This is a genomic window from Bradyrhizobium forestalis, from assembly GCF_002795245.1.
Classification (GTDB): domain Bacteria; phylum Pseudomonadota; class Alphaproteobacteria; order Rhizobiales; family Xanthobacteraceae; genus Bradyrhizobium; species Bradyrhizobium forestalis.
This window is the reverse complement of the sequence record NZ_PGVG01000003.1, coordinates 230,365-395,320: the sequence shown is the minus strand read 5'-3', so window position 1 is coordinate 395,320 and position 164,956 is coordinate 230,365. Positions and strand designations below refer to the sequence as shown.

Genomic DNA, 164,956 nt, shown 5'->3' with positions numbered 1-164,956 from the left:
ACCCGCCTGATCGCCTTCAATTTGTAGGCCGTCGGAAACTGACGGTTCTTTGCTCGTACTGCCACAGGTCATCCTCAAAATGCCTGTCACAGGAATTATCGTGTCTCACTTAAGGGGGGCAGTCCAGCACTGTCACCGTAATTCATCTGGAAAATTCCCGATTTCGCGCGGGGCGGGATAAATTGATGAGTTAGCGCGTGATCTCGTCACTACGCTCGTCCAGCCTGAACCCGGTCAGCCCGCGCTCTTGCAGCAATGCTGCCAGCCGGTCGGAGATGAACCAGCACTCGCTATGGTGATGTTCGATCCAGCAGGCCCTATCGCCGATGACAGTCGCGTTAAGCGTGCATTGCCACGGCCCAACGCGCTGGTAGCTCCAATTTTCGATCTGGCCGCGTCCCGTTACCTTGAAGCTGCTTCGGTCTTCGATGATCGAGTCAATTCGCCCGACCACGTTGAAAATGAAGAAACTCCCCGGCCAAGCACGTCCCTTCTTGTCTTCGACAACGACCGGGAAGAATTGATGCCGTCCGGGGTCGAGTTGCTCAACCGCGTCTCTGAACCGCGAGCTGACCAGGGTCGCCCCACCGCGAACCACGAGCCAGTCATACATCGCTTCTCCCCTGATAAGCCGCACGCGGCGGGGCATTACATCGGGCGAAAGGATGGTTCCGCTAACCCATGTCGCCCGAATGATCGTACCGGGATAGGCGTCGGTCCGATCGAAGAACGCATCCAGAGGCGGCTTGTCTTCCTGAAAGAATTCGACCTCGGTCTTGCCAAGGCTGTATGAGAGATCGTCGCGGATGATGTAAGCCATTCTTCGGCCTGCCTTTCTGGATAGTTTCGAGAACGCACCGATCATACCATCCGAATTCAAAGACGGCCTACCCGAGTCGCGCGTTACGATGCCGGTCGAAACTCCTGACATTCCTTTGCCCCTTCTATATCCGCTTCCGACTTGTCTCCCCCTTCAAGACTGAAGAGCCTCAGGACGTCGTCTCCCCAGCCTCCCCCACCGGCCGCACCTTCATCTTCTCCAGCACCGCCGGATCGACCAACTGGCTCACAATCGGGTGAATCCGCACCGGCTTGTCCTTCACCACCTGCTTGAAATTCGCGAGCACGGCAGTGGCGACCTTCTGCGAGGGGGCGATGACGTCGAGCAGCCAAGTGGTGTCGCCACTATTCCAGTCCTCGGCCTTGAGGCGGACCGGGAACACGTGGGCCTGGATCTGCTCGCGGATCTTGGCGTCGACCTCGGAGGCGCATCTGGTCTTCCATGTTCGGTCGGCCGCCGTGGGCGTTCGCGCGAGCCTCTGTCCAGTCCCCTCACCGCTCCCGGCCCGCCTCATCGAGCGACTGCGTGATCGGCGACAGCAAATATTGGATGATCCGCCGCTCGCCGGTCTTGATCTCGGCCTGCACGGAGAGACCGGGGCCGAGCGTCTGCTGGCGGTCGCGGACGCGGATGCTGGTCTGCAACAGGCGGATGCGCGCGGCGTAGACGAGGCCGGGCTGGACCGGCCGGCCCTTGTCGTCGCGCTGCGGCTGGCCGTTGGATTGCGACAGATCGATCGCATCGCGGCTGATGCTCTCGACGATCCCCGGCACCAGGCCGTAGTCGGTGAAGGGAAAGGCCTCCAGCTTGACGCGCACGGGCTGCCCCTCGCGGACGAAGCCGATGTCCTTGTTGAGGACCTGGGCTTCGACCTCGATCTCGGCGCCGTCGGGGACGACGGTCATCAGGGGCTGCGCCGGCTGCACCACCCCGCCGATCGTCGCGACCACGAGCTGCTGCACCGTTCCGGCCACGGGCGCGCGCAATGCCAGGAACTCGCGCCGCCGCGTGGTCTTGCGCAGATCTTCGGCCGCGAGCTGGGCCTTGTCGCGGGCCTGGACCATCTCGGTCACGGCGGTCTTGCCGAAGGTCTCGCGCAGCTTGCGGATCTCGGCCTCGAGCGCCGTCATCGCCGCGCGCGCCCGCGCCGCATTGGCGAGCTGCACGTCGACGTTCTGGACGTGCTCGATACGCTGCTGCTCGTATTCCAGCAGCCGCAGCCGCGCGAAATTGCCCTGCTCGGTGAGCTGCCGGCGCGCCTCGAGCGACTGGTCGACGAGCGGGAGGGTGAGGCGCAGCTTGTTGATCTCGACCTCTGCGGAGGTCAGCTCGGCCGCGCGCTGCGCGATCTGCTGCTGCAGGCTGGCGACCTGCGCCTCGTATTCGGCGATGCTGGCGCGGACGTATTGCTCCTCCACCGCGGCCGTGGCGGCCGGCGTGTCGTCCGGCGCGACGAAGCCGGTCGGCCGGCCGTCGAGATAGGCGAGCAGCGCCGCGTTGCGGGCCTGGATAAGCCTTGAGGCTTGCAGGTTCTGCCGCGCCTGCGCCTCGTCGGCGGTCGCGAGCGTCGGATCGAGCTCGACGAGAAGCTGTCCCTCCTCGACATGCTGGCCGTTGGCGACATGGATGGCGCGCACCGAGCCGATCTCCATCGGCTGGATGGTCTTGACCTTGCTCGACGGAATGATCTTGCCGCTCGCCACCGCCACGACGTCGACCGTGCCGATGACGGACCAGACCAGCGCGGCCGTGAAGAAGCCGCAGGTCATCAGCAGCAGCATGCGCAAGCCGGGGCTGGGCGGCTTCTCCATGATCTCGAGGGCGGCCGGCAGGAACTCATGATCGGAGAGCGGCCTGCGGTTGCGGTCGGCCTCGTTCTGCATGCTCCAGCTCGCCCGCAGCACGGCCCAGTGCTTGGCGAGAGTCGGAAAACGCTCGGCGACCCAGGCCGTCACGTGCTGCGCCCCATTTGCTTGGTGTAGAGCTGGGCGTAACGGCCGCCGGAGCGCAGCAGCGTCTGGTGATCCCCGGTCTCGGTGATCTCGCCGGCCTCGACCGTGACGATCCGGTCGCACTGCCGCACGGCGGAGAGCCGGTGCGCGATGATGATGACGGTGCGGCCGCGGGCGATGCCGGCGAGATTGTGCTGGATGATCTCCTCGCTCTCGGCGTCGAGCGCGCTGGTCGCCTCGTCGAGGATCAGGATGCGCGGATTGCCGATCAGCGCTCGGGCGATCGCAATCCGCTGGCGTTGCCCGCCCGACAGGTTGCCGCCCCGCTCGTCGATCACCGTGTCGTAGCCGTGCGAGAGCCCGAGGATGAAGTCGTGAGCGCCGGCGAGCTGAGCGGCGGCGATGACCCGCTCCATCGGCATTGTGGTGTCGGCCAGCGCGATGTTCTCACGCACCGAGCGGTTAAACAGGATGTTCTCCTGCAGCACGACGCCGATCTGCCGGCGCAGCCAGGCCGGGTCGACCAGCGCGAGATCGACACCGTCGACCAGCACCCGGCCCTGCTCCGGAACATAGAGACGCTGCACCAGCTTGGTCAGCGTCGACTTGCCCGAACCGGAGGGGCCGACGATGCCGATCATCTCGCCCGGCTGGATCGCGAGCGTGATGCCGCGCAAAGCCTCCGGCGCATCGGGGCGATAGCGGAAACGAACCCGATCGAAGTTCACCGCGCCCTTGATCGGAGGAAGGCTCGCCCGGTTGGGATTGTGATCGGGTTCGGCCGGCGCGTTCAGCACGTCGCCGAGCCGGTCGACCGAGATACGCACCTGCTGAAAGTCCTGCCATAGTTGGGACAGGCGCAGGATCGGTTGTGCGACGCGCCCGGAGAGCATGTTGAAGGCGACGAGCGATCCGACCGAGAGGTCGCCGGCGATGACCGCCTTCGCGCCGAAGAACAGGATCGCGACCGTGGTCAGCTTCGACACCAGCTGGATGAGATGGCTGCCCCAGTTCGCAAGCGTTGCGACCTGGAATCCGGTGCTGGTGTAGCCCGCGAACTGCTTCTCCCATTTTGCCCGCATCTGCGGCTCGACCGCCATCGCCTTCAGCGTGCCGATCCCCGTGACGCTTTCGACCAGGAAGGACTGGTTCTCGGCGCCGCGTTTGAATTTCTCGTCGAGACGGGCGCGCAGCGGCGGCGTCACGATCACCGAGATCGCGACATAGAGGGGGATCGACAGCGTGACGATCAGGGTCAGTAGCGGACTATAGGCGTACATGACGCCGAAGAAGACGATGGTGAAGAACAGATCGATCACCACGGTGACGGCATTGGAGGTCAGGAACTCCCTGATACGGTCGAGCTCGCGCACGCGAGCAACGCTGTCGCCGACGCGGCGTGCCTCGAAGTACGACAGCGGCAGGTTGAGAAGGTGCCGGAACAGCTGCGCCGAGAGCTCGCTGTCGACGCGATTGGTGGTGTGAGCAAACAGCCAGTTGCGCAGCGCCGACAATCCGGTCTCGAAGATCAGCACCGCCGAGAGCCCGACCGCCAGCACGTCGAGCGTCGTCAGCGACTGGTGGACGAGCACCTTGTCGATGACGAGCTGGAAGAAGATGGGCGAGATCAGCCCCATGAGCTGCAGGAAAAAGGATCCAATCAGGACGTCGCGCAGCGGCCCGCGGTATTTCACGAGGGCAGGAATGAACCAGCTGATGTCGAAGGGGCGCGCCGCCCCCGCCATCAGCTCACGCGTCGTCATCAGCAGCAGACGCCCGGCATATTGGCCGCCGAAATCGTCCGCCGACCACACTTCGGGGCGATCGCCATCGCCGCGCTGAATCAGGAAGCGCGTTCCGTCCGGCCGCTGGTCGATCTTGAGCAGGATGATCGCCTCGCCGTCCTTCAGTTCAGCGAGCGCGGGCAGAGGCACTTTGTGAAGTTCGGGGGGCGCGACAGGCTTGACCTTGGCGACGGTTTTCAGCCGCTTGGCGATCCGGGCAAGATCTTCAAGACGGTATCCGGTGCCGGGCGCGCCGTGCTCGTGCGCGATCTGACCGGCATCGGCAGGCACGCCAAGGAACTTTGAGACCAGAACGAAAGCGAGGAGTGACGCCGGAAAGGAGGAATCGTTGCCGCCCGTCGCGTCCGCAGCCTCGTCACGCGCTTCGACAACAGCAATCGTCATGATCTAGACTTCACACCCTGTCGAATACGCACGCCGCCGCGAAGGTGCTAAGACCGGCCACGGTACCGACGCTACGGGACCAGCGCAAAATCGCCGATATATCCTGTCCTGCTGAAGTCGATGCCGGCCGATCGTCATAGGTCCCGATCCGGCGCTGGGCGGTGCGTCATCGGCAACGACAACATTGACCGGAGAGAAACGCCGCGAAAGGAAGCCAGCAAGCGCATCAGGATCCCGCAACCCGAGAGCGACCTGGGAGAAGCCGGGTCCCACCTGTCGAGCAGCTCCGTTTCAAATTCGCCGATGGGTACTAAGACGCGCTTAAACAAAGGATATACCGGGTTCGAATTGCACAGACGTACAAACCGCACGCCGCTGCCACAGAGCACCACCATAGATACGTCAGCAATCTGCCCCAACCTCGTATGCGATTGATGTCGCATCTAGATCGGAACAACCTGACCACGGGTTAGACGATCGCTTGTACCTAACGTTGTTTGACGGGGCAAGCGTTCGCGCTCTATGAAATGAACGCAGCCTTTCACGAAGGTCTCACGGACGGGCGCGGCGCCTCGCACCGGTTTGGGAGAACCACGCGCATAGCTTGCGCAACCGTCTACACGTCGGCCCGCTCGCCGCGGTCGACCTGATTCCGCGGGGAGGATGCGTCGGTGGGCAGAGTGCGCCAGCCGCTGCTTTGAGGACGGCATCCCGATCCACAGCAGCGACGACACAACTCTTGACCTCTCGGCCCTCGTCATCGCGGAAGGATAGATCGATGAAATCTTTGCCGCCGTCCACCGTGCGTTGATCACAATCAGCTGGCGCTCTGCCCACAGTACGTGACGCTCCTGATCGCTAGAAGGCGATCAGGCAAGAACGCTTCTTCCAATGACAACCGGCAATTCTGCACACGCGGCGCCGATCGATCTGAACGGACCAAGTGCTGTTGGCGTTGGCTCTCTTACGATTGTTCTTGATCTCCCGGTGCACACGTCGTGCACACTCCAGCTTCTAACCAGTTGAAAGACTTGAACTCTCGCTCCAATCCACCATGGGCGCCGTGGCGAATTTTCGATCTAAGTCATTCATTTTGCTGAGATATTCTAACCTCTGATCAGCCATTTATGTAATTGGACCGATTGAAAAAACTGGTTTGACGAGGCCTCCGCGGCTTGGCTCTTCTAGGACCATATACGCATGAATTGGAAGCGAAAATCGCTTCTTCGGATTATCAGTGCACACGTCACGACACACGAGACTCACATCGCCACCGTACGCGAACAGCCTCGATCTCGCGTGAGCACAGGAGCTGCGGGCCGGCTTGAAAGACACGGAGCAGAATGCAGCCCCGGATGCTGGTAGCGATCTGCAAGGGCAACGCACGGCCGAGATCCGGTCGACACGGAGGCGGCTGTTGGAACGGCCGGCGATGGCCACCGGCATCCCTCAGGATGGGCCAGAAGCGGATTCGGGTCCAGCCTCGGCGGGATCGGTCACCCCGACCGTGTGATAGGCACGGCCGAAATAGATCAGATTGTCGGTGCAGCCCGATCTTTGCAGCGCGACGACCCGGCAGAACAGCACATCATGCGTGCCGACATTGACGATATCGGCAATCCGGCAGTCGAACGCGGCGGCACAGTTGGCCAGCACCGGCGCACCCGTTGTGAGTGTCGACCAATCCGCGGCGGCGAACCGCTCTTCGGCAGGCACCTTGCCGCCGAAAAGGCGGGACAGTTGCTCGTGCCTCGCCGAGAGCACGTTGACGCACACCGCCTTGTTGCGCGTCACGCTGGCATAGGCTGAGGAGCCGCGGTGGATGCAGACCAGAAGCGTCGGAGGATCGTCGGTCACGCTGCAGATCGCGGATGCGGTGAATCCGGCGCGGCCCGCGGCACCGTCGGTCGTGACGATGTTGACGGCCGCGCCGAGACAGGCCATCGCATCACGGTAGTCCCGGGAAGCCACATCCTGCATCGATGTCCTCACCCCTCGATGGCAGGCGCGAAGGCAAGCTCGCGCAACACCTGGGCCAACACCGACGCTCCCGCGGCGACATGATCGGGCTCGGCCCATTCGTGCTCGACATGGCTCGCGCCGTCGCGGCATGGGATGAAGATCATCGCGGCCGGGCAGACCTTGGCGAGATGGCGGGCATCATGACCGGCCGCCGAGAGCATGGTCATGGCCGAATGCCCCTGCTCACGCGAGGCCTTGCCGATGCCCGCTCGCAGACGCGCATCGAAGGCGTTCGAGGGCGCATCGACGAGCGGCGTCACCGTGACCGCGCAAGGCGATGCGTTCGCCTTGCAAAGAGTTTTGATCCGCGCACCGGCCGCATCAAGCGCCGCATTATCAGGATGACGCAGATCGATGCTGAAGCTGACGCGCGAGGGCACCACTGAGGGCGCATTCGGTGTGACCGCAACTCGGCCGATGGTGAATTTGATGTCGGCATCGATGGTGCCGATCTCGGCATGGAGCGCCGACGCCATCCGCGCAAAGGCCGCGAGCGCATCCCGCCTCTCCGACTGCGCCAGCGTGCCGGCGTGTCCTTCGCTCCCCTCAACCACCACCTGAAAGGTCTTCTTGCCCTGGATGCCGGCGACGATACCGATGGTGCAGGCGGCTGCCTCCAGCAATGGCCCCTGCTCGATGTGCAATTCGAGATAGGCACTAGTGGTGAAGCCGAGCGGCCTGCGCGGCACATCAGGAAACGCCTGGTGGAGACGATCGAGCGCTTCGCCGACGCTGACGCCATCGGCATCGCGCGCGGCGCGGATCGCATCCATGTCGCGCTCGCCGGTGAAGGCTTCCGAGCCCATCATACCCGGCGCGAAGCGCGAGCCCTCCTCGTTCATCCAGGCGACGACGATGACGTCGCGCGCAGGCTTCTCGTCTTGGCCGGCGAGCGAGACCACCGCTTCGAGTGCCGCCATCACGCCGGCCGCACCATCGAACTTCCCGCCGGTCGGCTGGCTGTCGAGATGACTACCAAGGAGAAGCGGCGGCACGCCGCGATCGCGGCCGGCCAGCGTGAGGAACAGGGTTCCCGCGGCATCCGTCGGCGGCGTCAATCCCGCTTCGCGCGCCCAGCCGATGACGCGGCGCCAGGCGGCGATCTCGCCGTCGCTCAGGGCTTGCCGGTTGACCCCGCCGGCCGGCGTCGCGCCGATCTCGGCGAGTGCCATCAGGCGGCTCCAGAGCCGGTCGGTGTTGATCAGGGGCTGGCTCGTCATCGACTACTTCGTGCGCATAATCTGACCCGGCAGCGCGCGCGGATCGCGCGGCAGCCAGCTCCCGGCCTCGACCTGGGCGATAAACTCGGCGAGGAGCGCATTGAATGCCGCCGGCTCTTCGAGATTGAGCGTGTGGCCGGTCTTGGGGAAGACCGACAGGCCGCAGGCGGGAATAGTCTTCTTCAGGAAGATGCCGGGCTGGAGACAGTGGTCGTCCTCGTCGCCGACGATAACCAGCGTCGGCACCATCATCTTTTTCAAGCCGTCTTCGAGATCATAGAACGACGGCCGCCGCGCCTGGACGCCTCGCATGGTGTTGGCGGCGCCGCGATCGGAATGGGTGGCGAGGCGATCGGCGAATTCCTGCCAGCCGCGCGGATCCTTGTTCTGGAACTGCACCCGGCTCGCACCGAGTGCATAGATCTTCGAGAATTCCCTGGCGCCCTGCTTCTCGAAATTGTCGGCGACTTCGAGCGAAACGCCGCGAAAATATTCCTCGAACTCCTTCTCGCAGCCATAGCCGGCGCCGGCCACCGTGAGAGACAACGCGCGCTCCGGCGTACGCAAGCCGAAATGCACCGTGCAGAACCCGCCCATGGAGAGGCCGACGATGTGCGCCTTCTCGATCTTGAGTGCATCGAGCACGGCGACCGCATCGTCGGCGGCGATCACCTGCGAATAGGCCTCCACGCTGTCGGGCACGTCTGACGGCGGATAGCCGCGTGCGGCGTAGCTGATGCAGCGGTGGCGCCGGCTGAAATAACGCAGCTGCGGCTCCCAGCTTTGGTGATTGCCGCCGAACTCGTGGATGAAGAGGATCGGCGTTCCCTCGCCCGCTTCCTCCACGTGCAGCTTCACGCCATCTTTCGCTGTGATCGTCGTCATCGGCATCGTCCCTAGAATTGCGGCGGCAGGTCGTTGAGCGTGCGCGCCTGCGCGACCATCTCCGGCAACAGCGTACAAAACTTCTCGACCCAGGGTTGCGGCACTGAAGTGCTGATCTTGACGAAGCGGTCGCCGAAGCGCTGGGTGTGATAGGTGCCCTGCCGGATCATGATGCCCTGGCGGCGATAGCATTCGACCAGCGCCTCCGGGCGGATGCCCGCCGCGATAGTTTCGAGGACGAGGAAGTTACCGTGCGAGGGCATGATCGGCATCGCGAGCCCGTCGATCGCGGCGGCTGCCTCTTGGATCATCGCCTTGTTGGCCCGGTCGGTGCTGCGGACCTTCTTCATCCATTCGGCCTTGACCGACAACCCTGCCTGCGCCGCGCGCTGGGCGATGACGCTGGCGCCGAGCACGCTGGTGGAGGTCTGCGCCAGTTCCTCGAACAGGTCGGACGCGGCGACGAGGGCTCCGATGCGGAGGCCCGCGAGCCCTAGCCATTTCGAAAAGCTGGTCGAGACCACCGAGCCTTTCGGGGCAACATGCAGCGCCGGGGTATGGCCGTCGGCGAAATCGCGGTAGGTGCAGTCGTGCACCAGCAGCGCGCCGCAATCGCGCGCGATCGCCGCAAAGCTCTCGATCTCCTCGCGGGTGTAGCGGATGCCGAGCGGATTGTTGGGATCGACGAGATAGATGATCGCGGTGCGCTCATCGACATTCGCCTTCAGTGCCTCGGGCGTCAGACGGTAGTTGCAGGCGGGATCGTAGATCGGAATCTCGATCACATTGGCACCCTGCTGGCGCGCGAACAGGCACGGCCATTTCCAGGTCGGGTCGGTCGTGACCAGCGTGGTGCCGGGCTTGCAGCGTGCGCGGCAGATCATCGCAAGCGCGTTGACGCCGCCCTCTGTCACCAGCGCTTCCGCGCCAGGCGTGCCGAGATCGGCGACGATCGCCGCGCGCAGCGCCCCGAAGCCAAGTGGCGGCGCATAAGCATTGAACTCGCCGGCCTCGATCGAGCGCAGCATCGCCTCGCGCACGGCGGGATGGGTCTCGATATGGTTGGTGTTCTGGCCGAGCCAATAGAGCCCCGGCGTCGCCGAGAGCTCGTCGAAATAGCGGTTGCGGACCAGTGCCGCGGATTGATATCCCGACATCGGCGCCTCAGATCACCGAGCCGCGCGCCGCGATGCCGCCGTCGATCGTCACCACCGTGCCGGTGATGTAGCCGGACCGCGGCGAGGACAGGAAGGCGACGAGATCGGCGACCTCTTCCGAGGTGGCCGGGCGCTTGCCCGGATATTTGTCGAACAGCTCCTCCCAGCGGCCTTCGTCGCCGAGCATGTCGATCGCCTTGCGCTTCATGATCTTGAGCATGCGGTCGGTGGCCACCGGCCCCGGATTCACCGCAACGACGCGGACGCCGTGATCGAGGCTGCGGCCGCCGAGCGCCTTGGTGAAGGACATCAGCGCCGCATTGCCGGTCGAGCCTGCGATGTAGCTCGCGTCCCAGTTCTCACCGGAATTGCCGATGATATTGATGATGACACCGTCCTTGCCCTTCATGCGCGGATAATAGAGGCGCGACAGCGTGATGTAGCCGAACACCTTGAGATCGAAGCCGCGCCGCCAGGCGGCATCGTCGAGGATTTCAAGCGAGCCCGCGGGGATGTCGCCGGCATTGTTGATGAGGATGTCGATATCGCCGACCTCGGCTGCGAGCTTCTCCATTGCGGCCGTGCTCGACAGGTCGAGCGCATGGATGGTGATCTTCACGCCATGGCGGGCTTCGAGCTGCTTCTTGGCCTCCAGCATCGCCTCGCCGTTGCGGGCGGCGAGATGCAGATGACACCCCTCCGCGGCGAAGAGCTCGGCCACCGCCAGTCCAATTCCTTTCGACGCGCCGGTGATCAGGGCGGTCTTGTTCGTCAGCTTCAGGTCCACTCCGGGTCTCCAGGATGCAAGCTAGATATACAAAGCCTAGCAATTTGCATACCAATAGACCGGAGGTCATTCGAAGGCGGCTAGAAAGTCCAGGAGGTTGTCGCCGAGCAGGTTGACGTGGTCGCGCATCGCGTTGTGCGCCCGCTCGGGATCGTGGGCCAGGATCGCCTGCATGATCGCCTCGTGCTCGCGAATGGTGTCGGCGATTCGGTTCGGCATCCGCGTCACACGGCGGCGATAGGCGGCCACCTGGTTGCGCAGCTTGCGGGTCTGGTCGGCGAGGAACGTGTTGCGCGAGGCCTCGTAGATCGCTTCGTGGAATTCCTGGTTGATGTCGTAGAATACGTCGATGTCCCCGGTTTCGCCCGCCGCCACAAGTCGCTGGTGAATCTTACCTATTTCGGCTCCCCAGGCCTGCGAGACGCGCCGGGCGGCGAGCCTTGCACAAAGCCCTTCGAGCTCGGCCATCACCTGGAACATCTCGATCAGCGCCTGCGCCTTGATGCTTCGGACGGTCGCGCCCTGCCGGCCGCGCAGCTCGACCAGATTGTTGGCGGCCATCAGGCGGAACGCCTCCCGCACCGGCGTGCGCGAGACGCCAAAACGCTGCGCGATCTCCTGCTCGTCGAGGCGGCTGCCCGGCTCGAGGTGACCCGCCGCGATCGCGCCTTCGAGCTTCTGGCGCAGGCTCTCGGCGAGCGTCACGCCCGGGCTCGCGGCAAGGGTTTCGTGCCCATTTTTGACGCGTTTGCCTCCGCCATGTGCACCAAGATCCGCCATTATGTTTCTCCGACACCAAAGAACGTATACATCATGGCATTCTCACCCTAACGAAACGACCTACTTTCGGTCGGAGATGCCCGTGTCTCCGACCTATTCACCGTCGATCTCGCAAGTCTTATGCCTGATTTGCTCGGAAATGGCACTGGCACACGAGTTGCTAAGAGATTTCGACGCGGTCCACTTTCGTATGCGAATGACCGCCGCCATTATACAAGGACATGCTGGTGCAGGCCGCCCGCCTCCCCGATCCCGGACCGACCATCGAAGCCCCGCAGGTTCACCTGAAGCCTGAGCCGCTGCTCGAGCTGCGCGCGATCAACAAGACCTTTGGCTCCGTCGCGGCGCTCTCGGGACTTCAGGCAAGCGTCGCCCCCGGCGAGTTCGTCACCGTCGTCGGACCGAGCGGATGCGGCAAGAGCACCCTCTTCAATATCGTTGCCGGCCTGGAAGAGCCGGACGCCGGCGGCATCCTCCGCTTCGAGGGCAAGAACTGCCACGCGAGCGACCTGCTCGGCCGCGTCTCCTTCATGCCGCAGCGCGATTTGCTGTTTCCCTGGCGCAATGTCGTGGACAACGCCATCCTCGCGCTCGAGGTGGAAGGCATGCCGCGCGAGCAGGCGCGCGCCAAGGCGCTGAAGATGCTGCCCGAGTTCGGGCTGGCCGGCTTCGAGAAGCAGTACCCCAATCAACTGTCCGGCGGCATGCGCCAGCGCGTCGCCCTGATGCGCACCTTCCTGTTCGAGCGTGACCTTATGCTGCTCGACGAGCCGTTCGGCGCGCTCGATGCGCTGACGCGGGCGATGATGCAGCGCTGGTTGCTCGACGTCTGGCAGAAATACCGACGCACCATTCTCTTCATCACCCACGACGTCGACGAGGCGATCTTCCTCGGCGACCGCGTGCTGGTCATGACGGCGCGTCCCGGCTCGGTGAAGCTCGAACAAATCGTCGACCTGCCCCGCCCGCGCCGGCCCGAGATCGTCACCTCCCCCGAATTCGTGCGCCTGAAGCGCACGCTGCTCGATGCGATCGAGGAGGAAAGCATGAAGTCGTTTCAATCCTCCATCGCGCAGGTGAAGTCGCAATGAACGCGATGCAGGCGAGGGATCCGCAAGCCGCGCCGCGGGGCATCGATCCGGCCGAGTGGGATGCCCGCATCAAGCTCGCGGCCTGCTATCGCATGGTCGCCAGGCTCGGCATGGACGATTTGATCTACAATCACATCTCCCTGCGCGTGCCCGGCCACGAGGATCAGTTCCTCATCAATCCCTACGGTTTGCTGTTTGACGAGATCACGGCGTCGAGCCTGGTGAAGATCGACACCAAAGGCAACAAGCTCGACGACACGCCGTATGCCGTCAATGTCGCGGCCTTCGTGATCCATGCGGCGATCCACACCTCGAATCACGACGCAGCCTGCGTGCTGCACACCCATTCCGACGCGAGCGTCGCGGTTTCAGGGCAGGAGAAAGGCCTGTTGCCGCTCAGCCAGTTCGCGATGCGCTTCTACGACCGCCAGGCCTTCCATGATTATGAAGGCGTCGCCATCGACCTCGACGAGCAAGTCCGCCTCGTGCGCGATCTCGGCCCGCACAAGGTGATGCTGATGCGCAACCACGGCATCCTCACCGTCGGCCGGACGCCGGGCGAGGCCTTCATGCTGCTCTATTATTTCGAGCGCGCCGCACGGATCCAGCTCCAGATGCAGGCGGCGGCCGCAGCCGGGGCCAAGCTCGTGATGCCGCCGCACGATGTCTGCGAGAAGGCCGCACGTCAGTTCTGGGAATTGCAGGGCGACATCCTCGTGCCCGGCGAACGTGAATGGCCCGCGCTGATGCGCCGGCTCGATCGCACCGATCCGTCCTATCGCAATTGATTTTCACCGCCTGGAGTATGACCATGTTGAGCCGACGCCACGCCTTCACCGTCCTCTCCGCCATCGCACTGGCGACCGGCTCGCTTGTGACGGCTGCACCCGCAGCCGAATTGCAGAAGGCGAGCCTGCGCCTGAAATGGCTCCCGCAGGCGCAGTTTGCCGGCTTCTACGTCGCGGCCGCCAAGGGCTACTACAAGGCCGAGGGCATCGACCTCACCATCAATCCCGGCGGGCCCAACCTGCTGACCGAAAACCTGGTCGCGACCGGCGCGGACACGTTCGGCCTCTCCGGCGGCACCGACAGCGTGTTCGCCGCCCGTGACAAGGGACTGCCGATCGTCTGCATCGGCGTGTCGCACCAGATCACGCCATTCATCTTCGTCACCCGCAAGGACGGGCCGGTGAAGACGATCCAGGATTTCAAGGGCAAGACCGTCACCACCTGGTTCACCGGCGCCAACCATGTGCTCAACGGCATGCTGGCCAAGGAAGGCATCAAACCAGACGAGCTGAAGATCCAGCCGCAGCAGGTGTCCGTGACGCCTTTCGTCGACGGCAGCGTCGATGTCGTCACGGCGACCTATTACAACGAGTTCTACACCATCCAGTCGCGCATGCCGAAGGACAGCCTGAAGACCTTCGTCGCCGAGGATTACGGCATCACCTTCCCCCGCGACACGCTGATCGTGGCCGAGGCGACCGCCAAGGAGAAGCCGGAGCTGGTCAAGGCGTTCCTGCGCGCTTCGCTCAAGGGGTGGAAGGACGCATTCTCCGATCCCAAGGGTGCCGTCGACACCGTGATGGCCGCCGCCCCGACGCTCGATCGGACGCAGCAGGAGTTCATGCTCACGGAGGTCAAGCGCCTGATGACCGCAGGCGCGGCCGCCAAGAACGGCATGTTCTGGATCGACGCCGACGCGGTCAAGACCGCCCACGACTTCTTCCTGAAATATGGCGTGATCTCCAAGCCGCTGGATCTTGCCGCCGCCTATGATGCCAGCTTCATCCAGAGCGTCCCCGTGGCGGATCGGCTGCCGTGAGCGGCCCTGCCGCGACATCGCTCAGTGAGGCCGCCGCCGCGACGCGGTCGATCACGATGCCGGATTCGCTGCGCAAGCTGATTCGGCTCCTGCTCGGCCTCGCCATTGCGGCGGTGATCTGGGAAGGCGCGGTGATACTGTTCGGTATCAGGCCCTATTACCTGCCGCGTCTCAGCACCATCCTGCTGGCGATGGCGGCGACGCCTCGGGCCTATGTCGACGGTTTCCTGCGCACGTTGGCGGAGACGCTGATTGGCTTTGCGTCCGGCGGCGCCTTCGGCGTGCTCATGGGCATCGTGTTCTTCCGCGTCCGCGCGCTGCGCGAAATGATCTTTCCGATCTTCGTGGTGTCGCAGACCATTCCGGTCATCGCCTTCGGCGCGCTGGTGGTGCTGTGGTTCGGCAACACGCTGCTCGCCAAGGCGATCATCGCATTCTACCTGACCTTCTTTCCGGTGACCGTTAATACGCTGCTCGGTCTCGAGACCGTCGATCCCAAGCAGGTCGCCCTGATGCGCAGCTTCGGCGCCTCCAATCGCCAGTTGCTACTGCGCCTGCAGCTGCCGACCGCGCTGCCGCAGATCTTCGTGGCGCTGCGACTCGCTGCGTCACTGAGCCTCGTCGGCGCCATCGTCGGCGAATGGTTCGGCGACACCACAGGCCTCGGCGTGCTGCTGCTCCAAGCCATGTTCACCGAGAACGTCGTCGCGATCTGGGGCGCCCTGCTCGCCGCGGCCCTGCTCGGCACAGGCTTCTATGCGGTGGTCGCCGCGGTGGAGCGGCGGCTCGTGTTCTGGAGCGCCGAGCAATGAGCCGTGCGCTCGCCTCTCCCTCGCTCGCCGTCCAGCGCGGCATTCTCGGCGCCGTCCTCCTGATCGCATGCTGGGAAGGCCTGGCGCGCGGACTGCATCTGCCGGCCTATGTGCTGCCCGCCGTCAGCGACATCCTCGTCGGCCTCTGGTCCAAGCGCGCCATTCTCATCGACGCCGCTGGCTACACGCTGCTCGAAGCGCTGGTCGGCTACGGGCTCGGCTGCCTGATCGGCACCGGCCTCGCCGTCGCTATCGCGCTGGTGCCGGCGCTGCGCAGTGCGATCCTGCCGCTTGCAACCGCGATAAATTCGGTACCCGTGGTCGGCTATTCGCCGCTGATCCTGCTCTGGTTCGGCATCGGCGTCAGCTCGAAGATCGTGATGGTGGCGATGGCGGTGAGCTTCACCATCCTGCTGTCGATGCTGGCCGGGCTCGACCGTGTCGATCGCCGCGCCGTCGATCTCATGAAGAGTTTTGGCGCGGGCCGCTTTGGCGTGCTGTGGCGCCTGCGGCTGCCGACCGCCCTGCCGCTGCTGCTCGCCGGCATGCGCGTCTCCACGGTGCGCAGCGTGATCGTGGCGATCGTCACCGAAATGCTCGGCGCGCATGGCGGACTCGGCTGGGTGATCTACCAGGCCGTGCTCCAGATCGACTTCGTCCAGGTCTGGGCGGCGATCTTCGTCGCATCCGCGGCGAGCCTCGCCTTCTTCGGCCTGATCGGTTTCCTCGAACGCAAGATCCTGTTCTGGACATGACGCCAGGAAACACACCATGAAACGACAGATGCATCTCGGCCTGTTCATCCTCGGCACCGGCAGCCATGTCGCGGGCTGGCGCTACCCCGGCGCGGTTGACAGCTTTCAGGACTTTGCCGCGATCCGGGAGATCGGCCGCACCGCCGAGCGCGGCAAGTTCGACCTGATCTTCATGGGCGACAATCTCTATGCCGACGCCGACGCCCATCCCTCCTACACGCTGCGGCTCGAGCCGCTGACGATGCTGGCGGCGCTATCGACCTCGACCAGCCATATCGGGCTCGGCGCCACCGTCTCCACCACCTACAGCGATCCCTTCTCGGTCGCACGCGTGTTTGCTTCGCTAGATCACATATCAAAGGGGCGCGCCGCATGGAACGCTGTGACAACGGCCAATCCGGCGACCGCGGCGAATTTCGGCACGACCCATCCCGACCACGCCCGCCGCTACGAGATGGCCGGTGAGTTCCTCGACGTGGTCAAGGGCCTGTGGGACGGTTGGGCGGATGACGCCATCGTTGCGGACCGCGCCAGCGGCATCTACATCGATCCAGCGAAGCTTCGCTCGATCGACCATGAAGGCGCGTTCTTCAAGGTCAAGGGCCCGCTCAACATCGGCCGCAGCCCGCAGGGCCACCCGGTCGTGCTCCAGGCCGGCGGCCCCGAGGCCGGACAGGCACTTGCCGCGCGCACCGCCGATATCGTGTTTTCGGTGGTGCAGGATATCGACGAAGCCAAGATCGGTTACGCCTCGCTGAAGACGCGCCTGCCGGCGTTCGGACGCAGGCCCGAGGACGTCACGGTGCTGCCGGGCGTGATGCCCGTGGTCGGCCGCACCGACAAGGAGGCGTTCGAGAAGCTCAATACACTCCAGAGCTTTGTCAGCGGCAGCAACGCGCTCGCCATCCTGTCCGACCGCTTCGGCCGTGACATGTCGGCCTACGATCTCGACGGTCCTATCCCCGATATCGCGCCGTCGGACAGCTATCACAGCTTTGCCAGCGTCATGCTTGCCAAGGGCCGCCGCGAGAACATGACGCTGCGCGACCTCTACAATCTCACCGCCGCCGCCCGCGGCCATTGGGTGCTGTGCGGTTCGGCCGAGCGCATCGCGGACACGCTCCAGCTCTGGTTCGAGGAGCGTGCCGCCGATGGTTTCAACGTGATGCCGCCCTATTTCCACGAAGAGTTCGAAGATTTCGTCCAGCTCGTCGTGCCGATCCTGCAGGAGCGCGGGCTGTTCCGTGCGGACTACGAGGGAACGACATTGCGCGATCATCTCGGCCTCGCGCGGCCGGCCAATCCGTCCTTCGCGGCTTAGAGCACGCCGGCAGTTCGCAGTGCCTGCTCGAGTGCCTGCAACTCGCCGCGTGTCGCTGGCGGCTGCGGCGGCCGCGCCGCATCGCATGACAGGCGTCCGAGCAATTTCAGGCACGCCTTGAGCCGCACGGTCGCCCGCCCTCCGGGCGCCTCACGATAGATCGCGACCGCCAGAGGATACAGCCGCTCATGCGCGGCGCGCGCCCGCTCCCAATCGCCGGCCTCGGCGGCAGTCCAGAGGCCGACCACAAGCTCCGGCACGACGCAGGCGAGACTGACCTGGCTGCCGGCCGAGCCCACGATATAGCTCGTCATCAGATGCTCATCGCCCGAGCCGAGCACGACGAAGTCCGGTCGCAGTTTCCGGATCAGCCTGAGATTCTGTTCGTAGGCTGCGACCTCCCAGCTGCCCTCTTTCACCGCAACGAAGCGAGGATCGGCGGCAAGCCGCGTCAGCAGCGGCGGCGCGTAGGCCATCGCGCCCGCGCCGACGGGCGCAGCGTAAAGCATCAAGGGTACCGTCGTGGCATCGCGGACGTGGCGGTGATGTTCGATCACGCAATCATCGGCATGGCCGAGCGCCCAGCTGTTGGGAGGAAACACCAGCAGCCCGTCCGCGCCGGCCTGTTCCAGCGCAGCCGCCTCGCGCGCGGCCTCTAGGCTCGATTCATGGTTGACCCCAGATACGATCAGGCAGTCCTTCGGTGCGTGCCGACGCGCCAGCTCCACCACGCGCCGCTTCTCGGCCCGCGACAGCACAAAATTCTCGCCGGCGTGACCGTTGACGAGGAGCCCGTTGATGCCGGATGTGAATGCGACCGCGGTAAGATGGGCTGCGAGCTGCGCCTCATCGATCTCGAAATCGGGCGTCATCGACACGATGGTGGCGGCATGGACGCCGCGCAGGCGATCGCTGAATGTCCGCATCGTGGCCGACATCGCCAGCTAATGAATGATCTGGTCGAGGAACGTTCGCGCCCGCTCCGACTTCGGATGCTTGAAGAATTCCTCCGGCGCGGCCTGCTCGACCACTTTGCCCTCGTTCATGAACACGATGCGGTCGGCGACCTCGCGGGCAAAGCCCATCTCATGCGTCACGCACAGCATGGTCATACCCTCCTCGGCGAGCTTCTTCATGGTCTCCAGCACCTCCTTGACCATCTCGGGATCGAGTGCGGAGGTCGGCTCGTCGAACAGCATGATCTTTGGCCGCATGCACAGCGCCCGCGCGATCGCGACGCGCTGCTGCTGACCGCCGGAGAGTTGCCCGGGAAATTTCGCCGCCTGGTCCGGAATCCGGACCTTGGTCAGGAAATGCATGGCGAGATCCTTGGCCTCGGCCTCGCTCATCCCGTTCGCGGTCATCGGCGCCAGGGTACAGTTCTCCAGCACCGTCATGTGCGGAAACAGATTAAAGCTCTGGAACACCATGCCGGTGTCGCGCCTGACCGCGTCGATGTTCTTACGCTGATGATCGAGCTCGACACCGTTGACGTAGATCAGGCCCTCATCATGCTTCTCGATGTGGTTGATGCAGCGGATGAGCGTCGACTTGCCCGAGCCTGAGGGACCGCAGACCACGATCTTCTCGCCCTTGGCGACCTTGAGATCGACCTCGTTCAACGCGGTGAAGTCGCCATAGTGCTTGTAGACCGCCTCCATACGGACCGCAGGCACCTCACGGAGCTGCGGCTGCACTGTTGCACCTTCGGCCCTAGCCATCGATCTCTCGCTCATGCACGGGCCTCCACACTCGCCTGCGCAACCGGCGCGCTCGCTGCGACCTGCCTGGCTTTCGCGGCACTTGATCGACCGAAATGCTTCTCGAGCCGGCGCTGAACCGCATCCCAGACAGAGGTGAGGATCAGGTAATACGCCGTCGCAGCCGCATAGACCTCTAAGATCTGGAAATGCTCCTGCATCAGCATGTCGCTGCGGCGCATCAGCTCCTCAACCGAGATCACGGAAGCGAGCGATGTTGCCTTCAAGAGCGAGTTGATGGAATTGCCGAGCGGCGGGATCATCAGCCGGAACGCCTGCGGCAGGGTCACGCGGCGGAACGTCACCCAGGGCGACAGGCTGAGCGCCCAGGCGGCCTCACGCTGCCCCGCCGACACCGCCATGAAGCCGCTGCGCACGATCTCGGCGAGATAGGCAGCCTCGTTGAGGATCAGGCCGACGAGCGCGCAGGTGATCACGCTGAACTTGATCCCCAGCTGCGGCAAGCCGCTGTAGATCACGACGAGCTGGATCAGGAGCGGCGTGCCGCGGAAGAACCAGATGTAGAAGCGTGCGGCGCCCGCGAGCACCGGATTGGACGACATGCGCAACAATGCGATGCCCATGCCGAGGATCAATCCGCCGACGACCGCCGCCACCGTCAAGCCGATGGTGACGAGCACTCCCTTCATCAGGAAGTAGTTGAAGAAGTAGCTGACGGCGGCCGTCGGACTGAAATGGCTCATCGGCTCGTCTCCGTGGGTATCAGGCCGGACCGGGGCCGGCGATCGCAAGCGGCTGATCGGCCGGCATACTGGTCAGGCCGAACTTGTCGAACAGGGCTTGGTAGCTGCCGTCGGCGCGCATCGCGTTGAGCGCCTTGACGACGGTATCGGCGACCGTCTTGTTGCGGAAGCCAAGCGTGGTCCTGGCCGTGCCGAGCCCGCTCAGGACTTCCTTCACACGACCACGGCCGACGAGATCGCGTGCCACGCTGTCGACCAGCAGCGCATTGTCAACTTGGCCCGCAAGCAGCGCGCTGACGACGTTGGTCGCAGTCGGGAACGTCCGCATCTCGACAGCCGCTCCGCCTTTCGCTACGCTGGCATCGTTGAGCTTCTTGAGCCAGTTCATCTGGTAGCTGCTGACCTCGACGGCGGATGACTTTCCGATCAGATCGTTTTCGGTAGCAATTTTTGTGCCGCTGTCGGGAGCCACCACGACCGAAATGGCCTGAATGGCGTAAGGCACCATGTACATCAGCTTGGAGCGCTCCTCGGTCCAGAACATGCCGGTATTCACGCCATCGATGCGCGCTGCGCCCAAGGCGGGAATCATGGCCGGAAAATCCATCCGGACGAGTTCGACGGGAAGACACAACCGCTTGCCGAGCTCGGCGGCGAGCTCGACGTTGAGGCCTTGCAGCTGACCGTCCTTGTCGACGAATTGCTGCGGCGGATTGGTCGGGTTGATGGAGAGCTGCAATTTGCCCGGCGCGATCAGATCGTCGTTGGTGATTGCGGGCGTGCAGGCGGCATGCACCGCCGTGGATGCGAGAACGAGTGCGGCAGCCGCACCCAAGCGAAACAGTGTCGAGACCATGGATACCTCCAGTAAGACGCCAATGACCGATGCAGTTCCTCGCCCGGGATTCCCCTCGATGCTTGTTGGATGCGGCCGGCCGGATCTCGCGACACGGCCGGCAGCATCGTCTTCGATCTGCTCAAGCCGATCCCGACATCGGCCTGAGCTGAATGCGCATGAAATTCTTCACCAGGGATTCGAACGGACCAAAGCCCTTCACCTTCAGGAATTCCGGCGTTTCGAACGCCCACCTGCCCGCGACCTCGTACATGGCGGCATATTTCGGCCCGTCGCCGACGGTGACGAAGCGCTTTGCCGAGAGCCAGCCGGGACAAGCGAGCAGATCAGGAAAATGCTTCTGCTCGTACCAGGCGTTGAACGCAGCCTCGTGCTCGGGATCGATGTCGACCCGCACGATGTGGATGAAGGCGTCGTCCGGCATCGGCTCGCCCCTCATGCTAAGTGCGGATGTCGCCGGCCGCGCGCGCCGCGCCGACGGTGGTTGCAATGGCATCGCACAGCGCTGGCAGAACCGGCAGCAGCGGCGGCCGCGGATCGGCGTTGCGGATCAGGCCGAGCGCCTTCAGCCCGACCTTCATGCGGGTGTGCATGTCCATGATCGGGGCAGGTCCGTAGATGGCGCGGACGATCGGATAGAGCCGCTCGTTGACGAAGCGCATCGCCTTGAGGTCGTCGGCGAGCGAGGCCTGCCAGAGCGCTGCGAACAGATGCGGCGCGAGGCTGACAAGGCCGGAGAGAATGCCGTCACCGCCGACGGCGAGCTGCGGCAGGAACCAGTTGAAGTTCGACGGCAGGATCGCGACAGATGGATCCGCCTGCTTCACCGCTCGCCGGTTCTCGTCATAGGCCAGCATGGTGTCGCTGCCCTCCTTGATGGCGATGACGCTGTCGAGCGCAGCGATTTTCGCGAGTGTCTCCGGCGAATAGCCAAACCCGGACGCAAGCGGGTACTGGAAGATCGACACGGGAATTCCGATCGCGGAGCTGACCGCCTGCACGAAAGCCAGTGGCGCGCGTGAGGTCGCCGAGGCGCCGCCGCCTAGCGGCGCAGGCGGGAACAACACGGCGCAATCGGCGCCGGCCGTTTCCGCGAGCTGGGCCTGGTGGATCGCTTCCGCCGTCGAATGCGCGATGATGCCTGAAAGCAGCGGCTTCGCACCGATCTGCCGGCGCGTCCGCTCGATCACGGCCTGACGTTCGTCGTCCGAAAGCGATCCGCCCTCGCCCGCGTGACCATTGACGAACACCGCCGCGATGCCATCAGGGCACGCGCAATAATCCAGCACGCGGGCATAGCCATCCCAGTCGATCGAGCTGTCGTTCCTGAACGGCAGCACGGTCGCCACCGTGACGCCACGCAGATCTGGTTTCTTCGTCGGCTTGCTCATGACGGTTTCCGCCGTGGGAATTTCAGGCTCGCCCGCGCCTTCAGCACTTCGAGGCCGCCCTCGTTGCGTGCGCTCGCCTCCCAGATGATCGTGCGGGTCTCATCGTGCTGCTCGGCGATCCAGACATCGAAGGTGAGCGTGTCGCCGTAGAATACGGGACCTGTGAACCAGAACCGGTCCTCCACGGAGACGCCGATCGTGCCGACCAGCTCAGAGGTGAGGATGCTCGTGCAGAGGCCGGCGACCATGATCCCTGGCGCCAGCCTACGGCCGAAGCGCGTCGCGCCGGCGTAGACCTCGTCGACATGAACGGGGCCGAAATCACCGGTCGCGGCGATATAGAGCGCGCCATCGGCCTCGGTGATGGTCTTGCTCAGGCTGACCCTGTCATTCACCTTGAGATCGTCGAAGGACTTTGGCTCGTACATGGCTCAGGCCGTCGTGAAGGGAACCAGCGTTGCGGTGCCGTCCACCACCGTTGCGCCGGAGGGCGACAGCGTGCAGGTGACCCGGCAGACCGCCTCCTCCCCCGCAACCGAGACGATCTCAGCTTTGGCTTCGACGGACTCGCCAACGATCACGGGCGCGGCAAAATTCAGCGCAATGCTGCCGATCCGCCGCGTGGGGCCACCGAGCTGGCTCAGGCAGGTGGTGGCGAGACCGCCAACGGCAAGCTCGAAGGCGACCATGTTCGACGCGCCGGCCTTTTTGGCACGCACGGCATCGACATAGAGGCCGCCGAGATTGCCGCTGATGCCGGTGAACATCGCCTGCTCTGCCACAGTCATGGTCTTGCGGAAGGCGAAGGCGGCGCCGGGGTTGAGAGGTGCGTGGGACATCGATCGTTTCCTAGAGCTGCAAGCCGTTCTTGATGGTGCTGCGCGCGACCAGCATGCGGTGGATTTCGGAGGTGCCGTCATAGATGCGGGTGACGCGGGCGTCGCGATACATCCGCTCCAGCGGCAGGTCCTTGCTGAAGCCCATGCCGCCGAACACCTGGATGGCACGGTCGACCACGCGGCCCTGCATCTCGGACGCCGCGACCTTGATCATCGAGACCTTGTCGCGCGCATCCTTGCCCTGATCGATGTCCCAGGCGGCATTCATCACCATCATCTTGACGCCGAAGATCTCGGTGGCGGAATCGGCGATCAGCTTCTGCACCATCTGGAAATCGCCGATCAGCTGGCCGAACTGGCGCCGTTCGCCGGCGTGCCTGCGCATCATCTCCAGCGCGCGCTGCGCCATGCCGACGGCGCGCGCGCCGATATGGGCAAGCCGGATCTGCAGCACGCTCTGCATGATCAGCTTGAAGCCGCCGCCGACCTCACCGAGCACGGCCGCCTTGGGAATGCGGCAGTCCTCGAAGCTCAGCTCGGCATGGCCGTAGCCGCGATGACCCATCATCGGCTGGGTGCGCGCGACCTTGAAACCGGCCGTAGCTCGGTCGACCAGGAACAGGGTGATGCCACCACGGGCCCGCTTGTCCTTGTCGGTCATCGCCATCAGAATGATGTAGTCGGCGATGTCGCCGTCGCTGATAAAGTGTTTGGTGCCGTTGAGCACCCACTGGTCACCATCGAGATGCGCCGTCGTGCTGATCGACGCCGCGTCGGAGCCGGCGCCCGGCTCGGTGATCGCCATGGCGCAGATCTTATCGCCTTTCACCGTTGGCAGCAGATAGCGCTCGACCTGATCGCCCTTGCAGGCCATCAGCATCGGATAGACCTGGCCGAACACACGGCGTATCAGTGCGTCGGAGGTCTTGCCGAATTCTTCCTCGACCAGGCAATGCTCGACGCAAGTTAGACCGCCGCCCCCGACATCCGCCGGCATGTTCATGGCGTAGAGGCCGAGCTTCTGCGCCTTGGCCTTGGTGACCGCCAGCACATCGGCCGGCACTTTGGCCGTCTGCTCGACGACGTCTTCGAGCGGCTGCACCTCCGTCTCGACGAAACGGCGGACGGTGTCGACCAGGAGGCGCGTCTCCTCGGGGAGAGAAAAATCGATCATCGCGCCACTCCCACGGCCTTGCCGGTGATCATCGCGTCAACGTCGGCAGCGCCATAGCCGATCTCGCCGAGCACCTCGCGCGTCTGCGCGCCCAGCCGCTGCGGCACCAGCCGTACCTCCGGCGTCTGCCCGTCATAGCGCGCGGGATGGGCGACCATCCGGATTGGCGCGCCACCTGCGCTCTCGGCGCTCTTGAACACGCCGAGATGGTTGAGCTGGGGGTCGGTCTCGAGATCACGATAGTCCTGCACCGGTGCGTGCCAGATGCGTGCCGCTTCGAGCGAGGGCAACCAGTCGGCGGTCGACTTCTGTTTCAGCCTGATAGCAACGATCCGCGTGATCTCCTCGCGCTTCGAGAAACTGTCGGCCTCGCCGAACCACTTCAGCTCTTCGCTGTCGAGCGCGACCGCCAGCGCCTTGGGCGCGGCCATGGAGATCGCCATATGGCCGTCCGCCGTGGCGTGAACACCGTAAGGCCCGGGGCTGAACCAGGCGGCGATGCCGGCGGGGCCGCGCGGCGTCGGCGACGGCGCACCGTTCAGCCAGGCGGTCAGCGGCTCGACCTGGAGATCGAGCGCGGCCTGATAAAGGTTGATCTCGACGAGCTGGCCCTTGCCGGTCTTCGTTCTCGCGAACAGCGCGGCGAGAATGCTCATGGCGTAGAGCGAGGCCGCATGCTGGTCGACGATGACGGCACCGACCGCCGTCGGCTCGCCATCGGCACGTCCCGTCCGCATCGCGAGGCCCGACATCGCCTGGAGCAACAAGTCCTGGCCCGGACGATCCTTGTACGGCCCCTCCGATCCGAAGCCGGTTGCCACCGCATAGATCAGACCGGGGTTGATCGCCTTGAGCGCCTCGTAGCCGAGACCGAGCTTGGCCATGGTGCCCGGCCGGAAATTCTCCATTACGACATCGGCGGTCGCGACCAGCCTCTTCACCGCGGCGACGCCGTCGGGATGCTTGAGATCGACGGCGAGGCTGCGCTTGTTTCGCCCCGTGGCCAGATGATTGACGCTATCGCCTGCGACAAAGTGGTTGGCAACCGCCCAGTTGCGCTGAAACGCACCCTCGATCGGCTCGATCGCGATGACATCGGCGCCGAGATCGGCGAGCGTCTGCGCGGCAAGTGGACCCGCGAGATAGTGATTGAAACTGAGGATCTTGACGCCGTCGAGCAGGTTCATCCATTCACACCATGCTGGCGCTCAGGCTTTCGCATTTGAGAATGCTTCGTCCATCGCGCGATATCTTCGCGTGGAGCGTAGGCTGACACTTCGATGATCGACAACATTGCCATCAATTATTTTCCGGGCGAGGTTGATAACCAAAATCTATGATGCACACTGTCGTCGCTCACCTGTGACCGGACCATCCCGATGAATCTTCGACAGCTCGAAATCCTGCGTGCCGTGATGCGCACACGATCGACCGTCGCGGCGGCGAAGGATCTCGGCATGTCGCAGCCGGCGGTCAGCAACGCCATCAAGCACGCGGAGACCACGCTCGGCTTCCTGCTGTTCGACCGCGTCAACAAGCGCATGATCCCGACGCAGGAGGCGCAGATCCTGCTCGCGGAGGCCGAGCCGCTGTTCCTGATGCAGGACCTGATCAGCCAGACGGCGGCGCATCTGCGCGCCGGCCGCAAGGGACGGATGCGGATCATCGCGACATCCGAATTGTCGGAATCGCTGCTGCCGCAAGTTGTCGCACGCTTCAGCCGCGACCATTGCGGCGTCGAAATTTCGCTTGAGACGCAGCGGCTCGACGACCTCCTGGAATATGTCGAGACCGGTGTCGTCGATGTCGGCTTCGCCATGGAGCCGCATCCGCGTCCGACGCTGGACTATTTGCCGCTGGCCCAGCTCGACATGGTCTGCACCTGCCCGGCCGACAGTCCGCTGGCGCAATTGAGCTTCGTCAGTCCGACCGATCTGCGCGATATGCCTCTGATCAACGCCCGCACCTCGAGCCGCATCAGCAGCCTGATCCAGGAGGCGTTTCGCCGCAGCGCCGTCAACTTCGCGCCCGCCATTGAGGTGCGCTTCATGAATGTCGCCGGACATTTCGTCGAAGAAGGGCTCGGGGTGACCATCATGGACGAGCTGACGGCGTCCTCGACGCGCTATAGCCGCCTCAGGAGCATACCGTTCAAACCGAAGACCGAGGTCACCGTATCTGCCGTCGTGCCGGCCGGCCGCATGCAACAGCGGCTGACGCAATCCCTGATCAGGCACGCGCGCGAGGAGATCGCGGCCCGGATTGCAGTGGCGCGGCAGTGAGGCCTTCATGCGCTCGCCCGCTTTGATGCATCCGGCAAGGTCAGACCGAAGCGCCCGACCAACGCCAGCGCGGCAGCATCCTGTGCTGCGGGGAGTGGCAGTCGCGGCGGGCGCGGATGGCCGGCTGCAAAGCCCATATGACTGAGCAGCGCCTTGCTGCCGGCGACGTAGGCCTGGCCGCCGACGAACTCGATCACCGGCAGGTATTTCAGATAAAGCTCGCGCGCTTCCTTGATCGCGCCGTGGTCGGCGACGAGGCTGAAGATGCGGGCCATCTCCGCCGGAACCACGTTGGAGGCCACGGCCACCCAGCCCTGCGCGCCCTCGACGAAGGATTCGAAGCCGAGGATGCCGCCGAACACCGTCATCCTGTCGCCGCAAAGGCGGATGATGTCGCGCACGCGCGTCACCTCCAGCGTCGACTCCTTGATATAGAGGCAGTTGTCGATCTCGGCGATGCGCGCCACAAGTGGCGGCTTGAGATCGACATTGGCGGTCGCGGGATTGTTGTAGACCATGATCGGCAGCGCGATCGCATCGGCCACCGTTTGGTAGTGATGCACCAGCTCGTCGACGGTCGGCGTCGAATAGAACGGCGGAATGATCATGACGCCGTCCGCGCCCAGTTTTTCGGCACGGCGGCTGAGACGCACGACCTCGCGCGTATCCTCCGCGCCGGTACCGATCAGCACCGGCACGCGGCCTGCGGCCTGGCGAATGACGACCTCCGCGACGAGCGCCTTCTCGTCATCGTCCATGGACAGGAACTCGCCGGTCGAGCCGAGCGGGATCAGCCCGTGAATGCCTTCCGCGATCTGCCAGTCGACGAAGGCGCGCAAGGCCGCGACATCGACCTCGCCCGCTGCCGTGAACGGGGTGATCATAACGGTGTAGGTGCCACGGAACGTCTTCATCGGGATACTGCCGGGCGCTCGGGTGAATTCAGACGATGAGCGCCGCCTGCGGAATATCCGGAATTTTTATGCAATCGTTTGCATAAATGGCTCTGCATTGGGCAACACCATCCATTCTTTGAGCTTGATCCGTGTAGAATAAGCTCCTAGCGTTTCTGCAATCGTTTGCAGTCTATCGGCGGGTTAGATGAGCGTCACGCTCAAAGATGTGGCACAGGCGGCCCGTGTTTCAGTCAGCACTGCGTCCCGGGCGCTGACGGGAACCGGCCTGACCAGCGAACGCACGCAGCAGCGCCTGGTGCGCATCGCGCGCGAACTCGGCTACCGGCCGAACCCGATCGCGCGGGGCCTCAAGACCGGACAGTCGCGCCTCGTGGCGCTCCTCGTCCACAATCTCACCAACGCCTCGTTCCAGGTGATGGCAGAAGTGCTGCAGGCGCGCCTGAAGGCGCTGGGCTATCAGATGCTTCTGTGCATCGGCGGCGACGATCAGCAGCAGGAGAGCGACACCCTCACCACGCTGGTCGACCACCGCATCGACGGGCTGATCGTGGTGCCCACGGGCAAGAACGGCCCGCAGCTCAAGGCGCTGGCGAAGGACATACCGATCGTCTGCCTGGTGCGGCGCGATGACGCGACCGATCTCGAGACCGTGCTCGCGGACGATCCGCAAGGCGCTTATCTGGGCACACGTCACCTGATCGAGCTCGGGCACAAGCGCATCGGGCTGATCGTCGGCCGCCAGGACACGACGTCAGGCCGCGAGCGGTTGTCCGGCTATGTCCGCGCGCTACGCGAAGCCGGCATCGCCAGGGACGACACATTGATTCATGCCGGCCACTACGTGCCCGAGACCGGCGCGACGTGCTGCCGCAAGCTGCTCGACCTTCCCCGCCCGCCCAGCGCGATCTTCGTCGCCAATCATGAAGCGACGCTCGGCGTGTTGCGCGTCACCGCGGAACGGAACATCGCCATTCCCGATGATCTCTCGCTGCTCTGCTACGAAGACATGCCATGGTTCGAATGGCATCGCCCGGCCATCAGCATCGTCGACAACGGCGCCCGGGATCTTGCCAATCTCGCCGTCGACCGGCTGCTGCATCGCATGGATGCCAAGGGAAGCAGCAATGACGGTGTCCGCGAATATCGCGTCGGCGCCCGGCTGATCCAGCGCGACTCCTGCCGCCAGATCGACACCCCGGCCCCTGCGAAATCCGGCAAGTCCAAATCGTCTTCATCCAAATCATCTACGGCCAAGTCCGCGAAGGTCTGATCGATGCCCTATGTCGAAGTGCTCGCCCCGCAAGCTCCAGCCCAGCGCAAGGCCGCGCTGGCGCGGTCCGTGACCGACGGCCTGATGTCAGCCTTCGGCGTCACCGCTGATACGGTCACACTCTATTTCCTGAACATTGCGCCGGACGACTACGCCCATGCCGGCAGGTTTGGCGCGGAGGCCACCGGCCAGCGCATCCTGCTCAAGGTCCACGCCTTCCGCCGCAGCGAGGCCGAGCGCCGCGCCGCCGCCATCGCGCTGACCCGCGCCGTATGCAGCGCCTATGGCGTGCCGGGCGATGACGTCGCGGTCTATTTCCTCGACCGCGACCGCAGTGAAGTCTCCCACGATTCCAAGCTCGCCAGCGACTGACGGGAGCACGCCATGGACCGCTTCTACAGCCAAGACCAGAAGGCCCTGCGCGAGACCGCCCGCCGCTTCGCGGAGGCAGAAATCCTGCCGCGCGCCGCGGCGATCGATCGCGAGGACCGCTTCAACCGCGCGCTCTACAAGGGCATGGCCGATCTCGGCCTGTTCGGCATCTGCCTGCGCGAAGGCGCCGGCGGCGCCGGTCTCGATGCGATGGCGGCCTGCATCGCGATGGAGGAGCTGGCGCGCTGCTCCGGCGCGGTCGCCAACGCCTTCGCGATCCCGGTCGAGGCCGTGCTGTTCTTCGATCATCACGGCACCGAGGCACACAAGGCGCTCATCCCACAAATCCTGAGCGGCGACATCATTCCCGCCACCGCCGTCTCCGAACCCGACCACGGCTCCGACGTCGCTGGCATCCGCACCAATGCGGTGCGCGAGGGCAATGGCTGGCGGCTCAACGGCACCAAGGCCTGGGTGACGCTCGGCGGCGTCGCCGACCGCATCATGGTGTTCGCGCGCACCGGCGCGGATGCGGGCCACCGCGCCATCTCCTGTCTTCTCGTCGACGGCGCCCTGCCCGGCATCGCGCGCGGCAAGAACGAAGAGCTACTCGGCATGCACGGCCTCGACGACTGCCAGATCACCTTCTCCGACGTGCGCCTGCCCGCCGACAGCGTAATGGGGCCGGAGAACCGGGCCTTCAAGATGGCCATGAGCAATTTCAACTTCAGCCGGCTGATGATGGCCTCGATGGCGCTAGGCATGGCCCAGGCCGCGTTCGAGGATGCCACGGCTTACGCAAAGGACCGCAAGCAGTTCGGCCAGGCCATCATCGGCTACCAGGCGGTGCAGTTCATGCTCGCGGACATGTCGACCGACATCGCGGCTGCACGCCTGCTGATCCACCACGCCGCGCGCTTGCACGATGCCGGCGAGCCGATCGCCAAGGAAGCGGCACAGGCCAAGCTGTTCACGACCGACATGGCGATGAAGCACGTTTCCAACGCGCTGCAGATCCACGGCGGCAACGGCTATTCGCGCGAGTATCGGATCGAGCGCATCTTCCGCGACGTCCGCCTCGCTCAGATCTACGAGGGCACCAACCAGATCCAGCGGCTGATCATCGCCCGCCAGGTCGAGAAGGAGGCCGCGTGAGGGCATGCTGAGCATCATCACAGCGGCACAGGCCGCCGGTCTCATCCGCGACACTGACACGCTGATCGTCGGCGGCAATGGCGGCACCGGCGCTGCCGAAGCCATTCTCGACGCACTGGAGCAGCGTTTCCTCGGCGGTCACGGCCCGCACAATCTGACGCTGATCAACATCACCGGCGTCGGCGCCGTGACCGAGAAGGGCCTCTGCCATCTCGCCCATGAAGGCCTGATCGCGCGCGTGATCGGCGGCAATTTCGGGCTGCAGGTGCCGTTCATGCGTCTCGTCCGCGATGAGCTGATCGACGCCTACAATTTTCCGCAAGGCGTGATGAGCCAGCTCTGCCGCGCCATGGCCGCGAAGCATCCCGGCGTGCTCACCCATGTCGGCCTCAACACCTACATGGACCCGCGCCAGGACGGCGGGCGCATGAACAAGCGCACCACCGCGCCACTGGTCGACCTGCTTGAGCTGCACGGCCAGTCCTGGCTGCTGTACCGCGTCCCCGCCCCGCCCGACGTCGCCATCATCCGCGGGACCTCGGCCGACGAGGACGGCTATATCAGCATGGAGCACGAGGGCACGACGCGCGAGGATCTGTCGATCGCGCAGGCCGTGCACAATGCCGGCGGCACCGTGATCTGCCAGGTCAAGCGCATCGTGAAGCGCGGCTCGATCCATCCGCAGATGGTCAAGATTCCGGGCTTCCTGATCGACCACGTCGTGCTCGAGCCCGAGCAGATGCAGACCTACGGCACCGCCTATGATCCCGCGCGCTGCGGCGAGACGCGGGTTCCAGAGGCGATGATCACGCCCGATCCGCTCACCGAGCGGCGGGTGATCACCCGCCGCGCCGCCTTCGAATTGCGCCCGCGCGACGTCGTCAATCTCGGCGTCGGCATCTCCGCGATGATCCCCAATGTCGCGGCCGAGGAAGGCATCTCCGACTTGATCACGCTGACGGTGGAATCCGGCGTCGTCGGCGGCGTGCCGGGTCATGCCCGCGAATTCGGCACCGCGATCAATCCGCGCGTCATTCTCGACCAGGCCTATCAGTTCGACTTCTATGACGGCGGCGGCCTCTCCTGCGCCTTCCTCTCCTTCGCCGAGGTGGACGAGGCGGGCAACGTCAACGTCACCCGCTTCGGCGAGCGCCGCGACGGCTCCGGCGGCTTCATCGACATCACCCAGAATGCTAAGCGGCTGATCTTCAGCGGCACCATGACCGGCGGCAAGTTCGACATCGGTGTCGAGAACGGCCGCCTCGCGATCCGGCGCGACGGCGCCTTCCACAAGTTCGTCCCTGAGGTCGGCCAGATCAGCTTCAGCGCCTCGCTTGCCGCGCAGCGCGGCCAGCATGTCAGCTACATCACCGAGCGCGCCGTATTCGAGCTGGAGAGCGGCCACGTGACGCTGACCGAGATCGCGCCCGGCGTGCGGCTGGAAGAGGACATTCTCGCCAATATGGGCTTTCGTCCACGCATCAGCCCGCAACTGAAAGACATGGACCCGCGCATCTTCCGCTCCGGGCCGATGGGCATCGCGCAGAGTTTTAGGGCCCTCCCGGCGCGGCCACGCAAAGTCGCCTGAGGGATCACCATGGACACGAGCGCCCCGATCAATCTCCGCTACGAGGACATCGCGCTCGGCGCGGAGTTCGAGACCGCCGTGCACACCGTGACGGAGGCCGACATCGCAGTCTTCGCCGACGTCACGCGCGACCATCATCCGCTCCATGTCGATGGCGCCTATGCGCGCTCCCGCGGCTTTCCCGCGGTGATTGGCCATGGCCTGTTCGGCCTGTCCCTGATGGAAGGACTGAAGTCGGAGCTGAAGCTGTACGAGGAGACCTCGGTCGCCTCGCTAGGCTGGGACGAGGTCAAATTCAAGGGTCCCATCGTCGCCGGCGATAGCTTGCGGGTGCGCTTCCGATTCGTCGAGAAGCGGCCGACCAAAAACCCCGCGCGCGGCATCGTCGTCGAGACGCTCGACCTCCTCAACCAGCGCGACGAGGTGGTGACCGCGGCCCGCCACATCTCGCTGATCCTGACCCGGCAAGCCGGTGCTGCGGCGGTCACATGACGAGACAACGAAGAAGACTTCGGACCGGAGAACGGCTCCTCTGCCACCCACGATTTGATCGGAGTATTCAGATGCGATTTCCCAAAATCTTCTCCGCCCTCGTTCTTCTGGCCGGCCTGACGCAGGCCGCCGGTGCCCAAACCTGCACGCCGAAGGTTCCGGCGTCGAGCCTGATCGAGGCGCCGAAATGGCAGATGTCGATCAACCCGACGCTGCCGCCGCAGCAATTCGTCGACGACAAGGGCGAGCTGCAGGGGCTCAATGTCGAGCTCGCCCGCGAGATCGCCAAGCGCATCTGCGTCGAGCCGGTGTTCCTGCGCATGGACTTCCCGCCGATGATCCCGGCGCTGCGCTCGGGGCGGTTCGATGCCATCAACACCGGCCTGTTCTGGACCGAGGAGCGCTCGAAGATGCTCTACCTCGTGCCTTATGCGCAGCAGGCGATCAGCATCTACACCGATCCCTCCTCCAGCCTGAAGCTCGAAAAGTTCGAGGATCTCGCCGGCCGCGTCGTCGGCGTGGAATCGGCGACCTACACCGAGCGCAAGGCGCGCGAGTTCAGCACCGCGATGGAGGCCAAGGGCCTCAAGCCGATCGAGCTGCGCACCTTCACCACCGTCACCGCCACTTCGGCGGCGCTGCGCGCCGGCCAGCTCGAGGCCGCGCTCAACATCAACGAGACCGCCAACTCGCTCGAGCAGAAGGGCATCGCAAAGATCTGGGTCCGCGACATCGCCGGCACCGACATCACCTTCGCCTTTCGCGACAAGCAGCTCGCGCAGGCCGCCGCCGATGCCCTCACTGCGATCCGCGCCGACGGCACCTATGACAAGTTGTTCGACAAGTTCGGCATGACCAAGCTGAAGGCCACGACGTTCGCCATTCGCGGCGACGGGCCGACGAATTAACAAGCTTGCGCTGCCTCATGTGTGGCCGCGCATATACGATCGACCCTATCAACAACTGCCGTTGATGGGAGAACAGCATCCGCCCGCTATACTCGTTAGTCGCGGGGAACGCGACCAGCCCATACCCTAGGAACGATTTGATCTCGGATCGATCAGCACGACCATGCGATTAAGTGGCGATTGAGTGACAATTTTCATCTTCGAGAACTGAGGTTGCTCGTCAGCACTCGCACTAGTCTGCGGTCATCCTCGAAAACTTTGCCTTGCAATTGCACCACTGAAGGTCGACCCCATCCGCTTCAGAAGGCTTGCTCCTCGTTGGCTGTCGCAAGATTTTTCTTGCTCTCTCGGTGCACAGGTCGTGCACACACTACCCTCTAAGTATTTGAATTACCTTAACTCTCGTTCCAATCCATCATGGGCGCGGTGGAAAATTTCCAGCGTAAGCCATTCATATTGCTAAGCTATTTTAGCTCCGATCGATCCTATATGTTATTGGACCGACTAAGAAACTTGCCTCGACCACGCTTCCGCAGCTTGGTTCTTCTAGGCTCATTCAGGTCCCGATTGGAAGCGAAAATCGCGCTTTCGGATTCTCAGTGCACACGTCGCGCACACGCGGAGCCGTGTGCACACGCCACCCGCAAGACGTGCGTCTGAAAGGTCGGTGGGATCCAACGCTGCGTTCAACTGACGTTATACTCACTTCGCGGACTGAGTATAACTCGCACGTCGCGTACACTCGCGACCGAATAGTGGGCCTTCTTGATTGACCTTCAAGCGAGTTGCCCGTCCATTTTTAGGCTGGCCCCTAGCATGCCCGTAAACCCGCTGATTAAGAGGCGTATGATTCGTTATCGGAATCGACAGTCATTCCGACAATTGGGTCGATAGAGGTGCATTGAAGCCGCAATGGGGTTTCTCTTTTCGGAATGATAGAGCCCTCGCCTGGCCAGCACACGCCTATCGGAAGAGCGGATCCATTATGCAGCGAAGCGACGCAGAGCTTCGCGACCGGCGGCTAATCACGTCCGGGGTGGCCCCTTGGCGCCAAGAGCCGCCCCGGTCGAGCCATGATTCGCCTCACGATACGCTGAGGACACGCGTCGATGATGCTGGCAACTTCGCGCGTCGGTCCTCTGTACTGACTACGATGTTGACCGAGCGGTCCGCTCTAGCGGGCGCAGATGGTGTCCGATCCTCACACCATCCAGAGTCATCGCTTCCGCCACTTTTAGCTGGTGCCCCGGAGGCTGAAGCAGCACGCGAGCAGTCGACTTGATCATCGAAGCGGGAGTCTGATGGTCCTTTGGGCGGGATTTCCAGCGCAAGAAACGGCTAAACTAAGTCACGCCTTTGCCTGAACCATCCAAGAGCCGCGTCGTCAGTTGGCCTTTGCTTTCACGTATCGACCGGGCGCCGGTTCGCCCGGGGGATAAAGGTTGCTGCCGAGTTGCGCGCGTGCCGGTCGATGTTCCTCCGCCTGAGGCTTGAGCCAGGCGATCCAGTCGTTCCACCAACTGCCCGGCTTCTCTTCCGCATCCGCCAGCCATGCTGCCGGATCCTCGCAGCGCTCGTCCGAAACCCAATAGCTCCGCTTGTTCTTTGATGCCGGGTTGATCACGCCGGCGATATGCCCGCTCGCGCCGAGTACAAACCGGGTATCGCCGCGGAACAGGCTTGTCGTGCGATAGGCGGATCGCCATGGCACGATGTGATCCTCGACGGTCGCCAGAACGTAGGCCGGCACGTCGACCTGCCCCAAATCGACCGGTGTACCGCACATCGTCAATCTACCGGGGTGCCGCAGATTGTTCTCCAGATACATATTGCGGATGTACCAGCAATACATGGGCCCTGGTAGATTGGTGACATCCGCGTTCCAGAACAGGAGATCGAAGCGCTCGGGCGGCTTTCCCTTCAGATAATGGTTGATCACGTTCGGCCATATCAATTCTTTCGAACGCAGGGTCTGGAAGACGAATCCCAGCTCTGCGCCGCGGTAGATACCGCCATTGCCGATCGTCTGCTCGCGTTGTCGCACGCTCTCTTCGTCCACGAACACGCCGAGATCGCCTGGCTCACGGAAATCGAGCATAGTGGTCAGCAAGGTGACGCTGGCGACCGATTGGTCACCGCGCGTCCGCAGGATCGCGAGCGCCGACGACAGGATGGTTCCTCCGACACACCAGCCGACGACATTGATCTTGTCGGCACCCGAGATCGATCGAACGATCTCGATGGCGCGCATCGCACCATGTTCGACATAGTCATCCCACCCAAAGTGCCCGCAAGACGCGTCCGGATTGCGCCAGGACACCACGAACACCGTCAGGCCGTGTTCAACTGCAAACCGGACGAAGGAATTGGCTGGCTGCAGGTCCAGGATGTAAAACTTGTTGATGCAGGGCGGCACGATCAGCAGGGGCCGGGCAGCCACCTGCTCGGTGGCCGGTTCGTATTGAATGAGCTGAAACAGCTCGTTCTCGAACACGACCGCGCCTTTGGATGTTGCGACGTCCTTTCCGACCTCGAATGCGGCCTCGTCCGTGATCGTCAAATTGCCCTTGCTCAGATCCGTCATCAGATTGTCGAGCCCAGCCTTGAGGCTTTGGCCTTCGGTATCGGTCGCGAGCTTGATGACGTCGGGATTGGTGGCGACGAAATTCGTCGGGCTCATCGCCTCGACGAACTGACGCGTGAAGAAACGCAGCCGGTGCTTTTCCTTCTCGTCCAGATCCAGCGCTTCGACGAACTCGATGCAATAGCGTGAGTTCAGCAGGTAGTATTGCTTCAGTGTGCTGCAGAGCGAATTGTCCCGCCACTCGGTGGCATTGAACCGGCGGTCGCCACGCGAAGTTTCGACGGCCGCCTCGCCCTGCCCGCCTGCCGAGGATTTGATGATGTGCTCCGAAAGCTGGTACAAGCCCTTCAGATAGTCCGCCTGCAACTGGGCGATGCGCGCCGATGAATCCAGGGGCGAGCCGAGCACCGCGCCATCACGCTCGCCATTCGCTGCTCCGCCCAGAGAGCGCCACAGGCTGCCCCCCGCCTTCATCAATCCGTCGACAAACTCGTCCGGCATGTTGAATGGCCGATTCATTGGAGATCCCTCACTCAAAAAGGATGACTTGTTCGTTTCCGCGTCGGGAAGCTTCTAACTGGCTCCCTTGCTTTCACACCGCCTTGCATGTCCGGCTGCCCCAGGGCGCCACCCCAGATCGTCAGGCTCCGGAACGAACGATCGCCCCTTCCCTTATCCCGTCCACGTTGACGGCGAGACGCTTGATCTTGTCGTACAAGGTCTGCTTCGGGATGCCCAAAAGCGTTGCGGTTGCCTGCACGTCGCCCTGCTTGCGCCGCAGCGCGTCCTCGATGATCGATCGCTCGATATTTTCGAGCTGTCGAGGCAACGACGGATCCGACGTGCCAAATCCGGATTTGTTGATCGCCTTGCCGTCGAGGACACCAAGCACGAAGCGGTCGGCAACGTTGCGAAGCTCGCGTACGTTCCCCGGCCAGGAATAAGCCAGCAGAGCAGACACCGTCTGCTCATCCAGTATCGGTGCATCACGTTCGAACCGTCTGGCGGCGTCCAGCGCGAAATGCTCGAACAACAGGGGAATGTCTTCGCGCCGCTCCCGGAGCGGCGGCAGTTCGATGAAAGCGACGCCGAGGCGGTAATAGAGATCCGCGCGAAACAGCTTCTTTTCGCTCAGCTCGAACAAGTTCGTCTTGCTCGCCGCCACGACCCGGCAGTCCACCGCGATCGGCTTGTTGGTACCGACGCGTTCGATCGACCGGTCCTGCAGGGACCGGAGTAACTTCACCTGAACACTCAGCGGCATGCTCTCGATTTCGTCGAGAAACAGCGTTCCGCCATTCGCATACTCGATCTTTCCGATGCGCTGGCGGATGGCGCCGGTGAAGGCTCCCACTTCGTGGCCGAACAGCTCGCTCTCGACCAGCGACTCGGGCAGGCCGCCGCAGTTGACTGCGACGTAATTGCCGGCGCGCCGTCCGCTGTGATTATGCAGGCAACGCGCGACCACATCCTTGCCGGTCCCGGTCTCGCCGTAGATCGTGACGTCGACATTGGTGGAGGCCAGCGTGGATACAAGCCTGCGCACTTCCTGGATCTGCGGGGACCGGCCGAGCAGGCTCGCCTCGATCCCCTGGCGGTCCGACAGCGCGGACCGCAGCGAGCGAACCTCCAGGGTCAAGCGTCTCTTTTCAGCCGCCCTCCGTACCACGGATACGAGTTGCTCCGACGAGCACGGCTTCTCGATGAAGTCGTAGGCACCGTTTCGCATCGCCTGCACGGCCATGGAGATATCACCATGTCCGGTGATCAGGATCACGGGCAGGTCCGGATCCAGCCTGCGCAGATCGGACTGCCATTCAAGGCCGCTCTTGCCCCGCAGCCGCACGTCGCAGACCACGACAGAGGGCATGTCGGGGCGCACGGACGCGTTGGCGGTCTCTACCGACGCAAAACCCGAGACCGAGAACCCCGCAAGCTCGAGCGCTTGAACGCCGCCGATGCGGACATCCTCGTCGTCCTCGACGTAGATTACGCCAATGGATTGGTCATCGCCCATGCGAAACCGCCTCTGTCATCTCGGCCAATGGAAGGATCAGGACAAATTCGGCGCCATCAGGAAGATTTCGCCCGTGCAATTCGCCGCCGAAGGAACGTGCGATGTGGTTCGACAGCATCAGGCCAAGGCCGAGGCCCTTGCCCGCCGGCTTGGTCGTTACGAACGGCTCGAACATGCGCCTGAGAACATCGGAGGCGATCGCGGGGCCGCTGTTGCTGATGGCGATGCGGCAGCGGGCGGCTTGCCCCTCTTCCCTGGCGGCCCGGATCACGATCGACTTTCGTTCGGCACCTTCCACGGCATCCAGCGCATTCGCCACGATGTTGCACAATAGTTGCTCGAGCCTCGTCTGGTCGGCGACGACGCTGAGTTCGGCGTCAATGTCCGTCACGACGCCGACGCCCCCTTCCTTCACGCGCGCGGCGAGTATCTTGAGCGACTCACTCACGGCCTGCTCGACCGAGACCGCGTCAAGCGGGCTACTCGACTTGTAGGCGAAAACCCTGAGCTGGCCGGTCAGGCGCCCGAGCCGACGTACCAATTCGCCGATCCGGGTGAGGTTGCCGCGGGCACCGTCGACCGACCCGCGATCGACGAGCAGGATCGCATTGTCGGCCGCTGTCTGCAGCGCCGCCAAAGGCTGGTTCAGTTCATGCACAATTCCGGCCGACATCTGGCCGAGAGCCGCCAGCTTTCCGGCATGGACCAGTTCATCCTGCGCCGCCCGCAGTTCGGCGGTTCGTTCCTGCACCCTGGTTTCGAGCATGTCGTGCGCCGCCTGCAATGCGGCCTGATTGGCCAGCCGTGCCCTGATCGCTCTGCGGCGTTGCACCAGGAGCCCAAGCGCCAGCACGGCAACGACGGCGGCAAGACCTGACAGCGCACCGATGATCAGCGCAGTCTGCCGGGCCGGCGCCTCATCATCGAGAAGCACGAGCTTCCAGAGGCCCCGGTTGATCGGAAGCTCGCTGAGCGTATAGGCCGTCCCGTTTTCGGTGGTCACGCGTGCGCTACCACCCTCGGGCGCAGCCACAGTAGTCCATCCGAGCGGCCTCAGATCATAGTCGGCGTAAGGTTTTGACCGCGCAATCTCGTCGCGCATATTCGGCGACAGCGGTGCCGTCGGGCGGTAGCGCCATGCGTCGCGGGAGGCGAGTATCGTCACGCCCCGTTCGTCGAGGAGGAGTGCGTCGCCGGCAAGATCGCGCCACCCGCGCTCGAACGAATCCAGATTGACCTTGACCGCGGCGATCCCCTTGGTGGCCCCGCCGTCCTTCAGGGCATAGGACAGATAGTAGCCGGCGCGCGCACTGGTGATACCAACACCGAAGAACGCGCCTCGTCCGCCCGCGAGCGCCCCGCTCACATAGGGGCGATACGATAAATTGCGACCGACCGGCGTACCCGGATCATCGAAATCGGCCGCGGCCAGCGCTTCCCCCGAAACGCTCAGGACGTAAAGATTGTCGGCCCCGGCAAGCAGGTTGATCGACTTCAGATACAGGCTGACCGATTGCTGCAGCGCAGGATCGGCGGGATCGCCGAGCAACTTGAATACGCTTGGGGATGTCTCGAGCAGCGACGGCAGATATTCAAATCTGGAGAGATAACCGTCGAGCCTGGCGGCTTCCACCGCAAGCCGCTGCTGGGCCGCCACGTGCAAACGGTCAAGTCCCCGCTGGAAAGCCAGGGCATATCCGAGCCACGAAGCGGCTGCGACCAAGGCAAGCGCCGCTATCCCGCGAATAAGCCAGCGTGTGGAGCTGGACGCCATCGAACTGACTCCAGAACTCCTCTTGACGTTCACCAGGGATGCAAGCTCCGTCATCTTGTGAACCGGGACAAACCAAAGAGCGTCGGCCATGACAAAGGACGGCTCACGCATAGTCTAACTCTATGGTTTTGCCCCGGAATACGCGATAGGAAAATCCGGTATAGGCGACGATGACGGGCAGCGTGATGCAGACCCCGATCAGGATGATCTTGAGCGAATCCGGGCTACTGGCGGCTTCCCAAACCGTAAGCCTGTCGATCACCACGAAGGGGTAGATGCTGTAGCTCAGGCCGAGAAAGCTCAGGAGGAAGACCAGTACGAGCAAGGCAAACGGCAACCAGCACAGGGAACCGCGTACGGCGGATGAGCCGAGCAGCACGCGCACAGTCACGAGCGCGATTCCCGCAGTGATCGGGATCGACGCCACGGCGATGATCGCCGGCAAGGTAAACCACCGCACGCGGACGGTCTCGCTGATCCAGGGCGTCGCCATCGAAATCAGGATCAGGCCGAGGACCATGGGTGGCCAGGCGATCTTGCTCCACCCGATCGCCTTGTCCTGCAGCGGACCATCCGTCTTCATCACCAGCCACGTGGCGCCAAGCAGCGCGTAGGCCATTGGCAGCGCGACCGCGATGGCGCCGGCAAAGATCAGATAATTCCAGCCCTCTCCGAAGCCGCTGATATAGCGGCCGAGCATCCAGCCCTGACAAACCGAGGCAAGCATCGAGCCCGCGATGAACAGGCGGTCCCACATCGCTTTCCGGCTGGCTTTGGCCTTGACCCTGAAGTCGAAAGCTGCGCCGCGCAGGATCAGGCCGACCAGCATGAGCGTGGTCGGCAGGTACAGTTCCGACAGCACCAGCCCGTGTGCCTTGGGGAAGGCAATCAGGAGAAGCCCGACGCCGAGCACCAGCCAGGTTTCATTGGCGTCCCAGAACGGACCGATGGATGCGACCATCGTGTCCCGCTCCTTGGGTGTCGCCCGATGCATCAGCATGCCGACCCCGAGATCATAGCCGTCGCTGACGACGTAGATGAGCAGCGATACGCCCATCAAGCCGATGAAGATCAGCGGCAGCAATTCGTCGAACGACATCGAAGTCATGCGAATTCTCCCTCGCGCCGATAAGGCTGCGGCTCCCCTGGCAGGCCGGCCGGCGCGCCGGCATACGACTTCTTGTCGGCGGTCTCGGCCATGTATTTGAGCACGCCGATATAGGCCGCGAGCAGCGCCAGATAGAGCGCGATATAGAGGGAGAGTGTCACCGCGATGCTCGATGACGGCACTCGCGAAGCAACGTCAGCGGTTCGAACCAGACCGGACACGATGAAGGGCTGCCGTCCGATCTCCGTGACGTACCATCCGGCAATGGTCGCGACCCAGCCGGAAAAGGTCATGCCCGCGAATATCCGGAGAAGCGATCGCGGCATTTTGGCGAAATCCCAGCCGTCGCGCCAATGCCGCCACAGGCCGATCCAGCTGACGAGCAGCATCAGGATGCCGGTGCCCACCATGATCCGAAATGACCAGAACAGCGGCAGCACAGGCGGATGGGCCGAGGGAAACTCGTTCAGGCCCCTGAGCTCCCCTTCGGGATCGTGCCGGAGGATCAGGCTCGCGAGCTTCGGCACCGCCAGCTCGAAATGGTTCGTTCTCGCCGCATCATCCGGGATGGCGAACAGCAGTAGCGGCGCGCCGCGCGTGGTCTCCCAAATGCCTTCGACCGCCGCGATCTTCTGCGGCTGATGTTTGAGCGTATTGATCCCGTGAAAGTCGCCCGCCACCATCTGTGCCGGCGCGGCCAGCGCTGCAAGGATGAGCCCGGTCCGCAACACGCGTGACGCGCTGGTTACAGCGACCCCTTTCAGGAGTTGCCAGGCGCTGACCCCGATCAGCAGGAACGCACAGGTCAGCGCGGACGCGAGTATCATATGGACCAGGCGATACGGAAAGGAGGGATTGAAGACGATCTCCAGCCAGTTGCGCGCGTGAAACTGACCGTTGACGATGTCGTATCCGGCGGGCGTCTGCATCCATGAATTGAGAGCCAGGATCCAGAAAGCGCTCATCAAGGTGCCGAAGGCGACGAGGACGGTCGCGCCCAGGTGAACCATCTCGCCGACCCGGCGATGGCCGAATAGCATGACGCCGAGAAACCCCGCTTCCAGGAAGAAGGCGGTCAGCACCTCATAACCGAGCAGCGGGCCGGCGATGTTGCCGACGCGCTCCATGTACCCCGGCCAGTTGGTGCCGAACTGGAAGCTCATGGTGACTCCGCTGACGACGCCAAGCGCGAATGTCAGGGCGAACACCTTCGTCCATTGACGGTAGGCGCGAAGCCAATCGAGCTTCTGCTGCGGACCAGTCGCGCGCAGGTGCTTGAATCTGAAGAAGAGCAGCACCCAGCCCAGCGCGATCGAAATCGACGGGAATAGAATATGGAAGGTGACGTTGGCGGCGAACTGCATGCGCGCAAGGAACACGGCGTCCATCAACATTCCTCCGGGTTCAAGCAGCACCGCTACGTGAGTGAAATGCGCCTCAATGCAGCTTCACATGCGGCTCGGTGCGTCGGGTGATCAGGCGGGCGAGCGTGTCGAGCGCGACCTTCACCGGGCCATGCAGCGCGTGTTCATGCATCTTGTAGAGCGACAGGTACATCATCCGCGCGAACATGCCTTCGAACACGAGGCTGCCGCCCACGAGCGCGCCCATCATCGAGCCGACCGTGCTGAATTCGCCGAGCGACACCAGGGATCCGAAATCCCTGTAACGATAGTCCTTGACCGACTCGCTCCGCAGGTAGCGCGGAATCTGCGAATAGAGATGGGAGGCCTGCTGGTGAGCCGCTTGCGCGCGCGGCGGCACGTTGCCGCGCTCGCCCCATGAGCAGGCCGAACAGTCACCGATGGCGAAGATGGCGTTGTCGCGCGTCGTCTGCAGCGTCGGCCGAACGACGAGCTGGTTGATCCGGTTAGTTTCGAGGCCGGCGATGCCCTTCAGGAAGTCGGGCGCCTTGACGCCGGCCGCCCAGACGATCAGCTCGGCGGGGATCGTCTGGCCATCCGTCAGACTCACATGGTCCTTGGCAATCTCGGAGACTTTGGCACCGGTGAGTACGTTGACCCCCAGTCTGGCGAGCAGCTTCTCGGTCTCCTTCGAAACCCGTTCGGGCAGCGCGGGAAGCACGCGATCAGCGGCTTCGATCAGGGTGATGCTGATGTCCTTCTGCGGATCAACCTGGTCGAGGCCATACGCCACCACTTCCCGTGTCGTCCTGTGGAGCTCCGCGGCCAGCTCGACGCCGGTCGCGCCGGCGCCGATGATCGCGACCTTCAACTGATGGATTCCCAGAGGCGACGTTTGGGCATGGGCGCGGATACAGGCGTTGACCATTCGCTCGTGGAACCGCTTCGCATCGACCTGCGATTCCAGCTTGATCGCATGATCGGCGACGCCGGGCGTGCCGAAATCGTTATTCTGGCTTCCGACAGTTACGACAAGGACGTCATAGTCGAAGGTCCGCTTCGGCGTGACCTCGCGGCCTTCGGAGTCGAGATAGGGCGCGACCAGCACCTGGCGGCGATCCCGGTCGATCCCGATCATCTCCCCGATGCGATAGCGGAAGCCGTGCCAGTAGGACTGCGCGAGATAGTCGACTTCGTGAGCCGAGATATCCATGCTGCCGGCTGCGATCTCGTGCAGCTTCGGCTTCCACACATGGGTGCGGTTTCGCTCGATCAGCGTGACGTCGAGCTTGCCCTTGCGTCCGTACTTGTCGCCAAGGCGGGTCGCAAGCTCCAGTCCGCCGGCTCCGCCGCCGACGATCACAATCCGGGGTTTTTCCAGTTGCGGCTTACTCATGATGGCCTCGACCAATCGCGCTCACAACCCGCCCAAGCATATCGTCCCTATCAGGTCCGGTCGGATACCGCATCCGCGACCGCGACCGCCGCCATGTTCACGATCCGCCGGACGGTGGACGATGGCGTGAGAATGTGGGCAGGCTTCGCCGCGCCGAGCAGGATGCCGCCGACCGTCAGTCCCTGCCCCGCCGCCATCCTGAGTAAGTTGTAGGAGATGTTGGCGGCATCGAGATTAGGCATCACCAGCACGTTCGCCGGACCCTCGAAGCTGGAATCCTGAAATTCGTGGTGCAGTACGGACGGCGACAGCGCAGCGTCGCCGCGCATCTCGCCCTCCACCGCGAGATCAGGGGATCGCTTGAGAATGATCGCCCGCGCTTCCCGCATCTTGTGCGCTTCCGGGACCGCGGAGCTTCCGAAGCTCGAATGCGACAGCAACGCCACCCTCGGCGTGATGCCGAATCGCCTGACCTCCGCCGCCGCCATCAATGCGATGTCGGCGACCTGTTCGGCGGTCGGATTAAGATTGCAGTGGGTGTCGCAAATGAACAGCTGATGCTGCTGCAGGATAAGCATCTGCATCACGGCGAGCGTCTGCAGGCCCTCGCGCCTTCCGATCACGTTGCGGATCGCCGCCAGGTGATCGGACGTCCTGCCGATGACACCGCACAGCATCGCATCGCCGAGGCCCCTTTCGAGAAGGATCGAGGCGAGAACGGTCGCGTTGCTGCGCGTCTCCGACAGGGCCAAGGCGGCTGACACGCCGTCACGCTTCCTGCGCCCGTGGTAGACATCCGCACATTGGGAATAGACTTCAGAATCGTGCGGATCGATGATCTCGCAGTCGCTGCCAGGCCTGAGCCGGAGACCGAAGGACTTGATCCGCTCCTCGATGGTCGACGGCCGGCCAACCAGCAACGGCTTTGCGATCCGCTCGTCGACGACCACCTGTGCTGCGCGCAGCACGCGCTCGTCTTCGCCCTCGGCCAGAAGCAGCGCCTTTCCGCTTCCCTTCGCCACCGAGAACACCGGCTGCATCGCGTTGCCGGAATGGTAGACGAAGCGGCTCAGCTGCTGGCGATAGACCTCCATGTCCGCGATCGGACGCCTGGCGACGCCGCTGTCCGCCGCAGCCTTGGCAACCGCGGGCGCCACGACCTCGATGAGCCGCGGATCGAGCGGCTTTGGAATGAGATAGTCGCGGCCAAAGCGAAGGTTTTCGCCCTTGTACGCAACTGCCACGACCTCGGGCACTTCCGCCATGGCCAGATCCGCGAGCGCGCGTACCGTCGCGAGCTTCATCTCCTCGTTGATGGTCGTCGCTCCGCAGTCGAGCGCGCCCCTGAAGATGAAGGGAAAGCACAGAACGTTATTGATCTGATTGGGATAGTCCGATCGCCCCGTGCCAATGATCGCGTCGGGGCGAACCGCCAACGCGTCTTCCGGCATGATCTCGGGAATCGGGTTGGCCATAGCAAAGATCAGGGGATCTCGTGCCATCCTCTTGACCATGTCTTGCGTCAGCACCTTGCCGGCTGACAGGCCAAGAAAGATATCGGCATCCTGGATGATCTCGTCGAGCTTCCGCGCCTCCGTTTTCACCGCATAGCGCGCCTTGTTGTCGTCCATGCCTTCCGTGCGGCCGGCATAGACGACGCCTTTCGCGTCTGTGACGATGATGCGGTCCTGCGGCAGGCCGAGGCTAACGATGAGATCGAGACAGGCCAACGCAGCGGCGCCGGCGCCGGAACAAACCAGCTTGACGTCAGAGATGTCCTTCTTGACCAGCTTCAACCCGTTGAGGATCGCCGCCGCCGCAATGATCGCGGTGCCGTGCTGATCATCATGGAAGACCGGAATCTTCATGCGCTTGCGGAGCTGCTGTTCGATGTAGAAGCACTCCGGCGCCTTGATGTCCTCAAGGTTGATGCCGCCGAAGGTCGGCTCCATCCTGGCGATGGTTTCGATCAAAGCGTCGGGATCCTCCTCGGCGAGCTCGATGTCGAACACATCGATGCCAGCGAACTTCTTGAACAGGCACGCCTTGCCTTCCATGACGGGTTTGCCCGCCAGAGCCCCGATATTGCCAAGCCCAAGCACGGCGGTGCCGTTGGTGACGACGGCCACCAGGTTGCTGCGCGCGGTCAGCTGGTCCGCCTGTAACGGGTCCTTGGCGATGACAAGACAGGGCTCCGCGACGCCAGGCGAATAGGCGAGCGACAGATCGCGTTGCGTCGCCATCGCCGTGGTCGGCATGACCGAAATCTTTCCCGGCCTCGGCAGGCGATGATATTCGAGTGCGGCTTCCCTCAGATCCTGGTCCATCCTATTCCCCGTTCTTACGCTTGATCGATGGGCGGATACGCCCCTGTTGCCCTTTGCGGTTGGTCCGACCTCAGGTGCTTCCGCCACGCGCCCGCATCGCGGCCATGCCCTCCTCGAAACGCCGCCGCAGTATTTCGACTGTCTGCTTCTGCTGTTCGGTCGCGGTCTCGGCGAGTTGGCGCATGTTGGCGAGCGCCGTCTCGAAGCCTTGCCGGGCGATCTCGGCGCGCCTTCCCGCCGCGGCTTCATTGCCTGCCTCGGCGGCGATCGCCGTCATCGTTTCCTGGAAGACCTCCGCCTGTCGCGCCATCAGGTTTCGCCAGCTGTCATAGGCCGAGCGGTTGACCTCGATCAGGGCGTCGATGTTCTTCTTCTCCATCTCGAGCAACGCCTTCATATCGACGCCGCTGATCTGGCAGGATTCGATGAGCTTGGCGAAGTCGAGACCCGGGAGGCCCCAGTCGGCGGAGCCTGCCTTCGGTTTGCTGTCAGACATTTCCCTCTCCTTCATTGGTCGTTACTGCTCGTCTCGGCTAGCCGGGATCGGCGCCGGTCGTCCCTCGGCATCCAGTGCAACGAAGGTGAAGATTCCCTCCGTCACCTTCACACGTTCACCTAGGCGCCTGCGCAGTGCCCAGGCCTCCAGGCGGATCGCCAGCGACGTGCGTCCGATACGCTCGGGCGACGCGTAAACGCACAGGACATCCCCCACATGGACCGGCTTGATGAAATGCATCGCCTCGATTGCCACCGTGGCGACGCGCCCTTGCGCCCGCTGGCCGGCATGGATACCGCCCGCGATGTCCATCTGCGAAAGCACCCAGCCACCGAAGATGTCGCCGCTCGGATTTGCGTCCGCCGGCATGGCGAGCGTCCGTGTCGTGAGATCCCCTCGCGGCTGCATCGACATGGCGGCGGCTCAAACCATGTGCTGGCCGCCGTTGGCGGATATCGTCGATCCCGTGATGAAGCCGGCATCGTCGGATGCCAAGAACACCACCACGCGCGCGATCTCGCTTGGCTCACCCAAGCGGCCGACAGGGATCTGCGGCAGGATGCTCTTCGCGACGACGTCGGGGTTGATCGCCTTGACCATCTCGGTGGCGATGTAGCCGGGGCAGATCGTATTGACCGTGATGCCGGCGCGCGCGCCCTCCTGGGCCAACGCTTTGACGAAGCCGATGTCACCCGCCTTGGCGGCGGAATAATTGACCTGCCCCATCTGGCCCTTCTGGCCGTTGATCGAGGAGATGCAGATCACCCGGCCGAACTTGCGCTCGCGCATCCCTTCCCACACGGGCCGGGTCATGTTGAATAGCGAGTTCAAGTTGGTATTGATGACCGCGTACCATTGCTCCGGCGTCATCCTGTGGAACATGCCGTCCTTGGTGATGCCGGCATTGTTGACGAGCACGTCCACCGGACCGAGGTCCGCTTCAACCTGCTTTAGGCCGGCGGCGCAGGCCTCGTAGCTCGACACGTCCCATTTGTAGACGTTAATGCCGGTCTCGGCCTTGAACTTGGCGGCGGCTTCGTCATTGCCTGCATAGCTCGCAGCCACCTTGTAGCCGGCCGCCTTGAGTGCAACCGAGATCGCTTCGCCTATGCCGCGCGTTCCGCCGGTTACCACTGCAACCCTGGACATTATCCCCTCCTGATCGGTTCATGTTGTATTCGCCGGCTCCAGGGAGCCGTCGTCGTTCGCGGACGGCCTGTTGTCGTCCGCGTCTCGTTCCAGCCGAATGGATCGGCCGCCGGCCTAGCGCTCGACCGTCAGGGCGACGCCCATGCCGCCGCCAATACACAGCGTGGCAAGGCCTTTCTTGGCGTTGCGCTTCTGCATCTCGAACAGCAGCGTCGTCAGCACCCGCGCGCCGGAGGCGCCAATTGGATGGCCGATGGCGATGGCGCCGCCGTTGACGTTGACGATCGACGGATCCCAACCCATGTCCTTGTTGACGGCGATGGCCTGCGCCGCGAAGGCTTCGTTGGCCTCGACGAGATCGAGATCCCCGACCTTCCAACCGGCCTTCTCGAGCGCCTTTCGGGAAGCAGGGATCGGCCCCGAGCCCATCACGGCGGGATCGACGCCCGCGGTCGCCCAGGAGACGATCTTGGCAAGCGGGGTGAGACCACGCTTTTTGGCTTCATCAGCGCTCATCAGAACCAGGGCCGCTGCACCGTCGTTCAGCCCGGACGCATTGCCCGCAGTCACCGAGCCTTCCTTGTTGAAGGCGGGCTTCAGCTTGGCGAGCGCGTCCTGCGTGGTGCCGGGACGGATGTATTCGTCCTGGTCGACGACGACGTCGCCCTTCCGCGTCTTGACGGTGACGGGGACGATCTCGTCCTTGAAGCGGCCGGCCTTCTGCGCGTCCTCGGCCTTGTTCTGCGAGGCGGTAGCGAACGCGTCCTGCTCTTCCCGGGTGATCTGCCATTTGGCAGCGATGTTCTCGGCGGTGACGCCCATGTGATAGCCGTGGAAGGCATCCAGCAGGCCATCCTTCAGCATGGAGTCGATGAACTTGACGTCGCCCATCTTGGTGCCGTTGCGCAGGTGCGACAGGTGCGGGGCCATCGACATGGACTCCATGCCGCCGGCGACGATGCCATTGGCATCGCCATTGGCGATCTGCTGCAGGCCGAGCGCGACCGAGCGCAGTCCCGAGCCGCAGAGCTGGTTCATGCCCCACGCCGTCTTCTCCTGCGGAATGCCGGCTGCCATCGCGGCCTGCCGTGCCGGATTCTGCCCCTCGCCGCCGGCGAGGACTTGGCCGAGAATGACCTCGTCGACCTCTTCAGGGGCGACTTTGGCGCGCTCAAGAGCGCCCTTGATCGCCACAGCCCCGAGCTCATGGGCGGTCAACGCGCCGAATGCTCCGTTGAAGGAACCAACCGGCGTTCGCGCCGCAGAGACAATTACTACGTCCGTCATGATCAACTCCCCGTTCTCTTCTGATTTGAACGAATGGCCGTTTGCACCGCGCCACCGTCAGAGACCTCGTCCCTCGGTGACGGCGGTCTCGAAGTCCGTAGGATCAATGTCCCGCTCGAGTCCGGAGCGCAACTTCTCGCGGTCAAGCTCGCCTTCCCACCACGCCACCACCACGCAGGCAACGCCGTTGCCGCAGAGGTTGGTGAGCGCCCGGCATTCGCTCATGAACTTGTCGATGCCGAGCACGATCGCCATACCGGGGAGCAGTTCGGGCCTGACAGCGGCAAGCGTGCCTGCGAGCGTGATGAATCCCGCACCCGTGATGCCGGAAGCGCCTTTCGAGGTCAGCATCGCGACGACGAGGATCGTCATCTGTTCGCCGAAGGAGAGCTCGACGTTCATCGCCTGGGCGATGAAGAGCGTCGCCAGGGTCATATAGATGTTAGTGCCGTCGAGGTTGAAGGAATAGCCGGTTGGCACTACCAAACCGACGACGGACTTGGAGCAGCCGAGTTTCTCCAGCTTCTCCATCATCTGCGGCAGCGCGCTCTCCGAGGACGAGGTGCCGAGCACGATCAGCAGCTCGTCCTTGATGTATTTGAGGAACTTGAGGATCGAGAAGCCGGCGATGCGGGCGATGATGCCGAGCCCAACGACCACGAACAGAAGCGCCGTGAGATAGAAAGTCGCGATCAGGCCGGCGAGATTGCCAAGCGCCTGGGGGCCATAGCGACCGATCGTATAGGCCATCGCGCCGAAGGCTCCGATCGGCGCGGCCTTGACCACAATCGAAATGACGCCGAACATCGCATGGGCAACGTCGTCCACGAACGACCGGACGGTATGAGCCCGCTCGCCGAGCCCCATCAGCGCAAAGCCGAACAGGATGGCAAACAGCAGGACCTGGAGAATCTCGCCCTGGGCGAATGCCCCGACGACGGTATCCGGAATAATGTGCAGAACGAAGTCGACCGACTTCATCTCGCTCGCCTGCTTGGCGTAGCCTGCCACGGCCGCGGCGTTCGACTGCCCCTGGAAACCTGAGCCGGGGCGCAGCACATTGGCGACGATCAGGCCCAGCGCCAGCGCAAAGGTCGAAACGACCTCGAAGTAGATCAACGCCTTGACCGCGACCCGGCCGACCTTCTTGACCTCCGAAATGTGGGCAATGCCGGAGACGACCGTGCAGAAGATGATCGGTGCAATGGCCATCTTGATGAGCTTGACGAAGCCGTCGCCCATCGCCTTGATCCAGTCGTTCTTGCCGAGATCCGGCCAAAGCCAACCGACAATGACGCCGAGCACGATCGCCGCGAGCACCTGGACATAGAGAACCCGGTAGAACGGCTTCTTCTGCGTCGCAGCTATCGTTCCGGACGTCGCAATGGTCGCTCCAGACATTGTTTCTCCCTCCCTTATCTCGCTGCCCGCTGCTTAGAAGGCAGACGGCGCTATTTCTTTTTCTGCGGCGGCAGATCGGTGCAGTGCCCCTCAAAAACCTCCGCTGCCATGCCGATGGACTCGCCGAGCGTCGGGTGCGGATGAATGGTCTTGCCGATATCGGCTGGCTCGCAGCCCATCTCGACGGCAAGGCAGATCTCGCTGATGAGATCGCCCGCATGGGTGCCGACGATGCCGCCGCCGATCACGCGGTGTGTCGCCGCGTCGAACAGCAGCTTGGTAAAACCCTCGTCACGGCCATTGGCGATGGCGCGACCGGAGGCCGCCCACGGGAAGACCGACTTGCCGAACTTGATGCCCTCGGCCTTGCACTCGTCCTCAGTCTTGCCGGCCCAGGCGACCTCCGGATCGGTGTAGGCAACGGACGGAATCTGCCGCGCGTCGAAGTATGACTTTTCGCCGTGGGCGACCTCGGCGGCCACATGGGCTTCGTGCACCGCCTTGTGCGCCAGCATGGGCTGGCCGACGATATCGCCGATCGCGAAGATATGCGCGACGTTGGTGCGCATCTGGTTGTCGACGTCGATGAAGCCGCGCTCGGTCACGACAACACCGGCCTTCTCGGCCCCGATCTTCTTGCCGTTCGGGCTTCGGCCGACCGAGACGAGAACGAGGTCATAGACTTCCGGCCCGGCCGGCGCCTGCTCGCCCTCGAAGCCCACCTCGATTCCGGCTGCGGTCGCCTTGGCACCGACGGTCTTGGTCTTCAACATGACCTTGTTGAAGCGCTTTGCGTTCATCTTCTCCCACACCTTGACCAGGTCGCGGTCGGCGCCCTGCATCAGACCGTCGAGCATTTCGACGACGTCGATGCGCGCGCCGAGCGTCGAATAGACCGTCGCCATTTCGAGGCCAATGATGCCGCCACCGATCACCAGCATGCGCTTGGGGATCGACTTCAGCAGCAGCGCTCCGGTCGAATCGACGATCCGCGGATCCTCGGGAAGGAACGGCAGCTTTACGGCCTGGCTGCCTGCAGCGATGATGGCCTTGGCGAACTTGACCGTCTTCTTGCCACCCGCCGAGACGACTTCGAGATGATGCGAATCGAGGAAGGCGCCGACACCGGTCACGACCTCGACCTTGCGGGCCTTCGCCATACCGGCAAGGCCGCCGGTCAGCTTCTTGATGACGCCGTCCTTGAACCCACGCAGCTTGTCGAGATCGACCTGCGGCGTACCGAAGGTGATGCCATGGTCGGGCAGATGCTTGACCTCGTCGATCACGGATGCCGTGTGCAGCAGCGCCTTGCTGGGAATGCAGCCGACATTGAGGCAAACGCCGCCGAGCGTGTCGTAACGTTCGACCAGCACGGTCTTCATGCCGAGATCGGCGGCGCGGAAGGCGGCGGAGTAGCCGCCGGGACCGGCACCCAGCACCAGCACGTCGCATTCGAGATCCGCCTTGCCCGAATGGGACGCGGCGGCGGGCGCAACGGGTGGCGCCGCTGCGGTCGGCGGCGATGCCGGCGCTGGCACTGGTGCAGCCGCGGCTCCCGCCGTCTCCAGCATCAGGATGACAGATCCCTCGCTGACCTTGTCGTCGACCTTGACCTTGACCTCCTTGACGATACCGGCGTGCGAGGACGGGATCTCCATCGACGCCTTGTCGGACTCGACCATGATGAGGCTGGTGTTGACCGCCACGGTCTCTCCCGGCTTCACCATGACTTCGATGACGGCGACGTCCTTGAAGTCGCCGATGTCAGGGACCTTGACTTCGATCTGCTGAGCCATGCTGCTTCCCCCGATCTCAGAACAGCACGCGCCGCAGATCGGCGAGCACATTGGCGAAGTGGACGTTGAAGCGCGCGGCCGCCGCGCCGTCGATGACGCGGTGGTCCCAGGACAGCGATAGCGGCAACGTCAGACGCGACGTCCAGGTCTTGCCGTCGGCTGAATGCTGTTTCCAGTAGCCTTTGCAGACGCCCATGATCGCGACTTCCGGCGCGTTGATGATCGGCGTGAAATAAATGCCGCCGATGCCGCCGAGCGAGGAGATCGAGAAGGTGCCGCCCTGCATCTGGTCCGGCTTGATCTTGCCCTCGCGCGCCAGCTTGGCGAGCGCGTTCATCTCGTTGGCGATGTCCGGTATCGATTTCTTGTCGGCATCGCGGATGACGGGCACCATCAGGCCGTTTGGCGTGTCCGCGGCAAAGCCGATGTGCCAATAATTCTTGTAGACGAGCGTGTCGCCGTCGAGGCTCGCGTTGAATTCCGGAAATTTCTTCAGCGCCGCGACGGCCGCCTTCACCATGAACGGCAGCAGTGAGAGCTTGACGCCGCTCTTCTCCAGCTCCTTGTTCATCTTCACCCGGAACTGCTCGAGTTCGGTGATGTCGGCCTCGTCATGCGTGGTGACGTGCGGGATGACGACCCAGTTGCGGTGAAGATTGGCCGCAGAAATCTTCTTGATGCGGCCGAGCTCCTTGCGGTCGACCGGACCGAACTTGGCGAAATCGATCTTGGGCCAGGGCAGCAGATCGATGCCGCCGACACCACCTCCACCTGCGCTCGCAGCCTGCGGCTTGGATGGCGCAGCCCCGCCCTTGGCGAAGGCCTCGACGTCCTCGCGCTGGATGCGGCCGTGATTGCCGGAGCCCGTGACCTTGCCGAGATCCACGCCGAGTTCGCGCGCCAGCTTGCGAACTGCGGGGCCTGCATAGGCGAGCGCGAACGCTTTCTCGTCCACCGCGCCGGCTTGCGCTACGGGGGATGCAGCAGGTGCCGTTGACGCCGGTGTCGGCGTAGCGGCTGCTGACGCGGCCGCGGCGCCCTCGCCGGTCGCGAGCACGAGAATGACCGCACCCTCGCTGACCTTGTCGCCGATCTTCAGCTTGATCTCGCGCACAGTGCCCGACAACGGCGCCGGCACTTCCATCGTCGCCTTGTCCGACTCCAGCGCAATCAGCGGATCCTCCGCCTTCACGCTGTCGCCGGGCTTCACGAAGATCTCGATGACCGGGACGTCCTTGAAATCGCCGATATCGGGAACGCGCACCTCGGCGACGCCAGCCGGCGCGCTGACGGGCGACGGCGGAGCGCTGACGACCGGTCGCGCCTCGGCCTGCTCGGCGCCCGCGCCCTCGAATTGCACGATCACCGTGCCTTCGCTCACCTTGTCGCCGATCTTGACGACCACTGATTTCACCACGCCTTCACGCGGCGACGGTACCTCCATGGTCGCCTTGTCGGATTCCAGCGCAACCAACGGATCTTCGGCCTTCACCCTGTCGCCAGGCTTGACGAAGACCTCGATCACCGGAACGTCCTTGAAGTCGCCGATGTCGGGGACCTTGATGTCGATCAGACCACTCATCGCTCTGCCCTCGGCTCGCTGTCTCACACGGTCCACGGCGCAGCGCGCCCGGCGTCGATTTGGTACTTGGCAATGGCCTCCGCGACGACGGCCGGCTTGATCGTGCCTTCGTCGGCAAGCGCCTTGAGCGCGGCAATGGCGACGTAATGCCGATCGACCTCGAAGAATTTGCGGAGCTTCACGCGATAGTCGCTGCGACCAAAACCGTCGGTGCCGAGCACGACGTAGCGACGTCCGGCCGCCTGCACATATTCGCGGATCTGGTCGGGGTAATTGCGCATGTAGTCGGTCGACGCCACGACCGGCCCCGGATGTGCTTCGAGCTGCGCTTCGACCCAGCTCTTGCGGCGCGGTTCCGTCGGGTGCAGCAGATTCCATCGCTCGGCGGCCATGCCGTCGCGACGGAGTTCGTTGAAGCTCGTCGCACTCCACACGTCCGCCGTCACGCCGAAATCCGTCTTGAGCAGATCGGCAGCCGCGATCACCTCGCGCAGGATCGTGCCCGAGCCAACGAGCTGCACGCGAAGTCCCTTCTTCGCCGTCTCGCCGCCGTCCTTGAGGAGATAGAGCCCCTTGAGAATCCCCTCTTCCACCCCCTTGCCGGCATCGGCAAGCGCGGGATGCTGATAATTCTCGTTCATCAGGGTGATGTAGTAGTAGACGTCCTCCTGCGCCTCATACATGCGGCGCATGCCCTCGCGCACGATGGTCACCACCTCATAGGCGAAAGTCGGATCGTAGGAGATGCAGTTCGGGATGGTGCCGGCCAGCACGTGGCTGTGTCCGTCTTCGTGCTGCAAGCCTTCGCCGTTGAGGGTGGTACGGCCGGCGGTGCCGCCGAGCAGAAATCCGCGCGCGCGCATGTCGCCCGCGAGCCAGGCGAGGTCGCCGACGCGCTGCAGGCCGAACATCGAGTAGTAGATGTAGAACGGAATCATCGGCACGTTGTTCGTCGAGTAGGACGTCGCCGCGACAATCCAGCTCGACATGGCGCCGCCTTCGTTGATGCCCTCCTGCAGAACCTGTCCGGTCTTGTCCTCGCGGTAATACATGAGCTGGTCGGCGTCCTGGGGCCGATAGAGCTGGCCGACCGACGAATAGATGCCGAGCTGGCGGAACATGCCCTCCATGCCGAAGGTACGGGATTCATCGGGCACGATCGGCACGATGTGCTTGCCGATCGCCTTGTCGCGCACCAGCGTGCCCAGCATCTGCACGAAAGCCATCGTGGTCGAGATTTCGCGTTCGCCGGTGGTGTCGAGCAGCCGCTGGAACGTCGACAACGGTGGAATCTGCAAGGACGCGGATTTGCGCCGACGCTGCGGCAGGCTGCCGCCAAGCTTTTCTCGCTGGGCGCGCAGATACTTCATCTCCGGACTGTCTTCCGCCGGGCGGATGAAGGGCACCTTGGCCAGGTCATCGTCGGCGACAGGAACCTGGAAGCGGTCGCGGAAACCGCGCAATGCATCCTGCGTCATCTTCTTGGCCTGATGCGCGATCATCTGGCCTTCGCCGGACTCGCCCATGCCGTAGCCCTTGACGGTCTTGGGCAGGATGACCGTCGGCTGCCCCTTGTGGTTCACCGCCGCGGTATAGGCCGCGAACACCTTTTCCGGATCGTGACCGCCGCGCGCGAGCTGCCAGATCTCGTCGTCGCTCATATCGGCAACGAGTTGCTTCAGCTCGTCGTACTTGCCGAAGAAGTGCTCGCGGATATAGGCGCCGCTCTTGCTCTTGAAATCCTGATACTCGCCGTCGACGCACTCCTCCATGCGCTTCAGCAACAATCCGCTCTTGTCGTTCGCCAATAGGCGATCCCAGCCCGAGCCCCACAGCACCTTGATGACGTTCCAGCCGGCACCGCGGAAAACGCTTTCGAGCTCCTGCACGATCTTGCCGTTGCCGCGCACGGGCCCGTCAAGCCGCTGCAGGTTGCAGTTGATGACAAAGATCAGGTTGTCGAGGTTCTCGCGGCCGGCGAGCGAGATCGCGCCGAGCGACTCCGGCTCGTCGGTTTCGCCGTCACCCATGAAGGCCCAGACCTTGCGGTTGGACGTTTCGGCAAGCTTGTGGTTCTCGAGATATTTCAGGAAGCGCGCCTGATAGATCGCCATCAACGGACCCAGCCCCATCGACACCGTCGGGAACTGCCAGAAATCCGGCATCAGCCAGGGATGCGGATAGCTCGACAGGCCCTTGCCGCCGGTCTCCTGCCGGAAGCCGAGGAGCTGATCCTCGCTCAACCGCCCTTCGAGAAAGGCCCGCGCGTAGATGCCGGGCGAACAGTGGCCCTGGACGAAGATCAGATCGCCGCCGTGCGATTCCGTCGGCGCATGCCAGAAATGACCGAAGCCGATATCGTAGAGCGTGGCCGCGGACTGGAAGCTCGCGATGTGACCGCCGAGTTCAGAACTCTCCTTGTTGGCGCGCAGGACGATGGCGAGAGCGTTCCATCGAATGATCGAACGCAGCTTGTGCTCGATGGCGCGATCGCCCGGCAGCGTCGGCTGCTGATCCAGCGGAATCGTGTTGCAATAGGGCGTCGTCAGCGTCTGCTGAATGGCGAGGCCGCTGCCACGCGCGGCAGAAATGACTGCGTTGACGACGAATTCGGCGCGCTCACTGCCGCGGTGCCCCCGGATCGCCGACAGGGCATCCAGCCACTCCCGGGTTTCTTGCGGATCCGGATCGTGCGCGTCCAGGACTGTCATAACTCTCTCCCTTGCATGCCAGGCCGAAGTCAGGCGTCATCGTTCATTGCGCCGCCGCCCAGAGGCGGAAGCTCGCAATGCCACGCAGGCGATATCGCCCGTCGCTCTAGGTTAAAGATGGAGTGCTGGCTGGCATTCGAACGTTCCCCTCGCCTTGCTTGTTCAGAGCTGCTTATTCTTTTGCAGCCATCTAAGCAGCATTCGTGCCAAACCTCGAAGCGATCGACCGATCGCGCGCAGGCCCTTAATTTTACTCAGGATTGCCCGTCACCGGCCCAACAGCACCGATATGATCGGCCGGCCCTTGTCTGAAGCTCCGGAAAACCAGCTGCTGGTTCCGCCCGAAAGATCGGATAGTTGGGCCGTCCGGCAAACGCGGGTGTTGCTCAGCATGAGCGGACGCCGAACAGAAGACTCCGCGCGCTCGAAGGAAGACAGTTGGCGCATGCGCTGATGACGATCGATTTGACTCACTTCATTCAAACAACGAATGTCAGTGGCCGGACGGACTTTGCATTTTTCCCGCACGTCAATTCGCCAGCGTTGCATACTCCGCGCCGTTATCTTCGGTTCTCGCGCCACACGAGGTCGACCAAATGACCGTCATACTCGATCTCCTCAACAACGATCCGCGCGCGATACTGCGACCGGACGCGCCGCGTCACCCCGAGAAGGTAAACCGCCCGGAGACGCCCCTGCAGAGCAAGCCGGCGTGGATCCGCGTGAAGGCCCCAGGCTCAAACGCATGGGCCGAGACAAGACGCATTGTGCGCGAAAACAAGCTCGTCACTGTATGCGAGGAAGCTTCCTGCCCCAATATCGGCGAGTGCTGGGCGAAGAAGCACGCAACCTTCATGATCATGGGAGATACCTGCACGCGCGCCTGCGCATTCTGCAATGTGCGGACCGGCCTTCCCGGCCCGCTCGACGCCGATGAACCCGCCAGGGTCGCCGAAGCTGTCGCCAAGCTCGGGCTCGAGCACGTGGTCGTCACGTCGGTCGATCGCGACGATCTGGCCGGTGGAGGGGCGGCGCATTTTGCTGCGACCGTCGCCGCGATCCGCGCAGCGAGCCCCGGCACGACAATCGAAATCCTGACGCCGGATTTTTTGCGCAAACAGGGCGCGCTCGAAACAGTCGTGGCGGCGAAACCCGACGTGTTCAATCACAATCTCGAAACGGTGCCGTCGAAATACCTGACCGTGCGCCCAGGGGCGCGCTATTTCCATTCGGTTCGACTGCTGCAACGCGTGAAGGAATTCGATCCGCAGATATTCACCAAGTCCGGGATCATGGTTGGCCTCGGCGAAGCCAGGAACGAAGTACTGCAATTGATGGACGATTTGCGGTCTGCCGACGTCGACTTCCTGACCCTTGGCCAGTATCTGCAACCGACGCGCAAGCACCATGCCGTCGCCAGCTTCGTGTCTCCTGACGAATTCGACTCCTATACGAAGGTTGCCTACACCAAGGGATTCCTGATGGTGTCGGCGACACCGCTGACACGCTCGTCACACCACGCAGGCGACGACTTCCGCAAGCTGCGTGAACGCCGAAGAAACTAGCGCCATCGAGCCAGAGTGTCGCAGCAAATTGTCGCTTGGCGTTCAAATCGTGAGAATGGGGAGAGAGCGTCCTTCCAACACGAGCGCGAGCCCAGATGGACACACGGTCGCTTTTACGGGGAGTTCCTCCTCTAGACGTCCGAAAGCTCATCACACCGCAACTCCCTTCGTGGGAAGAATGCAGCCGCGCCCGTCTCGGCTCGATCGGTTCGGAGAGTTTGGGACTTCAGTTCTTCAGGCGATCGAATACCACATCCAGCTCCGTGGACGCCTTCGCAAGGGCGGATCGTCGACCATCGAGCCAGCCTTTATCTGCCACGAGTTGCGCTTCTTGGGCGGCGAGCATGCGGGCGACTTCTGCTGATTGTGGGCCGCCCAGGCCGCGGCTGGAGCGAACCATGTTCTCGGGGGTCAATATCTCCCGAAAACGAGCTTCGGAAAACGGAAAGGCAGCCTCTTGACCAAGCAAGCTCTTGGTCGATTGCGCAAAGATTCTCTTTGCATCATCGTAAGGCAATTCGGACGCCCGCAAGCCGTGCCCTCTTCCGAAATTTACAAGCTCGGACGCAAAATGGTGACCAACGCGGAATGGGACGTTGGCATCTCGCTGCAACACGTCGGCCAACTCGGTCGTGGTCGCATAGTCGCCATTCACCTCCTCGAGCGCGCGGGAGGCATCGAAGCGCAGGGTTCGAACCAGCTTCGCCATGGCAGCCTGTAGCTGCGTGGCCTCCCGTAGCGCATTGTTCGCAGCATCGCCGCGATATTCGATAACGCCCGGCCCGATATTGTGCGCCAGCATGACCGCGCTTTGAGCCAGCCCCAATGTCCGAGTGGCTTGCTCGCGGGCGAGCAACATCGGGAATGGATTGCGCTTTTGCGGCATGATGCTGCTCGGGGTCGTCTCACTGGCCGCCAGCAGGAACCACGGCCGGATCTGCCGATATTGGTCCAGGAGGTCTGCCATCAGCGCGCCGCTGGTTATTGCGGAGGCGGTTGCCAGTCCCGCGACCTCGACGTCGAGATCGAATGGCGAGACATGATTCGCGTCGAACGAATTCTCGATCGGACCGTCAAAGCCAAGGAGAGTGGCGAGCTGCCTGCGATCGATGGGGAAGCTCGATGTGCCGACCGCGGCAGCTCCAAGTGGCGAGAGATTGAGGCGTGCATAGCTTTCTCTGACACGCTGGGCCTGTCGTTCAAGCGCGCCCAAATAGCCCGAGATGTAGTGGCCCAAGGTAATCGGCTGCGCCTGCACACCCATTGTGAAGGCCGGCATGATGGCGTCTGGCGCGGTTCGTGCAAGGCCCAGCAGTGCTGCGCGGTAATCGTTCAAGGTCGCTGCGCTATCAAGGTACATTTCCCGCAACACCAGCCGCTGCCAGGTGGAATACATGTCTTGACGACTGCGGCCCGAGTGCAGCCGCGTGACGTCGGCCCCTCCGGCCGCTATCAGCATGGGTTCGATGCGCAGATAGTCATCAGGGCGGGATGCGCCTGGCTGCTCGCCGTCCTGGATCACCTTCGCGATGGCGGCGGCAATCTTGCGACCGAGATCCCGTTCCACAATGCTGGTGTCAACAACCATGACCGCCGAAGCCTTGTTCATCTCGCCGATCCAGTAGAAGCCATCATGCACTGGTTGGGCATAGGCAACAGAGGCGCAGAACAGGGTGGCTGCCACCACGACAGGCCCGAGATGTTGCTTGGTCATAGATCTCTTCCCCGGGAGATTTGTGTCATGATCCTTCACGCGCAGCTAGATGGCTTCGAACATGGCCTCGACGCTGGATGCAATCTCCAACAAGCGCCGATCCGCATTTCGTCGGCCAATCAGCATGAGCCCCACAGGCAGCCCCCCACTGAATGGCAACGGCAACGAAATCGACGGACAGTCTAGCACATTGGCGACGCGTGGATTACGAAGCACCAGCCCATTGACTTGATGGAACGCGCTGTCCTCCTCGACTGACGACAGAAGCGGCGCACGGATCGGCGTCGTCGGCAGGATGACAACCTCATTGTTGCCGAAGGACTGTTCAAAGGAGCGGATTGCGGCGTGGCGGAGCCGCGCCATGCGCACATAGTCGGTGCCGAGGATGCCGGCGCCGGCTTCGATGCGGGCGCGCGTTCGGGAATCGACCCCGTCCAAGCCCGAGAGCCCAAGACCACGCAGCGTCGCGCCGACCTCGATGGAAGGAAACGTGCCGATCTTGTCGATTTCCGCGACATCATCGAGAGCCGCCTCGATCGACCCGTCCTCGATCCGCAGACCGCCTGATCGAAGCCGCTCCACGGCACTCTCGAACGCATCAAGCACGTCGGGCTCGCAGCGATCAAACAGGCGTCCGCGGGCAACGACGAGGCGGAACGTGCCGGGAGAGGCACTCCGCAGCCGCGGCGGCGCGCCATCCCCCGAAAGCACTTGATCGGCCACGAAGCAGTCGGCAACGTTCAAGGCGATCGAACCGATCGTATCGAGGCTCGATGACAGCGAGAACGCGCCCGCGGTCGGCACGAATCCGCTGGTGGGCTTGAAGCCGACCGCGCCCGACAGCGCCGCCGGGATTCGGATGGAGCCCCCGGTATCGCTGCCGATGGCAACGTCTGCCATGCCGTCAATCACCGACACCACGGCGCCCGATGACGAGCCTCCCGGAGCGCACCTGCGGTCTCGTGGATTACCCGGCGTCCCATCATGCGGATTCGTACCGAGCGCGGAGAAAGCAAACTCGGTCATCTGGGTCTTGCCGACGACGACGGCGCCTGCAGCCCGCAGCCGTTTCACAACCTCGGCATCTTCAACGGCCGGCGGCAGGCGGCGCAGAACGGCAGACCCGGAACTCGTGACAGTGCCGGCGACGTCGAACAAAGCCTTCACGGAGACGATGCGGCCATCGAGCGGGCCGCGAGGCGAACCAGCGACCGCACGCCGATCTGCGGCCTCGGCCTCCCACCGGGCGCTGTCAGCGAAAACCGCCGTGAAGACGTTCTCCGCTTCAGCCGACCGGATCCGCGCCAGTGCGGCTTCCAGGCGTGCAACGGCAGAAAGGTTGGGACGATCGCGTGTTGCGGTCATGGACACGGCACCTGCGAGGAAGATCAGGAGACCACCGGCAGCACGTCGATGTCGTAGGCATGCGTCAGCTTGCGGCCGAGCACGGGATCGCTCAGCTCCATGTCGAAGCGCATCCCCGGCCGGATGCCGCCGATCGCACCGGGCGTGCCACAAAACATCAACGTGCCTGCTGGGAGCGTGGCCGAGCCAGTGTAGCGGCGGATGAGATCACGCGGCGTTCGTAGCGACGAAACGGGACTCTCCTGATAGAGGACTCGCTTGCCCTCGATCGTCGCCCACGAGCGAAGGACCAATTCATCCCAATGCCCCTCGACGTCATTGTATGACCAGAGCCGCGAGCCGACCGGCTTGCCGCAGAGCTGTTTCGAAAGAGCGATGCCCGAAGCTTCGGCCTTGCGGTCAGTATGGTCGGATCCGATGCCGACCCAGAGCCCGGCGGCCATGGCGACGATGACAGGCTCGACCTCACCGGAGCTGTCCGGGCCAAGCACGGTGAGGCGGCTTTCCTGGGTCAGCGTTTGGGCCGCGACGCGGTGGTAGAGCGGCGTTGTCGAGGGGCGCGGAATGCCGAGCGCGGCGAGTTCCTCGATATGGTGCTCGATGGCGGCGGCATCCCTGCCCGCCCAACCCGCGATGATGAGAGAATGGATCTCGACACCGACGCGGTCGGTCCGGTCACTCGCGAGACGATCAAATTGCAGCAACATGGGATTCCCTGTCCTTTGTCGATATGGCTAGGACTTCGCCGCGCTCGATCTGCAAGGTTCTGTCGGCGATCCGGTCGAGCAGCGTCGGCGAAGACTCGGTAATCAGCATGGCGAGCTCTGGCCGATGCTTGCGCAACTCGCCGAGCGTGCGCGCATAGTCGAGCGCGAGGGCCGGCGCCAGGCCCTGGAACGGTTCGTCGAGCAGCAGAACCTTGCGGGCGACCGTCAGCGCACGGCCCAGCGCGACCATTTTGCCTTGCCCGCCGGACACGCCGCCGGCAGGCCTGGAGCGCATCACGTGCAGTTCGGGCAAGAGCTGATAGATCTCGTCGAGCCTGCGCGCGATCTCGGCACGGTCGAGCTTCAAGGCCAGCGCCGGAAGGCGGATGTTCTCCTCGACGCTCAACTCCGGAATCAGCCGGCGGTCCTCCGGCGCATAGCCGATGCCGGCGCGGGCGCGCGTGTGGGCAGGCCTGCTGCCGAGGTCGTCGGCATCGAGGCGGATCGAGCCTTCGTCATGCGCGATGAGGCCCATGATCGCACGCAGCGTCGTGGTCTTGCCGGCGCCGTTGCGGCCGATCAACACCGTCGTCTTTCGCGCGACGATCTCGCAACTGACACAGCGCAACACGCGGACGCCTTCGATCGAGACGCTGACCTTGTCGAGACTGAGCATCAAGCCACTCCCACGACACGCTGGCGGACCTGCGCGTTGCTGAAGACCTCGTCGGGCCGCCCCTCGGCCATGATGTTGCCGGCGTTCCACACCAGCACGCGGCTCGCGTAACGGGCGACCACGTCCATGTCGTGCTCGACGAACAGCGCCGTGATGCGGCGCTGGCGCAGCGCGCTCATCAACGCCTCCATCAGTGGAAAGCGTTCAAGGGCGCTCACACCGCTGGTCGGCTCGTCCAATAGCAGCAGCCGCGGCTTGAGAGCCAATGCAAGCGCGATATCCAGCAGCTTGCGATGACCTTCAGGCAGCGTGCTACTGATCCGATCAGCATCACCGGCGAGGCCGACCAGATCGAGCAACGCCATTGCCTCGTCGCGCCGCGCCGCCGTTTCGAGCCGCCGGACCGCGCTCCACAGGCCATCGGTTGCCGCCAGCCCCAACATCATGTTGTCGATCACGCGCTGTGCGGAGAAGAGCTGCGGGATCTGGAATGCGCGGGCGACACCGCGGCGAGCGATCGCGCGCGGCGACAGGCGCGTGATGTCGTGGCCATCGAGCAGCACGCGGCCCGATCTCGGACGAATATAGCCTGTGCAGATGTTGAGCAGCGTCGTCTTGCCCGACCCGTTCGGGCCGATGATCGCGAGGAACTCGCCGTCATGGATCGCGATGCTGACGTCGTCAGCGGCCTTGACCCCATTGAATGCGACGTGGAGACCCTTTGCTTCCAGGATGGGACGCGTCATAGGTTCGACGCCTCCTTGCGCGCGAACAATCCATAGACCCCCTGAGGCATGAACATGATCACGATGATCAGCGTCATGCCCACGATCAAATTCCAGGAGTCCGTGACGGTGACCGCTGCGCTGTGCAGCAGCTCCAGGAACAAGGCGCCGATGAACGCGCCCGGCACGCCACCGATGCCGCCGAGCACGGCGATGAGAACGAGGTGACCGGATGCGGTCCAGAACGCGAAATCCGGGACCACGCGGCCGATCGCAAAACCGGCGATCGCGCCGCCAAGACCCGCGAGGGCCGCCGAGACGACGTACGCGATCAGCAGAACCGCCCAGACCGGAACGCCGAGATATTCGAGCCGGATCTCGTTGGTGTGGACAGCCGCGAGCGCATGACCGAGCGGGCTGTTCAGGTAGCGCTGAACGGAGACGCCGACGAGCACCATCAGTCCCAGGCTGAGATAGAACAGGACACTCTTGAAGGCCGGCTCACTAAGCACAAGGCCAAAAACTGTCGGGACCGGAACAGCCATACCGTCGGTGCCACCGGTGACGCCATAGAGTTTGGCGCACAGCGCGTAAAACACCATGGAAACCGCGAGATTCAACATCGCAAAGAAGATCGCCCGATAGCGAACGAGAAACGATCCGGCAACGGCGCCGACGAGCGCTCCGGCCAGCACCGAGAAGATCAGAAGCAGACCAAGATCATGGATGCCGGCGCGTGCCAGGAACGTCACCGCATAGGCGCTCGCGGCAAAGAACATCGCATGGCCGATCGAGATCAGCCCGGCGCGGAGCAGCACCGCGACGCCGAGCGCCGCAAATCCCTTGGCGATCGCAAGCGTCAGCACGAATTGCAGCCAGGGCGCGGCGATCGGCAGCACGGCCAGCGTGAGGACCGCAGCAGCGGCAAGGAGCGTTCGCATCATATCCTCCGCGCTGTCACCGACCCGAACAGGCCGTAGGGGCGGATCAGGAGCACGGCAAGCATGGCCGCATAGGGCGCTACGGCATCCAGCGACGGCGCCAGGTAGATGGCGAGCACGCGCGCCAGGCCGACGATGAGCGAGGCCACCGCAGCCCCCTCGATCTGTCCCAGCCCTCCAATCGCCGCCACCGCAAAGGCGAGCACCATGGTGTCGGCCCCGAGCCCCGGGGCGATGCCGGATGTCGGCGTCGCCAGCGCGCCGCCCAAAGCGGCGAGGAACACGCCGAGCGAGAACGCCAGAATGAATATCCGATTGGTATCGATGCCGATCGATTGCGCCATCTCGCGGTCGGTGACGACGGCCGTGATCAGGCGCCCGAGCCGCGTATGATTGATCAAGAGCCGCAGTCCGATGACGACAAGGAGCGCCATGCCAATCAGAACGATCTGGTAATTGAGATAGACGACACCACCGATGCTCGACGTGCCGAGCAGTCGCATCGGCGCGTCTTCGTAGAAGGATTGCACGCCGAAGATCAGGCGCTGGAGGTCCTCCAGGATGAGGAACAGGCCGAACGTGATCAGGATCTGGACCGCCTCCGACTTGCCATAGGTCCAACGGACCAGGCCGCGCTCGATCAGCGGACCGAATATGGCCGCGACGAACACAGCGCTGAACAACAGTGCCGCGAACGACAGATACGAATTGAGCTGCCGGCTCGCGACGAAGAGGCAGATCGACGCCGCGACATAGCCGCCGATCGAATAGAGGCTGCCATGCGCGACGTTGAGCACGCGCAGCACACTGAATACCAGGGTCAGGCCAACCGCCGCGAAGAAAATCAACGCGGCGCTGGCCAGACTGTCCAGCAGCAGGGGGATGATTGCAGTCAACATCGGCCTACGCCTTGCACGATTGGAATCAGGTGAACGTCGTCCCGGCCTATTTGTAGCTTCCCGGCTTGGGCAGGCGCCTGGCGAACTCGGGCTTGAGTGTCGAAATCCAGGCGAGCGGGTCCTGGCCGGCCTGCGGCATCAGACTGTCGCCCTTGTAGCGGACCATGTCTCCGATCACGGGAAATGGCTGCGCCGATGCCTTCACCGTGACGCCGACGATCTGGTCGACGAGGCCGTCATTGTCGGGGCGCGTCTGCGCGGTACCGGTCAGGGTCGCGACCTTGCTGCCCTTCATGGCATCGGCGAGCTCGGCACGCGTCGGCCACTTGCCGCCGTTCTTCTGCATCGCGGCCTTGTAGGCAGCTTTCACGTAGATCAGCGCGTTGGCCATCTTGATCGCCGGGAACACCGGATACTCGCCGAAGCGCGCCTTGTATGCCTCGGCGAACTTCACCGTCTCGGGATTGGCCTTGGCATCCGGCGACATCCACCAGCCGTCGCCGAGAACGCCGACGATCACGCCGTCGGGCAACGGCACGCGCTGCAGCACGGTCTCGCCCAGCGCCAGGATCACCTGGCTGGAGGTGAAGATCCCACGCGGCGCGGCCTGACGAACGAAGTTCTCGAGGTCGGCGCCCCAGAGATTTGAGAAGACGACATCCGGCCGCGCGGTGGCGAGGCGCGATATCTCGGTCTGGTAATTCGGCGAGCCGAGCTTCGGATAGAGTTCGGCGACTATCTCGACGTCCGGTTTCAGGGCCTTCAGCGCCGCGGTGAAGATTTTCGCAGCGTCATGACCGAACGCGTAATCCGGATTGATGATCGCAACTGTTTTCACGTCTGGTTTGCGATCCAAGAGGTAGATCGCGTAGGCGACGAATTCGGGCACGGTGTTGCCGTTGGGACGGAAGACGTATTTGCTCTTGCCGTCGATCAGCAACTGGTGGGTATCGCAGTTCCAGCCAACAGTCGGAACCTCGAGCTGCTCGGCGAGCGGCGCGAGTGCCAGGCAATTCGCGCTCGACAGGGCGGCAACCATGACCTGGTTCTTCGCGTCACCCGCCAACCGGCGATATTCCGCAATCACGCCTTGCGCCCCCTGCGCCTCGTCGACGTAGGTCGCGCTGACCGGCACGCCTTCGATGCCGCCCTTTGCATTGATCTCGTCTATGATGAGGTCGGCGGCGTTCTTGCCCGGCATGCCGTAGGCTGCGGCGGGACCGGACGTGAACGTGAAGAGACCCAGCCCCAACGAGCCCGGCTTCTCTTGCGCAGCGACCGGAGTAGCGGCCACGACGCCGAGCGCAAGTGCGCCGGCAAGACCGTCCACCGCCCATCGGAGATTGGCCTGCGGCGTCCCGCGATCCAGCCTGAAGGCCAGTTCAAGTGACGACAGGTAACGCGCAACGACGATGGAAATATCTTTGAACGCCATGATTTCTCTTCCCCTGGACCGGTCGGATGATGATGTGGAGCAGCGATCCGGCATCAAACCGGATCGAAATAGTGCATCTCCAGAAGCAGGCAGCCGTTCGCCGACTTGAAAGGCCCGTGCGGCGCGTGTGGCGGCCGGCAGGCATAGGTATTCGGCGGAAAGCTCTTGCCACCCTCGCCGTTCGAATCGTTGCCGACGATGAGGTCACCCGAGACGAGATAGACCTCTTCCCAATATTCGTGCGAGAATGGCGCTGTCGTGTAGACGCCGGGTGCGAAGCGGAGCAGCCGGGTCCGCGTCCCGCTCCGCTTCTCCTCGTCCAGGCCGCCCGCGATGATCTTCTGCTGGATGCCGGCTGGATAGCCCGCCGGCACTTCCCAGCCGGTGGTCATGTCGAGCGTGTAAAATTCGTCGTGCTTCTTGTTGACGGGCATGTGTTGTCTCCCTGGTTCAGGCGGCTTTGCTGGCGGTCGAGACGCCGTTGAGGTCGTAGGAATCGAGCATGGCCTGGACTAGCCGGTCAGCGCCGGCCCAATCGTAGGTGCGATAGGAGTGACCCTTGGTGACGAAGGTCGCGCCGGCGTAGAACATCTCGTATTGCTGGTGGCGGGAGCCGAACTCGGAGCCGACCGCATCCCAGGCGAGCTTGTAGAACTTCACGCGGTCATGCGAATTGGCCTTCGGCGATTGCTGGGTCTTGCCGATCAGGGCGGCGATCTCGGGGTTGCCGAAGTCGGCGACCGACGAAGGCAGCATGATCATGCCGCCGCCGGCGAGCTCGCGAAGCGTGTTGATGATGTGCGCGTAGAGCTGCTGCGTCAGGACCTGCGCGGAGTAGAGCGTGTGCCGGTCCGGGATGAAATAGGGACCGACCTGCGTACCCTTTGCCTCCATCGCTGCCACCAGCGCGTCGACCATGCCGGTCTCGGCCGCGAGCTGGCCGAGCATCTCGCGCACCTGCGGGAACTGGGTGACGCCGTTCATCTCGGCGGTCCGATGCGCAAGGCCAGTCAGGAATTTGAGCTTCACGCTGAGACGCACCATCGCCTGATAGTTCTGATAGACGTGGCAGGGCGTGGCGTGAAATTGCTTCTGGCACATTTCAACGTTGCCCTCGATGAAGACGCGGTCCCACGGCACTTTCACGTCGTCGAAGTAGAGAACGGAGTCGTTCTCGTCGAAACGGCTCGACAACGGATTGTCGAACACCGCGCCGGCGGCATCTTCGTAGGACTTGCGCGACAGCATCTTGAGGCCCTTCGTATTCATCGGGATCGCGAAGGACATCGCATAACGCTCTTCGCCCGGACGCATCGGCTGGATGGTCGTGACGAAGACCTCGTCGGCAACCACGCCCCCGGTGGCGAGCATCTTGGCGCCACGGATCGTGATCCCTTCCGCGTCGCGATCGACGACGCCGGCGGTGAGGAACGGATCGGCCTGCTCCGCCGCGCTCTTCGAGCGGTCGGCCTGCGGATTGATGATGACGTAGGTGAGATAGAGATCCTTGTCGCGGGCGTAGCGGTAGTAGCTCTCGAGCGCGCCGGCGCGGGCCGGATCGTACGCTCTGAAGACGTCGAGACCCATGAAGAGTCCGGAAATGCAGGACGCCACGTGATCAGGGGCGCGCCCCATGAAGCCCGCATGCAATGCCGCCCAGGCTTCGAGCGCCTTCCGACGCTGGACGAGGTCGGCGTAAGAGGCCGGAAGCTGCCAGATGCGGTTGGCGCGGCCTGCGCCCGTATCGAACGTCATCAGCTCCGCGTTGTCAGGCGCGCTCGCAAAGTCGAACAAGCCCGCCATGGAGCCGGCCAGATTGCGGAAGGCATGGTGTGTCGTGACATCGCCGACCGAGGCACCGTTGATGTAGATGGTCCGGCCGTCCTTCAGGCCCGACAAATATTCCTTTGCGCTACGCATCGCAGGTCTCCGGTTCGAAGCTAGTAGTGAATGGGAAGCGGCCAGGTCGGCTCGCGCTCGGTTTCATCGACGAGATCGCGGTATCGGCCCCGAAAGAAGATCAGGGGAGCGGCGACCTCGGAGCGGCTCGCATGACGGACGACGCGAACGACGAAGATCACGTGGTCGCCGCCGTCGTGATTGGCGTAGGGCGCGCATTCGAAATGCGCCATGGCGCCCGAGATCAGCGGCGCCTCGGCATGGCCGACCGACGTCTTCACCTGGTCCCATTTGTCGGAGAGGGCGCGCGCGAACTGGTTGGAGATGTTCTCCTGGTCACGCGCAAGGATGTTCACGGCAAAGCCCTTGGCTTCGAGCATCGCAGGGAGGCTGCGTGCCCTGCGATCAACGCTGAAGAGAACGAGTGGCGGATCGAGCGAAACCGAGTTGAACGAACTCATGGTCATGCCGATCAGCTCTTCGCCCTTGCCACGCGCGGTCACCACCGCAACGCCGGTGGCGAATTCGCCGAGTGCACGCCTGAATGCACGATCCTCCATGGACACCGCCTCGTCGCCCGGTCCTGATTTATAATTCTCAGATAGCTTTCTGACAAAGCTATATGGCAATGTCAAGCCCACTTGCTGTGCGGGCGCATGCGTGCTTCTTAAGCAGTTAGCAAAGCTATGATTTCGCGGGAGAATAACCGAGTGACCGATGCGCTTTTAACGGCGTCGAGGCCCGAGCTGCTCGATAAGGATGGAGACCGCACGCTGCGCGGCCTGCTCTACGACTATTTTGCGTTCGGCCGCAGCCTGGAAACCGCCCGTGAAACCTTCGCGGGCTTTGTCGGCCTCTCTCCGACCCAGTATCTGATCCTGATCGCGATCAAGAATTCGACGGCAGAAGAACCGATGGGAGTCAACCAGGTCGCCGAACGACTGTACTTGAGCGGCGCCTTCGTCACCAACGAGATCAACAAACTTGTTTCCGACCGCCTGCTCGAGAAGAGTCCCCATCCGGAAGACGGACGACGAGTGCAACTTGCCCTCACCCAGCATGGCGTGAGCCTATTGATCCGTCTTGCCGCTTTGCAACGACCGGTCAACGACGCGTTGTTCGGGATGCTGACGCGCGAGGAGTTCAAAACGCTGACCCAACTTCTGTCTCGACTTGCATCTAACGCCGACAGTGCGTTGAAGCTCGCCGAACATGTTCGAGCGACGCTCACGTCTCAAGAGGATCAGCGGGCTTCCGCAACGAATTTGCCGCTCCCCCGCAAGAAGCGGCCCGCGACACTTCGCAAGACTCGCTCACGCCAGTAGAACGGACACCTCATGTCACCTTCCGAGCCTGGCCCCTCAAAGAGGCGCTGCCCACTCTGGCTCTCGATAGATTATTCTTGATCTCCCGGTGCACACGTCGTGCACACGCCGCCCTCTAAGCGATTGAAAAACCTGAACTCTCGCTCCAATCCATCATGGGGCGATAGAGAATTCATATTTCATATCAACGACTTAGAGAGTTTATCGATCCAATGCAACGAGAATCGACGGAATTTTCCTTTTGAAGATTCAAGGTCTTATCTGCTGGTTCGGATCTCAGACCGTTTTCGCTGTGCCAAAAGTGTGCCGCGCGTCATACCACGGCTATTCGCGACGTATCGTTTGGTGTGCCATGAGAGAGTGTCACCCTCACCCCGCTCGCAAGCGTTGGACCAGCGCGTTTTCTGTAACACGCTCGAAAGCCCAATCAGCCGCGATGCACTCAAAGATGTTGTCGCGAAAATAGAATAAGAAGTGGCGCGCCGGATTCGAAACACCACTCGCAATCTTCCAATCTATTGGGTCCATCAGGTGAGGGTCCGGACCTGCGATCTCGTAGAATTCGCCCCACTCCGGCGCCAACTTGCTGTAGCAACACTGCCCGCGATACCAACCTTCGTCATTGGTCGCGCCCGAGCGAAACCGGGAGCAGTTCAGGAAACGAAGTGCTCCTTCATCATCCTCCGCAAAGCATGTGAGGTCAGCGTTGATCCGACGTCCCGAATAGTAGACTACATGCGCCGCAACGCGAGCGTAGTTGAGGAAATGCCTCAATAGGGCGTGAGGGACATGATGAACTTGGATCACCCAACCAGCCGAGAAGGCCCACCGCCACATCATTCGACCTGAATGTGAACGCCGCCACGCGCCGTGTGCTCGACGACGGCGTCGATGCCATAGACCTGCCTCAGTGTCAGCGTCGTGATCACATCCCTTGAATGGCCATGCGCGAACAGCCGGCCCCCGCTCAATACCATCACCGTATCGGCCCATGATGCGGCGGCCTGGAGATCGTGCAGCACCATGATCACGATCATGCCCTTGCGTGCCTCCTCACGCACATTGGCTATCACCTGCTGTTGATAGCGCAGATCGAGCGCGCTGGTCGGCTCGTCCAACAGCAGCAGCCGTGGCTGCCGCACCAGCGCCTGCGCGAGGCTGGCCAACTGACGCTGGCCGCCGGAAAGCGTGTCGAACGGCTGAAGCGCGAGATCGAGGATTTTCAAGCGATCCAGCGCTTCGAGCGCGCGCTGCTGCGCATCGACACTCGTCCGCTCCATATCCATCGGCGAGGCGCGCAGAGCCGCGATGACGGCCTCGACGACCGTGAGCGACAGCCGCTGCGGCACGAACTGCGGCATGAAGGCGACCTTGCGCGCCCGCTCGCCGGTCGGGGCATCCAGCAGGTTTAATCCATCCAGCCGCACGCTGCCGCAGGCCGGTAACAGCCCCGCAAGCACACGCAGAAGCGTGGTCTTACCTGCGCCGTTCGGCCCGACCAGTGCAGTGATACGCCCCTGCTCGATCGGCGGCAGCGACAGATCCGTCAGCACCTCGCGCCCGCGATAACCTGCCCGCACATTTTCGATCTCTAGGCCGGCCATCGTCAAACCATCCGTCGCCGACTGAAGATCAGCGAGAAGAACACGGGCAGCCCCACCATCGCAGTGACGACCCCGATCGGAAGCAGCACGCCCGGAATGATCGCCTTGGACGCGACCGAGGCCAGCGACATGATGGCCGCCCCGGTCAAGGCGCTGGCGGGCAACAGGAGCCGGTGATCTTCGCCGATCGCGAGCCGTGCGATGTGCGGACCCGCAAGCCCGACGAAGCCGATCGTGCCGACGAAGGCGATCGCGGTCGAGGTCATCAGGCTGACGCGCAAGAGCGCCATCAGGCGCAGCCGCGTAATATTGATACCAAGGCTGCGCGCGCGGTCCTCGCCGAGCCGCAGCGCCATCATCGGCCAGGCCGCGCGCTGGGCGAACGGCAAAGTAACGAGGAGCGCGGCGGCGAGCACGCCTACCTTGTCCCAGCTCGCGCGCGACAGGCTGCCCATGGTCCAGAACACGAGTTGCTGAAGCGCCTGCTGGCTCGCCAGAAACTGCGTCAGCGCGACCAGTGCGTTGAAGGTGAAGAACAGCGCGATGCCGCAGAGCACAAGGATGTCCGTCCCGGAGGCGCGCCAGCGCACCACCAATTGCAACACCAGAACGACGGTCGTCGCGAACACGAAGGCGTTGGCCGAGATCAGCCAGGCCTGCGGCACGCCGGGAATGCCGACCCCGAGCACGATCGCCAGCGCCGCACCGAATGAGGCCGCCGACGACACGCCGAGGGTGAAGGGACTTGCGAGCGGATTATCGAGGATCGTCTGCATTTCCGCGCCCGCGGTCGCGAGCGCCAGCCCGACCAGGACGGCCAGGACGGCCTGCGGCAGGCGAACCTCCCAGAGGATCGCGGACTCCGGCGCGGGGAGCGAGTCCGGCCGAAAGATGCCACCGAGCGCACCGGCAAGCCCGAGCCGCGACGGGCCGGTGCCGAGATCGGCAACGAAAGCCGCGAACGCAACCAGCGCCAATAGCGCAAGCCAAGCGAACCGGCGCCGCATCAGTGCGCGATACGCGGCTGCCGTTTTCGCCAGCGGGTCGGGAGATGTATCCCCCTGCCCCAGGCCGAGATGCGGCGAAACGACACTCATTTCTGATCGATCCAGTACACACCCTGCAACGGCACGGCGAGAAAGCGGGCATTGAGCTCCGCAAGCGTCGCATCCGGATCAATATCGCGCGCGGTTTGCGGGTCAATCCACCGCACCAATGCTTCGGCCGCGACGATGTTGAGCGGCGTTGCGATGATGTTGTGGAACAGGCCGTGGACGCGGCCGCTGCGCACGGCGTTGAGGCCGGCGAAGCCTGGCCGCGCCACCACCGCGGCAAGCCGTTCGCGAATGGTTGCGGCCTCGAAGCCGGGGCCGATCACGAGTCCGCCCGATGCTCTCAGGTGCGCACCGCCCGTGCCGATATAGACGTCGGGATTGGCCGAAATGACATATTCGAGGCTGAGCTGCGCTGTCGGACCAGGCGCGACAGAGGCCGAGATGCTGTCGCCGCCGGCAAAGGTGACGAAGCGGCCGATATTGCCAGCGCCCGGCGCGTGGCAGCAATCGGCGACGCCGGCATGCGTCTCAAGCAGCACGCGTGGACGCGGCCCGGCCGCGCGCGCGACATGCTCTGCGATGCGCCTCATGTGCTGTTCGTAGAATTCCGCAAATTCATTGGCCCGCGCGTCCCGCCCGATTACCCGACCGAGAATACGTACGCTCGCGACCGTGTGCTCGAATGGCGCGACAAAGAAGTCGGTGAACACGACCGGAATGCCGGCAGCCTCGAGCTGCCGCGCCACGTCGTTGGCGCGGCCGCCGGGTGCAAAGCTGACGCCGAGCACGGCAACATCGGGCCTGATCTCGATGGCGCGCTCGACAGGGAACGTGCCGTCGCTGCCGATACCGAGTACCGGAACCTGGTCGATCTCCGGGAATTTCCGGCGGTATTGCGCGTAGCTCTCGCTGTCGTTGCGGCGGAAATCGCCGAGCCAGGCCGCAATGAAATCGATCGGCTTCGGAACGAGCAGCGAGAGTGCGATGATTTGGCGACCTTCCGCGAGCAACACGCGCATTGCCGGACGCGGAAGAGTACCCGTTCGTCCGGCGATATCGGTGACGACGACCGGCTCGTCCGCCGCCATAACCGGCTGCGGTGCGAATGCGAGGCGCGCGGTTGCTAGTACAGCAAGAGCGATGGTCACAAAACGGCGCATGATCTCACCTTGGGGCAGCTCAAATCGGAGCACAAGGCTGATGGCGGATGGAACGACAGAGGCATGGTCTTCTCCCCAAACACCCGAAACGAGACGTCGAGCGATGCGTCCCCGGACCGCGTGAGCGCGGCGACGCGGCAAGACTGGAGCGCCAGCGCTGCCGTCGCAATCGGAAACATGCCGTTGCCACCCAGCAAATAACGTGCTGGCAGCGATCTGCGCGGCCGCGGTTCCGGCTGCCAGACAAAGATCCGATAGTCGTGCCCGCCGGTCGAGCGCATATCGTGCACCGGAGCACCGGGCAGCATGGCGTTGGCGATCGGCCTGTCGTTGTTCCCTACCACTGGTATCGGATCGTCCCCATGGTCGAGCGGCCATTGCCATAGAAGCATTGGGTCGCGGAGGCACAGGCCGACACATAAGTCTTGTCGAGGAGATTGGTGACGTTCAACGCCAGCTTCCAGCCCCTGAACTGCGGCGACAGGCCGTTGAGGTCGTAGTGCAGCATGGCGTCGGCGAGGATATAGGCCGGCACGATCATCGCCATGGAGTTGATGTTGTCGCCGAAGGATTCGCCGACATAGCGGACGCCGCCGCCGAAGCCGAAGCCCGCCATCTTGCCGCTCTGGATAGTGTAATCAGCCCACAACGAGGCGGTATTTGCAGGCGCGCCGACCGGCACCTTGCCCTGGATCGAGATGCCGCTGACCACCTGCGTGCTCTTGGTAATCTCGATGTCGTTGTGGGCAACGGCCGCGATGATGTCGAGGCCGGGGATCGGCGTCAGCTTGGCGCTGAATTCGATGCCCTTGGAATTCACCTGGCCCTGCTGGATCTGGCAGTTGACGCCGGATTGGGTGCAGGCCGGATAGTTGGCGTAGAGATGCGCCGTATCCGTGGTCAGCACGTTGTTCTGCGTGATGTCGTAGAGCGACAACATGAAGAAGCCGTTGAAACCGTTGGGCTGGTACTTCACGCCGACCTCGTATTGCTGGCCGGTGGTCGGCACGAAGGCCGCACCGGTGTAGTCGGTACCGATGGTCGGCTCGAACGAGGTCGAATAGCTCACATAGGGCGCAAGCCCGTTGTCGAAGAGATAGGTCAGGCCGGTGCGCCAGGTGGTCGCGGAGTCCGAGGGATGGCTGCGGTTGGTGTAGACGCCGGTTGCGATCGTGCGCGTATCCGACGCGGCGCTGGCCCAGTCGTTGCGCACGCCGATCACTGCGGCGAGCTTGCCGAGCTTGATCTGGTCCTGGAGATAGACGCCGGTCTGCTCGCGATCCTGAAGCGTCTGCGTTGTGATTGCCGGCGCGGCGATCGTGCCGTAATTGGGATTGAGGTAATTGACGTAGGTGGTGGTGCCGTTGCCAAAGGAGGCGTCCGCCGAGCTCTTTTGGAAGTCGACGCCCGCCAGCACGGTGTGCTGGAGCCAGCCGGTGGCGAACTTCACCTCGGCCTGGTTGTCGATGGTGGCGGCCTGGAGCGTTTCGAGGTAATGCGTGCTCGTGCGGCCGATGCAGAGATTGGTCGTGGCACCGGCGCCGCAGGTCGCCCCGGCACCAAAACCGGTCACCGAGAGAGCCTTGAAATCGCTTGAGACGGTCATGTAGCGGAAGTTCTGCCGGACCGTCCAGGTCTCGTCGAAATGATGCTCGAACTCGTAGGCGATCGAATCCTGCGTGCGATCGTGGCCGTTGTAGTTCGGGTGGCCCGCGAAGAAGCTGCGCGGGATCTGGCCGTTCGGATTGATCTGGAGCGTGCCGAGCGCCGGAAGCCAGTTCGGCTGGTAGCTCGAGGGATCGCGGTCGTGCACGGCGCGGACGGTGAAGGTGGTGTCGACCGTCGGCCGCCACGTGATCATCGGCGCGATGAACTCGCGCTCGGTGGTGGTGTAGTTGACTTCGGTGTCGGCCTTGCGGCCGAGCCCGATCAGCCGATAGAGCAACTGCCCGTCCTGGGTGATGGGACCGCTGACGTCGAAGCCGCCCTCGATGCGGTTGTGATCGCCGAAGCGGGTGAACACCTCGCCTTGCGGCGTTGCCGACGGGCTCTTGCTGATCAGATTGACCATGCCGCCGAGATTGTTCTGGCCGTAGAGCACCGAAGCCGGGCCGCGCAGGATCTCGACCCGCTCGAGAAGATACGGATCGACCGACGGCATCGCATAGGAGACGCCGCGCGGCAACCGCAGGCCGTCCCAGAAATGCAGGTAGTTGGCATTGGCGCCGAAGCCGCCGAAGCCGCGGATGAACACGTTGTCAAAGCGGTCACCGACTCGGGTCTCCGAGACGACCCCTGGCTCGTACCGCAGGGCCTCGGCGACCGAACGGACGCCCTGGGACGTCATCTGCTCGCGGGTCACGACCGTGATCGACTGCGGCGTCTCCATGATCGAGCTGTCGGTCTTTGATCCGGTGCCGGTGCGATGGGCGACGATACCCCGCACCGGCCCGCGTGCCGTTTCCTTCGGTGCAACCAATGCCGCAGCCGGCTTCGGTTGGCTCGTGGCGGCTGTGCGCGGCGCGACGGACGTGGCGCGCACCGGACGGCGCGGAGCCCGCGGTGCAGAGCTCTCGACCACGACCGGCGGGAGGCTTGTCCCATTCGTCGATTGCGCATGAGCGACGTGGAGGGCACCGGGCCACTGGCCCGCGACAATCAGCGCCGAGGCAGCGTAGAGCATCCACTTTCCGCGAGAAATTGCCATCATCCCCTTGTCCAAGAATTCGCCACGGCACCCCCGCGCCGCGCTGCATCCGGTGTTGCACGATGGGAAAACTGGACCTAGGGGCCGACTTTCGTTCGCCGGACTCTCGCTTTCGCTCAGAGTTAGGAAACCTAAAAACTGGGACAGGATGTGGTTGATCCTACCGTCAGCGCAGGCTGCTCGGCGAGACGCCAAAGCGCTTGCGGAATATGGTGGCGAAATGGGCGGCGCCATAGCCGACGTGGAAGGCCGCTTCCGACACGCTCATTTCGCCTGTCGAGATCAGCTTGTAGGCCTGCTCCAGCCGGTATTCCTGGAGGAAGCCGAACACGCTCGCGCCAAAGACCTGGCGAAATCCGGACGAGAGCTTCCGCACATTGAGTCCGATCTGCTGCGCCAGCGCGTCGAGACTTGGCGGCTCCCGCATCGAGGCCACCAGCAGATCGCGGGCCTTGCGGATGCGCTCGACATCGCGCACCGCGAGCCGGCTGCCGGCATCGCCCGTCTGCGTGGTGCAGGAGGAGATCGCGAGCGCTACGAGCTGCATCGCCTTGCCGCAAAGATAGAGCTCGCGCTCGGGACCGCGGATCGGGCAGTTCGTGATCTGCGACACCAGCACCTGCAGCGCGCGGCTCGCCGGACAGGAAGCAAGCTTCGCACCGCTATGGCTGGCGCCTCCGATCGCGGCGAACGACCGGTCGAGCGCATCCGTCATCTCGGCGCCGAGCACGCTCTCGTTCATCTGCACGATCAGGTAGCGGATCGGCGCATTGGCCGCGAAGACCTGGTCTCGCTCCGCATCCGCCGAGCTGCGGATCAGCAGCACGGTCGGTCCGCACACCTCGCGCCCGCGGCCACCGCCGACGCTGATCTGCAAACGGCCGCTCAAGAGCACCACGGTCTTGATACCCGCAGGCAGGGCCGTATTGACCCGCTTGGGCTGATCGAAGCGGTTGATTCCAGCCGCGAGGACGAACCCGCCCGACATCATTATCAACCGCTCGTTCAAATCCACTCCTTCGGAGGCGATCGGTCCCGTCACGATTCTCCCGTTCTCAAGACCGCTGCATCTCAAGCCTGCGATGGCGAACCCTCAAACATGAGGCACAGGTACAACTTAGACTCACTGCTCGGCAGAGGGCTACGATCGAGCGATCAGATTAAATGACTTCTAAACTGGCTCATGATGATTGCGCTCAACAGCACAACGTCCAGAAACGATCGTGCCCCATGGACATATAGCGCCGCCTCCCTGACCAGGCGGAGGCACGCAACCATCCTATTTTAGTCTACCAGAGATGGTCGAACGGCGCCCTTCAGCGGGCCCAGTTGGCAATCGGAAGCGAGCATTTTGAAACGAAGTCCGGCGAAAGTCGGATTTCTCTCTCTGTCGGGGCGGATGCGGCTGATACCTCGCTCATCATTGTTGACGGGGCGGTCTGACTGGATGCGGGCGCCGACCTTGCAATTATCCGCTTTCAACGAGCAAAAGCGGCTCCGGCGAAACGAAGAGCATGACAAAGCATCGCTGTGACGATGCTCGCATGATCGTCGTCCTCGCCGAGTTCAAACCGCACATCCGCCTGCGCGCCGAACGCCGCACTGACCTCACCGGAAATTTCGCGCGCATTGTCGATCATGCGGCGAACTTTGCGGATATCATGATACTTGTCGCCGAAGTTTGCCGTCGCCTGCCAGGGCGCAAGTTCCTGCTCCCAGCGGCCGACCGCCGTAAAGAGGCGGATCGGCCGCGTGACGGCGTTCGCTGACGCCAACGCCCGCGATAGGCCCGTTCTGTCCCACCAGACCGAGGGGCTGAAGCTGATATAGCCGTTGAACATGTCCGGCCGCTGCGATAGCAGGTCCAGCACGAAATAACCGGCGAGAGAGTGTCCCAGAAGAATGCGACGGCCCGGATCGACGTTGAGCCGCGACTGGACATGCGGCAGCAACTGATTTCCAAGGAAGCGGATATAGGCGGCCTGGCCGCCGCAGCCATCTGTGGCCTTGTCCGGAAATACGCTGGCATCCGCGGGCCCGCGCGTGAAGTCCAGATGGCGGCGGTCGGTATTGTATCCATTCGTATTGGGATAGCCGATGCCGACGACAATCGCCGGAACGATGCCGGTCGCCTTTGGACGCCGAGAGACACGCCGCACGGTCTCAGCGACGGTGATGAAATCTGAATTTCCGTCCAGCACATAAATAACCGGAAAGCCGCTAACGGGCGGCTCTGCTTCCGGGACATAGATGAAGATCTCGTAACAAAGCCCTGTTTCTGACGAGCGCAACGCAAATCTCGAGCACCCCGGCACGACGAGCGATTCAGGGACCGACGAGCCCGACAGGTCATTGCTCGTTGGCGCGCTCCCTGGGGTCTCTCCCACAGCTTTCTCATGCATGCAGCGTTGCGCCTCCGTCGACATAGATGTCGGCCATCGTGATATGCCCTGCCTTATCCGACAGCAGGAACAAAATCGAATTGGCGATATCCTCTGGGGTCGCAAGCTTGCGAAGCGGAATGCCGGTCTTGAAATTCTCAAGGGAGCCCTCGATCACCCGCTCACCACCGCGCTCGTCGCTCCACATGCCCGTCTGCATCGGCGTCAGCGTCGATCCGGGAGCCACGATATTGCAGCGAATGCCATACTCGGCCAGCTCCAGGCCGAGGCAACGGGTGAACATGGTCGCAGCCGCTTTCGAAGCGGCATAGGCTGCCATATTCTTGCGCGGAATGCCTGCGGCATTGGAGCTTACCGTGACGATACCGCCCTTGCGACGCGGCGCCATACGGCGGGCGAGCGCTCGAGAAACATGGAACACCCCGGCCACGTTGACAGAAAAGACTCGTTCCCATTCTACGTCGCTCGTTTCCACGACCGCGGTCGTGGAAAGTACGCCGGCGACATTGACGCCGAAGTCGATGCCACCGCATTGCGCGGCCATCTCTCCGACAACGCGTTCCACGTCGGCGCCTTTCGTCACGTCGAGCGAACGAGCGAAGAGATTGTCGCAGGCAAGTTCGGCCAGCGCACCCGTCGAACTATCGGTGGCAAAGACAGTCGCGCCCTCCCGCAACAACGCCTTGACCACCGCAAACCCGATCCCGCCGGCTGCGCCCGTCAAGAACACCGTCTTGCCGTTGAACTCGCTCACGGCTCATCTCCCTTTGCTCTTCCGATCTCGTGCTCCAGAAGTGCCGCCTTCAACATCGGCGCGACATGGAGCACGGCTTCAGCGCCCGTCATGTGTGCGTGAACGAGAGGGACATCCCGGATATCGAGTGATCCGATGTAGGGCATCCAGCTTTCCGGCCGAAGCCCTGTCCGGTCATTGGCTTGATCCCCGGCCGCCCGAAAGTGCAACACCGGACCATCGTAGCGGCTATGGCGATGCCCGCGCACCAGGCGATTGTTGAGAGCCACCACCCGGACCATGCCATCAAGCGCCGCCGCGGGCAGCCGACTGAGCGGACTTTCGCTTTCGGCAAGAAAAGTCATGACCGCATCGCGCGTCAGTGGCAGTTCCGGCAGTCCATCGGGATCGTGGCCACCGATCGCAAGCAGTGCCCTCAATTCGGCACCCGGCCCCGGATCTGGCTCATCGCGCCAGCAATCGCAGGGGTAGGCGTCCAGCATGGCAACAACGCCGACCTTCTGCCCCATCTCTATCAAATGCACAGCGATCGCCTGCGCAAGGATACCGCCGATCGACCAGCCGACGACATGAATCATCTGTCGGTCTGCGATGAACGCGATGCGGCGCGCATAGTCGCGCGCCATATCATCAAGACTTTCCGGCGCTTGCTCATCAGGATCGAGCGCCAGAGCCTGAACACCCCAAGCGGGCCTGTCGGCACCGAGCGCTCGGGCTAGTCCATTGTAGCACCAGCAAAGCCCGCCGGCCGGATGAAGCATGAAGACCGGTGCCCTGCCCCGATCGGCCGCGTTCAGCTTGACCAGCGGCTGCAGTCCCGCGCCTTCGCTCGCAGCCCCTCGATCCAGATATTTGGCGAGCCTGCCGATGGTGGAATTCTCGAACAGGACACCGATGCCCGGTTCATGACCGGTCGTTTCGCGCAAGTGCAGCATCAGCTCCACCGCCAGGAGCGAATGCCCGCCGAGATCAAAGAAATCATCATCGACCTGAAACGGCCCCTCAGCCTGCAAGACCCGCTCGAACAGCATTGCAACAAGCTTTTCGTTTTCCGTGGCAGGCGCGTGACCACGACCGCCGGCGAAGACAGGCGCCGGCAACAGCTTGCGATCGAGCTTGCCGTTGGTGCTCACCGGCAGCGCGTGGAGCACGACGACCGCCGAGGGCATCATGTAGTCCGGCAGAAAGCGTTTGGCGTGGGCGAGAATGTCATCCGCAGCTCCATTGTCCGCCTCGCCACCTTCCAGGGTAACATAGGCAACGATGCGTTTTTCTCCCGCCTGATCCTCCCGAACGTCAGCCACCGCCTGCGTCACCACCGGATGGGACAGGATTGCCGCTTCGATCTCGCCGAGCTCGATGCGCAGGCCACGCAGTTTGATCTGATGATCGGAGCGTCCGAGATAGAGGATCGCGCCATCGGCGCGAACACGCGCGAGATCGCCCGTACAATACATGCGCTCTCCGGGATGGAAGGGATCGGCAACGAAGCGTTTCGCTGTCAGCTCCTTCTGGCCGAGATATTCGCGCGCCAGTTGAGCTCCGGCAAGGTAGAGATGCCCCTCGACGCCGACCGGCACAGGTCGCATATGGTCGTCAAGCACGTAAAGACGTGTGTTCCAGACCGGGTAGCCGATCGGGACCGGGCGCGAGGAATCGCCCGCGACGGCCGGCCAATAGCTGACATCGACCGCAGCTTCGGTCGGGCCATAGAGATTGTGCAGCTCCGCCGTCATTCGCTCAAGAAAGCGATCGCGCAGATCGGCCGTGAGCTCCTCACCGCTGCAGAAGACCCGCTTCATCGCGATACCGCGCGAACCGGGCTCCGCCAGAAAGGCCGACAACATCGAGGGCACGAAATGGATCGTCGTGATCTTCTCGTCCCGGATGATCTGCGCAATGGCCCTCGGGTCCTTGTGCGCGTCGGGCGGAGCAATCACGAGGATTCCGCCAGAAAGGAAAGCGAGGAAGAATTCCCAAACGGAAACGTCGAAGGTCATCGGCGTCTTCTGCAGGATGACATCGCTACAGCCGAAGTCGTAATGCTGCCGCATCCATTCGAGTCGGTTGACGATCGCCGCATGCTCGACCACGACGCCCTTCGGCTCCCCAGTGGAGCCAGACGTATAGATCACATAGGCGGCACTCTCGCCGGCTGTCTGCCCAAGCGCGCGACCTTGCGGGTTGGTCGGCCAGGCAGGCGGCGAAAACATCTCGATCGTACCAAGCGGGTCGCTGTCCTCGGCACCAAGGACAAGAATCGGGCGCGACGACGCCAGGATCCTGTCCAGCCGCTCCCGCGGATGGGCGAGATCGAGCGGCATATAGGCCGCACCCGCGCGCAGGATCGCGATCAGCGCCACGATGAGATCGAGCGAGCGCGGCAGCGTCACGGCCACGATCGTGTTCCGTCCGGCGCCGCGCGCGACAAGCGCCTCCGCCAACGCCGCCGTGCGGCGATCAAGTTCGGCGTAGGTGAGAGATCGGCCGCCGAAGCGTAGCGCCTGCCTGTCGGCAAAGAAAACGAAGCTGTCTTCCAGCAGCTGCGACAGCGTCCTGTCCGTGACCGGATGCGCGGTATCGTTCAGACGCTCGAGCAGCCAGCAACGCTCCTCATCTGTGACCGTTGCCACCTCGCGCAGCGACCGGCCCGCAAGGGCCGCCTCGACGGCCGCACCGACGAAATTCGCAAGGCGGCTGGCATGGCTCTCGGCCTCTCCCGCTTCGTACAGAACGGGATTGGTATCGACTTCAAGGCTGAGACACTGGGCCGTCGGGTCACCGCGAAAGGTGAAGGTGATGTCGTCTACCGGCCCGGTTCCCAGAGTGGTCAGCCTCGTTTCCAGGCCAGCAAGCCGTGGGACTGCATCGAAGGGCAGAATATTGACAAGAGGACCACAGAGCCGCCGTTGGCCGCCAAGGAGTCCAAGGTCGCGACGCATCTGTTCGCTGCGATGGCGCCCGTGGCGGCGATCTCGCGCCATTCGGCCGGCCGCCTGCGCGAGCCATTGGACAAGCCCTCCCTCCTCATCGACGTCGAGGCGCAGCGGCAATATGTTCATCAGCATCGTCGGAACCCGGGCCGCCGGCGAGCCGAAACGCCCCATGAACGGCACGCCGATCGTGATCTCATTGCGCCTGACATGGCGGGCGAAATAGGCCCCGGCCAGCGCCGTCAGAAGATCGGCCCAGGAAAGTTGCATCGTGCGAGCCAGGCGCAGGAGGCTGTCGCAAATATCCGGTGCGAGCATTCTTTCGAAGTGGTCATAGAATGATGCGGAACGCGCCAGCCCTGCCTTCAGACCTGCTACCTCCGGCATATCGCGCAAGGCTTCGTGCCAATAGGCCGCATCGCGCCCGGACCGCTCCGATCCTCGGTACGCCTTCTCTTCGTCAATGGCGACACCGAGCGCGGTCAGTCCTGCGCCTTTCGGTCCGCCAGCGACTTTAGCGTTGTAGATCTCCGCAATGCGCTGCGTGACGAGACCTGTCGCAAACCCGTCCGTCACCACATGATGCATGCGCTGATACCAGATGTAGCGTTCCGCGCCGAGGCGAAAGAGTATCTGCCGCGCAAGCGGCCCGTTTGCCAGATCGAGAGGGCCGTTCATATCCGTTCGCATGGCCGTCAGGGCGTCGCTCTTCGGATCGCGGCGAAGCGCCATATCTTCCACTTCGAGCAGCGGTCGATTGCGCTCCTCGACGATCTGCACATCCTTGCCGGTGATGCGAACGGACAGGCCATCGGCCTCCATCGCGAGCTGCCGAACCGCGGTCTCGAATGCCGCCACATCGAGCTTTCCATCGATTTCGACATAATGCCCGGTATTGAATACGGGATTGGCCGGATCGATGCTCTGTGCAAACCAGATGCCGGACTGCGCCTGCGTCAGGGGAAGCTCGCGCACCGGCCGGTCAGGGGCGGCTCTCACGCTTGGTGCCGTCATGATCGTGTCTCCGCGATCTCGTTCATGTGCCGCTTGACGAGCTGCCACCAACCGGCGAGCGTCGGACACGTGGCCATTTGGGAGAAATCGAGATCCACGCCACGTTCCTGCCAGATCAGAACCAGGTTCATGGCGCGCATCGAGTCAAGCCCGAGGTCCATCAGATTGTCATCGTCACCGATCTCCGCGGAGCCGATATGGATGATGGCGGCGACGTCTTCGCGCATGAGGTCGAGGCTGAGCGGCTTGGTCATGCGTCCGCCCTCCCGTTCATCGCGCGGATGAGCGCCACGACCGACAAGGGAATTCCACAAGTCGCGGCGACATAGCTCAAGGCCAAATCGTGTTGCTCACGAGAAAAGTCAGCCATCGCGTCGGCGACGAAGAACGGCTTGATGTCCCGCTGGAATGCCTCGCCTGCCGTCATCAGGCAACCGATATGCGCGTAGATCCCGCTGATGACGATTTGGTCGCGGCCGCGCACCCGCATCAGATGAGCAAGATTGCTCTGCTGAAAGGCGCTGTAGCGATGCTTGACGACAACGATATCGTCCGCCGCCGGGCGCAGCAGATCGATGATGGGCTGATGTTCCGGCGTGGTGGTCATGCCCGGTCCCCACAGATCGGCTTGGAGTCCCCGGTCGCGGCGATCCTGGTTACCGTTCTGCGCTGTATAGAAGACCGGCACCCCCGCCGTCACCGCCGCAGCTTTCAGGCTAACGATGTTGGCAATGACCGGAGCAATCGGCGAGGCGTCTGGTTCGAAAGCACTGACGAAGTAGTTTTGCATATCATGGATCAGCAGCGCGGCCCGGTCGGGATCGAAAGCCCATTTGGCGCGTGCGGGCGGAATCTGTGCGACGAAAGGAAGCTCGTAGCTCGCTATTTTCGGTAGCCTCATGTCAGTCCTCTCGGTACGGTCTTGAGAAATTGCTCGCGAAGCTGCTGCCGCAGCACCTTGCGGTTGACTTTACCGACCGCCGTCGTCTGGAAGGCACCGACGAACACGATCTGGTCGGGCACCTTGAACTCGGCGAGGCCACGTCCACGCACGAAAGCCTTGAGCGCCGCCACTCCTGGGCTCTCCCCCTTCGGTATGATGAAAGCGCAACTTCGTTCGCCGAGATAGGGATCTGGGATCGAGACCACCGCCGCATCGAAGACGCCGGGATGAGCCAAAAGCTGATCCTCGATCTCTTCGGCGGAAACCTTCTCACCAGCTCGGTTGATATGATCTCCCGCTCGCCCCCGCACCACGAGATAGCCTTCCCCCGTGCGCGAAACGATGTCGCCCGTGCGATAATAACCATCCTCCGTGAAGGCACGCGCGTTCGCGGCATCGTCGTTGTGGTAGCTCCGGATGGTATAGGGTCCGCGTGTGAGCAACTGACCAGGCTCGCCGTCGGCAACCGGATTGCCGTAATCGTCGACGATCAGCACCTCGTCGTCGGGGCTGATCGGCCTGCCCTGCGTGTTGACGATGATGTCGTCGGGATCGTCGAGTCGCGTGTAGTTCACCAGTCCCTCGGCCATGCCGAAGACTTGCTGCAAGGTGCAGCCGAGCGCGGCACGGACGCGGGAAGCCGCCTCGGGCATGAATTTCGCGCCGCCGACGAGCAGGACTTCGAGACTTGAGATGTCATACTTGGACGTCGAGGCTGCTTGCATCCATAACAGCGCCAACGGAGGGACAACGCCGGTCATCGTCACACGCTCCTGTTCGATCAGGGCGAAGGCCGCCTCCGCACTGGGAGACGGGCACATGACGATGCGGCTGCCGGCATAGAGAGCGCCGAAAACGCCCGGCGAACTCATCGGGAAATTATGCGCGACCGGCAAGGCCGCCATGAAGACGCTGTCTTTGCCCAAGCCGCAGATATCGGCGCTGGCACGGAAGCTGTAGATATAGTCGTCATGAGTGCGTGGGATGAGCTTCGGCAGCCCCGTGCTGCCGCCTGATATCTGCAGAAAAGCGACTTCGGCCGGCGAAGGGAGCGGTGGGAGCGCCTGCTCGCTGCAAGGTATATAGTCAAGCGCACGAAATTCTTCGGCGTCTCCGATCACCACGACATGGCGAAGGCCGATGGCCCTCGCCCTCACCTCGCGGGCGAGCACGCGGTAGTCGAAGCCTCCATCCCCGGCCGTGATCACGTAAGCGCTCGCCTGCGCCTTCTCCACGAAATGCGAGATCTCGGTGACGCGATGGGCGGGAAGCGCAAAAACCGGGATCAGATTGGCGCGGAAAAGTCCGAAAACGACGGACAGGAATTCGGGTATATTGGGCAGTTGCACCACAACCCGTTCGCCGGGACGAAGCCCGAGCGCGAGGAAGCGGGCGGCGTTTTCATTGGCCCGCTCAAGCAGCCCCGCATAGGTCCAGCGCTGCTCGCCGCCAATGACGGCAATACGATCGGGGGTCTCGCGGGCGCGCTGCGCGAGAAAGCCCGACATGGTTTCTCCGCGCCAATAGCCTTTCTCGCGATAGCGCAGAGCATATTTCTCCGGCCAGACTTGCTTCAGCTCCGACATGGCGGGCCTCACTCGTCAAACCTGCCGCCATCAATGCCAAAGGCATCTAGCATTGCGCGGAACTTGGCGGAGGTTTCGATCACCTCGCCCTCCGGCGTAGATCCCGGCACGATGCCTGCGCCTGCATAGAGCCGCGCGTGGTTGCCGTCGAGTTCGGCGCAACGGATGGATACATGCCAGCGCCCATCACCCGCCGAGTCGCACCAGCCGACGGCGCCGGCGTAGAACTCCCGATCATAGGGTTCGAGTTTCATGATCTGGTCGTTTGCGAGATTGCGCGGCAGACCGCAGACCGCTGGCGTCGGATGCAGGAGGCCGACGAAATGGACCGATGACAGCGACGCGTCCTTGAGCTGGCCAACGATACGCGTGCCGAGATGCCACATGCTTGCCGTTGCCCGCAAGCAGGTCCCTTCGGGGGTCGAGAGATCGACGCAATACGGTGCGAGGATATCCAGAATGGACTCGACCACCATCGCATGCTCGCGGCGATCCTTGTCGGAGGCGAGAAGTCGGTTGCCAGCCTGGCGGTCCTCCGCTGTGTCACGATGACGACGGGCCGAGCCCGCGAGCGGATGAGAAACGATATGCCCGCCCCGCTTCTCGAGAAGGAGTTCCGGCGTTGCGCCGATCAGGCAGCGGAGCCGATGCAAACGTGCCGGCAAGGGGGTCGCAAAGACCGTAACACTTTCGTCCACTGAGAGCTTGCGCATCAGGTCAGCCGCGGAGAAATCGCGGTTCGCCATCACTTTCAGGCTGCGTGACAGGACGACCTTGCGCATGGTGGCGCCCGGTGCGTTCAATTGGTCGAGAGCGACAGCAACGGCATTGGCGAACTCGGCGGCAGCCGGGTCCGGATCGACCGACAGAATCCTGGGGGCGGCCGCGTGCGATGATGCGCCACCGCCGAGGCCGGGGATGGCGCCGATATCATGCTTCCCCTGGACGCGAAGAACGCGTTCGGGCTGAACAAGATGCGATGGCTGCGTTGGATCGAATGGCAGAGCGCCAACGAGAACGTCGGGCCCCTCGGTTTGCTTTTCGAAGAAGTCGCTGGTGAGCTCCGCGAGGTTGGCAAGTGCACCATCGCCCAGGGTCGCAAGCTGCCCGAGCGCGAGCATCGTCTGACCGGCCGTCTTGAAGACAAAGGGAATTGGACGGGCGAGCGCAGGCTCCGCCTGCACCTCTTCGTCGATCCAAATAAGGGGGGTTGCCATGCTACGCTCCGGTGTTCGTTGTGGATGGAATATCTGTTGCCCCTCGATATCGCCCCGGCGATCGTCGATCGGTCCTGTCGGTTCGTGCAAGCGATACGACCATGGGGCTTTCGAGTGTCCGTCGCATCGCCTCGATTTCCAGATGTTCAAACAGCTTGGGGGGCCAACCGGCGACGAACTCGAGCGCGAACAGGTCAAGCGGCGAACTGAACATCTGCGGCGATATTGCGCGCACGCGCGAAGACCGCGAGCCAGCCGGATGACCCCGTCAACACCAGAAGCAACGCCGGGATCACCGCGACCAACGTCCGGGCAATGGAATGCGCCTTGATGCGGGAGGTCATCTTGTACATCACGATTATTTCGGCTTCGGGGACCCAAGCTGCGGCTTGCGAAAGGCAGCCGCTCAGGGTCGGCGGCGAACCAGGGTCATCCCGTCGCCAAGCGGCAACATGGACATGTCTACCCGCTCATCGTCACGGATCTTCACATTGAGGCGGCGCAGAGCCAGGGTTTCCGAGCTGTGGTCTTGAGGATCGGCAACCGATCGCCCCCAGAACACATTATCGAAGCAAATCAGGCCCGCCGGCCGGAGCAAGCGCAGGCTGTACTCGTAATAGGTGTCGTAGCTTTCCTTATCGGCGTCGATGTAGACGAAATCGAAAGCTCCCTCGCCTTCGTCGCCAAGAAGACGCCCGAGTGATACGATGGCATCGCCGAGCTCAAGTGCGACGCGGTCTATCACCCCCGCCTTCCGCCAGTAGCAGCGTGCGATCGCCGTCCATTCTTCGCTGGCATCCAGCGTGACGAGCCGACCGTCCGGCGGCAGCGCGAGCGCCATGGCAAGCGCGCTGTAGCCAGTGTAAGTGCCAATCTCCAGCACCCGCTTCGCAGCGATTGTCTTCATCAAAAAAGCGAGCAACTGGCCGGCAGGGGGCGATGTCACCATATTGCCTTCGGGCAGCGCCAGGGTTTCTTCGCGCAACTTCCGCTGCACGTCGGTCTGACGCGTACCGAATTCGACCGCGTATTGTCGTATCTGGATGTCCGTCACGTGCTTCATGTCCAATCCTCGGGTCCGTTGCGCGCCCGTCACGACCTCGAGGAAGCCGTGGCCACGCTCGTTCGAGCGGCTCCTCGGAGCACTGGTTGGCGGATCGCAGGCGGAGATATATTTCTCGTTGAGCAGGCGATCGCACTGACAGTCGCTTCCAGCGCGTGGCAAGAAGCGCCGCCCAACCCTTACTGGCACAAGTGCCCGCGTGCGACCTAGGGGCAAGCTTTCGCTCGCCGGACTCTCGCTTTCGATCAAGATTAGGAGACCTACAAAGTGCTTGCCCAGTGCTCCCCGCCATCAACGCAAGCTACTGGGCGAGATGCCAACGTTTGCGGAAAATGGTGCAAAGTGGGCGGGGCAAGACCCGACATGAAAGGACGCCTGCGACACCCTCATTTCGCCGGTCGATATCAGTGGGGCCGCGTGAAGAGCGCCCTCGACTATGTCGAGGACTTGGCGAACGAGGCTTCGCCCTATTTCGAAGGCCGGCAAGTGGCATCATTGCGAACCGGCGCGGGATTGCAAGGCGGTGCAAACGCTGGTCAGGTTGCGGAGCGTAGTACACGCCTTGCGCGGATGGCCAACCCCGCTCGGCGTTGTCGTCCACACCACGGAACCCGTGTCTAACGCGGACGGACAGTATACTTCCGTAGAGTTGGGCGAAAGCGTCCCCCCGCCGCTTCAACCGCGGCAGCCCCGGCGCGGGGCGCTCTGGTACGATCGAGCTACGTCGGCATCATCGGCAAGAAGACGGCCTTCTGACGCGCCGAACCTTTCAACCGAACGCGAGGAGAGGACGTCACAGCCGGTGACGTCTTCTCATCGTGGGGACACATTTGACTAGACCTGCACCGACGTCAGCTTCTTTAGACAGCGCAGCGCAAACGACGATCGGCTGTGGCGGATGCCCGGGATGCGATAGAGCTTTTCGCGCAGGAAGCGTTCATAGCCGGCGGTGCTCTCGACCGCGACCTTCACGACGTAATCGTAGTCGCCCGTAGTGAGATAGGCTTCGATCACCTCCGGCAAGCTCGTGAGCAGTTGACCAAAGCGTTCGAGCATCTCTTCGTCGTGGCGATCGAGGGTCAGCTCGATGATGACGGTCTCAGGCAGGCCGAGCTTGTCCTGATTGAGCAGGGCGACATAGCCATCGATATAGCCCTGCGTCTCCAGGCGCTTCAGCCTGTTCCAGCACGGCGTGGTCGAGAGCCCGATCTTGTCGGCGAGTTGCGCCGTCGTCAGGCGCGCATCCTGCTGCAAGGCGCGCAGGATCTTGCGATCAATCTCGTCGAGCCGAAGCGCATCCTTGCGGGGAGCTTTGACCGACCTTGCGCCACGTCCGACCGGCGCCATACCAAGAAGTCCATTCTGGGATTACGGTCAGTACTTAGAAAATTCATACCGTAAAACTAGCCTACACCCAGATTAAAAGAACAACAATCCTGAACTTTGCCAGTACGATATCCCAATAAAATGAGACATATGCGGTGTTTCTTCTCGAACTTCAGACCAACGATATGCACGCCGCACTCGGCCGCCTGCTCGACCAGACGCGCGTCGCGGGGCTTCGGCTTGCTGCCGTCAGCGCACGAGCAGACGCGAGCGAATGCCGTATCTCGGCTTCCATAGATATCGACGACCGCGACATCATCGACCGGCTCGTTCGGCGCGTTGGCGCGTTGTTCTGCATTGATGCAATCGAGGTGAGGGGTGAATGCCAATGCCCGACCAGAACCTCACAAATGACACCATGAGCTCGCGGCGCGAAGCAATTCGGTCGCCGGAGCCTGCGCCCCTGAAACTGCATGTACCGGAGCCGGCGGTGCGCCCGGGCGGAAAACCCGATTTCTCGAACATCCGCATTCCGCGCGCCGGCCAGGTCGATCGTCCCAACGTCGACGTGGACGCCGAGGCCATACGCGACCTCGCCTTTTCCGTGATCCGTGTGCTCAATCGCGACGGTGAAGCCGTCGGCCCCTGGGCCGGCGCGCTCTCCGACGGCGAATTGCTCGAGGGCTTGCGCCACATGATGACGTTGCGTGCCTTCGATGCACGCATGCAGATGGCGCAGCGTCAGGGCAAGACGTCGTTCTATATGCAGCATATGGGCGAAGAGGCCGTGAGCTGCGCCTTCCGCAAGGCGCTTCTTCCGGGCGACATGAATTTTCCGACCTACCGCCAGGCGGGGCTCTTGATCGCCAGCGGCTATTCGCTGGTCGAGATGGCCTGCCAGATCTACTCCAACACCCACGATCCCCTGAAGGGGCGCCAGCTGCCCGTGATGTATTCCTCACGGGAGCACGGCTTCTTCTCGATCTCCGGTAATCTCGCCACCCAGTACATCCAGGCGGTCGGCTGGGCGATGGCATCTGCGATCAAAAACGACACCAAGATCGCGATCGCCTGGATCGGCGATGGAGCAACCGCCGAATCCGACTTCCACGCCGCCCTCGTGTTCGCCTCGACCTACCGCGCGCCGGTCGTGCTCAACATCGTCAACAATCAATGGGCCATCTCGACCTTCCAGGGCATCGCACGCGGCGGTTCCGGCACGTTCGCAGCGCGCGGTCTCGGCTTCGGCATTCCGGCGCTGCGCGTCGACGGCAACGACTACCTCGCGGTCCATGCAGTGGCGAAATGGGCCTGCGAGCGCGCACGCCACAATCTCGGCCCGACCCTGATCGAGCACGTAACCTATCGCGTCGGCGCGCATTCCACTTCGGACGATCCAGCCGGCTATCGGCCGAAGACGGAATCCGAGGCATGGCCGCTGGGAGACCCCGTGATCAGGCTGAAGAACCATCTGATCGTGCGCGGCGCCTGGTCCGAGGAGCGGCACAAGCAGACCGAAGCCGAGATCATGGACACCGTGATCGCGGCGCAGAAGGAGGCCGAGAGCCACGGCACGCTGCATTCTCCTCAGCATGCCTCGGCGCGCGACATGTTCGAAGGCGTGTTCGCGGAGATGCCGCCGCATCTACGCCGGCAACGCCAGGAAGCCGGAGTCTGAGCGATGTCGCGCAAAACCATGATCGAGGCGATCCGTGAGGCCATGGATGTGATGATGTCGCGCGACGATGACGTCGTGGTGTTCGGCGAGGACGTCGGCTATTTCGGCGGCGTGTTTCGCGCAACCCAGGGCCTGCAAGCGAAATATGGAACGAGCCGTTGCTTCGATACGCCGATCAGCGAGCTCGGCATCGTCGGCGTCGCGGTGGGCATGGCGGCCTATGGATTGAAACCGTGTGTCGAGATCCAGTTCGCCGATTACATGTATCCGGCCTACGACCAGATCGTCTCCGAAGCGGCGCGGCTGCGCTACCGCTCCAATGGCCAGTTCACATGTCCTCTCGTCGTGCGGATGCCGACCGGCGGCGGCATCTTTGGCGGCCAGACGCATAGCCAGAGCCCGGAAGCGCTGTTCACCCATGTCTGCGGTATCAAGACCGTCGTGCCGTCGAATCCGCGCGATGCCAAGGGCCTGCTGATATCGGCGATAGAGGACCCCGATCCCGTGATCTTCCTCGAACCGAAGCGACTCTATAACGGCCCGTTCGACGGCCATCATGACCGGCCGGTGACACCATGGTCGAAGCATGACCTCGGTGAGGTCGACGACGGACATTTTGCAATTCCGCTCGGCAGCGCTGCGATCCGCAGGCAAGGCAAGGCCATCACCATCCTTGCCTACGGCACGATGGTTCATGTCGCCGAGACGGCCGCGGCGGAAACCGGCATCGACGCCGAGATCATCGATCTGCGCACCTTGCTGCCGCTCGATCTCGACACCATCGAAGCCTCGGTCAAAAAGACCGGACGCTGCGTGATCGTGCATGAGGCAACGCTTACATCCGGCTTTGGCGCTGAGCTCTGCGCGCTGGTGCAAACGCGGTGCTTCTATCACCTGGAGGCACCGATCGTTCGCGTTGCCGGCTGGGATACGCCCTACCCGCATGCGCAGGAATGGGACTACTTCCCGGGACCGGCGCGGATCGGCCGCGCACTGATCGAAACCCTGGAGGCCTGAGATGGCCGAGCGCGTGATCAGGCTGCCCGACGTCGGCGAAGGCATAGCGGAAGCCGAGCTCGTGGAATGGCACGTGAAGGTCGGAGACGTCGTACGCGAGGATGCCGTGCTCGGCGCCGTCATGACCGACAAGGCGACCGTCGAAATCCCCTCACCGGCTGACGGTCGCGTCACCTGGCTCGCCGGCAATGTGGGCGACCTTCTCGCCATCGGCTCGGACTTCGTTCGGCTGGAGATAGACGGCAAGAGCGAGCAGGCGGCCGAGGCGGCCAAGCTTGCATCGCCCGCGGCCAGCGCTGCGAGCAAGAGGGCTGATCACGGCGCAACCGCCCCGCGCACGCGGGCGAGCGAGCCGTCCGACGCACAGAGGTCGCAGCCCTCCGCTTCGCCACTCCACCACGCAGTCGAACGGCCTTTGGCGGCTCCCGCCGTCCGGCTCCGTGCGCGGGAAGCAGGCGTCGACCTGCGGCAGATTCGCGGCACGGGTCCGGCTGGGCGGATCACTCACGATGATCTCGACGCCCATCTCGCGCACGGCCGCACCGGATCGACGGCGACACCGCATCCGGCACAAACTGCAGTCACTGACATCAAGATCGTCGGCTTGCGCCGCAAGATCGCCGAGAAGATGTCGATTGCGAACTCCCGCATCCCGCACATCACCTACATCGAAGAGATCGATGTCACGGCGCTCGAGGATTTGCGCGCGAAGGTCAACGGCCGGAAGCGGCCGGACAAGCCGAAGCTGACATTGTTGCCGTTCCTGATGCGCGCCATGGTGCGCGCGATCGCCGAGCTGCCGCATCTCAATGCCCATTTCGACGATGAGGCCGGGATCGTGCACCAGCACGCCGGCGTCCATATCGGGATCGCCACCCAGACCCCGACCGGTCTCGTGGTACCCGTCGTCCGGCATGCGGAAGCACGCGACCTCTGGGATTGCGCCACTGAGGTCGCGCGGCTCGCCGAAGCAGCTCGAAACGGCAACGCCACCCGCGACGAACTTACCGGCTCAACCATCACCATCACATCGCTCGGCGCGCTCGGCGGGCTCGCGACGACCCCCATTATCAATCACCCGGAGGTCGCGATCGTCGGCGTCAACCGGATCGCCATCCGACCGCACTGGGACGGTGCGGCCTTCGTGCCGCGCCAGATGATGAACCTGTCATCCAGCTTCGATCATCGCGTGATCGATGGTTTTGATGCCGCCCAATTCGTGCAACGCATCAAGCTGCTGCTGGAAACGCCGGCCATGATCTTCATTGATTGATAGTGCGATGGCTGAAATCAACTGCAAGCTCCTTGTCATCGGCGCGGGCCCTGGCGGCTATACCTGCGCGATCCGCGCCGGCCAGCTCGGCATCGATACGATTGTCGTCGAAGCCGAGAAGCCGGGTGGCACCTGTCTCAATGTCGGCTGCATTCCCTCCAAGGCTCTGATCCATGCGGCCGGCGAGTATCAAACGATCGCAGCTGCCGCCGAGGAAGAGAGTGCGCTCGGAATTTCCACGGCAAAGCCGTCGCTCGATTTCGCCAGGACCGTCGCCTGGAAGGACAGCATCGTCCGGCGCCTCAACGGCGGCGTGGCCGGCCTCCTGAAGAAGGCGGGCGTCAGGCTCATAGCCGGGCATGCTCGTTTTCGCGATGGCAAGTCCGTCGAGGTCGAAACGCGATCCGGCGCGCAGATGATCCACGCCGAAACGGTGGTGATCGCGACGGGCGCCGAGCCCGTCGCGCTTCCGCACATGCCATTCGGAGGCCGCGTGATCTCGTCGACCGAGGCGCTGGCGCTGACCGAGATCCCGAACAAGCTGGTCGTGGTCGGCGGCGGCTACATTGGCCTCGAGCTCGGCACGGCGTTCGCGAAGTTAGGCGCGGCCGTCACGGTCGTCGAGGCCGAGCCACGCATTCTGCCGCAATATGATGGCGAACTGAGCGCGCCGGTCGAAAGGCGCCTGAGTGCGCTCGGAGTCACCGTCCTGACAGGCGCGAAGGCGAAAACGCTGATCGCGGACGGTACCGCGCTCACGATCGAGACCGCCAGCGGTGAGCAGAGGACGCTGGATGCCGACAAGATCCTCGTTACGGTCGGCCGAAGGCCGGCGACATCCGGCTTTGGCCTCGAGACTCTCGATCTCGACATGACTGGACCTTTCATCGGGATCGACGACCGATGCCGCAGCTCGATGCACGGTGTCTTCGCGATCGGCGATATCACGGGAGAGCCGATGCTGGCACATCGCGCCATGGCGCAGGGCGAAATGGTCGCAGAGATCGTCGCCGGTCGCCGCCACGCCTGGGACCGGGTTTCGATCCCGGCGATCTGCTTCACCGATCCCGAGATCGTCACCGTCGGCCTGTCGCCGAACGAGGCAAGCGGCAAGGGCTTCGATGTCAAGACGGATCTCTTCCCGTTCAAGGCCAACGGTCGCGCACTGACGCTGGAGCGTGAGGACGGCTTCATACGCACCGTTGCGCGGGCTGACAACCATCTTCTGCTTGGAATTCAGGGGGTCGGAGCCGGCATCGCCGAACTTTCAGCCGCCTTCAGCCTTGCGCTGGAGATGGGTGCGCGCCTCGAGGACATCGCGATGACCATCCACGCGCATCCGACCCAAAGTGAAGCGTTTCACGAGGCATCGCTGAAATCGCTGGGACATGCAATTCATATCTGAAATACAGGGGGAACCATGAGCCAGACCACGATCCTCGCCAGTCCCGCAAGCGGGGCGAACACGGCAATCGAGACCTCGACCATCATGCTGAGATTCTCTAGTCGCAGCTATTGCCATGCTAGCCTCCAGGCCGAGACGTCTTCCCGGACGGCTGCTCTGCGACCGAGCGCGTCCCGTCCCACGACGCACTAACACGACGCGTTCCTACGTCGTAGCCTAGTTGCCAGCAGCACCAGCATGAACGACGCTGCCGTCATCAGCGTCGAGATTGCGGCGATCGTGGGATCGATCTCGTCGCGGAGCGCGGTGAACATGCGCTTGGTCAGCGGCTGATACTGGCCGCCGGAGATGAACAGCGCGACAATGGTCTCATCCATCGCCGAGATGAAGGCGAAGATGCCACCGGCGACAACGCTGGACTTGATCTGCGGCAGCGTCACCGCGAAGAAGCTGCGCAGGCGGTTCATGCCGAGGCTACGCGCTACCATCTCTTGCGCCGGGTCGAAGCTTTGAAGGCCCGCCAGCACGGAGATGACGACATAAGGCAATCCCAGCATCACGTTCGCCAACACGAGACCAGGCATGGTCGCGACCAGGCCGATCTTGGCATAGACGAAGAAGATGCCCACCGCGGTGATGATGATCGGCACCACCAGCGGCAGCAGCAGCGCCATGTGGACGATGCGCATGATGCGCAGCTTGGACTGGCAGATGGCATAGGCGGCGGCAACGCCAAGCGGCGTCGCGATTACGACGGTCAGGAATGCGACCGTCAGCGTCACCCGCGTCGCCTGCATCCAGGCGGGATTTGAGAAATACTGCTGGTACCAACGCGTTGAGAACGACGGTGGCGGGAAGCTCAGAAAGCGCGCGCCGGAGAACGAGATCGGCGCGATGATCAAGACCGGCATGATCAGATAGACCAGCACCAGCGCGCTGATCACGTAGAGAAGAATCCGGGCGGGCGAGGCGCGCATCATCTCTGCCCCAATACCCGATCGAGCGAGATGAAGCGGCTCACGACGAAAAATATCACGAGCACGCTCAGGAGCAACACGACGGCGACCGCGCTCGCGGCACCGAACTGGTTATAAAGCTCGACATTGCGGCTCACCAGCATCGAGACCATCACCGTGCGTCCGCCGCCCAGCAATTCCGGCGTGATGTAAAAGCCGAGACAGAGTACGAACACCATGGTGCAGCCCGCGAGAACGCCCGGCAACGACAGCGGCAGGAAGACACGGACAAACGTCAGCGACGGGCTCGCCCCCAGGCTGGCGCCGGCCTGCATGAGGTCGCCGGGGATCTTCTGCATGGTGGCGTAGAGCGGCAGCACCATGAACGGCAGCAGGATGTGCACGGTCGCGACCACCGTGCCGAACGTGTTGTGGACCAGCGCGAGCGGCTCGGAGATGACCTCGAGGTAGCGCAGGAACTGGTTGATCACGCCGGTGCGCTGGAGCAGCGCCAGCCATGCATAGGCGCGGACCAGCACGCTGGTCCAGAACGGCAACACGACCAGCGACAGGATGAGGATGCTCCACCCCCTGGGCACGGAATTGGCAAGATAGGCCACGGGATAGCCGAGCAGCAGTGCGATCACCGTCACCGCAAGGCTGATCTCGAAAGTCAGCGCAAAGCTGCGCCAATAGATGTCCTCGGTGAAGACGCGGCGATAGTTCTCGAGCGTAAAGCCGTCATGGTAGATCGACTGCCAGGCGAGCCAACCGACCGGCAGCACGATCAACAGGAGGATCACGAGCAGCGCCGGCGACACGAGTGCCAGCATCAGGCCGTGCTCGCGGCGCTGATGCTTTTGCGATGGATCGGACAGGGATGTCGTCAATGCTGGCCTCGCCTACTTCTGCATGAACGACGCCCAGCGCTTCTCAGCCGCCTCGCCCGCGGGCGAGGACCACCAGGCATAGGACATCAGCGCCTGCTTGGCCGCATTGGCCGGCTCGCTCGGCAATTGCGCGGCGCGTTCGGGCTTGATCACATTGGTCTCGAACGCCCTTGGATTGCCCGGGCCGTAGTCGATGTTGAGCGGCAAATTGGCCTGGTGCACGGGATCGACAGCCTCGTTGATGAACTTCACCGCGGTCCCAAGATTCGGCGCGCCCTTGAGGATGCAGAGCGAGGTGCTCTGCAGGATGCCCTGGTTGTAGGTGAAGGAGACCTTTGCGCCCTCCTTGGCGACCGCGCTGACGCGGCCGTTCCAGGCCATCTCCATGTCGACCTCGCCGTCATTGAGGAGCTGCGCCGACTGCGCGCCGGAGGTCCACCACACCGTGATGTGCGGCTTGATCTCCTCCAGCTTCTTGAAGGCGCGATCGACGTCGAGCGGATAGAGCTTGTCCGGCGCGACGCCGTCCGCCATCAGCGCCGCCTCGAGCGTGGCGATGGGATGATTGCGCAGCGCGCGGCGGCCGGGGAATTTCTTGACGTCCCAGAAGTCGACCCAGCTATTCGGCGCGTCCTTCGGAAAGGTCTTCTGGCTGTAGGCCAGCACGCTGGAGTAGAACTCGTACGACACCGAATAGGGACTGCGATAGGCCTCGGGCATCGCCGCCGCGTTCGGGATTTTCGAGAAGTCGAGCTTCTCGATCAGACCCTGCTCGCCGCCGCGCAGGCAATAGCCGGTCGGGGTATCCACGACGTCCCAGATCGGCTTGCCGCTACCTACCTGGGTCTTGATCGCCGGCCAGGCATCGGGAATGGAGTCCTGGTTGATGGTGATACCGAGCTTCTTGGCGGAGGGATCGAGGATCGCCACCGTCTGCGCCTGCTGATAGGCGCCGCCTTGCGACACGAAGGTGATCTGTTCTGCGGCGTTGGCCGCGGTACCGAGCGCGATCGCACTGATCGAAGCACCCAACAGGGCGTAACAAAATCCAGAATTCCGTTTCGCCGTCATCGTCGCCTCCTCCATCGCCAAAGAGATCTCACTGACCGATCGCATCGAGAAACTGGTACCAGCCGGCGACCATGCGCACGGCGGGCTCGCGCAGCGGATAGAACGGAATGGGTTTCATGCGCTTGATATCGAGCAGGCCGACATCGGGCATCTCACCGCGGACGAAGGCGGCGAGATAGCGGCCCATCAGGCTCGACGTGGCGACGCCTGCGCCGTTGTAGCCCATCGAGACCAGCGTGCGCTCGTCGATCCGGCCGATATGCGGCACCGAATCCAGCGTCATCGCCACGAGGCCCGACCACTTGTATTCGAGCGGAACATCGGCGAGATCAGGAAAGATGCCGACCATCGCCCTGCGCAAGGCGTCAAATGCGGCCTGGGAATCCTGCTTGCCGAAGGCGCCGCGTCCGCCAAAGATCACGCGATTGTCGACCATGCGGAACCAGCGCATCATGCGCTTGGTCTCGGTGTAGGTACGCCCGGTTGGCATCAGCTTTCCCGCGAGATTGCGCGGCAGCTGCTCGGTCGCAACCATGGCGCTGCGGAACGGGATCAGCGTGCACTGCATGTGCGCCGTCGCGCCGGTGAGATCGGAATAGCTGTTGGTAGCGATGATCGCCTGTTTTGCGCGCACCGCACCTTGCGGCGTCTCGGCGACGATGCCGCCATTCTCCCGCCGCAGCTTCACCACGGGCGATTCCTGGAAGATCGGAACACCGCGCCGCGCGATGCCGTCGGCGAGACCACGCAGATAGTTCAGCGGATGGATGCCGCCCGAGCCGGGATTGAGCACGCCGCCGACGAAAATGTCGGAGCCGGTCTCCTCGCGCACGCCGTTCTTGTCGAGGATGCGGACCTCGGCAGAGCCCATCTCGCGCGTCATCCAGTTAGCTTCGTCGATCGCGGCCTTCAGAGTCGTCTCGTTGTGCGCGGCCTTGACCTGGCCGGTACGCGTCAGGTTCGCGCCGGTGATGCCGAATTCGGAGACCAGCTCCTCGACCATGTCGGTGGATTCATGCGCGATCTCGTACATGCGCTTTGCCATGGCGCGGCCATGTGCGGCATCGATCTCGCGAAACGACAGACGGAATTTTGCCGTGATCACCCCGCCATTGCGCCCGCTCGCACCCCAGCCGGGACGGTTCGCCTCGAGCACGATCGGCGACAGGCCGTCCCCGGCGATGTGGTGCGCGGCGGAGAGACCGGTGTAACCAGCCCCGATGATCACGACATCCGCTTGTTGCTCGCCCGACAGCACGGGAAAATCACGCGCCGGCTCCGCGGTGGCTTCCCACAGCGAGTTCACCGATGGCAGCGCGCTCCAATCCCGTGTCATGCCTGCGCTCACGGATTTATGCCGCAGGTCCGATGGCCGCGTCGGCAAGCGCTTTCAGCGTCGGGAAGTGGAAGTCGGGCTTGGTCAACGTCTCCACTGCCGGCGTAGCGCCGAAGCCCGCAATGCCCTGGCGGCGCTCGATCCAGCACACCTTGTAGCCGAGTTTCCGCGCGATCCCGATGTCGTGATACTGGCTCTGCGCGACGTGCAAGATGTCGGACTGCTTGTAACCGAAAGCCGACTGGCGGCCCTTGTTGTAGGCGAAGAACTCCGGGTTCGGCTTGGCGACGCCAGTGTCGTCGGCGCAGACGGTGTCGTCGAACGAATTGCCGAGCGCATGGGCGTAAGCGGACAGCGCGACGCGATCGGCGTTGGTCATCGCGACCAGGCGGAATTTGGTGCGCAGGCGCTTCAAGGCCTCGACGGAATCGGCGAAGGGGCTCCAGCGCAGCACCGAGAGCTGGAACGCATCGCACGCGGCATCATCGGCCGGCAGGTCCAGTTCCTGGGCGAGATGGCGGTAGACGTGGAACATCGCCTCGCTCGAGCGCTCATAGTGCTTGTCGCGGCCACGCTTGTAGGGCTCGAAGATCTGGTCGTCGCTGAGCTCGGCCGGGGTCTTGCCCGAAATCCGGCGCACCGCAGCGAGCACGCCGCTCTCGAAATCGATCAAGGTGCCGACGACATCGAAGGTGAGGACCTTGAAATGGCTGAATGCGGCTGGGGTGGACATGGTCGCTTCTTCTCTCGGTTGAACGGGCTTGGGTTCAGTCCACCCGGGGCACGACGATAGTGTCTTCGGGGTGGAGGGTGACGGTGAGGCTGCCGCCGAGCGGCGGAATCCGGCTGTAGGCCTGGTGATAGGCCGGCTGGCGCAAGCTGAACTCGATGCCGCCTTCCAGCGCCAGGAAGATGCGCAGGCTCTCGCCCTGATAGACGATGTCGGTGACCGTCCCGGTCAGCCGGTTGCAGGCGGGATCCTGCGCGCCGTCGTCGATCAGCAGCTTTTCGCTGTGCACCGCCAGCATCAGGGCATCGCCATCGGGAAGCGCGCGCGCACTGCGCAGCAGCACATTGCCGAGTGCGATCCTGGAGGTGTCAAGGCGGCGGACCGAGAGCATGGTCGCCTCGCCGATGAAGCTGGCGACGAAGGAATCGGCGGGATGGTCGTGCAGCCGCTCGGGCGTGTCGATCTGGATCAGGCGGCCGTCGCGCATTACCGCTACGCGGTCGCTCATGGTCAGCGCCTCGCGCTGGTCGTGGGTGACGTAGATGATGGTGGCGCCGATGCGCTTGTGCAGCGCCCGCAGCTCGATCTGCATGGATTCGCGCAGCTGCTTGTCGAGCGCGGAGAGCGGCTCGTCCATCAGGATCAGGCGCGGCTCGAAGATCATCGCGCGCGCCAGCGCCACGCGCTGGCGCTGGCCGCCCGAGAGCTGCGCGATGCCGCGCTCCTCATACCCGGCGAGCCCCACCATCGCGAGCGACGCAAGCACCTTGTCCGGCCAGATCGCTTTGGGCAGCCGCCGCGCGCGCAACGGAAAGGCGACGTTCTCGCCGACGCTCATATGCGGGAACAGCGCGTAGTTCTGGAAAACCACGCCGATATCGCGCTTGTGCGGCGGCATGTAGGTGACGTCGCGGCCGCCGAAATGGATTGAGCCCGACGATGGCAGGATGAAGCCGCCGAGAATGCCGAGCAGCGTGGTCTTGCCGGAACCGGAGGGACCGAGCAACGAGACGAACTCGCCGGGGCCGACATCGAGGGACACGTCGTCCAGGGCGCGAACGGCGCCATACGCCTTGCTCGCGGACCTGATCTCGACGCTCTCCGCTCGCTTGTCCAATGACCGACCTCACCAATCCCTGCAACGGCGTGCCTCACTGCGCGCCATAAGCCTGCTTTATAGACAGGGATCCTGAGCACTCACGGCTGAAGCGTGCAGTGCACCTAACCCTCTCTCGCGAGCCTTATCTTTAGGCTGTGATGCCAATGACAACAGACTTGGCAAGACCCGGCAATTGCCAAATTGTTACGGGCCTCATAACATGACGTTATGCCTGAGTTGCGCCGGATGCTGCCTTCCAGTAACGCCCTGTTCGTCTTCGACGCAGCGGCGCGCAATGGCAGCTTCACCGCGGCGGCCGCCGAATTGAACGTCACGCAGCCGGCAGTGAGCCGCATGCTCGGGCAGCTCGAGGAGCATCTCGGCGTGCGCCTGTTCGACCGCACAGCGGGCCGCGCGGTGCTTACCGAGGAAGGCGAGCTGCTCTATCGCCGCGTGCTCGAAGGCTTTCGCAGCATCGAGAGCGGGCTCGTCGAGATTGAGCGACGCCGCAAGGGCACCGAGACGGTGACGCTGTCGGTATCCTCCGCCTTCACCACACATTGGCTGATGCCGCGCATCGACAAGCTGCAGAAGCAGTTTCCGCAAGTCGATCTGCGCTTCCAGCTCATCTCTGGTGCGCTACGCGGACCGGTGGAGAACGTCGATCTCGGCATGCGCTTCCGCGATCGCGACGAGCCGTCATCCGGCGGCACGCTGGTGATGAAGGAAGTCATGCTGCCCATGTGCAGCCCCGGCTATCTCGGCGAGACCGACCCCACGGAAGGTAACACCATCATTCGTCTCGCCGAGACGCCGGGCGACTGGGCCGCGGATTACGCCTCGCTGCTCACCGGGCGCCGCGGCGCGGCCAAGGCGCTGAGCTTCACCGACTATGCCGTCGTGGTGCAGGCTGCACTACTCGGCCAGGGCATTGCGCTCGGCTGGCTGACGGTCGCCTCGCATTGGCTGCTCACCGGCGCGCTGGTGCCGGCCTCCGACACACTCACCACCACGCGCCGCATCTGCGAATTCCTGCCGCCCCGCAACCGACCGATGCGCCCGATCGCCGCCGAGATCCGCGACTGGATTACCGCGCAGATGAAGAGCGAGATCGCCGCGATCGATCGGCTCTATCCGAAGCTCGGCGCAAGGGCTGCGTGTTATTGATGTGAAGGCGCGGATCGTACTGCCGCTCGACCGGCTCTGCTGGAGCACCGAGTTGATATCGGTCAGCGCCGTCGAAAGCGCGGACTGGTCCGACGAGGAGATCGTGCCGGCCGAGACTTCCGCTTCCTTCCTTCTTGATCAGCCTCCAGCCCGGACGGAGACGGCTTCCGCTTTTCGTTCAGTGGCAAGCATCTTATTCGTGCACTCACTTCAGATAACTCGCAAGATTCAGGCTCAAGATCTTCCCGAGAGCAGAATAGGACGCCGTGAGTTGCGCCTGGTAAATCGAGAGCTGCGCCGTGATGGCGGCGACGTCGACGCTGGTCAGGTCATTCGACAAGGTCTCCGCGTAACTCTTGTAGTCGGCCTGGCGAGCGCTCGCGGTCTCGATCGAGGACGACGGGCTCGACAGCTTTGCCTGCACGGCGGCGGTGTCGTCGAGCGCCGTGCTGGCGAGGTCGAGCGCGCCGGTGATGTCCGAAGACGACAGCGTGGTGCTGTTGGCGGCGAACTTCAGCACGCGCATCACCTCCTCGAACGCCGAAGAATTGTCCGCAGTGACGCCGTAGGACACGGTCCAGGCCCCGTCGTCCAGATTGGCGAGGCGATCGATCACCACAATGTGCCCAATGCTCCGAACTGAGGTCTCGCTCCAATCCATCATGGTCAATTTGAGGAAGTCATGGCCAACGAGAACGAGGCCGATCAAGCGAGAGCATTGCGGCCGGAAGCCAGCGGGTCTCTTCACTCTGGTCTAGATGCTGCGATAGCGCTCGATAGAGGCAAGATCGGGCACTATTCCAAGCCCGGGCTCTTCGCCAAGTTTAACGGTCCCCTCCCTCACGTTGATGATCGAGCCGCAAAGCCGATCGCGCAGCGGGTTGTCGTTGGCATCGACTTCCAGCCAGCCATCACCTCCGATACCGGCGAGAAGATGCGCGGAGGCAAGCAAGCCGAGACCTCCGCCGAGATAGTGCGGGCAAAACGTCTTGCCTGCCGCCAGGATGTCGCGCGCCAGCCCGGCGCAGAGGCTGAGGCCGCCCCATTTCGCAACATCAGGCTGAACCACGCCAAGCACGCCTTCCGACAGAACATCCCTGAAGGCTTCGACGCTCGAAATGTTTTCGCCGGCGGCAATCGGCATCGTCGCTGCAGCGCGCAGCCTGCGCCATTCCTCGCGCGGGCGATCGGCGCGGATCGGCTCCTCCAGCCAGCGCAGATCGAATTCGGCCAGCCGCGGCAGCATCTGAAGCGCCTGCGCCATTGACCAGCCCTGATTGGCATCGCTGGCAAGCATGCCGGCGCCGACAAGTCCGCGCAGCGTGGCCAGATTGGCGAGGTCGGTCTCGGTGCCGAAGCCGACCTTCAGCTTCAGCGCGCGATGGCCGCGCTTGAGCGCGGCCCCCGCTGCCTGCGCGGCTCCCCCAGGGTTGATGCCGCTGGCATAGACCTTGATCGTGTCGGACTGCCCGCCCAGAAGCCGCCAAAGCGGCAAACGCTGGCGGCGTGCGGAGAGGTCCCACAGCGCGAGATCGATGCCCGAAATCGCCTGCGCAAATGGTCCCGGTTCGCCGCACTGAAGCGCCAGCACCTCGGTGCCCTTGCTCAGGGTCTCGAAGGCCTGAGCAGGACTGTCGAATTTGCGGCCGACAAGGCCGGGCGCAAGCACCTCGTTGACGAGCCGGGCGCGATGCTCCGCGCCGGGCGCTGGGAAGTTGGACCAGGCTTCACCCCATCCCTCGACGCCGTCTTCATCGACGGCGCGAACGAAGACGGCGGGACGGTTGAGCATCTTGCCGAACGACGTCACCACCGGCGTCGCCAGCGGATAGCGATAGCAAAACGCCTCGATCGAGCGGATGGTGAAACCGTCAGTCATGTCGCGGATCCTGCGGTCGGGATGAGACCACGCAGTGCCACTATCTCAATAGGCGCGCGCGAAGTCACCTTCCTGCTTGATATCAGTAAACACCGGAAAGCGCGCCTTCCATGGCGCGGCCTTGGCCGTGGTCAGCTCGTTGAGCCGTTCCAGCACGCCGAGGCCGTCCTTGCGCAGGCTCGCCGACACCGCCGCCCGATCCGGAAAGTTCCTCAGCACGGCGTCGAGCCAGATGGTGCGACCGGCCAGGAAGCCGCCGGCTCCCGCCGCATAGGCGAAATCGAGGACACGCTCGAACTTTTCCGGTGCAGCGCCGCCGGACAGAAGTACCCAGGGAATGCTGCGCTCGCGGCAGATATCGCCGATCGCGTCGAACTCCTTCTGCGCGGCCTTCGCTTCCGCGCTACCGTCGCGGGCCGGCAGGCTGCTCGCCGCAAGCGGGCTCTCCAGCTTAAGGAGATCGACGCCGTATTCGGGCTTGGCGAACTCGCGTACGCTGTCGATAACGAGACCTGGAAGCTTGCCCGGCGATTCCACATAGTCGGCGGTGTGATTGGCGCTGCCGAGGAACGGATAAACCAGCAGCTCTAGGACATAGGGGATGTCGTGGCGGGCGCACTCCACGCCGATCTCGCGCACAAACCGCTTCTGATGCTCGTTCACGGCGGGGTCTGCGTCCGGCCGGTACCAGGCCAGCACCTTGACGGCATCGCCGCCCATGGCGCGGATCTTCTCTACGCTCCAATTGGTAATGGCGCGCGACTTGCGGCCGCCCGCGGTTTCCTCGACGCGGTGCTCTTCCAGAGTCATGATCAGGCCGCAGCGCGGCGGCAAGAGATCGATCGCGGCAGGCACCGCAAAATTCGGGTCGAACAGCATCGAGCTGCAATGCGGCGCGAGGTTCTCGACGAGAAGACGCTTGGCCGCCGTGACGTCGGAATACTCAACCTCATCCCGCGTGATGCCCTTCGCCTTGGCGATGGCGTCGAACAGTGGCGGCCGCTGGTCCAGCGCGACCATGCGAAAGTGGCCATCCGCGTCAGCAAGCCGTGCCAGGCCGCGGTTCTTTCCAATCGTTCTCATGGTTTCGTCCTCATGAATGCAAGACACTCGTTGATATCGGGAATTCCATTGCGGCCGCCGGCGTGGCGGCATTTCATGGCGGCCGTGGCTGCCGAAAACGCCATGGCGGTGCGCACATCGAGACTGGCGCCGATCGCAAGCGCATAGGCGCCGTGGAAGACGTCGCCGGCGCCTGTGGTGTCGACGACCTCGACGCCATAGGCAGCCTGCCGATGCGACTGGCCGTTCGCGTACCAGCTCACGCCTCCCTCGCCGCGCGTGACGGCGATGACCCGGCAGCCGAAGCGCGCGAGCGCCGCAAGCGATTTGTCTTCGGCCGAGCCGGCAAAGGATTTGAGCGCGGGCTCGGAGAAGATCGTATGATCGGTCAGCGGCAACAGCCGCTCGAATACCTCGGCGTCGGCCATGTCGCCGTCCAGCACCGTCGGAATGCCGCGCGCGCGGGCCTCGCGGAACAGCGTCGCTGCGCCCTCAACCCAGCGCGGATCGGCCAGCACGGAGGATGCGCGCGCGACGGCTTCGAGCGGAAGCCAATCCGCGGCTTCCGGGTAAAGTCCGCGGAAATTGACGATCTGCCGCTCGCCGAAACTGTCGACGATGATTCCGGAGACGGACGAGCGCCCGTCGGGAAACAGCCGGAAGTTCTCGACGTCGACGCCTTCGGCTATGAAGGCCGATTTCATCTCATGGCCGGCGGCGTCATTCCCCGCCCGCCCCCAGAACGCGACGGACGCGCCGAGCCTTGCTATCGCGACCGAAGCGTTGGCGGCCATGCCGCCGCCAAGCGTGCCATAGCCGGTCGCCTTGATCTTCTCGCTTCTTCCCGCGAACAGACGATCGACGCGCCAGACCTGGTCGAGCGCGGACAGTCCGAGGCAGATCACGTGCACAGGCCTGGCCTTGGACGCGACGTCCGCCAGCGCCGACAGGTCACCGATATTGGCTGCCGAGCTCACCGCAGCACCTGCCCATTGGCGGCATCGAACAAATGCGTCTTGCCAGGCTGCGGACGCAAGCTGATGCGGTCGCCGACCTTCGGCCGCAGCGACGGGTCGACCCGGGCGATCGCCGAGACGCCGGCGAGATCGAAATGGATCAGCGTATCCGAGCCGAGCGGCTCGACCAGCCTGACGTTGATGGCGATGCCGTCGGCATCAGCGGCTAATGCAAAATGCTCCGGGCGAATGCCGAGCACGGCATTGCCGGCCTGACGCAAGCGGCTGGCGGCATCGCCGTCGAGAGCGACCGCCGTTCCGCCTTGCGAGAGAACCGCACGCTCCTGCCGCCATTCGACCGGAAAGAAATTCATCGCGGGCGAACCGATGAAGCCGGCGACGAACTGGTTGGCGGGCCGCTCGTAAACCGTCTCCGGCGTGTCGTATTGCTGGATCGTGCCGCTTTGGAGCACCACGATCCGGTCGGCCATGGTCATGGCCTCGATCTGGTCGTGGGTCACGAAGACCATGGTGGTCTTCAGCTCCTGCGACAGGGCCTTGATCTCGGCCCGCACCTGTCCGCGTAGCTTGGCATCGAGATTGGACAGCGGCTCGTCGAACAGAAACGCCTTGGGATTCCGCACGATGGCGCGGCCCATGGCGACGCGCTGGCGCTGGCCGCCGGAGAGCTCCTTCGGCTTGCGGTCGAGATAAGGCTCGATGTGCAACAGCGCTGCGGCGCGCTTCACGCGGGCGTCGATCTCCGCCTTCGGCACGCCACGGAGCTCCAGCGCAAACGACATGTTGTCGTAGACCTTCATGTGCGGATAGAGCGCATAGTCCTGGAACACCATCGCGATGTCGCGCTGCGCGGCCTGCACGCCGTTGACGCGCTTGTCGCCGATGTAGAGGTCTCCCGACGAAATCGGCTCAAGGCCCGCAATGATCCGCAGCAAGGTCGACTTGCCGCAGCCGGACGGACCGACGAACACGACGAACTCATGGTCCGCGATCTCCAGATTGAGATCGGGGATCACGGTGAAATTGCCGTAGCGCTTGACGAGATTGCGGATCGAGATCGAGGCCATGATCGCTCAGTCCAGCGCCAGAACCGGCTTGATCAGCTCGCCCCTGGCGAAGCGGGCGAAATTCTCAGGGAGAGCCGAGAGGCCGAACTCGCCATCGACGAGAACGCGGTATTCGTCCTTGTACTTGCGCAGCAGCTCGACATTCGGCTCGAAATCCTGGAACGGGAAGTAGAAGGTTCGGATCATGTAGAAATCCTTGCGCCGAAACACCTTGCCTTCCTCGATGGTCCAGGGCGCGGCGTTCTCGCCGACCAGCACCAGCGCGCCGCGCGGCAAGACCAGCTCGATGCCGAGATTGCGCGCCGCATGCGCGCCGGAGCATTCCATGATGAGGGCGAAGCGCTTCGAGGTGTCGCCTATGGGGTGCGCCTTCGCGCCGAAGGATTGCGCGATTCCGAGGCGCGCGGCGTTGGGATCGGCGACATGAACGTCATCATAGCCGAGCGCGCGGAGCGCCAGCACGACGCCGAGGCCGACAGGCCCTGCCCCCATCACGAGAACCGGGCCGGCTTCAGCGGGCGGCACGACACGGCTGACGAAGCGCACGGCATGGCCGGACGTACCGATGGTGTCGAGCAGCAGCGGCGCAAGACTGTCCTCGATATCATCGGGCACCGGCAGCAGGCAGTTTTCCGGCACAGGCACATATTCGGCATAGCCGCCCGGCCTGTTCCAGCCGATCAGGCTGGAGACTTCCAGGCACATCTGGGTATCGCCGCGCTTGCAGGCCGCGCAATGGTCGCAGTGCAGGGGGATATAGACGGCGCAGCGGCGGCCGTGCAGACGATGACCGGGCTGCTCGACCACGCCAAAGATCTCGTGACCTGCGGTGAACTCGGCGCCCTTGTGCCAGAGCTTGAAGTCCGAGCCGCACAGCGCCGTGCGCGAGATGCGCACCAGCACCTCGCCCGTGCCGACGTCGGGTAAGGCCACGCGCTCGATGGTGATGCGATCGTTGCCGTGGAAGACCGCGGCCTGCATGATCGAATTGGGTCGAGGTGATACATTCATCAGAGACCTAACCTTTCACCGCGCCGAGCGTCAGCCCGGACACCAGCCAGCGCTGCACGAGAGCCGCCAGCACCAGCGGCGGCAACGCGATCAACGTCGCCGCGGCCATCAGCGCGCCCCATTGCGTCGAGCCTTCGCCGATGAAGTTGAAGGCCGCCGCGATCAGCGTCTTGGTGTCGCCGTTGGAGAGCACCAGCGCAAACAGGAAGTAGTTCCACGAGAACACGAAGGCGAGGATCGCCGAAACCGCGACGCCGGATGCAACAAGCGGCAGTGCGATGCGCCAGAGGATGCGCGTGACGCTGCATCCATCGACTTGCGCCGCCTCGAACACGCTGCGCGGGATACCATCAAAGGACGGCAACAGAACCCAGATCACGATCGGCAGCGTGATGACGGCATGGCTGAGGATCAGCGCGGTGTACGAGCCGATCATGCCGACCTGCCGGAACATGACGTACCACGGCAGCAGGAACAGCGTGCCGGGCGCCATGCGCGCCGCCAGGGTCAGGATCGCCGGCCACGAAATCCGCGTCCAGGAGACGGCGAAGGCAGCGGGAATTCCGAACAGTAGTCCGAGCGCGGTCGAGCCGACGGTGACGATGAGGCTGTTGAGTGCGTAACTCAGGAACGGCGTGGTCTTGGTCAGCTCGACATAATTGTCGAGCGTCGGCGTGAAGATCAGCGTCGGCGGATAGGCTGTCACCTCGAAGGACGGCTTGAATGAAGACAGCACCATCCAGACCGTTGGCGCCATGATGAGCACGCCGGCCAGCACGAGCTGCACCAGGTTGAGCCGGCGGATCCAGTGATCGGTGGTGGCAGCGTCTGTCATCGCGTCACCAGGCGACTGCGCCGCGCAGGCGGTTGAAGGCGAGCACGGCGCCGAACACGATCGCCGTCAGCGTCAGCATCAAGGCGCTGGCATAGCCGATGTTGAAGAACTCGAAGCCGACCCGGAAGCCGTAGATGTTGAGCGTGTTCGAGGCGTTGCCCGGGCCGCCCTGAGTGGTGATGTAGATGATGTCGAAGAAGCGCAGGAGATCGACGCTGCGCAGGATCGCGGCGGTGACGATGGTCGGCAGCAGCAGGGGCAGCGTGATGCGCTGGAACGTCCTGAACGGGGATGCGCCGTCGATCTGCGCGGCCTCGTAGACGCTCGGCGGCAGCGATTGCAATCCGCCCAGCACGATCAGGGCGACGTAAGGCGTCCACTGCCAGCTGTCGATCAGCGCCACGGTCGGAATGACCAGGGATGGCGAGGCCAGCCAGTCCGACGGCGGCAGGCCGAACGACTGCAGGATATAGTTCGCCGCCCCCAGCGAGGGATCGAGGATCACCAGCCACATCATGCCCGCCACCACCGGCGGCATCATGAAGGGCGAGATGAACAGCGAGCGAACGATGCCCGGCAGGCGCTTGGCGTGAAACAACACCAGCGCGAGCCAGACGCCGAAGACGAGCTGGAGCACCAGCGACAGCACATAGAGCGCGATCGTGACCCACAACCCGTGCCAGAACTCGTAGTCGGAGATTAGCTTCGAATAGTTGGCGAGGCCGGCAAAGGACTGCTTGCCGGTCGAGGAGAAATGCTGGAAACCGAGCCAGATCGTGTAGACGACCGGAAACGCGATCATCGCGACCGTGAAGATCACGGCCGGCGCCGAAAGCGCCGCCATCTCCAGCTTCTGCCGGTCCTGCGTGAGTGTCGCAGCCGTGTCCGACATGTGTTCGTGTCCTCGATCGAGTTAGGTGCCGGCCGGCAGCAGGCCAGCCGGCATCGGGCGGCTAGTTGAGCGCGATCAGCGCGTCCAGCGCCTTGTCGGCATCCGCGCAAGCCTGATCGACGGTCTTCTGCTTCAGAATTAGATCCTGCACCGCCTGCCCGATGAACTCGCGCGATTGCGGATTGGCGACGATGGGATAGCCGACCTCGGAGGAGCCCTTGGTGGCGAGCACGTCGAGCGCGGCCTGCCATTCCTTGCGGACCGGCTCCTCGTCGATCCACTTGCGATATTCGGGATCCTTGGCGACCGATGGGCGCGGCGGGGCAATGCCCTGCAGCGCCATCTTCTTCTGCACCTCGGGGCTGGTCGCCCATTGCACGAAGTACCAGGCCGCCTCCGGCTGCTTGCTGTGCGAGGACACCGCGATGCCCCAGCCGATAGTGGTCGGCACATGGCCGGCCTCGCCCGCCGGGAATGGCAACAGGCCGGTGTCCTTCAGCCGGGCGCCGCCTTCCATCACCGTGCGCAGCTCATTGGAGGATTCGAACGCCATCGCCGCGCGGCCGCTGCGGTAGAGCGCCGATATCTGCTGGAAGCTGTAGTTGACGACGCCGGGCGGTCCGAAGTCGCGCAGCAGCCGGCTATAGGTGTCGAGCGCTTCCTTGCCTTTGGTCGAGCAGAGGTTCGACTTGCCGCTTGCGATATAGCTGCCGCCGATATTGTGCAGCATGTTGCTGAAAGTGTAGGCGACCGCGGGCTTGAGGCCGCGCGAGACGAACGGCGTCACGGCGCTGTCGCAAGCCTTGATCTTCTCGGCGGCGACCTCGACATCCTTGATCGTCTTCGGCGCCGCGAGGCCGCACTTTTTGAAGATGTCGGTGCGATAGTAGAAGATCGGACCTTCGATGTTCATGGGCATGCTGGTCAGCTTGCCGCTGAAGGTCGCGGCCTTCAGCAAGGCCTGGCTGAGCCCGGCCGGGTCGTACTCCTTGGCGACCTCGTTCTTGGCCATCGCGGTGAGATCGGCGTACCAGCCGGCGGCGGCGAACTGCTCGCCCTCGCGTGAGGGCAACGTCATGAACACGTCGACCTCGTCGCTGTTCGCGTTCATCACGGTGACCAGACGCTGGCGCATCTGCTGCTCCTGATAGCCGTCGACCTTCAGCGTCATGCCGGTCAGCTTCTCGAAGTCGGCCTTGTAGGTCAGCAGCGCCTGCGCGACCGGATTGTTGTTGGCGAGAAAGGTGACGGTCTTGCCCTTGAACTTCATCCAGTCGAAATCGGCCGCGTGCGCCTGCGCGCAGGCAGCGGCAATCACGAAAACGGGCAACGCGAGCCGCGTCGCGAGCATCCTGGCCTTCATCGAACTCTCCTCCCGGCTGGCTGCCTTAAGTCGGCAGGCCATTTTTGAACGCGTTTGAGCACTATCTGAAAACGGTTACAATCTAGACTTCGCATCCGTCCTGTCAAGCGATGGACAACTTACGAAATCTGCGGCAAATTCGCGATATTTCCGCTGTCGAGCGGTTGCTTACCCTATGTAACGTTACATCCATGCGGCTGACCAACACCAAATCTGTGAAACAGGGAATACGGGCCGTCGCGGCCCGGGCCGGCGTTTCAACCGCATCGGTGTCGCGGGCCCTCAACAACCCGGATGCGGTGAGCCCATCTCTACGCGCGCGGATCGAGCAAGCCATCGAAGCGCTCGGCTACATCCCGCATGCGCCGGCGCGCATCCTATCGTCACGTCGCTCGCGTACCCTTGGCGCGATCGTGCCGACGATCGACAACACGATGTTCGCGCGCGGCATTGCTTCGCTCCAGCAGTATCTGTCGTCGGTCGGATACATGCTGTTCCTCACCACGAGCGGATATGACCTCGATGTCGAACTGCAGCAGGCGCGCAATCTGATCAGCCGCGGCGTCGACGGCCTCGTGCTGCGCGGCGATTGCCATCACGACGGATTGCGCAAGCTGCTGGCCGACAATGCGGTGCCCTTCATCAATGTCGGCATCTATCAGCCTGACCGGCCCTACCCTTGCGTCGGCACGAACAACGAGGCGGCCGCCCATCGCGCCGCCGCGCACGTCATCGAGCTCGGTCACCGGCGCATCGGGATCGTCTCGGCGCTCCAGCGCAACAACGACCGCGCCAGCGCGCGCGTCGCTGGCTTTCGCCGCGCGCTCGCCGAGAGAGGCCTCGAACTTCCGCCGCAATGGCACGTCGAGGTGCCCTATACGCTGGATGACGCGCGCGAGGCTGCGCGTCATCTTCTCAATCTCAAGGACCGTCCGACCGCCGTGGTGTGCGGCAACGACGTCATCGCCTATGGCGTGCTGCTCGAGGCGGAGCGCGACGGCTTTTCCGTGCCGCGCGACCTGTCGGTGGTCGGCTTCGACGACCTCGACTGGAGCCGCCATTTGCGCCCGAGCCTCACGACGATCCACGTACCGACCGGAGAGACCTGGCAGCGCGCCGGAGAATATCTGGTGCGCAGCCTTGCCGGGGAGCAGACCATCATGCATCGCGAGATCGACTTCTCACTGGTGGTCCGTGAATCGACGGCTCCGCCTCCGAAATCCCTGAAGTGAGACCCTACGGATGAATTCGAATTTCTCCCTCGCGCCCGGCTTTCATGCCGTCGTGATCGGCGGCGCCGGCGACATTGGCGCGGCCATCAGCAGCCAGTTTTGCGACCTCGGCGCGACGGTGACCGCAAGCGCCGCGAACGAGGCCGATCTCGCCCGCACCCTGCTCAAGCCGCGCACCGGGCTCACGCTCGCGACACTCGACGTCACCGATGATGCGGCCGTGAACTCCTTCGCGCGGCAGCACACGCGGGTCGACGCGCTGGTCAACTGCGCCGGAATTCTCGCGCGCGACAAGGAATTCGAGATCGAGACGTTCATGAAGGTGCTCGACGTCAATCTCACCGGCACGTTCCGGACTTGCATGGCGTTCCACCCGCTGCTTGCGGAGCAGAAGGGCTCGATCGTCAACATCGCCTCGATGAACGCGACGCTGGCGCTGCCACGGATTCCCGCCTATTGCGCCAGCAAGGGCGGCGTCGTGATGCTGACGAAAGCGCTGGCTCTGAAGTGGGCCGAGGAAGGCATCCGCGTCAATGCGGTGGCGCCCGGCTATATCGAAACGGCGATCAACGCCGCCGGCCGCACCGACCGCGCCCATTATCAGCGCATCGCCGACCGGACCGCGTTCAAGCGCTGGGGACAGCCCGAGGACATCGCCGGGGCAGTCGCCTTCCTGTGCATGCCGGCTTCGCAATATGCGACCGGCACGGTGGTCGCGGTGGACGGAGGATTTCTCGCGGGATGACCCGCACCCTGTTGCACCGCGAAACCATTTGCGCCGCAACATCCAAAATGAGACTGCCCGTCAAGCCGAACGAGGCGCCCACGCGTGCACCGCATGCAACTTCGGCTAGCTTTCCCGTCAAATCCGCGAGCCCTTGAGAGCCGCGGGCGTCGCGCCGGTTGGCGACAAATCGACGACAGAGGGGAGGAGCACAATGTCGAAATGCAGTGTGGGGCTGCTCGCGCTGAGCAGCCTGTTTCTTTCAGGCGCCGCGATCGCTCAGGAAAAGATCAAGGTCGGCGTGACCGCAACGCTCGAAGGCACCTACACGGTGCTCGGCGAGGACGGCATGCGCGGCCACCAGACGGCGCTCAACGTGCTGGGCAAGAAGGTCGGCGACAAGGAGCTCGAGTTCATCGTCGCCTCGACCGACGCAACGCCGGACTCCGCCGTGCGCGCGGTGCGCAAGCTGATTGAGCAGGACAAGGTGCAGATCCTGCTGTCGCCGCTCTCCGGCGACGAAGGCATCGCGGTGAAGAACTTTGCCAAGACCCATCCCGAGCTGACCTTCGTCAATGCGGCCTCGGGCGCGCAGGAAACCACCTATGTCGACCCCGCGCCGAACTTCTTCCGCTACAACATGGACGGCGCGCAGTGGCAGGTCGGCCTCGGCAAATACGCCTATGAGGAAAAGAAGTATCGCAAGATCGCAACCGTCGGTGAGGACTATTCCTTCATCTACACCCAGGTGTTCGGGCTGGTACTCGAATTTTGCGGAATGGGCGGACAGGTCACCAACCGGCAATGGGTGCCGCTCGGAACCAAGGACTTCGCCTCCGTCATCGCCGCCCTGCCCGACGATGTTGATGCGATCTATCTCGGGCTCGGCGGGGCGGATGCCGTCAACTTCCTCAACCAGTATCAGCAGGCCGGCGGCAAGGCGCATCTGATGGGCGGTTCCATCATGATCGACCAGACCATCCTGTCGTCGAAAGGCAACGCCAAGAACGCCTTGATCGGAACCATCGCGGCGAGCGGTCAGGCCGACACCTGGGAGGATCCGGGCTGGCAGAAGTTCGTGAAGGCCTATCAGGACGCCTTCCCGCCCAACAAGCGCTTCCCGAGCCCGTCGCTGCTGGCGACCAACTACTATGATTCAACCATGGCGCTGATCCTCGCGCTGCGTCAGGTCAATGGCGATCTCTCCAACAACCAGGCAAAGTTCAGGGAAGCACTGGCGAAGATCGAGCTCGACGCGCCGAACGGCAAGATCAAGCTGGACTCCAACCGCCAGGCGATCGGCACCAACTTCGTCACCGAAGTCGTCGATGACGGCAAGGGTGCGCTGTTCAGCAAGGTCGTGAAGGTGATCCCGAACGTGAACCAAACGCTCGGCTACGATCCGGCCGTGTTCTCCAAGATCGGACTGCCGAGCCGCGCCGTTCCGGAATGTAAGAAATACTGACGCATCACGCCTGCGCGGTGTAAGCGGAGAGCGACTTGCTGACGCGGTCGCTCTCCGCTCTTGCAATCTCGGCGGCGTTGTTGAACGCTTGCCGAAAAGACAAGAACATTCGGGAGGGGAAGGCATGAGCCGTGCGCTCGCCGTCTTCCACGGCCGCTTCGGCCGGGCGACGGTTTATCAATTGAACCGCCCTTTCAATATCCACGCCCATCGCGAAGGTCATCTGATCTTCCATGTCGGCGGCATGCCGGCATGCATCGACGTCTCCAACGGGCATTATGATCTCACCGAATCCTCCGTCGTCGCCGTCAATCCATGGGAGCCACACAACTTCCTGCCAAGCGATCTCGACGGCGGCGCGATCTTCTTCGTGCTCTACGTCAACGCCGAATGGTTTGCGCCTGATACCGCCGGCACCGACCGTCTGCGGTTCGGCCGCACCCAATTCAGGCGCACGCCTGCACTCGACAAGCATATCAGGCGGACCGCCGCGCTCGTGTGCGGCGCACCATCCCTGTCCAGCCTCGATTCCGAGCTGAGAAGGCTGATCGACATCTGCTACGACGAGAGCTGGCAGCAGGCCGAGATCGCGCGCGATCCGCGCGCCAACGGTTCCGTCACCGATTTTCGCGTGCGCAAATGCATCAAGATGATGTCGGAAAGCCCCGGCGCCGAGATCGAGCTCGACACCATCGCGCGCGAATCCGGCCTGTCGCGGCCGCACTTCTACCGGCTGTTCCGCGTGCAGACCGGCCTCACGCCGAACCTCTATCTCAATACGCTGATCATGGAACAGGCGCTCGAGGCGCTGGTGGCGAGCGAGACGCCGATCGCCGACATCGGCTTCGATCTCGGCTTCTCCTCGCAGAGCGGTTTCACCCGCTTCTTCGCCGCCAATGTCGGAATGGCCCCGACCGATTATCGTCGCGCAGCCAAGGTTTTGCGCGCCTGATCGCGGCACGAAAAGATACTCTCGATCAAACGTCGCCCTCGCCGCCTCGCTAGGATGCGGGCACGCGATCCCGAAAGAGGATCGCGAGTCCAGGGAGGACGTTCGTCCATGGCAGGGCCAGCAGCCGGCAACGGCTTGGATCCCTCCTCTCCCCGCATGCGGGGAGAGGATCGAGGTGTGCCTAGGCCTTCCGCGCGCCCCCTCCCCGCGCGCGGGCGAGCAATCGCAGATGATCTCTTGGAACGGCCCGAGCAAGCGCCTCGTCCTTCGAGACGACCGCTCCGTGGTCTCCTCTCCATGAACCACCTGTCAGACGACGTCTCGCAGGTGGTTCATGGTTCCATGTGCAGCGCCCGCTTTCGGCGCTGGGGGCTCAGGATGAGGCTCATCGACATCGGCCCCGTTGAAACTGCTGCAGCAAGCTCCGCCCTCATCCTGAGGAGCCCGCCAAAGCGGGCGTCTCGAAGGATGGACCGCAGGGAATCCGCTTCCCGTACGCGATTGCCACACCGCAAGCGGGGCGAGGTGAGGCCATGAGCCGCTTTGTCGAACGCCATCCGGCCTGGGCGCTGATCGCGATCATTGCCATTGCGATCGTGCTCTGGCTGATCTTCGCGGTCTGGCCGCCGGGGCTCGAAGAGGCGATCGGCCGCAAGCGGGTCTTCCTCAATGCGCTCTTCAACGGCATCACGCTCGGAGGCCTCTACTTCCTCGTCGCCAGCGGCTTCACGCTGATCTTCGGCCTGATGCGCAACGTCAACCTCGCCCACGGCTCGCTCTATCTGTTCGGCGGCTATGTCGGCTACGCCATCAGCACATCGACCGGCTCCTGGATCCTCAGCTTCATCGTTGCCTTCATCATGACCGCCCTGGTCGGCGTCCTGCTCCAGGTGATCGTGTTCCGCCGCATGGAGGGCCAGGACCTGAGGCAGACCATGGTGACGATCGGGCTGTCGATCGTGTTTGCCGACCTCATGCTGTGGGCCTGCGGTGGCGATTTTTACCAGATCCAGACCCCGGGCTGGCTGATCGGGCCGGTGGACCTGCCGTTGATCACGGCGGTGAAATCCTCGGGCGAGCCGGTCTATCTCAGATATCCGCTTGTACGGCTCGTGATCTTCGCCGCATCCGCGGTCATCGGCGTGGCGATGTGGCTCGCGCTCAATCGCACGCGCGTCGGCATGATCATCCGCGCGGGCGTCGACGATCGCGATATCCTGGCTGCGACCGGCGTGCGCATTCAACTCGTCTTCGTAGCTGTGTTCGCGTTCGGCGCAGGGCTTGCAGGCATCGCCGGCGTCGTCGGCGGCACCTTCCAGTCATTGTCGCCTGGCGAGGACATCCGCTTCCTGCTGGCTTCCCTCGTCGTCGTGATCGTCGGCGGCATGGGCTCGATCCCCGGCGCAGCGCTCGGCGCGCTGATCATCGGCCTCGCCGAGCAGCTCGGCTCGGTCTACATCCCGACCTACGCCATCGTCGTGACCTTCCTGATCATGGTCCTGGTGCTGGCGATCCGGCCGCAAGGCCTGTTGGCGAGGCGCTGAGATGTCGCTCGCCCACGATGCCCGCGTTGCCGTACGCCCCGCCGCGATGGCGCAGCGCCCGGCGCGGGCGTGGCCGGAGGTCAACAACCCCGCGGCCTGGATCGTCGTCGTCCTTCTCCTGATCATGCCGCTGATCGCGAGCGGCTTCTTTCTGATCGAGATCTTCGCGACCACGCTGATCCTCGGCATCATGGCGTTGAGCCTGATGTTCCTCGCCGGCTATGGCGGCATGGTCAGCCTGATGCAGCTCACCATCGCGGGCTTCTCGGCCTACATGGTCGCCGTGTTTGGTATCAGCGGCAACGCCAATATCAGCCTGGGCTGGCCGTGGTGGCTTGCGGTGCCGATGGCGCTGGCGCTGGCGACCGCGTTCGGCACGCTCGGCGGCGCGCTCGCGGTGCGCACCGAAGGCATCTACACCATCATGATCACGCTCGCGATCGGAGCTGCCTTCTACTATTTCACCAACCAGAACTGGGCGATCTTCAACGGCCATACCGGCATCAACAATGTGGCGACGCCGCACTTCTGGGGCGTGAACTGGCGCGCCGACATCCCCTTCTACTATGTCGTGCTCGCGGTCGCCGCGCTCTGCTATTTCGCCGTCGAATATCTCTCGCGTGCCCCCTTCGGCCTGGCTCTCCAGGGCGTGCGCGACAATCCGCGGCGCATGGCGGCGCTCGGCTTCAACGTCAATGCGCACCGCATCGCCGCCTATGCTTTCGCGTCCTTCGTGGCCGCCCTCGCCGGCGTGCTTCAGGTCTGGAACTACCGCCAGATCTCGCCGGGCTCGGTCAGCGTCGGGGCCTGTATCGATGTCCTGATCATCGCCGTCGTCGGCGGCATCACGCGCCCGATCGGCCCCTTCATCGGCGCGCTGATCTTCGTGCTGCTGCGCACCTTCGCGCTCGACTTCCTGGTCCGGCTCGGGCTCGACGGCAACCGCTTCCGCCTGCTGATCGGGCTCGGCTTCCTTGCCATCGTGTTCTGGTCGTCGGACGGCGTCATCGGCCTGTGGCAGCGTTGGCGCCAAAGCCAGCGTCCCCGCAACGATCGCCAAGGCGGAGGACGCGGCCATGGATAGCGTCGCTCAACGCCTTTCCGCCGTCGGCGCCGGTGCAGCGCTGGAGCTGCGCGGGGTGACACGGCTGTTCGGCGCGCTGGCGGCGCTGACCGACGTCACCATCACCGTGCGTCCCGGCGAACGCCGCGCGGTGCTCGGCTCGAACGGTGCCGGCAAGACCACACTGTTCAACTGCATCACCGGCGACTTCCCGCCCTCCTCCGGCACCATCCGCTTCTTCGGCGAGGACGTCACGCACTTCCCGCCCTATGAACGCATCCGCCGCGGGCTGCGCCGGACCTACCAGATCTCGGCGCTGTTCCCCGGCCTCACCGTGCAGGACAATGTCTATCTCGCCTGCCGCGGCGTCTCGCGCGGGCGCTTCTCGTTCCTGCGCCCGGGACAGAACGATGCCCTGATGCATGCGGCCGACAATCTCGTGCAGGCCGTCCATCTGTCCGCCGTGAAGGATCAGCGCGTGGCCGAGCTTGCGCACGGCCAGCAGCGCCAGCTCGAGATCGCGCTCGCGCTCGCCGGCGCGCCGCGCTTTGTCCTGTTCGACGAGCCGGCTGCTGGCCTGTCGCCGACCGAACGGGCCGAGCTGATCGATATCCTGACCTCGCTGCCGGCCCATATCGGCTACATCATCATCGAGCACGACATGGACGTGGCGCTGCGCGTCGTCGAGAGCGTCACGATGATGCACAACGGCCGCGTCTTCAAGGAGGGCCTGCCGGAAGAGATTCAGTCGGATCCCGAAGTGCAGGAGCTCTATCTCGGAGGCGGCCATGAATGAGGTCCGCCGTGGCAGTGCCGCGCTCGAGGTCCGCGGTCTCGACGTCTACTACGGCCACTCCCACGCCCTGCAGGGCGTCGATCTCACGCTGGAGAGCGGCGTCTTTTCCGTGGTCGGCCGCAACGGCATGGGCAAGACCACGCTGTGCAAGGCGATCATGGGTCTGGTCGCCGTGAGCGGCGGATCGATCCGCGTGCGCGGCGAGGATGTCACGCGGCGGTCGCCGGCCCAGATCGCGCGGCTCGGCGTCGGCTATGTGCCGCAGGGACGTCGCCTGTGGCGCTCGCTCAGCGTCGACGAGCATTTGCGGCTCGCTGGCGGCATGCGCTCCGGCGCCTGGACCGTCGAGCGCATCTACGACACTTTCCCGCGCCTCGCCGAACGTAGGGATCACGGTGGCGGCCAGCTCTCCGGCGGCGAGCAGCAGATGCTGGCGATCTCGCGCGCGCTGCTCACCAATCCGCACCTCTTGATCATGGACGAGCCGACCGAAGGGCTCGCGCCCGTCATCGTGGCGCAGGTCGAGGAGATGCTGCTCCAGCTCGGCGAGGACGACGACATGTCCGTGCTCGTGATCGAGCAGAATATCGGCGTCGCCACCGCAATCTCGCGCAACGTCGCGATCATGGTCAACGGCCGCATCAACCGCATCATCGACTCCGCGCGCCTTGCCGCGGACCGCGAGCTCCAGCAGCGCCTGCTCGGTGTCGGGCTTCACGCCGAGCTCGAGCCGGACATCGACGTCGCCGCTTCGGGGGTCGAAGCGAAACCGGCGCCGTTGCCACGCCGCGACGGACCGGTTCGCATCTACATCTCCAACCCGACTCTCCCGACGCGATGGTCGCAACCGGTGCCGATCGCCCGCATCGAGGCCGCCGCGCGCACGCTCTCGACGCAAGTCGCGCGGCTCGACGAGACGGCGCGGCGAAAGCGCGAGCCGGTGGCGGGCCAGGCCTCGGGCCCGCCTGTCGTGCTGGTCGTCGGCACGCTTGACACCAAGGGCGTGGAGCTGCGCTACATCCGCGACATCATCGCGGAAAGCGGCTTGCGCACGCGGCTGGTCGACGTCTCGACCAGCGGCAGGCATTCATCCTGCGACGTCTCCGCGCAGGAGATCGCCTTGAATCACGGCCGCGGCGGCTCCGCCGTGTTCGGACCGGATCGCGGGGCCGCCGTGAGCGCGATGGCGGATGCCTTCGCCAACTGGCTTCGGCGCCAGGACAATGTCGCCGGCGTGATCTCGGCCGGCGGCTCCGGCGCGGCCTCGTTGGTCGCCCCGGGCATGCGCACGCTACCCGTCGGCGTGCCCAAGCTGATCATCTCCTCCGTCGCCTCCGGCGACGTCGGGCCCTATGTCGGACCGGCCGACATCACGATGATGTACTCGGTCACGGACGTGCAGGGGCTGAACTCGATCTCGCGCGCGGTGCTGGCCAACGGTGCCAACGCGCTCGCCGGCATGGTCAAGGCGCGGCTCGATGCGCGCGCGGCCAAGGAGCGAGCCACCAATGCCGGGCTGCCTTCGGTCGGCATCACCATGTTCGGCGTCACCACGCCGGCCGTGCAGAAGATCGCGGCGGAGCTGCGCGACGATTTCGAGTGCCTGGTCTTCCATGCCACCGGGGTCGGCGGACGCTCGATGGAGAAGCTCGTCGAATCCGGGCAGCTCGCCGGCGTCATCGACCTCACCACGACCGAGATCTGCGACCTGCTGATGGGCGGCGTGTTTCCGGCGACCGAGGATCGCTTTGGCGCCATCATCCGCAGCCGCCTGCCCTATGTCGGCTCGGTCGGCGCGCTCGACATGGTCAATTTCGGCGCGCCGGACACCATTCCCGAACGCTACCGTGGTCGCAAGTTCCACGTCCACAATCCGCAGGTGACGTTGATGCGGACGACGGTGGAAGAGAACGAGCGCATGGGCCGCTGGATCGGCGAGCGGCTCAACCAGATGGATGGCCCGGTGCGCTTCTTCCTGCCCGAGGGCGGCGTGTCCGCACTCGATGCGCGAGGCCAGCCATTTTGGGATCCGGACGCCGACGCTGCGCTGTTCCGCACCCTGGAGCGCACCGTGCGGCAGGCCGGCAATCGCCAGCTCATTCGGATCCCTAAGAACATCAACGATCCCGACTTTGCAGCCGCCATCGTCAGCGCATTCCGAACGCTGTTCGGGCGCGCCGGCGCGCGGCGGAGACTAGCGAGGTGACCGATGGCCAGGTTTGAACGCGCGGCGCTGCTGAAGAGGTTTCGCGACATGGCGAGGCGCGGCGAGCCGATCGTCGGCGGCGGCGCCGGCACGGGGCTGTCGGCAAAATGCGAAGAGGCCGGCGGTGTCGACCTCATCGTCATCTACAATTCCGGCCGCTATCGCATGGCCGGCCGCGGCTCGCTCGCGGGTCTGATGGCTTACGGCGATGCCAACGCGATCGTACTGGAGATGGCCAGCGAGGTGCTTCCGGTGGTCGGCCAGACCCCGGTGATTGCAGGCGTCAACGGCACCGATCCGTTCCGCGACATGGATGTCTTTCTCGACCAGTTGAAGGCGCTCGGGTTTGCCGGCGTCCAGAACTTTCCGACGGTCGGCCTGATCGACGGCACGTTCCGCGCCAACCTCGAAGAGACCGGCATGTCCTACGCGCTGGAGATCGACATGATCGCCAAGGCGCACGACAAGGACATGCTGACCACGCCCTACGTGTTCAGCGAGAAGGAAGCCGCTGCGATGGCGATCGCCGGCGCCGACATTATCGTCTGCCACATGGGGCTTACGACCGGCGGCTCGATCGGCGCGCAGACCGCGCCAAAACTCAAGGACTGTCCCGGGCAGATCGACACCTGGGCCACCGCCGCGCTCAGCGTCAATCCGGACATCCTGGTGCTGGCGCATGGCGGCCCGATCGCGGATCCCGCGGATGCCGATTTCATCATGAAGAACACCCGCCATTGCCACGGCTTCTACGGCGCCTCCTCGATGGAGCGGCTGCCCGTGGAACGGGCGCTGACGGAGCAGGTGCGTCAATTCAAGGCGATCGGCACGCGGTAACGCCGAAGGTTCGAGGGAGGGAAAGATGTCGGGGATTCTGGTCGGCGAATTGATCCTCTGGCTGATCGTCGCGATCGTCGTGATCGTGGTCGGCGTCTACATCGTGAACTGGCTCTACCACCGCTCCTCCAAGGAGACCTCGTTCGTCCGCACCGGCTTCCTCGGCGAGCGCGTGGTGATCAATGGCGGCGCCTTCGTGCTGCCGTTCATCCACGACTACACCCCCGTCAACATGAACGTGCTGCCGATGGGCATCGTCCGCTCGAGGCAGGACGCCGTGATCACCCGCGACCGGATGCGCGTCGACATCGAGGCGGACTTCTATGTCCGGGTGCAGCCGACCCGCGAAGCGGTCTCGATTGCCGCGGCGACGCTCGGCCGCCGCACCATGGAGCCGGAGCAACTGCACGCCCTGCTGGCCGGCAAGTTCATCTCCGCGATCCGCTCGGTCGCCTCCGAAATGACCATGGAGGAGATGCACGAGCGGCGCGGCGACTACGTCGCGCGCGTCAAGACCAATGCAGCCGAAGCCCTCGCCCAGAACGGCCTCGAGCTGGAATCAGTCGCGATCACCGATCTGGATCAGACCGACCTGGAGTTCTTCAACCCCTCGAACCGGTTCGACGCCGAGGGCCTGACCCGGCTGATGGAGGACATCGAGGCCAAGCGCAAGCTGCGCAACGACATCGAGCAGGACTCGATGATCAAGATCCGCTCCCGCAACCTGGAAGCCGAGAGGCAGGCGCTGGAGATCGAGCGCGAGAGCGAGACCGCGCGCCTGGAGCAGGAACGAGATATCGAGATGCGCCGTGCGCTTCAGCGCACCGAAGTCGCCCGCGAACGGGCGCTGCGCGAGACCGAAGCCGAACAGGCCCAGATTTCCGCCCGCGAAGCCATCGAGCGCGCCCGCATCGCCAATGAGCAGGCAATCGCCGAGGCCCGCATCGCCTCCGAGCGCGAGACCCGCCAGAAGGAGATCGAACGGACCCGCACCATCGAGGAGAAGGAGCTGCTGGCGCGCGAGGAGATCGAGAAGACCCGGATCGCAAACCAGCGGTCGATCGACACCACCCGCATCGCCTCGGAGCGCGAGGTCCGCCAGCGCGAGATCGAGCGGATGCGCACGGTCGAGGAAGCCGAGATCGCCGCCCGCGAAGCCATCGAGAAGGCGCGCATCCAGCAGGACCGCGTCGTCACCGATGCCCGTATCGCCAACGAGGAGGAGACGCGCCGCCGCGAAATCGAGCGCACCCGTGCCGTCGACGAGGCCGAGATCGCAGCCCGCGAGGCCACCGAGAAGGCCCGCATCGCCCAGACGTTGATCGTCAATGTCGAGCGCATCTCCTCGGACGAGCGCACCCGCGCGCTGGAGATCCAGCAGGTCCGCACCATCCAGGAGGCCGAGATCGAGGCGCAGCGCGCGGTCGAAGCCGCCCGCATCGCCCGCGAGCGGACGCTGGCCGCCGAGCGCATCGCCGCCGAGCAGAACACCCGTCAGCTCGAGATCGAGCGCAACCAGACGCTCGACGTCGCCGGGATCGCCGCGCGCGAGACCACCGAGGCCAGTCGCATCGCGCAGGAGGAGCGCGTGCGCTCGCTGGAGATCGCCCGCAACCGCGCCGTCGAGGAAGCCGACATCGCCTCGCGCGAGGCGATCGAGGCGGCCCGCATCGCCCAGGAGAAGGCGGTTGCGGCCGAGCGTATCCAGGCGGAACGCGAAACCCGCGCGCTGGAAATCGAACGGACCGGCGTGCTGGAGGCGGCCGAACTGAAGCGGCGCGACGCCGTCGAGCGGCAGCGCATCACGGTCGATCTGGCGCTCGAGGCCGAGCGCATCAACTCCTCCAAGAAGCGCGAAGTGCTCAACATCGAGCAGAAGAAGGCGATCGAGATCGCCGATGAGGACCGCGTCATCGCGCTGTCGACCAAGAAGTCCGAGCGGATCGACGCCGACCGCCAAGTCCGGCAGGCCGAGATCGTCGCGCGCAAGGAGGTCGAGACCACCGACGTCTCACGCGAGCAGGCGCTGGAGGCGGCACGCATCGAGCGGCGGCGCGCCGTCGAGCAGCTCGAGGTCGCCCGCGTGCAATCCTTGCAGGAAGCCGAGATCGCCGCGCGCGAGGAGGTCGAGCGTGCCCGCATCGCCTCCGATCGTGGCCTCGACGAAGCCCGCATCGGCCGCGAACGCGAGCTGCGCAAGCTCGAGGTCAATCGCGAGAAAGACGTCGAGACGGTGCTGATGGAGAAGGCCATCGCCATCCATCAGAAGTCGCTGGAGGAGTCCGCGGCTCGCGCCGCCGCCGAGGAAGCGCGGATGCGGGCAACCGAAGCCGCCGAGCGCGTCGTCACCGCCCGCGAGAGCGAGATCGCAAAACGCCGCAAGACCGTCGAGGTGCTGCTGGCCGAGAAGCAGGCGGAGGAAACCCGGATCGCGGCCGAGGCCGAGCGCGTGCGCGCGGCCGTGGAGGCCGAGGCGCAGCGCATGCTCAACGAAGCCGAAAACGTACTGACCGATCAGGCCCGCTACTCGCTGTTCCGCAGAAAATTGCTCGACCGCATCGAGGGTATCGTGCGCGAGAGCGTCAAGCCGATGGAGAAGATCGAAGGCATCCGCATCCTCCAGGTCGATGGCCTCAACGGCAACGGACATGGTGGCGGCAATGGCGGCCGCAGCGCCACCGACGAGGTGATCGATTCGGCCCTGCGCTATCGCGTCCAGGCGCCACTGATCGACTCCATCCTGTCGGACATTGGCGTCGAGGGCGGCAGTCTGGCCAAGATGCCGGGCCTGATCCGCGAGGCCCGCGACATGCAGGGCATCAAGGACTCGGCACGCAAGAGCGGCGGTGGCGACAAGCCTGCCACCCCGCCTTCTGCCGAAGGCGAAGCGCCGGCCGAGCGCGGTCCGAAGAAGAAAAGCTGAGGTCGCGCCATGGCCCGCGTCTACGTCTCCACCGTCGTCAACGCCCGCAACGACCGCGTCTGGGCACGGGTGCGCGATTTCAATGGCCTGCCGAACTGGCATCCCGCCATCGCCGAGAGCCGGATCGAGGGCGGCGAGCCCTCCGACAAGATCGGGTGCGTGCGAGATTTTCGCCTGCGCAATGGCGACCGCATCCGCGAGAAGCTCTTGGGTCTCTCCGACTACGACATGTTCTGCACCTACGCGATCCTGGAGTCCCCGATGGGTGTCGAGAACTACGTCGCGACCCTGCGGCTGACGCCCGTCACCGACGGCGACCAGACTTTTGTGGAATGGACCGCGGAATTCGACTGCGCGCCGGAGCGTGAGACCGAGCTCGTCAACAATATCGGCGGCGGTGTATTCCAGGGCGGCTTCGACGCGCTGAAGCGCGTGTTCGGAGGCTGACCGTGCCGCATGTCGTCAAGAGCACGATCCTGAACGCGCCGACCGATGCGGTGTGGGACGTGCTGCGCGATTTCAACGGGCACGATCGCTGGCATCCGGCGGTTGCGACCTCCTCGATCGAACGCGCGCAATCGGCCGACAAGATCGGCTGCGTGAGGCGGTTCAAGCTCAAGGACGGCTCCGAACTGCGCGAGCAGTTGCTGGCGCTGTCAGACCTCGAACAGACCTTCAGCTACTGCCTGCTCGATACGCCGATCCCGATGTTCAACTATGTCGTCCATGTCCGTCTGCTGCCGGTGACCGACGGTGACCGCACCTTCTGGCATTGGGAGTCGCGCTTCACGACAAGGCCCGAGGACAAGGACCGGATCACCCACATGGTCGCCGAGGACATCTATCAGGCTGGATTCGAGGCGATCCGACGCCATCTGAGGGAGGCCGCATAGCATGACCGTGACGGTAAAGACCTTTGCGAATGCGAGCGAGGCGGCCGGAGCGCTGTCCTCGGACCGCAGCGCGCTCTATCTCGGCGGCGGCACCCTGGTGATGCGGGCGCTGAACGAAGGCGATGTCTCGATCTCGACGATCGTCCGCGCGCAGGACCAGGCGCTGACCCGGGTCGACGCATCCGGTCCGCGCGTCACGCTAGGGGCCGGCGTCACCTTCGCGCGTGTTCTTGCCGAACGCGACCTCGCCTTCCTGCACGCCCCTGCCCGCTCGATCGGAGGCCCTGCCGTGCGCAACATGGGCACGGTGGGCGGCAATCTGTTCGCGCCAAATCCTTACGGCGATTTCACCGTGGCGCTGCTGGCGCTCGATGCCACCGTCGCCGTGCAAGGCGGCCTCAGTGCCCGCGACATCCCGATCGAGGAGTTCCTGCAATCGCGCGAGCGCCAGGCCGGCGCGCTGGTGCTGTCGGTGTCCTGCACGCGGCCGGCCGGTACCGAGGCGTTCCGTTATCGCAAGATCGCGCGCATCAAGCCGAAGGGCGGCGCGGTGATCACGCTCGCCGCGCATCTGCCGATCAGCGGTGGACGGATCGCCGGTGCCCGGATCGCGCTGGGCTCGATGGCCCCGACCCAGATCCGCGCCCGCGCCGCCGAACGCGCGCTGGAAGGCCGCTCGCTGGATGCGGCGACCATCGCTGCCGCGGCCTCCGCGGCAGTCGAGGGAACATCACCATCCGACAACGCGCTCGGCAGCGCCTGGTATCGCCGCGAGATCGTCGGCGTGCATCTGCGACGTCTGCTGTCGGGACAGGAATAGATCGCCATGTCCAAAATTCCCCTGCAATTTCGCCACAACGGCCGCGACGTCGCGATCTTCGTCGATGGCGGCACCAATCTGCTGGTCGCCCTGCGCGAGCTGATCGGCGACATGACCCCGAAATTCGGCTGCGGCCAGGGCGGCTGCGGCACCTGCAGCGTGCTGATCGATGGAGAACTTCACCTGTCCTGCCTGACGCTCGCCGAGACCGTCGCCGGCCGATCCGTCGAGACGCTCGACGGCATGAAGCAAGGCCCGAACCTGCATCCGCTCCAGCGCGCCTTCGCCGACAATTTCGCCGCTCAGTGCGGCTATTGCACGCCGGGCATGCTGATGGCCGCCAAGGCGCTGCTCGACCGCAATCCATCCCCGAGCCGGGCCGACGTGATCGAGGCGATCTCCGGCAACATCTGCCGCTGCACCGGCTACGAGCCGATCATCAATGCCATCCTCGCCGCCGCGGGCGGCCGGGCCAGCGCCTGAGGTCAGACCATGCTGGAGCTACGCAAGGACATCTTCGCCGACGAGCGTGACGATAACCTGAAGGAAATCGGCAAGGGCACGCAGCGCCAGGACATGCTCGGCCACATCACGGGCACGTCCAGTTATTTTGGCGATCATAAGCTCCAGGGCATGCTGCACCTGAAGGTCCTGCGCTCAACCCAGGCCCATGCAAGGCTGCGCCGGATCGACACCACGGAGGCCGAGCGCTCGGCCGGCGTGCGCCGGATCATTCGAGGCGCGGACGTACCGGTCAATCTCAATACGCTCTTGAGCCTGATCAACTTCGGCAAGGACGACGAGCCGTCGCTGGCCGTCGACAAGGTCCGCTACAAGGGCGAGCCGATCCTCGCCATCGTCGCCGACAGCGAGCGCGAAGCCTTTGAGGCCATCGCCAAGGTCAGGATCGACTACGAGCCGCTGCCGACCGTGTTCGACGTCGAGGATGCGCTGAAGCCCGGCGCGCCGGTGGTCAACGAGACCTATCCGAAGAACGCCTTCATCTATCACGATGTCTACGATCATCAGCGCCTGCGTTTTGGTGATGCCGATGCGGCGCTCGCGAGCGCCGATCACGTGCTCGAACAGCGCTATCAGATGTCGCCGATCGAGCACGCGCCGACCGAGACCAATGGCGCGATTGCCGTGCCGGACACCAACGGCCGCTATGTCGTCTACACCTCGACCCAGGCGCTGTTCTTCTCGGTCGACACTTGCGCCAAGATCCTGGACGTCCCCTCCAACACCTTCCACTTCATCGGCGGCACCGTCGGCGGCGGGTTTGGCGGCAAGGTGGACACTTTGACCGAGCCGCTCGCGATTCTCGGCGCCATGCTGACCGGGCGCCCCGTGCGCTATGTGTTCGGCCGCGAGGAGGAGATGCAGTACGGCCCGCCGCGCGGTGCCGAGCGCATCTATATCAAGGACGGCGTGATGCGCGACGGCAGCATCGTGGCGCGAGAAATCCGCGCCTATTTCGACAGCGGCGCCTACACGCGGCTCTCCAGCTATGCCGCGGTGAAGTGCGCCGCGCACCTGCCCGGCCCCTACACCATCCCGAACGTCTATGGCGACGTCTTTTGCGTCTTCACCAACCGCACGCCGGCCACCGCCATGCGCGGCTTCGGCGTCACCGCGATGGACTTCGCCATCGAATGCCAGATGGACAAGCTGGCCAACCTGGTTGGCATGGACCCGATGGAGTTTCGCATCCTCAACGCCTATCGCGACGGCGACATGAAGGCACACAGGCGCGAGGCCAAGAACACCGCGCTGATCGAATGCGTGCAGGTTGCGGCCGAAAAGGCCAAATGGCCGATCCGCGACGAGTTCAAGCGCGCCTCCTCGCGCAAGGACGGCGGCGGCAGCCGCGCCGTGATCCCGGCGACACCGACGGACTCGCGCGCAAGGCCGGCGGTGCCGGCACAGCAGCGCACGAGCTACGATCGGCTCCCGCCCACCGTCACCCGAGAACCGCCGCACGAGCCGCCGCCGTCAACTCCGCCGCCGCCCTCGCCGCGGCCGGCCCCGCCTTCGCATGGCGCGACCCGGTTCTCGTCCGTGTTCGGCACCAGGAGGCGCTAGATGACCAGGCATCGCGGACGCGGCATGGCGTCGATCAACTATCCCATCGGCATGAACCTCGGCGGCGATCCCAGCCAGGCGCTGGTTCACTCCAATCCCAGCGGCAAGTTCACCGTGGCGCTGTCGTCGATCGATCTCGGCCAGGGCATGAAGTCGGTGACGCGGCAGATCTGCGCGGAGACCCTGGGCGTGCCGGTCGAGGACGTCTATGTCGACACCGCCGATTCCGACACCGGTCCGCACTGCATGGGCTCGTTCGCCTCGCGCGGCACCCATCGCGTCGGCAATGCCGTGATGGCCGCCGCCCGCGAAGCGCGCGGCGTGATGATGGAGGCGGCGGCCGAGGAGCTGGAGGTCAATGCCGCCGATCTCGAAACCGACGGCCGCGGCAACATCCACGTCAAGGGCGCGCCGCACCGCTCGATCTCGACCAAGGATGTCGCGATCGCCGCGCAATTCAGGCAGGGCAGGACCATCTCCGGCCGCGGCATCTTCCTGGTGCCGCTGTCGGACGTCGACCCCGAAACCGGCGAGATGTCGCCGGCGACCTGCTACGCCCATGCCTGCCTCGTCGCCGAAGTCGAGGTCGACGACGAGACCGGCGAGGTCGCGATGGTTCGGATGGACTCCGCCTATGAGCTCGGCCGCGCGCTCAACCCGCGCCTGGTCGAGCAGCAGCTCGTCGGCGGCGCCTGGATGGGCGTCAGCCACGCGCTCTACGAGACACCGGAGCCCTACTATCCCGATCCGGCTCACGGGCCCCGCGACTTCGTCGAATATCTGATGCCTGGTCCCGGCGACATCTGTCCGCATGACATCGCGGTACTGGAACGCCCTGCCCCCGATGGTCCCTTCGGCGCCAAGGGTCCCGGCGAGATGTGCGCCAACCCGGTGTTGCCGGCTATCGCGAATGCGATCTTCAACGCGGTCGGCGTCCGCATCGACGAGCTGCCGATCACGCCCGAAAAGGTGCTGCGGGCGATCAAGGCTCAGGGCGGCGCGCGGCCGCAGGCGCGGCGCTAGAGGATCGGTCGTGGCGGTTCGCAGCAACATCGTCGGCATCGACAGCCCCGAGGCGCTGGAGAAGGCGCTGCGGGCGGCCTATTACCTCGCTGACGAGGGCCTTGCGACGGCTGCCTATCTCGGTCTCGCGCTCGGCAAGCCGCTGCTGCTGGAAGGCGCGCCCGGCGTCGGCAAGACGGAAGCGGCGAAGGCCATCGCTGCCGTGCTCGGCCGCCGCCTCATCCGCCTGCAATGCTATGAGGGCATCGACTCCTCCGCTGCGCTCTATGAGTGGAACTATCCGCGCCAGATGCTCGCGATCCGCCAGGCCGGCGACGACAGCATCGACATCTATGGCGAGACGTTCCTGATCGAGCGGCCGATGCTGGCTGCGCTGCGCGCGCCCGATTCCACCGTGCTGCTGATCGACGAGATCGACCGGGCCGACCAGGAGTTCGAGGCATTCCTGCTCGAATTCCTCTCCGACTTCCAGATCTCCATCCCCGAACGCGGCACGGTCCGCGCCGCCGAGCGGCCGGTCGTTGTGCTGACCTCGAACCGGACACGCGACTTGCACGAAGCTTTGCGCCGCCGCTGCGTCTATCACTGGATCGGCTATCCCACCGCCGAGCGGGAGGCGCGCATCATCATGATGCGCGCATCCAGCGTCGCCGAAGCCACGGCCCGCGCCGTCGTCGCGGCCGTCGAGAAGCTGCGGCGGGAACCGCTGAGCAAGGCGCCCGGCATCGCCGAGGCTGTCGACTGGGCCGAGGCCGCGACCCTCCTCAACAAGGGCGGCGCGCGCTGGCCTGATGCCTTCAAGCGCTCGATCGGCGTGGCGCTGAAGGACGAGGAGGACCTGCACTTCATCGCGCCTCGGCTCGATGCCATGCTCGCGGAGGCGACCGCATGAGCACCGAGCTGCAGCTCCCGCGCGCCGCCCGCATCTTCATTTCCTTCGTCGCACTCTTGCGCGCCAACGGCTTCGCCGTCGCGCCAGAACAGACCACCGCGTTCCTGGCAGCGATCGAGCTGCTGGGACCGCGCAACATCGGGGATATCAAGCAGTCTGCGCTCGCCACCCTCGCGCCACCGCCCGAACGCCGCGCCACCTTCGACCGGTTGTTCGACCTTCATTTCCGCGGCAGTGATGCCATCGCCCGCGACAACGAGGGCGAGGACGATGAGACCGTCCGTCTGCAGGAGGAAGGTCGCGGCGACGAGGAGCCCCTGCTCTCCGACGACGCCAACGAGTCGGGCCTCACCGCGACGCGCACCGAGGCGCTGGTCGAGCGCCGCTTCGCCCAGCTCTCCACGACCGATGCGCTCCGGCGCCTGGCACGCGAGGCTCCTCGGCGCCTGCCACTGCGGCGCGGGCACCGCCGCATGCGGACGCGCCGCGGCCCGTTCGCCGATCTCCGCCGCACCTTGCGCGACAGCGTGCGCAGCGACGGCGAGATCCTGCGGCTCGGTCACCTGAAGCGGCGGCAGCGCCCACGCAAGATCCTGCTGCTGATCGACGTCTCCGGCTCGATGAAGACCCGTACCGAGGAGAACATGAAGCTCGCGCATGCGCTGGCGCAGGCCGCGCCCAATGTCGAGGTCTTCACCTTCGGCACGCGGCTCACCCGCGTCACCCGCGCACTACGGCTAAAGCGGCGCGAGCAGGCGCTGAGCGCGGCAGCGCATCTCGTCAGCGACTGGGACGGTGGCACCCGCATCGGCGACGCGCTGCAAGCGTTCCTCGCGGTGCCCCGGTTCGGCGGCTACGCCCGCGGCGCCGCCGTGATCGTCGTCTCCGACGGGCTCGAGCGCGGCGCGCCCGACGCCCTTCGCGACGCCGTCGCAAAGCTGTCGCGACGGGCCTGGCGCTTGAGCTGGCTGACGCCGCTCGCGACGGGGCCGGGCTTCCATCCGCAGACCGAAGCGCTCGTCGCGATCGCGCGCTTCGTCGACGATCTCGTGGACGGCGGGTCGAGCGCGTCGATCGTCGCTCATGTGCTGGCACTGGGACGAAGGAGAGCTGCGTGAACAATATTGTCGACGGCCATCATCACATCTGGCGGCAGGCCGACCTGCCCTGGTTGACCGGCCCCATGCAGCCTCGCATCTTCGGACCATACGAGCCGATCCGGCGCGACTATCCGATCCGGGAATATCTCGACGATCTCAAGGACACCGGCGTCACCCGCTCCGTCTATGTACAGACCAACTGGGCGCCCGAGCATTTCGAGGAAGAAGCAGCCTGGGTTCAGCGGACCGCCGATGAGCGTGGCTGGCCGCACGCCATCGTCGCCTATGCCGATTTCGCCGTTGACGACGTGCGCCCGCAGCTCGACCGCCTCAAGCGCTATCCGCTGCTGCGCGGCGTCCGCATGCAGCTGCACTGGCACGAGAACCCGCTGTACCGCTTCGCGGCCCGTCCGGATCTCTGCGCCGATCCCGTGATCCGCCGCAACGTCGCGCGTCTGGCCGATTACGGCTGGAGCTTCGATCTGCAGGTCTTCACGCCGCAGATGCCGGATGCGGCGCAGCTCGCCGAGTCCTGTCCCGGCGTGACCTTCATCCTCCAGCATGCCGGCATGCTCGAGGATCTCTCGCCGGCAGGACGCGCGGCCTGGCGCGCCGGGATGGCCCGGCTCGCGACCTGTCCGAACGTGGTCTCAAAACTGTCCGGGCTCGGCACCTTCATCCACCGCAATGACGCCGCGCATATCGCGGCCGTGCTCACCGACACCGTCGCGATCTTCGGCGCCGAACGCTGCCTGTTCGGTTCCAATTTCCCGATCGAGAAATTGTGGACCAGCTATCGCGAGCTCGTCGGCGCCTTTCGCGCAGCCGCCGCCCCGTTCAGTGCGGAGCAGCAGGACGCGATCTTCAGGACGACGGCGACACGCGTCTACCGGCTTTGACAAGAAACGAGACAGGAGGGAAACGTATGGCGCTGGAGATCAAGATCCTGGACTACGGCGATATCGAGCTGGAATCGAGCTTTCTGGTGCTCGGCCGCGACTGCGGCCGCACCCGCCGCGTCCTCACCCTCGGCTTCCTGATCCTCGGCGGCCCCTATCCGGTCGTGGTCGACACCGGCTATCGCTCCAACCAGATCATGGAGACGCTGGGCATGCGGGGGCTTCAGTACCATGAGAACATGATCGAGAACCAGCTCGCGCGCCACGGCGTCCGCATGGGCGACGTCCGCTTCGTCTGCCACACTCATCTGCACATCGACCATGCCGGCAAGGACGATCTGTTCCCGATGAACACGACGGTCGTGCTCAACCGCCGGGAGCTCGAATATTCCGTCTCCGGGCTGATGCATCCGCAATATCCGGCGCCCGACATCAAGCACCTGATCGACCGCCTGCATACCAAGAGCGCGCTACGCTTTCTCGACCTGGAGATCACCGGTCCCATCGAGCTGATGCCCGGGGTCTATTGCGATGCAGCCAACGCCCATACCGAAGGATCGATGAATATCATCGTCCACACCGCCGATGGCATCGCGACCATCTGCGGCGACGTGATCTACGACTTCAATGACCAGATCGTCACGCCTTTCCATGAAATCCACGATTGGGAGCCGCGCACCACCGGCAACCATGGCACCAGCAAGCGCGCGGAGAAGGCGGCGATCAAGAAGCTGCTGAGCAATTCGCGCTACCTGCTCCCGGTCCACGACCGGCCCGCCAAGATCGAGGGCGGCAACGTCGTGGGACGCCTGCACGACCAGGTCCCCGGCCCGATCGTGCAGTCGCTCCCCCAGCGCAACTGGTTCCCGGCTTGAGGTTGTCGAGGATCAACCGATGACGCATGTGACGTTGCGAAGCGAGTTCGAGAACCTGATCGACCCCTATGCACCGGTCGCACAGATCGGCACCGGCTTCGACTTCACGGAAGGGCCGATCTGGCATCCGGTCGATCATTATCTGCTGTTCTCGGACATGCCGGGTGACGTGCGCAGGCGCTGGGATGCGCGGCGCGGCGTCGTCGAGGTCAAACGCCCGTCGAACAAATGCAATGGCATGACCTACGACGCCGAGCTCAACCTGATCGTCTGCGAGCACGCGACGTCGTCGCTGATTCGCGAACGTCCTGACGGACGGCGCGAAGTGCTGGCTTCGCATTTCGGCGGCCAGGAGCTCAACAGCCCGAACGACGTCTGCGTCCATTCATCCGGCGCGATCTATTTCTCCGATCCCTGGTATGGCCGCATGCCGGTCTATGGTGTCGAGCGGCCGCGCCAGCTCGGCTTCCAGGGCGTCTATCGCCTCATGCCCGGCGGCGAACCGAAGCTCGTGGTCGAGCGCAGCCTGTTCGATCAGCCGAACGGGCTGTGCTTCTCGCCGGACGAGAAGCTGCTCTATGTCAACGACACCGTACAAGCGCTGATCCGCGTGTTCGACGTCAACAGCGACGGCTCGCTGTCCAATGCGCGGGTGTTTGCGAGCGGCATCAAGTCCGAGCTCGAACCCGGCTTGCCCGATGGCATGAAGTGCGATCAGCACGGCAATGTCTGGGTCACCGCACCCGGCGGAGTCTGGGTCTATTCGCCGCGCAGCGAGCTGCTCGGCAAGGTCCGCGTGCCCGAGCTGGTCGCCAACCTCGCCTGGGGCGGGCCCGACTTCCGCACGCTCTATCTCACCTCGACGCATTCGGTGTATGCGATCCCGACCAGGGTCGGCCCCCGGCATGAGCCGTATATGAGCGGCAGGCACGCTGGTGGCGGAACAAGCCCGAGTTCATCGCCAGCGGCGCCTGTCTTGACCGAGGGCGAGATGCGGCTCGATCCGCAACGCTGCGCCATGATCATCCAGGATCTCCAGAACGACGTCATCATGGACGGCGGCGCTTTCGCCGAGTCGGGTGCACCGGGTCATGCGAAGCAACAGCATGTCGTGGAGAATGTGCGCCGTCTCGCGGAAGCCGCACGCGCCCGCGGCGTCGCCATCATCCATGTCTGGTTCGTGGTCGAGCCCGGCGCACCCGGCGTCACCCTGAATGCACCATTGTTCGAAGGCCTCGTCGACAGCAAGGCGATGGTGCGCGGAAGCTGGGGCGCGGCTCCGGTTTCAGGACTTGAGCCGCGGCCCGGCGATTTCGTCGTCGAGAAGATGCGGATGAGCGCCTGGGAAGGCACACGGCTCGAGACGATCCTCAAAGCTACCGGCCGCGACATGATCATCAATACCGGCGCGTGGACCAACATGTCGGTCGAGCACACCGCGCGGACCGGCGCCGACAAGGGCTATTTCATGATCGTGCCCGAGGATTGCTGCTCGACCATGAATGCCGACTGGCACAACGCCTCGATCAATTTTGCCATGCAGAACGTCGCGGTCGTGACCAGGGCCGATACCGTCATCAGAGCGTTGGGATGAGTTGTGGCAAAGCTCCTGCACCTGTCCTGCTCGCCGCGCGCCGAGTCCGAATCGAATGCCGGCGCACGCGTCTTTCTTAACGGATTCCGCCAGGTCCGGCCGGATTGGGACATCGATGTCGTGGACATCTGGCGTGAGGGGATGCCGGAGTTCACGGGCCCCATTGTCGAAGCCAAATATGCGCGCATGAAGGCTGAAGCCTTCACCGAGGCGCAACGCGACAGTTTTGCTGAGGCCGAGCGAATGGCGTTGCGCTTTTCGCTCGCCGATCGCGTGCTGATCTCGACCCCGATGTGGAACTTTGGCCTTCCCTACAAGCTCAAGCAGTGGTTCGACATCATCGTCCAGCCCGGGCTCACCTTTCGGTTCGATCCGTCGCAGGGATATCTCCCGCTGCTGCAGGATCGGCCGACACTGGTCATCATCGCGAGCGGCAGCGATTTTGGCACCGGAATGAACCGCGGCCGCATCGATATGGCAACGCCATACTTAAGGGAAATCCTGCGCTTCATCGGGATCAGCAATGTCCGTTTCGTGCCGATCGGTCCAACCACCGGCCCGCAGCAGCCGATCGATGCAGCCCGTGAAAGGGCCCATCAACGGCTCACTGCAATCGCCGCGACCTTCTAAAGCGCGATGAATTGAGGCTTGATCGCTGCGACGACGGTAGTGGGCCCCCTCTCCCGCTTGCGGGAGAGGGTTGGGGAGAGGGTGCTTCCGCAATGGGATAGCCCCCTAGAGGAGAAAGCCCTCACCCGGCGCTTCGCGCCGACCTCTCCCGCAAGCGGGAGAGGTGAAGGAGCCGCGGCAATCGATTCACCCAAAGCCGTTCCGCTTTAAAACGCGATGGCAGCGTGTCGCGCTGGATCAGATCAGGCTCGACTTGCCCCGGCTCAGCACTTGGCCTGCACCCTTGGCGCCGACGATCCGGCCCTGGCTGCAGACCACCTGTCCCCTGGCGATTGTCGTCACCGGCCATCCCGTGACCTCGAAACCTTCCCAGGGCGTGTAGTCCGAGCCGTGATGCAGATCGGCCTGCCGGATGGGCTTCTTCAGTTTGGGATCCCAGAGAACGATGTCGGCATCGAAGCCGACACCGATCGAGCCCTTGCGCGGATAGAGGCCGTAGATCCTCGCATGATTGGTGGCGGTCAGCTCGACGAACTTTTGCAGGGTGATGCGCCCTTTCGAGACGCCTTCCGAGAACAGGATCGGCAACCGGGTCTCGACGCCGGGGATGCCGTTCGGCACCCAGCGGAACGAGGTGCGGGCGTTCGGCGTCAGCTTGCCCTTGGGATCGTCGTAGCGGAACGGGCAGTGGTCGGACGAGAAGGTCTGGAACACGCCTGATGTGATGCCCTCCCAGATCGCCTGCTGGCTCTCGACATCGCGCGGCGGCGGCGAGCAGACATACTTCGCGCCCGTGATGTCCATGTTGAGGCCCTTCATGTCGTCGGCCGTCAGCGTGATGTATTGCGGGCAGGTCTCTGCATGCACCGGCAGGCCGCGTTGCTGGGCCCAGCGCACCTGTTCCATCGCCTCGCGTCCGGAGACGTGCACGATCATGATGGGCACGCCGACGATTTCGGCATGACTGATGGCACGATGCGTCGCCTCGCGCTCGACCGCCTGGGGCCGCGACACCCCGTGATAATAGGGCGCGATGTGGCCCTCGCGCTCGAGCTTGCTGGTGAGGAAGCGGATGGCGTCGTAGCCCTCGCAATGGACCATGACCAGCGCTTCCTCGCGGCGCGCGACGTCGAAGACCTCGAGCAGCTGCTTGTCGCTGAGCACGAGGTCGTCATAGGTCATGAACACCTTGAACGAGGTGTAGCCGTCCTTGACGAGCGCCGGCAGCTCCTGCCCGAGCACGACCGCGGTCGGATCGGAGATGATGAGGTGGAACGCGGTGTCGATGTAGCATTCGCCCTCGGCGAGCCTGCGGTAGTTCTCGACGCAGGTGCGGAGGGAAGTTCCTTTCTCCTGCAGCGCGAAGGGCAGCACCATGGTGTTGCCGCCAGCGGCCGCCGCGCGCGTCGCCGAGGCAAAGTCGTCGGCCATCACCACGTCGGGGCCCGAGGCTTGCGAGATGTGGACGTGGCTGTCGATGCCCCCCGGCAGCGCCAGCAGGCCCGTCGCGTCGATCTCCCGCGCCGCGCCCTCGAGATGATCGGCAATGCTGACGATGCGGCCGTCGCGAATGCCGATATCGGCGTGGAACTCGTCGCTGGCCGTGACGATGGTGCCGCCGCGAATAGCGAGATCGAGCTGGGTCACTTGCGCCTCCGTCACTTGATGACCGCTGATGTCTGGAATATGCAGCCCCACTCCGCAAAGGCCGTGATGTCGCCGCCGGCGAGCTCAAGCGTTCGCCACAGCGTGACCGCGACCGAGTCGAGCACGGCGACGCCCAATTCCCGTTCGAGCGGTGCCGCAAGCGCAGCAGCGTCGAGATTGGTGCAGAGGACGACGATCGCATCGGCCCCCTCCGCCGCCACGGCACGGATCATGTCCGCGATCGTCGCCGGCGTCACCTCACCGAAAGAGAAATTGTCGCGCAAGCCCAGATGCCGCTCGGCATGCGGGGCAACGCCCTCCTCCGACCAGACCTCGCCGATCCGCCGCTGCACGTCGTCAGTGTAGGGCGAGACGAGGCCGACACGCTTGGCGCCGAGCGCGCGGGCGGCTTCGATGCAGGCGAGCGTCGACGTTGTCGCCGCCACGGCCGTGCGCGCCGTGATCGCTTCGCACAGGCTCCTGTCGCGGCCGATCCCGAGCCAGCTCGCCGAGGTGCCATTCCAGGCGATCGCGTCGACCTTGGCATCGGCCAGCAAGTCCGCGGCCGGAAGCATCACCGAGGCATCGAACTGGCTGAGCGCGGCAGCGTCGAGCGCAATCTCGGTGACGCGGAAGCGCGAGAAATGCGCGGTGACGCCGGAGACGCCGTGCAGCATGGCGCTGGTGACGGGTTCGAGCACCGAGTTGGAAGACGGCGTGATCATGCCGAGACGCTTGCGCATGGCGATACCTTACGACGCCTGCGCAAGCCGCGTCGACTCCTCCCGGATCAAAGCCAGGATGTGGCGCTTGGCGTCGTTGAACTCGGGGCTGGTGATGTCACGCGGACGCGGCAGGTCAAAATTGACGGCCTCGCGGATCCGGCCCGGCCGCCTGGTCATCACCACGATCTTGTTGCCGAGCACCAAGGCCTCATCGACGCTGTGGGTAACGAACACGATGGTGCAGCGGCGCTTCTGCCAGATCGCGACCAGCTCCTCCTGCATTTCGAGCTTGGTCTGGGCATCCAGCGCCGCGAACGGCTCGTCCATCAGGATCACGCTGGGGTTCATCAGCAGCGCGCGGGCGATGCCGACGCGCTGGTTCATGCCGCCGGACATCTCGGAGGGGTGATGGTGCTCGAAACCGCGCAGGCCGACGAGATCGATGAACTCCATGGCGCGGTCGTAGCGCTCGGCCTTGGCGACGCCCTTGAGCTTGAGGTGGAAGGCGATGTTGTCGATCGCGGTCAGCCACGGCATCAGGGTCGGCTGCTGGAACACCACGCCGCGGTCCGAGCCGGGCCGCTCGACCTGCTTGCCGTCGACCAGCGTGCGGCCGGAGGTCGCCTGCTCGAAGCCGGCGATGATGTTGAGCAAGGTCGACTTGCCGCAGCCGGACGGGCCGAGCAGGCAGACGAAGTCATTGGCCTCGATGTCGAGATTGATGTTGTCCAGCGTCAAGAGGTCGCGGCCGCGACGCTTGTCCGAAAACACCTTGACGATGTTGCGAAGCTCGATTGCCGCCATCAGCCCGCCCTGCCCTGCACGGTGGTCGTCTGCTGCCAGTGCAGCGTGCGCGCCATGATCGCCTTGAGGCCGAGGTCGGAGAGATAGCCGAGCAGCCCGATCGAGATCATCGCGGCGAGCACGATGTCGTAGCGCAGGAAGTAATAGGAATCCCACAAGACGTAGCCGAGGCCGCTCTTCACCGCGACCATCTCGGCCGTGACCGTCAGCATCCAGGCCGAGCCGACCGCGATGCGCAGCCCTGCGAAGATCGACGGCAGCGCCGCCGGCAGCACGATGTCGGTCAGCATCTGCCGTCCGTTGGCGCCCATCATCGCGCCGGCGCGGACGAGATTGTGGTCCACGGTCTTCACGCCATGGATGCTGTTCATCAGCACGGGAAAGAAGGCGCCGAGGAAGACGAGGAAGATCGCCGGCTTGTCGGCAATGCCGAACCAGATGATTGCCAGCGGAATCCAGGACACCGGCGGAATCGGGCGCAGCATCTGCAGCGTCGGCTCCAGCGTCTTCTCGAACAGGCGTGACCAGCCGATCGCGACGCCGGCGAGGATGCCGAGCAGGCTTGCCAGCGCAAAGCCGCCGAAGACGCGAAGCGCGCTGGCGAGCGCGTCGCGCAGCCAGTGCCCGGAATAGGTCTGCGTGGTCTCGTCGAAGCCGAACACCCAGTCGCCGAGCGCATGCAGCACCGCGCTCGGCGCCGGCAGCAGCGCCGGCGGCAGCATGCCGCTGCGCGCAAAGGCCTCCCAGCCCGCGATCAGCAGCGCGGGGACAATGAGGCGTTCGAGCCCCTGGAACGCCCGCGTCAGCCGAAACGCCGGCCTTGCGGGCGAGACGTCAGTAACCGAGGTCATTCTTGGCTTTTCCCGTCGCCTGCTCCAGGAACGAATAGTCCATGTTCTTCGCCGCTTCCGCGGAGACGTCCTTCGAGATGTATTTGAGGTCGCGCATCATCGCGGCGATCGCCAGCGTCTGCGAGCGATGGATCGCCGGATCAGGCGAGGCATTCTTCAGCGCCTCGGTCGCCACATTCTTGTCGAGGCCGGTGAGCTTGTTGATGACCTCGACCCACGGCGCCTTGTCGGCGATCAGCTTGTTGTCGAGCTCGACCACGGCGCTGACGACGCCCTGGACGCCGGCGCGCTGGCCCGCGATCACGTCGGAACGGGTGACGATCAGATTCGTGAGATTTCCAGCAGCCTGCTCATACGGCAGCACAAAATGCTTGCCGGCGCCGGCGAGCCGGATCTGCGAGGCAAACGGCTCGACCGAGCAGATCATGTCGACCTCGCCGCGCTGCAGCGCTGCGAGATGGTCGGACGGATTGGGAATGTTGATGAACTGGATGTCCTTGTTGGGATCGACGCCCTGCTTGAGGAACGCGCCGCGCATGTGGATGTCCTGCGCATTGCCGCGGGACGCCGCGACCTTGAGCGGCTGACCGTCGCTCTTCGCCTTCGCAACGGTCGTCTTGAACGTGGCCCAGTCCTCGGCCGGCAGGTTCAGCTTTGCGGAGGAGAGACATTCCGAGCCGCCATTGATCTGACCCGACACAGCGACGACGTCGAATCCCTTGTCGAGCGCGGTGATGTAGTGGAGGTACGTGACCTGCGCGACGTCGATGCTCTTCGACACCAGGGCGGTGAGCACGTCATTGCCCGAGTTGAAACCGGTGGCTTCAACCTCGACGCCCTTGGCCATGCCTGGGATCAGGGACATTGGCAGGCAGTGTGCACATTTGGCGTAGCCGAGCTTGATCTTCGGGGCTTGCGCCGAGGCGAGATCGCTTCCGCCAAGCATTGCAGCCATTGCCATTAGTCCCAGTCGCAAACTCGTCCGCATCGCCTACTCCGCTTCGAGGGCGCGATATCCGCGCGTCGCGCAGGATCATCCGTCGCCCTTCGCCGCAACGCAATCCAGTTTCTGCATGCTGCATACAATTTGCGCGGTATGCCATTGTTTTCAGCTAGATACGTCGGTATTTTAGGCAAGCCAAAGGGCCGGAAACGGCTAGGATCAACGTGAGAAGTGAGGCACGCGTGCAGCCAAAATCGGAAACGCCAAAAGGACGAAAGTCGCCCAAACTCAAGCGGATGGGCCTGCATGAGCGCGCCGCCGCGCGGATGCGGACGATGATCATTCGCGGCGAGCTGCCGCCGGGCTCGCAGACCCAGGAGACGAAGCTGTCGAAGGAGCTCGGCGTGTCGCGCACCCCCTTGCGCGAGGCCATGAAGGTGCTTGCCGCGGAGGGGTTGATCGAGCTTCGCCCCAATCGCAGCCCGCGCATTGCCGATATCGCGGTCGACGGCATCTCGGAATTGTTCGAGGCCCTCGCCGGAATCGAGCGGCTCGCAGCCGAACTCGCCGCGGTGCGTGGCACCGAGCGCGATCTCGCCCGCCTGCGCACGCTCCAGACCCGGATGGAGGGTCATCACCGCAACGGCAAGCTCGACGACTATTTCGCCATCAACGGCGAAATCCACAACACCATCGTTCGCATGGCCCGCAACACACCGCTGCGCGAGGCCCACGAGACCTTGATCTCCCGCGCCGAACGCGCGCGTTATCTCGCGCTCGGCGCCGACAGGCGATGGAGCAATTCAGTCGACGAGCACGCCGACATTCTGGCCGCACTCGAAGCCCGTGACAGCGACGCGGCGGGCCGCCTGCTCGGCGCCCATGTCGCGCGCACCGGCACGGCGCTGCTCGAGGTCCTCGCCGCCTCTCAAGCCAAGCGGACGGCGGCCTGAAGATGAAGCTGCTGCTGCTCAATCCGAACACCAGCACCGAGGTCACACAGCTGATGCTGGGCGTCGGGCAGCGCGCGGCCTCATCAGGCACCGAGCTGATTCCCTGCACCGCGACCCGCGGCGTGCCCTATATCGCCACACGCACCGAGGCTCAGATCGGCGGCGCCATTGCGCTGGAGATGCTGGCCGAGCAGCACAAAAAAGTCGACGCCGCGATCATCGCGGCGTTCGGCGATCCCGGCCTGTTCGCGGCGCGCGAGACCTTCGACATTCCCGTGGTCGGCATGGCGGAAGCGGCGATGCTGACCGCCTGCATGGCCGGACGGCGCTTTGCCATCGTCACCTTCGCGCAGGCCCTGGGGCCCTGGTACGAGGAATGCGTGCGCACCCACGGATTGTGGGAGCGCTGCGCCGGCATCCGCATGCTCGATACGCCCTTTCAGGCGATCTCCGAGGTCGGCACCGAGAAGGAGGACGTGCTAGTCGAGCTCGCCCAGCGCGCCATCGTCGAGGACGAGGCCGATGTGCTGATCTTTGCCGGCGCCCCGCTCTCGGGCCTTGCCGAGCGCGTCGCCGACCGGATCGCCGTCCCTGTGGTCGATCAGGTCATCGCCTCGGTGAAGCAGGCCGAGGCACTTCATGCGCTGGGTCTGCGCAAGGCGACAGCGGGCACGTTCCGCCGGCCCGCCGCCAAGCCGACCATTGGTCTCGCCGACGCGCTCGCCGCCCGGCTCGAGCATCGCGACAGCTGATCAGAGAGGCGGCCGGCGATGCGAAAGAACCAGTTCGTTTTCGAGGATACGGCCGAAGCCAAACAAGCGCGATTCGCACCCCGGCGGTGCGACGATCTGGATGCCGAAGGGCAGCTCCTTCTCCCCGTGCGACACCGGCAAGGTCAGCACCGGGAAGCCGACCAGCGACACGATGAACGTGACTGCGAGATAGTCGATCGGCGTCTCCAGCGCGGCGCCATCGATGGAGGTGACGTCGCTGATCTCATTCGGCCAGGGCAAGACGGATGCGGCGGGCGCGACCAGGAAATCGGCGTGAGTGAACAGCTCGCGAAAGCTGCGGTAGATCGCGGTGCGACACCGCTCGGCGTTGAGGTAGTCCTGCGCGGACAGATTTGCGCCGGCCTCGATATTCCAGATCACCGTCGGAGTGAGCTCCGCACGCCGGGTCCTCAGCAACCCGCCATAGCTGCTCGCGATGTGCGCGGCGCGCAGCGTGCGGAAGGTTTCGATTGCCCCGCCACAATCGGGCGAGGACGGCACGATTTCGGCAACACGCGCGAGCGCCTCGCAAGCCGCAGCGAAGCGTGCACGAACCTCGCGTGCGACCGGCGCGACGCCGAAATCGGGCGTGACCGCAATCCGGGGACGGCCAGCGATAGGTCGATCGTCGCCGGCGCTGCCGAGCGAGAGCGGATCATCCGCATCGCTGCCGGCGCAGACCGACAGCGCAAGCTCGAGATCGTCGACACTGCGGGCGAGGAAACCGTGGGTGGCCAGCATGTCCCAGCCGAGCGGCCGGCGCGGCGATGGAATACGGCCCGGTGTCGGCCGGATCGAGGCGACATCGCAGAAGCTTGCGGGGGTGCGCACCGAGCCGCCGAAATCGGTGCCATGCGCCAGCGGCACCATGCCGGCCGCGACCGCGACGGCGGAGCCGCCGGACGATCCGCCGGAGGTCAGCGCGGGATCGAACGGGTTGCGCGTCGGCCCGCACAATCTGTTGGTGCAAACCGCGCCGAAGCCGAACTCCGGCGTGTTGGTCTTGCCCAGAATGATCGCGCCGGCGCGCCGCAGCCGCGCCACCACGAGATCATCCTCGGCCGGCACATGATCGCGAAACAGCACGGATCCGTAAGTCGTCGTAAGTCCCGCAGTGTCGGTGAGGTCCTTGATCCCAATGGGCACGCCATGCAGCGGGCCAATCGGCGCAGAGGCCGCATCGCAGATCTGCGCAGCGTGGCGGGCGCCGTCCGCATCGACCGTCACGAATGCCGCCAATCGGGCGTCGAGGCTCGCAATCCGCGCCAGATGCGCTTCGACGGCGTCACGGGAGGACAGCTCTCCCCTCGCAATGACGCGCGCAAGCTCCGTCGCCGTGAGCTCGCATATCGATCGATCCGATGTCATCGGGCCACCATGCCCGAGTGCGCGCCGAAAAGCGACAGGCGCGGGCATGAGACTTGCTTTCTCCTCTGGGGCAACGAGAGGCAACATCATGGCTGATGCGCCAAGCGGCCGATCGCTCGTCGTCGACGCGGTCACCCACCGGTATCCCAGCGGCGCGCTTGCGGTCGAGAACATCAATCTCGACATCAAGGGCGGCGAGATCATCGCCCTGCTCGGCCCCTCCGGCTGCGGCAAGACAACGCTCTTGCGCATCATCGCCGGCTTCATCGCGCAGACGCAAGGGAGGATCATCATCGGCGACGACATCGTCGATGCGCTGCCGCCGAACAAGCGCGCGGTCGGCATCGTGTTCCAGAACTACGCGCTGTTCCCGCATTTGTCGATCAGCGAGAATGTCGCCTACGGCCTCGCCGCCCGCGGCATCGACAAGGCCGCGCGCCAGCGCGAGGCGCAGCGGCTCCTGGAGCTGGTGCAGCTCCCGACCATGGCCGAGCGGCTGCCGCGGCAGCTCTCCGGCGGCCAGCAGCAGCGCGTCGCGCTCGCCCGCGCACTGGCGATCAAGCCGTCGATCCTGCTGCTCGACGAGCCCTTCGCCGCGCTCGACAAGAATTTGCGGCTGGACATGCAGATCGAGGTCAAACGGCTGCAACGCGTCTCCGGCATCACCACGCTGATCGTGACGCACGACCAGGAAGAGGCGCTGTCGATGGCCGATCGTGTTGCCGTGCTGAGCCATGGCAAGCTCGAGCAATTCGGCTCGCCGTCGGACGTCTATGACCGTCCGCAGACGCTGTTCGTGAACACCTTCGTCGGCTCCACCAACCGCATGCCAGGCGTCGTGGTCTCGGCGGACCGCACGGCGGCGAAGGTGCGCCTCGATGCCGGCGCGGAGATCATCGCGAGGCCGGCCGGCGGCGCCCTCAGCGAAGGCGGCCGTGTCACCGTCTGCATCCGTCCCGAGCATCTGCAATTCGTCGGCGACGGGACCGGCTTTGCCGGCGTCGTCGGCATGTCGCTGCCGCTGGGCGCCACCGTCGTGCACGAGGTCACCACGGCCGACGGCTCCGGCGTTAAGGTCTCGCAGGCGCGCATCGGCGAGACGCGCGCGCTGGAGAATGGCGCTGCAGTGCGTCTCGCACCGCTCGCCCCATCGCTCGCCAACGCCTTTCCCGCAACGCTTTAGATCCAGTCTTTGTCCAGAGGGGAGTTCGACATGATCATGAACCGCAGAAGCCTGCTGACCACGGCGCTCACACTCGGGGCCATGAAGGCGTTTCCAGGCCTGAGCTACGCCCAGGCCCGCCCGCTGGTGTTTGCGACCTTCACCGGAAGCTGGGAGGAAGCGCACAAGGCCGTGCTGGTGCCCGCATTCCGGAAAGCCAATGCCGACGCCGCGATGGTGCTCGATCCCATGCTCTCGGTCGACCAGATCGCGAAAGTGAACGCCGCCAAGGCCAATCCGCCGATCGACGTCATGCTGCACGATCCCGGCCCCGCCCTCGTCGCCATCGGCCAGGATCTGGTCGAGCCCTATCCGGTCGAGAAGAGCGCCTATTACAAGGACCTGATCGCCGAGGCGCAGGAGCCGATGGGCCCCGCCCCGTTCTTCCAGGTCGTCGGCCTCACCTACAATCCGGAAGCCGTCAAGACGCCGCCGACATCCTGGGCCGATCTCTGGAAGCCGGAGTTCAAGGGCCGCGTCGGCATCACCAACCTCAACTCGACGCTCGGCACCGGCTGGCTGGTCGAGATCGCCAAGATGCGCGGCGGCTCGGAGGCCAATGTCGATCCCGGCTTCAAGGCGCTGGAGGAGCTCAAGCCCAATCTCGCGGCCGTTGCCGCCAATCCCGGCGCGCTTGCGACCCTGTTCCAGCAGGGCCAGATCGACATTTCGCCCGGCAATTTCAACGCCATCCAGATCCTGAAAGCGCGCGGCGTGCCGGTCGAGTTCGTGGCGCCGAAGGAAGGCGCCATCGCCTTCAAGACCACGATCCACGTCGTCAAGAACTCGCCGAACCGCGAGCTCGCCTTCAAGCTGATCGAGGCGGCCTTGATGCCGGAGGTGCAGACCACGCTGATGAATCCGCCCTATCTGATCGTGCCGACCAATTCCAAGGTGACGATGGGCGGCGAGATCGCGCGCGTGCTGGCCAAGGATACGGCCGAGCTGAAGAAGAAGTTCGTGTTCCAGGACTGGAAGAAGATCAACGAGCAGCGCTCGGCCTGGATCGAGCGCTTCAACCGCGAGATCAAGATCTAAGACCTTGAAGGCTTGAGTGATGGGCGCAGCACCGGCATCACGGGACGTGACGTCCTACGGAATGGGATTGGCAGCGCCGCTGGCGCTGTTCTTCCTGATCTTCTTCGTCGCGCCGCTGCTGCAGTTGTTCTGGCTCTCGCTGCACAACGACACGGCCGGGCTCCATTGGGGGCTCGGCCAGTACCTGCACTTCCTCACCGATCCCTTCAGCCTCGGCGTGCTCGGCTCGACGCTGCTGTTGGGCGCCGAGGTGACGGCCGTCTGCCTCGTGCTCGGCTTTCCCATTGCGTGGCTGTATCAGCGGGTCGGACCAAAGCTTCAAACCATCATCATCCTGATCGTGCTGCTGCCGCTCCTGACCAGCGTCGTGGTGCGCACCTTCGCCTGGATCGTCATCCTCGGGCGTCAGGGCATCATCAACGCGACGCTGCAATCCCTTGGGGTCATCGATACGCCCTTAAAGCTGCTGTACACCCAGTTCGGCGTGGTGATCGCGCTGGCGCAGGTGCAGATGCCGTTGATGACGCTGCCGCTGATCACCGCGCTCGGCCGCATCGATCCCAATCTCGACGATGCCTCCTGCTCGCTCGGCGCCGGCAGCTGGCGCACCTTCTTCCGGATCGTGCTGCCGCTGTCGCTGCCCGGCGTGATCGCCGGCTGCACGCTGACCTATGCCGCCGCGATCACCGCCTTCATCACCCAGTCGCTGGTCGGCGGCGGGCAGATGCTGTTCATGCCGATGTATCTCTACCAGCAGGCCTCGACACTGCAGAACTGGCCGTTTGCGGCGGCCATCTCGATCATCTTCCTGCTCGCCGTGCTCGCGGTCGTCTCGGTCTTCACCACGCTCGGCCGCCTATCGCGCGGCTATGGAGGGGCATGATGAGCGGCCGCAAGCGCACTCTTGAGGCGATCAGCTTCGAGCTCGTCATGACCGTGATCGCCGTGATCGCGCTTGTTATCATCATCGCGCCCTCGCTCGTGGTGCTGATCGTCTCCTTCACCAGCGGCTTCTCGCTGCGCTTCCCGCCGCCCGGCTATTCGCTGCGCTGGTACGCCGAGCTGTGGAATGCCTGGCAGCTCCATTTCGCGGCCAAGAACAGCCTGATCGTCGCGCTATGGGCGACCGGCCTGTCCGTCGCCCTCGGCGTCGCCGCGGCGCTGGCGATCTCGCGATCGCGGACGCTGTCGGCGCGGCTGCTCGACTCCCTCTTCATGTCGCCGCTGGTGCTGCCGGCGCTGGCTTTTGGTCTGGCTGCCCTGATGCTGTTCTCGCTGGTCGGCCTGCCGGTGTCGCCGCTGACGCTGGTGATCGGCCACACCGTGGTCTGCGTGCCCTATGTCGTTCGCAACACGGTCGCAGCGCTGGCGCAGCTGGAGCCGACCCTGCTCGAAAGCTCGGCGGTGCTCGGCGCGAGCCGCCTCTACACCTTCCGCCGCATCGTGCTGCCGCTGATCCGGCCCGGCATCATCGCCGGCGCCTTCATCGCCTTCATGTCGTCCTTCGACAATGTGCCGGTCTCGCTGTTCCTGCGCGATGCCGCGACCGACATGCTGCCGATCCGGATGTGGCAGGATCTCGAAGGCAAGCTTGACGTCACCATCGCCGCTTTGTCGGGCGTGCTGATCATCGCCACCGTCGCGCTGGTCGCGGTCATGGAGCGCGTCACCGGCCTGTCGCGCCGGCTGACAAGCTGATCAGGCGCCGCGGAACAGCGAATAACCCCAGCGCGTGAATTTCAGCGGCAGATGAAAATGCTCGTCAACGTTTTTGATGCGGAAGCGGAACGGCGTCACGGTCAGGAAGCCGTCGCGCTCGCCAAAGAACTCACCGAGATGAAACAACACCTCGTACTCGCCAGCCGTCACGCCTGCGCCTTGCGCGACAGCGTGATCGAGCACGCCGTTGGCGCCGAGCCGCCCGTCGGCGATGCGCAGCGAGTCCGGATCGACCCGCCAGATCTCGACGCGCAGCCCCTGTGCCGGGCGCCCGCTCGCCACATCGACCGCATGAATGGAAATACCGCCTGCCACAATGATCCTCCCATGAGCGTAGCGCCATGGTAGACGGAAATACCGCCATTCGGCCAGCACCCGCGTTGCTGCCGGCCCTGGGAGCGATGACCGCGCTGCAGACCCTCGTCGCGCTGGCCCTGTTCGCGCCCGGCGTGGTCGCGCCGCGCGCCCATATCGAGGTCTGGCAGCTCTCGATGTTCTCCTGTGCGGTGTTCGCGGTCGGCATTCCCGCCTCGTTCTGGGGCGGCGGCTTCATCGCGCGCCTTGGCTCGCTGCGGATCGCGAGCCTGTGCGCAGCGGCCATCGTCGTCGGCATGGCGCTGGCTTCGCTCGGATCGAGTGCCGCCCTGCTGGCCGCGGGCCTCTGCCTCGGCCTTGCCATGGGCCCCGAGACGCCGGCGAGCGCGGCGCTGCTGGCACGGCTCGTCACCGCCGAGCGCCGCGCCTTCGTGTTCTCGATGCGCCAGACCGGCAACCAGATCGGCGCCGTCGGCGGCTCGCTGGCGCTGCCCGCGATCGCCATCTCGCTCGGACCGGCCTGGTGCTATGCGTTGGTGGGCGTCTGCGCGCTACTCGCGATCCTGCTGTTCGAATGGTTGCGGCCGGCCTACGCCGTCAAGGTCATTCCGCCCCCAAAGCTCGATCTCCGCGCGCGGCTGGCGCTGGTGATTGCGGACCGACGGATCGCGATGCTGGCGCTGGCCTCGATGCCGTTCAGCGCGATGCAGGTGTCGCTCAACACGGTCTTCGTCACGCTCGGCACCCGCGAGCTCGGCCTTGGCCATATCGAGGCCGGCATGGCGCTCGCCTGCGCGCAAGCCGGCGGCCTCGTCGGCCGGCTCGGCTGGGGCTATGTTGCCATGCGCCTCGACGCCTCCCGCGCCGTGCTCGTCGTCATCGGCCTCGGCATGGCCTTCTGCGCCGCGCTGCTGGGCCTCAATGGCTCATCGCTCGGCTGCAGCGGGCAATTCATCATTGCCGCATTGTTCGGCCTGACGGCGTCGGGCTGGAACGGCGTCTTCGTCGCCGAGATCGCCCGCCTCGCCCCGCAGGACCGGATCGGCGAGACCACCGGCGCAGTGCTGACCGCATCCTATGCCGGGCTGCTCGCGGCGCCAGCGCTGGTGTCGATCCTGGATGGCGTGGCCAGCCTCGGCATGGCCTTCTTCGCCTTGGCGTGCCTTGCCCTCGGCGGCACATTGGCACTGATATGGGGAGGCCATGACAAAGCGGACAAATAGCGCGCGCGAGATCGCTGCCGACGTTGCGGCTGGACGGACGAGCGCCGTCCAGACCGCAAAGGCCGCACTGGCGCGGATCGAGGTAGCCAAGGCCTTGAACGCGGTCGTCACGATCGATCCTGCACGCACGCTGGCCGATGCTGTGGCGGTCGATGATCGCCTGCGTGCCGGCGAGACGATGCCGCTCGCCGGCATCCCCGTCATCGTCAAGGACAACATCTGGGTCGGCGGCTGGCGCGTGACGCAGGGCTCGCGCCTGTTCGCTGATTTCATCGCGTCACGCGACGCCGTTGCGATCGAACGACTGCGCAAGGCCGGTGCCGTCATCGTCGGCATCGGCGCAACATCCGAGTTCGCCTGCAAGGGCGTCACGACCTCGCAGCTGTATGGGCCAACGCGGCATCCCCTCGATCCTGCGCTGACGCCAGGCGGGTCGTCGGGCGGTCCGGCCGCGGCCGTTGCGGCCAGCCTCGTGCCGCTCGCGATCGGCACTGATGCGGGTGGCTCCAGCCGCAGGCCGCCGGCTCATGTCGGCGTCGCCGGCTTCAAGCCATCCTATGGCGCGATTCCCTATGGGCCCGGCTTCGCCGAGCCGTTCTTCGGCCTCTCAGTCATCGCGCCGATCGCCGCCGACGTCGCCGACATCGCGCTGGCGTTCGAAACCATGGCCGGCCTCGATGGACGCGATCCGGGCTCTGCCGTCGTTGCGCAGCAGGCCAAAGACATCGGCAGTCAGCGCATCGCGTTCTCGCCGCGCCTTGGTCTCGACGTCGCGATTGATGATGTGGTCGCGAGTGGCCTCGTCTCCGCCGTCGACCGGCTTTCCGCCGCAGGTTTGCGCATCACGCAACGCGATCCCATCTGGCCGGCAGGCGCCACGGAGGACGCCATCATGCCGCTTCAGCATGCGGGTCTGGCGGCGCTCCATGGTGACACGTTCCGCAAGGATCCGACCGTCTTCGATCCCGATATAGCCAAGCAGATCGAGCGAGGCCTCTCCTGGTCGGGTGCGGACGTTGCAGCAGCGCTGCTCGCGAGCACCGCGATTGCCAATGCCTTCGCAGCTTTCTTCACTGAGGTCGACCTGCTGCTGACGCCAACCGTCCCGTGCGCCGCGTGGCCACTGACGCAGCTCGGTCCGGACATGATCGGCGGAAAAGCCGCAAGCCCGCGTGCCCACGCGGTGTTCACGCCCTTTGTCAATCATGCCCGCCTGCCGGCGATTTCGATTCCGTGCGGAACGGATCGGCGCGGGCTTCCCTTCGGTCTTCAGATCATCGCCGCGCGCGGACAAGACCGCTCGCTGCTGGCAGCAGCGCAAGAGATCGAGGCCATCTTGCGAACGTAAGTCCTGCCGTCGACCGATATCCGTCCATCGCCCGTCTCTTTCAAGTCTGCGGGACCGCTTCCTCGATCGACCGTTCCATCGATGCATCGTGTACGACGCCTCCAACAATGATCCTGCAGAAGTTCAGCGTGAAGCGACCGTAGAGGGCGCCTAACCCGGACCCCGAGGAGGCGAAACGATAGGAGGCGCCGAGAACACGCGTGATCTCGAACAATCCCATGAGTTCGTGGTGCGCCAGCGCCGAGTGGATACCGAGCAGCGGCAGCAACAGGGCCTGCATACCAACGCAGCTCATGAGGCCCTCGCCTCTAGGCGCGGCAGCGGCTGAAATTGCGCGAGACGAGCGCTTCTCCATTGATATGGCGTGTTGCCGGCGAAGCGCTTGAATACTGTCGTGAAGTGCGCCTGCGTCTGGAACCCGACGGTCAAGGCGATGTCGACGAGCGAGGCGTCAGCCCGCAACAGCAATTCCTGGGCGCGCTCGATCCGCCGCTTCAGCAAATAATCGTGCGGCCGCATGCCGACGGCCGCACGGAACTGCGCGGCGAAGTGCATCCGGCTCAGGCCGGCAACGGCGGCCAGATGCTGCAGGGTGACCTTCGCGTCCAGATTGTCGTCGATATATTGCATGACGCGCTTGAGGCGCCATTTTTGCAGCGACCGCACCGCCCGGCAGGACTGCCCTTCGCGGTCGCTCTCGGCCGGCTCGGACTGGCTTTGATCGACCACCGTCCGCCGGCTGGCCTTGCGGGTCAACATGGCCAGGCGCAATGCGTCGACGAGAATGGCGGAATGGGGGTGGTGCATGGCTTTGGTGGCCACGAGTGCATCCGAGAGGCGCCGCATCACCGGGTCCGTGAACCCCGCCCCACCCGGCTCCCGATCGAACTCCGCGGATGCGTTCGCAAGACATTTCGCGGACACCCTGAAGCTCGGCCCGCCATCGGCAGACCCTCGCACGTCCGGCGCAGGCGGCTCGATGGCCAGCGCAACATCCAGATGCACGAGGGAGAGCATCATGGCCTCCTCGCCGGAGCGCGCCGAACGTCTCGATGGCCGCAGCCGCGGGCCGTCGATGGACGAGACGTCGATTGCGGCGGCGACATGATCCTTGGCATTTTGCGGGTATGATATCTGCAGCGACATCGTCGAATCTCCTGTCCCATTTCGCACCGTCAATGCCTGGCCGGCTTGTCCGAATGCGATGGGAGCAGAGTAGTTCGGCGATCCGCGCGCTCCATTCTACGCGCGGGTGCATGGATAAGGTCTCGGGTTGATCGCGTCATACGTAAGTATGATCCCGACCCGAGAGGACGAGCGGAACACTTCGCCTGCATTGACCGAATGCTCGAGCCCCACGGCTCCGCCGGCCTGCGGTAAGTTGACGCGTCCGCGATCGGCAAAATCACCGAAAGCCTTGTCCGGCTGCGGATTCTCGCTTTCGGAACCCACGCCGAATTCAACTATCCACGAGGTCTTCCACGAGAGCACGAAAACCAACTGGCGGGTTATTGTGGACGCGATCAAATCGCGGCATCAACGCGGCTGCAATGAGAAGAACCCCGCCTGCGACGATGACGAACCTTGATCGGCCTACGGGTTCATCCGTGAGCCGCGCCGGCTTGCAGTTCTGGTCCGCCCTCCTCGCCCTCGCGGTCTTCATGGTCGACGTGCTGACACCGCTCCAGGGCGCGGTCGCGGTTCTCTACGTCGTTACGATCCTGCTCGCGGCAAGGACGAACCGGCGCAACGACATCATCGTCGCCGCGATCGGCTGTGCCGCCCTGACGATCACGGCGTATCTGCTAAAGCATGATCTCCAGCCCATCGCCTCACCGGCCTTTCGTGCCCTGGTGAGCCTCGCGGCCATTGCCATCACCACGCTGCTCGCGCTCCAGAATCATGCCGCAACCAATCGCCTGGCGGCGCAGGCGCGCCTGCTCAACCTCTCGCACGACATGATCTTCGTCCGCGATCGCGCTAACGTGATCAATTTCTGGAACAAGGCAGCGGAACAGACCTACGGCTGGTCGGCCGACGAGGCGCTCGGGCAGCTTGCCGACAAGCTTCTGCGAACCAGCTATCCCGACCGGAGGGAAGTCATCGAGGCCAGCCTGCTCGATACCGGGCGATGGGAAGGCAGGGTGGAGCAACGGACGAAAGCCGGCGCCGCACTCGCCGTCGATGCCCGATGGGCCCTGCAGCGCGACCATCTCGGCAAGCCCGTCGGCGTGCTCGAAACGCACACCGACGTCACGGACCGCGTGGCGGCGCACAGCGCGCTGGTGCAGAGCGAGCAGCGATACCGCCGAATGTTCGACGCAAGCCGGATCGGCGTCGCCGAGGAAGACTGGAGCGGACTGCGGACCGCGCTGAATTCGCTACCGACCCGAGGGGCGAACCTGCGCGATTATCTAGCACGACATCCCGATTTCGTCCGGAATGCCCGCGGGCTTGCCAGAATCATCGATGTCAATCCTGCCCTGCAGAAGATGGCGGGGGCAGGCAGCTCTGCCGCTTTCATCAAGAACGTGGACAAGCTGCTCGGCGAGGGCAATCGCAGTTTCCTGGACGCGCTGGTGGCATTCGCGGAAGGAGAGCGGTTTCACGAAGGAGAGACCGAGCTCGTGCGCCTCGACGGACACAAGGTCCCCGTGCTGTTCACGATCACCTTTCCGCCTCAATCCGACGAAGATCATAACGTGCTCATCTTCGTCGTCGATATTACCGAGCGCCGGCAGGCGCAGGACGCGCTGCTCGCGGCGCAAGCCGAGCTCGCCCATGCTGCGCGGGTTGCCACGCTCGGCGAGCTCAGCGCGTCGATTGCGCACGAGGTGAACCAGCCGCTGGCGGCGATCGTCACCAGCGGCGAGGCTGGCTTGCGGTGGCTGCGGCGCGACGTACCCGATCTCCAGGAGGTCACGACGACGATCGGCCATGTCGTTGCTCAGGGCCGCCGCGCGAGCGAGATCGTGACCCGCATCCGGACCTTCCTGAAGAAGGCCCCGCCCCAGCGGGATATGCTGCAAATTGGCGAGATCATCGAGGAGGCGACCGCATTGGTTGCGCGCGAGCTCGCCAAGGACGAGGTCGCCCTCACCGTCGAGGCGCAGCACGGCCTGCCGCCGATTCGCGGCGACCGGGTTCAGCTGCAACAGGTCCTGATCAATCTTCTGATCAATGCCGGCCAAGCCATGTCCGGCCAGCCCGGTTCCCGCACCATCACGCTGCGTGTCGGCAGCGAGGACGGCGAAACCCTCGCGATCATGGTGCAGGACAGCGGCCCGGGCATCCAGCCTGACGACTTGCCGCGCCTGTTTGATCCGTTCTTCACGACGAAGGATGGCGGAATGGGCATGGGGCTTGCGATCTGCCGAACCACCGTGGAAGCTCACGGCGGCCGATTGTCGGTGGCGAGCACTCCGGGCTCGGGAACGACATTCCACCTGACATTGCCACTTAGCCAAGAACACGCCTTGCCATGACCCGACCAAACCAGGCGCAGCCACCGGCCCAACCCGCTAGCGCAATCGTGATCGTCGTCGATGACGACGAAGGCATCCGCGCCTCGCTCGACGGCCTGTTCCGATCCGTCGGCCTCCAGACGCGCCTGTTCGGCTCGCCGGCCGAATTGCTCGGCAGCTCGCTGCCCGACGGCCCCGGCTGCATCGTGCTGGACGTCCGCCTTCCGGGCGTGAGCGGGCTCGACCTGCAGAGCCAGTTCGTCCGCCAAGGCATCAGCTATCCAATCATCTTCATGACCGGCCACGGGGACATTCCGATGTCGGTCCGCGCCATGAAGGCCGGCGCCGTCGACTTCCTTTCCAAGCCGTTTCGCGACCAGGACATGCTTGACGCCGTGACGGCGGCGCTCGAGCGCGATGCGCAGCACCGTGCCGAAGCCGCGGCCAAGGATGACATCCGCGCCCAGTACGAAACCCTGACGGCGCGCGAGCGCGAGGTGATGGGCCATGTCACCGCCGGCCTGATGAACAAGCAGGTGGCGGCCCTGATCGGTCTCAGCGAGATCACGGTCAAAATCCACCGCGGGAACGTCATGCGCAAGATGGGGGTTAGGTCATTGGCCGACCTCGTTCGCAAGGCCGAGGCCCTCGGAGTTTCCCAAACCCGCAGGACCACGGACCAAACCTGAGTATAATTTCGGCGGGACCGCCCCCGGGTGCATAAGGTGTCATCGGCCGCGCAACGGGAGATATTCCTCCTTGCGGAACACCGCGGTCAGGATTGTGCGCGAATGGCCCAAAGCCCCGTAATTGCGATAGTTGACGACGACGAAGGCGTTCGCACCTCGCTGGCGAGCCTGGTCCGCTCGCTCGGCTACGAGGCCCAGGCCTACGAATCCGGCGTCGACTTCCTTGAGCACGCGCCGGGCGACGATCCGGCATGCATGATCGCCGACATCCAGATGCCCGTCATCACCGGCGATGAATTGCAGGCACAGTTGATCGCCTCGGGGCGCCGCTTCCCGATCATCTTCATGACCGCATTTCCGAGCGAAATCGTGCGCCAGCGCGTGATAGCGGCCGGCGCGCATTGCTATCTCGGCAAGCCCTCCAGCGGCGACGAGATCATCCGCTGTCTCGAAGCGGCGCTGGCAGGCCAGGCGCCGTAGCCCATCCGACCGGTCTCTCGCGCGGCGGCCCTCGTCCCCCACCGGACGTGCATTCCGGCAACCGCGTTGGTGGACCGGAAATACCGCCAGGTCGGACAAACCTCATAGTCGGCATCGACTTCGGCCGGGCGGCACGCTCTGCCGGAAATGGATGAGGCACGATGCCCGTGAACGCGACCAGTGCGGCCGCGCCGTCCCCGCTGCTCTTCGCCGGTTTCCCGGCGAGCTCCTGGGCCTTCGCGCTGCGGGTATGGCTGGCGATGCTGCTCGCACTCTATGTGAGCTTCTGGCTCGAGCTCGAATCTCCGTCGTCATCCGCCCTCACCGTTGCCGTTCTGGCGCTGCCGACACGCGGTCAGGGCATGGAAAAGGCAGGTTATCGGCTGCTCGCAACCGCTATCGGCGTTGCGGCATCCATCGCAATCGCGGGGATGTTCTCCCAGACCGACAGTCTCCTGCTCGCAGTGCTCGGCATCTGGGTCGGGCTCTGCGTCTATGTGGCGGGCATGCTGGATGGGAACCGCGCCTATGCTGCGGCTCTCTGCTGCATCACCGTCGCCCTGATCGACATCCAGCAGATCGACACCCCGCTGCAGGTGGTCCCGACCGGCGTCGCGCGCGGCGCCGCCATCGGCATTGGGGTCCTTGCGGTGGCGCTCGTGAACGAGGTTCTGGCCGCGCCGAACTACCATCCGGTGCTGGCAAGCCGCATCGAGGCGCTGCACCGCCGCGTCACGGACCTCGCGCAGGATGCCGAGCATGCCTCCGCACCGGCCGCGGCGAGCCTGCTGCATGACATCGCGGCGGTGCGTCCGGAGATCGCCAGCCTTGCGACGGAATCGAGCATCGGGACGGCAAGAGCCGAGGCCGCGCGCTCGGCGCTGGTCGATCTCGTCAGCGCGCTCTCTCTCGACCGCATGCTGGCGGTGCTCCCCGCCCCCTCCCCAAATACAGCCAGGCTGGTCGCGATGTCCCGATCCTGGCTCCAGACCGAGATCAGCCGAAAGAACGCGCAGGTGCGCAGCAGCCTCGATGCGCTGCGTGAAGGGACACGCCCATATCGTGCATGGCGCGCGCCGCTCTATCGCTCCCGCCGCATCGCGGCCGAAACCGCTGCACGGGCCGCGATCTCATTCACGCTGATTGCGGTCTTCTTCGTGCTGACAGGCTGGCCGAGCACCGAGCTCTGCCTCTCGCTCGTCGCGGTCATCATCGGCCTCAGCTCGACGTCGCCTGCGCCACGGACCTTCACGCTGGTGACGATGATGGCGATGCCGATCGCCTGCGTGCTGGCGGGCATCCTGAAATACGTCGTCTTCAACGGTGTGTCCGAATTTCAGCTGCTGGCGATCGGTCTTGCGCCTGTCGTCATCGGCTTCGCGCTGCTGATCTCGCTGCCGAGCCCCATGCTGTCTTCCCTCGGTCGCCTGGTCCTCGTGTTCACACTCGCCGTGCTCGCGCCGACCAATCCGCAGAGCTACGACCCCGAAGTGTTTCTGGTGACGAGCCTGTTCGCCTGCCTGTCGTCGGTGCTCGTCTTCACGGCGCAGACGCTGCTGCCTCCCTTGTCGGGCGATCGGCGCGTGCGACTGCTGCTGAGAGAGGCTGGGAGCGAGCTGAGCCATCTCGACAGCGGGCGAGCCCGAGACCTCGCACCAGAGGAAGCCGCGTTCCGCGACGCCGCGCGCATCGACCAAATTCTGACCGCGAACGGCTCGGTCCTCAATGGTCCGATCACAGCCAAAGCGATGCGCTGTTTCGACCAGGCGGAAGCCTTGCGGCGTTGCCGCGCCGAACTGGACCGGTTGACACAGGGGCCGCTCGCTCATGTGGCACAGGACGCGCGAGAGGCCCTCGCCCAGCGCAACGGCGCCGCGATCCTCGCGGCTGCCGAGGCGCTGCGCGAGGCCGCAGCGCGGAGCAACCTGTCCGCCAATTCCGCCATTGCCGTGCTGATCCCGGCAAGCAGCGCATTCGCACCGTTACTGTCTCCTAACCAAGGCGAACGGCCATGACGAACACCTATCGGGAACTCGTCGTCGGTGACGTGCTCATTGCTCCCATCGTCTCCTATGCGGCAATCGCGCTGCTTGCGTTCCTCATGCTTCGCCCGTTGCTGCGCTTCGTCGGCTTCGCGAGAGTCTTCAGCAATCCGTCGCTGGCCGAACTTTGCCTCTACGTGGCGATGTTCGGCATGCTCGCACTGTTCTTCTAGGGAGAAGTGTCATGGAAGCTACCATGCCTCGGGATGCCGCCCCGCTTCACGGCGAACCGCCAGCCGATGCTGACGCCGTAGACGGCTCAAATGCGCGGGAGACTGTGGCGCGCGACACCAGCGATCGCGCGTCCGACAGCCTCAGACCTTCGGCATGGACGACGCTCTCCACGAGGCCGCGGCGTCAAGCTATCGGCCATTTCATGCGCGGTGCCGGCAGGCATCTTGCGACCCTCGGCATCGCACTTGTCGCAGTTGTGATAGCGGCTGCGACCTGGCAGCACTACGTCACCGCGCCCTGGACGCGAAACGGCAGCGTCCGCGTCCAGGTCGCCAACGTTGCGCCGCAGGTTGCGGGCAAGATCGTGGAGCTGCGGGTGGCCGACAATCAGTTCGTCCACAAGGGCGACGTCCTCTACGTGATCGATCCGTTCGACTTTGAGGTGGCGGTCCGCGTCGACAAGGCTCTGGTCGACCAGCGGGCCGCGGACCTCGTGGTGAAGCAGGCCGAGTTCGACCGCCGGCAGCATCTGTCCAATCTTGCAACGACGCCCGAAGAACAGCAGATCTATGCAGGCAATGCGGCGCAGGCGAAAGCTGCCTACGAGGCTGCGGCGCACCAGCTCGCACTGGCGGAGCTGAACCTGAAGCGCACCAGCGTGGTCAGTCCGGTCGACGGCTACGTCACTAACCTCCTGTTGCGCGCGGGAGACTATGCCGTCACCGGCGTCAGCAACGTTTCCGTGATCGACTCCGACAGTTTCTGGATCGACGGCTATTTCGAGGAAACCAAGATGGCCCGGGTTTGCGTCGGCGATCGTGCCGAAGCACAACTGGTCGGTTATTCCAAGCCGATATTGGGACATGTGAAGACCGTGACGCGCGGCATCAGCGTGTCGAACGCCGCCGCGGGCGCGCAAGGCCTGCCCAACGTGGATCCGATTTACACCTGGGTGCGGCTCGCGCAGCGCGTACCAGTTCGCCTCGCCATCGACACCGTGCCACCCGATGTCCCGCTCGTCTCCGGCATGACCGCGACGGTAACGATCCGGCAGCCCTCGGCGGGCGGGGGCCAGACTTGGCTCGACCGCCTCCGCGAGCACTTCGTCGATCCCGTCTCCGGTTTGTTCGGCGCGGGGCCGCCGCCTCGTGCGAACTGCCTGCAGGCGACATCGCAGCAGCGACCCGAGGTGGAAGCACTTCCCTATGCCCGCGAGCCCGCGGTTCCGCCGGCAGCGAAGCTCGCACCCGGGCTGACACCCGGCATCGACGCCTCGCCACGCCTGCCCTGAAGCGCACGGGCCTCTCGTGAATCATGCGAAATGAGAAACAGCGGGGGTTCGTGAAATACTTCGGCTGCGGGATCGGCGATGGTGTGCATGTTACGTGACTGAGACCCCCAAGTCACGGCTCGAGCCTCCCTCCTCCCTGGGCATACGAGCATTCAGGGGCCGTCCTCCCCAAGGGACGGCCCCCTTTTTTCGGCAGCACAAGGCGCGATCGATGACATCGTCCGTTCAGGACTCTCCGGCTTAGGGGCTGACGTGACGCGAGAGCCAGGTGCGGACGCCCTCAAGGCTCCTGAAATCATCCAGCGAGCGCGCCGGAAGTCCGGGCGCGATGTCCGCAGCCATGCCGCTCAGCGCATGTCCCGGCCCCAGCTCGAGAAACCCCGTTGCACCCGCTTCAACACAGGCTTGGAGGCAATCGGCCCATTGCACGGTTTGCGAGATCTGCGCGGCCAGTTTGTCGAGACCAGTCTCGCGCGAGACGACCGGAGCAGCATCGACCCCGCTTAGAATGCGCGCACCGGTGCTTGGCGGGAATAGCACCGGCGCCAGGCGCAAGGCTTCGCGAAATGCGACATACGCGCCAGCGAGCCGTTCGGTGTGAGAGGCAACCTCAACCGGCAAGGCGACGACCCTTGCGCCGTGCATCGCCCGCGCCTCTGCGGCGATCTGACCCAGCGCCTCCCGGTCACCGCCGATGACAAAGGCACCGCCCGGATTGACGATCGCAATCGCTGCGCCATGGCGCTCGCAAAGGCGATCGACCTGCTCTCGCGATAGGCCGCGGACGAAGACCAGTCCATCGCCGACGCACGTCGCTGCATCCATGGCCTCCGCCCGGCGCGCCACGAGGTCGAGCGTGACGGTCGCCTCAAGGAGGCCGCAGACGCCCCAGGCCGCGACCTCGCCGACACTGTAGCCGGCAACGATGGCGCCACGCGGAACGGCATCGCCGAGCGCGGCCGCCGCGGCGAGTGCCTGCAAGGTACACAGAATCTGGCCGGCGCGATTGCGGTGCAGGGTCTCATCGGATTCGCGGCGCACGAATTCGCGCGGATCCCCGCCACCGAGCAACGTCGCCGCGTGCGCAAACAGGCGCGCAGCTTCCGGCGCATCGCCCGTGAGGGCGAACATGTCCCGATGCTGCCTGCCTTGTCCCGAGCACAGGATCGCGAGCGTCATGGCTGAGGAGAGAGCATCGCGATCGCAACCGCGAGGGTCACGACGCTGAAACCGGTGCTGGCGATGACCATGGAGCCGATCGTCGCGGAGTCCAGCCGGTAATTAACTGCAAACAGGATGCCGAAGAAGCCCGAAGGCAATGCCGCGAGCAGAATCGCCGTCTTCGCAACATCAGGGGTGAGGTGAAAGCCGTAGACGATCGCGACCGCCACCAGCGGACGCATAACATCCGCAGCTCCCGTTGCGACAATGACTCTCAAGTCCAGACGGAGCGACTGGGCCGACAGAACGAGACCGGTGAGGAACAGGGCAACGCCTGCAGCCGCGTTCCCGATCAGAGTGAGGCAGGCATGGACAAGTGCATCGAGATTCAGATCGAACAACGAGAGCGCAATGCCAAGCGCGGGTGCCCACACCACAGGCTTGGCGAGCGCGCGCCGCACCGCCGTCAAAACCGGCTGCGACGGCGCATCGGCGCCGCGGGTCTTGGCTGTGCTCATCTCCACGATCACGAGGGTCAGGGGGCTGACGAGGATCGAGCCGGTTGCGAGCGCAACGGCGACCGGGACGACGCCGGTTGGCCCGAGCACGGTCGACAGGATCGGCAAACCGACGCCGGCAAGATTTGGGAAACCGACCGTCAGCGCCTGCACCGATGCGTCGGACCTCGTCACCGCAAAGAAGGTGCGCTCGAACCAGTACCAGCCGACATAGATGACCAGTATCGTCACGCCGAACACCAGGAAGACCGGAGCTTGCTCGGCGATCCGGTCGCGCGGGGCCGATGCAGTCGCGGCGAACAGCGAGGCCGGCAGTGCGAAATCCATCACAAGCGCATTGAGGCCTTCGACGTGACCATTGTCGACGATGCGGGCCTTGCCTGCGACGAACCCGAGTAGCAGGACGAAGAACACCGGCACCAGCGCCATCAGGATGACGTTCGAGGTCATGAGGTCGGCCCCTCATGGGCGTCGACGAAGAGCGTCATGGCAAGCAGATCGGCCGATCCCCCTGGACTGAGACGGCGGGCGATGAAGCTGTCATGGATCGCCTGTGCGCGGGTGCGCCAGCCGGGCGCTCCGACGCCGCCTGAAGCGATGAAGCGGCGCGCCGCATCATGTGCAAAGTGAAGCCCGTCCAGCCCGCCGCGATGCAGAAGGTTGGTGTCTTCGACGGAGCCGATCAGGGCAAAGCACGCCTCGACCCGGGCGGCTTCCGTATCGTGCGGCACGACAGACATTGCTCTGTGCAAAGCTGGTAGGCCGATTCTGTAGATACTCGGAAATCCTGCCGCAGCCTCGATACGCGCACCGCCGGCGCGAAAGCGGCGGCGGGCCGCGCTGCCATGGCTGTGCAGCAGCACGGGACCGTCGAGGATGCTGCCGCCCCACCGACGCGTCACGACATCGCCAAGCGGAAGCCGTGGATCGATCAATCCACCGGCTCTCGCGCCGGCCGCCGCGCACAGCAGTCCGAGCCCGAAGATCGCGCCACGATGCGTGTTGACCCCCGACGTTGCCGCGAACATGGCGCGCTCCGCCTCGAGGCCGATGATCCGCAGCCGCCCCATGCCGCAACCGAGCGCACCCGCATCGGCCAGGCGTTGCAGATAAGGCCTGATCGCCGCAGCGCTGCGGCGAAACGTGCCCGCATCCATGTCGTCGTGACTGCCGTTGTCGACGTGGCTCACGAGCCCCGGCTTCGGCCAGGTTTCGAGTTCCTTGACGAGGCAATCAGCGGCGACAGCACCGATGGCGGGGACATTGGGCGTGATCTGCGCCCGGCGCAGCGTCGTCCGTTCCACGCCTCTTGCGGCGGTGGTGATCATGATGCCATCGCTCCCGAAATGAATTGACGCCTGCCGAGCAGGACCACGCACTCAATGTTCTTGACCAGAAGCTCGCTCGCACCGCCGTGGAATTCGCGCCAATTGACCGCAGCGCCGTCCGCAGCCATCAGCTCGCCATCAAGCCGCATCGGCGCATCGGTCTCGATCGCGGCAACATCGGCGACGAAGCGGTCGATGTCGGTCTCGGCTCGAAACTCGAACAGGACATCGAGGTCGGAACGAGTGGTCACGTAGTCGAGCCCGGTCAGTGACTGCCAGGCCAGGCTGCCGAAGACGCGCGCATCCACCGCATGGCGACGCGCCAGCGCGTCGAGCCGGTCGAGCGTCGGCCACCAGTTGCGCGGCGCGTAAGCCCGCGCCTGCCGCAGCAACGGCGGCCTTGCGACGGAGGTGACGTGGTCGTCATCAACCAGGAGGGAAATCCGCCTCTTGCCGGCCGAGGGCGGCAGGGGCAGTCCCAAAGCAAGGCCGTTTGCCTCGCCTGGCAAGGCGCGGCGTCTGATCGTCGGCCATCGCATCTTGGGCCAGCGCGCGACCAGCGCATCCGTTGCGAGATCGCCGCGTGCGTCCAGCATCGTGCGCCATCCTGCGGGGCTGACGAAGACGAGGTCGTGACGACCCGGCGGACGCTCAGCGTGCTTGCAGGGCCAGGTCACGAACACGCTCCGCGATCTCGGCGGCCTTGAGTCGGCCGCCACGCGCCTTGCCGAGCGCATCCCGCCTGTCCCGCGCTGCCGGCATGTCGGCCAGCAGCGCCTCCAGCTGATCGGCGAGCGGGGCGGCATGGCTCCATATCATGTGAACGGCGCCCATCGGCGCGAGATTGGACAGGCCCGGCGCGAACACCGGCGTCGACCTCGCCTTCTCTTCCAGAGCTTCCATCGACAGCTTGGTCACCTTCGCCATCGACGGCAGGTCCATCACCGCAGGATCGGCGCCGGGCAGCCCGACCAGAACCCGGGTCGCAAGTCCCGTCGCGAGCAGCGCGCCCGCCGCCGAGTGACCGTAGAGAAGGCCGATGGTCGGGCGGCCGTTCATGTCCGCGTGGATCAATGCCTTGGCCAGATGCGCGAGGAATTCGTTCAGCCCGAGCAACTCGTCGCGCTTGCTCATGCGCTGGCTGTCGCTGTCGACAAGCACCAAAATCGGGCCGCTGTCCCGGCCGATCGACTTGAGGACATGGCCGGACAACCTGATCGCCTCGTCAACACCCAGCGCGGTCCGGTCCGCGACACCGAGGACGAGCATGCTGCCGCCGGATCGGAGCCTCGCCGAGCCGAGAAGGACGCCCCTGTCGTTCCTGACCTCATGGCCGTCGGGGAAGAGCGAGGCGAGAATGTCATCGAGCGTCACGGCTGATCCTCCCGATCCTGTCAGCGAGCGCAATGAACTGATCGGCCGGCAGCTCCGGAACCGTCTCGGCATGCGCGATGCCTTCCGCCGTCCAGATGTCGACGGCATCGAAGCAGGTACTGAGACGGCGCAACCGGTCGGCAAGCCGCTCCTGCTCCGCCTTCAATTTGTCGAGGCCGAAAGGTCCGACCAGGCCCAGCAGCTCCAGCGCGGCCTCGCGAAAATCCTGCACATTGTCGTCGGCAAAGACGTCGGCGGCGCCGAGCAGCCGGCGATGCTTGCCGCCCATGGTACGCCAGACCAGCGAGCGGTCGCGCGAGTCGAACTCTTCGACACCGCGATTGGTCTCGATGACTTCGGGCCCTGACACTGCGATGCGCCCGGGCTCCGAGACGGCGAGCGCCGAGCAGCAGCCGGCGATCAATCCGCCGCCGCCATAGCATCCGGACTTGCCACCGATCAGGCCGATCACCTTCACGCCGACGCTGCGCGCCTCCATCACCGCACGCATGATCTCGGCGATGGCGAGCTCGCCGGCGTTGGCTTCCTGCAACCGCACGCCGCCGGTGTCGAACAGGATCAGGACCGGGATCGAGCCGATCTCGCGTGCGGCGCGGAGCAGCCCTGTCAGCTTGGCGCCGTGCACTTCGCCGAAGGCGCCGCCCATGAAGCGGCCTTCCTGAGCGGCGACGAACACCGGCGAGCCGTCGAGCCGGCCGCGACCGACGACGATGCCGTCGTCGAACTGCTCGGGCAGATCAAAAATCTTCAGGTGCGGACTGACCTCGCGCTGCTCCGGCCCAATGAACTCGATGAAGCTGCCGGCATCGAGCAGCAACTCCAGCCGCGTCCGGGCCGACGCTTCATAGAAGCTGGTGCCGCGGGCGCGCTCGGCCGGCGTGATATCCTCGAGTGGCGCGGTCATTGGCCGTTCTCCGCGATCGACCGCACCGCCTGCGCCAGCCGAAGCGAGACCGTATCGGGGCGCGCGCCGCCGTCATTGATCGAGAATCTCAGCCCGCCGGGCGAATAGCGCTCGACGAAATCGCCGACGACGGCGGTCCACACCTCTCCGAAGCCAACTGCCGCGGTCTTGATGTCGATGGCGCATTCCGCGTCCGGCAAGACGCGCTCCACCAGCACTTCCAGATTGCCCGAGGCGACCACGCCGACGATTGCGCTCTGCCTGGTGCCGCCGGCCCTTGTGCGAACGCTGTGCGCGAACTTAAGACCTTCCATGGACCGTCCTCACCAGTTTCTGAATTTCGACGGCGGCGCGTAGAGGCCGCCCGACCAGCGCACGAGATCCTTGATCGAGCGCGCAGCGAGCTGGCTGCGATCCGCATCGAGCGGATTGATGCCGAGATCCTCCGGGCGGCGGATTACCCCGCGCTCGCGCAAGTGCGCGACCATGCTGTGGTCCCGCCGACGGCCGACATCGGTGTAGCCCGCAACACCGCGAATGGCCTGCTCGCGCTCCTGCGCGGTACGGCATAGCAGGAGGTTGGCCACGCCCTCCTCGGTAACGATATGCGTGACGTCGTCGCCATAGATCATGATCGGTGCGAGCTCGAGGTTCAGCTTCTCGGCGAGCTCGAGGGCATCGAGCCTCTCGACGAACAGCGGCACGTTCTTGTCCCCGAACGTCTCGCCGATCTGCACGACCAGCTTGCGGCCGCGGCGCATCAGGGTCGCGCCATCGGGGTCAGCCTCGGCTCCCGCCTTCAGCCAGGGCTCGCTCGGATGACGGCGCCCGCGCGCATCCGCGCCCATGTTCGGCGCGCCGCCGAACCCGGCGATGCGGGACGTGGTGACGGTCGACGAATTTCCCTGCAGGTCGATCTGCAACGTGGAGCCGATGAACATGTCGCAGGCATAGAGACCCGCGGT

The 164,956-nt window shown here is 64.4% G+C and carries 150 protein-coding genes and 1 pseudogene (1 of these 151 cut by a window edge); 57 read left to right on the top strand and 94 right to left on the bottom strand.

All coding sequences use genetic code 11. The annotated features are described in order from the left end of the window. Positions 1 to 190 precede the first annotated feature (190 nt). From CVM73_RS06200 to CVM73_RS06155, 10 genes are all read right to left on the bottom strand, one after another. Entirely contained in the window at positions 191 to 820 is a 630-nt protein-coding gene (locus CVM73_RS06200) for an imm11 family protein (RefSeq protein ID WP_146006567.1), read from the bottom strand. A 169-nt stretch (positions 821 to 989) separates the two neighbouring features. Further along, positions 990 to 1,355 carry a toxin-activating lysine-acyltransferase gene (locus CVM73_RS06195; RefSeq protein ID WP_245452230.1) on the bottom strand — a complete coding sequence of 122 codons (366 nt, stop codon included), beginning with the start codon at positions 1,353 to 1,355 and terminating at the stop codon, positions 990 to 992. Beyond that, a complete protein-coding gene (locus CVM73_RS06190) occupies positions 1,333 to 2,796 on the bottom strand; it encodes an HlyD family type I secretion periplasmic adaptor subunit (RefSeq protein ID WP_100231110.1) in 1,464 nt (487 codons plus the stop codon). The genes CVM73_RS06195 and CVM73_RS06190 overlap by 23 nt, the downstream gene beginning before the upstream one ends. Further along, positions 2,793 to 4,982 carry a type I secretion system permease/ATPase gene (locus tag CVM73_RS06185; protein WP_158237545.1) on the bottom strand — a complete coding sequence of 730 codons (2,190 nt, stop codon included), beginning with the start codon at positions 4,980 to 4,982 and terminating at the stop codon, positions 2,793 to 2,795. Before CVM73_RS06185 ends, CVM73_RS06190 begins: the two co-directional genes overlap by 4 nt. A 1,449-nt stretch (positions 4,983 to 6,431) precedes the next feature. Continuing rightward, a complete protein-coding gene (locus tag CVM73_RS06180; protein WP_167406659.1) occupies positions 6,432 to 6,962 on the bottom strand; it encodes a flavin reductase in 531 nt (176 codons plus the stop codon). A gap of 8 nt (positions 6,963 to 6,970) precedes the next feature. Next, the gene (locus tag CVM73_RS06175; RefSeq protein ID WP_100231108.1) at positions 6,971 to 8,224 is read right to left on the bottom strand and encodes a Zn-dependent hydrolase; all 1,254 of its coding nucleotides are present in this window, start codon (positions 8,222 to 8,224) and stop codon (positions 6,971 to 6,973) included. Positions 8,225 to 8,227: 3 nt separating this feature from the next. Next, the gene (locus CVM73_RS06170) at positions 8,228 to 9,109 is read right to left on the bottom strand and encodes an alpha/beta fold hydrolase (RefSeq protein ID WP_167406658.1); all 882 of its coding nucleotides are present in this window, start codon (positions 9,107 to 9,109) and stop codon (positions 8,228 to 8,230) included. A gap of 11 nt (positions 9,110 to 9,120) precedes the next feature. Next, on the bottom strand, positions 9,121 to 10,266 hold the full coding sequence (locus CVM73_RS06165; RefSeq protein ID WP_100231107.1) for a pyridoxal phosphate-dependent aminotransferase: 1,146 nt from the start codon (positions 10,264 to 10,266) through the stop codon (positions 9,121 to 9,123). Positions 10,267 to 10,273: 7 nt separating this feature from the next. Then, complete coding sequence (locus CVM73_RS06160; RefSeq protein WP_100231106.1) at positions 10,274 to 11,053, bottom strand: SDR family oxidoreductase; 780 nt, start codon at positions 11,051 to 11,053, stop codon at positions 10,274 to 10,276. Positions 11,054 to 11,119: 66 nt separating this feature from the next. Continuing rightward, positions 11,120 to 11,833, bottom strand: a complete 714-nt coding sequence (locus CVM73_RS06155; protein WP_167406657.1) for a GntR family transcriptional regulator — start codon at positions 11,831 to 11,833, stop codon at positions 11,120 to 11,122. A 227-nt stretch (positions 11,834 to 12,060) separates the two neighbouring features. Between CVM73_RS06155 and CVM73_RS06150 the strand changes: the two genes are divergently transcribed. The 6 genes from CVM73_RS06150 to CVM73_RS06125 are packed head-to-tail and all read left to right on the top strand — an operon-like array spanning position 12,061 to position 17,640. Then, entirely contained in the window at positions 12,061 to 12,924 is an 864-nt protein-coding gene (locus tag CVM73_RS06150; RefSeq protein WP_100231142.1) for an ABC transporter ATP-binding protein, read from the top strand. Further along, positions 12,921 to 13,712 carry a class II aldolase/adducin family protein gene (locus CVM73_RS06145; protein WP_100231105.1) on the top strand — a complete coding sequence of 264 codons (792 nt, stop codon included), beginning with the start codon at positions 12,921 to 12,923 and terminating at the stop codon, positions 13,710 to 13,712. Before CVM73_RS06150 ends, CVM73_RS06145 begins: the two co-directional genes overlap by 4 nt. A 23-nt stretch (positions 13,713 to 13,735) precedes the next feature. Beyond that, positions 13,736 to 14,752 carry an ABC transporter substrate-binding protein gene (locus tag CVM73_RS06140; protein WP_100231141.1) on the top strand — a complete coding sequence of 339 codons (1,017 nt, stop codon included), beginning with the start codon at positions 13,736 to 13,738 and terminating at the stop codon, positions 14,750 to 14,752. After that, positions 14,749 to 15,564, top strand: coding sequence for an ABC transporter permease (locus CVM73_RS06135; protein WP_100231104.1), 816 nt, complete (start codon positions 14,749 to 14,751; stop codon positions 15,562 to 15,564). Before CVM73_RS06140 ends, CVM73_RS06135 begins: the two co-directional genes overlap by 4 nt. Further along, positions 15,561 to 16,319, top strand: a complete 759-nt coding sequence (locus CVM73_RS06130) for an ABC transporter permease (RefSeq protein WP_100231103.1) — start codon at positions 15,561 to 15,563, stop codon at positions 16,317 to 16,319. Before CVM73_RS06135 ends, CVM73_RS06130 begins: the two co-directional genes overlap by 4 nt. Before the next feature lie 16 nt (positions 16,320 to 16,335). After that, entirely contained in the window at positions 16,336 to 17,640 is a 1,305-nt protein-coding gene (locus CVM73_RS06125; RefSeq protein WP_100231102.1) for an LLM class flavin-dependent oxidoreductase, read from the top strand. Here the strand turns inward: CVM73_RS06125 and CVM73_RS06120 are convergent. The 10 genes from CVM73_RS06120 to CVM73_RS06075 form a co-directional block, all read right to left on the bottom strand. Further along, a complete protein-coding gene (locus CVM73_RS06120; protein ID WP_245452229.1) occupies positions 17,637 to 18,566 on the bottom strand; it encodes a dihydrodipicolinate synthase family protein in 930 nt (309 codons plus the stop codon). The two genes, CVM73_RS06125 and CVM73_RS06120, sit on opposite strands and share 4 nt — an antisense overlap. Positions 18,567 to 18,584: 18 nt before the next feature. Next, positions 18,585 to 19,376: an amino acid ABC transporter ATP-binding protein gene (locus CVM73_RS06115; RefSeq protein ID WP_100231100.1), complete on the bottom strand. Its 792-nt coding sequence runs from the start codon at positions 19,374 to 19,376 to the stop codon at positions 18,585 to 18,587. Next, a complete protein-coding gene (locus CVM73_RS06110) occupies positions 19,373 to 20,104 on the bottom strand; it encodes an amino acid ABC transporter permease (protein WP_100231099.1) in 732 nt (243 codons plus the stop codon). The genes CVM73_RS06115 and CVM73_RS06110 overlap by 4 nt, the downstream gene beginning before the upstream one ends. Before the next feature lie 19 nt (positions 20,105 to 20,123). Further along, a complete protein-coding gene (locus CVM73_RS06105) occupies positions 20,124 to 20,960 on the bottom strand; it encodes an ABC transporter substrate-binding protein (RefSeq protein ID WP_100231098.1) in 837 nt (278 codons plus the stop codon). 121 nt (positions 20,961 to 21,081) lie between these two features. Then, positions 21,082 to 21,384, bottom strand: coding sequence for a DUF4286 family protein (locus CVM73_RS06100; protein ID WP_245452228.1), 303 nt, complete (start codon positions 21,382 to 21,384; stop codon positions 21,082 to 21,084). A gap of 16 nt (positions 21,385 to 21,400) precedes the next feature. Beyond that, complete coding sequence (locus CVM73_RS06095) at positions 21,401 to 22,351, bottom strand: dihydrodipicolinate synthase family protein (RefSeq protein WP_100231096.1); 951 nt, start codon at positions 22,349 to 22,351, stop codon at positions 21,401 to 21,403. Then, positions 22,348 to 22,779: a MaoC family dehydratase gene (locus CVM73_RS06090; RefSeq protein WP_011086090.1), complete on the bottom strand. Its 432-nt coding sequence runs from the start codon at positions 22,777 to 22,779 to the stop codon at positions 22,348 to 22,350. The genes CVM73_RS06095 and CVM73_RS06090 overlap by 4 nt, the downstream gene beginning before the upstream one ends. A gap of 3 nt (positions 22,780 to 22,782) precedes the next feature. After that, complete coding sequence (locus CVM73_RS06085; RefSeq protein WP_100231095.1) at positions 22,783 to 23,190, bottom strand: MaoC/PaaZ C-terminal domain-containing protein; 408 nt, start codon at positions 23,188 to 23,190, stop codon at positions 22,783 to 22,785. 10 nt (positions 23,191 to 23,200) lie between these two features. Beyond that, the gene (locus CVM73_RS06080) at positions 23,201 to 24,364 is read right to left on the bottom strand and encodes an acyl-CoA dehydrogenase family protein (protein WP_100231094.1); all 1,164 of its coding nucleotides are present in this window, start codon (positions 24,362 to 24,364) and stop codon (positions 23,201 to 23,203) included. After that, the gene (locus CVM73_RS06075; RefSeq protein ID WP_100231093.1) at positions 24,361 to 25,551 is read right to left on the bottom strand and encodes a CaiB/BaiF CoA transferase family protein; all 1,191 of its coding nucleotides are present in this window, start codon (positions 25,549 to 25,551) and stop codon (positions 24,361 to 24,363) included. The genes CVM73_RS06080 and CVM73_RS06075 overlap by 4 nt, the downstream gene beginning before the upstream one ends. 192 nt (positions 25,552 to 25,743) lie before the next feature. On the opposite strand from CVM73_RS06075, the gene CVM73_RS06070 reads away from it, so the two are divergent. Further along, positions 25,744 to 26,646, top strand: coding sequence for a LysR family transcriptional regulator (locus tag CVM73_RS06070; RefSeq protein WP_100231092.1), 903 nt, complete (start codon positions 25,744 to 25,746; stop codon positions 26,644 to 26,646). A 5-nt stretch (positions 26,647 to 26,651) separates the two neighbouring features. Here CVM73_RS06070 and dapA read toward each other — a convergent pair whose 3' ends face one another. Next, on the bottom strand, positions 26,652 to 27,560 hold the full coding sequence (gene dapA / locus CVM73_RS06065) for a 4-hydroxy-tetrahydrodipicolinate synthase (RefSeq protein ID WP_100231091.1): 909 nt from the start codon (positions 27,558 to 27,560) through the stop codon (positions 26,652 to 26,654). A gap of 187 nt (positions 27,561 to 27,747) precedes the next feature. Here dapA and CVM73_RS06060 point away from each other — a divergent pair, with 187 nt between their 5' ends. The 6 genes from CVM73_RS06060 to CVM73_RS06035 all read left to right on the top strand — a co-directional run bounded on the left by CVM73_RS06060 (position 27,748) and on the right by CVM73_RS06035 (position 33,348). Further along, the gene (locus CVM73_RS06060; protein WP_100231090.1) at positions 27,748 to 28,833 is read left to right on the top strand and encodes a LacI family DNA-binding transcriptional regulator; all 1,086 of its coding nucleotides are present in this window, start codon (positions 27,748 to 27,750) and stop codon (positions 28,831 to 28,833) included. 3 nt (positions 28,834 to 28,836) lie between these two features. After that, positions 28,837 to 29,205, top strand: coding sequence for a tautomerase family protein (locus tag CVM73_RS06055; protein WP_100231089.1), 369 nt, complete (start codon positions 28,837 to 28,839; stop codon positions 29,203 to 29,205). 12 nt (positions 29,206 to 29,217) lie between these two features. Beyond that, the gene (locus CVM73_RS06050) at positions 29,218 to 30,360 is read left to right on the top strand and encodes an acyl-CoA dehydrogenase family protein (RefSeq protein WP_100231088.1); all 1,143 of its coding nucleotides are present in this window, start codon (positions 29,218 to 29,220) and stop codon (positions 30,358 to 30,360) included. A gap of 4 nt (positions 30,361 to 30,364) precedes the next feature. Continuing rightward, the gene (locus CVM73_RS06045) at positions 30,365 to 31,948 is read left to right on the top strand and encodes an acyl CoA:acetate/3-ketoacid CoA transferase (RefSeq protein WP_100231087.1); all 1,584 of its coding nucleotides are present in this window, start codon (positions 30,365 to 30,367) and stop codon (positions 31,946 to 31,948) included. Between the two features lie 9 nt (positions 31,949 to 31,957). Continuing rightward, the gene (locus tag CVM73_RS06040) at positions 31,958 to 32,440 is read left to right on the top strand and encodes a MaoC family dehydratase (protein ID WP_100231086.1); all 483 of its coding nucleotides are present in this window, start codon (positions 31,958 to 31,960) and stop codon (positions 32,438 to 32,440) included. 71 nt (positions 32,441 to 32,511) lie between these two features. Continuing rightward, positions 32,512 to 33,348 (top strand): transporter substrate-binding domain-containing protein, encoded by an 837-nt coding sequence (locus CVM73_RS06035; protein WP_100231085.1) that lies wholly within the window; start codon positions 32,512 to 32,514, stop codon positions 33,346 to 33,348. A gap of 1,384 nt (positions 33,349 to 34,732) precedes the next feature. Here the strand turns inward: CVM73_RS06035 and phaC are convergent. From phaC to aceE, 15 genes are all read right to left on the bottom strand, one after another. Then, positions 34,733 to 36,451 (bottom strand): class I poly(R)-hydroxyalkanoic acid synthase, encoded by a 1,719-nt coding sequence (gene phaC / locus CVM73_RS06030; protein WP_100231084.1) that lies wholly within the window; start codon positions 36,449 to 36,451, stop codon positions 34,733 to 34,735. A gap of 121 nt (positions 36,452 to 36,572) precedes the next feature. Continuing rightward, positions 36,573 to 37,949 (bottom strand): sigma-54-dependent transcriptional regulator, encoded by a 1,377-nt coding sequence (locus CVM73_RS06025; protein WP_100231083.1) that lies wholly within the window; start codon positions 37,947 to 37,949, stop codon positions 36,573 to 36,575. After that, on the bottom strand, positions 37,939 to 39,723 hold the full coding sequence (locus CVM73_RS06020; RefSeq protein WP_245452227.1) for a sensor histidine kinase: 1,785 nt from the start codon (positions 39,721 to 39,723) through the stop codon (positions 37,939 to 37,941). The genes CVM73_RS06025 and CVM73_RS06020 overlap by 11 nt, the downstream gene beginning before the upstream one ends. A 103-nt stretch (positions 39,724 to 39,826) precedes the next feature. Next, positions 39,827 to 40,807, bottom strand: coding sequence for a cytochrome d ubiquinol oxidase subunit II (locus CVM73_RS06015; RefSeq protein ID WP_245452226.1), 981 nt, complete (start codon positions 40,805 to 40,807; stop codon positions 39,827 to 39,829). Positions 40,808 to 40,827: 20 nt separating this feature from the next. After that, positions 40,828 to 42,219: a cytochrome ubiquinol oxidase subunit I gene (locus CVM73_RS06010; RefSeq protein ID WP_208639171.1), complete on the bottom strand. Its 1,392-nt coding sequence runs from the start codon at positions 42,217 to 42,219 to the stop codon at positions 40,828 to 40,830. Between the two features lie 49 nt (positions 42,220 to 42,268). Beyond that, on the bottom strand, positions 42,269 to 43,591 hold the full coding sequence (locus CVM73_RS06005; protein WP_100231140.1) for an NAD(P)/FAD-dependent oxidoreductase: 1,323 nt from the start codon (positions 43,589 to 43,591) through the stop codon (positions 42,269 to 42,271). 50 nt (positions 43,592 to 43,641) lie between these two features. Further along, entirely contained in the window at positions 43,642 to 45,918 is a 2,277-nt protein-coding gene (locus CVM73_RS06000) for an NADP-dependent malic enzyme (protein WP_100231079.1), read from the bottom strand. Positions 45,919 to 45,988: 70 nt separating this feature from the next. Then, positions 45,989 to 46,414 carry a TIGR01841 family phasin gene (gene phaP, locus CVM73_RS05995; protein ID WP_158237544.1) on the bottom strand — a complete coding sequence of 142 codons (426 nt, stop codon included), beginning with the start codon at positions 46,412 to 46,414 and terminating at the stop codon, positions 45,989 to 45,991. A 21-nt stretch (positions 46,415 to 46,435) separates the two neighbouring features. Beyond that, positions 46,436 to 46,828, bottom strand: coding sequence for an acyl-CoA thioesterase (locus CVM73_RS05990; protein WP_100231077.1), 393 nt, complete (start codon positions 46,826 to 46,828; stop codon positions 46,436 to 46,438). Positions 46,829 to 46,837: 9 nt separating this feature from the next. Continuing rightward, positions 46,838 to 47,563 (bottom strand): acetoacetyl-CoA reductase, encoded by a 726-nt coding sequence (phbB, locus tag CVM73_RS05985; protein ID WP_100231076.1) that lies wholly within the window; start codon positions 47,561 to 47,563, stop codon positions 46,838 to 46,840. A 114-nt stretch (positions 47,564 to 47,677) separates the two neighbouring features. Beyond that, positions 47,678 to 48,850: an acetyl-CoA C-acetyltransferase gene (locus CVM73_RS05980; protein WP_100231139.1), complete on the bottom strand. Its 1,173-nt coding sequence runs from the start codon at positions 48,848 to 48,850 to the stop codon at positions 47,678 to 47,680. Between the two features lie 57 nt (positions 48,851 to 48,907). Further along, positions 48,908 to 50,251 carry a dicarboxylate/amino acid:cation symporter gene (locus CVM73_RS05975; protein WP_100231075.1) on the bottom strand — a complete coding sequence of 448 codons (1,344 nt, stop codon included), beginning with the start codon at positions 50,249 to 50,251 and terminating at the stop codon, positions 48,908 to 48,910. Positions 50,252 to 50,301: 50 nt separating this feature from the next. After that, complete coding sequence (lpdA, locus tag CVM73_RS05970; RefSeq protein ID WP_100231074.1) at positions 50,302 to 52,047, bottom strand: dihydrolipoyl dehydrogenase; 1,746 nt, start codon at positions 52,045 to 52,047, stop codon at positions 50,302 to 50,304. Between the two features lie 16 nt (positions 52,048 to 52,063). Then, the gene (locus CVM73_RS05965) at positions 52,064 to 53,629 is read right to left on the bottom strand and encodes a dihydrolipoyllysine-residue acetyltransferase (RefSeq protein WP_100231138.1); all 1,566 of its coding nucleotides are present in this window, start codon (positions 53,627 to 53,629) and stop codon (positions 52,064 to 52,066) included. A gap of 23 nt (positions 53,630 to 53,652) precedes the next feature. Beyond that, positions 53,653 to 56,340, bottom strand: a complete 2,688-nt coding sequence (gene aceE, locus CVM73_RS39660) for a pyruvate dehydrogenase (acetyl-transferring), homodimeric type (protein WP_158237543.1) — start codon at positions 56,338 to 56,340, stop codon at positions 53,653 to 53,655. Positions 56,341 to 56,936: 596 nt separating this feature from the next. Here aceE and lipA point away from each other — a divergent pair. Continuing rightward, positions 56,937 to 57,905, top strand: a complete 969-nt coding sequence (gene lipA / locus CVM73_RS05950) for a lipoyl synthase (protein WP_100231072.1) — start codon at positions 56,937 to 56,939, stop codon at positions 57,903 to 57,905. Between the two features lie 226 nt (positions 57,906 to 58,131). Here the strand turns inward: lipA and CVM73_RS05945 are convergent, their stop codons facing one another. Genes CVM73_RS05945 through CVM73_RS05895 form a run of 11 tightly spaced genes read right to left on the bottom strand, consistent with a single transcriptional unit; the run spans position 58,132 to position 68,826 of the window. Continuing rightward, positions 58,132 to 59,619: a lyase family protein gene (locus tag CVM73_RS05945; RefSeq protein WP_100231071.1), complete on the bottom strand. Its 1,488-nt coding sequence runs from the start codon at positions 59,617 to 59,619 to the stop codon at positions 58,132 to 58,134. A 45-nt stretch (positions 59,620 to 59,664) separates the two neighbouring features. Then, positions 59,665 to 60,984, bottom strand: coding sequence for an amidase family protein (locus tag CVM73_RS05940; RefSeq protein WP_100231070.1), 1,320 nt, complete (start codon positions 60,982 to 60,984; stop codon positions 59,665 to 59,667). Between the two features lie 23 nt (positions 60,985 to 61,007). Continuing rightward, positions 61,008 to 61,691, bottom strand: a complete 684-nt coding sequence (locus CVM73_RS05935; protein WP_100231069.1) for a DUF2848 domain-containing protein — start codon at positions 61,689 to 61,691, stop codon at positions 61,008 to 61,010. Then, on the bottom strand, positions 61,675 to 62,367 hold the full coding sequence (locus tag CVM73_RS05930; RefSeq protein WP_100231068.1) for an ABC transporter ATP-binding protein: 693 nt from the start codon (positions 62,365 to 62,367) through the stop codon (positions 61,675 to 61,677). Before CVM73_RS05930 ends, CVM73_RS05935 begins: the two co-directional genes overlap by 17 nt. Further along, positions 62,367 to 63,113 carry an ABC transporter ATP-binding protein gene (locus CVM73_RS05925; protein WP_100231067.1) on the bottom strand — a complete coding sequence of 249 codons (747 nt, stop codon included), beginning with the start codon at positions 63,111 to 63,113 and terminating at the stop codon, positions 62,367 to 62,369. The genes CVM73_RS05930 and CVM73_RS05925 overlap by 1 nt, the downstream gene beginning before the upstream one ends. Continuing rightward, positions 63,110 to 64,033, bottom strand: a complete 924-nt coding sequence (locus tag CVM73_RS05920) for a branched-chain amino acid ABC transporter permease (RefSeq protein ID WP_100231137.1) — start codon at positions 64,031 to 64,033, stop codon at positions 63,110 to 63,112. Before CVM73_RS05920 ends, CVM73_RS05925 begins: the two co-directional genes overlap by 4 nt. Next, positions 64,033 to 64,932, bottom strand: coding sequence for a branched-chain amino acid ABC transporter permease (locus CVM73_RS05915; RefSeq protein WP_100231066.1), 900 nt, complete (start codon positions 64,930 to 64,932; stop codon positions 64,033 to 64,035). Before CVM73_RS05915 ends, CVM73_RS05920 begins: the two co-directional genes overlap by 1 nt. A 46-nt stretch (positions 64,933 to 64,978) precedes the next feature. Next, entirely contained in the window at positions 64,979 to 66,367 is a 1,389-nt protein-coding gene (locus CVM73_RS05910) for an ABC transporter substrate-binding protein (RefSeq protein ID WP_245452225.1), read from the bottom strand. Between the two features lie 53 nt (positions 66,368 to 66,420). Further along, complete coding sequence (locus CVM73_RS05905; RefSeq protein WP_100231065.1) at positions 66,421 to 66,801, bottom strand: cupin domain-containing protein; 381 nt, start codon at positions 66,799 to 66,801, stop codon at positions 66,421 to 66,423. Positions 66,802 to 66,817: 16 nt separating this feature from the next. Next, positions 66,818 to 68,287: a 4-hydroxyphenylacetate 3-hydroxylase family protein gene (locus CVM73_RS05900; protein ID WP_100231064.1), complete on the bottom strand. Its 1,470-nt coding sequence runs from the start codon at positions 68,285 to 68,287 to the stop codon at positions 66,818 to 66,820. Positions 68,288 to 68,307: 20 nt separating this feature from the next. Continuing rightward, entirely contained in the window at positions 68,308 to 68,826 is a 519-nt protein-coding gene (locus CVM73_RS05895) for a flavin reductase family protein (RefSeq protein ID WP_100231063.1), read from the bottom strand. 150 nt (positions 68,827 to 68,976) lie between these two features. Here CVM73_RS05895 and CVM73_RS05890 point away from each other — a divergent pair, with 150 nt between their 5' ends. After that, positions 68,977 to 69,591: a MarR family winged helix-turn-helix transcriptional regulator gene (locus tag CVM73_RS05890; RefSeq protein ID WP_245452224.1), complete on the top strand. Its 615-nt coding sequence runs from the start codon at positions 68,977 to 68,979 to the stop codon at positions 69,589 to 69,591. An 836-nt stretch (positions 69,592 to 70,427) separates the two neighbouring features. On the opposite strand, the gene CVM73_RS05880 is transcribed toward CVM73_RS05890, so the two are convergent. The 15 genes from CVM73_RS05880 to CVM73_RS05810 form a co-directional block, all read right to left on the bottom strand. Further along, positions 70,428 to 71,195, bottom strand: a complete 768-nt coding sequence (locus tag CVM73_RS05880; RefSeq protein ID WP_100231060.1) for an ABC transporter ATP-binding protein — start codon at positions 71,193 to 71,195, stop codon at positions 70,428 to 70,430. A gap of 2 nt (positions 71,196 to 71,197) precedes the next feature. Then, on the bottom strand, positions 71,198 to 72,202 hold the full coding sequence (locus tag CVM73_RS05875) for a FecCD family ABC transporter permease (RefSeq protein ID WP_245452232.1): 1,005 nt from the start codon (positions 72,200 to 72,202) through the stop codon (positions 71,198 to 71,200). An 86-nt stretch (positions 72,203 to 72,288) separates the two neighbouring features. Continuing rightward, on the bottom strand, positions 72,289 to 73,794 hold the full coding sequence (locus CVM73_RS05870) for an ABC transporter substrate-binding protein (protein WP_245452223.1): 1,506 nt from the start codon (positions 73,792 to 73,794) through the stop codon (positions 72,289 to 72,291). Then, entirely contained in the window at positions 73,748 to 76,093 is a 2,346-nt protein-coding gene (locus tag CVM73_RS05860) for a TonB-dependent siderophore receptor (RefSeq protein WP_245452222.1), read from the bottom strand. The genes CVM73_RS05870 and CVM73_RS05860 overlap by 47 nt, the downstream gene beginning before the upstream one ends. Positions 76,094 to 76,283: 190 nt before the next feature. After that, entirely contained in the window at positions 76,284 to 77,159 is an 876-nt protein-coding gene (locus CVM73_RS05855; RefSeq protein WP_208639170.1) for a helix-turn-helix transcriptional regulator, read from the bottom strand. Between the two features lie 436 nt (positions 77,160 to 77,595). Then, a complete protein-coding gene (locus tag CVM73_RS05850; RefSeq protein ID WP_245452221.1) occupies positions 77,596 to 78,408 on the bottom strand; it encodes an alpha/beta hydrolase in 813 nt (270 codons plus the stop codon). A gap of 103 nt (positions 78,409 to 78,511) precedes the next feature. After that, the gene (locus CVM73_RS05845) at positions 78,512 to 79,273 is read right to left on the bottom strand and encodes a 2,3-dihydro-2,3-dihydroxybenzoate dehydrogenase (protein WP_100231053.1); all 762 of its coding nucleotides are present in this window, start codon (positions 79,271 to 79,273) and stop codon (positions 78,512 to 78,514) included. Then, positions 79,270 to 83,220, bottom strand: coding sequence for a non-ribosomal peptide synthetase (locus CVM73_RS05840; protein ID WP_100231052.1), 3,951 nt, complete (start codon positions 83,218 to 83,220; stop codon positions 79,270 to 79,272). The genes CVM73_RS05845 and CVM73_RS05840 overlap by 4 nt, the downstream gene beginning before the upstream one ends. After that, a complete protein-coding gene (locus CVM73_RS05835) occupies positions 83,217 to 83,474 on the bottom strand; it encodes a phosphopantetheine-binding protein (RefSeq protein ID WP_100231051.1) in 258 nt (85 codons plus the stop codon). Before CVM73_RS05835 ends, CVM73_RS05840 begins: the two co-directional genes overlap by 4 nt. Beyond that, positions 83,471 to 84,121 carry an isochorismatase family protein gene (locus CVM73_RS05830; protein WP_100231050.1) on the bottom strand — a complete coding sequence of 217 codons (651 nt, stop codon included), beginning with the start codon at positions 84,119 to 84,121 and terminating at the stop codon, positions 83,471 to 83,473. The genes CVM73_RS05835 and CVM73_RS05830 overlap by 4 nt, the downstream gene beginning before the upstream one ends. Further along, a complete protein-coding gene (locus tag CVM73_RS05825; protein ID WP_100231049.1) occupies positions 84,118 to 85,749 on the bottom strand; it encodes a (2,3-dihydroxybenzoyl)adenylate synthase in 1,632 nt (543 codons plus the stop codon). The genes CVM73_RS05830 and CVM73_RS05825 overlap by 4 nt, the downstream gene beginning before the upstream one ends. Positions 85,750 to 85,757: 8 nt before the next feature. Further along, a complete protein-coding gene (locus CVM73_RS05820; protein ID WP_100231048.1) occupies positions 85,758 to 86,966 on the bottom strand; it encodes an isochorismate synthase in 1,209 nt (402 codons plus the stop codon). A gap of 194 nt (positions 86,967 to 87,160) precedes the next feature. Beyond that, complete coding sequence (locus CVM73_RS39655; protein WP_158237542.1) at positions 87,161 to 87,319, bottom strand: hypothetical protein; 159 nt, start codon at positions 87,317 to 87,319, stop codon at positions 87,161 to 87,163. Between the two features lie 53 nt (positions 87,320 to 87,372). Continuing rightward, positions 87,373 to 88,029: an O-methyltransferase gene (locus CVM73_RS05815; RefSeq protein WP_100231047.1), complete on the bottom strand. Its 657-nt coding sequence runs from the start codon at positions 88,027 to 88,029 to the stop codon at positions 87,373 to 87,375. Between the two features lie 834 nt (positions 88,030 to 88,863). Then, on the bottom strand, positions 88,864 to 89,376 hold the full coding sequence (locus tag CVM73_RS05810) for an Lrp/AsnC family transcriptional regulator (protein ID WP_100231046.1): 513 nt from the start codon (positions 89,374 to 89,376) through the stop codon (positions 88,864 to 88,866). 134 nt (positions 89,377 to 89,510) lie between these two features. On the opposite strand from CVM73_RS05810, the gene CVM73_RS05805 reads away from it, so the two are divergent. The 5 genes from CVM73_RS05805 to lpdA (CVM73_RS05785) are packed head-to-tail and all read left to right on the top strand — an operon-like array spanning position 89,511 to position 94,728. Next, positions 89,511 to 89,777: a hypothetical protein gene (locus CVM73_RS05805; RefSeq protein WP_100231045.1), complete on the top strand. Its 267-nt coding sequence runs from the start codon at positions 89,511 to 89,513 to the stop codon at positions 89,775 to 89,777. After that, positions 89,774 to 91,033 carry a 3-methyl-2-oxobutanoate dehydrogenase (2-methylpropanoyl-transferring) subunit alpha gene (locus CVM73_RS05800; protein ID WP_100231044.1) on the top strand — a complete coding sequence of 420 codons (1,260 nt, stop codon included), beginning with the start codon at positions 89,774 to 89,776 and terminating at the stop codon, positions 91,031 to 91,033. The genes CVM73_RS05805 and CVM73_RS05800 overlap by 4 nt, the downstream gene beginning before the upstream one ends. 3 nt (positions 91,034 to 91,036) lie before the next feature. Then, positions 91,037 to 92,050 (top strand): alpha-ketoacid dehydrogenase subunit beta, encoded by a 1,014-nt coding sequence (locus tag CVM73_RS05795; protein ID WP_100231043.1) that lies wholly within the window; start codon positions 91,037 to 91,039, stop codon positions 92,048 to 92,050. A gap of 1 nt (position 92,051) precedes the next feature. Continuing rightward, a complete protein-coding gene (locus tag CVM73_RS05790; RefSeq protein WP_100231042.1) occupies positions 92,052 to 93,323 on the top strand; it encodes a dihydrolipoamide acetyltransferase family protein in 1,272 nt (423 codons plus the stop codon). 7 nt (positions 93,324 to 93,330) lie between these two features. Beyond that, on the top strand, positions 93,331 to 94,728 hold the full coding sequence (gene lpdA, locus CVM73_RS05785; protein ID WP_100231041.1) for a dihydrolipoyl dehydrogenase: 1,398 nt from the start codon (positions 93,331 to 93,333) through the stop codon (positions 94,726 to 94,728). Positions 94,729 to 94,916: 188 nt separating this feature from the next. Here the strand turns inward: lpdA (CVM73_RS05785) and CVM73_RS05780 are convergent, their stop codons facing one another. From CVM73_RS05780 to CVM73_RS05755, 6 genes are all read right to left on the bottom strand, one after another. Further along, a complete protein-coding gene (locus CVM73_RS05780) occupies positions 94,917 to 95,708 on the bottom strand; it encodes an ABC transporter permease (protein WP_100231040.1) in 792 nt (263 codons plus the stop codon). Continuing rightward, on the bottom strand, positions 95,705 to 96,517 hold the full coding sequence (locus CVM73_RS05775) for an ABC transporter permease (protein WP_100231039.1): 813 nt from the start codon (positions 96,515 to 96,517) through the stop codon (positions 95,705 to 95,707). Before CVM73_RS05775 ends, CVM73_RS05780 begins: the two co-directional genes overlap by 4 nt. Positions 96,518 to 96,586: 69 nt before the next feature. Beyond that, positions 96,587 to 97,645 carry an ABC transporter substrate-binding protein gene (locus CVM73_RS05770; RefSeq protein WP_167406655.1) on the bottom strand — a complete coding sequence of 353 codons (1,059 nt, stop codon included), beginning with the start codon at positions 97,643 to 97,645 and terminating at the stop codon, positions 96,587 to 96,589. 28 nt (positions 97,646 to 97,673) lie between these two features. Continuing rightward, positions 97,674 to 98,981, bottom strand: a complete 1,308-nt coding sequence (locus tag CVM73_RS05765) for an NAD(P)/FAD-dependent oxidoreductase (protein ID WP_167406654.1) — start codon at positions 98,979 to 98,981, stop codon at positions 97,674 to 97,676. A 16-nt stretch (positions 98,982 to 98,997) separates the two neighbouring features. Continuing rightward, positions 98,998 to 99,714 carry an HAD family hydrolase gene (locus CVM73_RS05760; protein ID WP_100231036.1) on the bottom strand — a complete coding sequence of 239 codons (717 nt, stop codon included), beginning with the start codon at positions 99,712 to 99,714 and terminating at the stop codon, positions 98,998 to 99,000. Between the two features lie 34 nt (positions 99,715 to 99,748). After that, complete coding sequence (locus CVM73_RS05755) at positions 99,749 to 100,828, bottom strand: ABC transporter ATP-binding protein (RefSeq protein ID WP_100231035.1); 1,080 nt, start codon at positions 100,826 to 100,828, stop codon at positions 99,749 to 99,751. Positions 100,829 to 101,038: 210 nt separating this feature from the next. On the opposite strand from CVM73_RS05755, the gene CVM73_RS05750 reads away from it, so the two are divergent. Further along, positions 101,039 to 101,977, top strand: coding sequence for a LysR family transcriptional regulator (locus tag CVM73_RS05750; RefSeq protein WP_100231034.1), 939 nt, complete (start codon positions 101,039 to 101,041; stop codon positions 101,975 to 101,977). A 205-nt stretch (positions 101,978 to 102,182) separates the two neighbouring features. Here the strand turns inward: CVM73_RS05750 and CVM73_RS05745 are convergent. The 9 genes and pseudogenes from CVM73_RS05745 to CVM73_RS05705 all read right to left on the bottom strand — a co-directional run. After that, positions 102,183 to 102,554 (bottom strand): annotated as a pseudogene (locus CVM73_RS05745) (flagellin family protein); the annotation flags it as partial. Between the two features lie 177 nt (positions 102,555 to 102,731). Then, positions 102,732 to 103,856, bottom strand: a complete 1,125-nt coding sequence (locus CVM73_RS05740; protein WP_100231033.1) for a mandelate racemase/muconate lactonizing enzyme family protein — start codon at positions 103,854 to 103,856, stop codon at positions 102,732 to 102,734. Between the two features lie 45 nt (positions 103,857 to 103,901). Then, positions 103,902 to 104,939, bottom strand: a complete 1,038-nt coding sequence (locus CVM73_RS05735; RefSeq protein ID WP_100231032.1) for a tagatose 1,6-diphosphate aldolase — start codon at positions 104,937 to 104,939, stop codon at positions 103,902 to 103,904. Continuing rightward, entirely contained in the window at positions 104,936 to 105,895 is a 960-nt protein-coding gene (locus CVM73_RS05730) for a sugar kinase (protein ID WP_100231031.1), read from the bottom strand. Before CVM73_RS05730 ends, CVM73_RS05735 begins: the two co-directional genes overlap by 4 nt. Continuing rightward, on the bottom strand, positions 105,892 to 106,962 hold the full coding sequence (locus tag CVM73_RS05725; protein ID WP_100231030.1) for an ABC transporter ATP-binding protein: 1,071 nt from the start codon (positions 106,960 to 106,962) through the stop codon (positions 105,892 to 105,894). Before CVM73_RS05725 ends, CVM73_RS05730 begins: the two co-directional genes overlap by 4 nt. Before the next feature lie 6 nt (positions 106,963 to 106,968). Further along, positions 106,969 to 107,973, bottom strand: coding sequence for a zinc-dependent alcohol dehydrogenase family protein (locus CVM73_RS05720; RefSeq protein ID WP_100231029.1), 1,005 nt, complete (start codon positions 107,971 to 107,973; stop codon positions 106,969 to 106,971). A 7-nt stretch (positions 107,974 to 107,980) separates the two neighbouring features. Then, the gene (locus CVM73_RS05715) at positions 107,981 to 108,808 is read right to left on the bottom strand and encodes a carbohydrate ABC transporter permease (protein WP_100231028.1); all 828 of its coding nucleotides are present in this window, start codon (positions 108,806 to 108,808) and stop codon (positions 107,981 to 107,983) included. A gap of 4 nt (positions 108,809 to 108,812) precedes the next feature. Continuing rightward, entirely contained in the window at positions 108,813 to 109,700 is an 888-nt protein-coding gene (locus tag CVM73_RS05710) for a carbohydrate ABC transporter permease (RefSeq protein ID WP_100231027.1), read from the bottom strand. Between the two features lie 61 nt (positions 109,701 to 109,761). After that, a complete protein-coding gene (locus tag CVM73_RS05705) occupies positions 109,762 to 111,063 on the bottom strand; it encodes an ABC transporter substrate-binding protein (RefSeq protein WP_167406653.1) in 1,302 nt (433 codons plus the stop codon). 191 nt (positions 111,064 to 111,254) lie between these two features. On the opposite strand from CVM73_RS05705, the gene CVM73_RS05700 reads away from it, so the two are divergent. From CVM73_RS05700 to CVM73_RS05595, 22 genes are all read left to right on the top strand, one after another. Next, a complete protein-coding gene (locus CVM73_RS05700; protein WP_100231025.1) occupies positions 111,255 to 112,295 on the top strand; it encodes a LacI family DNA-binding transcriptional regulator in 1,041 nt (346 codons plus the stop codon). Positions 112,296 to 112,305: 10 nt separating this feature from the next. Further along, positions 112,306 to 113,040, top strand: coding sequence for an SDR family NAD(P)-dependent oxidoreductase (locus CVM73_RS05695; protein WP_100231024.1), 735 nt, complete (start codon positions 112,306 to 112,308; stop codon positions 113,038 to 113,040). A gap of 193 nt (positions 113,041 to 113,233) precedes the next feature. Next, positions 113,234 to 114,484, top strand: a complete 1,251-nt coding sequence (locus tag CVM73_RS05690) for an ABC transporter substrate-binding protein (protein WP_100231023.1) — start codon at positions 113,234 to 113,236, stop codon at positions 114,482 to 114,484. 124 nt (positions 114,485 to 114,608) lie between these two features. Next, positions 114,609 to 115,436: a helix-turn-helix domain-containing protein gene (locus CVM73_RS05685; RefSeq protein ID WP_100231022.1), complete on the top strand. Its 828-nt coding sequence runs from the start codon at positions 114,609 to 114,611 to the stop codon at positions 115,434 to 115,436. A gap of 533 nt (positions 115,437 to 115,969) precedes the next feature. Then, the gene (locus CVM73_RS05680) at positions 115,970 to 116,980 is read left to right on the top strand and encodes a branched-chain amino acid ABC transporter permease (protein ID WP_100231021.1); all 1,011 of its coding nucleotides are present in this window, start codon (positions 115,970 to 115,972) and stop codon (positions 116,978 to 116,980) included. Position 116,981: 1 nt separating this feature from the next. After that, positions 116,982 to 118,064 carry a branched-chain amino acid ABC transporter permease gene (locus CVM73_RS05675; RefSeq protein ID WP_100231020.1) on the top strand — a complete coding sequence of 361 codons (1,083 nt, stop codon included), beginning with the start codon at positions 116,982 to 116,984 and terminating at the stop codon, positions 118,062 to 118,064. Next, positions 118,057 to 118,839 (top strand): ABC transporter ATP-binding protein, encoded by a 783-nt coding sequence (locus CVM73_RS05670; RefSeq protein ID WP_100231019.1) that lies wholly within the window; start codon positions 118,057 to 118,059, stop codon positions 118,837 to 118,839. The genes CVM73_RS05675 and CVM73_RS05670 overlap by 8 nt, the downstream gene beginning before the upstream one ends. Further along, the gene (locus CVM73_RS05665; RefSeq protein WP_100231018.1) at positions 118,832 to 121,045 is read left to right on the top strand and encodes an ABC transporter permease; all 2,214 of its coding nucleotides are present in this window, start codon (positions 118,832 to 118,834) and stop codon (positions 121,043 to 121,045) included. Before CVM73_RS05670 ends, CVM73_RS05665 begins: the two co-directional genes overlap by 8 nt. A gap of 3 nt (positions 121,046 to 121,048) precedes the next feature. Continuing rightward, positions 121,049 to 121,882 (top strand): phosphoenolpyruvate hydrolase family protein, encoded by an 834-nt coding sequence (locus CVM73_RS05660; RefSeq protein WP_100231017.1) that lies wholly within the window; start codon positions 121,049 to 121,051, stop codon positions 121,880 to 121,882. A 25-nt stretch (positions 121,883 to 121,907) separates the two neighbouring features. After that, positions 121,908 to 124,805 (top strand): flotillin family protein, encoded by a 2,898-nt coding sequence (locus CVM73_RS05655; RefSeq protein WP_100231016.1) that lies wholly within the window; start codon positions 121,908 to 121,910, stop codon positions 124,803 to 124,805. A gap of 9 nt (positions 124,806 to 124,814) precedes the next feature. After that, on the top strand, positions 124,815 to 125,252 hold the full coding sequence (locus tag CVM73_RS05650) for an SRPBCC family protein (protein ID WP_100231015.1): 438 nt from the start codon (positions 124,815 to 124,817) through the stop codon (positions 125,250 to 125,252). Between the two features lie 2 nt (positions 125,253 to 125,254). Further along, positions 125,255 to 125,698 carry an SRPBCC family protein gene (locus CVM73_RS05645; RefSeq protein ID WP_100231014.1) on the top strand — a complete coding sequence of 148 codons (444 nt, stop codon included), beginning with the start codon at positions 125,255 to 125,257 and terminating at the stop codon, positions 125,696 to 125,698. A 1-nt stretch (position 125,699) separates the two neighbouring features. Next, complete coding sequence (locus tag CVM73_RS05640; protein ID WP_100231013.1) at positions 125,700 to 126,518, top strand: FAD binding domain-containing protein; 819 nt, start codon at positions 125,700 to 125,702, stop codon at positions 126,516 to 126,518. 6 nt (positions 126,519 to 126,524) lie between these two features. Beyond that, positions 126,525 to 127,001, top strand: coding sequence for a (2Fe-2S)-binding protein (locus CVM73_RS05635; RefSeq protein WP_100231012.1), 477 nt, complete (start codon positions 126,525 to 126,527; stop codon positions 126,999 to 127,001). A 9-nt stretch (positions 127,002 to 127,010) separates the two neighbouring features. Continuing rightward, positions 127,011 to 128,603 carry a xanthine dehydrogenase family protein molybdopterin-binding subunit gene (locus tag CVM73_RS05630; RefSeq protein WP_100231011.1) on the top strand — a complete coding sequence of 531 codons (1,593 nt, stop codon included), beginning with the start codon at positions 127,011 to 127,013 and terminating at the stop codon, positions 128,601 to 128,603. After that, positions 128,604 to 129,626, top strand: coding sequence for a xanthine dehydrogenase family protein molybdopterin-binding subunit (locus tag CVM73_RS05625; protein WP_100231010.1), 1,023 nt, complete (start codon positions 128,604 to 128,606; stop codon positions 129,624 to 129,626). Between the two features lie 10 nt (positions 129,627 to 129,636). Then, positions 129,637 to 130,518 carry an AAA family ATPase gene (locus CVM73_RS05620; protein WP_100231009.1) on the top strand — a complete coding sequence of 294 codons (882 nt, stop codon included), beginning with the start codon at positions 129,637 to 129,639 and terminating at the stop codon, positions 130,516 to 130,518. Further along, positions 130,515 to 131,636 carry a vWA domain-containing protein gene (locus CVM73_RS05615; protein ID WP_100231008.1) on the top strand — a complete coding sequence of 374 codons (1,122 nt, stop codon included), beginning with the start codon at positions 130,515 to 130,517 and terminating at the stop codon, positions 131,634 to 131,636. The genes CVM73_RS05620 and CVM73_RS05615 overlap by 4 nt, the downstream gene beginning before the upstream one ends. Continuing rightward, positions 131,633 to 132,517 (top strand): amidohydrolase family protein, encoded by an 885-nt coding sequence (locus tag CVM73_RS05610; RefSeq protein ID WP_100231007.1) that lies wholly within the window; start codon positions 131,633 to 131,635, stop codon positions 132,515 to 132,517. The genes CVM73_RS05615 and CVM73_RS05610 overlap by 4 nt, the downstream gene beginning before the upstream one ends. 26 nt (positions 132,518 to 132,543) lie before the next feature. Next, the gene (locus CVM73_RS05605; protein ID WP_100231006.1) at positions 132,544 to 133,392 is read left to right on the top strand and encodes an MBL fold metallo-hydrolase; all 849 of its coding nucleotides are present in this window, start codon (positions 132,544 to 132,546) and stop codon (positions 133,390 to 133,392) included. A gap of 19 nt (positions 133,393 to 133,411) precedes the next feature. Beyond that, on the top strand, positions 133,412 to 134,986 hold the full coding sequence (locus CVM73_RS05600; protein ID WP_100231005.1) for an isochorismatase family protein: 1,575 nt from the start codon (positions 133,412 to 133,414) through the stop codon (positions 134,984 to 134,986). Positions 134,987 to 134,989: 3 nt separating this feature from the next. Next, on the top strand, positions 134,990 to 135,616 hold the full coding sequence (locus CVM73_RS05595) for an FMN-dependent NADH-azoreductase (protein ID WP_100231004.1): 627 nt from the start codon (positions 134,990 to 134,992) through the stop codon (positions 135,614 to 135,616). Positions 135,617 to 135,853: 237 nt separating this feature from the next. Here the strand turns inward: CVM73_RS05595 and hydA are convergent, their stop codons facing one another. Genes hydA through CVM73_RS05570 form a run of 5 tightly spaced genes read right to left on the bottom strand, consistent with a single transcriptional unit; the run spans position 135,854 to position 140,631 of the window. Further along, entirely contained in the window at positions 135,854 to 137,263 is a 1,410-nt protein-coding gene (hydA, locus tag CVM73_RS05590; protein ID WP_167406652.1) for a dihydropyrimidinase, read from the bottom strand. A gap of 11 nt (positions 137,264 to 137,274) precedes the next feature. Then, positions 137,275 to 138,006, bottom strand: a complete 732-nt coding sequence (locus CVM73_RS05585; RefSeq protein WP_167406651.1) for a maleate cis-trans isomerase family protein — start codon at positions 138,004 to 138,006, stop codon at positions 137,275 to 137,277. A gap of 9 nt (positions 138,007 to 138,015) precedes the next feature. Continuing rightward, positions 138,016 to 138,792: an ABC transporter ATP-binding protein gene (locus tag CVM73_RS05580; protein WP_100231001.1), complete on the bottom strand. Its 777-nt coding sequence runs from the start codon at positions 138,790 to 138,792 to the stop codon at positions 138,016 to 138,018. Then, positions 138,792 to 139,643 carry an ABC transporter permease gene (locus CVM73_RS05575; RefSeq protein ID WP_100231000.1) on the bottom strand — a complete coding sequence of 284 codons (852 nt, stop codon included), beginning with the start codon at positions 139,641 to 139,643 and terminating at the stop codon, positions 138,792 to 138,794. The genes CVM73_RS05580 and CVM73_RS05575 overlap by 1 nt, the downstream gene beginning before the upstream one ends. Then, positions 139,627 to 140,631 (bottom strand): ABC transporter substrate-binding protein, encoded by a 1,005-nt coding sequence (locus CVM73_RS05570; protein ID WP_100230999.1) that lies wholly within the window; start codon positions 140,629 to 140,631, stop codon positions 139,627 to 139,629. The genes CVM73_RS05575 and CVM73_RS05570 overlap by 17 nt, the downstream gene beginning before the upstream one ends. Positions 140,632 to 140,828: 197 nt before the next feature. Here CVM73_RS05570 and CVM73_RS05565 point away from each other — a divergent pair, with 197 nt between their 5' ends. Together CVM73_RS05565 and CVM73_RS05560 are read left to right on the top strand one after the other, a co-directional pair. Further along, entirely contained in the window at positions 140,829 to 141,539 is a 711-nt protein-coding gene (locus CVM73_RS05565; RefSeq protein WP_167406650.1) for a GntR family transcriptional regulator, read from the top strand. 2 nt (positions 141,540 to 141,541) lie between these two features. Next, positions 141,542 to 142,291, top strand: coding sequence for an aspartate/glutamate racemase family protein (locus CVM73_RS05560; protein ID WP_167406649.1), 750 nt, complete (start codon positions 141,542 to 141,544; stop codon positions 142,289 to 142,291). Here CVM73_RS05560 and CVM73_RS05555 read toward each other — a convergent pair whose 3' ends face one another. Next, complete coding sequence (locus tag CVM73_RS05555) at positions 142,292 to 143,680, bottom strand: amidase (RefSeq protein WP_100230996.1); 1,389 nt, start codon at positions 143,678 to 143,680, stop codon at positions 142,292 to 142,294. An 88-nt stretch (positions 143,681 to 143,768) separates the two neighbouring features. Between CVM73_RS05555 and CVM73_RS05550 the strand changes: the two genes are divergently transcribed. Genes CVM73_RS05550 through CVM73_RS05535 form a run of 4 tightly spaced genes read left to right on the top strand, consistent with a single transcriptional unit; the run spans position 143,769 to position 147,638 of the window. Then, positions 143,769 to 144,863, top strand: coding sequence for an ABC transporter ATP-binding protein (locus tag CVM73_RS05550; protein ID WP_100230995.1), 1,095 nt, complete (start codon positions 143,769 to 143,771; stop codon positions 144,861 to 144,863). Between the two features lie 30 nt (positions 144,864 to 144,893). After that, the gene (locus CVM73_RS05545; RefSeq protein ID WP_100230994.1) at positions 144,894 to 145,940 is read left to right on the top strand and encodes an ABC transporter substrate-binding protein; all 1,047 of its coding nucleotides are present in this window, start codon (positions 144,894 to 144,896) and stop codon (positions 145,938 to 145,940) included. 19 nt (positions 145,941 to 145,959) lie between these two features. Then, positions 145,960 to 146,823, top strand: a complete 864-nt coding sequence (locus CVM73_RS05540) for an ABC transporter permease (protein ID WP_100230993.1) — start codon at positions 145,960 to 145,962, stop codon at positions 146,821 to 146,823. Continuing rightward, entirely contained in the window at positions 146,823 to 147,638 is an 816-nt protein-coding gene (locus CVM73_RS05535) for an ABC transporter permease (RefSeq protein ID WP_167406648.1), read from the top strand. The genes CVM73_RS05540 and CVM73_RS05535 overlap by 1 nt, the downstream gene beginning before the upstream one ends. On the opposite strand, the gene CVM73_RS05530 is transcribed toward CVM73_RS05535, so the two are convergent. Continuing rightward, a complete protein-coding gene (locus CVM73_RS05530) occupies positions 147,639 to 147,974 on the bottom strand; it encodes a hydroxyisourate hydrolase (protein WP_167406647.1) in 336 nt (111 codons plus the stop codon). It abuts the gene before it with no gap. 26 nt (positions 147,975 to 148,000) lie between these two features. Here CVM73_RS05530 and CVM73_RS05525 point away from each other — a divergent pair, with 26 nt between their 5' ends. Together CVM73_RS05525 and CVM73_RS05520 are read left to right on the top strand one after the other, a co-directional pair. Further along, entirely contained in the window at positions 148,001 to 149,197 is a 1,197-nt protein-coding gene (locus tag CVM73_RS05525) for an MFS transporter (RefSeq protein ID WP_100230990.1), read from the top strand. Continuing rightward, on the top strand, positions 149,178 to 150,545 hold the full coding sequence (locus tag CVM73_RS05520; RefSeq protein ID WP_100230989.1) for an amidase: 1,368 nt from the start codon (positions 149,178 to 149,180) through the stop codon (positions 150,543 to 150,545). Before CVM73_RS05525 ends, CVM73_RS05520 begins: the two co-directional genes overlap by 20 nt. Before the next feature lie 40 nt (positions 150,546 to 150,585). Here the strand turns inward: CVM73_RS05520 and CVM73_RS05515 are convergent, their stop codons facing one another. Further along, positions 150,586 to 150,825: a hypothetical protein gene (locus CVM73_RS05515; RefSeq protein ID WP_245452220.1), complete on the bottom strand. Its 240-nt coding sequence runs from the start codon at positions 150,823 to 150,825 to the stop codon at positions 150,586 to 150,588. A gap of 11 nt (positions 150,826 to 150,836) precedes the next feature. Then, positions 150,837 to 151,691, bottom strand: a complete 855-nt coding sequence (locus tag CVM73_RS40620) for a helix-turn-helix domain-containing protein (RefSeq protein WP_208639169.1) — start codon at positions 151,689 to 151,691, stop codon at positions 150,837 to 150,839. Positions 151,692 to 152,152: 461 nt separating this feature from the next. Here CVM73_RS40620 and CVM73_RS05500 point away from each other — a divergent pair, with 461 nt between their 5' ends. The 6 genes from CVM73_RS05500 (at position 152,153) to CVM73_RS05475 (ending at position 158,685) form a co-directional block, all read left to right on the top strand. After that, positions 152,153 to 154,030 (top strand): PAS domain-containing sensor histidine kinase, encoded by a 1,878-nt coding sequence (locus CVM73_RS05500; RefSeq protein ID WP_245452219.1) that lies wholly within the window; start codon positions 152,153 to 152,155, stop codon positions 154,028 to 154,030. Beyond that, positions 154,027 to 154,698 (top strand): response regulator transcription factor, encoded by a 672-nt coding sequence (locus CVM73_RS05495; RefSeq protein WP_100230985.1) that lies wholly within the window; start codon positions 154,027 to 154,029, stop codon positions 154,696 to 154,698. The genes CVM73_RS05500 and CVM73_RS05495 overlap by 4 nt, the downstream gene beginning before the upstream one ends. Before the next feature lie 102 nt (positions 154,699 to 154,800). Beyond that, positions 154,801 to 155,178: a response regulator transcription factor gene (locus CVM73_RS05490; protein ID WP_100230984.1), complete on the top strand. Its 378-nt coding sequence runs from the start codon at positions 154,801 to 154,803 to the stop codon at positions 155,176 to 155,178. A gap of 161 nt (positions 155,179 to 155,339) precedes the next feature. Next, complete coding sequence (locus CVM73_RS05485) at positions 155,340 to 157,193, top strand: FUSC family protein (protein ID WP_100230983.1); 1,854 nt, start codon at positions 155,340 to 155,342, stop codon at positions 157,191 to 157,193. Then, positions 157,190 to 157,393 carry a DUF1656 domain-containing protein gene (locus CVM73_RS05480; RefSeq protein WP_100230982.1) on the top strand — a complete coding sequence of 68 codons (204 nt, stop codon included), beginning with the start codon at positions 157,190 to 157,192 and terminating at the stop codon, positions 157,391 to 157,393. Before CVM73_RS05485 ends, CVM73_RS05480 begins: the two co-directional genes overlap by 4 nt. An 11-nt stretch (positions 157,394 to 157,404) precedes the next feature. Continuing rightward, a complete protein-coding gene (locus CVM73_RS05475; protein ID WP_100230981.1) occupies positions 157,405 to 158,685 on the top strand; it encodes an HlyD family secretion protein in 1,281 nt (426 codons plus the stop codon). A 240-nt stretch (positions 158,686 to 158,925) separates the two neighbouring features. Here the strand turns inward: CVM73_RS05475 and CVM73_RS05470 are convergent, their stop codons facing one another. The 8 genes in view from CVM73_RS05470 to mdcA are tightly spaced (at most 9 nt apart) and all read right to left on the bottom strand, a layout consistent with a single transcriptional unit that may run on beyond the window. Continuing rightward, the gene (locus tag CVM73_RS05470) at positions 158,926 to 159,864 is read right to left on the bottom strand and encodes an acyltransferase domain-containing protein (RefSeq protein WP_100230980.1); all 939 of its coding nucleotides are present in this window, start codon (positions 159,862 to 159,864) and stop codon (positions 158,926 to 158,928) included. Continuing rightward, the gene (locus CVM73_RS05465) at positions 159,861 to 160,814 is read right to left on the bottom strand and encodes an AEC family transporter (RefSeq protein ID WP_100230979.1); all 954 of its coding nucleotides are present in this window, start codon (positions 160,812 to 160,814) and stop codon (positions 159,861 to 159,863) included. Before CVM73_RS05465 ends, CVM73_RS05470 begins: the two co-directional genes overlap by 4 nt. Next, on the bottom strand, positions 160,811 to 161,692 hold the full coding sequence (mdcB, locus tag CVM73_RS05460) for a triphosphoribosyl-dephospho-CoA synthase MdcB (RefSeq protein WP_100230978.1): 882 nt from the start codon (positions 161,690 to 161,692) through the stop codon (positions 160,811 to 160,813). The genes CVM73_RS05465 and mdcB overlap by 4 nt, the downstream gene beginning before the upstream one ends. Then, positions 161,689 to 162,369 (bottom strand): malonate decarboxylase holo-[acyl-carrier-protein] synthase, encoded by a 681-nt coding sequence (gene mdcG / locus CVM73_RS05455; protein ID WP_100230977.1) that lies wholly within the window; start codon positions 162,367 to 162,369, stop codon positions 161,689 to 161,691. The genes mdcB and mdcG overlap by 4 nt, the downstream gene beginning before the upstream one ends. Further along, on the bottom strand, positions 162,344 to 163,066 hold the full coding sequence (mdcE, locus tag CVM73_RS05450; RefSeq protein ID WP_100230976.1) for a biotin-independent malonate decarboxylase subunit gamma: 723 nt from the start codon (positions 163,064 to 163,066) through the stop codon (positions 162,344 to 162,346). Before mdcE ends, mdcG begins: the two co-directional genes overlap by 26 nt. Then, positions 163,053 to 163,991, bottom strand: coding sequence for a biotin-independent malonate decarboxylase subunit beta (locus tag CVM73_RS05445; RefSeq protein ID WP_167406646.1), 939 nt, complete (start codon positions 163,989 to 163,991; stop codon positions 163,053 to 163,055). Before CVM73_RS05445 ends, mdcE begins: the two co-directional genes overlap by 14 nt. Continuing rightward, positions 163,988 to 164,305, bottom strand: a complete 318-nt coding sequence (gene mdcC / locus CVM73_RS05440) for a malonate decarboxylase acyl carrier protein (protein WP_100230975.1) — start codon at positions 164,303 to 164,305, stop codon at positions 163,988 to 163,990. Before mdcC ends, CVM73_RS05445 begins: the two co-directional genes overlap by 4 nt. 9 nt (positions 164,306 to 164,314) lie before the next feature. Then, positions 164,315 to 164,956, bottom strand: the end of a protein-coding gene (mdcA, locus tag CVM73_RS05435) for a malonate decarboxylase subunit alpha (protein ID WP_100231133.1). The gene runs 1,005 nt beyond the window's last position; only the last 642 of its 1,647 coding nucleotides appear in the window; its start codon lies off the right edge, out of view — the gene reads right to left on this strand; its stop codon occupies positions 164,315 to 164,317.

Coding starts and splice junctions, on each gene's coding strand:
- CVM73_RS06200 (WP_146006567.1), bottom strand. CDS start 820: ATGGCTTACATCATCCGCGACGATCTCTCATACAGCCTTGGCAAGACC.
- CVM73_RS06195 (WP_245452230.1), bottom strand. CDS start 1,355: ATGAGGCGGGCCGGGAGCGGTGAGGGGACTGGACAGAGGCTCGCGCGA.
- CVM73_RS06185 (WP_158237545.1), bottom strand. CDS start 4,982: ATGACGATTGCTGTTGTCGAAGCGCGTGACGAGGCTGCGGACGCGACG.
- CVM73_RS06180 (WP_167406659.1), bottom strand. CDS start 6,962: ATGCAGGATGTGGCTTCCCGGGACTACCGTGATGCGATGGCCTGTCTC.
- CVM73_RS06175 (WP_100231108.1), bottom strand. CDS start 8,224: ATGACGAGCCAGCCCCTGATCAACACCGACCGGCTCTGGAGCCGCCTG.
- CVM73_RS06170 (WP_167406658.1), bottom strand. CDS start 9,109: ATGACGACGATCACAGCGAAAGATGGCGTGAAGCTGCACGTGGAGGAA.
- CVM73_RS06165 (WP_100231107.1), bottom strand. CDS start 10,266: ATGTCGGGATATCAATCCGCGGCACTGGTCCGCAACCGCTATTTCGAC.
- CVM73_RS06155 (WP_167406657.1), bottom strand. CDS start 11,833: ATGGCGGATCTTGGTGCACATGGCGGAGGCAAACGCGTCAAAAATGGG.
- CVM73_RS06145 (WP_100231105.1), top strand. CDS start 12,921: ATGAACGCGATGCAGGCGAGGGATCCGCAAGCCGCGCCGCGGGGCATC.
- CVM73_RS06140 (WP_100231141.1), top strand. CDS start 13,736: ATGTTGAGCCGACGCCACGCCTTCACCGTCCTCTCCGCCATCGCACTG.
- CVM73_RS06130 (WP_100231103.1), top strand. CDS start 15,561: ATGAGCCGTGCGCTCGCCTCTCCCTCGCTCGCCGTCCAGCGCGGCATT.
- CVM73_RS06125 (WP_100231102.1), top strand. CDS start 16,336: ATGAAACGACAGATGCATCTCGGCCTGTTCATCCTCGGCACCGGCAGC.
- CVM73_RS06120 (WP_245452229.1), bottom strand. CDS start 18,566: ATGCGGACATTCAGCGATCGCCTGCGCGGCGTCCATGCCGCCACCATC.
- CVM73_RS06115 (WP_100231100.1), bottom strand. CDS start 19,376: ATGAGCGAGAGATCGATGGCTAGGGCCGAAGGTGCAACAGTGCAGCCG.
- CVM73_RS06110 (WP_100231099.1), bottom strand. CDS start 20,104: ATGAGCCATTTCAGTCCGACGGCCGCCGTCAGCTACTTCTTCAACTAC.
- CVM73_RS06105 (WP_100231098.1), bottom strand. CDS start 20,960: ATGGTCTCGACACTGTTTCGCTTGGGTGCGGCTGCCGCACTCGTTCTC.
- CVM73_RS06100 (WP_245452228.1), bottom strand. CDS start 21,384: ATGCCGGACGACGCCTTCATCCACATCGTGCGGGTCGACATCGATCCC.
- CVM73_RS06095 (WP_100231096.1), bottom strand. CDS start 22,351: ATGAGCAAGCCGACGAAGAAACCAGATCTGCGTGGCGTCACGGTGGCG.
- CVM73_RS06090 (WP_011086090.1), bottom strand. CDS start 22,779: ATGTACGAGCCAAAGTCCTTCGACGATCTCAAGGTGAATGACAGGGTC.
- CVM73_RS06085 (WP_100231095.1), bottom strand. CDS start 23,190: ATGTCCCACGCACCTCTCAACCCCGGCGCCGCCTTCGCCTTCCGCAAG.
- CVM73_RS06080 (WP_100231094.1), bottom strand. CDS start 24,364: ATGATCGATTTTTCTCTCCCCGAGGAGACGCGCCTCCTGGTCGACACC.
- CVM73_RS06075 (WP_100231093.1), bottom strand. CDS start 25,551: ATGAACCTGCTCGACGGCGTCAAGATCCTCAGTTTCAATCACTATCTC.
- CVM73_RS06070 (WP_100231092.1), top strand. CDS start 25,744: ATGAATCTTCGACAGCTCGAAATCCTGCGTGCCGTGATGCGCACACGA.
- dapA (WP_100231091.1), bottom strand. CDS start 27,560: ATGAAGACGTTCCGTGGCACCTACACCGTTATGATCACCCCGTTCACG.
- CVM73_RS06060 (WP_100231090.1), top strand. CDS start 27,748: ATGAGCGTCACGCTCAAAGATGTGGCACAGGCGGCCCGTGTTTCAGTC.
- CVM73_RS06055 (WP_100231089.1), top strand. CDS start 28,837: ATGCCCTATGTCGAAGTGCTCGCCCCGCAAGCTCCAGCCCAGCGCAAG.
- CVM73_RS06050 (WP_100231088.1), top strand. CDS start 29,218: ATGGACCGCTTCTACAGCCAAGACCAGAAGGCCCTGCGCGAGACCGCC.
- CVM73_RS06045 (WP_100231087.1), top strand. CDS start 30,365: ATGCTGAGCATCATCACAGCGGCACAGGCCGCCGGTCTCATCCGCGAC.
- CVM73_RS06040 (WP_100231086.1), top strand. CDS start 31,958: ATGGACACGAGCGCCCCGATCAATCTCCGCTACGAGGACATCGCGCTC.
- CVM73_RS06035 (WP_100231085.1), top strand. CDS start 32,512: ATGCGATTTCCCAAAATCTTCTCCGCCCTCGTTCTTCTGGCCGGCCTG.
- phaC (WP_100231084.1), bottom strand. CDS start 36,451: ATGAATCGGCCATTCAACATGCCGGACGAGTTTGTCGACGGATTGATG.
- CVM73_RS06025 (WP_100231083.1), bottom strand. CDS start 37,949: ATGGGCGATGACCAATCCATTGGCGTAATCTACGTCGAGGACGACGAG.
- CVM73_RS06020 (WP_245452227.1), bottom strand. CDS start 39,723: ATGGCGTCCAGCTCCACACGCTGGCTTATTCGCGGGATAGCGGCGCTT.
- CVM73_RS06010 (WP_208639171.1), bottom strand. CDS start 42,219: ATGGACGCCGTGTTCCTTGCGCGCATGCAGTTCGCCGCCAACGTCACC.
- CVM73_RS06005 (WP_100231140.1), bottom strand. CDS start 43,591: ATGAGTAAGCCGCAACTGGAAAAACCCCGGATTGTGATCGTCGGCGGC.
- CVM73_RS06000 (WP_100231079.1), bottom strand. CDS start 45,918: ATGGACCAGGATCTGAGGGAAGCCGCACTCGAATATCATCGCCTGCCG.
- phaP (WP_158237544.1), bottom strand. CDS start 46,414: ATGTCTGACAGCAAACCGAAGGCAGGCTCCGCCGACTGGGGCCTCCCG.
- CVM73_RS05990 (WP_100231077.1), bottom strand. CDS start 46,828: ATGTCGATGCAGCCGCGAGGGGATCTCACGACACGGACGCTCGCCATG.
- phbB (WP_100231076.1), bottom strand. CDS start 47,563: ATGTCCAGGGTTGCAGTGGTAACCGGCGGAACGCGCGGCATAGGCGAA.
- CVM73_RS05980 (WP_100231139.1), bottom strand. CDS start 48,850: ATGACGGACGTAGTAATTGTCTCTGCGGCGCGAACGCCGGTTGGTTCC.
- CVM73_RS05975 (WP_100231075.1), bottom strand. CDS start 50,251: ATGTCTGGAGCGACCATTGCGACGTCCGGAACGATAGCTGCGACGCAG.
- lpdA (WP_100231074.1), bottom strand. CDS start 52,047: ATGGCTCAGCAGATCGAAGTCAAGGTCCCTGACATCGGCGACTTCAAG.
- CVM73_RS05965 (WP_100231138.1), bottom strand. CDS start 53,629: ATGAGTGGTCTGATCGACATCAAGGTCCCCGACATCGGCGACTTCAAG.
- aceE (WP_158237543.1), bottom strand. CDS start 56,340: ATGACAGTCCTGGACGCGCACGATCCGGATCCGCAAGAAACCCGGGAG.
- lipA (WP_100231072.1), top strand. CDS start 56,937: ATGACCGTCATACTCGATCTCCTCAACAACGATCCGCGCGCGATACTG.
- CVM73_RS05945 (WP_100231071.1), bottom strand. CDS start 59,619: ATGACCAAGCAACATCTCGGGCCTGTCGTGGTGGCAGCCACCCTGTTC.
- CVM73_RS05940 (WP_100231070.1), bottom strand. CDS start 60,984: ATGACCGCAACACGCGATCGTCCCAACCTTTCTGCCGTTGCACGCCTG.
- CVM73_RS05935 (WP_100231069.1), bottom strand. CDS start 61,691: ATGTTGCTGCAATTTGATCGTCTCGCGAGTGACCGGACCGACCGCGTC.
- CVM73_RS05930 (WP_100231068.1), bottom strand. CDS start 62,367: ATGCTCAGTCTCGACAAGGTCAGCGTCTCGATCGAAGGCGTCCGCGTG.
- CVM73_RS05925 (WP_100231067.1), bottom strand. CDS start 63,113: ATGACGCGTCCCATCCTGGAAGCAAAGGGTCTCCACGTCGCATTCAAT.
- CVM73_RS05920 (WP_100231137.1), bottom strand. CDS start 64,033: ATGCGAACGCTCCTTGCCGCTGCTGCGGTCCTCACGCTGGCCGTGCTG.
- CVM73_RS05915 (WP_100231066.1), bottom strand. CDS start 64,932: ATGTTGACTGCAATCATCCCCCTGCTGCTGGACAGTCTGGCCAGCGCC.
- CVM73_RS05910 (WP_245452225.1), bottom strand. CDS start 66,367: ATGGCGTTCAAAGATATTTCCATCGTCGTTGCGCGTTACCTGTCGTCA.
- CVM73_RS05905 (WP_100231065.1), bottom strand. CDS start 66,801: ATGCCCGTCAACAAGAAGCACGACGAATTTTACACGCTCGACATGACC.
- CVM73_RS05900 (WP_100231064.1), bottom strand. CDS start 68,287: ATGCGTAGCGCAAAGGAATATTTGTCGGGCCTGAAGGACGGCCGGACC.
- CVM73_RS05895 (WP_100231063.1), bottom strand. CDS start 68,826: ATGGAGGATCGTGCATTCAGGCGTGCACTCGGCGAATTCGCCACCGGC.
- CVM73_RS05880 (WP_100231060.1), bottom strand. CDS start 71,195: ATGGCCGGCCTAGAGATCGAAAATGTGCGGGCAGGTTATCGCGGGCGC.
- CVM73_RS05875 (WP_245452232.1), bottom strand. CDS start 72,202: ATGCGGCGCCGGTTCGCTTGGCTTGCGCTATTGGCGCTGGTTGCGTTC.
- CVM73_RS05870 (WP_245452223.1), bottom strand. CDS start 73,794: ATGGCAATGGCCGCTCGACCATGGGGACGATCCGATACCAGTGGTAGG.
- CVM73_RS05860 (WP_245452222.1), bottom strand. CDS start 76,093: ATGCTCTACGCTGCCTCGGCGCTGATTGTCGCGGGCCAGTGGCCCGGT.
- CVM73_RS05840 (WP_100231052.1), bottom strand. CDS start 83,220: ATGACGGCACCAAGCGTGAGAGCCGCCCCTGACCGGCCGGTGCGCGAG.
- CVM73_RS05835 (WP_100231051.1), bottom strand. CDS start 83,474: ATGACCAAGCCGCTCAGCCTCGACCTCATGCGCGAAGACGTCGCCGCC.
- CVM73_RS05830 (WP_100231050.1), bottom strand. CDS start 84,121: ATGAGGCTACCGAAAATAGCGAGCTACGAGCTTCCTTTCGTCGCACAG.
- CVM73_RS05825 (WP_100231049.1), bottom strand. CDS start 85,749: ATGTCGGAGCTGAAGCAAGTCTGGCCGGAGAAATATGCTCTGCGCTAT.
- CVM73_RS05820 (WP_100231048.1), bottom strand. CDS start 86,966: ATGGCAACCCCCCTTATTTGGATCGACGAAGAGGTGCAGGCGGAGCCT.
- CVM73_RS39655 (WP_158237542.1), bottom strand. CDS start 87,319: ATGTACAAGATGACCTCCCGCATCAAGGCGCATTCCATTGCCCGGACG.
- CVM73_RS05815 (WP_100231047.1), bottom strand. CDS start 88,029: ATGAAGCACGTGACGGACATCCAGATACGACAATACGCGGTCGAATTC.
- CVM73_RS05810 (WP_100231046.1), bottom strand. CDS start 89,376: ATGGCGCCGGTCGGACGTGGCGCAAGGTCGGTCAAAGCTCCCCGCAAG.
- CVM73_RS05800 (WP_100231044.1), top strand. CDS start 89,774: ATGAGCTCGCGGCGCGAAGCAATTCGGTCGCCGGAGCCTGCGCCCCTG.
- CVM73_RS05795 (WP_100231043.1), top strand. CDS start 91,037: ATGTCGCGCAAAACCATGATCGAGGCGATCCGTGAGGCCATGGATGTG.
- CVM73_RS05790 (WP_100231042.1), top strand. CDS start 92,052: ATGGCCGAGCGCGTGATCAGGCTGCCCGACGTCGGCGAAGGCATAGCG.
- lpdA (WP_100231041.1), top strand. CDS start 93,331: ATGGCTGAAATCAACTGCAAGCTCCTTGTCATCGGCGCGGGCCCTGGC.
- CVM73_RS05780 (WP_100231040.1), bottom strand. CDS start 95,708: ATGATGCGCGCCTCGCCCGCCCGGATTCTTCTCTACGTGATCAGCGCG.
- CVM73_RS05775 (WP_100231039.1), bottom strand. CDS start 96,517: ATGCTGGCACTCGTGTCGCCGGCGCTGCTCGTGATCCTCCTGTTGATC.
- CVM73_RS05770 (WP_167406655.1), bottom strand. CDS start 97,645: ATGACGGCGAAACGGAATTCTGGATTTTGTTACGCCCTGTTGGGTGCT.
- CVM73_RS05765 (WP_167406654.1), bottom strand. CDS start 98,981: ATGACACGGGATTGGAGCGCGCTGCCATCGGTGAACTCGCTGTGGGAA.
- CVM73_RS05760 (WP_100231036.1), bottom strand. CDS start 99,714: ATGTCCACCCCAGCCGCATTCAGCCATTTCAAGGTCCTCACCTTCGAT.
- CVM73_RS05750 (WP_100231034.1), top strand. CDS start 101,039: ATGCCTGAGTTGCGCCGGATGCTGCCTTCCAGTAACGCCCTGTTCGTC.
- CVM73_RS05740 (WP_100231033.1), bottom strand. CDS start 103,856: ATGACTGACGGTTTCACCATCCGCTCGATCGAGGCGTTTTGCTATCGC.
- CVM73_RS05735 (WP_100231032.1), bottom strand. CDS start 104,939: ATGAGAACGATTGGAAAGAACCGCGGCCTGGCACGGCTTGCTGACGCG.
- CVM73_RS05725 (WP_100231030.1), bottom strand. CDS start 106,962: ATGGCCTCGATCTCGATCCGCAATCTCGTCAAGCGCTACGGCAATTTC.
- CVM73_RS05720 (WP_100231029.1), bottom strand. CDS start 107,973: ATGAATGTATCACCTCGACCCAATTCGATCATGCAGGCCGCGGTCTTC.
- CVM73_RS05715 (WP_100231028.1), bottom strand. CDS start 108,808: ATGACAGACGCTGCCACCACCGATCACTGGATCCGCCGGCTCAACCTG.
- CVM73_RS05710 (WP_100231027.1), bottom strand. CDS start 109,700: ATGTCGGACACGGCTGCGACACTCACGCAGGACCGGCAGAAGCTGGAG.
- CVM73_RS05705 (WP_167406653.1), bottom strand. CDS start 111,063: ATGAAGGCCAGGATGCTCGCGACGCGGCTCGCGTTGCCCGTTTTCGTG.
- CVM73_RS05700 (WP_100231025.1), top strand. CDS start 111,255: ATGCGGCTGACCAACACCAAATCTGTGAAACAGGGAATACGGGCCGTC.
- CVM73_RS05695 (WP_100231024.1), top strand. CDS start 112,306: ATGAATTCGAATTTCTCCCTCGCGCCCGGCTTTCATGCCGTCGTGATC.
- CVM73_RS05690 (WP_100231023.1), top strand. CDS start 113,234: ATGTCGAAATGCAGTGTGGGGCTGCTCGCGCTGAGCAGCCTGTTTCTT.
- CVM73_RS05685 (WP_100231022.1), top strand. CDS start 114,609: ATGAGCCGTGCGCTCGCCGTCTTCCACGGCCGCTTCGGCCGGGCGACG.
- CVM73_RS05680 (WP_100231021.1), top strand. CDS start 115,970: ATGAGCCGCTTTGTCGAACGCCATCCGGCCTGGGCGCTGATCGCGATC.
- CVM73_RS05675 (WP_100231020.1), top strand. CDS start 116,982: ATGTCGCTCGCCCACGATGCCCGCGTTGCCGTACGCCCCGCCGCGATG.
- CVM73_RS05670 (WP_100231019.1), top strand. CDS start 118,057: ATGGATAGCGTCGCTCAACGCCTTTCCGCCGTCGGCGCCGGTGCAGCG.
- CVM73_RS05665 (WP_100231018.1), top strand. CDS start 118,832: ATGAATGAGGTCCGCCGTGGCAGTGCCGCGCTCGAGGTCCGCGGTCTC.
- CVM73_RS05660 (WP_100231017.1), top strand. CDS start 121,049: ATGGCCAGGTTTGAACGCGCGGCGCTGCTGAAGAGGTTTCGCGACATG.
- CVM73_RS05655 (WP_100231016.1), top strand. CDS start 121,908: ATGTCGGGGATTCTGGTCGGCGAATTGATCCTCTGGCTGATCGTCGCG.
- CVM73_RS05650 (WP_100231015.1), top strand. CDS start 124,815: ATGGCCCGCGTCTACGTCTCCACCGTCGTCAACGCCCGCAACGACCGC.
- CVM73_RS05640 (WP_100231013.1), top strand. CDS start 125,700: ATGACCGTGACGGTAAAGACCTTTGCGAATGCGAGCGAGGCGGCCGGA.
- CVM73_RS05635 (WP_100231012.1), top strand. CDS start 126,525: ATGTCCAAAATTCCCCTGCAATTTCGCCACAACGGCCGCGACGTCGCG.
- CVM73_RS05630 (WP_100231011.1), top strand. CDS start 127,011: ATGCTGGAGCTACGCAAGGACATCTTCGCCGACGAGCGTGACGATAAC.
- CVM73_RS05625 (WP_100231010.1), top strand. CDS start 128,604: ATGACCAGGCATCGCGGACGCGGCATGGCGTCGATCAACTATCCCATC.
- CVM73_RS05615 (WP_100231008.1), top strand. CDS start 130,515: ATGAGCACCGAGCTGCAGCTCCCGCGCGCCGCCCGCATCTTCATTTCC.
- CVM73_RS05605 (WP_100231006.1), top strand. CDS start 132,544: ATGGCGCTGGAGATCAAGATCCTGGACTACGGCGATATCGAGCTGGAA.
- CVM73_RS05600 (WP_100231005.1), top strand. CDS start 133,412: ATGACGCATGTGACGTTGCGAAGCGAGTTCGAGAACCTGATCGACCCC.
- CVM73_RS05585 (WP_167406651.1), bottom strand. CDS start 138,006: ATGCGCAAGCGTCTCGGCATGATCACGCCGTCTTCCAACTCGGTGCTC.
- CVM73_RS05580 (WP_100231001.1), bottom strand. CDS start 138,792: ATGGCGGCAATCGAGCTTCGCAACATCGTCAAGGTGTTTTCGGACAAG.
- CVM73_RS05575 (WP_100231000.1), bottom strand. CDS start 139,643: ATGACCTCGGTTACTGACGTCTCGCCCGCAAGGCCGGCGTTTCGGCTG.
- CVM73_RS05570 (WP_100230999.1), bottom strand. CDS start 140,631: ATGCGGACGAGTTTGCGACTGGGACTAATGGCAATGGCTGCAATGCTT.
- CVM73_RS05560 (WP_167406649.1), top strand. CDS start 141,542: ATGAAGCTGCTGCTGCTCAATCCGAACACCAGCACCGAGGTCACACAG.
- CVM73_RS05555 (WP_100230996.1), bottom strand. CDS start 143,680: ATGACATCGGATCGATCGATATGCGAGCTCACGGCGACGGAGCTTGCG.
- CVM73_RS05550 (WP_100230995.1), top strand. CDS start 143,769: ATGGCTGATGCGCCAAGCGGCCGATCGCTCGTCGTCGACGCGGTCACC.
- CVM73_RS05545 (WP_100230994.1), top strand. CDS start 144,894: ATGATCATGAACCGCAGAAGCCTGCTGACCACGGCGCTCACACTCGGG.
- CVM73_RS05540 (WP_100230993.1), top strand. CDS start 145,960: ATGGGCGCAGCACCGGCATCACGGGACGTGACGTCCTACGGAATGGGA.
- CVM73_RS05535 (WP_167406648.1), top strand. CDS start 146,823: ATGAGCGGCCGCAAGCGCACTCTTGAGGCGATCAGCTTCGAGCTCGTC.
- CVM73_RS05525 (WP_100230990.1), top strand. CDS start 148,001: ATGGTAGACGGAAATACCGCCATTCGGCCAGCACCCGCGTTGCTGCCG.
- CVM73_RS05520 (WP_100230989.1), top strand. CDS start 149,178: ATGACAAAGCGGACAAATAGCGCGCGCGAGATCGCTGCCGACGTTGCG.
- CVM73_RS05515 (WP_245452220.1), bottom strand. CDS start 150,825: ATGCAGGCCCTGTTGCTGCCGCTGCTCGGTATCCACTCGGCGCTGGCG.
- CVM73_RS40620 (WP_208639169.1), bottom strand. CDS start 151,691: ATGTCGCTGCAGATATCATACCCGCAAAATGCCAAGGATCATGTCGCC.
- CVM73_RS05495 (WP_100230985.1), top strand. CDS start 154,027: ATGACCCGACCAAACCAGGCGCAGCCACCGGCCCAACCCGCTAGCGCA.
- CVM73_RS05490 (WP_100230984.1), top strand. CDS start 154,801: ATGGCCCAAAGCCCCGTAATTGCGATAGTTGACGACGACGAAGGCGTT.
- CVM73_RS05485 (WP_100230983.1), top strand. CDS start 155,340: ATGCCCGTGAACGCGACCAGTGCGGCCGCGCCGTCCCCGCTGCTCTTC.
- CVM73_RS05480 (WP_100230982.1), top strand. CDS start 157,190: ATGACGAACACCTATCGGGAACTCGTCGTCGGTGACGTGCTCATTGCT.
- CVM73_RS05475 (WP_100230981.1), top strand. CDS start 157,405: ATGGAAGCTACCATGCCTCGGGATGCCGCCCCGCTTCACGGCGAACCG.
- CVM73_RS05470 (WP_100230980.1), bottom strand. CDS start 159,864: ATGACGCTCGCGATCCTGTGCTCGGGACAAGGCAGGCAGCATCGGGAC.
- CVM73_RS05465 (WP_100230979.1), bottom strand. CDS start 160,814: ATGACCTCGAACGTCATCCTGATGGCGCTGGTGCCGGTGTTCTTCGTC.
- mdcB (WP_100230978.1), bottom strand. CDS start 161,692: ATGATCACCACCGCCGCAAGAGGCGTGGAACGGACGACGCTGCGCCGG.
- CVM73_RS05445 (WP_167406646.1), bottom strand. CDS start 163,991: ATGACCGCGCCACTCGAGGATATCACGCCGGCCGAGCGCGCCCGCGGC.
- mdcC (WP_100230975.1), bottom strand. CDS start 164,305: ATGGAAGGTCTTAAGTTCGCGCACAGCGTTCGCACAAGGGCCGGCGGC.